200 protein-coding genes, 1 tRNA gene and 1 riboswitch (1 of these 202 running past the window's edge) are annotated in these 230686 nt (G+C 38.1%); of the genes, 114 read left to right on the plus strand and 87 right to left on the minus strand.

All coding sequences use genetic code 11. From position 1 onward, the window contains the following. From OQ267_RS01800 to OQ267_RS01865, 14 genes are all read left to right on the plus strand, one after another. Positions 1-233: the 3' portion of a helix-turn-helix domain-containing protein gene (locus OQ267_RS01800; RefSeq protein ID WP_088299853.1), read on the plus strand. The gene continues 49 nt to the left of window position 1, outside the view; only the last 233 of its 282 coding nucleotides appear in the window; its start codon lies beyond the left edge, outside the window; its stop codon occupies positions 231-233. Positions 234-309: 76 nt separating this feature from the next. Next, positions 310-954 (plus strand): HD domain-containing protein, encoded by a 645-nt coding sequence (locus OQ267_RS01805; protein WP_265834967.1) that lies wholly within the window; start codon positions 310-312, stop codon positions 952-954. A 108-nt stretch (positions 955-1062) separates the two neighbouring features. Continuing rightward, entirely contained in the window at positions 1063-2319 is a 1257-nt protein-coding gene (locus OQ267_RS01810) for a putative DNA modification/repair radical SAM protein (RefSeq protein WP_265834673.1), read from the plus strand. Positions 2320-2334: 15 nt separating this feature from the next. Continuing rightward, positions 2335-3099: a TIGR03915 family putative DNA repair protein gene (locus OQ267_RS01815; RefSeq protein ID WP_265834674.1), complete on the plus strand. Its 765-nt coding sequence runs from the start codon at positions 2335-2337 to the stop codon at positions 3097-3099. A gap of 33 nt (positions 3100-3132) precedes the next feature. Continuing rightward, positions 3133-4158, plus strand: coding sequence for a sensor histidine kinase (locus tag OQ267_RS01820; RefSeq protein WP_088299856.1), 1026 nt, complete (start codon positions 3133-3135; stop codon positions 4156-4158). Positions 4159-4300: 142 nt separating this feature from the next. After that, a complete protein-coding gene (gene miaB, locus OQ267_RS01825) occupies positions 4301-5716 on the plus strand; it encodes a tRNA (N6-isopentenyl adenosine(37)-C2)-methylthiotransferase MiaB (RefSeq protein WP_265834675.1) in 1416 nt (471 codons plus the stop codon). A gap of 91 nt (positions 5717-5807) precedes the next feature. Beyond that, positions 5808-7049 (plus strand): sigma-54 interaction domain-containing protein, encoded by a 1242-nt coding sequence (locus OQ267_RS01830; protein ID WP_088299858.1) that lies wholly within the window; start codon positions 5808-5810, stop codon positions 7047-7049. 61 nt (positions 7050-7110) lie between these two features. Next, on the plus strand, positions 7111-7617 hold the full coding sequence (locus OQ267_RS01835; protein ID WP_265834676.1) for an LptE family protein: 507 nt from the start codon (positions 7111-7113) through the stop codon (positions 7615-7617). Between the two features lie 76 nt (positions 7618-7693). Beyond that, on the plus strand, positions 7694-8710 hold the full coding sequence (locus OQ267_RS01840) for a hypothetical protein (protein WP_265834677.1): 1017 nt from the start codon (positions 7694-7696) through the stop codon (positions 8708-8710). A gap of 14 nt (positions 8711-8724) precedes the next feature. Further along, positions 8725-9075 (plus strand): preprotein translocase subunit SecG, encoded by a 351-nt coding sequence (gene secG, locus OQ267_RS01845; RefSeq protein WP_088299861.1) that lies wholly within the window; start codon positions 8725-8727, stop codon positions 9073-9075. 49 nt (positions 9076-9124) lie between these two features. Continuing rightward, positions 9125-9778, plus strand: coding sequence for an RNA polymerase sigma factor (locus tag OQ267_RS01850; RefSeq protein WP_265834678.1), 654 nt, complete (start codon positions 9125-9127; stop codon positions 9776-9778). A 1-nt stretch (position 9779) separates the two neighbouring features. Further along, positions 9780-10112, plus strand: coding sequence for a hypothetical protein (locus OQ267_RS01855; RefSeq protein WP_265834679.1), 333 nt, complete (start codon positions 9780-9782; stop codon positions 10110-10112). Positions 10113-10302: 190 nt separating this feature from the next. Beyond that, entirely contained in the window at positions 10303-11541 is a 1239-nt protein-coding gene (locus OQ267_RS01860; protein WP_172406431.1) for a DEAD/DEAH box helicase, read from the plus strand. Between the two features lie 63 nt (positions 11542-11604). After that, a complete protein-coding gene (locus OQ267_RS01865) occupies positions 11605-12516 on the plus strand; it encodes an AEC family transporter (RefSeq protein WP_265834680.1) in 912 nt (303 codons plus the stop codon). 114 nt (positions 12517-12630) lie between these two features. On the opposite strand, the gene OQ267_RS01870 is transcribed toward OQ267_RS01865, so the two are convergent. Continuing rightward, the gene (locus tag OQ267_RS01870; protein ID WP_265834681.1) at positions 12631-13824 is read right to left on the minus strand and encodes an aminopeptidase C; all 1194 of its coding nucleotides are present in this window, start codon (positions 13822-13824) and stop codon (positions 12631-12633) included. Between the two features lie 111 nt (positions 13825-13935). Beyond that, positions 13936-15363: an L-serine ammonia-lyase gene (locus tag OQ267_RS01875; protein ID WP_265834682.1), complete on the minus strand. Its 1428-nt coding sequence runs from the start codon at positions 15361-15363 to the stop codon at positions 13936-13938. 114 nt (positions 15364-15477) lie between these two features. Between OQ267_RS01875 and OQ267_RS01880 the strand changes: the two genes are divergently transcribed. After that, entirely contained in the window at positions 15478-16479 is a 1002-nt protein-coding gene (locus OQ267_RS01880) for an energy transducer TonB (protein ID WP_265834683.1), read from the plus strand. 22 nt (positions 16480-16501) lie between these two features. Here the strand turns inward: OQ267_RS01880 and OQ267_RS01885 are convergent, their stop codons facing one another. The 7 genes from OQ267_RS01885 to OQ267_RS01915 all read right to left on the minus strand — a co-directional run bounded on the left by OQ267_RS01885 (position 16502) and on the right by OQ267_RS01915 (position 28492). Further along, positions 16502-17161, minus strand: coding sequence for an MgtC/SapB family protein (locus OQ267_RS01885; RefSeq protein ID WP_088299866.1), 660 nt, complete (start codon positions 17159-17161; stop codon positions 16502-16504). Positions 17162-17184: 23 nt separating this feature from the next. Beyond that, entirely contained in the window at positions 17185-18192 is a 1008-nt protein-coding gene (locus OQ267_RS01890) for a PorP/SprF family type IX secretion system membrane protein (protein ID WP_253248954.1), read from the minus strand. 11 nt (positions 18193-18203) lie between these two features. Beyond that, entirely contained in the window at positions 18204-24131 is a 5928-nt protein-coding gene (locus OQ267_RS01895; protein ID WP_265834684.1) for a PKD domain-containing protein, read from the minus strand. Between the two features lie 297 nt (positions 24132-24428). Then, positions 24429-26063 (minus strand): chaperonin GroEL, encoded by a 1635-nt coding sequence (gene groL / locus OQ267_RS01900; protein ID WP_265819314.1) that lies wholly within the window; start codon positions 26061-26063, stop codon positions 24429-24431. A gap of 119 nt (positions 26064-26182) precedes the next feature. Further along, the gene (locus tag OQ267_RS01905; protein ID WP_010599229.1) at positions 26183-26473 is read right to left on the minus strand and encodes a co-chaperone GroES; all 291 of its coding nucleotides are present in this window, start codon (positions 26471-26473) and stop codon (positions 26183-26185) included. Between the two features lie 214 nt (positions 26474-26687). Further along, a complete protein-coding gene (locus OQ267_RS01910; RefSeq protein ID WP_265834685.1) occupies positions 26688-27614 on the minus strand; it encodes a TolB family protein in 927 nt (308 codons plus the stop codon). A gap of 122 nt (positions 27615-27736) precedes the next feature. After that, positions 27737-28492, minus strand: a complete 756-nt coding sequence (locus OQ267_RS01915; protein WP_265834686.1) for a DUF4197 domain-containing protein — start codon at positions 28490-28492, stop codon at positions 27737-27739. 217 nt (positions 28493-28709) lie between these two features. Here OQ267_RS01915 and OQ267_RS01920 point away from each other — a divergent pair, with 217 nt between their 5' ends. Next, positions 28710-29288 (plus strand): RNA polymerase sigma factor, encoded by a 579-nt coding sequence (locus OQ267_RS01920; RefSeq protein WP_265819317.1) that lies wholly within the window; start codon positions 28710-28712, stop codon positions 29286-29288. Further along, entirely contained in the window at positions 29281-30585 is a 1305-nt protein-coding gene (locus tag OQ267_RS01925; RefSeq protein ID WP_265834687.1) for a carboxypeptidase-like regulatory domain-containing protein, read from the plus strand. Before OQ267_RS01920 ends, OQ267_RS01925 begins: the two co-directional genes overlap by 8 nt. Before the next feature lie 353 nt (positions 30586-30938). Here the strand turns inward: OQ267_RS01925 and OQ267_RS01930 are convergent, their stop codons facing one another. Further along, a complete protein-coding gene (locus tag OQ267_RS01930) occupies positions 30939-31949 on the minus strand; it encodes an inorganic phosphate transporter (RefSeq protein ID WP_029281759.1) in 1011 nt (336 codons plus the stop codon). A gap of 12 nt (positions 31950-31961) precedes the next feature. Further along, a complete protein-coding gene (locus tag OQ267_RS01935) occupies positions 31962-32603 on the minus strand; it encodes a DUF47 domain-containing protein (RefSeq protein WP_265834688.1) in 642 nt (213 codons plus the stop codon). A 240-nt stretch (positions 32604-32843) separates the two neighbouring features. Between OQ267_RS01935 and OQ267_RS01940 the strand changes: the two genes are divergently transcribed. From OQ267_RS01940 to OQ267_RS01955, 4 genes are all read left to right on the plus strand, one after another. Further along, positions 32844-34631: a hypothetical protein gene (locus tag OQ267_RS01940; RefSeq protein ID WP_265834689.1), complete on the plus strand. Its 1788-nt coding sequence runs from the start codon at positions 32844-32846 to the stop codon at positions 34629-34631. Positions 34632-34695: 64 nt separating this feature from the next. Next, positions 34696-36516, plus strand: coding sequence for a hypothetical protein (locus OQ267_RS01945; protein ID WP_265834690.1), 1821 nt, complete (start codon positions 34696-34698; stop codon positions 36514-36516). Between the two features lie 55 nt (positions 36517-36571). Next, complete coding sequence (locus OQ267_RS01950) at positions 36572-37126, plus strand: LemA family protein (protein WP_265834691.1); 555 nt, start codon at positions 36572-36574, stop codon at positions 37124-37126. After that, complete coding sequence (locus OQ267_RS01955; RefSeq protein ID WP_265834692.1) at positions 37126-38082, plus strand: DUF3137 domain-containing protein; 957 nt, start codon at positions 37126-37128, stop codon at positions 38080-38082. The genes OQ267_RS01950 and OQ267_RS01955 overlap by 1 nt, the downstream gene beginning before the upstream one ends. On the opposite strand, the gene OQ267_RS01960 is transcribed toward OQ267_RS01955, so the two are convergent. The 8 genes from OQ267_RS01960 to gltX form a co-directional block, all read right to left on the minus strand. Then, a complete protein-coding gene (locus OQ267_RS01960) occupies positions 38083-38448 on the minus strand; it encodes a response regulator (RefSeq protein ID WP_088299877.1) in 366 nt (121 codons plus the stop codon). Positions 38449-38477: 29 nt separating this feature from the next. Then, positions 38478-39065 carry a chemotaxis protein CheB gene (locus OQ267_RS01965; protein WP_265834693.1) on the minus strand — a complete coding sequence of 196 codons (588 nt, stop codon included), beginning with the start codon at positions 39063-39065 and terminating at the stop codon, positions 38478-38480. After that, complete coding sequence (locus tag OQ267_RS01970; RefSeq protein WP_088299879.1) at positions 39050-39868, minus strand: CheR family methyltransferase; 819 nt, start codon at positions 39866-39868, stop codon at positions 39050-39052. The genes OQ267_RS01965 and OQ267_RS01970 overlap by 16 nt, the downstream gene beginning before the upstream one ends. Before the next feature lies 1 nt (position 39869). Further along, complete coding sequence (locus OQ267_RS01975) at positions 39870-40241, minus strand: response regulator (protein ID WP_088299880.1); 372 nt, start codon at positions 40239-40241, stop codon at positions 39870-39872. Between the two features lie 17 nt (positions 40242-40258). Then, complete coding sequence (locus OQ267_RS01980; protein ID WP_265834694.1) at positions 40259-43846, minus strand: response regulator; 3588 nt, start codon at positions 43844-43846, stop codon at positions 40259-40261. Between the two features lie 23 nt (positions 43847-43869). Further along, positions 43870-44994, minus strand: a complete 1125-nt coding sequence (locus OQ267_RS01985; protein WP_265834695.1) for a sensor histidine kinase — start codon at positions 44992-44994, stop codon at positions 43870-43872. Positions 44995-45100: 106 nt separating this feature from the next. Beyond that, a complete protein-coding gene (locus OQ267_RS01990) occupies positions 45101-45949 on the minus strand; it encodes a neutral zinc metallopeptidase (RefSeq protein ID WP_265834696.1) in 849 nt (282 codons plus the stop codon). A gap of 153 nt (positions 45950-46102) precedes the next feature. Beyond that, positions 46103-47611, minus strand: a complete 1509-nt coding sequence (gene gltX / locus OQ267_RS01995; protein WP_265834697.1) for a glutamate--tRNA ligase — start codon at positions 47609-47611, stop codon at positions 46103-46105. A gap of 223 nt (positions 47612-47834) precedes the next feature. Here gltX and OQ267_RS02000 point away from each other — a divergent pair, with 223 nt between their 5' ends. From OQ267_RS02000 to OQ267_RS02010, 3 genes are read left to right on the plus strand one after another with little or no spacing between them, the layout of a single operon-like run. Next, positions 47835-49040 (plus strand): sensor histidine kinase, encoded by a 1206-nt coding sequence (locus tag OQ267_RS02000; RefSeq protein ID WP_088299884.1) that lies wholly within the window; start codon positions 47835-47837, stop codon positions 49038-49040. Continuing rightward, positions 49021-49530: a DinB family protein gene (locus tag OQ267_RS02005; protein ID WP_265834698.1), complete on the plus strand. Its 510-nt coding sequence runs from the start codon at positions 49021-49023 to the stop codon at positions 49528-49530. The genes OQ267_RS02000 and OQ267_RS02005 overlap by 20 nt, the downstream gene beginning before the upstream one ends. After that, entirely contained in the window at positions 49517-49942 is a 426-nt protein-coding gene (locus tag OQ267_RS02010; RefSeq protein WP_322974715.1) for a hotdog fold thioesterase, read from the plus strand. Before OQ267_RS02005 ends, OQ267_RS02010 begins: the two co-directional genes overlap by 14 nt. Before the next feature lie 45 nt (positions 49943-49987). On the opposite strand, the gene OQ267_RS02015 is transcribed toward OQ267_RS02010, so the two are convergent. Then, positions 49988-50353 carry a DUF6249 domain-containing protein gene (locus OQ267_RS02015; protein WP_265819327.1) on the minus strand — a complete coding sequence of 122 codons (366 nt, stop codon included), beginning with the start codon at positions 50351-50353 and terminating at the stop codon, positions 49988-49990. Between the two features lie 59 nt (positions 50354-50412). On the opposite strand from OQ267_RS02015, the gene OQ267_RS02020 reads away from it, so the two are divergent. The 4 genes from OQ267_RS02020 (at position 50413) to OQ267_RS02035 (ending at position 52769) form a co-directional block, all read left to right on the plus strand. Continuing rightward, a complete protein-coding gene (locus OQ267_RS02020) occupies positions 50413-51039 on the plus strand; it encodes a Crp/Fnr family transcriptional regulator (RefSeq protein WP_265834699.1) in 627 nt (208 codons plus the stop codon). Between the two features lie 68 nt (positions 51040-51107). Next, positions 51108-51428 carry a DMT family transporter gene (locus OQ267_RS02025; protein WP_265834700.1) on the plus strand — a complete coding sequence of 107 codons (321 nt, stop codon included), beginning with the start codon at positions 51108-51110 and terminating at the stop codon, positions 51426-51428. A 271-nt stretch (positions 51429-51699) separates the two neighbouring features. Then, on the plus strand, positions 51700-52281 hold the full coding sequence (locus tag OQ267_RS02030; RefSeq protein WP_088299889.1) for an RNA polymerase sigma factor: 582 nt from the start codon (positions 51700-51702) through the stop codon (positions 52279-52281). Beyond that, a complete protein-coding gene (locus OQ267_RS02035; protein WP_265834701.1) occupies positions 52278-52769 on the plus strand; it encodes an anti-sigma factor family protein in 492 nt (163 codons plus the stop codon). The genes OQ267_RS02030 and OQ267_RS02035 overlap by 4 nt, the downstream gene beginning before the upstream one ends. Before the next feature lie 62 nt (positions 52770-52831). On the opposite strand, the gene OQ267_RS02040 is transcribed toward OQ267_RS02035, so the two are convergent. The 6 genes from OQ267_RS02040 to OQ267_RS02065 form a co-directional block, all read right to left on the minus strand. Continuing rightward, entirely contained in the window at positions 52832-53359 is a 528-nt protein-coding gene (locus OQ267_RS02040; RefSeq protein ID WP_088299891.1) for an RBBP9/YdeN family alpha/beta hydrolase, read from the minus strand. Between the two features lie 113 nt (positions 53360-53472). Further along, positions 53473-53664: a cold-shock protein gene (locus OQ267_RS02045; protein ID WP_010599196.1), complete on the minus strand. Its 192-nt coding sequence runs from the start codon at positions 53662-53664 to the stop codon at positions 53473-53475. Between the two features lie 104 nt (positions 53665-53768). Then, positions 53769-54695: a hypothetical protein gene (locus tag OQ267_RS02050; protein WP_265834702.1), complete on the minus strand. Its 927-nt coding sequence runs from the start codon at positions 54693-54695 to the stop codon at positions 53769-53771. A 14-nt stretch (positions 54696-54709) separates the two neighbouring features. Continuing rightward, entirely contained in the window at positions 54710-55576 is an 867-nt protein-coding gene (locus tag OQ267_RS02055; protein ID WP_265834703.1) for a phosphodiester glycosidase family protein, read from the minus strand. Positions 55577-55777: 201 nt separating this feature from the next. Then, positions 55778-58294 carry a zinc-dependent metalloprotease gene (locus OQ267_RS02060; protein WP_265834704.1) on the minus strand — a complete coding sequence of 839 codons (2517 nt, stop codon included), beginning with the start codon at positions 58292-58294 and terminating at the stop codon, positions 55778-55780. A gap of 85 nt (positions 58295-58379) precedes the next feature. After that, on the minus strand, positions 58380-59627 hold the full coding sequence (locus tag OQ267_RS02065) for an aspartyl protease family protein (RefSeq protein ID WP_265834705.1): 1248 nt from the start codon (positions 59625-59627) through the stop codon (positions 58380-58382). 47 nt (positions 59628-59674) lie between these two features. On the opposite strand from OQ267_RS02065, the gene OQ267_RS02070 reads away from it, so the two are divergent. The 3 genes from OQ267_RS02070 (at position 59675) to OQ267_RS02080 (ending at position 62652) form a co-directional block, all read left to right on the plus strand. Then, on the plus strand, positions 59675-61006 hold the full coding sequence (locus tag OQ267_RS02070; protein WP_265834706.1) for a D-alanyl-D-alanine carboxypeptidase: 1332 nt from the start codon (positions 59675-59677) through the stop codon (positions 61004-61006). Positions 61007-61075: 69 nt separating this feature from the next. Further along, positions 61076-62125: an aminotransferase class I/II-fold pyridoxal phosphate-dependent enzyme gene (locus OQ267_RS02075; protein WP_265834707.1), complete on the plus strand. Its 1050-nt coding sequence runs from the start codon at positions 61076-61078 to the stop codon at positions 62123-62125. A 26-nt stretch (positions 62126-62151) separates the two neighbouring features. Next, positions 62152-62652 (plus strand): phosphoglycerate mutase family protein, encoded by a 501-nt coding sequence (locus OQ267_RS02080; protein ID WP_265834708.1) that lies wholly within the window; start codon positions 62152-62154, stop codon positions 62650-62652. Between the two features lie 89 nt (positions 62653-62741). Here the strand turns inward: OQ267_RS02080 and OQ267_RS02085 are convergent, their stop codons facing one another. The 4 genes from OQ267_RS02085 to OQ267_RS02100 form a co-directional block, all read right to left on the minus strand. After that, entirely contained in the window at positions 62742-63419 is a 678-nt protein-coding gene (locus OQ267_RS02085) for a M15 family metallopeptidase (protein ID WP_265834709.1), read from the minus strand. Positions 63420-63515: 96 nt separating this feature from the next. Further along, positions 63516-64742 carry an alanine dehydrogenase gene (locus OQ267_RS02090; RefSeq protein ID WP_265834710.1) on the minus strand — a complete coding sequence of 409 codons (1227 nt, stop codon included), beginning with the start codon at positions 64740-64742 and terminating at the stop codon, positions 63516-63518. Positions 64743-64818: 76 nt separating this feature from the next. Next, entirely contained in the window at positions 64819-65235 is a 417-nt protein-coding gene (gene tsaE / locus OQ267_RS02095) for a tRNA (adenosine(37)-N6)-threonylcarbamoyltransferase complex ATPase subunit type 1 TsaE (RefSeq protein WP_265819340.1), read from the minus strand. Between the two features lie 95 nt (positions 65236-65330). Beyond that, complete coding sequence (locus OQ267_RS02100) at positions 65331-66884, minus strand: PglZ domain-containing protein (protein WP_265819341.1); 1554 nt, start codon at positions 66882-66884, stop codon at positions 65331-65333. Positions 66885-66995: 111 nt separating this feature from the next. On the opposite strand from OQ267_RS02100, the gene OQ267_RS02105 reads away from it, so the two are divergent. The 10 genes from OQ267_RS02105 (at position 66996) to OQ267_RS02150 (ending at position 75297) form a co-directional block, all read left to right on the plus strand. Further along, positions 66996-68219, plus strand: coding sequence for an HD domain-containing protein (locus tag OQ267_RS02105; RefSeq protein WP_265834711.1), 1224 nt, complete (start codon positions 66996-66998; stop codon positions 68217-68219). 122 nt (positions 68220-68341) lie between these two features. Continuing rightward, complete coding sequence (gene lpxD, locus OQ267_RS02110; protein ID WP_265834712.1) at positions 68342-69418, plus strand: UDP-3-O-(3-hydroxymyristoyl)glucosamine N-acyltransferase; 1077 nt, start codon at positions 68342-68344, stop codon at positions 69416-69418. Then, the gene (locus OQ267_RS02115; RefSeq protein ID WP_088300367.1) at positions 69408-70823 is read left to right on the plus strand and encodes a bifunctional UDP-3-O-[3-hydroxymyristoyl] N-acetylglucosamine deacetylase/3-hydroxyacyl-ACP dehydratase; all 1416 of its coding nucleotides are present in this window, start codon (positions 69408-69410) and stop codon (positions 70821-70823) included. The genes lpxD and OQ267_RS02115 overlap by 11 nt, the downstream gene beginning before the upstream one ends. Then, positions 70820-71605, plus strand: coding sequence for an acyl-ACP--UDP-N-acetylglucosamine O-acyltransferase (gene lpxA, locus OQ267_RS02120; RefSeq protein WP_010599175.1), 786 nt, complete (start codon positions 70820-70822; stop codon positions 71603-71605). Before OQ267_RS02115 ends, lpxA begins: the two co-directional genes overlap by 4 nt. Before the next feature lie 141 nt (positions 71606-71746). After that, on the plus strand, positions 71747-72226 hold the full coding sequence (locus OQ267_RS02125; protein ID WP_265834713.1) for a GNAT family N-acetyltransferase: 480 nt from the start codon (positions 71747-71749) through the stop codon (positions 72224-72226). Continuing rightward, on the plus strand, positions 72226-72840 hold the full coding sequence (locus tag OQ267_RS02130; RefSeq protein WP_265834714.1) for an ABC transporter ATP-binding protein: 615 nt from the start codon (positions 72226-72228) through the stop codon (positions 72838-72840). The genes OQ267_RS02125 and OQ267_RS02130 overlap by 1 nt, the downstream gene beginning before the upstream one ends. 387 nt (positions 72841-73227) lie before the next feature. Beyond that, positions 73228-73788, plus strand: a complete 561-nt coding sequence (gene efp, locus OQ267_RS02135; RefSeq protein WP_265834715.1) for an elongation factor P — start codon at positions 73228-73230, stop codon at positions 73786-73788. Between the two features lie 105 nt (positions 73789-73893). Then, a complete protein-coding gene (gene efp, locus OQ267_RS02140; RefSeq protein ID WP_029281673.1) occupies positions 73894-74454 on the plus strand; it encodes an elongation factor P in 561 nt (186 codons plus the stop codon). A 112-nt stretch (positions 74455-74566) separates the two neighbouring features. Continuing rightward, positions 74567-75127, plus strand: a complete 561-nt coding sequence (locus OQ267_RS02145; RefSeq protein ID WP_265834716.1) for a 5-formyltetrahydrofolate cyclo-ligase — start codon at positions 74567-74569, stop codon at positions 75125-75127. Between the two features lie 11 nt (positions 75128-75138). Next, positions 75139-75297, plus strand: coding sequence for a hypothetical protein (locus tag OQ267_RS02150; RefSeq protein ID WP_172406595.1), 159 nt, complete (start codon positions 75139-75141; stop codon positions 75295-75297). Between the two features lie 49 nt (positions 75298-75346). On the opposite strand, the gene OQ267_RS02155 is transcribed toward OQ267_RS02150, so the two are convergent. Further along, positions 75347-76114, minus strand: a complete 768-nt coding sequence (locus OQ267_RS02155) for an exodeoxyribonuclease III (protein ID WP_265819348.1) — start codon at positions 76112-76114, stop codon at positions 75347-75349. A gap of 391 nt (positions 76115-76505) precedes the next feature. Continuing rightward, positions 76506-77228, minus strand: a complete 723-nt coding sequence (locus OQ267_RS02160) for a peptidylprolyl isomerase (RefSeq protein ID WP_265834717.1) — start codon at positions 77226-77228, stop codon at positions 76506-76508. Positions 77229-77321: 93 nt separating this feature from the next. Between OQ267_RS02160 and OQ267_RS02165 the strand changes: the two genes are divergently transcribed. From OQ267_RS02165 to OQ267_RS02200, 8 genes are all read left to right on the plus strand, one after another. After that, on the plus strand, positions 77322-77726 hold the full coding sequence (locus OQ267_RS02165; protein ID WP_265834718.1) for an HYC_CC_PP family protein: 405 nt from the start codon (positions 77322-77324) through the stop codon (positions 77724-77726). 81 nt (positions 77727-77807) lie between these two features. Beyond that, positions 77808-78344 (plus strand): heavy-metal-associated domain-containing protein, encoded by a 537-nt coding sequence (locus OQ267_RS02170; protein WP_088303319.1) that lies wholly within the window; start codon positions 77808-77810, stop codon positions 78342-78344. A gap of 2 nt (positions 78345-78346) precedes the next feature. Continuing rightward, positions 78347-79159 carry a hypothetical protein gene (locus tag OQ267_RS02175; protein WP_265834719.1) on the plus strand — a complete coding sequence of 271 codons (813 nt, stop codon included), beginning with the start codon at positions 78347-78349 and terminating at the stop codon, positions 79157-79159. 79 nt (positions 79160-79238) lie between these two features. Further along, positions 79239-79742, plus strand: a complete 504-nt coding sequence (locus OQ267_RS02180) for a DUF3347 domain-containing protein (RefSeq protein ID WP_265834720.1) — start codon at positions 79239-79241, stop codon at positions 79740-79742. Next, entirely contained in the window at positions 79742-80302 is a 561-nt protein-coding gene (locus OQ267_RS02185) for an AraC family transcriptional regulator (protein ID WP_265834721.1), read from the plus strand. Before OQ267_RS02180 ends, OQ267_RS02185 begins: the two co-directional genes overlap by 1 nt. Before the next feature lie 103 nt (positions 80303-80405). Beyond that, positions 80406-80978 carry a YceI family protein gene (locus OQ267_RS02190; RefSeq protein WP_088303323.1) on the plus strand — a complete coding sequence of 191 codons (573 nt, stop codon included), beginning with the start codon at positions 80406-80408 and terminating at the stop codon, positions 80976-80978. Positions 80979-81101: 123 nt separating this feature from the next. Next, the gene (gene ygiD / locus OQ267_RS02195; protein ID WP_265834722.1) at positions 81102-81926 is read left to right on the plus strand and encodes a 4,5-DOPA dioxygenase extradiol; all 825 of its coding nucleotides are present in this window, start codon (positions 81102-81104) and stop codon (positions 81924-81926) included. A 147-nt stretch (positions 81927-82073) separates the two neighbouring features. Beyond that, positions 82074-82793: a heavy-metal-associated domain-containing protein gene (locus OQ267_RS02200; protein WP_265834723.1), complete on the plus strand. Its 720-nt coding sequence runs from the start codon at positions 82074-82076 to the stop codon at positions 82791-82793. Position 82794: 1 nt separating this feature from the next. On the opposite strand, the gene OQ267_RS02205 is transcribed toward OQ267_RS02200, so the two are convergent. The 3 genes from OQ267_RS02205 to OQ267_RS02215 are packed head-to-tail and all read right to left on the minus strand — an operon-like array spanning position 82795 to position 84974. Further along, complete coding sequence (locus OQ267_RS02205) at positions 82795-83271, minus strand: DUF6265 family protein (RefSeq protein ID WP_265834724.1); 477 nt, start codon at positions 83269-83271, stop codon at positions 82795-82797. Beyond that, complete coding sequence (locus tag OQ267_RS02210; RefSeq protein WP_265834725.1) at positions 83268-83792, minus strand: YfiT family bacillithiol transferase; 525 nt, start codon at positions 83790-83792, stop codon at positions 83268-83270. The genes OQ267_RS02205 and OQ267_RS02210 overlap by 4 nt, the downstream gene beginning before the upstream one ends. A 3-nt stretch (positions 83793-83795) precedes the next feature. Beyond that, complete coding sequence (locus tag OQ267_RS02215) at positions 83796-84974, minus strand: fibrobacter succinogenes major paralogous domain-containing protein (protein ID WP_265834726.1); 1179 nt, start codon at positions 84972-84974, stop codon at positions 83796-83798. Positions 84975-85273: 299 nt separating this feature from the next. Here OQ267_RS02215 and OQ267_RS02220 point away from each other — a divergent pair, with 299 nt between their 5' ends. From OQ267_RS02220 to OQ267_RS02240, 5 genes are all read left to right on the plus strand, one after another. Next, a complete protein-coding gene (locus tag OQ267_RS02220; protein ID WP_265834727.1) occupies positions 85274-86458 on the plus strand; it encodes a hypothetical protein in 1185 nt (394 codons plus the stop codon). Between the two features lie 137 nt (positions 86459-86595). Continuing rightward, positions 86596-88980 (plus strand): S9 family peptidase, encoded by a 2385-nt coding sequence (locus OQ267_RS02225; protein WP_265834728.1) that lies wholly within the window; start codon positions 86596-86598, stop codon positions 88978-88980. Positions 88981-89137: 157 nt separating this feature from the next. After that, positions 89138-89770, plus strand: a complete 633-nt coding sequence (locus OQ267_RS02230; RefSeq protein ID WP_088303329.1) for a peroxiredoxin — start codon at positions 89138-89140, stop codon at positions 89768-89770. 14 nt (positions 89771-89784) lie between these two features. Beyond that, positions 89785-90093 (plus strand): thioredoxin family protein, encoded by a 309-nt coding sequence (locus OQ267_RS02235; RefSeq protein ID WP_088303330.1) that lies wholly within the window; start codon positions 89785-89787, stop codon positions 90091-90093. Next, positions 90093-90341 carry a DUF6952 family protein gene (locus OQ267_RS02240; protein ID WP_088303331.1) on the plus strand — a complete coding sequence of 83 codons (249 nt, stop codon included), beginning with the start codon at positions 90093-90095 and terminating at the stop codon, positions 90339-90341. Before OQ267_RS02235 ends, OQ267_RS02240 begins: the two co-directional genes overlap by 1 nt. 92 nt (positions 90342-90433) lie before the next feature. Here the strand turns inward: OQ267_RS02240 and OQ267_RS02245 are convergent, their stop codons facing one another. From OQ267_RS02245 to OQ267_RS02265, 5 genes are all read right to left on the minus strand, one after another. Next, positions 90434-93019 (minus strand): phosphoenolpyruvate carboxylase, encoded by a 2586-nt coding sequence (locus tag OQ267_RS02245; protein ID WP_265834729.1) that lies wholly within the window; start codon positions 93017-93019, stop codon positions 90434-90436. 427 nt (positions 93020-93446) lie between these two features. Continuing rightward, entirely contained in the window at positions 93447-94994 is a 1548-nt protein-coding gene (locus OQ267_RS02250; RefSeq protein WP_265819361.1) for a DHA2 family efflux MFS transporter permease subunit, read from the minus strand. A 7-nt stretch (positions 94995-95001) separates the two neighbouring features. Further along, the gene (locus tag OQ267_RS02255; RefSeq protein ID WP_088301295.1) at positions 95002-96039 is read right to left on the minus strand and encodes an HlyD family secretion protein; all 1038 of its coding nucleotides are present in this window, start codon (positions 96037-96039) and stop codon (positions 95002-95004) included. An 8-nt stretch (positions 96040-96047) separates the two neighbouring features. Beyond that, positions 96048-97367, minus strand: a complete 1320-nt coding sequence (locus tag OQ267_RS02260) for a TolC family protein (protein WP_265834730.1) — start codon at positions 97365-97367, stop codon at positions 96048-96050. Then, positions 97364-97990 carry a TetR/AcrR family transcriptional regulator gene (locus tag OQ267_RS02265; protein WP_088301293.1) on the minus strand — a complete coding sequence of 209 codons (627 nt, stop codon included), beginning with the start codon at positions 97988-97990 and terminating at the stop codon, positions 97364-97366. The genes OQ267_RS02260 and OQ267_RS02265 overlap by 4 nt, the downstream gene beginning before the upstream one ends. Before the next feature lie 304 nt (positions 97991-98294). On the opposite strand from OQ267_RS02265, the gene OQ267_RS02270 reads away from it, so the two are divergent. Further along, on the plus strand, positions 98295-98480 hold the full coding sequence (locus OQ267_RS02270; RefSeq protein ID WP_088301292.1) for a hypothetical protein: 186 nt from the start codon (positions 98295-98297) through the stop codon (positions 98478-98480). 46 nt (positions 98481-98526) lie between these two features. After that, a complete protein-coding gene (locus tag OQ267_RS02275; protein WP_265834731.1) occupies positions 98527-99096 on the plus strand; it encodes a DUF2911 domain-containing protein in 570 nt (189 codons plus the stop codon). Between the two features lie 253 nt (positions 99097-99349). On the opposite strand, the gene OQ267_RS02280 is transcribed toward OQ267_RS02275, so the two are convergent. Next, the gene (locus OQ267_RS02280; protein WP_265834732.1) at positions 99350-101722 is read right to left on the minus strand and encodes a phosphocholine-specific phospholipase C; all 2373 of its coding nucleotides are present in this window, start codon (positions 101720-101722) and stop codon (positions 99350-99352) included. Positions 101723-101751: 29 nt separating this feature from the next. Further along, positions 101752-103254, minus strand: a complete 1503-nt coding sequence (locus OQ267_RS02285; protein ID WP_265834733.1) for a glycerophosphodiester phosphodiesterase family protein — start codon at positions 103252-103254, stop codon at positions 101752-101754. Between the two features lie 165 nt (positions 103255-103419). Between OQ267_RS02285 and OQ267_RS02290 the strand changes: the two genes are divergently transcribed. The 4 genes from OQ267_RS02290 to ybeY all read left to right on the plus strand — a co-directional run bounded on the left by OQ267_RS02290 (position 103420) and on the right by ybeY (position 107884). Continuing rightward, positions 103420-106737: a DUF4175 family protein gene (locus OQ267_RS02290; RefSeq protein WP_265834734.1), complete on the plus strand. Its 3318-nt coding sequence runs from the start codon at positions 103420-103422 to the stop codon at positions 106735-106737. Between the two features lie 44 nt (positions 106738-106781). Next, entirely contained in the window at positions 106782-106994 is a 213-nt protein-coding gene (locus tag OQ267_RS02295) for a hypothetical protein (RefSeq protein ID WP_265834735.1), read from the plus strand. After that, positions 106985-107377: a type II toxin-antitoxin system VapC family toxin gene (locus OQ267_RS02300; RefSeq protein WP_265834736.1), complete on the plus strand. Its 393-nt coding sequence runs from the start codon at positions 106985-106987 to the stop codon at positions 107375-107377. Before OQ267_RS02295 ends, OQ267_RS02300 begins: the two co-directional genes overlap by 10 nt. Before the next feature lie 66 nt (positions 107378-107443). Next, on the plus strand, positions 107444-107884 hold the full coding sequence (ybeY, locus tag OQ267_RS02305; protein WP_265834737.1) for an rRNA maturation RNase YbeY: 441 nt from the start codon (positions 107444-107446) through the stop codon (positions 107882-107884). On the opposite strand, the gene OQ267_RS02310 is transcribed toward ybeY, so the two are convergent. Next, a complete protein-coding gene (locus OQ267_RS02310) occupies positions 107885-109072 on the minus strand; it encodes a threonine aldolase family protein (RefSeq protein ID WP_265834738.1) in 1188 nt (395 codons plus the stop codon). A 477-nt stretch (positions 109073-109549) separates the two neighbouring features. Here OQ267_RS02310 and OQ267_RS02315 point away from each other — a divergent pair, with 477 nt between their 5' ends. The 3 genes from OQ267_RS02315 (at position 109550) to OQ267_RS02325 (ending at position 115135) form a co-directional block, all read left to right on the plus strand. Continuing rightward, positions 109550-111412, plus strand: coding sequence for an ABC-F family ATP-binding cassette domain-containing protein (locus OQ267_RS02315; RefSeq protein ID WP_265834739.1), 1863 nt, complete (start codon positions 109550-109552; stop codon positions 111410-111412). A 95-nt stretch (positions 111413-111507) separates the two neighbouring features. Then, positions 111508-113370: a tRNA uridine-5-carboxymethylaminomethyl(34) synthesis enzyme MnmG gene (gene mnmG / locus OQ267_RS02320; protein WP_265834740.1), complete on the plus strand. Its 1863-nt coding sequence runs from the start codon at positions 111508-111510 to the stop codon at positions 113368-113370. Positions 113371-113491: 121 nt separating this feature from the next. Then, positions 113492-115135, plus strand: coding sequence for an Ig-like domain-containing protein (locus tag OQ267_RS02325; RefSeq protein ID WP_265834741.1), 1644 nt, complete (start codon positions 113492-113494; stop codon positions 115133-115135). Here the strand turns inward: OQ267_RS02325 and OQ267_RS02330 are convergent, their stop codons facing one another. Both OQ267_RS02330 and nadB read right to left on the minus strand, forming a co-directional pair. Then, positions 115136-115651, minus strand: coding sequence for a gamma carbonic anhydrase family protein (locus OQ267_RS02330; RefSeq protein ID WP_265834742.1), 516 nt, complete (start codon positions 115649-115651; stop codon positions 115136-115138). Between the two features lie 92 nt (positions 115652-115743). Beyond that, positions 115744-117330: an L-aspartate oxidase gene (gene nadB / locus OQ267_RS02335; protein WP_088301281.1), complete on the minus strand. Its 1587-nt coding sequence runs from the start codon at positions 117328-117330 to the stop codon at positions 115744-115746. Between the two features lie 448 nt (positions 117331-117778). Between nadB and nadA the strand changes: the two genes are divergently transcribed. The 3 genes from nadA to thiL all read left to right on the plus strand — a co-directional run bounded on the left by nadA (position 117779) and on the right by thiL (position 121224). Further along, on the plus strand, positions 117779-118777 hold the full coding sequence (gene nadA / locus OQ267_RS02340) for a quinolinate synthase NadA (RefSeq protein WP_265834743.1): 999 nt from the start codon (positions 117779-117781) through the stop codon (positions 118775-118777). Between the two features lie 72 nt (positions 118778-118849). Beyond that, on the plus strand, positions 118850-120085 hold the full coding sequence (locus tag OQ267_RS02345; RefSeq protein WP_265834744.1) for a dicarboxylate/amino acid:cation symporter: 1236 nt from the start codon (positions 118850-118852) through the stop codon (positions 120083-120085). 98 nt (positions 120086-120183) lie between these two features. Then, positions 120184-121224: a thiamine-phosphate kinase gene (thiL, locus tag OQ267_RS02350; RefSeq protein WP_088301278.1), complete on the plus strand. Its 1041-nt coding sequence runs from the start codon at positions 120184-120186 to the stop codon at positions 121222-121224. A 136-nt stretch (positions 121225-121360) separates the two neighbouring features. Here thiL and rmuC read toward each other — a convergent pair whose 3' ends face one another. Beyond that, on the minus strand, positions 121361-122731 hold the full coding sequence (gene rmuC, locus OQ267_RS02355) for a DNA recombination protein RmuC (protein WP_265834745.1): 1371 nt from the start codon (positions 122729-122731) through the stop codon (positions 121361-121363). A gap of 155 nt (positions 122732-122886) precedes the next feature. Between rmuC and purU the strand changes: the two genes are divergently transcribed. Together purU and OQ267_RS02365 are read left to right on the plus strand one after the other, a co-directional pair. Next, positions 122887-123726: a formyltetrahydrofolate deformylase gene (gene purU / locus OQ267_RS02360; protein WP_265834746.1), complete on the plus strand. Its 840-nt coding sequence runs from the start codon at positions 122887-122889 to the stop codon at positions 123724-123726. Positions 123727-124234: 508 nt separating this feature from the next. Continuing rightward, positions 124235-124930 carry a zinc metallopeptidase gene (locus tag OQ267_RS02365; RefSeq protein ID WP_265819377.1) on the plus strand — a complete coding sequence of 232 codons (696 nt, stop codon included), beginning with the start codon at positions 124235-124237 and terminating at the stop codon, positions 124928-124930. A 130-nt stretch (positions 124931-125060) separates the two neighbouring features. On the opposite strand, the gene apaG is transcribed toward OQ267_RS02365, so the two are convergent. Both apaG and dusB read right to left on the minus strand, forming a co-directional pair. After that, complete coding sequence (gene apaG / locus OQ267_RS02370; RefSeq protein WP_265834747.1) at positions 125061-125447, minus strand: Co2+/Mg2+ efflux protein ApaG; 387 nt, start codon at positions 125445-125447, stop codon at positions 125061-125063. A gap of 35 nt (positions 125448-125482) precedes the next feature. Beyond that, positions 125483-126490 (minus strand): tRNA dihydrouridine synthase DusB, encoded by a 1008-nt coding sequence (gene dusB, locus OQ267_RS02375; RefSeq protein WP_088301274.1) that lies wholly within the window; start codon positions 126488-126490, stop codon positions 125483-125485. A 43-nt stretch (positions 126491-126533) separates the two neighbouring features. Between dusB and OQ267_RS02380 the strand changes: the two genes are divergently transcribed. Genes OQ267_RS02380 through OQ267_RS02390 form a run of 3 tightly spaced genes read left to right on the plus strand, consistent with a single transcriptional unit; the run spans position 126534 to position 128502 of the window. Further along, positions 126534-127460, plus strand: coding sequence for a CPBP family intramembrane glutamic endopeptidase (locus tag OQ267_RS02380; protein ID WP_265834748.1), 927 nt, complete (start codon positions 126534-126536; stop codon positions 127458-127460). Continuing rightward, positions 127441-127647 carry a putative signal transducing protein gene (locus OQ267_RS02385; RefSeq protein WP_265834749.1) on the plus strand — a complete coding sequence of 69 codons (207 nt, stop codon included), beginning with the start codon at positions 127441-127443 and terminating at the stop codon, positions 127645-127647. The genes OQ267_RS02380 and OQ267_RS02385 overlap by 20 nt, the downstream gene beginning before the upstream one ends. Before the next feature lie 45 nt (positions 127648-127692). After that, a complete protein-coding gene (locus OQ267_RS02390; RefSeq protein WP_088301271.1) occupies positions 127693-128502 on the plus strand; it encodes a phosphatidate cytidylyltransferase in 810 nt (269 codons plus the stop codon). Positions 128503-128591: 89 nt separating this feature from the next. Here the strand turns inward: OQ267_RS02390 and OQ267_RS02395 are convergent, their stop codons facing one another. Together OQ267_RS02395 and metE are read right to left on the minus strand one after the other, a co-directional pair. Next, the gene (locus tag OQ267_RS02395) at positions 128592-128978 is read right to left on the minus strand and encodes an acyl-CoA thioesterase (protein ID WP_265819379.1); all 387 of its coding nucleotides are present in this window, start codon (positions 128976-128978) and stop codon (positions 128592-128594) included. Positions 128979-129108: 130 nt separating this feature from the next. Further along, entirely contained in the window at positions 129109-131439 is a 2331-nt protein-coding gene (gene metE, locus OQ267_RS02400; RefSeq protein WP_265834750.1) for a 5-methyltetrahydropteroyltriglutamate--homocysteine S-methyltransferase, read from the minus strand. A 199-nt stretch (positions 131440-131638) separates the two neighbouring features. After that, a riboswitch (cobalamin riboswitch) is annotated at positions 131639-131843 on the minus strand. Between the two features lie 218 nt (positions 131844-132061). On the opposite strand from metE, the gene OQ267_RS02405 reads away from it, so the two are divergent. Continuing rightward, positions 132062-134743, plus strand: a complete 2682-nt coding sequence (locus OQ267_RS02405; RefSeq protein WP_265834751.1) for a M14 metallopeptidase family protein — start codon at positions 132062-132064, stop codon at positions 134741-134743. A 91-nt stretch (positions 134744-134834) separates the two neighbouring features. Continuing rightward, on the plus strand, positions 134835-135545 hold the full coding sequence (locus OQ267_RS02410; protein WP_265834752.1) for a DsbA family oxidoreductase: 711 nt from the start codon (positions 134835-134837) through the stop codon (positions 135543-135545). A gap of 168 nt (positions 135546-135713) precedes the next feature. Here the strand turns inward: OQ267_RS02410 and OQ267_RS02415 are convergent, their stop codons facing one another. From OQ267_RS02415 to mfd, 3 genes are all read right to left on the minus strand, one after another. Then, complete coding sequence (locus OQ267_RS02415) at positions 135714-135932, minus strand: DUF3820 family protein (RefSeq protein WP_131538210.1); 219 nt, start codon at positions 135930-135932, stop codon at positions 135714-135716. Beyond that, positions 135932-137068 (minus strand): ATP-binding protein, encoded by a 1137-nt coding sequence (locus OQ267_RS02420; protein ID WP_088301267.1) that lies wholly within the window; start codon positions 137066-137068, stop codon positions 135932-135934. The genes OQ267_RS02415 and OQ267_RS02420 overlap by 1 nt, the downstream gene beginning before the upstream one ends. Positions 137069-137158: 90 nt before the next feature. Beyond that, positions 137159-140497 (minus strand): transcription-repair coupling factor, encoded by a 3339-nt coding sequence (mfd, locus tag OQ267_RS02425; protein WP_265834753.1) that lies wholly within the window; start codon positions 140495-140497, stop codon positions 137159-137161. A 183-nt stretch (positions 140498-140680) separates the two neighbouring features. Here mfd and OQ267_RS02430 point away from each other — a divergent pair, with 183 nt between their 5' ends. The 5 genes from OQ267_RS02430 (at position 140681) to OQ267_RS02450 (ending at position 144968) form a co-directional block, all read left to right on the plus strand. After that, positions 140681-140974 carry a DUF2752 domain-containing protein gene (locus OQ267_RS02430; protein ID WP_265834754.1) on the plus strand — a complete coding sequence of 98 codons (294 nt, stop codon included), beginning with the start codon at positions 140681-140683 and terminating at the stop codon, positions 140972-140974. Positions 140975-140979: 5 nt separating this feature from the next. Then, complete coding sequence (locus OQ267_RS02435) at positions 140980-141351, plus strand: TM2 domain-containing protein (RefSeq protein WP_029281553.1); 372 nt, start codon at positions 140980-140982, stop codon at positions 141349-141351. A gap of 133 nt (positions 141352-141484) precedes the next feature. Then, positions 141485-142582 (plus strand): Nif3-like dinuclear metal center hexameric protein, encoded by a 1098-nt coding sequence (locus OQ267_RS02440; RefSeq protein ID WP_088301264.1) that lies wholly within the window; start codon positions 141485-141487, stop codon positions 142580-142582. Further along, positions 142582-143325 (plus strand): zinc ribbon domain-containing protein, encoded by a 744-nt coding sequence (locus tag OQ267_RS02445; RefSeq protein WP_088301263.1) that lies wholly within the window; start codon positions 142582-142584, stop codon positions 143323-143325. Before OQ267_RS02440 ends, OQ267_RS02445 begins: the two co-directional genes overlap by 1 nt. 152 nt (positions 143326-143477) lie before the next feature. Beyond that, positions 143478-144968, plus strand: a complete 1491-nt coding sequence (locus OQ267_RS02450) for a tetratricopeptide repeat protein (RefSeq protein ID WP_265834755.1) — start codon at positions 143478-143480, stop codon at positions 144966-144968. Here the strand turns inward: OQ267_RS02450 and OQ267_RS02455 are convergent. The 3 genes from OQ267_RS02455 to OQ267_RS02465 form a co-directional block, all read right to left on the minus strand. Continuing rightward, positions 144965-146044 (minus strand): 3-oxoacyl-ACP synthase III family protein, encoded by a 1080-nt coding sequence (locus OQ267_RS02455; RefSeq protein WP_088301261.1) that lies wholly within the window; start codon positions 146042-146044, stop codon positions 144965-144967. The genes OQ267_RS02450 and OQ267_RS02455 overlap by 4 nt on opposite strands. Before the next feature lie 79 nt (positions 146045-146123). Next, positions 146124-146768: a response regulator transcription factor gene (locus OQ267_RS02460; protein ID WP_265834756.1), complete on the minus strand. Its 645-nt coding sequence runs from the start codon at positions 146766-146768 to the stop codon at positions 146124-146126. A 5-nt stretch (positions 146769-146773) separates the two neighbouring features. Beyond that, positions 146774-148657, minus strand: a complete 1884-nt coding sequence (locus tag OQ267_RS02465) for a 7TM diverse intracellular signaling domain-containing protein (protein WP_265834757.1) — start codon at positions 148655-148657, stop codon at positions 146774-146776. Positions 148658-148872: 215 nt separating this feature from the next. On the opposite strand from OQ267_RS02465, the gene OQ267_RS02470 reads away from it, so the two are divergent. Both OQ267_RS02470 and OQ267_RS02475 read left to right on the plus strand, forming a co-directional pair. After that, positions 148873-149829, plus strand: a complete 957-nt coding sequence (locus OQ267_RS02470) for a hypothetical protein (protein ID WP_265834758.1) — start codon at positions 148873-148875, stop codon at positions 149827-149829. 4 nt (positions 149830-149833) lie between these two features. Next, positions 149834-150850 (plus strand): hypothetical protein, encoded by a 1017-nt coding sequence (locus OQ267_RS02475; protein WP_265834759.1) that lies wholly within the window; start codon positions 149834-149836, stop codon positions 150848-150850. A gap of 1 nt (position 150851) precedes the next feature. Here OQ267_RS02475 and OQ267_RS02480 read toward each other — a convergent pair whose 3' ends face one another. From OQ267_RS02480 to rsfS, 3 genes are all read right to left on the minus strand, one after another. Next, positions 150852-151496: a LutC/YkgG family protein gene (locus tag OQ267_RS02480; protein WP_265834760.1), complete on the minus strand. Its 645-nt coding sequence runs from the start codon at positions 151494-151496 to the stop codon at positions 150852-150854. Positions 151497-151590: 94 nt separating this feature from the next. Next, on the minus strand, positions 151591-153699 hold the full coding sequence (ftsH, locus tag OQ267_RS02485; protein ID WP_088301255.1) for an ATP-dependent zinc metalloprotease FtsH: 2109 nt from the start codon (positions 153697-153699) through the stop codon (positions 151591-151593). Between the two features lie 27 nt (positions 153700-153726). Then, the gene (rsfS, locus tag OQ267_RS02490) at positions 153727-154101 is read right to left on the minus strand and encodes a ribosome silencing factor (RefSeq protein WP_088301254.1); all 375 of its coding nucleotides are present in this window, start codon (positions 154099-154101) and stop codon (positions 153727-153729) included. A gap of 44 nt (positions 154102-154145) precedes the next feature. Between rsfS and OQ267_RS02495 the strand changes: the two genes are divergently transcribed. From OQ267_RS02495 to pfkA, 4 genes are all read left to right on the plus strand, one after another. Beyond that, positions 154146-154922 carry a biotin--[acetyl-CoA-carboxylase] ligase gene (locus OQ267_RS02495; RefSeq protein ID WP_265834761.1) on the plus strand — a complete coding sequence of 259 codons (777 nt, stop codon included), beginning with the start codon at positions 154146-154148 and terminating at the stop codon, positions 154920-154922. Positions 154923-154930: 8 nt separating this feature from the next. Continuing rightward, positions 154931-155380 carry a protein-disulfide reductase DsbD N-terminal domain-containing protein gene (locus OQ267_RS02500; RefSeq protein WP_265834762.1) on the plus strand — a complete coding sequence of 150 codons (450 nt, stop codon included), beginning with the start codon at positions 154931-154933 and terminating at the stop codon, positions 155378-155380. A 144-nt stretch (positions 155381-155524) separates the two neighbouring features. Continuing rightward, positions 155525-157213, plus strand: a complete 1689-nt coding sequence (locus OQ267_RS02505) for a protein-disulfide reductase DsbD family protein (protein ID WP_265834763.1) — start codon at positions 155525-155527, stop codon at positions 157211-157213. After that, on the plus strand, positions 157210-158193 hold the full coding sequence (gene pfkA / locus OQ267_RS02510; RefSeq protein WP_088301250.1) for a 6-phosphofructokinase: 984 nt from the start codon (positions 157210-157212) through the stop codon (positions 158191-158193). The genes OQ267_RS02505 and pfkA overlap by 4 nt, the downstream gene beginning before the upstream one ends. Positions 158194-158277: 84 nt before the next feature. On the opposite strand, the gene OQ267_RS02515 is transcribed toward pfkA, so the two are convergent. Together OQ267_RS02515 and OQ267_RS02520 are read right to left on the minus strand one after the other, a co-directional pair. Continuing rightward, positions 158278-158601 carry a heavy metal-binding domain-containing protein gene (locus OQ267_RS02515; protein WP_265834764.1) on the minus strand — a complete coding sequence of 108 codons (324 nt, stop codon included), beginning with the start codon at positions 158599-158601 and terminating at the stop codon, positions 158278-158280. Positions 158602-158681: 80 nt separating this feature from the next. Next, on the minus strand, positions 158682-159203 hold the full coding sequence (locus tag OQ267_RS02520) for a 5' nucleotidase, NT5C type (RefSeq protein WP_265834765.1): 522 nt from the start codon (positions 159201-159203) through the stop codon (positions 158682-158684). Positions 159204-159347: 144 nt separating this feature from the next. Here OQ267_RS02520 and OQ267_RS02525 point away from each other — a divergent pair, with 144 nt between their 5' ends. The 6 genes from OQ267_RS02525 to OQ267_RS02550 all read left to right on the plus strand — a co-directional run bounded on the left by OQ267_RS02525 (position 159348) and on the right by OQ267_RS02550 (position 163732). After that, complete coding sequence (locus OQ267_RS02525; RefSeq protein WP_088301248.1) at positions 159348-159908, plus strand: 30S ribosomal protein S16; 561 nt, start codon at positions 159348-159350, stop codon at positions 159906-159908. A gap of 128 nt (positions 159909-160036) precedes the next feature. Next, positions 160037-160564: a ribosome maturation factor RimM gene (gene rimM / locus OQ267_RS02530; RefSeq protein WP_265834766.1), complete on the plus strand. Its 528-nt coding sequence runs from the start codon at positions 160037-160039 to the stop codon at positions 160562-160564. A 44-nt stretch (positions 160565-160608) separates the two neighbouring features. After that, entirely contained in the window at positions 160609-161220 is a 612-nt protein-coding gene (locus tag OQ267_RS02535; RefSeq protein ID WP_265834767.1) for a hypothetical protein, read from the plus strand. A 47-nt stretch (positions 161221-161267) separates the two neighbouring features. Continuing rightward, positions 161268-161942: a tRNA (guanosine(37)-N1)-methyltransferase TrmD gene (trmD, locus tag OQ267_RS02540; protein WP_265834768.1), complete on the plus strand. Its 675-nt coding sequence runs from the start codon at positions 161268-161270 to the stop codon at positions 161940-161942. 137 nt (positions 161943-162079) lie between these two features. Next, entirely contained in the window at positions 162080-162427 is a 348-nt protein-coding gene (gene rplS, locus OQ267_RS02545) for a 50S ribosomal protein L19 (RefSeq protein ID WP_010600018.1), read from the plus strand. Positions 162428-162553: 126 nt separating this feature from the next. Beyond that, positions 162554-163732, plus strand: coding sequence for a mechanosensitive ion channel family protein (locus OQ267_RS02550; protein ID WP_088301244.1), 1179 nt, complete (start codon positions 162554-162556; stop codon positions 163730-163732). 82 nt (positions 163733-163814) lie between these two features. On the opposite strand, the gene OQ267_RS02555 is transcribed toward OQ267_RS02550, so the two are convergent. Genes OQ267_RS02555 through OQ267_RS02565 form a run of 3 tightly spaced genes read right to left on the minus strand, consistent with a single transcriptional unit; the run spans position 163815 to position 167275 of the window. Further along, positions 163815-164474, minus strand: a complete 660-nt coding sequence (locus tag OQ267_RS02555) for a phosphatidylserine decarboxylase family protein (RefSeq protein WP_265819399.1) — start codon at positions 164472-164474, stop codon at positions 163815-163817. A 52-nt stretch (positions 164475-164526) separates the two neighbouring features. Beyond that, entirely contained in the window at positions 164527-165069 is a 543-nt protein-coding gene (gene hpt, locus OQ267_RS02560; RefSeq protein WP_088301242.1) for a hypoxanthine phosphoribosyltransferase, read from the minus strand. 58 nt (positions 165070-165127) lie between these two features. Continuing rightward, the gene (locus OQ267_RS02565; RefSeq protein ID WP_265819401.1) at positions 165128-167275 is read right to left on the minus strand and encodes a transglycosylase domain-containing protein; all 2148 of its coding nucleotides are present in this window, start codon (positions 167273-167275) and stop codon (positions 165128-165130) included. 131 nt (positions 167276-167406) lie between these two features. Between OQ267_RS02565 and OQ267_RS02570 the strand changes: the two genes are divergently transcribed. From OQ267_RS02570 to OQ267_RS02580, 3 genes are read left to right on the plus strand one after another with little or no spacing between them, the layout of a single operon-like run. Next, positions 167407-168483: an Mrp/NBP35 family ATP-binding protein gene (locus OQ267_RS02570; RefSeq protein WP_265819402.1), complete on the plus strand. Its 1077-nt coding sequence runs from the start codon at positions 167407-167409 to the stop codon at positions 168481-168483. Between the two features lie 35 nt (positions 168484-168518). Next, positions 168519-168764, plus strand: a complete 246-nt coding sequence (locus OQ267_RS02575; protein ID WP_088301239.1) for a NifU family protein — start codon at positions 168519-168521, stop codon at positions 168762-168764. 52 nt (positions 168765-168816) lie between these two features. Continuing rightward, complete coding sequence (locus tag OQ267_RS02580) at positions 168817-169455, plus strand: hypothetical protein (RefSeq protein WP_265834769.1); 639 nt, start codon at positions 168817-168819, stop codon at positions 169453-169455. A gap of 179 nt (positions 169456-169634) precedes the next feature. On the opposite strand, the gene def is transcribed toward OQ267_RS02580, so the two are convergent. The 4 genes from def to OQ267_RS02600 form a co-directional block, all read right to left on the minus strand. Next, positions 169635-170195 carry a peptide deformylase gene (gene def, locus OQ267_RS02585; RefSeq protein WP_265819403.1) on the minus strand — a complete coding sequence of 187 codons (561 nt, stop codon included), beginning with the start codon at positions 170193-170195 and terminating at the stop codon, positions 169635-169637. Between the two features lie 152 nt (positions 170196-170347). After that, positions 170348-171580, minus strand: a complete 1233-nt coding sequence (locus OQ267_RS02590; protein ID WP_265834770.1) for a M16 family metallopeptidase — start codon at positions 171578-171580, stop codon at positions 170348-170350. Positions 171581-171605: 25 nt separating this feature from the next. Continuing rightward, positions 171606-172058 (minus strand): hypothetical protein, encoded by a 453-nt coding sequence (locus tag OQ267_RS02595; RefSeq protein ID WP_265834771.1) that lies wholly within the window; start codon positions 172056-172058, stop codon positions 171606-171608. 90 nt (positions 172059-172148) lie between these two features. After that, positions 172149-174299, minus strand: coding sequence for a S9 family peptidase (locus OQ267_RS02600; RefSeq protein WP_265834772.1), 2151 nt, complete (start codon positions 174297-174299; stop codon positions 172149-172151). Positions 174300-174510: 211 nt separating this feature from the next. On the opposite strand from OQ267_RS02600, the gene proB reads away from it, so the two are divergent. Continuing rightward, entirely contained in the window at positions 174511-175590 is a 1080-nt protein-coding gene (gene proB, locus OQ267_RS02605) for a glutamate 5-kinase (RefSeq protein ID WP_265834773.1), read from the plus strand. Between the two features lie 105 nt (positions 175591-175695). After that, a complete protein-coding gene (locus OQ267_RS02610) occupies positions 175696-176943 on the plus strand; it encodes a glutamate-5-semialdehyde dehydrogenase (protein WP_265834774.1) in 1248 nt (415 codons plus the stop codon). A 76-nt stretch (positions 176944-177019) separates the two neighbouring features. Here OQ267_RS02610 and OQ267_RS02615 read toward each other — a convergent pair whose 3' ends face one another. After that, positions 177020-178402 (minus strand): MBL fold metallo-hydrolase RNA specificity domain-containing protein, encoded by a 1383-nt coding sequence (locus tag OQ267_RS02615; RefSeq protein ID WP_088301232.1) that lies wholly within the window; start codon positions 178400-178402, stop codon positions 177020-177022. Between the two features lie 275 nt (positions 178403-178677). On the opposite strand from OQ267_RS02615, the gene OQ267_RS02620 reads away from it, so the two are divergent. Next, complete coding sequence (locus tag OQ267_RS02620; protein WP_088301231.1) at positions 178678-178926, plus strand: hypothetical protein; 249 nt, start codon at positions 178678-178680, stop codon at positions 178924-178926. A gap of 62 nt (positions 178927-178988) precedes the next feature. Here the strand turns inward: OQ267_RS02620 and OQ267_RS02625 are convergent, their stop codons facing one another. The 7 genes from OQ267_RS02625 to ffh form a co-directional block, all read right to left on the minus strand. After that, entirely contained in the window at positions 178989-179666 is a 678-nt protein-coding gene (locus OQ267_RS02625) for a type 1 glutamine amidotransferase domain-containing protein (RefSeq protein ID WP_265834775.1), read from the minus strand. Between the two features lie 85 nt (positions 179667-179751). Then, positions 179752-180321, minus strand: coding sequence for a Crp/Fnr family transcriptional regulator (locus OQ267_RS02630; protein ID WP_265834776.1), 570 nt, complete (start codon positions 180319-180321; stop codon positions 179752-179754). 111 nt (positions 180322-180432) lie between these two features. After that, positions 180433-180804, minus strand: coding sequence for a hypothetical protein (locus tag OQ267_RS02635; protein ID WP_265834777.1), 372 nt, complete (start codon positions 180802-180804; stop codon positions 180433-180435). A gap of 664 nt (positions 180805-181468) precedes the next feature. Further along, positions 181469-181804: a hypothetical protein gene (locus OQ267_RS02640; RefSeq protein WP_265834778.1), complete on the minus strand. Its 336-nt coding sequence runs from the start codon at positions 181802-181804 to the stop codon at positions 181469-181471. A gap of 277 nt (positions 181805-182081) precedes the next feature. After that, on the minus strand, positions 182082-182492 hold the full coding sequence (locus tag OQ267_RS02645; protein WP_172406493.1) for a GxxExxY protein: 411 nt from the start codon (positions 182490-182492) through the stop codon (positions 182082-182084). Between the two features lie 350 nt (positions 182493-182842). Next, a complete protein-coding gene (locus tag OQ267_RS02650; protein ID WP_265834779.1) occupies positions 182843-184381 on the minus strand; it encodes a YifB family Mg chelatase-like AAA ATPase in 1539 nt (512 codons plus the stop codon). Between the two features lie 211 nt (positions 184382-184592). Then, positions 184593-185933: a signal recognition particle protein gene (gene ffh, locus OQ267_RS02655; protein ID WP_088301225.1), complete on the minus strand. Its 1341-nt coding sequence runs from the start codon at positions 185931-185933 to the stop codon at positions 184593-184595. Positions 185934-186539: 606 nt separating this feature from the next. Between ffh and OQ267_RS02660 the strand changes: the two genes are divergently transcribed. Continuing rightward, a complete protein-coding gene (locus OQ267_RS02660) occupies positions 186540-188963 on the plus strand; it encodes a DUF5916 domain-containing protein (RefSeq protein WP_265834780.1) in 2424 nt (807 codons plus the stop codon). A 62-nt stretch (positions 188964-189025) separates the two neighbouring features. Here OQ267_RS02660 and OQ267_RS02665 read toward each other — a convergent pair whose 3' ends face one another. After that, entirely contained in the window at positions 189026-190015 is a 990-nt protein-coding gene (locus tag OQ267_RS02665; protein WP_265834781.1) for a helix-turn-helix transcriptional regulator, read from the minus strand. Between the two features lie 95 nt (positions 190016-190110). On the opposite strand from OQ267_RS02665, the gene OQ267_RS02670 reads away from it, so the two are divergent. Then, positions 190111-190839 (plus strand): siderophore-interacting protein, encoded by a 729-nt coding sequence (locus OQ267_RS02670; RefSeq protein WP_265834782.1) that lies wholly within the window; start codon positions 190111-190113, stop codon positions 190837-190839. Here OQ267_RS02670 and OQ267_RS02675 read toward each other — a convergent pair whose 3' ends face one another. From OQ267_RS02675 to ruvX, 7 genes are all read right to left on the minus strand, one after another. Next, the gene (locus OQ267_RS02675; RefSeq protein ID WP_088301221.1) at positions 190840-191862 is read right to left on the minus strand and encodes a DUF3078 domain-containing protein; all 1023 of its coding nucleotides are present in this window, start codon (positions 191860-191862) and stop codon (positions 190840-190842) included. Positions 191863-191955: 93 nt separating this feature from the next. Then, on the minus strand, positions 191956-192279 hold the full coding sequence (locus OQ267_RS02680; protein ID WP_265834783.1) for a hypothetical protein: 324 nt from the start codon (positions 192277-192279) through the stop codon (positions 191956-191958). Beyond that, the gene (locus tag OQ267_RS02685; RefSeq protein WP_088301220.1) at positions 192276-193034 is read right to left on the minus strand and encodes a hypothetical protein; all 759 of its coding nucleotides are present in this window, start codon (positions 193032-193034) and stop codon (positions 192276-192278) included. The genes OQ267_RS02680 and OQ267_RS02685 overlap by 4 nt, the downstream gene beginning before the upstream one ends. A gap of 48 nt (positions 193035-193082) precedes the next feature. After that, complete coding sequence (locus tag OQ267_RS02690; protein WP_088301219.1) at positions 193083-193919, minus strand: glucosaminidase domain-containing protein; 837 nt, start codon at positions 193917-193919, stop codon at positions 193083-193085. 48 nt (positions 193920-193967) lie between these two features. After that, the gene (locus OQ267_RS02695; RefSeq protein ID WP_265819418.1) at positions 193968-194642 is read right to left on the minus strand and encodes a glucosaminidase domain-containing protein; all 675 of its coding nucleotides are present in this window, start codon (positions 194640-194642) and stop codon (positions 193968-193970) included. Positions 194643-194706: 64 nt separating this feature from the next. After that, positions 194707-195345 carry an O-methyltransferase gene (locus OQ267_RS02700; protein WP_265834784.1) on the minus strand — a complete coding sequence of 213 codons (639 nt, stop codon included), beginning with the start codon at positions 195343-195345 and terminating at the stop codon, positions 194707-194709. An 8-nt stretch (positions 195346-195353) separates the two neighbouring features. After that, positions 195354-195770, minus strand: a complete 417-nt coding sequence (gene ruvX, locus OQ267_RS02705) for a Holliday junction resolvase RuvX (RefSeq protein WP_088301216.1) — start codon at positions 195768-195770, stop codon at positions 195354-195356. A gap of 196 nt (positions 195771-195966) precedes the next feature. Between ruvX and OQ267_RS02710 the strand changes: the two genes are divergently transcribed. The 3 genes from OQ267_RS02710 to OQ267_RS02720 are packed head-to-tail and all read left to right on the plus strand — an operon-like array spanning position 195967 to position 199092. After that, positions 195967-197115 carry an ATP-binding protein gene (locus OQ267_RS02710; RefSeq protein WP_265834785.1) on the plus strand — a complete coding sequence of 383 codons (1149 nt, stop codon included), beginning with the start codon at positions 195967-195969 and terminating at the stop codon, positions 197113-197115. A 2-nt stretch (positions 197116-197117) separates the two neighbouring features. Further along, positions 197118-198629: a PSP1 domain-containing protein gene (ricT, locus tag OQ267_RS02715; protein ID WP_265834786.1), complete on the plus strand. Its 1512-nt coding sequence runs from the start codon at positions 197118-197120 to the stop codon at positions 198627-198629. Continuing rightward, positions 198598-199092 (plus strand): gliding motility lipoprotein GldH, encoded by a 495-nt coding sequence (locus tag OQ267_RS02720; RefSeq protein ID WP_088301213.1) that lies wholly within the window; start codon positions 198598-198600, stop codon positions 199090-199092. Before ricT ends, OQ267_RS02720 begins: the two co-directional genes overlap by 32 nt. Positions 199093-199147: 55 nt before the next feature. On the opposite strand, the gene OQ267_RS02725 is transcribed toward OQ267_RS02720, so the two are convergent. Then, complete coding sequence (locus OQ267_RS02725; RefSeq protein ID WP_265834969.1) at positions 199148-200446, minus strand: UDP-N-acetylmuramoyl-tripeptide--D-alanyl-D-alanine ligase; 1299 nt, start codon at positions 200444-200446, stop codon at positions 199148-199150. 83 nt (positions 200447-200529) lie between these two features. Here OQ267_RS02725 and OQ267_RS02730 point away from each other — a divergent pair, with 83 nt between their 5' ends. The 10 genes from OQ267_RS02730 (at position 200530) to OQ267_RS02775 (ending at position 224838) form a co-directional block, all read left to right on the plus strand. Further along, on the plus strand, positions 200530-203025 hold the full coding sequence (locus OQ267_RS02730; protein WP_265834787.1) for a M14 metallopeptidase family protein: 2496 nt from the start codon (positions 200530-200532) through the stop codon (positions 203023-203025). A 411-nt stretch (positions 203026-203436) separates the two neighbouring features. After that, on the plus strand, positions 203437-206604 hold the full coding sequence (locus OQ267_RS02735; RefSeq protein WP_265834788.1) for a SusC/RagA family TonB-linked outer membrane protein: 3168 nt from the start codon (positions 203437-203439) through the stop codon (positions 206602-206604). A gap of 11 nt (positions 206605-206615) precedes the next feature. Further along, positions 206616-208127, plus strand: coding sequence for a SusD/RagB family nutrient-binding outer membrane lipoprotein (locus OQ267_RS02740; protein ID WP_265819423.1), 1512 nt, complete (start codon positions 206616-206618; stop codon positions 208125-208127). A gap of 64 nt (positions 208128-208191) precedes the next feature. Next, on the plus strand, positions 208192-208872 hold the full coding sequence (locus OQ267_RS02745; RefSeq protein ID WP_265834789.1) for a hypothetical protein: 681 nt from the start codon (positions 208192-208194) through the stop codon (positions 208870-208872). 484 nt (positions 208873-209356) lie between these two features. Further along, entirely contained in the window at positions 209357-212578 is a 3222-nt protein-coding gene (locus tag OQ267_RS02750) for a SusC/RagA family TonB-linked outer membrane protein (protein ID WP_265834790.1), read from the plus strand. 17 nt (positions 212579-212595) lie between these two features. Continuing rightward, positions 212596-214077, plus strand: coding sequence for a SusD/RagB family nutrient-binding outer membrane lipoprotein (locus tag OQ267_RS02755; protein ID WP_265834791.1), 1482 nt, complete (start codon positions 212596-212598; stop codon positions 214075-214077). A gap of 612 nt (positions 214078-214689) precedes the next feature. Then, positions 214690-217695, plus strand: a complete 3006-nt coding sequence (locus OQ267_RS02760) for a SusC/RagA family TonB-linked outer membrane protein (RefSeq protein WP_265819427.1) — start codon at positions 214690-214692, stop codon at positions 217693-217695. 10 nt (positions 217696-217705) lie between these two features. Further along, entirely contained in the window at positions 217706-219073 is a 1368-nt protein-coding gene (locus OQ267_RS02765) for a RagB/SusD family nutrient uptake outer membrane protein (RefSeq protein ID WP_265819428.1), read from the plus strand. A 1088-nt stretch (positions 219074-220161) separates the two neighbouring features. After that, on the plus strand, positions 220162-223329 hold the full coding sequence (locus OQ267_RS02770; RefSeq protein ID WP_265834792.1) for a SusC/RagA family TonB-linked outer membrane protein: 3168 nt from the start codon (positions 220162-220164) through the stop codon (positions 223327-223329). Between the two features lie 18 nt (positions 223330-223347). Beyond that, positions 223348-224838, plus strand: coding sequence for a RagB/SusD family nutrient uptake outer membrane protein (locus tag OQ267_RS02775; RefSeq protein ID WP_265834793.1), 1491 nt, complete (start codon positions 223348-223350; stop codon positions 224836-224838). Between the two features lie 191 nt (positions 224839-225029). On the opposite strand, the gene OQ267_RS02780 is transcribed toward OQ267_RS02775, so the two are convergent. Beyond that, on the minus strand, positions 225030-225437 hold the full coding sequence (locus OQ267_RS02780) for a DoxX family protein (protein WP_265834794.1): 408 nt from the start codon (positions 225435-225437) through the stop codon (positions 225030-225032). A gap of 1 nt (position 225438) precedes the next feature. Further along, complete coding sequence (locus OQ267_RS02785; RefSeq protein WP_265834795.1) at positions 225439-226338, minus strand: S66 peptidase family protein; 900 nt, start codon at positions 226336-226338, stop codon at positions 225439-225441. Between the two features lie 40 nt (positions 226339-226378). On the opposite strand from OQ267_RS02785, the gene metG reads away from it, so the two are divergent. From metG to OQ267_RS02800, 3 genes are all read left to right on the plus strand, one after another. Next, complete coding sequence (gene metG / locus OQ267_RS02790; RefSeq protein ID WP_265834796.1) at positions 226379-228487, plus strand: methionine--tRNA ligase; 2109 nt, start codon at positions 226379-226381, stop codon at positions 228485-228487. Positions 228488-228559: 72 nt separating this feature from the next. After that, positions 228560-228631: transfer RNA gene (locus tag OQ267_RS02795), tRNA-Arg, on the plus strand. Between the two features lie 312 nt (positions 228632-228943). Then, positions 228944-230215, plus strand: a complete 1272-nt coding sequence (locus tag OQ267_RS02800) for a site-specific integrase (RefSeq protein ID WP_265834797.1) — start codon at positions 228944-228946, stop codon at positions 230213-230215. The last annotated feature ends 471 nt before the right edge of the window (positions 230216-230686 follow it).

Here is a 230686-nt window from a genome sequence, read left to right on the forward strand (position 1 = left end):
GAAAAATCAGGGAATACAGAGATTATACCCAGGATTATCTGGCGGCAAAATTAAAAATTTCACAAAATGCCTACAGTAAGATTGAACTGGGATATAGTAAATTAACGATCGATCGTTTGTTTCAGGTTTCAGAAATTTTAGAGGTTGAGGTTACGCACCTTTTAACCTTAAACCCAAATGATTTAATTAAGATTATTGCTGATGATGAGCATAGAGCAGCAACGGTAAGTTAAGTGATAACTTACCGTTGTTAATATCATTTCTTTCTCCGTGCATCTATTTCCAATATCTTTGTGGTAAACTTTAATGATGCAGGACCCCATTCAAAAAACAATAACATTTGTTAAGCAAACCTTAAAAAATGCAGAGGCTGGCCACGATTGGTTTCACATTGAGCGTGTGTTTAAAACAGCTTTAAATATCAATCAGGAAGAAAAAGGAAATGAGCTGGTTATTGCCCTGGCTGCGCTTTTACATGACATTGCTGATCCAAAATTTAACAATGGCGATGAAAATTTAGGTCCAAACCTGGCGCAGTCCTTTTTACAATCCATAGCTGTTGAAGAAGAGGTGGTACAGCACGTAAAAATGATTATTCAGCACATGTCTTTTAAAAACAGTTTCGACGACAACAGTTTTACTTCCAAAGAAATGCAAATTGTGCAGGATGCAGATCGTCTGGACGCCATTGGTGCTATCGGTATTGCCAGGGCATTTACCTATGGGGGCTTCAAAAACCGCGTGTTGTATGATCCTTCCATTAAACCGGAAGAACATCTTTCAAAAGAAAGCTATAAAAATACCACCGCGCCAACCATCAATCATTTCTATGAAAAGCTTTTGCTTTTGATGGAGAAGATGAATACAGCAGCAGGTAAAAAAATCGCAGCGAAAAGACATCAGTTTATGTTGGATTACCTCGATCAATTTTACAGCGAATGGGAAGGCAATTAATTCACAACTTCAATTTCTTTTCTTTTATTCCACAACAGAGTAAGCTTAGTTATTCAAATTACTAATAAAATTAGCTTTATTACTATATTTGTTAGTAAATAAAAAGCTATGTCTGACCGAATTCGTGAAAAGTTAAATATCCTGGCCGATGCGGCAAAGTATGATGTTTCGTGTTCATCAAGCGGAGGCACCCGTAAAAATGACAATAAAGGTATTGGTAACAGTCATACTTCAGGTATTTGTCATACCTATACAGAGGACGGGCGTTGCGTTTCTCTTTTAAAAATCCTGTTAACCAATCACTGTATCTATGACTGTTTATTTTGTGTTTCGAGAAAGAGCAATGACATTAAGCGAGCTGCCTTTACTGTAGATGAAGTGGTGGATTTAACCATGAACTTTTACCGCAGAAATTATATCGAAGGTTTATTTCTGAGTTCAGGTATTTTTAAAAATGCAGATTTTACCATGGAACGGTTACTGCTGGTTTGCAAAAAACTTCGTTTAGAGCAACGTTATAATGGGTATATTCATTTAAAGACCATTCCAGGGGCCAGTGATGAATTGATAAAGGAAGCCGGCCTATATGCCGATCGCATGAGTATCAATTTGGAAATGCCTACCGAAGCAGGGCTGAAGCTCCTAGCGCCCGAAAAGAGCCATGCGGATGTGATCAAACCTTTGGGATTTGTACAGCAAAATATTGTTCAGTTTGCTGAAGATAAAAAATTAATTAAGCATGTACCTAAATTTGTTCCCGCAGGCCAGAGTACGCAAATGGTGATTGGTGCCACGCCTGAAAGTGATAAAGACATTATGTATACGGCTAATGCTTTTTACAAAAACTTCTCTTTAAAAAGGGTTTATTATTCTGGCTATGTGCCCATTAGCAATGATAGCAGGATGCCTGTTTTAGGGACCCAGCCACCCTTGCTCAGGGAAAACAGGTTATACCAAACCGATTGGCTGATGCGGTTTTATGGCTTTAAAGTTCAGGAAATTCTAAATGATGCCAACCCAAATCTGGATGTAGACATCGACCCGAAACTCAGCTGGGCCATCAGAAATATGCAGCATTTCCCGGTAGATATCAATAAGGCAGATTACAGGATGATCCTCCGAATTCCGGGTATTGGTGTCATGTCTGCGAAAAAAATTGTACAGGCCAGAAAGTTTGGGAAATTAAGAATTGATCAGCTGAAGAAAATAGGCGTGGCGTATAACAGGGCTAAGCATTTTATAACTTGTGCAGATAGTCCTTATCAATTAAGAGATTATCAGGGCACGCAGATAAAGGCCTTTATTATGGCCGATAGTCAAAGCAAATACCTAAAAACAGATAACAATCAGCTCATTTTATTTTAGTGAATTAAATAGACTATGATTTACACTTTCGATGGCTCCCTTTCTGGTTTGCTAACCGCGGTGTTCGAATGGTTTGAACGGAAACCCGGGCATATCAAGTTACAATTGAGCGATATTTTTCAGCCCGATGCTTTTACGGAATCGTTTGAGGTGATCACTAATGAAGAGAAAGCAGATCGCGTATGGAAAGGCCTTCAAAAAAAACTGAAGAAAGACTGGCAGAGAACTTTTTATTGTAGCTATTTATCTGAAATTCCCGAGGCCTATAATCATCTTTTTCAATTTGCCCTGTACATTTTTGAAAGTGCAGATGGTGCATCAGCCAATTTCGGGAATGATCATGTAATTGCTTTATCCAAATACGCTAAAAGCGTGGAAAGGGAAAAGCACCGGATGGAAGCCTTTATCAGGTTTCAAAAAACGGCTGACGGCATGTTTTACACATCAATTGATCCTGATTTTAATGTTTTGCCCCTGATTTCAAATCATTTTAAAAATCGCTATGCCGATCAGCAGTGGATTATTTACGATTTGAAACGAAAATATGGCCTTCATTACGATTTAAATGCAGTTGAAGAAGTAACCATCAATTTTTCTGATGGTGCAAAAACCCCAAACCCTTCCCCTGCCTTAATGGATGAAAAAGAAGAACTTTACGCTATTTTATGGAAAGACTATTTTAAAAGTGCCAATATTGTCGCACGGAAAAACACCAAATTACACCTGCAACATGTACCCAAAAGATATTGGAAGTATTTAACCGAAAAGCAGCTGGCTTAACACCCGTTTAACATAAAACCACTAAATTGCACCATGAAATTAAGTGTACTGGTTCTAATTACAGCACTTGCTGTTGCGCTTTCCATTGGCATGGTCAATTTTTATTTTGAACGCAGCTGGTACTACTTTGGAATTTCCTTTGGCGTTTCTTTTCTAAGCAGCTTTCTTGTTTTTTATTACCTGTTAGAAAAATACATTTATAACAAAATAAAGCTCATTTATAAGCTAATCCATAACCTAAAACTTGGAAAAGACCTAAAAGATGCATTGGGTGAATATGTTAGTTCAGACCCTATTAATGATGTGGAACACGAAGTGAAGGAATGGGCTGGTGCAAAGAAAAAAGAAATTGATTTACTAAAAAAACAGGAGCAGTTTCGCCGCGAATTCCTTTCGAACGTTTCGCACGAATTTAAAACACCGCTTTTTGCCATTCAGGGCTATATTGAAACCTTACAGGATTGCATTACTGACGACCCTGAAATGGCCATGAAATTCCTCAAAAAAGCAGAAAATAACGTAGAGCGGTTAAGTTACCTAATCAATGACCTGGATGCCATTGCCAAACTTGAAACCGGCGAATCTCCAATTAATTATCAGAAATTTGATTTTGTGTTGCTGGCCAAAGAAGTGATGGAAAATCTGGATGACCGTGCAAAATCCAAAAACATCAAACTATTTTTCAAGGATAAATATACCGCCGTTACCTTCGTTCATGCAGACCGTGAAAAAATCCGCCAGGTGTTGATAAACCTGATTGTAAACAGCATTAAATATGGTGTTGAAAACGGAGAAACGGCCATTAAAATATTTGAACTTCACGATCAGTTTCTTATTGAAGTGACCGACAATGGAATCGGGATTGAAGAAAAGCACCTGGCCAGACTTTTTGAGCGTTTCTATCGCATTGATACACATCGGGCCAGAGAAGTAGGCGGAACTGGTTTAGGTTTAGCCATTGTAAAACATATTTTAGAGGCTCACCAGCAAACCATATCCGTAAGAAGCACACCTGGAATTGGAACTACCTTTGCATTCACCTTACACAAAGGCAGTTAAATAATTTTCTGTATAAAAGTCTCTTCCTGACGAAGCAAATTTTACAGTTATAATCAAACTGTAAACATTTAAACTAAATGTGCCAATTTGTCACTTTTAATTTAATTTGTGTATTTTTGCAATCCCAAAATCTTTTTAAAGAATGATTGATTTACAAGTACAGGATAAAACGCATGATGAGGCCAGACAAGGTGAAGCACTAATTTTAGATACACCCGTTAAAGCCGACGCACGTAAATTATACATTGAAAGTTATGGTTGCGCCATGAATTTTGCCGATAGTGAAATTGTAGCTTCTATTCTTTCAGAAACAGGATTTGAAACCACCGGTGATTATCATCAGGCAGATGTGATTTTTATCAATACCTGTTCCATCCGTGAAAATGCAGAAACCAGGGTGCGCAATCGTTTATCACAGTTTGGTGTCGAAAAACGCCGTAATCCTAAACTGATTGTTGGTGTTTTGGGCTGTATGGCAGAACGCCTGAAATCTAAATTCCTCGAAGAGGAAAAACTGGTGGATGTGGTGGTTGGCCCGGATGCCTACAGGGATTTACCGAATTTAATTGAACAGGTAGAAAGCGGCCATAAGGCAGTAAATGTATTATTATCCCGTGAAGAAACTTATGCGGATATTAGTCCGGTTCGTTTAAACAGCAACGGAATTACTGCGTTTATTTCCATTACACGTGGCTGTAACAACATGTGTTCTTTCTGCGTAGTGCCTTTTACACGTGGCCGTGAGCGCAGCCGTGATGCACATTCCATTATTGAAGAGGCAAAATCGCTGTTTGAAGCCGGTTACCGGGAGGTAACACTCTTGGGGCAAAACGTAGATTCATACACCTGGACTTCGGCAGACGGTACTGAAACCGTAAACTTCGCAAATTTACTGGAGCAAACAGCTTTAGTTCACCCGGATTTGAGGGTTCGTTTTTCTACTTCTCACCCAAAGGATATTACCGATGAAGTTTTGGAAACCATCGCTAAATACGATAATATTTGTAACTACATTCATTTACCGGTTCAATCCGGCAATAGCCGCGTTTTAGAATTGATGAACCGTACTTATACGCGTGAATGGTATATCAACCGCATAGATGCCATCAGAAGAATTATTCCAGGCTGTGCAATCTCAACTGATATCATTGCAGGTTTCTGTACGGAAACCGAAGCCGAACACGAGGAAACGTTAAGCATCATGGATTATGTTCAATACGATTTTGCCTATAACTTTACTTATTCGGAAAGACCGGGAACACTGGCAGCCCGTAAGCTGGAGGATGACATTCCTGAGGAAGTTAAAAAACGTCGTCTGGCCGAAATATTAGCCAAGCAACAGGCACATTCATTAATGCGTTTACAGGAATGGGTAGGCAAAACTGTTCGTGTATTAATAGAAGGTACTTCAAAAAAATCTGATCAGGATTATTGTGGTCGTGGCGACAGTGGCGCAATGGCCATTTTCCCGGCTATTGATAGCGTAAAACCAGGACAATACGCTAACGTGTATATCGAAAGATGCACTTCAGCTACACTGATTGGAAAAATAGTTTAAAGAGAGATTAAAGGTTACGGTTAAATATTACAGGACAAGCTGTATCATACATGACTTTTAACCTTTAACATTCAACTTTTAACAATAAAGAATGGATACACAAAATATTAAACAACGATTCGGGATTATTGGCAATTCGCCCCTACTTAATCGTGCCATAGATATAGCCAGCCAGGTTGCACCAACAGATATGTCGGTTTTAATTACAGGTGAAAGCGGAAGTGGTAAAGAAGTTTTTTCACAGATTATCCATCAGATGAGTGCACGGAAGCACGGCTCATTTATTGCCGTAAACTGCGGTGCCATCCCTGAAGGAACCATTGATTCTGAACTTTTCGGACATGAGAAGGGGTCGTTCACCGGTGCCCATGAGGCCAGAAAAGGATATTTTGAAGTGGCCAATGGCGGAACCATCTTTTTAGATGAGGTGGCCGAGTTACCCTTGGGAACCCAGGCGCGTTTGCTCAGGATACTCGAAAGTGGTGAATATTTAAGGGTTGGTTCATCTAAAGTTCAGAAAACAGATGTCCGCATTATCGCGGCAACCAATGTTGATGTATACAACCGCGTAAAAAACGGGAAGTTCAGGGAAGATTTATATTACAGGTTAAATACCGTTCCACTACGGATTCCGGCTTTACAGGAGCGAAAAGAAGATATTTATTTACTGTTTAGAAAATTCTCGGCAGATTTTAGTGATAAATACCGCAGTCCTTCGCTGCACCTGGAGCCTGATGCCATACAGATTCTGACCAATTACAGCTGGCCGGGGAATGTTCGTCAGCTTAAAAATATTGCCGAACAAGTTTGTGTGCTCGAAAAAGACAGAAATGTTACCGGTGCCGCCATCCTGAACTACATTCCGAATGAGTCTGGCAGCAACCTGCCCATGGCGATTAATTCACAATCAAAAGAAGACTTTACGGAAAGGGATATCCTGTATAAAGTTTTATTTGACATGAAAAAGGACATGGTTGAACTGAAGAAGCTCGTTGCCGAAATTATCCAGCACGGCGGGAATACAGCCAGCGTTTTGGCCGATAATCCTCAATACATTAATCAATTATACCGCGATGTTGAATTGCCGGGTGGACAGGAACATACCTTTACCATTCAGCAACCTACACCAAACAATGGGAATAATCCAAATAATGGAGATTACTATGCCCATGATGCTGAAGAAATTGAAGAATCCTTATCTTTAATTGATAAAGAATCCGATCTGATTAAAAAGGCATTGAAAAAACACAAAGGCAAACGGAAATTTGCCGCCCAGGAACTGGGTATTTCAGAGCGAACACTGTACCGGAAAATAAAGGAGTTAAATTTATAATCCTTCGAAAAAACTTAATCTAGCCGACATTAAACGGTAAGCATCACCTCATCCAACTTAAATGAAAATTAAAATATCTGCACTTCTTTTAATCGCCGTACTTACGGCATGTGCTTACAAGTTCAATGGCGCTTCTACAGTGGGTTTAAAAACCGTTGTGGTGAAGGTTTTTGAAAACAATGCACCTTTGGTTGTACCTACCTTGAGCAATCAGTTTACGGAAGCCTTAAAAACGAGGATCAGGAACCAAACCAACTTAAGTATATCTACAACAGAGGGAGATGCCATATTTGAGGGCAGAATTACGGGTTACGATATTAAGCCAGTGGCTTTACAGTCGAGCTCAACACCTACGGCTGGCGCAAACAGACTAACCATTACCGTGGCCGTAAAATACACCAATAATACGGCCGGAAAAGAAAAAGAAAGCTTTGAAGAGAGCTTCACAAAATATTTCGACTTTCCACTTAATGGCGCTTCCATACAGGCGGCCTTACCCGGAGCCATAGAGAACATCAATAAACAGCTGACAGAAGATATTTTTAACCGCGCTTTTGCACAATGGTAATTTCATTTGAACCTGTTCACACACAAAACTTTCTAAAAACCGCTTACATTTTTTAACTTAGCGACAAACCTCAAGAATGGATTATCAACAGCTATTGGTAAATTTACTTGCCCAACCCGGAAAGGTTGGCCCGGAGCATGTGCCCATGCTTCAGGAGCTGGCAGTACAATTTCCATACGCACAACCCATTCACCTGCTACTGGCAAAAGCTGATGCATCCTTCATTCCAAAGGCAGCCTTATATAGCCATGGGAATGCTTTATTTCATATTTTAAATATGGTTTCTGTTCAGGATGAAGACCTGAATGAGGAAATACAGCCAGAATATGAGATACCGGAAGTTGTTGCTCAGTCTGAAAATGACGTACCTGAAGAAATTTTAAACGACCACAAAGATGCTACTGAAACAGCCGGGGATGTAGCGAAGGCAAACCAGAATCTTGCTGAAGAGGATCTGTTTATTGAAAGCATAGCGACTACTGACTTCTTTGCCTTTGAGCAAAGTATGAGTACTGATGTAGTCAGCACAGCTCCTGAAATAGAAACCGTTGTTCCGGATCATCATGAAATTAATTTTGTTTCCAGATATGACGATGATCAACTGCCCTATACTTTTTTATGGTGGTTATCCAAAACCCGTAAGGAACATGAGCAGATTTTTCAGCCTTATGTTCAGCCAAAACCAGCTGTTGTTAAACAACAACCTGCTCAGCAAAAAGATGCTGCCGAGTTTCAGCAACAATATGTGGAGCACATTTTTCATATTCAAACACCATTTGAAGTTGCAGATCATCTGGCAGAATATCCATCAGCTGATGTAAAGGATGCAAAAGGAGCAGAAATTATAGAAAAATTCTTAAAAGAAGACCCAACGATAAAGCCTCCGAAACCTGAACAAATTGACAATGAAAATAAGGCGAAGAAGAGTGCAGAAGATCATTACGACCTGGTTTCTGAAACTTTAGCTAAAATTTATATCGAACAAATGCTTTATCACAAAGCCATAGATACTTATAAAAAATTAAGTTTGAAATATCCAGAAAAAAGTGGTTACTTTGCCGACCTTATCCAATCTATAGAAAAGAAATTTTAAAATATAATATTACCATGATAACCTTTTTAATTATTTTATTAATTGTTGTATGTATAGCTTTAGGCTTATTTGTATTGATACAAAACCCTAAAGGCGGGGGTTTAGCCAGCGGCGGAGGTACCAGCAACATGTTTGGCGTGCAACGTACAGGTGATGTTCTGGAAAAAGGATCATGGGTTTTGCTTGCCGCAATCGTAATTTTAACATTAGCCATTACCACTGTTTCTAAAAGTGGCGGCGGTGCTACTGCGGTAGGAAATTCAGCAATACAGGATCGTTTAGACAAAACACCATCTCCATCTCCGATTGGTAGTAACCTGAACAATACAGCACCAGCAAAACCTGCTGATACCACTAAAAAATAAACCAGACTAATTTATTTGGCCAAAGCTTTCCCCTTAAAGGAAGGCTTTTTTGTTTTCAGCCGTTTTTGACCTTATCCATTATAAAAAACTGAATAAATTTAAAGTATTCCGGAGCTCCATCCGTTTACCGGTTTATAATGCAAAATTAGTGGTGCCGAAAAACGAATCTCAAAATATCATTTCTACTGTTGCCTATTATGGCAAGCGCCTGCTCAGCTTCATCCGCGGGCGGGTAAATACAGATGAAGATGCGGAAGATATTTTGCAGGATGTATGGTATCAGCTCAGCAATCAGCCTGAACTTGGCGCCATTGAACAAATTAGTGGCTGGCTGTATCGTGTTGCCCGGAATAAGATTACCGATCGGTACCGCAAGCAAAAAGAAGCCTCTCTTGACGATTTTATAGGTGAGGATGAAGATGGCGGATTTAATTTCAGGGAGATTTTGCTGGCAGATCCTTATGCACCCGAACAAGAAGGATTAAAAAAGTTATTCTGGGAACAGTTATTTATGGCACTCGAAGAGCTACCTGCTAACCAGCAATATGTATTTATTCAAAATGAACTGGAAGAACGTAGTTTCCGGGAACTGGCCGATGAAACAGGCGAAAATATCAAAACGCTTATATCCCGGAAAGGATATGCAGTGAAACATTTACGTAACCGTTTGCAAAATTTATATCAGGAATTTATAAACTATTAATATGAGACACAGAAAATATAGTAAAGTCAAAAAATTCATTTTCTTTTTACCTGTTGTAGCCCTCATCGGAACAGCGATAGGTTATACTGTAATGTCTTTGTGGAACTGGATTTTACCTGAAGTTGCCCATGCCGGCCGGTTGAATTTCTGGCAGGCTTTAGGTCTTCTGGTATTATGCAGGTTGCTTTTCGGTAATTTTAATAAAGGAAGCAGGAACCGTTTTCGCGAAAATGCCTCTAAATTGCGTTCAAAATGGCAAAACATGAATGAGGAAGAACGTGCGAAGTTTAAAGAAGAATATAAAAACAGGTGCAGCTCCTGGAGAAAAGGTTGATCATAATTTTTGATTCAGTTTTATTTTAAAGAGGATTTTTTTATCTTCTAAAAAAGCGCCATTCACAATTTAACACATCTTTACACACCTGAATACAGGTTTCAAATTCCAAATCTGATCTGATGTTAAATGCAGTTTGCTATTCGCCTTAATTTGAGGTACTTTTGCTAAAAGAAATAAATACAACAGATTGAATTTTAACGATTTTAACTTTGGCCCTGATTTATACGAGGGCCTGATGGCGATGGGGTATAAAAGCGCCACACCAATACAAGAGCAAGCCATTCCGGTAATTTTAGACAATCATGATCTGATTGCCTGTGCACAAACCGGAACTGGAAAAACGGCCAGTTATTTATTGCCGGTGATGGATAAAATTAGTCGTGCTGCTGACAGACACAACAATACCCTGATTTTAGCCCCTACCCGAGAACTTGCACAACAGATTGATTTACAGGTTGAAGCCTTGGCTTATTTTACCAATATCAGTTCGCTTGCTGTATACGGTGGCGGTGATGGCATTGCATACGAGCAGCAAAAACGGTCGATGCGGGATGGTGTAGACATCATTATCGCAACTCCTGGTCGTTTAATGGCTCATTTGTCTTCAGGCGTTTTAAAGCTTGAACATTTGCAGCATTTGATATTGGACGAAGCAGATCGAATGTTAGACATGGGTTTTTATGATGACATTATGCGCATTGTAAGCTACCTGCCAAAGAAAAGACAAACCCTTTTATTTTCGGCCACCATGGCACCGAAGATCAGAAAAATGGCCGGAAGTATTCTGAATGAACCGCAGCAAATTACCATTTCTATTGCAAAGCCGGCAGAGGGGATTGATCAACAGGCCTATAATATTCATGATCAGCAAAAGCAGGCGCTATTAACTGATCTCTTCAAGGACGGGAAATACAAAAGCGCTATTATTTTTGCATCCACCAAAGAGAAGGTTAAAGCCTTGTACAAAACATTTAAAAGCTTAAGTATTAAAGCAGATGCATTCCACTCTGATTTAGGTCAGAAAGAGCGTGAAGATATTTTATTAGCTTTTAAAAACAGAAGGCTTCCCATCATTATCGGAACAGATGTTTTATCTCGTGGAATTGATGTGGAAGGTGTTGATCTGGTGATTAATTATGATGTACCTGGTGATCCGGCAGATTATGTACACAGAATCGGTAGAACAGCAAGGGCTGCGACTAAAGGAACTGCAATTACACTGGTAAACGGACGGGATAAACGGAAGTTCGAAAACATTGAAAAACTGATTGAAAAAGCAGTTCCCAGAATGCCCCTGCCGGAACATATTGCTTCCATGGAAATTACGCACGTGGAAGAGAAGAAACCGCAACATGCCAGAAATAACAATGCAAAGAAAAAGGTATGGCATAAAAAGAAACCTAAGCCGAGTAATCCTGCTTCATAAATTAAAACACCAGTAAGATTCTTATTGGTGTTTTTCATTTTACGCCTATCTTTGTTTTCTTAAATGGCAAACTTTATCCTTATCGGCATCTGCATTTTAGCCGGAATCTTTTTTAGAAAAAGCAAAACTTTACCTAAAGATGCACATAAAGGCATTAATGCCTGGATAATTTACGTTGCACTACCTGCGGTATCTTTCAAATATTTACCACATATTACCTGGACTAAAGATTTACTTTTCCCCGCTCTTTCCCCTGTTGTGGTATGGATGTTTGGCTGGCTTTTTATTACACTTTACAGCCAGTTTAGAAATATCAGTAAAGCCACATCTGGCGGTTTGAAGCTAATTAGTTCATTAAGCAATACATCATTTGTTGGTTTTCCCTTGATTATTGCCTATTTCAGTGAAAAGGAGCTGGCTATAGCCATCATTTGCGACCAGGTAACTTTTGCGCTTTTATCAACCATCGGGATAATTGTAGCCATCCGTTCTTCGCAACAGCAAAAGCTAAATGTAAAATTAGTTTTGAAAAAGGTATTAACCTTTCCGCCGTTAATTGGCTGTATACTGGCCCTGACTGTTCCACGATATATTGATTTATCTGCGCTGGACGTATTATTTGATAAACTGGCAGGAACAGTTGGTCCTTTGGCTTTATTCTCTATCGGTTTACAGTTGAAATTTGGCGGATGGTTTGGAGAGATTAAACATATCAGCTTTGCTTTGTTGTTTAAATTAATTTTAGCACCACTTGCCATTTTAATGATCGCATTGCTCTTGGGCATGAATGGAATAATTACTAAAATAACCATTTTCGAAATGGCCATGCCAACTTTATTAACCGCTGGCGTTGTAGCCGATCAGTATAATTTAAATCCGAAGCTTTCTAATTTAGTTGTGGGCTTGGGCATTTTACTGTCGTTTATTACAACCGCTATCTGGTGGTTTGTGTTAACACAATTTGGCTTGTTTTAAGCGTTATAACACTGAACAGGTTAAAAAGTGACTAAATTTAAATAAAACTGCTTTGTAAGCAAAGCAAAAAAAGCCGCAAAATTTCTTCTGCGGCTCTCAAATATTTTGAACGAATTACAATCCTAATTTCTTAGAGATTGCTGAAGGAATACCAGCTTTATTTAATAAAAACGCAGTTGTTTTATATTTTACATAGTTCTTTGTTACGTATAAATAACCTTTATAATCGTTGGTAACGCCCCAAGAATTTTTAACAATATAATATTCTTTACCATTTTGATCTTTAGCCAAACCAACAATGTGCATGCCATGATCATCAGTGGTCTGATAATTATCAAATGCAGCCTGACGGTTTTCCTGCGTGATTTCCATTTCTGGCTGAGGGCCATTAAACATATCTGCTTTTTGTTTCAATGACATATCATTAAATAGAATTTCAGGAACGAAAGCTACACCATTTTTATAACTGAAAGATTTCTCGCTTACATCTGTAGCCCAGGCAACTGTAAATCCATTTTTCAAAGCGTTATCAATAATCTCAGTGATTTCATTCACTTTAATATTATAAACCTGATCGAATGACCAGTTATCTGGAACCAGCAAAGTAAACTTGCTGTAGAAAGGATGATCATTAAAAGAAGATAATTCTACATAATGATCGGGATTAATTCCTACAACCTCATTAGCAAAAGTTTTAGGCGTATATTTCTTTCCTTTAAATGTGAAGTTTTCGGGTACAGCTCCTAAATAAGCATCAATAACGCCAGAATATGCCTTTAACCAGTTTGGGGTCAGTTCGCCATTGGCATTTTTAACCACAGCCTCTAAAACGCCTTTCTCGATATCGCCAAGCTCTGCAGTTTTATTGGTTTTAGTACCATAGTTTAAGCCCGTGTAAACATCTTGCGGAACCGCACCATATTTTCTGTACATATTAATTACATCGTGTAATGCACCACCATCACCTAAGTTAACAGCACCGTGCATGCGTACATAATTAATCCCTTTTTCTACATAAGCATTTCGGGCAGTAAAAATTTGTGATAACTGAACAGGTTGTTTGCCTGCCTTAATCATTTCTGATTCAATAAATGAATTTGTAGAATAGCTCCAGCAGGTACCGGATGAACCTTGGTTTTGAACTGGCGTATTTGCTAAATTGATAACTTCGGTAAATTTAAAAGCATCCTTGCTGTTATCGCTTTGGTTATTTTTTAAAGAATTAACCAGATTGTCTTGGCCAAAAGTTACCAATGTTGATAACGATAATGCCAAACCAATCAAACATAGTTTGGTGTATTTGATCATTTTTATGAATAATTATTAAAATTTAGCGAATGTAAAAATTGTTGCCGATTTACAATCAGAAAGTTTTTAATAAATCGATAAATAAAGTCATTCAAATGCAACAATGTTGAATTAACATTCCGGCAAGCTGATTGGGATATTTGTTGCCAAGCCTCCATCGGATGTTTCCTTGTATTTTGCATTCATATCCAGGGCTGTTTCCCACATCGTATTGACTACAGCATCCAGACTAACTTTTGCCTTATCAGGATTGCTTTGTAATGCCAGCTGACTTGCGGTGATGGCTTTGATAGCCCCCATGGTGTTTCTTTCAATGCATGGAATTTGAACCAAACCGCCAATAGGATCGCAGGTTAAGCCTAAATGATGCTCCATAGCGATCTCTGCAGCCATTAAAACCTGTCGCTGAGAGCCACCTAAACACTCTGTTAATGCCGCAGCCGCCATAGCAGACGAAACTCCGATTTCGGCCTGACACCCACCCATTGCTGCTGAAATGGTAGCACCTTTTTTAAAAATACTGCCTATTTCTGATGCACAGGCAATAAACTGAATAATCTTATCTTCTGCATAACCATCGCAAAAGGTAATAAAGTATTGAAGCACTGCAGGAATTACACCCGCAGCTCCATTTGTAGGTGCTGTTACCACACGTCCGAAAGAAGCATTTTCCTCATTTACAGCCAATGCAAAGCAGCTTACCCAATCCAAAATATAATTAAATCCATTCCCACCCTTTCTGATGGCTTCTACCCATGAGGTATAGTCCTGATAATCACTTTTACCGATCAATCGTTTATTTAGCGGGAATGCCCTGCGGGCAACATCCAAGCCTCCGGGTAAAAACCCGGTGGTATGGCAACCCCGGTAAATGCAATCTCTCATTACGGCAAAGTGCTGCAGCATCCGCATTTTAGTTTCGGCTTCAGGTCGCCAGGCCAGTTCATTTTCCAATACAATTTCACTCACCTTCAACCCTGTTGACAAACACCAGTGTAAAAGTTCTTTCGCTTTTTCTATTGGAAAGGGTAAATCAACCTGTGGCTTCTGACTGTTGTCTTCACCTTCCTTCACAACAAAACCTCCACCAATAGAATAATATGTCTCGGAAAAAGCTTTCCCAGTTGATAAAAAGGCCTGAAAAGTAACTGCGTTCGGATGAAAGGGAAGACTTTCTGCAAAAAGAAAAAGCAGATCATTTTCATAGTCGAAATCAATTTCTAAATCTCCGGCAAGCTTAAGCTTTTTATCTTTTTGAATGGCTTCAAATGTTGGTGTAACTGCATCCACGTCAAAAGTAACCGGATCAGCACCTGATAATCCGAGTAAGATTGCCACATCCGTTCCATGGCCTTTACCTGTTTTAGCCAGTGATCCATAAAGGAGTATTTTAATCGTTTCTACCCGATCGATTAGACCTTGTTGATTTAGCGATGCCGTAAATTGTTGTGCAGCACGCCATGGCCCAAGTGTGTGTGAACTTGACGGACCAATGCCTATTTTAAAAATATCAAAAACGGAGATTTGCTCTTTTATCATGAAAAAAGTTAGTTATACAAAGCTATGATTGTTTTATTGAAACTGTAAAGAAATAATAATCAAAACATAATATAACAGACATATTTAATTCTTAAATCTGATTAACTTTGATCTATGAAATTACGCTTTTTAATATTGTTTAGCTTATTAATTGTTACTTCGGTACAGGCCCAGAAAGCTCAAAATATTTATTATTTAAAAAACAATGGCGAACAAGTTCAAACAAAGGATAAAGCTGATTTTGTCAGAATTATCGAGGAACCTGATTCTGCTGATACCCGCTTCAAGCTTTTCGAGTTTTATAATAATGGTAAAAGGAAAAAGCTCGGTTATTTATCAGCTTTTGAGCCAAACTTAATTTACGAAGGTCACGTAATTGGTTATGATTCTTTAGGAAGAAGATCGGAAATAGTTAACTATAAAAACGGAATGCCTTCTGGCAGTTCGCTATATTATCATAGTAATGGCAAACTCTATAGGGAAACGGAATACATTCCTATTGAAGCGCGGCCAAATCAGATGTTGGGAATAAATTCTTCTTTGGCTGATCTCATTTTTGGTACCAGTTTCAAAATAATATTTGATGCTGACTCTTCAGGAAAAGTTAATATTGAAAACGGAAAAGGCCATTTAAAAGTAGTTGATAAGTATAAAGAATTTGAAAAGGGTGAGGAGGGTGATTATTTGAATGGTATGAAAAATGGAGTATGGACAGGCTATGATACCCGAATTGGCTTAACATTTAAAGAAATTTATGATGGGAACAAATTCATCTCCGGAGAAAGCTTAAAAGATGGAAAAACATATTCCTACACTTCGCCGCTGCAGGCTCCGGAATACAGAGGCGGAATCAAATCCTGGAATAACTTTATCGCAACAACAACAAAATATCCTCAGGATGCATACCGAAACGGAATAAGAGGAACTGTTAAAACCAGTTTTGTTGTAGACGTTACAGGGAGAATTACTGACATTGTTATCGAGAAATCTGCAGATAGATCATTAGACGAGGAAGCCATAAGGGTCTTAAAATACTCCTCAAAATGGGAGCCTGGTAAAGAGCGTGGCGTACCAGTTAAGGTAAAATATAATCAAAGTTTTAATTTTGCCTTTTAGAGGGCTATTGATGCTGATTAACCTAATAATCAAACTCCAGAATTTCCTTATCCTTTAACATTTGTTCCACAAACCGTTGGTGGTTTTGTGGTGTTCCGGTTGCGGTCCAGTTTCCGGTGATGACATGATTAACCAATTGGTGTTTGCCTCGTTGAGGCTTCAACTTATTTTCCCGAAAAACCTCCTCATAACTTTCTAAATCACCATGCGTATGTTGTTTTTTGACAATGCGATAGACCCTCTTGGTAAAACGACGATCGCCTATTTCTTCAACAAAAGGAAAAATAATCAAGGCCAGCAGCACCACACCGGTAACACCGATGGCCTGCTCGTAATATCCGGAACCAACAGCCATCCCAATGGCGGCAACGATCCAAATGATACAGGCAGTTGTTAAACCTTTAACCCGGTTTTCTTCCTTAAAAATTACGCCTGCGCCCAGGAAACCAATACCCGTAACAATATTCGAAGCAATGCGATCCTGGCTTGCAGGTCCGATTTTAATAGATAAGATCGTAAATAATGTGGCACCCAAGCCAATCATCATCATGGTTTTTAATCCGGCAGATTTGCTTCTGTATTCACGCTCGGCGCCTATTAAACCGCATAATAATGTAGCCAGCAGGAATTTATTGACTTCACTTTGTGTAATAAAATGGCTGTTATCTAAAATTTCATTCATTGCTCAAAATTAATGGAAGCAAATTAATAAAAATCGTAACATCTTAAGCCATTGGCACGGCCACCACTAGAACTATTTGGGAAATATTTTTCATACCCCACACCTATTTCAGACGTTCCGCCGGTATTGGAATAATTGATTTTAGAAGTGGTTGCATCGTGACTGATTCCTAACCTAAACTTTTCGCCATTGGTTCTTCTGTTGAAAATATCGAAAATGACTGAAAAAACAATTGCATCGTTTCCATTTGAATTTCCATCATTCCGGTACCAGATCCCTGCGTTGACACCCGCATATTTGTATTGTGTGCCGATACTGAAGGAGTTTACGTTTCCCTGTCGATAAACCACCACTGAAGGGATCAGGTAGCTTCCATCCCGGTCATACTGATCTGGAATAAGGCTGAGTTTATAACTTAAGTTAGCGGAAATACGCATGGGCAATTTCGCCTGGAAGCCAGATAGAGACTCATCAGGCCGATTTAAATGATGCGCAGCTACACCTACCATAAACTTACCATAAACCAAATTGGTACCCGCATTGGCATCCAGGTAAAAACGGCTATCAATAGCCGGCCTTTCTGCACCAGACACACTTCCGGGAATATAACCTGCATTGATATCAATCTGATCACCAAAAACCAGTTTATCCCAGTTTAATTTTTGGTTGGTTACACCAGCCTGCAAACCAAATGAAAGCGTAAAATCATCGCCACCAATAATATAAGAATAACTGGCGGCTACATTGTTTTTTACCAGATAAGCTGTTCCTTCACTGCTCCGGTTAAAAATTAATCCAATTCCACTGTTCATGCGGTGCAGATTTAAATCAGCCGATGCACTCATGTATGAAAAATCACTTGCCAAACCTGTCCATTGGTTTCTGTAAAGTGCATTAAACCTGATGTCGCCTTCAAACTGACCGGTTAATGCCGGATTTAAATAAATCGGTGCATTATAAAACTGCGAGTAAATATGATCCTGCCCTACCGAAATCAGCGGCAGTAGTAAAGCCAGCAAACATAATTTCATCCTCCTCATCATTATCTTATTAAATATATTACTCCTGTTTTCCTTGGGGATGATGAATCATATGTCATCCCTTTCCATTCGGTGCCATTAATGAACTTAACCTCTATCTTCCAGTAATAAACACCCTGTGGCTGCTCTTTTCCGTTATACGTTCCGTCCCACCCTTCCAAGGGTGCGCCATCGTCCAGCTTCGAGCTTTCCCATAGAAGCTGCCCCCATTTATTAAAGACAGACATGGTCCATTCCTTAATCCCACGGCCCTTTGCTTTGAAAACCCTGATTTCATTTTTCGCGCTTGCCGGCATAAATGAATTTGGAACATTTAAATACCCGGGCACACCAATGATCCTAACCGACTGCACCGTGGTAGAGTTGCAGCCTTCCTTATTAAGCACTTTTAACGTAACGGTATAGGTACCTTCATTGCCATAAGTATGATTTGGATTTTGCAGTGTTGAAACAGCACCATCTCCAAATGTCCATTCCCAGCTTACTGATCCGGTGCTCGTATCTTTAAAACCAAAGGAATAATTCGGGATTGATATTTCATTGCCAGGTGAAACGGCGAAGCCGGCAACCGGAGGTGCCACCACGCTAATCGGCGAAGCCAGGGTAATGGTATTGGTACAGCCCAAAATGTTGGTTGCGGTTAAGCTTACAATAAAATTTCTACCTGCTCCGGTAAAAGTATGACTGGGTTCAAAAGCCGTTGATGTTGTTCCATCTCCAAAATCCCAAAGGTAGCCTATGGCATTTTTACTGTTGTTCTTAAAATTCACGGTTAAGCCATCACAGCCACTGGTTTTATCAGCAGTAAAACTGAGCTCGGGCTGAGCCAACACTTCAATTTCTTCAACGGTTGAGGCACTTGAGCAATCATTGGAAGCATAAAGTGTAACCCTATATTTTCCGGCTGTTGTAAAGGTATGCGAAACGACTTCTGGAGCAACATTTCTCACTACCGTACTTCCATCTCCAAAGTCATACACAAAGGTATTGGCACCTTTGGTATTATTAAAGAAATCAACTTTTAAAGGTGCGCAACCCCGCAGCTGACTACTATTGACCACCATTTCTGCCGTAATATCATTTGGTGCCACATTAATGTTGTAGGAAGATTCATTGGTTCCGCATTCGTTAGTAGCAGTCATTTTCACCACATAGTTTGTTACAACGATGGTGTTGTAGGTGTGTGATACATTACTTTTATCCGTTTTTGTAAGTGTTGTTCCATCGCCAAAATCATAGGTATAGCTACTGTTATTTCCTAATGAAGTGTTGCTGAAAGTAACCGTAAAGGGTGAACATCCCGCTGTTTTATCAGGAGAAAAAACTGATATCGGTGCTGCTTTCACTAAAACCGTAGAGGTTTGTCTGCTTACGCCACAAGGTGTAGTCGCTTCCATTGTTACCGTATAAGTGATATCTCTCCCATTTAAATCGGCAGGGTAAACTACATCTTCAGGTTGAACCAGATTAGAAGTCGTTCCGTTACCGAAATCCCATCTAAAAGTTGCTGCAGTTAATGAATTTGAAGTATTCGTAAACCGCACATTAAGTGGGCCACACCCTTCTGTAACGCTTTGCGTATAAGCTGCTGTAACATCTTGCCGGGTTGAAAAAGTATGAGAAAACTCATCACTGTTACAGCCTAAACTACTGGTGACGACCAACTTGATCACTACAGATTGATTTTCACCTGGAATGGTATAACCTGGAAAATTAATACCTGTACCAATTTGCCCATTGTTGGCAAACCAGGTATAAGTAGCATTCCGATCCGGATAAGCGATTGCAGTAATGTTGGCCGTGCTCAATTCAAAAGGAACACAGCCTTTATCAATAGTATAAGTAAACGCTGCCTTTGCAGGTAGATTTACTGTAATTTTAACCTGATTACTGATGATTGCAGAACAAGAGCCACTAACTACAGCTCGCCTGTAATAGATTGTTGCTGTAGGTACAGGAGGGGTAAAATTGATGTCAGTTGCGCCAGACACATCCGTCCAGGTCGTTCCGTTTAAACTGGTTTGCCATTGGTAAGTGTAAGTTCCGTTTCCGCCACCCGGCACAGAACCAGTTAGCGGTGCTGCTGCAGCGCCTATACAAATGGTCTGATCTGCAGTAATCGTATTATTGGTTAATGCAGGTAAAACAATCACCTCAACGCTATTGCTTTCTGATGTACAGATATTGCTGTTAACTAATCTGCGGTAGAAAGCAGAAGCTGTTACAGTTAAAGTTAGGTCTTTACTGGTTGCAGCAGATATATTTGACCATGTATTCCCGTCAATACTGCTTTGCCATTGATAGCTATATGTACCATTTCCTCCGGTCGGCGTACTTCCGGTGATCGTTGTACTCTGCCCATAGCAAACAGGGATAGCAGACGTAGAAACACTATTGGTTACAGGTAGAAAATAGGTAACTGTTGTTTCTGATACTGATGGCGGACAACCTGTAAATCCGGAGATGGCCCAACTGAACCGGTAAGTTTGTCCGGGCACTAATCCTGTTACAAGGGTATTAAACAAGGTTGGATCAGCAATCACCACATCACTTTGCCCGGAAACCAGGGTCCATAAACCAGTATTAGGTGATGGATCATTTCCGCTTAAAATAATGGTATTGCCACTACATAAGCTCTGGTTTGCACCTGCATTTGAAACTACAGTTGCTGGATTAATGGTAATAGTAGTTACTGATGATTGCGCTTCTGAGCAAGGAAAACTCTGAACGATGGCCCTGAATTTGGTGGTTACCGTGAGGTTTGAAAAAACATATGGATTTGCCCTTGAGCTTAAGCCTGCCCATGTCACACCATTATCTATAGACATTTCCCATCTTAAGATATCGCCAACCTGACCTGTTAAAGCAATTGCACCATTATTTGCACCGGCGCACAATGTTAAGTCATTACCTGTTGTGCCACCAACACTTGGGAGATTTACCCTGATCACTACATCATCACTGCTATTGCTGCAATTCTGATCACTGATGGTCCAGCGTAAAGTATAACTGTTGCCGCCAACTAAATCAGAAATTACTGCATTGTTTTTCGTATCATCATCAAAAGTAATGGTTGTCGGCGCAGAAACCACAGTCCACTTGCCCGTTCCCACCATCGGAACATTTCCTTTTAAGGTATAGGTTGAAGCATTACAAATGGATTCGTCCGGCCCGGCACTGGCTAATGTGGGCGTTGGTAAAACTGTAACGGTAATAGATGTTGATGCTCCGGTACAACCGCCTGCAGAAACCGGAGTAATCGTATAGGTTACTGTTTCGGTAGTGGTTCCGGTATTGATTAAAATATCATTAATCTGAGTTGCCGCAGTTGCAACAGGACGGTTGCTGTTTCCTGTAATGGTACCTGTTGCTGCACTGCTATAAGTATAATTAACATTGGTCAATGCCGAAGTTAAGGTGATGGCAGAAGATGTACTGCTACAAATGGTTTGATTGGCGGCTGTAGCGACCACGTCAGGATTCGGAGTAACAGTAACCACAAAGTTAAATGGAGCGCCATCACAACCATCCTTTTGGGGTGTAATGATATACGTTACTGTTCCGTTTGAAACCGGATCATTATTCACCAGTACATCATTGATCATACCTGTTCCGGATGCCGTAACTCCGGTTACATTAGCAGATCCGGTAGCTGTCCAGTTAAATGTGGTACCGCTAACTAATCCTGTTGGGGTATAATCAACATTTTTTCCTGTACAGATAGATTTTCTTGCTGCACTGTTTACGCTAATATCAGGTTTTATCCTTAATACGATTTCATCCTCAATCTGATTACAGGGTGGTGCCAGTGTAGTGGTTGCTCTTAAGATTAAGTTTACGGTGCCATTGGCTTTCTCTGCTGCCGTTGGAGTATACACTGCACTCAGGTCATTTCGGCTTGGTGTAAATGCGCCTAAACCACCTATCCACGTCTGGGTACTTACGGTACCCGTAATGGTTCCAGCCAGATTAAAACTGGTGCCAGTAAAACATAAACTTTGATCTTCGCCTGCATTAATCACTGGTGCAGTACTGAAGGTTAATTTTTGTGTTTTGGATACTGTTCCGCAGTTATTTTTGTGGGTAACGGTAATATTGTACTCATCATAATTATCAAATTTTATGGAAGGGTATTTGGAATTTGCTGTTGTTCCATTGGTAAAGCTGTATGTTCCAGATCCGGTAGGTGTAACTGTCCAGGTATAGGTATCTGACAGGTCCTGATAAGTTCCCGAAATTAATGTACGCGTTGGTCCGGTGGTGGTATTATTAAAATCATACGTTGTCAGATTACAAAGGGTAATATCAGGAGAAAGTGTGGCTGTTGGTAACTCGTTAACAATAACCGTTTGCGGGGCAGATGCCACTAAGCCACATGATGGGGTAGAAATATTTAAAGTGATGGTATAAATACCCGGATTCGTAAATATAAATGCAGGTTCTTTGCTTGATGCATTGGTTCCATTCGCATACGTTACAGCAGGAGAAACATTCCAAGAGTAGGTATTGGCCGCTTCACAAATATTATCCAGTACAGATAAATCGGTAGCGGTTAAGGTAGTCCCTGCGCAGATGGTGGTTTGCGGCAGTGAAAATGCTGGTTTCGGGGGATCCTGAATACAAATCTGCATCTCTACAGGATCGGCGTTACAAGCGCCTGAACTGTTTGATTCCAGGCGAATAGTATGCACGCCATGTGTTAAAAATCTGGTAATAAGATTGTATGAACGTGGCTTGTTAGCTTGTTCAATTGCCCCATCCACAAACCAGTTATAGGTAACATTGTTGGGTGCACAGGCCGGCGTATTGGTATCCGGATTTTCCCCTAAAATAGATGTATTGTAAAATGTGACATCCGTATTGGTACAGGATGGCGTTTGATACGTGAAGGCATTCATGGGTTTAACCACTACCTTCGCCGATGAAGAAACCGGTGTTCCTACGGTACCGCAAAAATCATTTGATACATTTATGGTCACAGGAAATGCATTGTAAATGGTACCTGCACTGGTTACTGAATTGCTACCGCATGATGACCTGGTATATGGATGTGTTACTTTTCCTGAATTATTAATAATATCGCATAAGGTATAAACCGTTTGGCTTCCGTCTCCCCAGCTAATGGTATAACGGTTACCTGGAAAGTTGTTCTGAATACCTGCCGGAGAAGTATAATCCACGTTGAATTCTAACGCGCCTAGGGGCAGGCATACAATGTTATTACCAGAAGTACCAAATGCGGTAATGGTTCTGTTATTCACCAGTAAATAAGCTTTGGTTCCGATTGTACCATTTGGCATAATCGCTGTGGCGATAATGGTATAGTGGGTCTGATCAGCCGTAAAAGTTTGATTGGGATTAGTAAAAGTGAGGCTTGATGTACTTCCAGATGATTCATTTTTAATAGCCGCTGTAACTGCTGCTGTTGCCGTAGATTCATTACTGATGATAAATGAATTATTAGGTCTGCTTACACAAGTGCCAAAGGTTTCATTATTTGAGGAATTAAGATACGAGGTTACCAACCTGGCTTGTACCGAAGGTCCGGCTTTTATTTCAAAGGCCGAAGATGCATTGCTGACTGAAACGGGTTGTGTGGTTTTTACCCTTACCTTATACCCTATTCCCGGTACCACTCCTGTAGCTGGGATGATCCCATTTACATAAGTACTATAAAATCCCGAGTAAGTGCCGATTAACTTTTCTGTACTAAAGTCTCCATTTTGGTCAGATAAGTAAAGTTGAAACGTATTGCCTTGTTGCGTACAACCATTGGCAATGCTGAATGGAACTGCTATAGTGCTTCCGGGGGTGAAAGGACCTGCATTTACGGCACCAATGTTGATCTGTGTATAACCGGCGAAGGAAATAAAAAACAGCGCAACAAATAGCACAAAAACCGGCCATTTCCGTTTCAAACAGATCTTCATAGTCGCAAACACGTAGGGGGAATGATTAATTCTGTTTATTTAAGCGCGCAAACACCTTCTAATGTTGTATGATTTCATCCTCATCCTAACGTTTACACATTTCTTAAATATTAATGTAAAGTACGATATTTTTGTATAATAATTGCAATTTTTAGTATGAAGACGAACAAAATGAATGAATCAATATTAATCTAAATGTTGGGCAACTTTCTTTAAGATTCCATGGGCAAAAAAAAACCCGGAAACTTATAGCCTCCGGGAATTTTTTTATACGAAATGATTTCGCCACAAGTGATATTACATCATACCACCCATACCGCCGCCACCCATAGGAGGCATTGGTGCACCACCTTCTTCAGGCTCGTCTGCTAAAACAACTTCTGTAGTCAATAACATGGCTGCAATAGATGCTGCATTTTCTAAGGCTACACGACTTACTTTAGTTGGATCGATTACACCGGCACCAATTAAATTTTCGTAAACATCAGTACGGGCGTTATAACCGTAATCTGCAGTACCTTCTTTCACTTTCTGAACTACGATAGAACCTTCAATACCGGCATTTTCACAAATCTGACGTAAAGGCTCTTCAATCGCACGACGGATGATTTGGATACCTGTATTCTCATCTTCGTTAGCACCTTTTAAATCGGCAAGAGCAGCTACCGCACGGATAAATGCTACACCACCACCAGCAACAATACCTTCTTCTACTGCTGCACGTGTAGCATGTAAAGCATCATCAACACGGTCTTTTTTCTCTTTCATTTCCACTTCACTTGCTGCACCTACATAAAGAACGGCAACACCGCCAGCCAATTTAGCTAAACGCTCTTGTAATTTTTCTTTATCATAATCAGAAGTAGTAGTTTCAATCTGTGCTTTAATCTGACTTACACGAGATTTAATATCTTCTGAATTTCCGGCACCATTAATAACAGTGGTATTGTCTTTATCAACTACCACTTTCTCCGCAGAACCTAAATAAGTTAAATCAGCATTTTCTAATTTATAACCTCTTTCTTCTGACACTACGATACCGCCAGTTAAAATTGCGATATCTTCTAACATGGCTTTTCTTCTGTCTCCAAAACCTGGCGCTTTCACTGCAACCACTTTCAGAGAACCACGGATTTTGTTCACTACTAATGTAGCTAAAGCTTCGCCGTCTAAATCCTCAGAAATGATCACCAATGGTTTACCAGTCTGAACAGTTTTTTCCAATACCGGCAACAATTCTTTCATGTTGCTGATTTTTTTATCGTAGATTAAAATGTATGGGCTATCTAATTCAGCTTCCATTTTATCTGCGTTAGTTACGAAGTATGGAGATAAATAACCTCTGTCAAACTGCATACCTTCTACCGTTTTTACTTCAGTTTCAGTACCTTTTGCTTCCTCAACAGTGATTACACCATCTTTACCCACTTTGCTCATGGCTTCAGCAATTAAAGCACCGATTACCTCATCATTGTTTGCAGAAATGGATGCAACTTGTTTGATTTTATTATTGTCTTCACCAACCGTTTGAGATTGCTCTTTTAAGTTAGCTACAACAGCAGCAACAGCTTTATCAATACCGCGTTTTAAATCCATCGGATTTGCACCGGCAGCAACATTTTTAATACCAGTTGTAATGATGGCCTGAGCCAACACAGTTGCAGTAGTCGTTCCGTCACCAGCAATATCTGCTGTTTTAGAAGCCACTTCTTTAACCATTTGTGCACCCATGTTTTCAACCGCATCTTTCAATTCGATCTCTTTAGCAACGGTAACACCATCTTTGGTAATTGCCGGAGAACCGAATTTTTTATCGATAATTACATTACGACCTTTAGGGCCTAACGTTACTTTTACCGCATTCGCTAAGATATCAACACCACGTTTCAGGGCGTCACGTGCTTCCACGTTATATTTTACTTGTTTTGACATTTCTTTTTAAATTTTTGAATGATTGTGTGATAGAATAGTTGAATACCCGATCTTATAATTAGTTACCTGATTAATGCTGAATTCACGCATTCGAAATTCAGTCATTCAATCATTATTTATTATCCTACAACAGCGTAAATATCAGTTTCACGCATGATCAGGTAATCTTTGCCTTCATAAGGAAACTCGGTGCCACCGTATTTACCATAAATTACAACATCTCCAACTTTTACACTCGCTTTTTTACCTTCAGCATCTTCTTCAGAAACAGAAACTACGGTTCCCTTAGATGGTTTTTCTTTAGCAGTATCAGGGATATACAAACCCGATGCAGTTTTTTCTTCCGCCGCAGCTGGTTCAACTATTACTCTGTTCGAACTGCCAGCAATTGGTTTTAGGTTTAACGCCATAACTTTTATTATTTTTTATATTAATTTGAGTTTTTACTAAGCCTGCAAGTACACTTTTTATGCCAATAGGTTTTGAGGGACAAATTTACACCCGTACTGTCAAAATATAAATGATCAGGGGATAGAAGGTGTCAGCTTGGCAGGCGCGATAGCACACATTGCAGGTTATAAAGCTCCTTTAAAAAGAGCAAGGGTTAAGCAGGGTTTGAAAAAATTATTTTAATGTCGCGGTTGGATAGGTACCTTTATCAACTACTGTTTTAATGTTACCTTTTAAATCGGAAACATAAATCTTACTTTGACTAAATGGTTTTTCAGCTCCGCTGAAGAAAATCCGGTTATCGGCCGTTACAAAAACATCCAGCGCGTTCATGCCTTCAGGCGAAATGCGGCTTACTTTTTTCGAATCCGCTTCTAGGATAAAAACAGCTTCAGCCTGATGATGTAATTCTTCAACAGGCTTCCCGTATCTGGCATTAAAAATCAGTTTTCTCCCATCACTGGTATAAAAGAAACGGCTGCTGCTCAAAAATTGATAATCAGTGCCAAAACAGTCTGTTATTTTCTTTGTGTCTGTCAGCTTTCCAGTCACATTAAACGTATACAGATTTTTCAGATCGTGTGCAACCAATTCAGTTTCATTTTTCCAGCTTGGTGAAAACAGGCTATCTGCCGGTTTACTATCCAGCAAGATAAAACCTGTATTATCCGCTTTTATGATCCCCACCTTCCAAATATGTTTCTTATCTAAAAAATTAAAGGCTATAGTTTTCCCGTCCGGCGACCACATGGCATGATCATAGTCCTTGCTGTCAGCCTGTAATTGCAACTGACTTTTACTTTCCATATCCGCAATCCAAATGCTTTTATTACCTGCGCTATCGGTTACGGTATAAGCCAGTTTATTTCCATCAGGAGAGATTGCTGGATGCGTAGCACCACCAAAGGAAATCTGTTTCATGGTATCAATACTGGTGGCCACAATTTTACTACCATCCTGATATGCAAGGGCAAAACTTTTACTGCTTAATGAAACCGTATCTAGAACTGCTGAAGTTTTTTGTTGACGATCGTTATTGGCATTACAGGCCAAAAATAAACCAAGGCCAGTAACCGCGATTACCACTAAATATAAATTCAATTTAATCATCCACAATTTTACGAATTGTTTAAAGCAAAAAAGATCCGGTTGCTATAGAAACACGGATCTTCTCTTATTTATGATTTTAACAAGACTTAACGCATATGACCTGCACGATTCTTTCAACCTTTTTTCCTATCGGCGTAACCAAATACCTTTTGCAGCAATGTGGTGCTTCGTGAATTAAGATTTCCCCTGATTTTGAGTTCCTCTTTTGCCACTTCTATAAACAAACCATCTATTGCCTTTTGTGTAACATAACCGGTTAAATCTGTGCTTACGGGCTTAACCAATGGCAAACGGTTATATTGGGTAGTCAGATCTGAATAGTATTTACTTGCATTTACCTTATTCAAACTATTCTTAACGACAGGGCTAAATTTCTCAAGCAATTGCGCGGTAGTTACACGTTTAAAATAAGAAGTTGCAGCATCATTATTGCCAAGTAAAATATTGCTGGCATCCGCTAAAGTCATTTGCTTAATTGCAGCAATAAAAATTGGCTTTGCTTCTTTGGCTGCATCTTCAGCAGCACGGTTCAAACTCAAAATAACATTGTCGCAAAGACTGTTTAAGCCAATGCTGCGTAATGTTTTTTCCACCTTCTGCGCTTCAGGTGGCATTAAAATTTTAACCGCTAAATTACCCAGAAACCCATCTCTTGCCGATAATCGGTCAGCTCCGGCTGAAACACCAATTTGTAAGGCTTCCTTTATTCCCTGCCCAATCTCCAGTTGGCTCGGTGTTCCGGTGGAAGAAGTAGTGCGCTGTTTTTCGGTAACCTTTTTAAAAATATCGTTCAGTTTAATCTGAGCATCTGCCCGCAGGTTGGCCAATAAAATAAGTGCCAGGGATGCCGATAAAATAATTTTTTTCATTGTATGTGTTTATCCCTTCAGGAGCAAAAGATCTGCCATAAACTAAAGTGTGCATTTGTTTTTCAAATATAACACTTTGACGGACTGACAAATGTTATATTTAATAACGACAAGGTTTTTAAAAATTAAAGTCTATTCCTTAATTCATGAGTTTATTCCATATCACTCAGAAATATTTTTTATACTTGAAAGATTATTTGATATAGCTACCCATTTTTTGAAGTTTATAAAAAACACAGCTGGAAATCACCAGCAAGATGATGCCAAATTAATTGCCGAGTATAAAAGTACCGGCAATTTAGATGCATTAGGTACGCTTTACAATAAATACATGCATTTGGTTTTTGGGGTTTGTTTAAATTATTTTAAAGATGAAGAGCAAAGCAAAGATGCGGTGATGCAAATCTTTGAAGAATTAGTAACCAAGCTTAAAGTTCATGAAGTGCAGAACTTCAAAAGCTGGCTTCATGTTTTAACCCGAAACCATTGTTTAATGGCACTCAGGAAATCTGCGAAGCAAAATAACGTTTCTATTGATGACACTTTTGTGGAAAACAGCGAGTTGGTGCATCTAGATATGGACAACACAAAAGAAACGCAGCTTACCATTATGGAAAAGTGCATGGAAACCTTGCCTGAAGAACAGCGGAAAAGCGTAGATTTATTTTATCTACAAGAAAAGTGCTATAAAGAAGTGGCCGACATAACTGGCTATGATATGCTGAAGGTAAAAAGTTATATTCAGAATGGTAAGCGTAACCTGAAGATTTGTATAGAAAAAAACAGTGGTGAATAACGATTGGTTAGATATTGATGTACTGGAGGATTACCTGGATGGTAAGCTTGATGCTAAGGCTATGCATTTTGTAGAAAGGCAGGCTTTGGAGGATCCTTTCGTGGCTGATGCACTGGAAGGACTGAAACAGTCACCGAAACGCAAACAGACGCTTTCTATCCTGCAAAAACAACTTCATGATCGCATTTCTCAAAAACCGGTTAAACGCAAACTCTGGGGAGTTACCACACAAAGGTTAAGCATTGCGGCCACAGCCACTGTTGCCTTTATTGCAGTAAGCATTCTTTTCTTTATGCGGGAAACTAACCGTAGAAATGCTGAAACCGCCGCCCGGAGGGCAAATGGTGTTATCGTAAATTTAGACACCAACACTTCAATTGCTGCAACATCAAAACCAAAGGATACGGCATTAAAAGCAGCTGACCAGACTAAATCAACTTTAATTGATCAGGCGATTGCCAAAGCGAAAACAGGAGATTTAGCCAAAAATACAAAAGCTGCACCAATAGTTAAGGCTACAGAAAAAACAGCTTCAACACCTAAGCCAGCCGATCAATATGAAAGGTTTAGTCAGGTTAAACAGGCACCCCTTTCTACTGCACGCCAAATGGAAGCCATGACTGAACAGCAAAATACGGTAATGGCTTCCGCTGCACCATCTGTTGCTGCCGATAAAATTATTTTTAGTGGCAATGTGGTTGATCAAAGAAATGGATTACCTGTTCAGGGTGCGGTAGTAAAAATTGCAGGTTCAGATAAAATTACAGCAACCAATGCCAATGGTTATTTTGCCTTACCTGCAGACAGCAATGCCAAAAACAAAGACCTGGTGATTAATGCCATAGGTTACAGGGAAACGCCTGTCTCGGGCACTCAAGACCCTAATATGATTCGGGAAGCTTTAAGCGGCAACAAATCACTCAATGAAATGGCCTTGATTACCAGATCAAATGGCAGAAAAAAGGAAAATGTACCTGCTCCTAAAATCGTATTGCGGTCTGAACAAAATCTGGACGGGAAAGTAATCGGAGAAATCACTAAACCCATCCCCGTTTCTACTATTGATTATCAACAGTATTTAGAAAATAACAATAAGCTTTATAATCCTAAAGGACCATCACAGTTTGTTATTTTAGGTTTTAAAGTTAAAAAGAACGGAAGGCCAACTAACATTAAGATTGTAAAATCATTGAATAAAAAGGCTGATGCAGAAGCCAAACGACTGATCGAAACTGGCCCGGATTGGGTATTGCCAAAACAAGGGACTGACCTGGTTGAAATGAGTGTGAAGTTTTAATCATATTGGCGTTGATGATTAATTCAAAAGCCTTCAAAGAAAAACCTTAATTTCATCTTATCGAACCTTTAACATTTCAGATTGATGGTTGTATGATTAATTCGTTTTGGTGAATAGTTTCCCGCTGATTTAAAAAGATAAACGCCGATTCATAAAGGCTCTGCGAAAATTTGTGCAATCAGCGGGGAGAAATTTAGCGTGTATGATATTCCGACTCTATTTTTAATCCTATATACGCTTTCCCCTCTTTGCGAAAAACTTAGCAATCTTTGCGGTTACAAACGACCACTATGATCATAAAAAAAGACCAGAGCTAAAGCTTTGGTCTTTCTATATTTTTAAAATATGATCAATTATTTGAAGTAATAAATACCAGCATAAATGATCGCTGCCAATGTTGCTGATACCGGAATGGTTAATACCCAGGCCCAGATCAGGTTAATGGTTACCCCCCAACGTACTGCTGATACACTTTTTACCAAGCCTACACCCACAATTGAACCTGTTATGGTATGTGTGGTAGAAACCGGAATAGCAAAATGTTCTGTAATCCCTAAGGTTACCGCACCTGCCGTTTCAGCAGCAACACCCTCGAGCGCTGTTACCTTCGTGATTTTAGAACCCATTGTTTTCACAATTTTCCAGCCACCGCTCATGGTACCTAAAGATATGGCTGAATAACAGGCAATCGGAACCCAGGTTGGTAGTGCTTCAAAATCAGGAATTACCTTTGACGCGATTAAAGCCGTAGCAATAATACCCATTACCTTCTGTGCATCGTTACCACCGTGGAAGAAACTTAAAGCTGCTGAAGAGAGTAATTGTAACCGCTTAAACCATTTTTCTGCAGTTGAAGGCTTTGCATAACGACAAATGTTGATGATGATCAGGGTAATGACTACCGAAATCACCATACCAATAATCGGTGCCAATACAATAAATGAAACAATTTTAACGACATAGCTCATATTAACCGCATCCAGCGGACTAGCACCGGTAAGTAAAGCATGTGTCATCCCTGCGCCAGCAAAACCACCAATCAGTGTATGCGACGAACTCGATGGAATACCATACCACCAGGTTAAAAGGTTCCAGATAATTGCGGCAACAAGGCCCGCCAGAATAACTTCAAGCGTGATATAATTTTCGATCACCGTTTTAGCAACCGTATTGGCTACCTTATGGTCGGTAAAATAAAAGTAAGCGGCAAAATTGAAAAGTGCAGCCCACAAAACCGCCTGAAAAGGCGTAAGAACTTTTGTAGAAACAACCGTTGCAATCGAATTAGCGGCATCGTGAAAGCCGTTAATGTAATCGAAAGCAATGGCCAGAATTACAACAACAACCAATAAGGTAGTTACCATGTTTGTTTTTTATTAAGCGTTTTTAACCAGGATAGTTTCAAGCACATTCGCCACATCTTCGCACTTATCTGTCGCTTTTTCTATCGTTTGTAAAACCTCTTTTTGTTTAATTAATTCAATTGCATTGGTTTCATACTCAAACAAACGCGCAACCGCCAGCGTAAACACGTAGTCGGCCTGGTTTTCACCACTGTTAATACGGATACAGGCATCTGCAATTACACGAATATTTTTAAAGCTGCGCAATTCTTTAATCGCCTTATCAATGTCGGTACACATTTCCACCAAAAGCTCTGCAATTTTAACAATTGGTTCATTAATGGTGTTCATATTGTACATCTGCATACGATTTGCAGTGCCATAAATATAATCAGCAACATCATCAACAGCTGTTGCCAACTGGTGGATATCTTCACGATCAAACGGTGTAATAAAATTTCTGCTTAATTCCAGAAAGATGGAATGTGTAATATCATCACCCACATGCTCCAGGCGTTCAATTTCTTTAAAAATAGTTTTTCTGGTTTCAGCATCTGCGGTGCTAACCATCTCTAAAAGAGATTCTGCAATCTTTAAAGCGTTACTGCCAGCTTGCTCAAAAAGAGGATGGAATTTTCTATCTTGAGGGGTAAAGAACTTAAAAATATTGTTCATGTTAATTCTTAATATGGCACAAATCTACAAGCTCAATGTTAAGTTAATGTTAATTTACATATTATTATTAAGGATTAAATGTAAATAAGCTAAGTTTCTGTTATTCTGAGCTTACCGTAACATTAATTTAAATAACTTTCATATAAACTGATACATACTCAGACAGCATTACCAATTGTAACGCAAACTGTTAAAAAACCTTTCCAACATAGAATTGTTTAACACCGATAAGCCATAATCATGAAAGCTCAAAACAGTAATAAACTTTGGATTTGGATTGGAAGTATTTTAGGCTTTTTAATTTTAGTCCTTTCATTTGGTGCCATGTTTCTAAGCGCAAGATGGAAACCCATGCTGAGCGAAAAAATTAGGGCGGGTGTTTATAATGGCTCAGATTACCTTTACACCATTGATTTTAAAAGCATCAATCTTAACGTTATCACCGGAAGCCTGGCATTAAGAGACGTAACATTAAAGGCCAATCCATCCGTTTATGATAGCTTAAAAAAGAAAAGCCTTGCTCCGGCACACGTTTTTGATATTAAACTCAAAAAACTGCAGATCACCAGGGCCAGTATATTAACGGCATACTTTAAAAAACGTTTGGATATTAATGCCATTATACTTGATAAACCTTCTATTCATGTAACTTTTAACAAAGTGCCAAAGCCTGTTAAAGACAATAAAGAAGAAAAATCACTTTATGAGCAAATTTCCAAAATCTTTAAATCGGCAAGAGTTCATGCTATCAAAATCAATGATGCAGATTTCAGCTACATTAATAGCGGTGCACCAAAGAAAACCCGTAATGCCATTAAACACCTTGATATTAATGTTGAAGATTTTCTCTTAGATTCCCTTTCCAAAGATGATTCTTCACGCTTTTACTATACAAAAGATATCTCCTTTCAGATTGCAGGTTATAAATCAACCACAAAAGATAAGATGTATAACATGAGGGTGGATACCATTAAAGGCTCAACATCATCGAAAAAGGTCTCCATTAAAGGTTTAAAACTTATTCCGCTATACGATGAACTGGCATTTTCACGAAAGTACAAAGTCCAGAAAGACCGTTATAACCTAAATTTTAACGACATTGAATTTGAAGGAATGGATTTTGCCAGCTTCAATACGGATGAAAAAATTCACGCCAGGGCAGTTACCATTGGTCCGGCTCAGGTTGAGGTTTTTATGAGCCGTGAATCTCCCCCGCCTCCGGGGCTGGACAAAGGACAAAATTATCCGCACATGGCCCTTAAAAGACTAAATATGCCAGTTATCATTGACACCGTAAAACTTAACCAGGTTGATGTAAAGTATGGCGAGTATAACCCGGCCAGTAAGAAAACGGGCTCAGTCAGTTTTAAATCCATTAATGGCACCATTGTAAATGTAACTAACGACAGTTTAAGACTGACCAAAAACAACCATGCCCTGGCTAATCTTAATACATTATTGATGGGTAATGAAAAAATGAATGTTAAGATAGATTTTAACCTTACCGATCAAAATGGCTCATTTGGTTACAGTGGAAACCTGAAGTCTTTTAATATGAAAGACCTGAATCCTTTATCAATAGCATTAGGACTGGTGGAAATAGAAAGCGGAAATATTCAACAACTGGATTTTAAAGCCAATGGGAATCTTCGTACCGCTTCAGGCACAATGAACATGCTTTACAGCGATTTAAAGGTAAAGTTACTGTCTGATAATATTGATGGCGAAGGCACAAAACAAAAAGGTTTTTTATCCCTTTTGGCCAATAATATTTTAATTAAGGACGCTAATCCTGATAAAGGAGAAGCACCGCGCAAGGCGGTCATGAGCAGTACCAGACTTAATTCTGGTTCTTTCTTTAACCTGATGTGGAAAACTGTTTTCGTGGGCATAAAGGATATTGTTGGTGTGGGTATTGTGCCCGAGAAAAATCCTGTAAAACAGCAAAAAGCGATTGCCAAAAAAATCCGGAAGCAAAAAAGGGCAGATAGACGGGAAGCTAGAAAAGCAAAACGAGAGAAAAATTAAAGGCTGGCATTTAAGAAATACGTTTATAAACGTATATTGCTGTTGAATCCAGTCCATTCGTTAAATGCCAGAAACAAAGAGACATCGATATAAAATTATAAAATGGATTGCAGCGACAATAATTATCGCTTTTGGTCTTTTATCTGCCACTGCCTGGTTTTTGAATGTTAAATCTCGCCCCTTACTGACCGCGCAGATAAAAACACTTCTCTATAAATCAACAGATAGCTTATATACCATCAGCTTCTCCAATGTTTCTACCAATATATTAACAGGAAGTGCAACGTTACAAAATGTTAAAATCACTGCTGATACCATTCGGTTTAAAGAGTTAATCCGTTTAAAAAGGGCACCTAATAATCTTTACACCGTAACTTTAAAAAAACTGGTGGTAAAACACTTTCATCCGTTCACGCTTTACCGACAAAAAAAGCTTCAGATTGAAGAGGTGATTTTTGACAAACCTGAGGTATTGATGATGAACAGACAGTTTGATTTTAATGAAAACAGACCCCCTCGTCCAATTAAATCACCCTATTCCTTTATTGCTAAAAACCTGGAAGAATTTCGCATCAATGCCATTCGCTTTCAGGATGCCAGCTTCAAATACATCAATAAAAATGTGAATCAATTAAATGTTTTTGCCATAGACGACCTCAACATCACCTTATCAGATTTACTGGTTGATTCTACTTCTGCTGATGACCCAACAAGATTTTATTTACTGAAAGACGTCATCATTAATCTGAATGATTATCAATATACCACGCCCAATAAACTGTACAATATTAAGCTAAATAAGCTTGATTTCCGGGCATCTACAGGAAAGCTAAGGGTCAATAAATTTGAACTGGAGCCACGCTATGATGAAATGAAATTTGCTGAAGTTGCAGGGCATGCCACCGAAAGGTTTCACATCCAGATGAGTGACATATTAATGAACGGCATTGATTTACCTGTTTATATTAGTAAGCAGGAGTTGCGGGCAAAGGAAATGGGTATTGCTAATGGCTTTATTTCTGTTTTTAATAATGGCAGCACTAAAAAAGCAGAAGGCGAAATTAAAAAAGGCCGGTTTCCACATCAGCTCCTGCAGAAACTGGCTCCTCCTGTGTTAATCCAGAAAATTAAACTTAAAGATGTTAATATCAGTTATACCATTTATAATGATGAAAGTAAGCAACGCGGCAGAATTTCTTTTGAACACACCTCTGGTATATTTAAAAATGTAACCAACTTACCTAAAATTAAGGCGATCAACCCCAAAATGGAGGTTAGCCTGAACACCTATCTATTAGGACAGGCAAGTCTGGATTTGAACTTTAAATTTGATCTGAAGTCTCCTAAAGGATATTTCGAATACAAGGGCATATTGCATAATTTTAATGCCCGAATATTGAATCAGATTACAAAACCTTTAGGCCTGGTGAGAATAAACAGAGGCATTGTAGATAAGTTACAGTTTGATTTTAAAGCAGACAATACGGGCGCAAAGGGAAAGGTAGATTTTTATTATTATGATTTATCTGTTGCACTGATGCGCAATGATCCCGCTAAAGACCATTTGGTAACCCGTGGGCTGATTTCTATTCTGGCCAATGCACTTATCATCAATTCAGAAAATCCAAACCGGCATAATCAGTTTATTTCATCTGATGTAAGTTATAAGAAACCGGATAGTTCATCCTTTTTTAGCCTGATCTGGCGAAGTTTATATACAGGCATTAAAAACAGTATTGGGATTACAGAAGAAAAGCAAAATGAAATTAAGCAACACATTGCAAATTTTAGGGAAATGCGGGCAAACCATGAAATCAGAAAAAGAAACCGGCTAAAACGCAGGATGCAAAGAGAAAAGCAGCACAAGCTGAATGAGCGTAGATAGCTTAAAATTCTGTAACCTTTTATTATATTTAAAATCTAATCTAAAAACGATAATCATGATCCTTGTAATTATTCTCTTGGCACTCTTACTTTTTGGGTTTTTCTTTTACAACAACATCATTGGAAAGAAAAACCAGGTAACTAATGCTTTTTCTGCAATTGATGTGATGCTGAAAAAACGTTTCGATTTGATCCCAAATCTGGTTGAAGTAGTAAAACAATATACTTCCTACGAACAGGATACTTTAAGCAAGATTGTTGAATTAAGATCAAAGGCCACTTCTGGTAGTATTTCCGGTGCTGAAAAAGCCTCCATTGATGCTGAATTAAGCAGCAACATGAAAGGCTTAATGGTTAATGTAGAAAATTATCCTGATTTAAAAGCGAATACAAATTTTATTAACCTTCAAAGTACATGGACAGAAAGTGAAGAACAGATTGCCGCAGCCAGAAGGACATATAATGCTGCTGTTACTGATTATAACAATTCAATTATGATGTTTCCTGGAAATTTATTTGCGGGCTTGTTTAACTTCTATCCGGTTACCCTATTGACCACTACTGAAGAGGAGCGAAAAAACATCAACGCCAAAGACCTTTTTAATCGTTAATGCAAAATTATTTAAATGATAATGTGGCTTTGCAAAACACCATTGCCACGATGGAAGTTGAGCGAAAGAAGGTTGCCGCCGAGCAAACCAAAGGCTTTACTTTTATTGGAATAGGGGTTGGGGTTGCCATTATTGGCCTTTTATTTGGATTGCTTTTCTGGGCCGTGCTTGCAGGCCTGATTCCGGTGCTATATGGCTGCATTATTTTATATCAGATTAATGATGCCCTGAAGGCTTACCAGCAAGCTTATAAGCAAAATATCATTGGTGAAGCACTAAAATTTTTAGATCCAAGTTTAACCATAAACCCAAAAGAAGGCATTTCATCTGACGAATTCAGCTATTCGCAGCTTTTTAATAAATCCGTTGACCGGTATAAAACAGAAGATCTGGTTAGCGGCAAAGCAGATAAAACAAGTTTTTACTTTGCAGAAGTTCATGCAGAGTATAAAACAGAAAGGCAAACTGATAAAGGAACCGAAACCAGCTGGAGTAATATTTTTAAGGGTATTATATTTGTAGCCGACTTTAATAAACACTTAAGCAGCATAACTATCGTGAGGCCTAAAGACCTTGGCAATACAATCAGCTCCTGGTTTTCCAAAAATGTTTTTTCTTTTAGCGATCGGGATGTGATACAGTTGGAAAATCCTGATTTTAGTCGTGCCTTTATTACTTATGGAAGTAATCAGGTCGAATCCCGATACATTTTAACTCCTTCTTTAATGGAGCGAATATTGTACCTGAATGCCAATTCAGAAGCAACGATTTCCTTATCCTTTATAGCATCAAGAATGTATATCGCTTTCCCTTTGGATAGAAATTGCTTTGAAGCCCCCATTTTTGAATCCTTGCTCAATCCTGCTTCGCTTAATACAGATATCAACACCATTCGTTTTATGTATGATATTGTGAAAGAACTTGATTTAAATACCAGAATTTGGGGAAAGGAATAATTAGCTTAAATGCTTTTTAACAATATCTTCCAGGGCTGCAATATCAAAGGGTTTTGACAAGTAGCTATCTGCTCCGGCCTCATCCGCAAGTGAAGAAATATCATTATTGGCAGAGAAATAAATTACAGGAATATGTTTTAAATCAGGATTGCTTTTAATTGCCCTTGTTGCCTGTATACCACCTAAATCTGGCAACCAGTTATCCATAAAAATAAGATCTGGCATAAAAGCCGATACTTGTTTCTCTATGTCATTAGCACTTTCAGATGTTTTGATTTCATATCCTGCATCCTCCAAAATGAATGTACAAAGATCTAGTATATCCCTATTATCATCAAAAACAAATACTTTTTTTGTATCAGCCATAAATCTTTTTCGTGATGCAAATTTAACTACTATTTATGAATTAATCCATTTATATAGCCTGCCATTTTAAAGCTATCTAAAATTAAGTGTGGATTTACTTCATTTACAGCCTGCTGCGGCATATAGCCCATACTCGCTGTTTCAGGATTTTGTATCAGTACCAAGCCTCCATACTTGTTTACTATTTTTAGTCCTTCAACCCCGTCTGCATTGGATCCTGACAATAAGATACAGGTCAATTGATTTTTAAAAACCTCTGCTGCAGACTGAAACGTCACATCGATTGACGGACGGGAATAGTTTACTTTTTCTGAATAATCCAATGAGATGGTATGATCTTGCTCGATCAGCAAATGATAATCAGCGGGTGCGATATAAACACAGCCAGGTAATAATTTTTCCTTTTCTTCGGCTTCTCTTACCGTTAAGCTCGTTCGGTTTTTTAATAATTCTGTGAGGAGTGAATCATTACCAGCCTTACGATGGGTAACTAAAATAATCGGAAAGTTAATGTTCACGCTTAGGCTGGGGAAAATTTCCAGCAACACATCCAAACTCCCAGCAGAGCCTCCGATAACCAAAGCGCTACATTTGCCTTGAGTTAAAGTTTCCGCCATATTTTTTCGTTTTTTATGCGCTTATAGTCTTTTGCATTTGACCAAAAATCAAGACTTTCCTTACTACCTAAGGCCAGAAAACCTAATTTTTCAAGACTGTTATCAAACAAATGAAAAACCTTGTGTTGTAAATCTTTATCAAAATAGATTAATACATTTCTGCATAAAATGAGCTGAAACTCGTTAAACGAGTGGTCAGAAACCAGATTATGTGTAGAAAAAATCATTTTGCTGCTTAAAGACTCATCAAATTTAACAAGTGAATAATTTGCAGCGTAGTAAGATGAAAAATCTTTTATTCCGCCAGATTGAACATAGTTTTCAGAGTAACCCTTCAGGTAATTTAAAGGAAACATTCCATTTTTTGCCTTCTCTAAAACCGATGGATTAATATCAGTGGCATAAATCAGAGATTTATTAAGCAAATTAAGTTCTCTTAATAAAATCGCTAAAGAATAAGCTTCTTCTCCGGTTGAACAGCCAGCTACCCAAATCCGGATAAAGGGATAAGTACCTAACACCGGTAATACATCATTTCTAAGCGATTTATAGAAAGTAGGATCACGAAACATTTCGGTAACATTCACCGTAATTTCCTCTAAAAATCTTTTAAAATACTGTTTATCTGTTTTAACAGCATACCTGAATTCTGCAAAGCTGACAAAGCTATCCAGCGAATATAACCGGGTAATCCTTCTTTTGATTGATGCATGAGAATACTCCAGGAAATCATAACCGTGAGCTTCCAGCACGTCATTCAGCAGCAATTCTACCTGTTCATTATCTATCGCGTCAATTATCACCTTATTTTGTAACTTCTTCTATCTGTACAACCAATTCGTCAACATTAATGGGCTTTGAAACATAACCCGCGGCACCGGCACTGAGGCAGCGTTCCTTATCTCCAACCATGGCTTGCGCCGTAACGGCCAACACCGGAATATTCTGCATTTTTGGTGATTTTTTCATTGCCGCCATGGCCTGATAGCCATCCATATCCGGCATCATCATATCCATTAACACAACGGAAATATTTTCTCTTTCTTCTATGATGGAAAAACCATCACGCGCACTGATTGCCGACAAACATTCGTAACCTTTGGCCTTTAAAACAGCTTTTAAAGCAAAAATGTTTCGGTTGTCATCATCAATAATCAGAATTATTTTTTGAGGCATATGAGGTAAAAACGTACTTAAGATTTATAATGATTTTCGTATAACCATACGCGTAAAAGTGATACCAACTGATCCATATCCACTGGTTTGCTGATATAATCTGAAGCGCCGGCAGCAATACATTTTTCCCGGTCGCCCATCATGGCTTTTGCGGTAACGGCTAAAATAGGCAAATTTCTATATTTCAGGTTCTGCCTGATGGCCGTAGTGGTTTCATAACCATCCAGTTCAGGCATCATCATATCCATTAAAACCACATCAATATCAGAATTTTCATCCAATAATTTCAGTGCCTCCTTGCCATCTATGGCTGCCAAAACTTTCATTTGATGCTGCTCTAAAATTTTTGTCAGAGAGAAAATATTTCTAACATCATCATCGGCCACGAGAACTGTTTTCCCTTTTAATACATCCTGTAATTCAGAAAATTTTTGAGGCAGTTTCGTTTTTTCCTTGTTTTTTTCTTCTATCAAATGAAGGAATAAGCCGGCTTCATCCAGTATTCGCTGGTAAGAATGAGCAGTTTTCACCACGATTGAATCTGCATATTGTTTAATCCGGTTTTCTTCACCTTTGGATAAATTTTTTCCAGTAAAGATGATAATCGGGAGGTTTTCCAGTCCTGGTGTTTTCTTTACTACTTCAAGTGTTTCATAAGCATGTTTATCCGGAATACCCATATCCAGGATAACACAGTTTACCTCCGGCTTGTGCAAGGCTGAAACGCTGTCACCTACTTCGTTAACAATCTCGGTTTGGATATTGAAATTGCTTAAGAAATAACTCAATGCTTTGGCATGCTGCTTATTCTCTTCAACAATTAACACTTTTTTGGGGTGACGGCTTAAGGCATGCTCCAGTTTAGAGAAGATTTCCTGCATATGCTCAAACGCAAAAGGCTTATTGATAAAATCTACCGCACCTTTAAGTAAACTTTCTTTTTTTACCTGTAGGGATGACATGATATGAACAGGAATCGGGCGCGTATCAGGGTCAGATTTTAATTCTTCCATCACCTGCCAGCCATCTTTTACAGGCAGCTGGATATCCAGCAATATGGCTATTGGTTTATAGGCCTTAGCCATCTCGATGCCCACATCGCCACGAACGGCAACCAGCCCTTTGTAATTTCGTTTCCGGGTAAAATCCAGCAGCATTTTTGCAAAGGGCGTATCATCTTCTACAATTAAAATTACTTTATCACCAGGTTCAATGCTGTTGCGATCATCTTCTATTTCCTGCGGAATAGCATTCACGGTTAAATAATTTACCTTTGCAACAGGCACATCCATTGAAGGTACACTGGGCACATTCATTAATGGAACTGCACCTTCCATCCCCTTGTTTTTGTCAATAGGTAGGGTTAGGGTAAAAACACTGCCCTCGTTTTCCTTACTTTTTAAATCAATGAAACCACCTAAAAGCTTGGCCAGTTCTCTACTGATAGACAAGCCTAAACCTGTTCCGCCAAATTTGCGGCGGGTAGATCCATCTGCTTGCTGGAAAGCTTCAAAAACCATGGCCTGCTTATCGGCTGGAATGCCTACGCCAGTATCGGCTACTTCAAAAATGAGGGCATTTAATTTTTCATTCTTCGTAATGTTAAATTTGACAGCACCAGTAGATGTAAATTTAATGGCGTTTGAGAGTAAATTTTTGATAATCTGCTCCAGGCGCATTTTATCCGTATGAAAATATTCAGGAACATCTTCCGCTTGATCAATCACCAGCTCCAGTGATTTTTCTTTCGCTAAAGGATTAAACAATGCACGCATGTTAGCCGCAATATCGCTCACTTTAACATTGGATTGATCGAGTTCCATTTTACCCGCTTCAATTTTAGAAAGATCCAGAATTTCATCGATCAAACTCAGCAAGCCCTGGCCGGAACTCTGGATTACTTCTGCATATTCCTGGTGTTCCTTATCCATCTCTTCATTTTCTGCCATTAACCTTGACAATAACAAAATGGAATTTAAGGGCGTACGCAACTCGTGCGACATGTTGGCCAGGAATTCTGATTTATACCGGGTACTCAATTCAAGTGCCTCTGCCTTCTGCTGGATTTCAGCATTTCTGATCTCAATCAGTTCGTTTTTCTCTTCTAACAAACTGCTTCTTTCTTCAAGTTCCTGATTGCTTTGCAATAATTCTTCCTGCTGTACGCGTAACTCCTCTTCTGAGGCCTGTAGTTTTTGCGCCTGCGCTTCGAGTTCGGCATTCATCCCTTCCAGCTCGTTATGTTGCACCTGAAGTTCTTCAGACTGGGCCTGTGTTTCTTCCAGGAATTGCTGTAGTTTTTGCCTGTTCTGTGCACCTAAAAGTGCGGATCCAACATCAGACAGGATGAGGTTTAAAAAGTGCAGCTGAAGATCTGAAAGCGGTTTAACCGCACCAATCTCAAGACCACCTATAGATATTCCGTTTCTGATAATTGGCAATATAATCAGTTGTGCGGGTTTGATGTTTCCGGTTGCATATGTAATGGTCAGTTCATTATCAGGAACATCATCAATAATAATGTTTTTACCAGATTTTACAGCCTGACCAATTAATCCTTGTCCCAATTCAATAACCGGCAAAAGATTTTGTCCTTCTAAAGCATATTTACCTTTTAAATGCAGGTATCCATCATCTTTAAACAAATAAACTGCTCCTATCTGGCTTTTAGTATAGGTTACTAAAAACTCGATAATGTCATCTGCCAGGTGAAAAACATCTTTCTCACCAACCATTCTTACATTCAGGTTGGCGACTCCGGTTTGCAGCCATTCATTTTCTGCCAGCGTATCAAAAGATTTCTTTAACGATAAAGACATCGCATTTAAAGAACCTGAAAGCTCGCCGATATCATCACGTGATTTTGTATCGAGTAAAACGCCGTAGTTGCCACTTGAAATTTGATGCGCAATTTCCTTAATGGCAATAATGCGTTTCTCCATTTCACTTTTCTTGTCTTCAATCTCCTGCTGAAGCTTAACGCGTTCATCAAAATCAACCGAAACTTTTCTGTAAAAGAATAATGTGATCAATATGGCCAGGATGGCGGCCACCATGATGAGAACGGGTGTGTAGGAGGTTAGTTTATTTAATTCTTCAGTACGCTCATTCAGCAACCTTTTTTCCTCGTTTACCATTTTGTTTACGGCAGAACGTGCCTGATCCATATAGGTTTTACCCTGAAGAAGCACGGTGGGGTCTATTTTACCCCCTAGTGATTTAATTTCAATAGTGGAGGAAATAATGCTCAGGCGCCTCACCAGTATATCTTTCAGTTCATGAATGGTTTTCTGCTGTGCCGGATTATCACTTGTAGCCAAAGCAATAGAGTCTATGGCTTTCGTCGCTACATCTCTGGCGCCCGTATAAGGTTCCAGAAATAATTTATTCCCGGTGAGCAGATAACCTCTTTGCCCGGTTTCAGCATCTTTCAATGTAGATATTACAGATTCGAGGTTCAGGATAACCTGATCGCTATGTTTCACCAGTTCAGTGCTTCTGATCAGGTTACGAATGCTGACAAAAGAAGCGAGCGAACTAATAAAAAGAATAATTAGCGACAAGCCTAAGCCTAAACGTAGATTATTTTTCAGCGTGGTTTTCATTAATATATTTTAGAAATCTTAGATTATAGTAAGTTCAGCGGTTCAGTAGTCGGAATGATAAAATAAAATTCAGAGCCTTCATCCGGCACACTGTTAACGCCAATGGTACCGCTATGCCTGTTGATAATTTCAGAACAGATATACAATCCAATTCCCAGGCCATTAAAGCGGTTACTGTGTTCCTCTACACGGTAAAATTTATCAAAAATTTTAGCTTGCTGTTCTTTAGAAATACCTATACCGAAATCTTTAACAGCCAGGTAAAGTTTGCCATCTTTAATATTGATAGTAACATTAACCTGATTGGTTCCGGGGGCATATTTAATGGCATTGGTAATAAAATTGATGACCACCTGCTCCAGGCGCATTTCGTCTCCGTAAATGTTTTCATTTGTTTTACCAAGTTTGTTGATGATAAAACCCGGATTGGATTGCTGCAGCATTTCAATGGCATTATTCACCATATTGTCCGCACAAAAGTACTGCATATTGAACTTCATCTTTCCACTTTCAATCTTCGAAATATCAAGCAGATCTACAATAAGCTCATTTAGTTTTTCCAGCTGAACACTCGCCTTTTGCAAATGATTTTGTGCCATGGTTTTATCATCCTTATTCAGGCTGCGTTGAAGCAATTGAATGTAGCCTTTAACACTGGTTAAGGGTGTTTTAAGCTCATGGCTGGCAATACTGATGAATTCGTCTTTTTTATTCTCAGCCTGTTTGCGAAATTCAATTTCTTCCAAAAGCTTTTCCTGTACTTCATTCAGTTTCCTGCTCTGCTCATAGATGCGATAAAATGTTTTGATTTTGAGCAACAGGACATTAATATCAACAGGTTTTGTAATGTAATCCAATCCGCCGCTTAAATAACCCTTGGTTATAAACTTAAGCTCCGTATTTACTGCTGATAGAAAAATAATGGCCGTATCCTTTGCTTTGCTAAAACCGGAGATGGCCTCTGCAACCTCAAAACCATCCATATCCGGCATCTGAACATCCAGAATAATCAGCACATAGTTGTTTTTTAAAACTTTTTTTAGTGCGTCTTCACCTGATGATGCGGTATCCACCTCAAAATTATGTGCCTGCAGTACTTTTTGTAAGGAGATCAGGTTTTCAGGCCTGTCATCAACTATAAGGATCATTTTATATTATACAAATGAAAAGCTTAAGATAATTACGTTTGGTTCAGATACAAAAGATCTTTAAAATGTATACAAACAACCGGGCGCTTAAAAATGTTTTATTTATTTACAAATTATTGGCATTGAAAGTATCACCTTGTTTCATATCACCAGTTTCAAAACCCTTTTTAAACCAAAAAACCCGCTGTGCTGAGGTACCATGTGTAAAGGAATCAGGTTGTACATCACCATTGGCTTGTTTTTGTAACTTATCATCACCAATAGCATTAGCTGCTGTTAAGGCTTCTTCTATGTCACCCTCTTCCAGTTTAAAATCCTTTAGGTTTTGAGCGTGATGCGCCCAAAGACCGGCAAAAAAATCAGCCTGCAATTCCAATTTTACAGATAACCTGTTATATTCTTTCTCACTTACTTGGCCACGAGCCTGATCCAGTTTTTCAGAAATCCCTAATAAGTTCTGCACGTGATGACCCACTTCATGTGCAATCACATAGGCTTGAGCAAAATCACCGGCGGCCCCAAAACGGTTTTTTAAATCATCATAAAATGATAAATCGATATAAACTTTATGATCGCCCGGGCAGTAAAACGGCCCTACATCTGCACTTGCATTTCCACAAGCTGTTTGAACACCATCTCTGAATAATACAAGTTTCGGATTTTCATACGTTTGACCCATTTTTTGGAACTCCTGCTTCCACACTTCATATGTTGATTGCAAAATATTAGAAACAAAGCGACCTTGCTCGTCCTCGGGAACACCCATCTTTCCTTCTACTTGTGCGCCTCCTGCATTTCCCGGCACCTGACTCACTAGTCCTGTTAAGTCCTTACCAAAAATTAGCCCTAGAACAACAACAATAATTCCAACGCCACCCCCTAAAATTGTTCGTCCACCGCCACCACTACTTCTTCTATCTTCAACGTCACCGCTACCTTTACCAAACCACTGCATAATTTTATTTTTTATTTGAATGAATAACCTTGTATTCACTCAATTGTTAGGCTAAAGTAGAAAATTTTTTAAGCAATATTTTTTGCTAACAAATTAGATACAAAAAGAGCCATATAAATGATATGGCCCTTTCTTTAATCAAACTTAAAAAGATTAGTCATTAAAAACCTCAATGGCTCTTTCAATTCGGTTTTTTGTTTCTTGTACGCCCAATAAGATTGCAATATCAAAAACACCAGGTCCAAATTTGCCGCCTACCAGCATAATCCGGAAAGGCAACATCAGTTCGCCGGGTTTAAATCCCTTTTCTGTTGCCAAAGCCTTGAAAGCTTCTTCTGCTGAAACCGCATCATTAAGAGATAAATTTTCAGAAAAAGCATTAAAAAAGTCAGCCTTTTCTGTCGTCCATTTTGGTTTAACAGATGCCACGTCATATTCTCCCGGACTGGCGAAAAAATATCCGCTCTGCGCTACGAAATCTGGCAAAAGTGTACAACGATCTTTAATCAGGTCAATTATTGTATTTAAAAAATCAGCATCACTTACTTCAATGCCAGCCTTTTGCAATTCAGCTTTTATGCTTGGTGCTAAACGCTCAGCACTTTGTGTTTTAATCCACTCATGATTATACCATTTTGCTTTTTCGAAATCAAACTTTGCCCCTGCTTTACTGATTCTATCTATAGAGAATTTTTCTTCCAGTTCACCTAATGAAAATAATTCCTGGTCAGTCCCGTCATTCCAACCCAATAAGGCCAGCATATTCACGAAAGCTTCAGGAAGAAAACCCATTTCCTTGAAGCCTTTGGTGATGTCATTGGTTTTAGGATCTGTCCAGTTCATGGCATACACCGGGAAACCTAAACGGTCGCCATCACGTTTGCTCAACTTACCATGGCCGTCAGGCTTCAGAATTAAAGGTAAATGGGCCCATTGTGGCATATCGCTTTCCCATCCCAGATATTTCCATAATAAAATATGTGTTGGTGCTGAGGGCAACCATTCTTCACCGCGGAAAGCATGGGTAATTTCCATGGCCTTATCATCAACTACTACAGCTAAATGATAGGTAGGCATGCCATCTGCTTTTAATAAAACCTTATCATCAACCAATGACGTTTCAAAGCTGACATCTCCACGAATTAAATCATTAAAATGCACAATTTCATTTTCAGGCACTTTAATGCGGATAACATGTGGTATTTTCGCTGCCAGCAAATCTTCTACTTCGCTTATGGTCAATGTTAAAGAGTTCCGCATTTCCATCCTCGTGGCCTGGCCATACTGAAAATTTGGAATTTCCTTCCGCTTTGCATCCAACTCCTCAGGGGTATCAAAGGCATAATAAGCATAACCATCGCTGATCAACTGCTCTGCAAATTTCCTGTAACTGGGTTTACGTTCACTCTGGCGATATGGCCCGTAATTACCCGGCTTGGAAGGGCTCTCATCTGGCGTAATGCCACACCAGTTTAAACAGTTTACAATATATTCTTCTGCACCTTCTACAAAGCGGTTCTGATCGGTATCTTCCACACGCAGCACAAAAGTTCCGTTGTTTTTTCTGGCAAACAAATAATTGAATAAAGCCGTGCGAACACCACCTAAATGCAGTCCTCCGGTTGGGCTTGGGGCAAATCTTACTCTAACTTTTTTATCCATAATTGCTATGTTGAGCGATTGACATGTGGCATATGGCGTATGAAACGCTTGACGCCAGACGCAAAACGCAAGACGGCACAAAGATATGTTTTTCCTCCATTTTATGTTGTTTTCACGGGTAAGGAATCCATTATGCTTTTATCATGTTAACTTATCGTTTTTGAAAAAGCATAATGGTTTTCTGTTTTTTTCGTTTTGTTATCGTAATTTGGCTACCCAAAGCATGAATCCTTATCAAAAGAAACGCCGCTGGAAGTTTTTCCTTCTCATATTCGCTATCCTAATTGGCATTGCATCAGTATTTTATACCGATTCTTTTGTAAAAAAGATGGAACGCGAGGAAGCCAATCAGTTTCAGCTTTGGGTGAAAGTTCAGGAAAGATCCATGTTATTAATGGATAATGACAACTTTCGTGAGGTAGTAGAAAGTGTAAGGAAAAATACCAAGACACCTGTAATTGTTGTTGATTCTTCTCAAAACATTACCACCTATTTTGGTCTGGATTCTACGAAAACCAATTATTCAACAGATACCAAACTCACTTACGACAGTTTATATTTTGTTCATCAGTTAAGAAAAATGAGTGCGCAGCACAGGCCTTTAACCATGAATATTCTGGGCAGTAGCTATCAGGCTTATTATAAAGATTCTTTCATCCTGACACAGCTCCGCTATTTTCCCTATATTCAGATGGCGGTTATTTTTCTTTTCCTGCTTACGGCCTATGCAGCATTTAGTTCGGCACGGCGGGATGAACAGGACCATGTTTGGGTTGGCCTGGCCAAGGAAACCGCGCATCAGTTAGGCACTCCAATATCATCACTGATGGCGTGGACTGAACTCATGAAATCGAAATTTGATGCTGAAGATGATCCGCTTATTGCGGAGATGGAAAATGACATCAAACGCCTGGAAATTATTGCCGATCGCTTTTCAAAAATTGGCTCCAAACCTATCCTGGAAGATCATACGGTGTACATTGTGGTTAGTGATTTTATCCGGTACTTTAAAGTCAGAACATCTGATAAAGTTAAATTCAGCATTTCAGGAGATGAACAGGTTCGGGCTTTATTAAATATTCCACTGTTTGACTGGGTGATTGAAAACCTGCTTAAAAATGCAGCCAATGCCATTGAAAATGAAGGGTCTATTTCCATTAACATTATTGAAAACCTGGCCAAAGAACAGGTATTTATTGATGTAACCGATACGGGAAAGGGCATTCCACGTTCCAAATTTGATGCGGTTTTTCAGCCAGGCTACACCACCAGAAAGCGTGGCTGGGGTTTAGGCCTTTCCCTTACGAAAAGGATTGTAGAGAATTACCATAGCGGAGAAATCTTCGTAAAAGATTCTGAAGTAGGCAGGGGAACAACATTTAGAATAATATTAAAAAGCAGCTTAAGATATGAACCGACCACAGCCTAACGAATACCCGATCTGGGCAGAAGCCTACATTAGCAAGGTTAATCAAGATATTTTCGAAATTCTGGAAGAACAGGTTTTTAGTGTTCCGGCTTTGTTTGCAAGAAATCAAGACAAAGAAAACTTTGCCTATGCGGCGCATAAGTGGACACTAAAAGAAATGCTCGGCCATATTATTGATTGCGAGCGCATTTTTGCCTACCGCATTACTTGTTTCGCCAGAAATGAGCAGCAACACTTACCTGGTTTTAATGAAGATGATTACGTTTCAAACGCCCGTTTCAGCGAAAGAAATTACGAAGACATGATTGAAGAGTTTGCTACGTTAAGAAAGGCGAACCTTTACCTCTACAGAAGTTTAAATGATGATGAACTTGATCGCGGAGGAACAGCATCTGGCCGGGCCATTAATATAAAATCTATTTTATTTGTTGCGGCAGGGCATATCATTCATCATTTTGAAATCTTAAAACAACGTTATGATGTGGTTTAAAGAATTTAATGTTGAGGAATTAAATAGTCGGCCGAAAAATCATATCGGCGCATTGCTTGGCATCGAATTTACCGAAATTGGTGAAGACTTTATTAAGGGTACCATGCCTGTTGATGAACGCACCCATCAGCCTGCAGGCATTTTGCATGGTGGTGCCTCTGTGGTTTTAGCAGAGACTCTTGGCAGCATTGCCTCCTACATGTGTATCGATCCAGAAAAATACCTAGCTGTAGGTTTGGAAGTGAATGCCAATCACCTCAGACCGGTAAAAAGCGGGCTCGTAACCGGAATATGCAAAGTTATCCACCGCGGTGGCAAAACCCATATCTGGGACATTAAACTTTATGACGACCGGGGCAAAATGAGTTGCATCAGCCGTTTAACGGTAGCCATTATCAATAAGCCGCAATAAAAATTGCCGATGGTCAAAGGCCATCGGCAATTTTACCTAAATGACCTATTTCAGGGGCTGATGATCAATGGCTTTCTTTTCGATAATAAAAGAAGTGATCAATCCAAATCCGCCAAAAACACCCAGGAAACCAAAGTAAATGGCCGCGGCCTGACTTTCTTCATTATGGGTCATCTCTGATCCAAATATGCTCCTTACCGTAAGCAGCGCGACCAACAGGCCCAGGCCTAAACCAACCATTAACAAGCCGAATTTTAAACTTAAGTAAGGCCTTGGTATTGATTTTGAAATGCCCGGATCGATTCCGCGTTCAATCATAGCCATTTTTTCCTTGTTGGACAGATAACGGATTCCAAAGATCATTGCAAATGTGCCCAGGAAGAATGTAATCGGAACTAATATTGCTTGCATAATAATATTTTTTTATGTTAATTTTTGTTTCTATCTATTTGAACCGTGTTCTGTGTATTATGACAACATCATTTCCAATCAGGTTACATGCCGTAGAAAAAAAATCAATAGCTTTACAGATCTTGCATCAGCCATTAAAAAATATAGAAATCTTTACATCACTCAGCGATGCGGCATTTGCTGAAATCGCGAGGTATATCCGGATGGTCAGTTATCCTAAAGGAACATTACTGATTCACGCAGATAAAGTAGAACCTTATTTTTATATTCTCCAAAGCGGCATTGCCAGAGCTTATTCTGATGGTGAAAATCAACAAATTACTTTTTGGTTTGGAGAAAGCGGGAGCGTATTGTTTTCCTTCAACAGCTACATTAATAATAAGCCTGGATACGAAAACATCGAACTTTTAGAGGATAGTATATTGATTCAAATTCGGCTCACAGATTTATTTAAACTGTATAATGCAAATACAGAAATCGCGAACTGGGGACGAAAAATGGCTGAACATGAACTAATCGCAACCGAACGGCGATTAATTGACAGGTCATTCAAAAGTGCGGCAGAGCGGTATCAAGAATTCGCCGCTCATTCGCCATCCCTGCTCAAAAGGGTGGCCTTAAAGCATATCGCTTCTTATTTGGGGGTTACACAGGTTACCTTAAGTAGAATCAGAGCTGAAAAATAATGCTATTTTTTAACAAATGTAAAAGGTGCGCTGAATGGTGCTTGATACCTTTGTGCAAACACATTTATATGAACTGGATCCTTTTAATCACTGCCGGACTTTTCGAAGTTGGCTTTACCACCTGCTTGCAATTGTCTAAAAATTTTACAAATATCAAGTGGACCACAGCCTTTATTGTTTGTATTGCCCTAAGCTTTTTACTATTGAATAAGGCCACGCAAACGCTGCCGATGGGAACGGCTTATGCCGTGTGGACGGGAATTGGTGCCGTTGGAACAGTCATCGTAGGTATCCTCTATTTTAATGAGCCGGCTACTTTCTGGCGAATATTTTTTATCTGTACTTTGATCGGATCTATTGCGGGACTAAAGTTTTTTGCAGTTCATTAACTTGATATTCATTTAAATCTTTGGGAAAAACATGGAGGTTTAATTGTAAATGGGAGATACCAAAATCATCCCGCTGATTGCGGAGATTCTGCAGACCGTAGAAACTAAATCATTTTAAATCCGCATCTTTTTCTGTTAAATCTGCGGGAGAAATATTGATAATACAAAACAATCATGTCCAGATAATTTCAATCCATCTTTCAAAAATCTTTACTTAAACAAGAAAAATCCCTGTAACCTCCATCCCACAACTGTAGTCTTATGGCTAAACATGGAGCAAACAAATACGGATTTAATGCTGATCGAAAAGATATTGAACGGGCAAACCGATCAGTATTCCTTATTGGTTAAACGCCATCAGCGATTTGTATTTACGCTTGCGCTTCGTTTTGCAAAAAACAGGGAAGATGCAGAAGAGATTGCGCAGGATTGTTTCATTAAAGCTTATAAAGCGCTTGGAACTTTCAAGCAAACTTCAAAATTTAGTACCTGGCTGTATACCATTACCTATACCACGGCCATGACTTTTTTGAGAAAAAAGCGCTTGGATACTTCATCAATTGATGATGAAGATACATTTATCCAGCTGGAGAATCACACTTCGGGCTTTATGGCAAACGGATACGAAAAGAAGGATGGCTACAAATTTTTAAATGAAGCAATTACACAACTAATGCCGGATGATGCTGCCATTATTACCTTGTTTTATCAGGGAGAGCAAAGCCTGGAAGAAATTGGCGCAAGCCTTAACATGGAGCCGAATACGGTTAAAGTAAAATTGCACCGTGCCCGACAAAGGCTGAGAGAAAAATTACAATATTTGTTAAAGGATGAAGTAAAAGAGCTGCTATGAATACGATAGAAGAACAACTTTGGGATTATATTGACGGAAACCTGGATGCCGCCCAGGCCATTGCCATGAAAGAAAAGATTGATACAGATGCAGAGGTTAAATTTCAGTATGAAGAATTACTGCGTTTCAACAATGCTTTTGATAAAATGGAATTTGAAGAACCATCCATGTCTTTCACTAGAAATGTAATGGAAAGCATTGCGTTTGAACCTGCTCCAATAGCAATGAAAACAAAGGTTGATAAAAAGATTATTTATGGTATTGGTAGCTTTTTCGTACTCTCTTTACTCATGTTATTCGGCTATGTACTTTATAATTCAAATCTAACTATGCCTGGTTTTGATCAGAAAGTTAGTTTCGATTTCAATTTAAACAAACACATTACACCTGCCACTATTTATAGCTTCTTATTTGCTGATCTGGTTATCGGATTAATTTTTATTGATCAGCTTTTAAGAGGAAGGTTAGCTCAAATCAAGAAAGTTTAATCGTCCCGCAGATTACATTCATTTGCATTTTCAGAAATCTGCGGGAACCCAAAAGATAAATTTTACCCCAAAGTTTTTAAAATCTCCAATCCTTCTGCCCATTTACCGTATCCGGCTGTGGCATTGATATGTCCCGCATTGCCAATATTAATAAAATCACTGCCCCATTTCTCTGCAAAGAATGCAGCTCTTTCTATACTCACCCATTCATCATCCGTACTGGCCACTATAATGGTTTTAAAATTAATTTTGTCCAGTGGAACATGATCAAAGCCAACAGTATCAAAGGTATATTGAGGTGCTTCCAGATCACTTGGCGCAACCAATAATGCCCCCTTAATGGTCTTTTGATAATGTTTGGCCCAATTGGCAATTGCCGTACAGCCCAAACTATGGCCAATTAAAACCACTGTAGCTAAATCATAACCAGCCAATGCCTCATCAATATTTTTAATCCAGTCAGCTGATGTTGGCGTTTCCCAGTCGGCCTGATTGATTCTGGTAAAATTTTCACCTGATTGTTCAAAGTGTGTTTGCCAATGGTCTGGCCCCGAATTACCCAAACCAGGAATAATAAAGTAATTTGTCATAGATCAACAGGTGTTATTAGTACTCTTTTTTAAAATGAGCAGTGTTAGCCATTTTTCGTATATAAAAAAAGCCCCGACTGAGATCGGGGCCTTTTTGTAAATATGATAATAAATTAAATTACTTTCACATTAACGGCATTTAAGCCTTTTTTACCGTTAGCAACTTCGTACTGTACTTTGTCGTTTTCACGGATTTCGTCGATAAGACCTGTTGAATGAACAAAAATTTCGCTGTCGCCATTCGCAGGAATGATAAAGCCAAAACCTTTAGTTACATTGAAGAATTTTACTGTGCCTTCTTGCATTGTATTAAATATTAAAATTAAGTCTGCAAGGTAAGTTTTAATTTTTAAAATCAAAATAAATTTTAACATTTTTTTAACGTTAAAACTTTGTAAACATCAGATTACTAAGGCTTTTTAATTGCCTTCCCAACAATAGTTACTGTAATTTCACTATTGTGTGGTATTCCAAGGGTTGTTCCGGGAACAACATTAAAAAGGTTCCTGATATAAATATCGGCTACCCCCTGCATCATTCTTTTCTTTCCTTCTGCGGCCTCCGGCAACACACCATTTACATTCAAAATCCGCATTGTTCCGGTATAATCTACAACAGCAAGGCATTCATAAGCAAAATCTTTATACGCCCGCTGAATTTCAATCCGGTAACGTGGAAACATATAATCGTAAGCGGCTGTTCGTTTCTGCAGTTTATCTACTGTACTAAACTTTTCTACCTTTACAATTTTACTCTTCGGAATAAACTGAACAGGTACTCTCGCGGCAAATGCTCCTGTATCAGTACGGTTAACTTCATCAGATCTTTTCTGAATAAATAAGGTATCTGCCTTTGAGGGTTTCTGCAAGGCTGCTGCCGTTGTTTTCAATTTATTTTTAATATAGGTCTGCGCATAAAATGTCATATTCACATCTGAACGGATATCATTAGCGATTACTTTTCCATCAACCTGAATCCGCTGAAAAACCAGGCTATCCTTACTGATGTGTTTCACCTTGAAAAACTCTTCCGCAAAGTTGTACACATTGCCATGGTCATATTGCAGGTAAAATTTCTGCATGATTTGTTTCTGCGGGCTCCAGGCCATCATGGTATCCTCTGCGGCTACCTCAATAATCCAGGAAGGTTGCTGCATAAATCCTTCTCTATTGAAAGAAAGGTTATTGCTGAAGCGACGTTTAACCTCTTCAAACCGGATGCCTTTTACAGGAGCAAAGCTGAAGTCTCTCAGGCTGGCATCATTTTTTTTCGATCGTGAATTACAGGCAGAAAGCACCAGCACGATAAGAAAGAGTTTTAAAATATTTTGAATCATTGGTGCTAAAATAATTATTTCTTTTTAACCAGTATCACATTGGCCACTTTACGCTGCCCCGCATGGTCCCATTTCTTGTTATCTGATGGATAATTAACTACGCCATCATCAGGCATTCCATCAACCCATAAAGTAGTGGAACCTCCGCCATCAAAATTAATGGCACTGCTACATCCCAGCCATTTCATCAACTTGGTTAGCTCAGGCAAGTTCATCCCTGCAGCATTATCGCTTCGCCCATCAACCGTTAACAAAATTACCCTGCCATTTGGTTTGATGCCTAAGCAGGTTCTTGGATGACGAAGGCGCGTAAAAGATGTGGTATCTAAATCTTCATTTTGGTTATGATAGGTTAATAACGGACCATTCAGCAAAACATTTTCTTCGCTGAGTTTTGTTTCCCAATCTGCTGTTCCATCCCATTTTTTGATGGCGATTTTACCATTATCTACAACCACCGCAGCCTGTTGATGCCTTGCTCTATTTCCATTTTTGTCCAATCGGTTGGTATTGATGATACTTCCTTTTACCTTGACAAAATCAACCGATCCGCCATTTTTTACATCAAAAAAATTTCCATTTAAAGCTGCAATTGCGGTATCGCGAATACCAAAATTACTGGTAGTGATTAATTCTTTTTCTTTAGCACCCAATGCAAAAATTGCTTTTCTACCTGTATTTTTTACTTCAAGAAAAGAAATGTTTTCATTTGCTCCAAAAAGATCCTTATTGTTAAAATGATGGCGAAATAGTTTCACTTGCCGTGCAATTTTAGTTTTCTTCCATTTGGTTCTAACCACACAAACCGAATCAGCATTTTGTGCAAAACCCGGCATTAAATAAAGCGAGAATAAGATAATGATTGATAGTTTTCTAAACATCGGTATTCAAAACTTGCCATAAAACTAAATCTTTGTTTTAAACTTCGAATTAAGCCATCAATAATTATACATTCAATTTTAAGCAAAAACGGAGCAACCAACTTCATGATTAACTCCGTTTTTTCTGAATGATGGAATGACTAAATTAGTGAATGATGGAATTGGGGTGTTGCTTTGCCAATCATTCTATAATTCAATCATTTATTTCTTCGGGTCTAAAATGTCTTTGATTCTGATATTCAAATCTTCATAATGTGCTTTTGTTATGGCATCACCTGCGGCAGATCTTGCTTTTGTAGTGGCCAGTAATGTTTTCAGTTCTGCCCTGACTAATGGCCTGATATCTGATAAAGCAACATTAACCGGTGTTAAACCGTAGCTTGCTGCGTAATCAACCGGAAAGCCCACAGGAAGTTCTGCCTCTTTGGTCATCAGATTTTCTAATTGGTCTACATAAGCACGCTGTAAGTTACGTTTAAATGCATCTGCCCTGCCGTTGGCGAATACGGAAGACCTTAAATCGGTAAACAACTGCGGCATTGTGTAGGCCTTTGCTGGCCCGTTTTTAGTTTCATTATCAATCAAACGGGCAAGGCGTGGCGCAGCCAACAGGTTACCCAATGTATTGGTCTGAACGGCCTTAATGCGGTTTAACAATACGCCATTATCAAATTTATTTAATTGCTCATTGCTGATGAGCCATAAAGGAGTAGTGAACAATTGCTGATTGAAAAAAGTTATCGCCTCCTTTTGTTTTGCCTTAGGCAGATAAGCATAAACGGCACCTGTTTGGTCGTACGTTTTAAAGTTTTCACTCAAGCCACCAACATTGGTAGTTACATGGCCCATATAACGGTTAAATTGCGAAATAATTTCATTGTAAATTTCTTTTAAATCGCTGTAATCTTTCCCTTTCTGGTAGGTCCATTTTTCAACATTAGGAAGAATCCGTTTAAGGTTGGCAATGCCATAAGTACTGGCTTTCATGGCATTATCACCCAGATCTTCACTTTGTAAGCGCGGATCTAAAGTGGTTCCCTGCCTGCCATAAAAGTATAATGGATTTCCAGCATTTTTTATTACCCATTGATTCAAAATTTCTTTTTCCTGCTCGGCAGTTTTATTTCCGGGAATCCATGAATAACCCCATTTGATCGCCCACTTGTCATATTCACCAATTTGTGGATGTAGTTTCGTTACGCCATCGCCCGGCTGGGCAATGTAATTAAAACGGGCATAATCCATAATGGATGGTGCAGTTCCATGTGTATCTGTAAAAGTTTTAGATCGCAGTGAATCTACCGGATAAGCATAACTTGAACCAAAGTTGTGGGGCAAGCCCAAGGTATGGCCAATTTCATGGGAAGATACGAAACGAATCAATTCGCCCATTTGTGCATCAGAAAATTTAGCCTTACGCACTTCTGGATTTATGGCTGCCGTTTGTACAAAATACCAGTTGCGTAGCAGGTTCATCACATTGTGGTACCAGCCGATATGTGTTTCCAGGATCTGACCGGTACGGGGATCACTCACATGTGGACCATAAGCATTGGCAATATCTGAGGCAAAATAACGGACAACAGAATATCTGGAATCTTCAACACTAAACTGTGGATCTTCCTGTGGGGTCGGTGCTTGCTTACCAATAATCGCATTTTTGAAACCTGCAGCCTCAAATCCGGCCTGCCAGTCGTTAATTCCCTGAATTAAATAAGGCACCCATTTTTTAGGTGTAGCCGGATCAATGTAAATAATAATCGGTTTTACCGGCTCCACCAGTTCACCCCTCATATATGCAGCCGTATCTTTTGGAACCAGATTCCAGCGGTGAATGTAAGCAGTACGTTCTGCCTTTTGTGCATCAGTACCATAATCCAGCTGAGATTGCCCAAAGTATCCCACTCGGCTATCCATAATTCTGGCCTTCACTGGGATTTTAGGCAATAACAACATGGAAGTATTAAATTCAAAAGTTACTGCAGCATTGCTGTTATCGGTTGGTGATTCTGCAGCCTTGTACGTTTTGGCCGTTTTAACTTCAATATTGATGGGAAAGGTTTTAACGGTATCAATGTATGAACGCGTGGCATCATAGGCAATCACTTTATACGCCTTACGGATCTGGTCTGTCGCACCAATCGCCATAATATCGCCATTGTAAAAATCAGTGACATCTATAACCACGCCTGTAGTGTCCTTATTATAAGCCTTCACTTCAAAACCGGCCAGAATCTGATCCAGGTTTGAATTTCTAACCGACTCATACATATCACTATTTGGATCTGCTTGAGTAGCATAGCTTGGTACACGGATATAAATCTGTTTACCCCTGCGCTCCCATTTCCAAACCTGTTCATTCAATTCCTCTCCGCCGTATTGCTGGTTGCCAACTTTTACACCCACCGGTGATTTTGCCAGGCGGGTGACCACCAGCATTTCGCGGTTAATTAAACTATCCGGAATTTCAAAGTACCACTTATCTTCTACCTTATGTGTTTTAAATAAACCGTTGGTGGTTCTGGCTTTGGCAGTAATAACCTCTGAATAAGGTTTAATCCCTTCCTTTTTGGGAGTTGCAGCAGGCGTAGCTGCTGCCGGAGTGGCTGAACCTGTTGTACCTTTTTTGTTCTTTTTTTGTGCGTATACGGAGTTTGATCCTGCCAAACCGAACGCAACCATACCTGCCAATGCAAGCATGCCGAGTTGTTTCTTCATTGATGTGAAATATGCTATAATAGAGTCCGAAGTTAGAGGCTTGTTACAGCATAATCAATGTGTAACTAGAAAATTACGGGCAGCATCAGATTCTTTTTTCCAGTTGAACAAATTTGAATAAAGTATGGTTATCACGATAGATTTCGAAAAGGAGTCTTCTGCCCGGCAATGATTTAAAAAGTTCATTGATGTCATTTAAGGTATAAGATTGTATAGGTTTAAAATCTATACTGATAATTTCATCATAAGGCATAAAGCCAGCCCTTTCGGCGGGTGAGCCTTCATCTACCTCACCGATCAGGACTCTTTTAAATTCATTCTGCTCCAGGTAAACCACCATGCCCACCATATCATGCTGAAACGGCTTTCTGAAATTAGAATTTGGTTTTATTGATATAAAGCCTTGTTGATAATTGAACTGAACATCAAACTTGCGCAGCATTTCACCACCTAAATTTCCATTCCGTTTACTCAGGTCATTTTTTTTTGATATGTATTCAAAATTCGGAAAACCGGCAACCACCTGATCAAATGTGTAATTGCCGATATAAAACTTCGAAATGCGACTAACATAACCTTTAATTTCTCCGCTTAAACTCATGCCTAAATTTGCTTTTACCTTTTTAGATGGTGCAGGGAAAGCACCTTTATCTAACATTTCCATAGATAAAGCATGGCTTGCGCCGGTATCAATAATTAACCTGGCTTTTACCTTTACTGTATCGTCAATCAATACTTGTGTTTCAATGTATGGTTTTTGTTTTTCAATGAAGATTGGAATTTTTGATCCACGGTATTTTACCTTACTCTTTGTATCATAAAAAATAAGTGTGTTATGGCTATACCTGATATCTACAATAAAGCTGTTGAAAAAATCAAATCCTATCAGTCCATAAATTTTAATTCCCAAATGGCCAGACAGATTAAATAAATCTTCTTTTAGAACGGCAGTAGGGATGTATTTAATTTTTGCCTTTCCTAATTGCGCACGCACATTTTGCGAAACATAAGCATCAACACTTTCTACCCCCAGACCAGATAACTTGATCTTACGCATGGCGCTAAAGTCCAGCGAATCAATAATAGCGGGTTCTGTGATAATTAAAGGCCCAACCCCGGTATCGAGAACAAAATCATAGGGGCCCTTTCCATTCACCATCAGTGGAATAATAATGAGATTTTTAATGCACTTAAACGAAACAGATTGCTTTAATTTATGCTTTGGAAATGCAAATTCCTGCCCGTACCCCTTAATAAAAGCCAAAAGGCAGATCAGGCAAATGAATACTTTGCGACATCTTAAAAAGGTTACAAGGGCATATTTGGTTAACATTAAATTAAATTTAATAAATTAGTTGGCAATTGTCACTCTAATCCAGCATGATGTTTATCCCTAAAGTTCATTATTTATCTTTTGCAGCCATAATTTTTATCGTATCAGGCTTAATTGGCTGTTCTGCAGACCAAATGATTTCAAAAAAAGTGGCTAAAACATTTAAAAATTCGGAAGTGATCAAGCAATATGAGGTGGGTTTTGCTTTGTATGATATGGAAGGCCATAAGATGATCTTTCAGAAAGATGCCGACAAATATTTCACACCCGCATCCAACACTAAACTGTATACCTTTTATGCGAGTTTGCAAATGTTGCCTGAAAGAATGCCCGCCTTAAAATATGTGGAACGAAATGATTCCCTGATTTTCTGGGGGACGGGAGACCCTTCATTTTTACAATTTGCGGTAAAGGATCAGTCGGCCTTTCATTTTCTTCAGACAAGCAATAAAAAACTCTTTTTTGCACCGGGCCGCTATTCCGGATCTTTTTTTGGCGAGGGATGGAGCTGGGATGATTACGATTATTATTACCAGCCGGAAATTACGGAAATGCCCATAATGGATAATATGGTAACTTCCACTTACGCTAGTGCACATAAAATCAACATTGTACCAAAGGTTTTTGCTCCTTGCTTTGAAGTTGATTCTACGAAGACTACAGGGAATTTCCAGGTGACCAGAGATTTTTTGGCAAACCATTTCCGCTATCCTTCCGTTGATGTAAAACCGGGTTATCATCAGCAAAACCCTTATAAAACGAGTGTCCAGACCACCATTGAGGTTTTGACAGATACCCTGCATAAAACAGTAGGGATTGTTAACATGAAGATTCCGGCAGATGCAAAAACATTATCCGGAGCCAAAAGAGATTCTGTATTGAAGCACATGATGTTACCCAGTGATAATTTTATTGCCGAACATCTGCTATTGGTTTGTTCCAACCAGATCGGAGATACACTGAGCACTGCAAAAGCCATTCAATATGTAACTAAAAAGTACTTATCTTTTTTGCCAGACAAAGTTCAATGGGCAGATGGTTCAGGTTTATCCCGGCAGAATTTATTTACACCCCGTGATAACGTTTACCTGCTGGATTCAATCTATAAACTGGTGAATAACCGCGAAAAGCTTTTCGATATGCTTCCTGCTGGCGGGAAAACCGGCACCTTGAAAAATGCCTATCCGAAAACTGATCAGCCGTTTATTTATGGCAAAACAGGATCTTTGGGTGGTGTGCATAATCAAAGTGGTTATGTATTGACAAAAAAGGGTAAAACTTATATTTACGCTTTTATGAACAATAATTATATTAAACCAACAGCCGAGGTAAGGGCTGAAATGGTGAGAATCATGACCTATATTCATGATCATTTTTAATGTATCGCAGCATCAGGCCAACCAATCATCACAGCCGATAACACGCCCGAAGAAAATTTCAATTGCGCAATGAACCAGAGATCACGGTCTATCGATCAACCCTTTTCCAATGAGATACTCCTTGATGGTAAAAATTACCTGTATTTTGGAGGTACAGCTTACCTGGGTATTCCGCAGCAGCATGATTTTCTTTCTTTATATCTGGAAGGCCTAAAAAAATATGGCCTGAATAATGGTACCAGCCGCAACAACAACATTCAGCTTGGAATCTACCAGGAAGCAGAACATGTAGCCGCCATACGTTACCAGGCAGAAGCAGCATTAATCACATCAAGCGGATACCTGGCTGCCCAGTTAACGGTTAAAAAACTTGCAGCCCCCGGACATGTAATTTATGCGCCCAATACCCATCCTTCACTTTGGATAAATGAACAACCCGAAGCTTACGGTACTTTTACAAACTGGAGCAAAGAAACCTTGCAGTTAATCAATACTTCAACAGAAAAAAACTGGGTATTGATCAGTAATGCGATGAACAACCTGGTTCCTGAAGTTTATGATTTCAGCTTCCTGAATAATATTGAACCGGATAAAAACATCACTTTAATTGTAGATGATTCTCATGGGATCGGAATAAACAATCAGGGTTTAAGTGCATTGTCCTCCTTACCTGAAAGAGAAAACATCAGTAATGTGGTGGTGGCTTCAATGGCCAAAGCCCTTGGCGTAGACGCCGGATTGATATTGGGTTCAGAAAAAATAATTACGCAGCTCAAATCTACCAGTACCTTTGTTGGCGCATCTCCTCCTGCCGCAGCTGGTATTTATGCTTTTATGCATGCAGAAAGTATATATAAAAAACAGTGGCTAAAACTTCAGGACAACATAAACTTATTAACCAGGAACCTGAATCAATCATGGAAATATGCACCTGGTTTCCCCGCATTTTTAATTGATGATGCTACAATTGACCAGCAATTATGGAAACACAACATTTTAATTTCGTCTTTTCCTTACCCTACGCCCGCAAGCAAGCCCATTAATCGGGTTATTTTATGCAGCTGGCACGAACATTCTGATATTAACCGATTATGCAAAACCATTGGTTTGTTTTCTTAACCGATAAATTTTTCAATCTTTATAAAATGAAAAAGATCATTCTACTCTGCTCCTTAAGTTTACTTTTTTCTATCGCTACCTTTGCTCAAACAACAGAAATATGGATTGTAAGACATGCTGAAAAAGATAAAACAAACTCTGAAGATAAGGACCCTAACCTATCCGATGAAGGTAAAATCAGGGCAGGTGATTTAGCCACCTTTCTCCAAAAGACAAACTTTGATGTTGCCTTTTCTACCCCCTACAAAAGAACGCATCAAACTTTAGATTCACTGATCATCCCAAAGGTGATTAACTATAATGACCCAAAATCACTGGTTGATTCTGTTAAAAAAAATTATGCAGGCAAGAAAGTTATCATAGCGGGTCATTCCAATACCCTGCTGGAAATTATTGAAGCTTTTGGTGCCAAAAAACCTATGGAAATGCTTACGGAGGATGATTATGACTATATTTTTCACCTCACCCTGAAAGATGAGAAGGCTAAGGTGAAAATGGATCAGTTTGGCAGGCCACATCACCTTTAGTTCGGAGTGATCAGTTTGGAGCTATCATGCTTCTCGCTTGTTTAACCGCCCAAACAAATGAACTATTGACCAATGAATATTCAACCAACTTAAAGTTTTTCAAAAGGAATATTCATCAGCGGATAGTTTTGCCATCCGCTAAAATCATAGTGCCACCATTCATTTTTAAGTACATTGAGTCCGTACTTTTTCATGATCCCGATTAAAAAGTTGCGGTTCTTTCTTACCTCTTGGTTCACCGGCTCATAGTTTGCTGCAGCAGCAGCGGAGAAACTATCATAAGGCGTAGCCATTGCAATTTCTTTACCGGTTTTCAGGTTAATCAATGTTAAATCAACAGCACATCCCCGGTTATGTTTTGATCCCTTTGCAGGATCAGCCACGAAGTTTTTATCACTTGCCTTTTTATAAAACTCAACTGTAGTGGCATAAGGGCGATAGCCATCAAAAATTTTCAATCCGTAGCCTTTTTTATTTAATTCCCGCTGGATTTTCTTCAATGAAGCGACAACTGGTTTACGGGCAAATGCCCTCGCCTGCCTATACATCACCTGCTTCATGAAGTTATTCTTCGTGGCATAGCGAATATCCAGTGTAATGTTCGGAATGGCTTTTTTAATCTCCACTAACTCATTATCCGGATTGGTTTTAACAGAAGCTAAATATTGATTGTAAGAGTTAACGACAACTAACTTTGGCCTCTTGCCGTTTTGAGCAGAAGCAGAGAAAGAAACAAATAGGAATAAGATGAGGAGTTTAGTTTTCATATTGTCGTTTCTATAAACAGGTCACCATTTCAAAGTACAAAGCAACCTCATTCATGAAAATGATTATTTCGTACCTCAGCATAGCGAAAAATAAATTTACTGATTAGATACCACCAACAATTCCAGGTCTTTAAAAGGCAGGTTAAACATATCTGACAAATCCTTATTGGTACAATTTCCCTGATACATGTAAAGTGCCTCCCGAATACCGGGATTATTCCAAACCATATTCATTAAACCACCAAATTCACCAATATCCAATAAAATAGGTGCGAAAATATTGGTAAGCGCATAAGATGCCGTACGCGGAACCCGGGATGCGATATTGGGCACACAATAATGAATCACATCATATTTTCTAAAAATGGGGTTGGTATGATTGGTTACTTCTGATGTTTCAAAACAACCACCCTGATCAATGCTGACATCAATCACTACTGAATGGGGTTTCATTCTCGCCACCGTTTCTTCCATTACAATGCAAGGACTACGTCCGTGACTAGCCCTGATGGCGCCAATCACCACATCGCAGGTAACAATTGCTTTATTTAGCACAATCGGCTGCATTACAGAAGTAAAAACCCGGCTTCCCAAATTATTTTGTAATCTGCGTAAGCGGTAAATAGAGCTATCAAAAACCTTTACTTCAGCTCCAAGAGCCAATGCTGTTCTGGCCGCATATTCGCCAACTGTTCCGGCACCTAAAATTACAATCTCAGTAGGCGGCACACCCGTAAAACCTCCAAGCATTAACCCTTTTCCACCGGTTACATTGCTTAAATACTCTGCAGCAATTAATATGGAAGTAGAACCTACAATTTCACTCATTGCTCTTACTACACTCAGTACATTCCCTTCATCACGCAGGTTTTCAAAGCACAAAGCATTAATCTTTTTATGCATCAAAGCTTTCAGGTAGTCCTGCTTCAGCGTGCCGGTTTGTAAAGAAGAAATTAAAGTCTGCCCCTTATGCATCATGGCAATTTCTTCCAGCATGGGCGGGGCAATTTTCACAATGATATCAGCATCAAAAACTTCTTTTTTATCGTAAACAATTTTGGCTCCCTGCTCTGCATATTCCGAATCAGAAAAGTTGGCGGCAATACCCGCACCGCTTTCTAAAATAACATGGTGGCCATTGTTAACCAATAAGGCAACAGATAATGGTGTTAAAGCGATCCTGTTTTCCTGAAACGAAATTTCTTTTGGTATGCCAATGTTCAGGCTGTTCTTGCTGTTTCTGGTTTCCAGTGTTGCCTCCTGGGTTTGCAATAAACCCTGACGGGCGATATCGGCCATTCCTTCGCGTATTCCTGTAGCCATGCTGCTTTTAAAAAAATTGTTTCTGTTTAAGGTTGTTCAAGGTACGGAAATTCTGGTAATTAATTCAGATCAAATGTTATACCTTACTGAAATTGAACACCCTCCGGTTTTCATCCATAATGGTAATTTCTGTTTTAATGAAATGATCAGGCAATAATTCAGCTACCTTTTCCGGCCACTCAATTAAACACATTCCACCACCGTAAAAATACTCTTCATAGCCTAAGTCAAATGCTTCCTGAATATCCTTGATGCGGTAAAAATCGAAATGATATACTTGGCCTGTGGCACTATCATATTCATTTACGATGGAATAAGTTGGACTTGATACCACATCATGAACACCTAAAACCTGACAAAAAGTTTTGATAAAAGTGGTTTTGCCAGCACCCATATCACCATCAAAAATGAAAATCTTTTCGTTGCCTGCAAATTTTAAAAGTTGCTGCGCTACAAGTGGTAAATCTGATAAATTGTTAACGGCTATTTCCATCTTAAATAAATAAAGGCAAAAGTAATACATAATTGCATCGCTTTTGCCTTTTAGTCGTTTTCGTATCTCAAATCTGGTATCTCAGCGCGCTCAAACTACCGCGGTGAATAGGTCACCACCGGAATGATCATTTCTTCCAGAGAAATCCCTCCGTGCTGGAAGGTTTCATTATAATAATTTACAAACTGGTTGTAGTTATTCGGGTAAACAAAATAGCTATCCTCACGTGCAAAAATATAACTGCTGCTGATGTTGATCTTAGGCAATAAAGCATCATGAGGGTTTTTAATTAAAAAGACCTCTTTTGCATTGAAGTTTAAATTCCGGCCTTGCTTGTATCTGAGATTTGTATTGGTAGCGCGATCACCGATTACTTTTACTGGTTTTTTAACGCGAATGGTTCCATGATCGGTTGTGATCACCACTTTTACTTGTTTTTGAGAAATTTTCTTTAATAAATCCCACAGTGGTGAATGTTCAAACCAAGATAATGTTAGTGAACGATAAGCTGCATCATCATTCGCCAGTTCACGAATCATTTGCATATCCGTACGGGCATGGCTCAGCATATCAACAAAGTTGAATACAATGGCATTGAAATCATTCTGTAACAGGTTATTGGTTTGATCAACCAGATCTTTACCCTGCTCAAAAGTTAAAATTTTATTGTAGCTAAACTTACAATCCTTGCGAAGATTCCGCTTAATGTTATCCGCTAAAAAAGCCTCTTCATGCATGTTTTTTCCACCCTCATCATCATCATTCTGCCACAACTGTGGGAAACGTTTTTCCATTTCCAATGGCATCAGGCCGGAGAAGATGGCATTTCGTGCATATTGCGTTGCCGTTGGAAGAATACTGGTATACATATCTTCTTCATCAATCCTGAAATATTCAGAAATTAACGGGTTTATAATTTTCCACTGATCATAACGCAGGTTATCAATTAAAATGAAAAATACAGGAGTGGTATCATTAATATGCGGGAAAGCTTTTTTCTTCAGCAGTTCATTGGATAACAATGGTGCTGTATCTTTGTTTTTGATCCAGTCCAGGTAGTTTTCCTCAATAAATTTGGTAAATTGTGTATTGGCTTCCTGCTTTTGCATGGTTAAAATCTCGTGCATCTGTGGGTCATCAAGTTTTTCGAGCTCTAGTTCCCAGAAAACAATTTTCTTATAGACATCAATCCATTCCTCATAATTCAGGCGATCGCCCAAGGTCATGCCCAAACGACGGAAATCCTGCTGATAAGCCATGGAAGTTTTTTCGCTCACCAGCCTTTTGTTATCAATCAGCTTTTTAATGGTAAGCAACACCTGTTTTGGATTAACAGGTTTAATCAGATAGTCATCAATTTTACTGCCGATGGCATCCTCCATCAGGTTTTCTTCTTCACTTTTGGTAATTAATACAACAGGAACATCGGGATTTAAATTTTTAATGGCCGAGAGGGTTTCAATGCCGCTCATTCCGGGCATGTTTTCATCAAGGAAAACCAAATCGAAATGTGCTTTTCCAAAAGCTTCCAACGCATCATTTCCATTGGTGAAAGTGGTTACATCATAACCTTTATCATTGAGTAATAAAATATGGGGTTTTAGTAAGTCGATTTCATCATCGGCCCACAATATTTTCGTTTCTTGCATGTTTTTGTAAAAATAGATATGTATTGCCTTTTAATTTCGGCGGGTAAATCAAACTACAAATAAAAATAGCAATTTTTGTACCGTATCTATCTATTTAACTATTTTTAACGATTGAATAAGAAGAAAATCATAAATGATCCCGTTTACGGCTTCATTAGTATTCCATCCGAATTGGTATATGATGTCATTTCGCATCCGTATTTCCAGCGGCTGCGTTACATTAAGCAACTTGGGATGACCCATCTGGTTTATCCGGGTGCTTTACACACGCGTTTTCACCATGCCCTGGGTGCCATGCATTTAATGGGGCTGGCCATTGAAGTTTTAAGAAGTAAGGATCATATAATTACCGAAGGTGAAGAAGAAGCTGCTATGCTGGCTATTTTACTACACGATATTGGTCATGGTCCTTTCTCACATGCCTTAGAGCATTCTTTGGTAACCGGTATCAGGCATGAAGATATATCGGCAAAGCTGATGGATGACCTGAACCATCATTTCGATGGAAAATTAACGCACGCCATTGAAATTTTTAACGGCACCTACCCTAAAAAATTCCTTTATCAGCTCATTTCTGGTCAGCTGGATTTAGACAGGATGGATTATTTAAACCGCGACAGCTTTTTCACAGGCGTAAGCGAGGGCGTAATCAGTTTCGATCGCATCATTAAAATGTTCAACATTTTTGATGATAACCTGGTGATTGAAGAGAAAGGCATTTATTCAATTGAAAAATTCCTGATTGCCAGAAGGTTGATGTACTGGCAAGTTTACCTGCATAAAACCGTGATTTCGGGTGAAATGATCCTGGTAAAATTACTGGAAAGGGCTAAAGAACTTTCTGTAGCCGGAGAAAGCCTTTTTGCATCGCCATCCTTAAGCTACTTCCTAAGCAATAACATCAGCGAACTTAATTTCTTTTCCAACCATATCAACCTGGAACACTTTACCAATCTGGATGATCAGGATATTTATGCTGCGGTAAAAGTGTGGGTAAAACATCCCGATAAAATATTATCAACACTTTGCCGGATGCTAACCTCAAGAAACCTGTATAAGGTAGAGATGGGTAATGCAATGGCAGAAACCGATCGGGTTGCCTTTTTAAAAGACGCAGCCATTCATTTGCTGGACATCAGTCCGGAAGAGGCCCGGTACTTTGTATTCACCAGCGCCATTCAAAACAGGGCCTATAATGCTGGCGTTGGAAACATCAAAATTCTAATGAAAAATAACGATATTGTTGATATTGCAAAAGCTTCAGATTTATCCAATCTGGAATCACTACAAAAAACTGTAGAGAAGTACATTCTCTGCTACCCACGGGGGATTTAAGATTAATTAACAAAATATTTGACTTTTGCTGCCGTTTTAAGTCTTACTATTGTGTAAAATATACGCGGCTTAACCCTTACAGGTTTTTTTGTTCATATCAATTTAACATATACCTTTGTACGATGCAATTTACTGCAAAGCAGATAAGCGAGTTTTTAGAAGGTTCCATTGATGGCAACCCTGATGTAGCCATTACTGAACTTTCCAAAATAGAAGACGGGAAAGAAGGCTCATTGTCTTTTCTTTCAAACCCTAAGTACGAGAACTTTTTGTATTCCACGCAGGCATCAGTAGTGATCGTTTCAAAAGATTTTACGCCTAGTCAACCCTTTACAAGTACCCTCATCCGGGTAGATAATCCATATAGTTCATTTACCGTTTTACTGGATAAATATAACGAGGCGATGAATGCGCAAGCGGCATCGTCTGGAATAGATAAACTCGCATTTGTACATCCTACGGCAAAAATCGGATCGAATGTTTTTATTGACGCTTTTGCCTATGTTGCTGAAAATGCGGTGATTGGTAATGGTTGCAGGCTCAATGCCCAGACTTTCGTAGGTGCGAATACGAACATAGGTGAAAACAGCATTATTTTTCCCGGCGTAAAGATTTATCACAATGCGGTGATCGGAAACCGCGTAATCATACATGCCAATACTGTAATTGGCAGTGATGGTTTTGGCTTTGCCCCACAAAAAGACGGGACCTATAATAAGATTCCTCAAATAGGAAATGTAGTAATTGAAGATGATGTGGAAATTGGCGCAAATACTACGGTAGACCGCGCAACAATGGGTTCTACGATCATTAAAAAAGGTGCCAAAATTGATAACCTTATCCAAATTGCACACAATGTTGAAATTGGTGAAAACACCGTTTTGGCGGCACAATCCGGCATTTCTGGGAGCACAAAAATCGGCCCGAACAGTGTTGTTGGCGGACAGGTAGGTATTGCCGGTCATTTGACTTTGGCAAAAGGCACCCAGATCGGCGCACAGGCCGGAATCAACTTTAACATCAACGAAGAAAACAAACAATGGCATGGTAGTCCGGCGCAACCTTTGCGTAACTGGATGCGGGCATCCGTAATTTTCAAACACCTGCCAGATGTGGAGAAAAGAATAAATATACTTGAAGACGAATTGAAAAAGCTTACGGCTGAACTGGAAAAGAATACAATACACAATGAACGTTAGACAAAGAACGATTAGACAAGAAGTATCGGCATCTGGTGTTGGTTTACACACAGGTGCTAATGTGACTTTAACATTTTGCCCCGCCCCTGAAAATCACGGGTTTAAATTTCAACGTATTGATTTAGATGGCCTTCCCATCATTGATGCTGATGCAGATAATGTAACTGATACTTCCCGCGGCACTACTATCACACAGAACGGGGCGAGTGTCAGTACGGTTGAGCATGTAATGGCTGCCTTGGTAGGAATGGATTTAGATAATATCCTGATTAAACTTGATGGCCCTGAAACACCAATTATGGATGGAAGTTCGATCCAGTTCATTGATCTATTGGAAGAAGTTGGAACAATAGAACAAAATGCTGATCGGGAGTATTTTACTATTCCGCACAACATTACTTATACTGAAGAAGACAGGAAGGTAGAAATTGTAGCGATGCCGCTTGATGATTACCGTTTTACCTGTATGATTGACTATAATTCTCCGGTTTTAGGCAGTCAACACGCAGGTATTAATACCATTGCAGAGTTTAAAAAAGAAATCGCATCCTGCCGCACTTTCTGCTTTTTACATGAACTGGAATACCAATTATCACACAACTTAATTAAAGGTGGCGATTTAAATAATGCAATCGTTATTGTAGATAAGGAAGTAACGAAAGATGAGTTAAGTCATCTTGCCAAACTCTTTAACCGTGCCGATATCGATGTGGCTCCTCAGGGAATTTTAAATAACATGGAGCTGCGCTACCAGAATGAGCCTGCCCGTCATAAATTATTAGATATGATTGGCGATTTAGCTTTGGTAGGCATGCACTTAAAAGGCCATATTATGGCAGCACGCCCTGGTCATGCGGCAAATGTGGCCTTTGCGAAGAAAATCAAAGCCGCCATCAAAAAAGAAAAAAACAAAAAAATACAGAAGGTGTACGATCCAAGTTCAAAACCATTGTATGATATCAATCAGGTAATGGACATTTTGCCGCACCGTCAGCCATTTTTATTTGTAGATAAAATTTTAGAACTATCTAAAAACCATGTGGTTGGCGTGAAAAACGTCACCATGAATGAAGAATTTTTCAAGGGCCACTTCCCTGGTGCACCGGTTTTTCCCGGGGTTATTCAGATTGAAGCCATGGCTCAGGTAGGCGGTATTTTAGTGCTGAGCACAGTACCAGACCCCAGAAACTACCTTACTTATTTTTTAAAAATAGATAACGTTCGCTTTAGGGCTCAGGTTCTTCCCGGCGATACGATTGTTTTCCGTTGCGACTTGCTTGAACCGATCAGAAGGGGTATTGCCCAAATGAAAGGCGTAGGCATGGTAGGCGAGAAAATTGTTGTCGAAGCCGAAATGATGGCACAAATTTCAAAAATTAAACAAGCAGAACCAGCCGAATCATGATACAACCTTTAGCATATATACACCCGCAGGCTAAAATTGCCGAAAACGTAGTGATCGAACCCTTTGTCGTGATACATAAAGATGTTGTGATTGGCGAAGGAACTTGGATTGGTTCTAATGTGACCATTATGGATGGTGCGCGGATCGGTAAAAACTGCCGCATTTTTCCAGGAGCAGTTATTTCAGGTGAGCCTCAGGATTTAAAATTTGCCGGTGAAGTGACTACAGCGGAAATTGGCGATAACACCACAATTCGTGAATGCGTAACCATTAACCGTGGCACCAAAGATAAATGGAAAACTGTGATCGGGAGTAATTGCTTAATTCAGGCTTATTCTCACATCGCACATGATTGTGAGGTGGGTAACAACTGTATCTTTTCAAACAGTACGACATTAGCGGGCCACATTACTATTGGAAACAATGTGGTGCTGGCTGGATTAGTGGCCATCCATCAATTCGTTAAAGTAGGTTCTTATGCATTTGTAACCGGTGGATCATTGGTTCGTAAAGATGTACCTCCATACGTTAAGGCTGCACGCGAACCCCTTTCTTATGCCGGAATCAATTCTGTAGGTTTGCGCAGAAGAGGTTTTACCAATGAACAGATTGACGAAATCCAGGAAATTTACCGGGTACTTTTTGTAAAGCACAATAACGTAACCAAAGCTTTAGACATGATTGAAGCAGAGTTCAAACCTACGGAGATCCGTGATGAGATTGTTGATTTCATCCGTAATTCTAACCGTGGGGTAATGAAGGGCTTCGGTATGGGCAGCTAGGTTTAGGGTTTAGGGTAAATTTATTCCATAAAGCACTGTTTTAGTGTTTTTTAAAAAAAATACCGGTATCTACATTATCCCTAAACCATTTATTTCTTCTTTAATCTTGGGTTGCTAAGGTGGTGAATACATTTCAGAGTTATGAATAATTTAACGTTAATCAAAACCAATTCAGAAAATACTGATTTCAGGCAGCTGGTTACTTTGTTGGATAAAGACCTGGCCGTTAGAGATGGAGATGATCATGCTTTTTATTCACAGTTTAATAAAATAGACATGATTAAAGAAGTCGTGGTAGCTTACCAAAATGACATCCCCGCAGGCTGTGGTGCCATAAAACCATTTTCAGGTAACGCTGCCGAAATTAAACGCATGTTTGTTCATCCTGATTTCAGGAGACAAGGTATTTCAGCGAAGATATTAACGGAATTGGAGCATTGGGCCGAAGAACTTGGCTTTAAAGAATGTATACTGGAAACCGGCAAAAAGCAACCTGAAGCAATTGCACTTTACCAAAAAGTGGGTTATCAGATTACGCCAAATTATGGCCAGTACATTGGTGTAGATAACAGCGTTTGCATGACAAAACCGCTCAACGTTAATCCAACGCACAACGATTAATGAAGATCACTTTAAATAATGTTGGCAGAAGGTTTAACAAAGAATGGATTTTCAGAGGCTTAAGTACTGAACTTTCCTCCGGAAACAGCTATGCTGTACTGGGCCCTAATGGTTCAGGAAAATCGACTTTGTTAAGCGTATTAACCGGAAGTTTATCCCCATCTGAAGGACAGATATCTTTTTCAGATTCCAAAGATATTCCGGTTGAAGATATCTACCGGCACATCAGTTTCGCAGCTCCTTATTTAGAGCTGGTGGAAACTTTTACCTTAACAGAAATTATTGATTTTCATTTTAAGTTTAAAAATTTTGCTCCCGGACTTAACCGCAAATTACTCATCTCTATTCTTGGCTTAGAGAAGTCTGCCCATAAGGAAATTAAGTATTTCTCTTCTGGCATGAAACAAAGAACCAAGCTGGCCCTGGCCTGCTGTGCCGATTCTCCTATCCTTTTTTTAGATGAACCCACCAGTAATTTAGATATTCAGGGTGAAGATTGGTATCGTGAGTTAATTAAAAACTTCGCTCAAGACAGGTTGACTATTGTTGGCTCTAATCAATTTCGCGAATATGAATTTTGCAATACTCAGATTCAAATCGCTGATTACAAGTAATATAATCCAACTTTTACTCCTATTTAACTGACCTCTTTTGTCATCCATTTGTATTATAAAAATATTTTCAATAAAATATTTTGCAATTAAGAAATAGTTAGTACCTTTGCACCACCAAAAAGAGAAACAAATATTAATTATTCTCTTCCTGGAAATGAAGCGATTTCTGTTTTAACAGCATTAAAAATATAGCCGTAAAAAGGCACAAGAGTTTTTCATAGTTTAGTTTGAGGTTTAGGTTGATTATGCCTTTGGAGTGGTTCCCAAAGGCATTTCTTTTATATGTATATTTGCCGCCTTAACCCATATTCAAAAGACGATAGGCTTCCGAATCATCATCCATTTTTTTAACTTTGGTTTTTAGTCAAAACAACATTTCATTATAAAATGGCAAAAGCATCAGAAATATGGTCGGGAGCTGTTCTCCGTATCAACGGCGAACTGGTAGCAGTAGAAGAGTTCATCCATCGCACCCCAGGAAATTTAAGGGCTTTTTATCAGGCCCGCATGCGCAACATCAAAACAGGAAAAATTGTAGAGTACCGTTTCCGCCCGGATGAAGAGGTTACCTTTGCCCGCGTAGAAACCAACGACTACCAATATCTTTATGAAGATGGCGACTATTTAGTCGTGATGGACAATGAAACTTTCGAACAGCACAACATCCCGAAATTCCTTTTTGGCGATTCCATCAGATTTTTAAAGGAAAGTATGACTTTAACCGTGGCTTTCGAAAGCGATGAGCCCATTATTGCGCGCCTCCCGAACAGTGTTGAGCTGGAGGTAACCTATTCCGAACCTGCAGTTAAAGGTGATACTGCAACCAATGCTTTAAAACTGGCCATAGTAGAAACCGGCGCCGAAGTGAGGGTTCCATTATTTGTAAATCAGGGTGATAAAATCAAGATTGATACACGTTATGGCGAATACATAGAAAGGGTAAGGTAATATCCATAAAGCTTATCCCTTAAAGCGTTATAGGTTTTTATCAAAATAATTTTACCTTTGCCGTCACGAAAAACTAAAAATAAATCCAATTAAGGATCACATAATATGGCTAAAGCATCAGAAATTAAAAACGGTAACATCCTGCGTGTAAACGGCGAGTTAGTTACTGTTGACGAATGGAATCACCGTACACCAGGTAAAGGCGGTGCCTTTTACACGGGTAAATTTCGTAACATTAAATCAGGTAGAATTGTAGAGGCAAGGATGAATACAGATGAGGCTGTAGAAATCTGCAGGGTAGAAACCAGCGATTACCAATATCTTTATGAAGATGGTGATTATTTGGTGGTGATGGATAACAATACCTACGAACAATATAACGTTGAAAAATCATTATTTGGTTCGGCCATCAAGTTCTTAAAAGAAGGCATGAGCGTGATCGTTTCAATGGAAAGCGATGAGGCAATTATGGGGCAGTTGCCAAATTTTGCAGAATTTGAAATTACCTATTCAGAACCAGCTGTAAAAGGTGATACTTCTACTAATGCGTTAAAAGCGGCAACACTCGAGAACGGTGTTGAAGTTAAAGTACCGATGTTCGTTAACCAGGGCGATAAAATTAAAATTGATACCCGTACCGGTGAGTATGTTGAGCGTGTAAAATAATATTTAATTAATAATGGAAAGCCTCTGAAGTAAATACTTCAGGGGCTTTTTTATTTAACCTGTAATGCTTTAAACCTTATGGATTTGAGCTGTAATCTTTAACTTTGTGATTATGCTAAAAGCCGAAATCAGAAAAAAAGCTTTAAAAGATAGATTAGCCATTACCGATGAAGAATATGAAACGCTAAGCAAAGGTTTATATCATCAATTTATTGCCCTCAACTTTAGCAACATCAAAACACTTCATATCTTTCTCCCCATTCTGGAAAAGAAAGAACCTGACACCTTCTTGTTTATCCAATGGCTGGCAGAAAATCATCCGCAAATTAAAATCCTTGTTCCCAAAGCTGATTTTGAAACGGCCTTAATGACCAATCATGAATACATTGGGGTACATGATCTACAGAAAAACCTATATAATATCCTCGAACCGCAAAAGGGAGCTGCTTATCATGGCAAAATAGATCTGGTTTTAATTCCGCTTTTAGCTTTTGATCAATATGGTTATCGCGTAGGTTATGGAAAAGGCTTTTATGACCGCTTTCTCGAAAATATAATTGCTCAAAAAATAGGCTTATCTTTGTTGCCTGCAATTGATAAAATTGATGATGTGAATGAGCACGATATCCGTTTAGATTTTTGCATTACACCAACTGAAACCATCAAATTTTAAACTGAATCGGCATGCCACAGGAAATCATAATCAAAACTGAAAAACAATACGAAGATAATATGATTGCTGTATTTGAATTACAGGAAAAAGAAGAGCTTACCACAGAAGATTTAAAGCAAATTGAATTGATGTTAAAAGCAGGCGAAAAGTATGAAGCAGATCATCTTTAAGTCTACACAAACGACTAACAATTCCGCAATTAACCTTTTCTTACTCCTTTCACTCTATTTCTAGCAAAACCGGACAATGATCAGAATGAATGGCATCTGGTAAAATTCTTACATTACGTAATCGACTTTCCATCGGCTTGGTTACGAGGTGATAATCAATTCGCCAACCCAGATTCTTTCCTCTTGAGCCAGCTCTGTAACTCCACCAGGTATAATGATGTGGATCTTTATTAAAATAGCGAAAAGCATCAATAAAACCGTTATCTAAAAACAGCTGCATCCATTCGCGCTCCTCCGGTAAGAATCCTGAAGAATTGGCATTCGATTTTGGGTTATGAATATCAATCGCCGCGTGGCAAATGTTGTAATCGCCACTGACAATGAGATGGGGTATTTCTTTTTTAAGGTGCTCAATATAACTGTCGAAAAACCTCATGAAAGCATACTTTTTAACCTGCCTTTCATCTCCGCTCGAACCCGAAGGCATATATAAACTCATTAATGAAAAATCGTCAAAATCTGCCCGTAAAATTCTGCCTTCCTGGTCAATCCATTCTTCTCCACAACCAAAAACAACATGGTTTGGTTTAATTTTAGTGAGGATAGCTACACCACTATAACCCTTTTTTTGTGCCGGAAACCAATAATGATGATAGCCTAATTGCTCAATCAAAGCGATAATTTCTGTAATTTGTTCGGGCAATGCTTTTACCTCCTGTAAACAAATCATATCTGCATTTGTGGCTTTTAGCCATCCAAAAAAGTTTTTCGTACTTGCCGCACGAATACCGTTTACGTTATAGGAGATAATTTTCATTCACTAGATTCATTTGTCGTGGGTAAATTTATAAATTAATTGAGTAAATGCTTAGCAATTGAGATTTGCTTTAATCCTTATGATGAAGTTAAAAAAAGACTTTCTGAGAAATGGCATTAACAGTTTCTTTTTCAGAGAAAGGATAATGAAACACGACCGGAAATTGGAATTTTCATTGAAGAAACCCGGGGATTCGATTACGCTGAAAACTTTATCCAAACCAATTATAAAAGAATTAATTAATTGCCATTCTATCCTTTATCTATGAGCCAATACCATAAGTAGCCAGGTAAGAAAAGGAGTAATTTCAAAACACCTCTTTTTTATCATTTGGTTCATCAAGAGGAGACCAGAATCCTTTTCTTTTTCGACAATAGATAAGATCCCTTGATTACATAATCACCTTGTCCTTCAGCATGGCTTGAAACATCTGTTTCTCTATTTTTTTCGCCTCTCTTCTTTTCAAAACTGTAATCTCCATTTTTATATCCTGTTTAGGCCGGTCGTTTTTATCTGTTTCCATGGCAGCAATTTTATCAACCAGCTCCAAGCCCATTACAATTTCACCATAAACGGTATAATTTCTATCCAGATGTGGCACACCGCCAACCGTTTTATAAACCTGTCTTTGCCATTCAGGAATTTTGAATTTCAGGCGCTTTTCTTCTAAGGCATTTAACTGCTCATCCGTAAAAACTTTCCCCTGCACTAAATAGAACTGGCTTCCGCTGGATGCCTTAGATGGATTAACAATATCTCCTTCCCTGGCCGCAGCCAGTACGCCCTTTTTATGAAATAAACTATCTCTAAATTCTGCAGGAATAGTATACTTTGGTCCACCCTCCCCTAACAAAGAATCAGGCTTTGCATTTCTGGAATCAGGATCACCGCCTTGGATCATAAAACCTTTAATTACCCGGTGAAATAAGGTTCCGTTATAATAGCCCTTTTTTACAAGCTTCAGTAAATTATCACGATGCAAAGGAGTTTCGTTATAAAGCTTAACGATGCATTCCCCGAATTCCGTTTTAATCCGGATATATTGATTTTTTGGTTTAGCCGCAAAAGCAGAAAACATTGAAAATACGCAGATAATTAATAAAAGTTTCTTCATTGAATGGTGTTTGAGGCTAAATTAAGCTAAAAAATGAAATTCATTAAATAATAGGGTTTATTATTCAATTTTTTTTATCATACCTTTGTATCAATGAAGTTAAAACAAAAAATAGCACTTTCTTTAGCCGTGTTCTATGCGGTTAGTGTTATGGGTTTGGCTTTAAGTTTACATTTCTGCGGTGGTAAATTAGAGAACGTAAAACTGTTCAGCAATGAAATTTCCTGTAAATTCTGCAAGGATATTCCAGCAGAAAAAATCAAGGATGATGGCTGTTGCAAAAATACACAGGTTACAGTTAAGGTAAAGGATAGTCATCAAACTGAAGCGCAGACACAAATGCCTAAGTTATTTTCTATCCAGCTGTTTCTTCATCCACCCGTTTTAGAATTTCTTTCAAACATTACCCCTGCTTTTTTTAGCAAAATTACAAACAAAGCACCTCCGCTTTCTTCAGGGGTTGCAATACATGTTTTCAACTGTATTTTCAGGAATTAGGATTATCCATTCACCAGTCAGTGCTTTAAGCATTTCGACAGGTTCAATGTGACATTTTCTTAAATTCTAATTCAAAAAATCATGAAAACGATTAAATTATTCAGCATTATTATGCTTCTTTTTGCCGTTAAAGTTTCGGCCCAACAAATATCAACTGCAGATTTACAGGTAACTGGCTTAACCTGTTCCATGTGTTCCAATGCTACGCAAAAGTCGCTTGAAACCTTAAGTTTTGTGCATGCGGTTAAACCAGATTTAAACAAAAATATCTTTGTACTTACCTTTAAAAAGGGTGCCGATGTCAACCTGGATATGGTTCGTAAAAAGGTACAGGATGCCGGCTTTTCTATTGGTGGCTTAACTGCAGACTTTGCCTTTAACCAGGTTAAAGTTGATGATAAAGGTCAGGCCATTGTAGATGGAAATGTATATCGTTTCATTAATGCCAAGAGTAAAACCCTGAACGGAACGGTAAAAGCATCTGTTGTAGACAAAAATTTCATTTCTGGCCCGGCATTCAAAAAACAAGCACCAGTGGTTTCATCTGATGCCTATGCGAGCGGAACAGCTGTTATAAATGGCAAGAAAACCCGTGTTTACCACCTCATTCTTTCTTAAAAATGAAGCGGTTGATAATTATGGTGCTGGTTATTTCCGGCGCCTTCCAGGCTGCTTTTAGTCAGGAGTTATACGTTTTCACTGAACCTGCGAGCAACATGCCTGCCAAATCCATTGGCGTTCGTTTAACCAATGAAGGAATGTTCAATAATCCAGGTTTTGTAAGCCGGACGATTCCTGAAGTAATGTTTGGTTTCAACAAAAACCTGATGGCACATGCGCAGGCTTTCCTGTCAGATATGGACGGGAAATATCGTCTAGAAGGGGGCAGTTTATATGCGAAATACCGCTTTCTTTCTATTGATGAAGCCCAAAGTCATTTCAGGGCTGCGGCTTTCGCAAGAATCAGCACCAGTAAAAGACCAACTTACACCAGGGATATTAATCTGGAGGGGGATAACAGCGGCGTTCAGGGTGGGTTTGTTTTTACACAACTGCTTCATAAACTCGCCCTATCAGCCACACTTGGTTATGCTCATGCATTTAAAGACATTGATAAACAGCTATCAGAAATGCCAAGACCTAACAATATGCTTTCTTACAGTTTATCGTCTGGTTATTTAGTTTTACCTTTCGTATATAAAAACTATAAAGAGCCTAATTTCAATGTCTACTTTGAAATGTTGGGTAAAACCGATCCGGGTACAGGCCAAAGTTATCTGGATTTGGCTCCGGCAGTTCAGATGATTTTAAATAGCACCACAAGGATAGATCTGGGCTACCGCTTTCAGGCAGCCGGAAACATGACCGATAGGTACACCAAAAACATGTATCTGGTTAGGGCAGAATTTAATTTTTTTAATGTCCTGAAATAATTTAAAAATAAAACGAAGCGCATGTTGATGCCTATCTTAAATGATGCAAAATATATGAACTTCTCAAAAATGAAACAAGATGAAAAAAATAATGATCATGATGGCTATTATCGCCATTGCAGGTACGAAATTAACATTTGCACAAAGCAAAACTGACGTAGCTTTCAATCAGTTATTAACGGCATATTATGATGTTAAAAATGCTTTAGCTACTGACAAGAAAGATGTAGCTGCTGAGAAAGTAAAGGTATTATCGGCTAAAGTTGATGCCATTCCACACAAAGATTTACCAGCAACGCAGCACACGCTTTGGATGGAGCAGGCAAAAATGATCAAGGCAAAAGCAACTGAACTTGCCGCAGGTAAAGATATCAAAATGCAAAGAAAATCTTTCGAAGGCATTTCATCTGCCATGATTAAAACGGTCAGAAATATCAGATTTAATAATAGTACCGTTTACGTCCAGCATTGCCCGATGGCAAAAGCAAGTTGGTTGAATGAAAAGGAAAGCATCGAAAATCCGTATTATGGAAGTATGATGTTCGATTGTGGCGACGTTTCGGAAACGATCAAATCAAAATAATGGAACTGCATATCAAAAACATGGTATGCAACCGCTGCAAAATGGTGGTTAAAGCTGAGCTCGAAAAGCTTGGCTTTGATCCTGTTTCGGTTGAATTAGGCAAAGTTTCATTCGTGGAAAATATTTCTTTCACTGATAAAGTGAAAATTGCTGAAAAACTAAATCAGTTGGGTTTTGAGTTACTTGAGAATAAGAAAGCTCAAATTACCGAGCAAATAAAAACGGTTATCATTAACCTGGTTCACCACACCAAAGAGCCTTTAAAAATAAATTTATCATCCTTCTTGAGCAAACGCATCCACCTTGAATACCCGCAACTTAGTGCGCTATTTTCTGAGCTTGAAAATCAAACCATAGCGAAATATTTTATCGCACAAAAAGTTGAAAAAGCGAAAGAAATGCTTACTTATCGAGAGCTTACTTTAAGCGAAATCGCTTATCAGCTTAATTATAGCAGCGTTGCGCATCTTTCAACCCAATTTAAACAGGTTACCGGTTTAACACCGTCCACCTACAAAAATCTCCTTTTAGCTAACCGGAAATCGCTGGATGAGGTTTGACAGGATGTAAAATGGAATGTCCTGCCTTTTCTTAACATACATCAAGTCCTTAAACTGAAAGTAGGCGTACTTTTGCTTAAATAAAAATCACAAAACAAAAGTTATGAAAAAATTATTCTTATTTCTGATAGCTACTTCTATAAGTGTGGCATCTTTTGCACAAACCAGCTGGAAAATAGATCCGATGCATTCATTTGTTAACTTCTCTGTTAAACACATGGGCATTTCTTTCGTGGATGGTTCATTCAAGAAATTTGACGGAACGGTTACTGCTGCCAAACCAGACTTAACGGATGCTAAAATTACTTTTACTGTTGATGTGAATAGCATTACCACCGGTGTTGAAATGCGCGATGGTCATTTAAAAACTGATGATTTCTTCAATGCAGAAAAATTTCCAACAATGAAATTTGAGAGCACTTCTTTCAAAAAGTTAAGCGGCAACAATTATGAGTTAAGTGGTAAATTAACCATTCGTGATGTAACTAAAGATGTAAAATTTGCCGTAGTATATGGCGGAACAGCAAAAGACCAACAAGGAAATACCAAAGCTGGTTTTGGTGCAACAACGACCATTAACCGCTTAGATTATCATATTAAATATGATCCTACCGGTGCAGGTGTGGCCAAAGATGTTACCATTAAGTTAAACTTAGAGTTTGCTCAATCGAAATAATTGACAAGGTTGTCATTTATCAATCTGGTATATGGCGAAATATTCAAATAAAAATCTGCAAAGGAGCCTGTTGAGTAGCCATAAGTGCATCAACAGGCTCTTTTAGCATGGAGAAATGATATTATGGCTGCATTATCTCAATTCAGGAATTTTACTCAAGGTTTAACTCAAACGGACTTCATGCCTACCCTATTTATTGGCCACGGGTCACCGATGAATGGTATTGAGCACAACGAGTATAGTGAAAGCTGGACTAATCTGGCGAAAAATATTCCTGTTCCTAAAGCCGTTCTGGTGGTTTCTGCACATTGGTATACACATGGAACCTTTGTTACCGCGATGGACTTTCCTTCTACCATACATGATTTTGGTGGTTTCCCGCAGGCCTTATTTGATGTGCAGTATCCTGCACCTGGAGATCCGGACCTGGCTTTGGAAATCCCCACATTGGTTCACTCTACCCATGTAGCGCTTGATCACGACTGGGGATTAGATCATGGTACGTGGACAATCGTCAGACACATGTATCCTGATGCCAATATTCCAGTGCTCCAGTTGAGTATTGATTATACCAAATCTCCTGCGCAGCATTACGAAATAGCGAAGGAAATATATTCCCTTCGCAAAAAAGGCGTTTTGATTATCGGCAGTGGCAATATGGTACACAACCTTCGTATGTTGAACTGGGACATGATTAATGGCGGCGGTTATGATTGGGCCAATGAGATGAATGACAAATTTAAAAATCTCATTGCACACGGTGATCACAAACCTTTAATTAATTACCGCAGCTTGGGTACTGATGCCATGCTGGCCATTCCAACACCAGAACATTATCTACCATTAATCTATACTTTAGGTTTAAAAAACGACAAGGAAGATCTCTCTTTCTTTAATGACAAAGCGGTTGGTGGCTCTTTAACGATGACTTCAGTTTTGGTAGGGTGACGAGGGGTTTAGGGTTTAGGGTTTAGGGTTTAGGGGAAATATGCCATCAATAGAATGGTTTTACTTACCTAAAATATTATAACATTTTATGATTATTCTATAACGGTTATTGCCCTCCAGATAGGTAGTTTTACATAAAAATTTAAAATGACACATACCTATCAACTCACCGGCATGACTTGCGGTGGTTGCGAAAATAAAGTAAAAAGCAACCTTTTAATCTTACCTGATGTAACTGCCGTTGAAGTTTCTAAAGATACGCAATCGGCAACCATCAGTATGGAAAAACACATCGGATTAGCCGCACTGCAACAGGCATTGGGAGGGCCAGAGAGCAAATATAAAATCACCAGCCAATCTCCTGTCGAAGCTGCTACAGACACCAAAACCTGGGCACAAACCTATAAACCAATCTTATTGATTTTTGGATACGTTACCGCAATCTCCCTAATCGCTTCCTGGCAACAAAATACAATAGATACGATGGTTTTTATGCGCATCTTCATGGCAGGTTTCTTCCTTACCTTTTCTTTCTTTAAAATGCTCAACTTAAAAGCATTTGCCGAAAGTTATGCCATGTACGATATCGTGGCTAAAAAATTCAGTGCCTGGGGTTATATCTATGCCTTTATCGAATTAGGCTTAGGCTTATCCTTTGCATTAAACCTATCGCCTGTTATCGTGAATTGGGTCACGCTGGTTGTGATGACCATAAGTATACTCGGTGTTTTAGAAAGCGTTTTAAACAAAAAGAAAATTCAATGTGCCTGTTTAGGTGCTGTTTTTAATCTACCCATGAGTACCGTAACCATTGTTGAAGATGCGATGATGATTGCCATGAGCGCAGCCATGTTAATTTTGATGTAAGCTATTGCCGCTTATATCTAAATTCCGATTTTCGGCTTTTCCGATTAAGCTTGCCTTCAATCCATGCGAGCATTTCATTTTTCCCCTGGTTTTGGTAAACTATTCTTTGCGGAAAATCGTGTGCCGCATTTTCGAAAATATAGATCTGATCTTTTGTGGAAATAAGCTTAAAACAGACTTCTTTCCCTTCATTCTGATTAGCAACAGTTGAACAATAGAAAACATTTTTTCCTATTGTTCTGATCTGTAATGTTTCAGTAAGTATACTATCCCCTTTTGCATTAACGCGATAACTCTTGCCTTTCAGGATGGCATCGGTACTCTCACTCCACTGTTCCACTATTTTCCCTTTAGGTGTCTGCATTTCCCATGAGCCTAACACAAAAGAAAAGGTTTTGGATAGATCTCTTTGCGCTTTAACATTGCTGTAAAAACCAACAAAAAATAAAATCAAGGAATATAAATAGATTCTTTTCACTTTGTTATAGTATTGGTGAGGTGTGCCAGGTGATGCTTTCCGTGCCAGGCATACATGCCCAGCATATTGGCCAAAGTGAGTTCAATGCCTTGGGCCGGGTGGACATATTTGCGCTGATAATCTTCGAGTTCCAGTGTTTTGAGAAAAGCAACCCAGCGCTGATGTAAACCTGTTAACAGATCAATTGATAGTTTAATATCACCGTTTTTTGCCTCTTCGGTTTCTGCCCAGCGTTCTTCATAATACGGCCTGATTATCGGAATGTCTTCGGTAATAGCCTGCTTAAAACGAATATAGGCATTCATATGGCTATCCGGAAGGTGATGAATAACCTGTTTCAATGTCCAGCCGCCAGGCCGATAGGTTTGGTTTAATTCTTCTTCACTTAAATGTGCTGTGCTATGTTTAATTTGAACCGGAAGTGCTTCGATTTCGGCTATCCAGATATCTGCCTGGTGTTTATCGAAAACTTCAGGCATGATGAATTGTCCGATGGGGTATTTAAGTTGATCTAAATTCATTATTTAATCTTTAATACATCTTATGGAGTAACCCAAATTTTTAAAACTCTCTGCAACCTCAATGTAACCTTTAACATATAAATTGTAATACTGCGCTGTTCCGGTAGAATTAGTCGTGGTCGTCCACCAATAAGCATTATAAGAAAGGTTTTCGTATGTACCATTTCCGTTTCTTTTCCCCCCCGGTAAACCAGTAAACTTTGTACTGTTTGAAGCCCCGGTATCGTCTATCCAATGACTAACACCACTTTCTTGAATTTTGCTTCCACTATAACGGTCTCCTCCAATATAATCATATAAAACGTTCCATTCCGTATTAGTTGGGATATGCCAACCCTGTGGTGCAAGTTGATGGTTATTGTTTACTGCATACCAATTATATAAAAACCCATATGTTTTACCTAGTTCAGGATTGTTATTATAAGTACAATAAGCCCCGCTTGATTGTGTAGACCAATCGGAGTTGCCTATCACATTTTGTATTGGTGTTTTATCCCTGTAATGTGCAGTCCGTAAATTTTCCATCATCCATGTCTGGTTTCCCAGTTTTACCGTTTTATATACGTTCCCATCCACATCGGTTAATGTTTCAGCGATTAAGGCGTCGGTAACAAAAAGATCTGCAGAAATACTATATGCGCTGTAAATTCCAGATTGGGCTTGGTAAGCGGTAATGATTGCCTTCCCGGCACCTTTAATGGTTATCAGGCTTCCTGTAACAACCGCAACCGCGGCATTATTACTCCTAAAAGTGATTTCTCCATTGCTGTTGCTTTTAAGTGAGGTTAGGATAAACGGAGGATCAGTTACTTTTTTATCAGGTATGACAAAGCCGGTAAGCATTGGGGCAAGGCGAGGCGAAATGACTAAAGTTGCTTTAATAGAATCTTTGCGGAAACCTTCTGCTTCCTGTTGTATAGCCGTTATCACACAAGTTCCATTTTTCCTTATGGTAACAAGATTTTCCTGGATGGTAATCATTGAAGTATCGCTTGTTTTAAAAGAGAAGGTCCCGCTACTTTTACTTTTCGGATGGGTAAGCAGAAAAGCTGGCTCTCCAACTCTCACTCCACCCAGGATAAAATCAGAGAGTTCGGGTGATTGAACCGGGTTGTTTTCCTTTTGACATCCGAATAAACTTATCAAAAGAAAAAAAATGGGGGTATACGAGCGCTTTTTCATTATTTTATTTCAAATATAAAAATCTGTCTTTAAGTACAGTAATAAAATTCTACATCACTTTTTATTAACGATCTCAACAAACCTTTTTTTGGTTATTGCGAGGAAAAATGATTATGGTTAGATCTAATTTCGATTGAAAATCACAACTCTTTCGGAAGGTTTTGAAACGAGATGCCGGGCAGCGTCTCATTTCAATTGCGATATAATCGTTCTGTTCGGGATAGTTAGTAAAATGAATACGCCTGATCATAAAAAATTCATGCTTTTAAAGCATATTGCAATGAATTTAAAATCCACAGATGAAGAAGTTATTTTTTGCTTTCGTATGTTTGATTCCTACACTTGTTTTCGCACAAACCATTAAAACAGATGTATTAATACTGGGAAATGCTGATGCCGCCTATTCTTCAGGTTTACAGGTTTCACGATCTGGCGCCAGCGTAGTCATTTTAACGCAAAGCCATCCTTTTAGTCTGGATAAAATTAAAGAGACGAAATCAGCAGAAGTTTATAAAATTTATGAAAATGTACAGCTAAAGAGAATTGCATACATCAAGGATTTAGGAAAAAAATCAACCCAAACAAAAAAGAAAAATTCAGCTAAAAATAAGGTAGACAGCATCAAATTATTTAGAGTTATAAACGATACGACCATTATTGCTGTTGAACGTTCTGGTAGTGGATGGGAAGCAAAAATTAGTAAAGGTAAAAGTATAAAAGCTAAAGTTCTTATTATAGCAGACAACAATGATCAGCTTCTTTCTAATTTAAACATTGCCAGTTTAAAACCAATGCACCTGAGTGCTTTAAATTATACCGAAAACTTATATCGCACAACCATTTCCGGGATTACCGGTACCTCAAGCTTTCTATCTTTATATCACTTGTTAATTCCTGATCAGGAAAACTTACTTTACATTGACCCCAACAGTATAGAGATTGGCCAGGCAGCCGGAGCTACCGCAACCTACGCAGCCTTCTTTAAAACGAAAACCAGCTTATCTAACTTAAAAACAATTCAAAGCGAACTCTTAACCTATAAACTTCCGTTGATCCCTTTTGCCGATGTCAAAGTCACCGATTCGAACTGGCTGGCGATCCAGAAAATTGGAGTCACCGGGATCCTGAAAGCGGAGATTAAAAATGAAAAGGCTTTCTTTAACCCGGAAAAGGAAGTTACTAATGAGGAGATTAAACAGCCGATAAAAGATTATTATTATAAGGCTCAGATCTGGTTCGATGACCATAAAGATGTGCCGGTTAATCTGGAAAATACCGTGTTATTGGTGGCATATGTTGGCAATAAAGCCGTTGATACCACTAAAACAGAGTTACAAAAAAAGTGGAACAACAGCTATAAATTTTCGTCTAAATATGACTTGAAAAAAGTACTAACCCGAAGAGAATTTTCGGTAATTATTAATGAATATTTAAAGCCATTCGACCAGGTAAATGTGGATAAAACCGGGCGAGTAATCAGATAGTTACTTTTTAATTTTACAATCTTTTGCCGCAGCAAGCTAAATATATCTTAAACCGATAGTTAAATTTGGTTGTAACATTTCCATTTCCTTCTAAAAGTAGTTTGTGCTTTGCCTAAATTGCATCCAAACCCAAATTCATGAAGAAATATTTACTTTTCATTTTGCTCTGCACGGGCGAATATACTTTTGCACAACAAATTGCCCCATTAACAGTAGAAAAAATTATGCGTGACCCTAAATGGATGGGAATTTCGCCAACTAATTTCCACTGGACAGCCGATAGTAAAACACTTTACTTTAACTGGAATCCTGAAAATAAGGCTAAAGAAGAACTTTACAAAGTGACCACCTCATCTCCTAAACCTGTTAAAGCTGCCGATAAGGAAGATGAAAAGCACTTAAGTTTAAACTATGTTTATAACCAAAATCACTCGCTTAGCCTGGTAGAGAAAAGCGGAGATATTTACCTTCAAAACCTAAAATCCAATAAAGAAACACGATTAACCAATACCCTGGAACGTGAGAGTAATCCTGTTTTCCTGGTTAATGGAAATGTCGTTTATCAATTGGGAGATAACCTTTTTGAGGTAGATTTAAAATCTGCAGAAATCAAGCAGCTCACCAATTTCGTGAAAGGTAAAAAAGGTGTAAAAACAAAAACACAACCGGCAACGGAACAGGATCAATGGCTAAAGACTGAACAAACAGCACTCTTTGATATTATTAAGAAACGAAATGCCGAAACAAAGGACAACAATCGCAATGGCAGAAATCGTTTTGGCGTAACATCTGCTGATATAAAACCACTGAGGGAACTGTATACAGATGACAAATTTTTAAATGGAGTGGTGATCAGTTCAGATGGTCGTTATATTACTTATAAGCTCACTACTCCGGCACAAAACAACCACAATACCATTGTTCCCAATTATGTAACAGCATCAGGCTATACAGAAGATATTCCGGGAAGAACAAAGGTTGGGGAAAATGAAAATCTATCTCAAGGATTTATTTATGACAGGCAAAGAGATTCGGTTTATGCCTTTCAAACCTCAACCATTCCGGGGATAAAAGATTTGCCTGATTATTTAAAAGATTACCCGAAAGAACTGGATACTTTAAAAAAGAAAAATGCAGACCGGCCGGTTAACTTTTTTGGTCCTTTATGGAATGAGAATGGAACTTCGGGAATTGTTATCGCCACATCGCAGGATAATAAAGACCGCTGGATTTTAAAATTAGAACCTTCGACGGGTCAGTTTTCTTTAATTGATCGCCAGCGAGACGAAGCCTGGATTGGTGGACCGGGCATTAGCGGGTTTTATCAGGGAAATACAGGTTGGGTAGATAACAACCACTTCTATTACCAAAGTGAAGCAACAGGTTATTCTCACCTTTATGTAGTCAATGTTTCAACTGGGGAGAAAAAGCAGCTTACTTCAGGCAAATGGGAAGTGCAGTCTGTACAGCTTTCTAAAGATAAAAAAACCTTCTACTTTAAAGCCAACAAGGAACATCCCGGCATCACAAATTTCTTTAAAATCAGTACCAGTGGCGGTCAGCCTGTTCAAATCACAACCATGAAGGGCTTAAGTGAAATTATCCTTTCACCTGATGAAAAATATGTGGCCATCAATTATTCGTACATGAATAAACCGGGTGAACTTTATCTTCAGCGTAATCAGGCTGGCGCAAAAGCCCTGAAAATTACAGCATCAACTTCAGCAGAATTCAATTCTTATAAATGGCGTGAGCCGGATCTGGTCAGTTTTAAAAACCGTTATGGTGCTGATGTTTATGCCCGGGTTTATAAATCCGAGAATCCTCATCCTAATCATCCGGCAGTGGTTTTTGTACATGGTGCTGGTTATTTACAAAATGTTCACTTTGGCTGGAGCACGTATTTCCGGGAGTTTATGTTTAATAACCTATTGGCTGATCAGGGTTATACTGTCATTGATATTGATTATACCGGAAGTTCGGGTTATGGACGCGATCACCGCACAGGTATTTACCGCCATATGGGTGGAAAAGATTTAACGGATCAGGTAGACGGTGTAAAGTTCCTGGTAGAAAAATATGGCGTAAACCCCAGGCATGTTGGTTTATATGGCGGCTCATATGGTGGCTTTATCACCTTAATGGCCATGTTTAAAGAAGCTGATGTGTTTGCCAGCGGTGCAGCTTTACGTTCGGTTACCGATTGGGCGCATTACAATCATGGCTATACTTCGAATATTTTAAATGAACCTTTTAATGATCCTATTGCTTATAAACAAAGCTCTCCCATTTATTTTGCCGATCAACTGAAGGGTAATTTATTAATGGCACACGGAATGGTGGATGTGAATGTTCACTTTCAGGATATTGTTCGCATTACGCAGCGTTTCATAGAACTTGGAAAAGACAACTGGGAACTGGCAGTTTATCCGGTAGAAGACCATGGTTTTATTGAACCCAGCAGCTGGACCGATGAATATAAACGCATATTTAAATTATATGAGCGTACTTTGAAAAAGTAAGTTTATGAGCCGAATAGTGAAACCTTATAAATCATAAAATAATTATAGTTTTCATCTATATCATTATCAATAAATACAATGAACTATTCATAAACATGGGTTGATTTGGATGAGTTTTCACCGTACCTTTGTGGCATAAAATTAAAGACAAAATATTATGGCAATAGTAGGTAAAAAATTTCCGAGTGTTAGTATTGATGCAATGTCAGACATGGGTGATGACTTGAAAATCAATGTATTTGAAGAAGCTGTAAATAAAAATAAAAAAGTATTATTATTCTGGTACCCAAAAGATTTTACTTTTGTTTGCCCTACAGAATTACATGCTTTCCAAGCGGCTTTACCTGAATTTGAACAAAGAAATACCATCGTAATCGGTGCTTCATGCGATACGAATGAGGTTCACTTCGCCTGGTTAAATACACCAAAAGATAACGGCGGAATTGAAGGTGTTACTTATCCGATTTTAGCTGATACACACAGACAATTATCTGGTATTTTAGACATTTTAGATCAGGAAGTAAACTATGACGAAGAAGGAAATGAATCCTTCTCTGGTTCAAATGTTTCTTTCAGAGCAACTTATTTAATTGATGAAACTGGTAAAGTTTTCCACGAAAGTGTTAACGATATGCCGCTTGGCAGAAACGTAAAAGAATATTTACGTTTAATTGACGCCTATACCCACGTTCAGAAACATGGTGAAGTTTGTCCTGCAAACTGGGAAGAAGGAAAAGAAGCCATGAACGCAAACAGAACCGGCGTTGCTGAATATTTAGCCGCTAACTAATTAAATAAAACCTCATGTTTTTAGAATTAACTGAAGATAATCTTCAACAATATTTGGCCGATCATTCAAAGGTTATGGTTCAGTATGCTGCATCATGGTGTGGCAACTGCAGAATTATGAAACCAAAGTTTAAAAAACTGGCTGCCGAAAATGAAGACGTTGCCTTCCTGATTGTTGATGCCGAGAAACTTCCAAATTCACGCAAATTTGCAAACGTTGATAATTTACCAACTTTTGCAGCTTTTGAAGGTGGTAAGCTGGTAGATCAGGTGCAAACGAACAAAGCAGAAGGTTTAACTGAACTTTTTAACAAAATAAAATAATGAAGATTCCGGTTATCAGACAATTATTTCAAAATACTACTCCTGCTGAACTGGAGACAACCTTAACGGTTTTAGAGGCTTTCTGTGAATTCAGAGGCGTCAGCGAACATGAAGTTGATGTTGCCGGCGAAATGATTACCAACATTTGCGGTGCGCTTGAAGTGCATCAGATGGTAAGCGAAGGTGCAGCAGAAAAAGATGCCCTTAATGCCTTTGGCCAAAAAGTGATGGGCTCAATTGACCGCTAGTATTAATTGACTTCAACAAAAACCCCGAGCAAATACATGATTGCTCGGGGTTTGTTATTTATGGTAAACCTATATGGTTTTTCTGGGTCTGCTTAGGCCAGATTCCGGCCAGCATTTACAATTCCAAATACCGTTCTTACCGCCAGTTTCTCCAAGGCCGTCTGTTCGTTTGCATTTTGATCATGCTGCAGCTTTTCCAGTGCGAAATGCTGGATTAAAACCAGCGGTAAAATGATCCGCTCACGGGTGGCGATTGATTTTTTATCAACCGGATAATTGGCCATCAGGGTCTCCTGTCCGGAAAGCTTTAAAAGCATCCTCTTTGTTAACTCATACTCATCATGCAATTGGGTCCAGAAGGCACCAAATTCCTCGTCCGAGGCTAAATGGGCAGTAATGGCAAAGTCAGACTTACTCATACTCATCATACAATTATCAACGATGGTTTTTAAATAGTCAGAATCTTCATAAGCTTTTATCACCTTATTCCAGTTTCCGGCTTTCTCCTGGTTACTTAAGGCTGTTCCCATACCATAGAATCCCGGAACATTTTGTTTCAACATACTCCAGGCCGTAACAAAGCTGATGGCCCTTAAGTCTTCTAGCTTCATTTCACCCCCACCATTTCGTTTTACAGGGCGGCTGCTGATGTTCGCCTGGGATAATAATTTCAGTGGCGACAATTTTTCAAGATAGCTAACGAACAATGGATGTTCACGCAAATCAACAAAAGCTTTATAGGCATCATCAGCCATTTCATCCAGTAAAGTCTTATTTTCCGGATCCAAAAGGACATTGTGTTTCTCTTTCAGACCAGATGAAATCCCGGCATTGATAAGTTGCTCTATATTAAATTCAGCACTTTCTACTGAACCGTACTGTGAACTGATGGTTTGCCCCTGAACGGTTAGCTGCATGTTTTTATTGGCAATTTCTTTACCCATAGAAGCATAGAAACGGTGTGTTTTACCGCCCCCGCGAGCCGGAGGACCACCGCGGCCATCAAAGAATGCAAGTTGAATATTGTGCTCTTTGGCAATGGCCGTTAATGAAGTTTTTCCGTTGAAAATAGACCAGTTGGCCATTAAATAACCTCCATCTTTTGTACTGTCTGAATAGCCAAGCATAATATCTTGTTTATTACCCCTGCTTGCTAAATGTGCCTTGTAAAAAGGGTTGCGATATAAAGTATCCATCACGTCAGCGGCAACCTTTAAATCATTTACCGTTTCAAAAAGCGGCACGAAATCTATGGTTAAGGCATCCTTACTCCAGCCATTCCAAAGAAAAAGCTCCATGAGTTGAAGGATATCACTTGCCTGCTGGCAATTGCTGATGATAAAACGGTGGCAGGCTTTTTCGCCATTTCTTTGCTGGATACCTTTGATTTCTTTTATAGTCTGAATGGTATCTTTAATCAGGTCATCGCCTTCAGTAGCATAAACCGGCGTAGCTTCCTTAAATGAAATCAGCTTTAATTTTTCAGCTTCAGACAGCTGATCATAATTTTCAGGGTATAATGAAGAAATGGGTTTATTCTGCCGGCAGTAAGCATGTACACTTCTTAACACGCGGCTATCCTGGCGGATATCAAGTGATGCAAAATAATTCCCGTAGAGATCAATCTTTCTGATCAAATCGTTTACCAGATCAACAAATAAGCCTTCGTGTTCGGAAAGCAATGTATCTTTAATTTTATTCAGGTTTTCTTTTAACTCATCAGAGATATCATGTGATTCACAAGCATGGTCAAAAGCATTTTTATACAGCACATCATGCAAATTGGCTATATTTTCTTCTACGCCTCTAAAAGTAATACGCCGTTTAATTACCCTGAAATCACGATAATAGCAACGGAAAAGAATCTGACGCAACATTTTAGAAACTTCCAACGTGGTATCCACATGGATATTTGGATTGCCGTCACGATCGCCTCCCGGCCAGAAACCCAGCTCCAGAATTTTCTTGGTTTCGAGGTTATATTCATCCAGATTCTGGTCAATCTCTGCCTGAATATTCGCCGCAGCAAAGTAAAAGGTATTTTCCAAAAACCAGGCTAAATTTAAAGCCTCATCTACAGGTGTAGGCGATTTTTTATTAAAAAATGGCGTTTTTCCGAGTTGCTGTAACAGTGAATTCATTGAGGTGATGTTGTTCTCCCGAATGGCATGGGTTAAATCGGTAATGATGGCCAATACATTTCCCGGATAAAACTGCGTAGGGTGTGCCGTTAAAACCAGGCGTAAGGATAACTCATCAATCAGCTTCTCAATTTTGGAAAGCATGGGCTTGTTATCCGCATTTTTCTTCAGGATAAATGCAAGTGTGCTTTGCTCATCGGTGGTATTTAACTTTGTAAAAGAGGCATCTTCTACCGCATCAAATAGTACCACCTGACGCTCAATATACTGTATAAAACGAAACAATAAATCAATAATATCTTTGCGTTCGGTATAGTGTGTATATTTTGCAAAAAACTCTTCAATTACCTGAGCCGGCTTCTGGCCATTTAAAATTCCTTCCTCGCAACTTTTAAAAAATAAAGGCAGCAATGTACCGGTATCTTTAATTTTATAGAATGGAAGGGTTAAAAAAAGACTGTTGAAGAGCTCAAATTTGGAAATGACTTCGTTATTGAAGATAGATTCGCGCTGTGTAGTCAAACGGAGTTTTGGCATAGCTTAAGCAATAGTTTTGTATAGGGTAATACTACAAAAAATGCATAAGGTATTAAAATTCTAGCGCTTACAATTTGGATAATTGTAGAATAAATTTTAATTTTAAAATCTTATTTGGCTACTAGCTAGCGAAGTAAGAATATTTGCAATGTTTAAGGGCATTGCATTGATTGTTAATTTTTTGGGTTAAAACAGCCGATGTACAAAATACACCGGCTGTTTTTATTTAGTCCCACCTAAATCTTCCGCAAAAGCGAGTGCTTAAGGCAGCGTATATGAATTTTTGTAATTTATAGCTTTGTTCAACTGTTGTAACCCGTTGAATCATTTATACCAATACGGCTTAAAAGCATGACCATATCAATCCCTCTTCTGCAGAGGGAGCAGACAAACCAGGCCTAACCACAAACCCTATAGGTTAAGGCCTTTAATGTGCATCTGTAACAATATTGGCATTTTTCTTAAATTTCTGCAGATATAAAAGCGGAATGGAAAATAACATAATTAGTCCTGCAACCCAATAAGCATCGCTATAGGTAAGCAACATGGTTTGTTTAATTACACTGCCTTCAATTGCTTTCATCGCCATTAATTTTGCATCGATAAAAGAAGTTCCTTTAGCCATAAAGCCGCTGGTTAACGCATTTAACTTTTGCATAAAAGCCGGGTTATAGTCATTGATGTTGGTCAGCAGGTTATTTCTATGGAACCCCGCACGAACGTGAATTAAAGTGGTTAATGCTGCAATTCCAAATGACCCACCTAACTGCCGACTCATGTTATTTAAGCCTGAACCCTGGCCAATCTCTGCCCCAGATAAATCTTGCATCGCCAGCGTAGTTAACGGCACGAACAATAAGGCCATACCAAAACCTCTAATCACCAGCGGCCAAAAGAAGTCACCTGTTCCGGAAGCCAATGTTGAATTACTCAGCATCCAACAAAAAACGAAGAATAAAAACATTCCTCCGGTAGCCATAAACTGTGCCGGAACTCCCTTTTTAAGCATAATACCAATAAATGGCATCATGGCTATGGTACAAATACCTCCAGCAATAAATAGCTTTCCGGTTTGTAAAGGCGTAAATCCTAACAAATTCTGTGCAAATACCGGGAAAACGAACACCGAACCATAAAGTCCGAATCCGAGAATAAAAGAGGTAAACATCCCGATAGAAAAGCTTCTTTTTTTCATAATCCGAAGGTTTACAATCGGAAACTCAGTAGCGGTTTCCCTCCAGATGAAAAGCAGTAAACCAAAAACAGATATAACAGCTAATGCGGTGATATATGGTGTTGAAAACCAGTCTTCGCTTTCTCCCTTTTCTAAAACTGTTTGTAAACTACCTACAGCTACGGCCAGCAATGCAATACCCCACCAATCCACGGGCTTCCCTTTTCCATCTTTTGGCGTCTCTCGAATAAAGGTATAGGTACAATAGGCCGCGAGTATCCCGACGGGAATATTTACATAAAAAATCCATGGCCAATCTGCCACTTCTAAAATATAACCGCCAATGGTAGGACCAACAGTAGGGCCAACAACGGCACCTAAACCAAATAAAGCTGTAGCAATACCTACATCTTCACGAGGCCAGGTTTCGATCAGAATGGCTTGTGCTGTAGAAATCAATCCGCCACCTGCAACACCTTGTAAGATCCTAAATAAAATCAGTTCATTTAAAGATGTGGCGTTACCACATAAAAATGAAACCAATGTAAAAACGATAATAGAAGTTAAGAAATAATTTTTACGCCCGAAACGACTGCCTAACCAACCTGACATGGGCAGGATAATTACGTTCGCAACGGCATAACCAGTAGATAACCAGGCGATATCCTCAAGGGTAGCGCCCAGGTTTCCCTGTATTTGAGGGATTGCCACGTTTACAATAGTGGTATCAATCAACTCCAGTAAAGAAGCTGTGATTACCGTAAACGTAATAATCCATTTTTTTAAACCTACTTCGGCCATTTTAAATTTATTTAGTAGAAACTGAGGCCTTAACGCTCATTCCGGGGCGCAACTTTGCCAACATTTCTTTTGATGGATGAATTTTAATTTTGACAGGAATACGCTGAACAACCTTTACAAAGTTACCTGTAGCATTATCCGGAGGTAATAAAGAACCTTTAGCACCAGTTATCGGTGAGAAGTTATATACTTCACCCTGAATTTTTTCATCAGGATAGGCATCCACTTCAATTTCTACTTTAGAACCTGACTGAATTTTTTCTAACTGCGTTTCTTTAAAGTTCGCTGTTACGTAAATACTACCATCGTTTACTATAGAAAATAACGACTGACCTGGTTGAACCAGTTGTCCTTTTTGAACATTCTTTTTAGAGACAATACCTGTTGCAGGTGCCTTAATATCAGTATACGATAACTGAAGTTTGGCAAAATCGATATCGCTCTGGCGCTGGCTTATTACGTTACTGCTTACTGCCAGTTGAGATTGGGTTGTGCCAACTTGCTTAATGGCAGCATTATACTGATCCTGAGCAGCTTGAAAAGCAGCTTCTGCTGATTCTTTCGATGCTTTTGCCTGATCAAATGCCTGCTGCGTAATTGAACCGTCCTTGATCAGGTTGGCATAACGGGCATAATCCTTATTTGCCAGGTTAAGCTTCACTCTTGCTGCTGCTACATTTGCTTTAGCCGTACTGGTATTGGCCTGAGTAGCGGCAATTTGTGATTGTGCAACACCAACGCCTGCACTCGCACCTTTTTGACCAGATTGTGCCTGCTCCAACTTTACTTTATAATCGTTATCATCAAGTTTTACTAAAACCTGTCCTTCGGTAACATGTGTGTTTTCTTCAAAATTAATGTCCTTCACATAACCACCTACCCTCGCTACAACAGGACTGATATCCCCATCAATCTGCGCATCATCTGTATCTACGTGTTTGCTGTAGTAATTCCATTCTATGATACCAAAAACGATACCTATTACTAGTAAAACACCTAAAATGATGGGTACTACTATATTCTTTTTTTTCTTTTCAGTTGTCATTGTTCTATTTATTGCGTTATTTTTCCTGTTGATTTTAATAATGTGTAATAAGCCAAACCTGCATCAGCTTTAGCGATTTCCAGATTGATCTTTGCCTGATATAAAAGTGTTTCGGCATCAATTCTATCGGTAACCGATGCTACGTTGTTTTTGTATTTCGAGGCCAGTAACTTATCATTTTCAGTAGCTTGGGCAATGGAAGTTTCCAGAACCTGGATTTTGTTTACCGCTACCTGATAGGTCTGAAAGTTTTTGTTGATATCCGTTTTAACCTGATCAGTTAAAATATCTTTTTGAACAGTGATGGCACTTTGTTCAATTTTAGCCTCACTTACTTTATTTCTGTTTGTCCAGAGACTTCCAATATTCCATGAAACAGTTGCACCAACCGTTACTGGCATTAAATATTGATTTACTGGCGGAATAAAACTACCACTAGGGTTAATGTAATATAGATTGGCACCAACGGCTACCGTAGGCAAAGTATTTGCTTTAATGGTTTTAATATTGTAATCAGCCACTTTATTTTGTACATCAAGTTGTTTCAGCTCCTGGCGGTTGGTCATGGCCTGGACTATATATTCATTTAGAGAACCCACAGATTTCGGGCTTGCGTCCGGATCTGCAATCTTAACCACTGTATCATCCGGTAAACCGAGCAGAATATCCAGATTATAGTTAATGATTTTACGGTTGCTCTCAATATCCATTTGGTTAAGGGTTACATTAGCCTGTTGTAACTGGAAACGCAACACATCATTTTTAGTGACGATACCCTGTTCAAAAAAACGTTGCGCTTGTTTAATCTGTGCAGCAATCGATTCCAGATTCTGATCAACCACTTTTTTACTTTGTGCCACCTTGTACAAAGCATAATAAGTGTTAATCACCGCATAGGTAATTTCTTCTTTGTTCTTATCAGCATCGAGCCGGGCCACGTCAGCCAATAATTTCGTTGACTCTTTTGCGTATTTTAGCTTGCCTCCGCCATATACCAATTCCTGCACTGCTGCCGTGCCTACAAAAGCATCAGCTCTTTTTGGCAATTGCAGGGAAGAGCCGCCGCCAGGTAAGGTAAATGTGCTTGTCGGAATTTCAGCATGGTTGTAAATGAAGTTTGCATTTGCCGACGGCAGCGCATTATCTTTAACTACTTCAAGCTTTGCTACCGCCTGATCTATTTTATTTTGTGATAATTTTAAGTTTTTACTATTGGCTATGCCAAGTTCAATTGCCTGATTGATGTTTAATTCCTTTGTACTTTGTGCAAATAAAGCTGCAGGAACTAATGATGCCACAAGCAATAATTTAATGGATTTGGGTATCATTTTTTTGTTGTTAAATAAACAGTTACTAGGTTTTGTAAATAAGCGATGGCTCGCTCCTTGATTAGTTTGTTGTCTTTGGGCGTACTTAAATCGATTGTAGTACCCTGAACAATTTTGTGCGGCGCAATAACCACATTTGTTAGCGTACCCATAATGGTTGAAATGACCATCCTTACATCAACATTGTTAAAACTCCCGTCTTCAATTCCATCAATAATTATCCTGTCAAGAAGCAACATGTTTTGGCTCATGGCATTCTTAATTTTGTCATACATCTCCGGCCTTTGCGTAAGTGATAACTCTCTATGCATCATTTTATGAAAGGCGATATTTGAAAATATCCTGTTGGCATAACCTTCAATTACTTTGTGCAATTTTTCGAGGGATGAAATTTTATCTTCATTAATGATTTTTAATTGAGAAGCAAACCCAGCGATTCTGTTGTTCATAATCTCAATAAAAACCCCTTCTTTTGAACCAAAATAATAATTAATCATTGCCATATTAGCCCCCGATTCTTTCGAAATCTGCCGGGTAGAAGTACCTTCATAACCTGTTTCGCAAAACAACTTTTCAGCTGCATCCAAAATGGCTTGTTTTTTATCTACTTTTTCTGTCTTCATCTCTTTTTGATGGCACAAAATTAATCAATCGTTTGATTAATATCCAAATGTTTTTAATGTTCTTTTACATTAGCCTGATAATTGTGACAAAAAGGATAAAAAAGGACAGCATGTTTACATAAAACAGAGGATCAAAATAATGCCTAACCCTACTGATTCGTATTCGCATTGTCGAATTTTGCAATCATTAAAAACTAAAGGGCTTTAAAAAGCTTTACATTATTAACATTTAGCAATAAATTGAGTACCGATCACAAATTATAATTTAAAATAAATATTAACTTTGCCACCAAATAATTAAAAAATGAACTTACAAGAAAACAGCAGCAATAATTTCAACTGGTTATATTATGCATTAGGATTATTCTTCGGGATTTTAACCGGGGCAATTATCACTCAAAATTATATTTTCGCTTTGCTGGGTGGCGTACTGGGTTTATTAACTGCCGGCTTATTTTTGAATGCCATTGTTAAAGGCAGAAAATACTAAGTGGTAACTTTTGCTTTCCTTTTGAATTAAAATGAACTCAAAGCAGATGAGAAATATTTTTGTTATCGCCTTCGCTTTGTTGTGCTTTAGTGTAAAAGCCCAGGAAAGTTTACCCGCAGAAATAAAGTTTCCGATTGCGGATCCCAGTCCTGCAGATATTCTTTATTTCCCCCTGAATAGTCCAAAGGCAAAGGATGTTGAAAACGTAAAGCCGGTTATTAAAATCATTTATTCGCGTCCTCAGAAAAAAGGCCGGGATATTTTTGGCGTGCTGGAACAGTACGGTAAAGTTTGGCGTTTCGGCGCGAATGAAAGTACAGAAATTCATTTCTTTAAGAAAGTAACTGTTGGTGGTAAAAAAATTAAGGCTGGTACTTATAGTTTATTTGCCATCCTAAATAAGGATAAATGGACCATCATCATCAATAAACAAACTGATAAATGGGGTGCTTTCACCTATAATCAATCTATGGATATCGTTCGTGTTGATGTTCCTGTTAAAACCTTAAACAAGCCAATCGAATATTTCTCCTTAACGTTTAACCCACTTCCGCAAGGTGCTGCATTGTTTGCAGCCTGGGATAAAACGCAGGTTGAACTGCCTATAATTTTTTAATTTAGCAGGCAACTGCACTGTCAGGAGAAACAAAAAAGCAATTTTTCACAACTCTTCCCTAAAGATTTCCCTTTCGGATGAAAGTGCCGATAGTCGGATAATGATTATTTAATAAGTGCTATTAATCACCGATTCTCCTGACGAATTAAAGCCAAGTCGTGAAATTTTGGCATGAAGCAATCTTTCACGCAATAAGCAATGCTACAGAGATAGCTTTGCCGGCTGAAATAACCTTCCCGCAATTGCGATTTCTCTATACCACATTCCCCATAAAAGGATCAGTAGTTGTTACATCCCCTGTTTCTATTTTCCCCGCATAACGATGTTTAAATATTCTATTCCCCGTTTGGATAATGCTGAAATCATACCAGTTTTGGGATTTTGATAAACCTAAATTGACAGTAACAAAAGAGTGTGGTTTGATTTGCAGGTTTCGGGCTGTTGAACCATATTTCTGATCTGTAATTTGAATATTAACCAGAGATGCACCTTTGTTTTCAATTGAAAAAATCAAATTGCCGGTAAGTTTTTTATTCACCAAACCACTTTGTTCCGGCTTTGCCTGTATAACAATTTGCGGATTATTTTTACTTCCTGTGAAATGCCTGAAAAAACCATTTGGTCCGGCAATACTGAAGTCGTAAATACCCTGATCGAAATCATCCAGGCTGATCTTTTCAGTAAGAATATCACCTGATTTTACAGCATAAGCCCATGTTTTCCCTACCACCCCTTTAAATTTGACAATGGTATTCATAATAAAAGGTGCTCCGGCAGTTTCGGTTTCGCTTCCAAACAGTGTTTTGGCAGATTGAAAACGCAGCTGTATTTCATTATTTATAACAGAAGCATCAACCATTAAGTGATAAGGTAATGCGCAGGCAGGTTTGGTCCCATTTTCCTGTTTTGGGGCATGCACAGATGTTTGATGCGAGAAAGCTTCAAACTTATTAATTTTATCAACCTCAACCTTATTTAACGCCGTCGGACCAGCCTGTGCAGGCTTGTTTTTCGCGTTTTCAATATTGGTTACAACAGTTTGCCTGTTTAAAGGTAAAGGCGACTTTATGTCTTCTCCGTTATAAGGCCTGAATACTGATGTCAGGTCGCCACAGATCGTTCTTCTCCAGTCACTGATGTTATTGCTCTTAATTTTCTTCCCTGTTTTCTTGCTCAGCCATTTCTCCATAAACATCAATGAAGATGTATGATCAAATACCTGTGAATTTACAAAACCACCTTTGCTCCAGGGCGATGCAATGACCATAGGTACACGGTAGCCTAAACCAATCGGACTTCCCTTTCTCCTTTCGAAATCTGTAGCATAATCGATTCCTGCTGATACTTTTCCTGAAGATGTATCATTTGGATTCGGCACTATAAAAGGTGGCTGATGATCAAAATAACCATCATTTTCATCATAAGTTAAGACGAAGATGGTTTTCTTCCATACATCAGGGTTCTTCGTCAGAATATTTAAAGCTTCGCTTACATACCAGGTACCGTAAAGTGGGGAACTGGTATGATCAGAAAATCGCTGTGGCGCCACCAACCAGGAAACAGTTGGTAGTTTCCCCTGGTCTACATCCTGCCTGAACTGATAGAAAATATCACCTTTTGGGATATTGATGGTTTCTGATTTCCCTTCATCATTAGTAAAGGTAAAAGGCGCGAGATCCAAATAATCTTTCTGACTGATGTTGGTTTGAAAAGCCTTATTGATCAGATTTTTTTCCCGTTGGGATAACCGATCATACTTTTCCTGAACTTCTTTTGCACTTAAAGCCGGTTTAACAGTATGATCACCATTCTTTCTGAAATATGCTGAAAGTTTAACATGATGCCGGGAAACATATTCAACCGGATTATCGCCGTAATTTCCCAGCCAATCATCAATTTCGCCTTCAGGCAACTTTGATGTCCACAGTTCATTCTGGTAAATGCGCCAATCGATTCCGTTATCTTCTAAAGTTTCCTGAAAAGTAGGCCAGTCTACGAAAACATTGTTTTGAGATTCTGCCTGATCATTATTAACTACCGCAATGTCATTCGCGCTGTTCTCGCCACGCACAGTTCCGGTGAAAAAGAAAAGCCTGTTTGGTGTGGTTCCGGTTAATGACGAGCAGAAATGCTGGTCACAAACAGTAAAGGCATCTGCCAAGGCATAATAGAAAGGAATATCATTCCGATCATAATAAGCTAATGACATGGCTGATTTTACGGGCACCCATTTATCATATCTTCCTCCATTTCTGGCAGCAACCTGGTCGTTCCAGGAATGTGGCAATCCACCCTGCCAGGTAATTTTGGTCTTGTTTATATCAACATGAAAAGGCGCATAAGTATAACCCTGCCCATCTTTTTGCAGCCAAACTTTGTTACCATCTGGCTGAATATGCGGATGTGGATCATTGAAGCCCCGAACACCTTTCATTTTGCCAAACATATGGTCGAAAGAACGGTTTTCCTGCATCAGGAATACGATGTGCTCCGCATCCTGAAAAGTAGTACCAGGTTCAGCATTAATAGCCATTGCCTTCAAAACGGCGGCAGGTAAGGTATTAGCAGCACCTGTTGCACCGGCTAACAGTGCTGCTTTTTTTAAAAATTCTCTCCTCGAATCCATAAATTTAGTTCACTATTTGTGGTTTAACATTATTTCTGGTAAACCCTTACATAATCCACTTTCATCGTTGCCGGGAAAATTGAATCATCAACACCCTTCTTACCGCCCCAGTTACCGCCAACAGCCATATTCAAGATGAGGTGAAAATTCTGATCAAACGGCCATTCAGGCGCACCTTTACCCGTGTTTTTAAAAGTCAGGTATTTTTGATCATCGACAAAAAAATCAATTCTGTCTTTGTACCATTCAATGGCATAAACATGGTAAGCATCATAAGGATTGATTTTAACGCCTTTCCCCACCTGTGTATGAATGGTATGGTTAAATTTTGCCGTATGAACGGTTCCATAAACACTATCCGGTTCATAGCCTACATGTTCCATGATATCAATTTCACCGCTTTTAGGCCAGTCACCGTATTTCCAGTCGGTAGGCAATGCCCAGATTGCCGGCCATAAGCCCCTGCCTTTGGGTAACATTGCCCTTACTTCTACCCTTCCGTATTTAAAATCAAATTTATTTTTACTCACCAGCCTTGCAGAGGTATAGTGATTTCCATCTTTATCTGCTTTAACAGCCGTGATATTCAGGTTTCCCTTTTTTACCTTTGCATTTGTTGAGTCGGCTTCGGTATAGTATTGCAATTCATTATTACCCCAGCCTTTTCCGCCTACATCGTACGACCAGTTTTTGCTAAGCGGAAGGCCTGTATCATAAAACTCATCTGCCCATTTTAATTTCCATCCAAGTGCAGATGGTGTTTTCTTCAGTTCATCAAAAGTTAATTCAGGTTCGTTAGTGGTGATATAATCGACCTGATGGGCCAGTAACCACTGAATTTCTGGTACAGTATTTACGGTCCAGGCATTTACAGTCAGGCCTAGCTGGTGTGCATTTTCAATCCAGCCTTCTTTTTGGTAAATACTGTAATAATAGTCTACACCGGTTAAACGATCTGTTTTCATTTGTGCTGCACTAACATCACCTTTCAGGTAAGCCACCTTTGCATCAGACATCAGTTCTAAAATACGTTTGCAATAATCATAATCAAAGCTGATGTACTCGGTCCATGCTACAGCACCAACTTTTTTCACCATATCCACACATCGACTGGTTACGTCGATTCCGCGTTCCTTGCTAACTAAAGAAGGTTTGATTTCGAGAATCAGTTTGGTTCCGCGTTGTTTTATCCCCGCTTTCAGGTAATCTTCAAGCGTTGGAATCTTTTCTCCATTGCTCATGGTTTTAGTCAGCAGGTCTTCATATTTGACTTTTTCGATGGTTAAACCTTGAAATTCAGGATCATGGTTAATCACTAAAATGTTATCGGCTGTCATCCATACATCAAACTCCGAACCGTAACAGCCAAGTTTAATCGCTTCATTTAAAGATGCTATTGAATTTTGAGGGTAATTATTCTTTTTCCAGGCACCACGATGGGCAATGACCTGGTTTTTATTCCAATGAAACTTTTGTGCAAATGAGGTGGTAAATACCAATACCATAATTGTTGAAATAACGATTCGCTTCATATTCAGGCTTAATATACAAAATCCAAAAGTAGATTTTTACCTGTACACTCATTTAAAATTTATGTAAATTTTATATTAACTATCCGCATCAAAATCCTCAATATTCTTAAAAACCTTGCAAGTTTATATTAAATTGATGGGAACAATTTTTACATTTACGTTGATATGGTAAGCAACAACTACAGCGATTTACTGAGAAAGATAGAAGAGTTTATCCATAAGTTTTATCTCAATAAGATTTTAAGGGGAAGCATTTATACTGCCGCAATACTCTTAGGCCTGTATTTGCTGTTATTTTTGTGTTTGTATTACTTCCACCCCTCTGTCGGCTTAAAAACTTTTTCATTCTTTGGCTATTTGCTTATTAGTATGATATTGATCGGTTATCTAATCGTCCGGCCTTTGCTTTCCATGCTTAAATTAAATAAGCACCTTTCATTTGATGAGGCATCTGTAATTATCGGAAATCATTTTCACGATATTAAAGATAAACTTTTAAATACACTTCAACTTTACCAGCTATCCGCCAGCCATCCGGAAAATAATCAATTGATTCTGGCCAGTATTGATCAGAAAATAATGGAATTAAAACCTGTTCCCTTTTATACAGCTGTTCGCATAAACGATAATAAGAAATACTTAAAATATCTTTTTGTACCCCTGTCTATCATCTTCCTGATTGGACTTTTTGCACCTGCAATTCTTCGTGAAGGCACGAATAGTTTTTTTAAATATGATGAATATATTGCTCCAAAAGCGCCCTTCACCTTTACCATTCTAAACCGCAATTTAACCGTTACCCAGGGCGATGATATTACCGTGAATTTAAAATTGGATGGGGATGAGTTACCCGCTGAAGTATATGTGGAAGATGGCAAGAATACTTATAAACTGGAAAAAAACAATATCAGCAGATTTAAATACAGCATCAAAAATATACAAAGTGATAAAAGCCTAATTTTCAAAGGTGGCGGTTTTAGCTCCTCCGCATTTGCGCTTACCGTAAAACCCCGTCCTGAACTCCTCAGTGCAATAGCCACTTTAAATTTCCCATCCTATTTAGGCAAAAAAGCAGAGGTGGTCTCAAATGTTGGTGATTTACTTCTTCCCGAAGGCACGCATGTAACCTGGACCTTTAAAACCGGACAAAGCAATTCACTAATATTTAAATTGAATGATCAAGAGCATGTTTTAAAAGTGGAAAATAACCAGTCCACTTATCAGGCAACCCTAAAAAATAACGCCAGATACAGCATTACGCCGAAGAATGAATTTGTTACCCTAAGATATTCCCTTTCCCATCAGGTTACCGTGGTGAAAGATCAATCACCTGCTATTCGGGTGGAACAGAAACAAGATTCGGTTAGTAATAAAGCTTTGTATTTCAGTGGACAAGTTACTGATGATTACGGATTTAGCCGCTTAAGTTTTAAATACAACATCAAAGAAAACAATAAAATAATCAGTACCGAAAGCAAAGATATTGCGATAAAGGCGAACACCACTGAAAATACATTTTTCTATTTCTGGGATCTAAAAGCAGTTGCTGCCAGGCCAGGACAACAAATTGAATATTATTTTGAAGTTGCCGATAATGACGGCGTAAATGGTTCAAAAATAACCCGCTCTGAAATCAAAACCTTTAAGCAAGCCACAAAAGGTGAAACTGCACAGCAGGTTAATGCAAGCAACCAGGCCCTGAAACAAAAAATGCAATCGGCCATTCGTTTAGCCAACACCATTGAAAAAGAAAGCAAAAAAGTTGCGGAAAGCCTGATCGATAAAAAGCAGATTTCCTTTGAAGATAAAAAGCAAATTGAAGCTTTGTTGGATAAACAGAAACAACTGGATGAAGCTGTAAAAGAGATTAAAGCCCAGAATGATCAAAACATTCAGCAACAGGAAGATCAAAAGCAAACTGAAGAATTACAGGAAAAGCAGAAACAAATCAAAGACCTGTTTGACAATGTGCTTGATGATAAAACCAAAGAACTTTTGCAGAAACTGCAAAACCTGATGAATGAGAAAAATAAAGACCAAACGCAGAACGAACTTTCGAAAATGCAGCTGGACAATAAAACCCTTAAAAATGAACTGGACAGAATCCTGGAACTCTATAAACAACTGGAATTTGAACAAAACCTTCAAAATGATATCGACCGTTTAAATGAACTGGCTAAAGAGCAAAAAGATTTAGCGAAGCAAACTGCAGATAAAAAACAGGACCTGGAAGCCCTTAAACAAAAACAGAAAGCCTTGAATAAGGAAATGAAGGATTTAAAGGATGACTTGAAAAAACTGGAAGAAAAAAATCAAAGTTTAGAAAAGCCAAATCCTTTCGAAAAACCGGAGAAAGATGTACAGGAGATTCAGAAAGAACAGCAGGACAGCAAGGATGCTTTAGAGAAGAAAGATTCAAAAAGTGCTAGTCAGAAGCAACAAAAAGCCGGCGAGCAGATGGAAAAACTTTCTAAAAAAATGAAAGACATGCAGCAGCAGGGAGAAGAACAAGAAAATAACCTGAATGCAAAAGAGTTACGCCGCTTACTGGAAAATTTATTGCATACTTCTTTCGAGCAGGAAAAAGTGATGCTTACACTGAAGAAAATGACTGCAGCGGATCCAGCTTACACCACCAATGTTCAGAAACAACGAAATATTAAGGATAACCTGAAGACCATTGCAGATAGTTTATATGCACTAAGCAAACGTGTTCCTCAAATTGAATCGACAGTGAATGAGGAAATGAATAAAATCAATTTTAACCTGGACAAAAGCTTAGATCGCCTGGGTGAACGAAGTACACCAGAAGCCAACCGCTACCAACAATTTACCATGACTTCCATCAATAACTTAAGTTTGATGTTGAGCGAAGCTTTAAATCAGTTACAGAATATGCAGAAAAACGCAAAAGGTGGAAGTGGTAAAAAGCAAAAGCAAGGCATGAAACAACTTTCGCAGATGCAGGAACAGTTAAATAAAAGCATGCAGAAAGCCAGAGAACAGATGCAAAAGTCGGGCGGAAACCAAGGTACAGTTGGTAAAGGTCAGATGAGCCAGGAATTTGGAAAAATGGCTCAACAACAGCAGATGATTCGACAAGCGCTGGAAAAGATTAATCGCGAAGAAAATAAGGATGGTTCTGGTAAAATGGGTAATCTTAATGAAGCCATTAAGGAAATGAAACAAACGGAAAGCGATCTGGTTAATAAACGTCTACAACAGGAAACCCTGAACAGGCAGAAAGAACTGTTAACTAAGCTATTAAATGCAGAAAAAGCAGAACGCGATCAGGAAGAGGATTCCAAACGCGAAAGCAAAGCTGCAAAAGAGTTTCCACCTTCCTACCAGAAAATGTTCGATCAATATAAAAAGCAACAACAAAACGGAAGCGATATGTTGCAAAAACTGCCACCAAGCTTGAACTATTACTATAGAAATAAAATCGCTGAATATTTAAAATCTTTAAATATGGTGCAATAGATTTAGCCACAAATTCGCAGCTTATTTTTTATTATATTTGTTAAATGAGAACAGTAACTTTAGATATTCTGGATGATAATGCTTTAAATTTATTAAAAGATTTAGAGCTACTTAAGGTTATCCGTTTACGAAGAGATAATCAGCAGGAAAATTTGTCTTCTGAAGATTTAGTAAAAAAATATAAAGGTAGTATGGTTCCTCAAAATAAAGATGAGGTTGATAACCAGCTAAATAATTTACGAAACGAATGGGAGTAAATTTTCTTTGGGACACCAATACTGTTATTTATTATCTGCAACAACAATTATCGCTTCCTGCTGAAAAATTTATTGATGAAATTTTATCAATTTCAAGACCAGCTATTTCTGCAATTACAGAAATAGAACTTCGCTGCTGGAAATCTGCAACAGAAAACGATATTTTAGTTTTAAATAATTTTATAAATGACTCTTTTGTTTATGAATTATATAATGACGTCAAAGATAAGACAGTAGAAATCCGTAAAGAATATGCCATAAAACTACCTGATGCAATCATTGCCGCCACAGCAATGGTAAATAACTTTACGCTACTCAGTAGAAATGCTAAAGATTTTTATAAAATTAAAGGATTAAAATTTGCAAATCCTTTTGAACTTTAAATAGAATAATCCTCATCCCTCACTCCTACAATATTTTCTTAAATTTGCAGTCTTAAATAATTCAAAATGCCTGCAATTTCATTCTTTACAGAATCCATACGTTATAATTTACCGCAAAAACTTAAAGTAAAAAAATGGGTTAAGGAGACTATTGAAAAAGAAGGTTTTAAATTGCAGGAACTCAACTTCATTTTTTGTAGCGATGAATACTTACTGGGTATTAATCAGCAATATCTCAATCATGATACCTATACAGATATTATCACCTTTGATAACTCAGAGGAAGAAAAACTGATTGTAAGTGATATTTTTATCAGCATAGAACGGGTTAAAGAAAATGCCAAAACCTTTAAAACAAACGATTTTGATGAGGTTTGCCGTATCATGATTCACGGAACATTGCATTTATTGGGCTATAAGGATAAAGGTAAAGCTGCTAAAACCTTAATGACACAAAAAGAAGATGAATACCTTAGTTACAGAAGCAAATCCGGAATTATCCTCTAATTAAATTTTTGCAAATGCAAGGGCTTCTTTAAATGCATCTAAAATTTTCTTATTATCTCTTCGCAACAATGTGGGATTCATTTTTACCTTCACAAAACCATCCTCTTGAGGCTGACCAAAAATAATGTTGTATTCAGCTCTTAACCTTCCATTAAGTTTTTGAGCATCAATGGTTTTGTCTACCGCAACATTAAACTGATTCGTACCATTTTCAAATGGAATAAATGTTAACCCTTTCAGTTGCTTCATTTGTAACATAAAATCACTTGCTTTAGTCATTACCTTATTCATCACTTCATCAATATTGTTTAAATGATGTAATGCCATTGCCGCACTTGGCCAGTTGGTAAAAATCCCACCTCCATGTATTTTAATCAGATGGTGCATTTGATCAATAACCGCTTTATCGCCACATAAAACAGCGCCACCTGTAGCGCCCAGATATTTATATAAGCACATGTAAACCGTGTCGAAATAAGAAGCGTATTCTTTAACTGTGGAATGGGTGAAAGCCGTAGCCATATGCAAGCGGGCACCATCTAAATGCATCTTATAGCCTTGCTCCTTACACCATGCTGAAATCCTCTTCATTTCACTTAAGGGAAAAGCTTGATTAAAGGTTCTTCTAACTGGTGTTTCTATTGAAACCGCTCCAATAGCACCAACAAAAGCTTCGTTTTCTTTATGATACCTAACCGATTCCTTCAATTCTTCTAAAGTAAAGTAAGTTTTGCCTGTCGCAAGCGGAATTAATCTTTTATTAAATAAAGTTTGTGCTGCATCTGCCTCATCATGGTACACATGGCTTGTTTCCTGAACAAAAGCTTTCGTATTATTTCCACATAAAACACTTATAGCCAATTGATTCGCTAATGTTCCGCTTGGAAGATAAACGGCGGACTCCTTCCCTGTTATATCCTTAAACTTATTTAATAGCTTTTCTACAGTAGCACCTTCACCATAACTATCTCTCTCTATTGGATTTAAGCTATTGATTTCCTGAAGTTTCTGTATAAAGTCTTCAGGACGATAAAAAATTCCATCATTAATGAAATATACTGCCTCACTGTCTTTTGAGACTTGACCGTTTTTCCTACTGAATGCATCCAAAGGCATTGATGATGCGATCAATGGCAATGTAGACAGTGTAGATAATTTCAGAAAATCGCGTCGCTTAAATTCAGACATATCATTTAGCTTTAGAAGCTATCAATTTCTACTTTTTCTTTTTAAAATCCAATAGTTAAATACTATAGTTATCAGCTAAATCAATCTATTCTTTCTTACCTGTTCGTCTATTACTTGGCGGCGTTCATCGATGATTAATATACACTTGTATAATAGAACGTTTATGCCTGCAACTTTTCAAGCATGTGTTAGTCTTATTTATAGAAATATGCTGATGATTTGAAAATACTAATCAATCATCATAAAAATATAGTTTAGTTTTAGTTAATGATAGAAGCAGCGGCGGAGCGAGTCCAGCGCTGTTTTCGTTTTAGAAAAAATTACTGGAACCATAATGGCCAAGTAATTCCAATAACAATCAATAATTTGCCATTTTTAACTGATACATAGCTACTTTGAAACATCTATATACCCTACCAATTATTTTATCCTTACTTTTGCACTAATTTTCCTTTATAAATCCGAAATACAAAAAAATTGAGCACACTAATTGCGGCAGAAGGCTTAGGTCATGGTTATCATGATGAATGGCTATTTAAAAATTTAACCTTGGGTATTAACTCTGGTCAGCGTGTAGCGTTGGTTGGTATAAATGGCGCTGGTAAGAGTACACTTTTAAAACTATTGGCAGAAAGATTCCCTCCGCTCGAAGGAAAAATTGTAAAAAACAAAGCTGTTAAAATTGGCTTTTTAGATCAGGAGCCTCAGTTTACTGAAGGTTATTCTATTAGCGATCATATTTTTTCTTTAGAAAACAAGCAGCAACAGTTGATCAAAGAATATGAGGAATTAATTGAAAATCCGGATCCAGACGAAAAAACGCTGAATCGGTTATACGAAGAACTCAGCGAGCACAATGCCTGGGAGTATGAGCATGAGATCAAAACCATTTTAAATAGAATGGGCATTACTCATTTGCAGCAAAAAATCGCTACGCTTTCGGGTGGACAAAAGAAAAGATTGGCCTTAGCCAAGTTACTCATTGAAGATCCTGAAATTTTAGTTTTAGATGAGCCAACCAACCATTTGGATATTGACACCATTGAATGGCTGGAGAAACTGTTGACCACTGGTCAGAAAACAATCTTATTAGTTACTCACGATCGATACTTTTTAGATAATGTTTGTAATACCATCATCGAATTAGACAGAGGTAAGATTTTCAATTATAATGGAAACTATGCGTACTTTTTAGAAAAAAAATCTGAAAGAGAAGCTTTAGATGCGACTGTATTACACAAGAACCAGCAGCTATTAAAGAAAGAATTGGAGTGGATGAGACGCATGCCGCAGGCTCGTGGAACAAAATCCAATGCCAGAATCAATGCTTTTTATGATTTAGAAGAGAAATCTAAGAAAAAGTCTGATAATCAGAGTATTAACCTTCAGATGAAGATGTCTCGCCAGGGTGGGAAGATTATTGAGGTTGAACACATTGCAAAATCCTTCGACGATCGTTCAATTATAAACGATTTTAGTTACACCTTTAAAAAAGGAGATCGAATTGGTTTAGCCGGTAAAAATGGTACAGGAAAATCTACCCTCTTAAATATTATTACCAGTCAATTAGCTCCTGATGCTGGAAAAGTTGATACTGGTGAAACTACCGTTTTCGGTTACTATAAACAAGGTGGTTTAACTTTCGATCCGAAAGAGCGGGTAATTGATATAGTTAAATCAGATGCCGAATATATTAAGATGGCAGATGGTTCTGTGATCACAGCTTCTGCCCTATTAACGCTTTTTCTCTTCCCGCCAAAGAAACAACACGGCATGGTAGAAAAATTAAGTGGTGGTGAAAAGAAGCGACTAAACCTCATGAAAGTGTTGATGCAAAATCCTAATTTTTTAATTCTGGATGAGCCAACGAATGATTTAGATATAGACACCTTAAATGTACTTGAAGAATTTTTAGAAAACTTTCCGGGTATATTAATGCTTGTTTCTCATGATAGGTACTTACTCGATAAGATGAGTGATCAGTTATTTATTATGGAAGGCGAAGGTGTAGTAAAAATATACAATGGCAACTATTCTGAATATCGTTTAAGTTTAGATCAACCAAAAGTTAAAGGAGAAACAAAAAAAGTTATTGTACCAATAGCAGAATCTACTCCAATTAAAGCTGTAAAGAAATTAAGTTTCAAAGAACAAAAGGAACTGGATGATAGTGAAAAGGCAATGAACGAGGCTGAACATAAAATCGCTGAATTAACCAAAATGCTCAACAATATTGATTCATCCGATTACGTTAAAATTCAAGAAGTTTCCTCAGAGATTGAAACCTTAAAAATTAAATTAGATGATTTAACCTTACGTTGGTTAGAATTATCAGAGTAAAAAGTCATTTTCAAATATGTTTCACGTGAAACATATTTGAAATAAATAATAAAAACATAATTGTTTCACGTGAAACAATTTTAATAAAGACTAAAATGTTTTCAAAATATGATTTGATTGTGGTTGGTGCAGGGCATGCGGGTTGTGAAGCTGCTGCTGCTGCTGCTAACTTAGGATCATCAGTTTTATTAATTACAATGAACATGGGTACTATTGCCCAAATGAGTTGTAACCCTGCAATGGGCGGTGTAGCAAAAGGACAGATTGTTCGGGAGGTAGACGCATTAGGAGGATATTCAGGTATAATCTCTGATAAATCTACTATTCAATTCAGAATGCTAAATAAATCTAAAGGCCCGGCGATGTGGAGCCCCAGAGCACAGATAGATCGGATGCGCTTTGCTGAAGAATGGCGACTGGCATTAGAAAGCACACCAAATGTTGATATGTGGCAAGACAATGTAGTTGGTCTATTGGTAAAAGATAATACTGTATATGGCATAAAAACATCTTTAGGAATTGAAGTAGAAAGCAAAGCAGTTGTATTAACCAATGGTACATTTCTTAATGGTGTAATGCATATCGGTGAGAAAAAATTTGGCGGAGGTAGAACAGCAGAAAGAGCATCAACCGGAATCACTGAACAATTGGTAGAGCTGGGTTTGGAATCAGGAAGGATGAAGACTGGTACCCCACCCCGTGTTGATGGAAGAAGTTTGGATTATACCAAAATGGAAGAACAATGGGGAGATGAAAATCCAGGTAAATTTTCTTTCACAGATACAGAGGTTTCAAAAGATCAAAGATGTTGCTGGATTACTTATACCAATAGTGAAGTTCATGAAACCTTAAAAGAAGGTTTTGAAAAATCACCCATGTTTACTGGTAGAATCAAAGGTTTAGGACCAAGATATTGTCCATCTATAGAAGATAAAATAAACCGCTTTGCAGAACGTGACAGACACCAGATTTTTGTAGAACCTGAAGGGTGGAATACTTGTGAAATTTATGTAAATGGTTTTTCAACCTCTCTTCCGGAAGATGTTCAACAAAGAGCACTTAGATTAATTCCCGGATTTGAAAATGCTAAAATGTTCAGACCCGGTTATGCGATAGAATATGATTTCTTTCCACCTACACAATTATCACTCACCTTAGAAACCAAATTGATTAATAATTTATTTCTAGCCGGACAGATTAATGGAACTACCGGTTATGAGGAAGCAGCTTGCCAAGGTTTCATGGCGGGGATTAATGCACATCAGAAAATTAACGATCAGCATGAATTGATCATGAAAAGATCAGATAGTTATATTGGTGTTTTAATTGATGACTTGGTTACTAAAGGAACAGAAGAACCTTATCGAATGTTTACTTCAAGAGCTGAACATCGTTTATTATTAAGACAAGATAATGCAGATATTCGTCTCTCTCCTATTGGCCATCAGTTGGGATTAATTTCAGATGAGCGTTTAGAAAAAGTTAATCAGAAAGTTGCTGCTGCAGACGCACTGGTAAAATTTACGAAAAGTCAGGGTATAGAAATGATTGATGCTAATCCAATGCTTGAAAGCCTCGGATCTAGTTTGCTTAACCAAAATGTAAAAATTCATAGTTTGGTTGGAAGACCACATGTAGGTCTACAGGATATTATAAAAGTTAGTAAACCACTTGCAGAAAATACAAAGGATTTAGATCACGAAACAATTGAACAAGCTGAAATCAAAATTAAATATGAAAGCTATTTTGAAAAAGAAAATGAAATCGTGGCTAAAATGTTGAAGATGGAAGATAAAGAAATCAAACCAGATTTTGACTATAATAAAATAGTTTCCATTTCAAAAGAAGCCCGTGAAAAGTTATTTAAGATTAAACCACGTACTTTAGGTCAGGCATCCCGAATTTCAGGTGTTTCACCGTCGGATATATCTGTTTTAATGGTTTATATTAGTAAGTAGCTGATAATCAATATTTTAAATAATAAAAGGCAAACCTTATATTAATTGATTTAAGCCAATAAAAAATATTTTTAATGATAATATTCAAAAACAATAGAAAATACGTTATATCGATTAAAACATGCCAAATATAAAAGATCAATATTTGAACGTTAAAAATATATTACTTGTAGCAGGGATGTTACTATTATTTGGCTGTGCAAGTATTCAAACTCCTCAGGGTGGCCCTAAAGATACAAAACCTCCAAAGGTTTTAAATATGACGCCCAAAGATCTGACCAGAAATTTCAATGCTAAAAAAATCGTTATTGAATTTGATGAATTTATTAAACTCAATAATGAGTTTAAAGAATTTTCAATTTCTCCCGATCAGGAACGTCCGCCAATTTTAAAGGCGAGAAAGAGAATCCTTCAAATTGAGTTACAAGATTCACTGGAGAAAAATACAACCTATACATTGAACTTTGGAAAATCAGTGGCCGATATTAATGAAAATAACATCATCAAAAATCTATCATATGTTTTTTCAACCGGTTCTAAAATTGATTCACTATCCATTAGTGGAAAAGTGAGTAATGCCTTAACAGGTGTATTAGAAAAAGAAGCCGTTGTTTTTATTTTACCTATTGAACGGGATACCTTATTTGGAAAAAAACGTGCACCTATTTATACGCTGACTGACAGCTCCGGAAATTATAAACTGAATAATTTACGTCAAGGTACTTATAAAGTATATGCCTTAAAAGAAAGTGAAAGTGGAGGCGATAAAATATATCAGCAACTTTCTGATGAAGTTGGGTATATTAAAGAACCGCTGGTTATTGATAAAAATATTGAAAATGTAAATTTACAGGTATTTAAGGAAGTGGCCCCTGAATTTAGAATATTGGATAGAAAACTGAATAATGATGGAAGTATATCTTTAATCTTTAATCAACAATTAAAGGCTCCAAAAATAACAGTTATGGAACCTCCGGCAGCTGACGTAGGAAAGAAAGTCTTTTTTAGCAAAATGAATGATACCGCAAAAGTATGGTTAACTGATCTTAGTTTCGATTCTGTTAAACTGGCCATTCAAGATCAGGGAAAGGTGTTGCAAACGGTCAATTTTAACCGCGGGAAGAAAGATAACTACACAAGGGATCTAACAATAACTGACAATATCACCTCAGGAAAGCTTAATCCATATCAGCGATACACATTGACCTTTAACTTTCCCGTTAATAGTGCAGACCCTTCTAAAATTACCTTATTGGAAGATTCAGTTAAACGAACCAACTTTGAACTCATTAAGGATAGTGTAGACTTTTTAAAATATTATATCAAATATAGCTGGCGCAATAAACGAACCTATGATATTAAGTTTGCACCTGGTGCCTTTACTGCCATATTTAATGCTAAAAATAAGGAAATCAATAAAAACTTCAAGCTGGAGAATATTGACAGCTATGGCACACTAGCTTTAAATATCACGGTACCTGACACTACGAAAAGCTATATTGTTGAATTTATTGATGAAAAAAAGAATCCAATTAAAGGATATACGGTGTCTAAAAACAGTATCATTAATTTTGCCAATTATCCCGCCGGAAAATACTTTATCCGGGTAATTTATGATGAAAATAAAAACGGCATCTGGGATACCGGAAATATAAAAGCAGGTACACAACCAGAAAAAATCTGGTATTCTCCTGATGAAAAATCACTCCGCGCAAATTGGGAAAGGGTAGATAATTTAACTATTCCACCCCCTCCAAAAGAGTAGTTATGGATGGGTAAACCAATTAGAATACATGATATAATTATCTGGTAATTTATTTAATAAAGCCTTTTGCTCTTCAGTAACAGGCTTTATTTTTTTAGCCGGTGTTCCTGCATACAGGTAACCACTTTCGCATATGGTGTTTTCTAAAACAACAGAACCTGCTGCTATAATACAATACGATTCAACCACAGCATGATCCATTATAATAGCACCCATTCCGATTAAAACATGATCCTGAATGGTACAGCCATGTACAATGGCATTATGGCCAACGGATACCCTGTTACCAATATGTGTGGATGCTTTTAAATAAGTGGCATGGATGACCGCGCCATCCTGAATGTTGGATTCATTTCCGATTGTAATGGCATTTACATCACCCCTGATCACCGCATTAAACCAGACAGAGCAATTATCCCCAAGTATTACATCGCCAACAATGGTGGCATTTTCTGCAATGAAATTATCCTTTCCTATGAATGGATATTTATCTTTTACCGGCAGTATTAAAGGCATAACATGATTTTAAGTCATCTGAATTCATTTCAGGGTATTTAAGCATTGTTTAATATATCAGATGCTGAATTGGTTCAGCATGACGATACTATTTAAAAAACGGTATCAACTAAGTCATTGGCATGGTTTGGATAATCCGTTGTAAAATGTAATCCCCTACTCTCTTTGCGCTGCATAGCTGACTTAATAACGATATAAGCGGTTTGTATTACATTTCTCAATTCGCAAAGTTTAACCGAAACTTTATTTCTTTTATAAAATTCTTCTGTTTCTTGATATATCAGGAATAAACGACGGTGTGCACGTTCCAAACGAAAATCAGAACGGACAATACCAACGTAATCACCCATAATTTTTTGCAGCTCCCTTAAATTATGTGTTACCAGAATATCTTCATCTATTTGAATCACACCTTTAGAATCCCATTCCGGAATATGCTCCGGGATAACGTTATTTTTAAAATTTTCTATCGCATCCTGGAAAATGCGGTGTGCAAATACTGTTGCTTCTAATAAAGAATTAGAAGCAAGCCTGTTAGCACCATGTAAACCAGTTGATGAACATTCACCACAAGCATAAAGATTTTTGATAGATGATCTTCCATATTCATCAACCAGAATACCACCACACATATAATGCGACGCTGGTGTAACCGGAATATAATCTTTAGTCATATCTATCCCAATGGATAAACATTTGGCATATATATTTGGAAAATGCTTCAGAATATCAGCTTTACTGCGCATAGTAATGTCCAGATAAACAAAATCATCACCAGACTTTTTCATTTCATTATCTACGGCTCTGGCTACAATATCGCGTGGTGCCAGTGATTTACGTTCATCATATTCATGCATAAATTCTTCACCGTTTTTACGTCGCAATACACCGCCAAAACCCCGAACAGCTTCAGAAATTAAAAATGAAGGATATTCCCCAGGATGGTACAAAGCGGTTGGATGGAATTGAATAAACTCCATATTCCTCACTTTTCCTTTTGCACGGTAAACCATCGCCATCCCATCACCAGTTGCAATAACTGGATTTGTTGTGGCCGAATACACATGACCGGCACCACCGGATGCCATCACAGTAACATTTGCCACAATCTTTTCCACATCGTTAAGCTCTGTGTTAAAGGCATATACACCATAACAGTTAATATCTTCGGTACGTTTATCCACAAACTCACCTAAGTGATGCTGGGTAATTAACTCCAATGCAAAGTAATGTGTTAATATCTCTATGTTGGAATTGTCATGTATTTCATTTAGTAACACGCGCTCAATCTCATAACCAGTGATGTCTTTATAGTGCAAAACACGGTGTTCAGAGTGCCCACCCTCTTTAGCCAAATCATAAAAACCGGAGTTATCCTTATCGAAGTTGATACCATAGTCGATGATCTCCTGAATTCGCTGAGGACCCTCTTTTACAACGATTTCCACAATTTTTTCATCACATAAACCATCACCCGCAATGAGTGTATCCTGGATATGCTTATCAAAAGAATCACCTTTATCTACCACTACAGCTACTCCACCCTGAGCGTATTTTGTATTGGATTCATCCTCATTTGATTTGGTAATAATTAAAACCTTACCAAATTTCGCAGCTTTAAGTGCAAAACTTAAACCTGCTATGCCTGAACCAATTACCAGAAAATCTACTTTTCTCATTTAAAAAACATTTACTTTATCAACGGTGTTGATAACTATAGAACAACTGTTAGCTTTATGTATAAATAATGCTAACAAATAAATTTGAATGTTTAAAGCTACTCTAAAAAGGCAATTTGCCACAATCTTTTACCCAATTTTTGAGCATCTTTTAGCAAGTAATTAACTTTTCACACACTTATAAACAATTAACATTCCAATATTGATAAGATTTAAGTTGTTTTTTGATAGTGCTGAAAATCAATCTGATCATATTATAAATATGTAATCTAAATGTTAGTAAACGATTAACAACTTAGATAAACGAATGAATTTTCTAAACTTGCCAACAATACTAACACACTAATAAACAAACAAGATTTATTTATTTAAAATAACTTATTAATTATTGAGACGTGGAAAGCTTTATCTTTGACCAACGTCAAAATTCAAAAAAGGAAAATTTAAGATGAGCATAGATGTTTTAGAAGAAATCAACAAAAAAGGTTTTGTAGAGGAAGAAATTGATCCAACGCTAGATCTCTTTGTTGAAATTGAAAAATTAAAGAGGGAAAAAAATGCCATTATCCTGGCGCATTATTACCAAGAACCTGATATACAAGATATTGCGGATTATATTGGGGATAGTTTAGGTTTATCACAGGAAGCTGCTAAAACAGATGCAGAAGTGATTGTATTTGCCGGAGTACATTTTATGGCTGAAACAGCCAAGATATTATCACCATCAAAAAAAGTTTTATTGCCTGATGTTAAAGCAGGCTGCTCACTGGCCGACAGCTGCCCACCCCATTTATTCAAAAAATTTAAGGAAAAATATCCAGATCATTTAGTGATAACCTACGTGAATTGCACAGCAGAGTTAAAGGCACTAAGTGATATTGTTTGTACCTCTACCAATGCGGTTCAAATTGTAGAAAGTTTACCAAAAGATCAGAAAATCATTTTTGGTCCCGATCGTAATCTTGGTGCCTATGTAGCGAAGAAAACTGGAAGGGATTTGGTACTCTGGAATGGTGCCTGTATGGTTCATGAAATTTTTTCCCAGGAGAAAATTACCAAATTAAAAGAGCGCCATCCAAATGCGAAATTTATTGCCCATCCTGAATGTGAAGAGCCTGTTTTAAGAATGGCTGATTACATTGGATCCACTACAGGACTTTTAAAATATGCCATTGCCAATCCGGCAACAGAATTTATTGTGGCTACGGAGAGTGGAATTATTCACCAGATGGAAAAGGCTTGTCCGGACAAAACATTCATTCCGGCACCGCCAAATAACAGCTGTGCTTGTAATGATTGTCCATACATGAAAAGAAATACTTTAGAGAAACTGTACTTATGTTTAAAAAATGGTTCTCCGGAAGTAACTGTTCCAGCGCATATTATAGAAAAAGCGCGTAAACCGATTCAAAGAATGTTGGATATTTCAGCAGAATTAGGTCTTTAAAAAAATTGCTACCGAAACACGGATGAAATTGATTTGATTCATTCTGTGCTTCGGCTGTTAAAAGGAGTATCAATGAAAATAAACAACATTATTAAAAATTATTCTGACTTATTATGGCTTTTGGCGGGGATTACCGCTGGAAGCATAGTTGGTTTAATTTTTGGGAAAGGTGTTGAAAGCATAAAACCTTTAGGTGATATATTTTTAAACCTGTTGTTTACAGCGGTAATTCCACTGGTATTTTTTGCCGTATCATCAGCGATAGCAAATATCGACCGAAGTAAAAAACTAGGAAAATTACTCATTATTATGGTGTTGGTTTTCTTATCTACCATTGTAATTTCTGCGGTGTTGACACTGGTAGCGACCAGAATTTTTCCTATAAATCAGGCTTTGAGAAATAACCCAATTCCAATAGAAACGGAGAAAATTCAATCTTTTGGTGAACAAATGACCCAGCTGCTAACCGTTGGCGAATTTTTTGAGATCGGAAGCCGGAAAAATATGCTGGCACTGATTATTTTTTCAGTTTTAGTCGGATTTTCTACCCTTTATTCTGGTAAAGAAGGTGATGGATTTAAATTTTTTTTAGTATCAGGTAATGAGGTAATGAAAAAACTGATCATCCTCATTATGAAATTAGGGCCGGTTGGTTTAGGTGCTTATTTTGCTTACCAGGTTGGTGTCTTCGGACCTCAGCTGTTTGGTACTTATGCCAAAGCTTTGGGCTTATATTATGGTGTTGGTGCTTTTTATTTCATTGTATTTTTTACTTTATATGCTTTTATAGCCGGGGGTTTTAAAGCCATAAAAATATTCTGGAAAAATAATATTGTGCCCTCATTAACCTCAATTGGTACCTGCAGCAGCATTGCCACTATTCCGGCAAATTTAAAAGGCACACTAGGAATGGGTGTTCCGGCTTATATTGCCAATGTGACGATTCCACTAGGTTCAACTTTACATAAAGATGGTTCCAGTATCAGTTCAATTATAAAAATAGCGGTTGTTTTTGCTATTTTTGGTAAAGATCTGGTTCATGTTGATACCATTATTTTGGCATTGGGCATTACTGTTTTAGTCAGTATTGTAGAAGGTGGAATTCCAAATGGCGGCTATATTGGTGAGCTATTAATGATTTCTGCCTATCAACTGCCACCTGAAGCACTTCCTCCTGCTATGATTATTGGTACTTTAGTAGATCCTATGGCCACTTTATTAAATGCTACCGGAGATAATGTTGCCGCTATGTTAATTGCCCGGTTTACTGAAGGAAAGAACTGGATGGAATATAAGCAAATAACTTAACAATTGTCATCCTGAGCTTGTTGAAGGAATTTTATAAAAACCGGGGTTTGGCTCTGTTAATTATCATTTTAAAATTAAAGATTTTTAGGTAAAAAAATATGTTTGAAAATAAAGAACGCACAGATATAAATGAATTAGGTGAATTTGGTTTAATTAAACACCTGACTACAAATTTTAAAATCAGAAATGATTATTCGGTAAAAGGTGTTGGTGATGATGCTGCTGTATTAGATGCAAAAGGGAAACAAACTTTAGTTTCTACCGATTTACTTTTAGAGGGAATTCATTTTGATTTAGCTTATGTGCCTTTGATGCATTTAGGTTATAAAGCTGTTCAGGTAAACCTGAGTGATATTTATGCCATGAATGGTAAAGCCAGTCAGATTACAGTTTCACTGGGATTATCGAGCAAATTTCCATTGGAAGCCGTAGAGGAAATTTATAAAGGAATTGAGCTGGCCTGTAATAAGTTTAATATTGATTTAATTGGTGGAGATACTTCTTCAAGTAAACAAGGATTGGTTATTAGCATTACCAGTATAGGCTATGCTGATGCGGATAAGGTGACTTACAGAAACGGTGCGCAGGAAAATGACTTGCTATGTGTTTCTGGTGATTTAGGCGGAGCTTATGTAGGACTTCAAATACTGGAAAGAGAAAAATTGATTTACCTGGAGAACCCTCAAATTCAACCTGATCTGGAAGGGAAAGATTACATCATTGAAAGACAACTGAAACCTGAAGCCAGGATGGATATTGTTGCACTTTTGGAAGATATGAATATTAAACCCACTTCAATGATTGATATATCAGATGGTTTAGCTTCTGAAATTTTGCATTTGGCTACAGAAAGTGATAAGGGAATTACGATATATGAAGATAAAATTCCATTAGATCCAATGACTTATGAGACAGCCCGCGAATTAGGTATTGATCCAACGGTTTGTGCGCTAAGTGGTGGTGAAGATTATGAATTGCTGTTTACCATTAGTCAGGAAGATTATAAAAAATTAAAGCATGATGTTGATATCACGGTAATTGGCCACGTAACAGATAAAAATTCAGGATGTAAAATGGTTTCTAAATCGAACAATGTTCACGAGCTGAAAGCGCAGGGCTGGAATGCTTTTAATAAGTAGAAAAAACGGTTGTCATTGTTGAAGATGAATAACGAAGCAATCTTTTAAAGTGTCTTTCACATGAAAGATTGCTTCATCCCCTTAATACAAAATTCTGGCCTTTGTTTGCGATCACGCTACCCGATTAGGTAATTTTTTATTCCTCCTCCAAGTACCTAATATCAATCTGCTTAGTTGCCTTTGCACCTAATTTCTTAATTTTTTCAGAAGTGTTTGTCAGATTTCCTGAACCCACAGAAAGTTTATTAAGTGCCTTTTCGTAAGCATCCTGCCCATTTTTAATGTGTTTACCAATGTTTTCCATGTCAGCAATAAAGCCTACAAACTTATCATACATGGTGCCGCTTAAACGGGCAATTTCCATCACATTTCGGTTCTGTCTTTCCTGCTTCCAGATACTGGCAATGGTGCGTAAAGTAGCCAGTAAAGTAGAAGGGCTTACAATAACCACCCGTCTATCCCAGGCAAAATTAAATAATTCGGCATCTTTTTGAACGGCAATACTAAAAGATGATTCAATCGGAACAAAGAGCAAAACAAAGTCAGGTGAGTTAATTTGATACAAATCCTGATAGTTTTTAGAAGATAATTCCTGAATGTGATTCTTAATAGAGCCCAGGTGTGCTTTTACATAGCCTTCACGCGCTTCATCCGTCTCAGCAGATACAGAACGCTCATAAGCTATCAGGCTAACCTTAGCATCAATAATAAGGTGTTTATTATCAGGAAGGTCAATTACCACATCAGGTTGGTATCGGCCGCCTTCAGCAGAAGTATGCGAAGCCTGAATACGGTATTCCTGATCACGAACTAAACCCGAACGTTCCAATATCCTTTCCAAAATAACTTCACCCCAGTTTCCTTGCTTTTTATTATCACCTTTAAGGGCCTTGGTTAAGTTATTGGCATCTTCCTGAATCATTTTACTTTGAATCTGCAATTCAGATATTACACCTTTCAGAATGTTTCTTTCATCAGATTCCGCTTTATATACCTTTTCCACTTTATCTTCAAAGGCCTTGATATTTTCTTTTAGTGGATTGAGAATTAAATCTAAATTGATTTTATTTTGCTCTACAAACCGGGTTGATTTCTCTTCCATAATTTTATTGGCAATGAGTTCAAAATCCTTATTAAGTTTCTGCTGAGATTGTTCATAGCTTGCCTTTTGCTCTACCAGTTTTTCTTTTTCTGCAATGTAAAAAGACCGGGTACTTTCCAGTTCTCTATTGGCATCAGCCAGGCGATCGCGTTCACTTTGCAATTCATTAATTAATCGCTGTTGCTCCACTTTCAATAAATTTGTGATGTGTTCCTTTTCTGAACTGGTATTGGAAACCCGCTCCTCTGCTTTTGCCAGACTAATTTTCAATGACTCATTCTCCGCTTTTATTTTCTCATAATCATCAGTAGAGATTAATGATAAAGATGATTTGGAGTTTTTAAAGAAAAGGGCAACCATTACGATTAAGATAATGAGTAGAAGGGCAATTGAAGCGTATTCCATAATGATAATAATTTTAGTAAAAATGAGTATTTTATATTTATTTACCAAAATAATTTGCTAAAAAAGATCTCTTATCATCTGTTAAAAAGGATTAAGAAACATATTTATTAAGAATCTGCTTTCAAATTTCTTAATATTGAATATTAATTATTAAGATGAATAAATTAACAGTCCTTATTTATTGTCCCGATCAGGTAGGTTTAGTAACCAACATTACCCGTGTATTGGCATCACATCATCTTAACATTGTTGCCATGCGTGAATTTGTGGATGAGGCAAATAAAGCATTTTTTACACGTATTGCGTGTACAGGAAATTTTGAAGAGACAGTAAAATTAAAAGAAAAGCTACTGGAAAACCTGCCCAATGATGCTGAAGTGAATTTAATTACGGAGCAGGAAAAACAGGTAGCCGTTTTAGTCACTAAAGAATATCATTGCTTATCTGAAATTCTGATTAAAAATCAATTTAAAACATTGGGTGCGAATGTTCAATGCGTGATTGGTAATTATGAAACACTTCGAAACTTTACAGAAAAGCTGGGTATTCCTTATTTCTATGTATCGCATGAAAATAAAGATAAAGAACAATTTGAATCAGAGATAAAGGGAATTATCAATCAATTTGATATTGATTATCTTGTTCTTGCAAAATTTATGCGTATTCTTTCTGCTGATTTTGTAAAAGATCATGCGGGTAAGATTGTCAATATTCATCATTCATTTTTGCCTGCATTTATTGGTGCAAATCCATATCGGCAAGCGTTTGAACGTGGTGTGAAAATAATAGGTGCAACAGCTCATTTTGTTACGGATAATCTGGATGAAGGGCCCATTATTACGCAGCACACTACACATGTAGACCATAACTTTGGTGTAAAGGAAATGATTCGGGCAGGAAAAGAAATAGAAAAAAAGGTACTTCTTGAAGCATTAGAATTAATTTTTGAAAACCGGGTATTTGTTAGCGGAAATAAAACAGTCGTTTTCAAATAACTTCATTTAATCATAGCGTTATGTAGATTAAACTTTGCTTATATCAGGCAGGATATAGATTCTTGATGTTCAATTTTTGATACAGGTAATTTCGACGGCTTAATTCTGTTAACACTGAATAATCATCACTTAAAAGTAAATATGAACATACTGTATCTATCTCGTAGTTTAGCTTATTGAAAAAGCTTTTTTAAAATATTTTCCTGAAGGGTATATTAACTATATTCTCAATTATTTTAATTGAATAAATGTGCTTTTATATTCAGGAGAGGTATGTTTTAGTCACTAGCATGGAATAAAATTTACAATTTGCTAAAATATCAATGGTTGAGATTCATTGTTTCAAATCGCATCAGGAAGACTTCAATAAAATCATATCTGATTTAAAAATGAAATATTTTTCGGGTTATTAAAAGCATGCTTGATAAGCTATGTATTTAGTATTTATCGCATTAAATAAATGGGGAACGCTTTTTGATATACAGTTAAATGAAAAACATACAAAAAAATGGGAGTTTATTTAATATTAATCATCCCGGTATTATTGCTGAGCATGTTTGTACAATGGCGATTTAGAAATAAATTTTCTCAGTATGCCGAAATGCAAATCAGCTCTGGTTTATCGGGCAAGGAGGTAGCAGAAAGAATGCTGCATGATAATGGAATTTACGATGTGAAAGTGATGAGCACCGAAGGACAATTAACCGATCATTATAATCCATCAGATAGAACCGTAAATCTTAGTACAGATGTATATTACAGCCGGAGTGTTGCCGCGGCCGCTGTAGCCGCACATGAATGCGGACATGCGGTGCAACATGCCAAATCTTACTCCTGGCTTAACTTAAGAAGTACTATGGTACCTTTGGTTAGCATTTCATCTAATCTGTTGCAATGGGTTTTATTAATTGGTGTTATGCTATTGGTTGTTAATGTTACACCAATTGTTTTGGCCATTGGTGTTTTAGGGCTGGCTTTGGTTACAGTATTCAGTATTATAACCCTTCCGGTAGAGTTTGATGCCAGTAACCGTGCGTTGGCCTGGTTAAAAAATAATCAGGGTGTTATGCAAACGCAGGAAGAAAACAGGCAGGCTAAAGATGCATTGTGGTGGGCAGCCATGACTTATGTAGTGGCAGCAGTTGGTGCCTTAGCCAACCTTCTTTATTATGCGTCCATGTTATTTGGAAGAAGCAGGGATTAAAATATCAAATTATAAAAGTACATACGGTCGGGAATCAATTCCGGCCGTTTTTGTTTAATGATCTGAACCAAAGGGAACAGCCTTAACGTTTCTATAAAAAATAATGATATTTTATCTGTTGAAAATTGAATTAATTCAATTTGTAAGGGGCAACCAGCTGGAATTCAGGAATATTCACTTCAAACTCTGAACCATCTACATCTCGTTTCATCAGATAGGCACCCTTCATGCTACCCATATCTGTTTTTAAATTACATCCTGAAACATATACGTGGGTATCCCCTGGCTGAATCACAGGCTGCAAACCCACAACGCCCTCGCCTTCAACTTCTCTTCGGCTACTATTGGAATCAAAAATAAACCATTGTCGACGTAATAATTGAACGGCATAATCAGAAAGATTGGCGATTTCTACCCGATAAGCAAACATAAAATGTTCATTAGCCGGATTGGAATATTCTGGCTGGTAAATCGTTTCTACTGAAACTTTAACTCCATCTGTAATTGCTGTAACCATGGTAATATACGAATGTATAAAAAACTTTTCAAAAATCAGGCCAGTACTTTAGTGGCATCATAACTGGCAAATTTTTCTGCCACTTCTTCCAAAATGCTATAAATGTTTTGAATATCAGGTTCTGCCACTAAACGCATGCGGTAAGGTTTAAAGTCAGGCAAGCCTTTAAAGTAATTGGCGTAATGCCTCCTCATTTCAAAAATTCCAGTTTTAGGACCTTTCCATTCCAAAGATTTATCCAGATGTGTTCTGCATACTTCAATTCTTTCCTCAATGGTAGGGCCAGGTAAATGTTCTCCGGTTTTAAAAAAGTGCTTTACCTCTCTGAAAATCCATGGATAACCAATGGCGGCTCTGCCAATCATAATGCCATCTACCTCATATTCCATACGCCAGTTAGCGGCCTTTTCAGGGCTATCCACATCACCATTACCAAAAATCGGAATTTTAATTCTGGGATTACGCTTAATTTCCCGGATTAATGACCAGTCTGCTTCGCCCTTGTAAAGCTGTGCTCTTGTTCTGCCATGAATGGTTAAAGCTTGAATACCAACGTCCTGAAGTCGCTCAGCCACTTCATAAACATTTTTACTGTCATCATCCCAACCTAAGCGGGTTTTCACAGTAACTGGTAAATGTGAAGCCTTAACAACAGCTTCTGTCATTTTAACCATTTTATCAATATCCCGAAGCAAGCTTGAGCCGGCGCCTTTGCAAACCACATTTTTAACCGGGCAACCATAGTTAATATCGACCAGATCTGGTCCTGCAGCCGATGCAATTTCCGAAGCTTCACGCATGTGGTCAATGTCACCTCCAAAAATCTGGATGCCTATCGGCCTTTCATACTCAAAAATGTCTAATTTCTGCCTGCTTTTTGCCGCATCACGAATTAAGCCTTCAGAAGAAATAAATTCAGTGTACATTAAATCCGCACCATTCTTTTTACATACATAACGAAATGGTGGATCGCTCACATCCTCCATCGGAGCAAGCAATAATGGGAATTCACCTAAATCTATATTTCCTATCTTAACAGACATTTTCTATCTTCAACGATTAATAATACATACAAAAGTACAAATAATGAATTTTGTAACACCTAATAAGGAAGAAATCAATCCCTTTTTACAATTACTTTTACTTCTATTTTACGGAATTGCCGGCGGACTGGTTTTTGCGTTAATTGGATTAGTGATCGCCTTCCTAATGTATGGTACAAATTTGATTAGTAATGTAGATGCACTTTTAGCGGGTGAACCGTCATATCTGAATGGGTTGAAAGTCATGCAAATTTTTTCCTCAATAGGAACCTTTATTGTGCCAGGAATAGCTCTGGCCCTCACCGAGAAACAAAAGGTAGCTAAATTTTATGGGCTTGGTAAACCGAAATTTCCGCTGATTATTTTGGTTTTCCTGATTATGATCGCCAGTATGCCATTGATGGAATGGACAGCAATCTGGAACCAAAAGATGATCTTGCCTGAATTTTTAAAAGGAATTGAGCAATGGATGAAGGAGAAAGAAGATGCTGCGATGGGGATTACAATTAAACTCCTCACCGTAAGGAACAATTTCGATTTTGTAGTTAATTTAATCATGATTGCAGTTCTGCCTGCTATCGGTGAAGAACTGATGTTTCGCGGAGGTGTGCAAAGATCACTAAACAGGGCTTTTAATAATCCGCACACTGCAATCTGGTTATCAGCCATTATTTTCAGTGCCATACATGTTCAGTTTTACGGCTTTATCCCACGGATGCTTTTAGGCGCAGGCTTTGGTTATTTATACTATTTTAGTGGTAGCCTTTGGTATGCTATGCTGGCGCATTTCATTAATAATGCATATGCTGTTTGCACTGCATTTTATATGCAAAAGCATAATATGCCACTGGATAAAGCAGATGAACCTATTGGATTTCCGTGGTATGGTTACTTAATTAGTGCAATAATTACCATAGCTTTGTTTAACTTTTTTAAAAACAAAGCAGAACGTGAGCGAAAACTGGATTAAAGTTTATACAACTTCCGATGCATTTGCAGCAGAGGTATTAAAACAAGGATTAACTGAGGCTGGTATTCCGGCGGTTACGATAAATAAGCAATTATCTGCCTACCATTTAAATGAAATCCATGTGTTGGTGAGTAAGGACGATTTTAACAAGGCCATTGAATACATCGTTGAAAACGAAATTGAATAATAGTAATAAGACCTTAAGTTCTACACCTTTTACCCACTATCACAAATGAAAACAAGGGCAATAACCGCTTTCTTTTTTACTATTGTAATGTTAGGCTCCATCTTTTTAGGAAGTTATGCCTTCACCATATTTTATTTAGTATTAAGTATTTTATCTCTTTTTGAGTTTTATAAGCTAATTAAAAATTCAGGAATCCGGCCTCACCGTAATATTGGTTTAATTGCCGGAGCATTGATATTTTTGATGGCTGCTGGTTTGCATTATCTAAAATATGATGTTAAATATCTTCTGCTTTGTATTCCATTAGTTTTTTCTGTCTTTATCACAGAACTTTATAAGAAGAATAAAATTCCATTTGCCAATATCTCCTATACATTTGTAGGCTTTGTATATGTAACCATTCCTTTCTGTTTTTTCCACGCTTTAGGGTTTTTAAAAAACTGGAGTGAATACAATTTTCATTTTCCGCTGGCTTTTTTATTGATGCTTTGGGCTAATGATACGGGTGCCTATCTTTTTGGTGTAAAATATGGTAAGCGCAAATTATTTGAACGTCATTCTCCAAAGAAGAGTTGGGAAGGTTTTTTTGGCGGAATGTTTACCAGCGTTTTGGTAGCGTATGGTTTGTCATTTTTATTTACCGAAAATCCATCATGGGTTTGGGCTGGAATGGCCATATTAATAGCCAGCTTTGGCACACTCGGAGACCTGGTAGAATCTATGCTGAAGAGAAGTCTAGATACTAAAGATAGTGGTGGATTATTGCCCGGCCATGGCGGCTTGCTAGATCGTTTTGATGGGTTATTATTAGCCGCACCAGTGGTTTATGCTTATTTGTACCTGATTTTGTATTAAACCATTTGGATTTTATATAGTATAAACCATATAAGAAAAATATAAGGTTAATGGGTTTTACTATAGCACTTATATGGTAAAATAAAGCTTTATTTAATCACCTGAACTGGTTTTTTGTGTTCATCAATCGCTACAAAGGTAAAATCGCCATGTACGGCCAACTCTCTTCCTTCTGCATACATTTGCTCAATGTAAATTTCTACATTCACCTTTAAACTGGTATTGCCTACATGATTTACTTTTCCTACCAATTCAATAATGGTTCCTGCCGGAATTGGTTTCTTAAAGTCGATTCTGTCGCTGCTTACGGTTACCATTATTTGCCTGCTGAATCTTGTAGCCGTGATAAATGCCACTTCGTCCATTAAATGCATGGCGGTACCACCAAAAAGGGTATCATAATGGTTTGTTGTGTTTGGAAAAACGGCTTTAAAAATACTGGTTTTTGAATTTTCGATTCTTTCTTCTAAGGTCATGGGTTAAATATAAAGGGTGTAAAAAGCTTTGACAACTTTCTTTCTTAAAAAGTTGTCAAAGTAAGGTTTTATTTTAGAGAAAACGATCGTGTTTCTTCCTGATTGACCACACGGGCATGGTAAAAATGAATTAGTTTTGTGCGGCTGTGCTTAAACCATCTTCAGTTTTACGCATTTCTTTAGCGGCTTCCACCATTTCAATCAGGGCTTTTTTGGTTTCATCCCATCCACGGGTTTTTAATCCGCAATCTGGATTTACCCAAAGCTGATTTCCAGGAATAACAGCCTTCGCTTTTTTAAGTAAATGAACCATTTCTTCCCTTTTAGGTACGCGTGGAGAGTGAATATCATAAACTCCAGGGCCAATTTCATTCGGATATTTAAAGTTGGCAAAAGCATCTAAAAGCTCCATTTGGGATCTCGAAGTTTCAATAGTAATTACGTCAGCATCCATATCTGCTATGTTTTGAATAATATCGTTAAATTCAGAGTAACACATGTGTGTATGAATTTGTGTTTCATCCTTAACACTGCTTGCAGAAATTTTAAAGGTATTTACAGCCCAGTTCAAATAAGTCTGCCAGTCTTTCTTCCTTAAAGGTAAACCTTCTCTGATAGCGGGCTCGTCAATCTGAATAATTTTAATCCCCGCATTTTCCAGGTCGACAACCTCATCCCTGATGGCCAATGCAATTTGCGTACAGGTTTCTGACCGTGGCTGATCATTACGCACAAAGGACCATTGTAAAATAGTTACTGGTCCGGTTAACATCCCTTTCATGTATTTGGATGTTAAAGATTGCGCATACGATGTCCATTTCACTGTCATAGGCTCCGGGCGTGAAATATCACCATAAATTATGGGCGGTTTTACGCAACGGGAGCCATAGCTTTGTACCCAGCCATTTTTCGAAAAGGCAAAACCTTCCAGCTGCTCGCCAAAATATTCAACCATATCATTGCGTTCAAATTCACCATGTACCAGAACATCAAGGTCTATTTCCTCCTGCCATTTTACTGCCTTTGCAGTTTCTTCGGCTATAAGTGTATTGTATTCATCTTTCGTAAAAGTTCCATTTTTAAACTTAGCCCTCCAGCTTCTTACTTCTGCTGTTTGCGGAAATGAACCAATTGTTGTTGTAGAATACTTTGGTAAATTAAGTTGTTGCTGCTTAATTTTTCTCAGAGAAAAATGACTTTTACGTTCTGAATCTTCAGCCTTTAAATTGGCTACGCGTTCTTTTACTATAGGATTATGGATAGAGGTAGATGTTTTTCTGTTGTTTAAAGCATTTTTGTTTTCCTCTAGTTTTTGCAGGGTAGATGCAGGGCCTTCGTTCAAGATCAGCTTTTTCAGGGTTACAATTTCGGTTACTTTCTGTTTAGCAAAAGCCAGCCATTGTTTTACCTCAGCAGTTAAATTTTCTTCATTGGTCTCATTTTCCAAATCAACCGGAGCATGGATTAAAGAACATGATGGTGCAATCCAGACACGTTCTGTGCCTATTTTCTCAATAGCTTGATTAATCATAGCGATGGAATGTTCAAAATCGTTTTTCCAGATGTTTCTACCATCTACAACACCTAAAGAAAGGATGGTATTTTCTTTAAGTTGAGGCAATACATCAGCCAGTTGATTTTCAGCCCTTACCAAATCTATATGTAAAACATTTACCGGAAGTGATGTGGTTAACGCCAGGTTATTACCAAGACCTTCAAAGTAGGTTGCAAGAACCAGCTTGATTCTTGGAAAGGCTTTCCGAATTTCCTTATAGGCATATTCATATGCTTTCTGTTCCTTTTCTGATAAATCTAAAGCCAGAAAAGGTTCATCAAATTGAATATATTCAACATCCAAAGCATCCAAACGGGCTAAAATTTCCAGATAAACAGGAAGCAGGTTTTTAATTAAGTCAATCTTTTCGAAACCACTTTCTTTTTCTTTACCCAACAAAAGGTAAGTAACCGGGCCAATTAAAACCGGTTTTGTGATGATCCCCAGTTGCTTGGCCTCATAAAATTCATCAATTATTTTGGTGGAGAGAAGTTTGAAAGGTTGGTCTTTATGAAATTCAGGAACAATATAATGGTAGTTGGTGTCGAACCATTTGGTCATTTCCATAGCAACCACATCCAGCCCATCTTTCTGATAGCCCCTGGCCATGGCGAAATAGAGATCCAGCTCAGTGTTTCCCTTTTTTAAAATCACTTCGTTATACCTCTTCGGAATGGCACCAAAAGTTAACGAATGATCCAGCACATGATCATAGAAAGAGAAATCATTCGAAGGAATGAGGTTAATTCCGGTTTCCTGCTGAAGTTTCCAGTTCTCGTGGCGGATGTTTTTTCCTACCTGAAGTACATTTTTGTAGCCCGTTTTACCTGCCCAGTAATTTTCGCAGATTTTCTTTAATTCGCGGTAGCTACCAATTCGCGGATAGCCTAGATTTTGCGTTAGCATTTCTTTTAAAGATTAAGTAAATAAATCGTTTAAAAGCCCTCAAGCAATATTCTATAATGATTTCTGTAAAAAATGAAAAGGAAAGGCAGGGGCATACAAAACCCACTCATCAGCAAAAAGCTTAAAGCAAATTTTAATAAAATGGTTAATTTTATTGTGAACCTATCAGACCTGACCTGTTGCTTTTTTACGCGAAAGCACCGTCAATTCGATATCTGGCAGGTCTCCTGACTTATTCCCGGTTTTATCGCCTTCCCATCCCGAAAAACAGAACAGTGGCATTATTGATAAAACCGTTGTCTTTATTTTAAAAGACAGAATTTACAGTTGCGCGACAGCTCGTGATTTGCACACGATTCCCTTTTAATCTACAGCTAAGTAAAACCGATATCGGTTGATGAAAAATAAAGTTAAGAACTTGCATCAATACAAATGTATTTATTAACACGCAGTAATTGTAACAGGAAACAAATATTATTCTGTTTTCAAAATATAAAAGTCAAAAAAACTTAGCTATTTTTTGGTAAAAGATGTCGTGTAACAAATTTACGGCACTCTGTTTTTACATTCTTTTCGCTATTATATTTGAGTATCCAACAAACCAACCTAAACTATGATTAAAATGCAATTTAGAAAGCTATTACTGGCTTTTCTAATCGTAAACGGCAGTGCTTTTGCGCAGGAAGTACCTTCTCCAAAATCACATTTTGGCTTTGATATCGGCGATAATTACCAATTGGCTACCTATACGCAAACCGAGGCTTACTTTAAAAAATTAGCTGAAACATCTAAGCGTGTGAAACTGGTTGATATTGGCAAAACTGAAGAGGGAAGAAATCAGTATATGCTGATTGTTTCTTCACCTGAGAACCTTCAAAAGCTGGATCGTTACAAAGAAATTTCGCAACAGCTTGCCCTTGCAGAAATTACAACTGAGCAGGCAAAAGCACTATCTCGGGAAGGAAAGGCAGTGGTTTGGATTGATGGTGGTTTACATGCAACTGAAACCGTTGGTGCACATCAGTTGATTCAAACTGTTTATGAATTTGCTTCTAAAACGGATCCTGAAACCACTAAAATTCTTGAAAATGTAATTATTTTATTTACCCATGCCAATCCTGATGGGCAGGAATTGGTGAGTAACTGGTACATGCGTGAAAAAGATCCTGCAAAGAGAGTGTTATCTGGTTTACCTGTTCTTTATGAAAAATATGCCGGGCACGATAATAACCGGGATTTTTTTATGCTGAATTTAAAGGAAAGTCAGAATATCGGGCGACAACTTTTTGTGGAATGGATCCCTCAGATTATGTATAATCATCATCAGGCAGGCCCTGCCGGAACTGTTGTCGCTGGGCCACCCTATCGCGATCCTTTCAACTATGTTTTCGATGCCACACTCTTAACCAGTTTAGATGCGGTTGGGGCGGCCATGCATACCAGATTAAATGTAGAAGGAAAGCCTGGTTATACACAACGTGGAGGTTCAGTGTTTTCAACCTGGTATAATGGTGGGTTGAGGACAACCACTTATTTTCATAATATGGTTGGTTTACTGACGGAGATTGTTGGTAGCCCGACACCATCAGAAATCCCGTTAGTACCTTCCAGGTTATTGCCAAACAGTGATTCACCTAACCCGGTTACTCCCCGGAAATGGTTTTTTAAAAACTCCATTGACTATTCTGTTTCTCTAAATTACGCTGTATTAAATTATGCGCAGCGACATGCAGACGAATTGCTTTTTAATATTTATCAAATGGGCAGAAATTCAATTGAAAAAGGTAAGAAGGATACCTGGTCTTTTTCACCTAAAAAGATTGAAGCCATTAATGCAGCAGCAAAAAAAGGCGGATCGAATACTGCAGATGTTGGTGAGTATGATTTTGGCTCCAGACAAATGATGAGTGTAAAATATTTTGATACCGTGATGAAGGCACCGGCAAACAGAGATGCAAGAGGTTATATCCTATCTGCTGATCAGGCTGATTTTAATACGGCAATTAAATTCTTAAATGCGCTCATTAGAACTGGCATTGTGGTGCAGAAAGCAATGGCTCCATTTATCGTTGCTGGCAAAAAATACCCTGCAGGAAGTTATGTGGTTAAAACTGACCAGGCTTTTAGGCCACATGTATTAGATATGTTTGAGCCACAGGATCACCCCAATGATTTCAAATATGAAGGTGGTGCCCCTATACCACCCTATGATGCTGCCGGATGGACATTGGCTTATTTAATGGACGTAAAATTCGACCGTATCCAGGATGATTTTAGCGGACCATTTGAAAAAAATCCATATGGTAAGTTACTGGTTCCTGAAAATAAGCTCACTGGAAAAAGTTATATATTAAGTGCTGCACAAAATGATTCTTATACCGCTGTTAATGATCTATTGAAAGATAAAATAGAGGTTTACCGTTCGAAGGAAAACGGAGATTTTTATGTTTCTTCTGCCGGAAAATCTGTTTTGGAAAAGGCAAATGTGAAATTAAAATCTGCGACCATTCCAAAAGATAAAACGAAAATTTCTGCTTCAAGAATTGCCTTATGGGATAATTATGGTGGATCAATGGCATCCGGTTGGATGCGTTTTATTATGGAGCAGTATCATTACAATGCTACCGTTATTTATCCGCAGGATATTGATGCAGGAAGTTTAAAATCTAAATATGATGTAATTATTTTCGTTGGTGGCGCAATTCCGGCACTACAGGTTGGTGGCTTCGGCTCAAGAGCTTTCGAGCCTAAAGCAGAAGATATTCCTTTGGCATACAGAAATCGTTTAGGTAGGATTACCGCAGATAAATCTATACCTCAATTAAAGCAATTTTTAGAAGACGGGGGCAATATTGTAACCATTGGCAATAGTACAAATCTGGCTTATCATTTAAACTTACCAGTTCGCAACGCCATAATGGAGATTGTAAATGGCGAAGAAAAGAAACTCCCGGCAGAGAAATATTATGTACCTGGAAGTGTTCTACAAGTTGAATTAGATCCCAAACAACCCGCTAACTGGGGAATGGAAAATGATGCGGATGTGTATTTTGATAACAGTCCGGTTTTTAAATTAACCGGAGATGCCATTACCGCTGGAAAAATCAAACCATTGATGTGGTTTAAATCTGCTGCACCTTTGCGCAGCGGTTGGGCCTGGGGTCAGGCTTATTTGCAGGATGGTGTAACAGCTTTTGAGGCAAATTTAGGGAAAGGAAAGTTACTGGCTTTTGGTCCGGAAATAGCCTTTAGGGCACAAACCCATGGAACCTTTAAATTGATTTTTAATCAGTTGTATAAATAGAAAATTGATTGAGCAGATCGGTATCCTTTATATTATGGCCTTTTTACTTTCTGCTTACTAAGCATTCTTATAAAGTAGTTATTTTTATTTCATGAAAGTAGAAATCTGGTCGGATGTAATGTGTCCGTTTTGCTATATTGGTAAGCGTCATTTTGAGCAGGCCATAGAAAAATTGCCTTTTAAAAATGAGATCACGGTAGATTGGAAAAGTTATCAGCTAAATCCTGAATATCACAATACAAACAATGAAACGGTGTACGATTACCTTTCTAGAAGTAAAGGAATGCCGATTGAACAGGCAAAGCAAATGACGAAACAAGTTGCTGATATGGCTGCAAATGCAGGTTTAAAACTCGATTTTGATGCCAATATTCCGGCTAATACTTTTAATGCACACAGACTAATTCATTTGGCCGCCAAACACGGTTTGCAAGATCAGGCTGAAGAAAAATTGTTTGAAGCTCATTTTATAAATAGTCAGAACATTGATGATTTATCGGTTTTGATAGATCTTGCTGAGGAAATAGGTTTAGAAAAGGCCGAGGTAGAAGAGGTTTTAAAAGGAGATCAATTTAGCGAAGCTGTTCGTTATGATATTTATGAAAGCCAGAATTTAGGCATTCGTGGTGTTCCTTATTTTGTGATGGATAGAAAATATGGGATTTCCGGAGCACAACCTGTGGAAGCTTTTACTGATGCGCTTACCCAAAGTTTTACAGAATGGAAAGCCACTCAGCCTAAAACTACGCTTACTTCATTAAATAAAAATGATGATGCCATTTGCGATGAAAATGGATGTTAAATATAGGTTTGTTTCCCGCAGATTACACTGATCAATGTAGATTTTTCTGCGTAAATCATTTTGATCTGCGGGAATATTATGAACCTCTTCATGTTGAATTTACTTCAGCATCTATTAATAAATTAGATTACGCTCAGGATGATGATTGATTAAGTAATTACGCTTAATTTACCGCTGCTGATTTTTCAAAGGCGTTAACAGATATTCCAAGCCATTCACCCGTATTTCGAACATGGTAGCCATTAAATCGCCTAATTTGCCTTTAGGAAAGCCTTTGTCTTTATACCAGAGCAGGTAGCTTTCGGGGATATTGCAGATTAGATAGCCTTTATACTTGCCATAAGGCATTTGCATTTTGACTAAATCGAGTAATAAGGTAGGATCCATTAAAGTATAAAATCTAAATAGTTTTCTTTGTTAATGATAGAAAATGAGGCGTGTGGATAGTTTTTAGCAAAAAAACCAGGTATTTTCTTTTTTTGATTACTCCATTTAAAGTCTACTGCAACCATCTCTCCATTTTTAGTTTCAATTAAATCAATTTCCTGCTGGTCATATGTTCTCCAGAAATAATACTGAGCACCCTGTTGTTCGTAGTTGGTTTTTTTAATCCGTTCACTAAACCCATAGTTTTCCCATAAAATACCCTGATCATTCCGAAGTGATAATAATCTAAAATCATTGATAATTGCATTCCGGATACCGTTATCATAAAAATACCATTTCGAAGATTTGGTAACCTCTTTACGGAGGTTGTTGCTATATCCGCCAATTTTATAAATAATAAATACCTTCGAAAGCAAATCAAGATAACGGTCAACAGTATTTTTGCTGATTCCTAATGATCTGGAAAGCTCATCTATTGAAACCTCTGAACCAATTTGCAGGGCAATAAGCTTTAACAGATCAAATAGTTTATTACTGTTTTGAATGTTTTCATAGATCAAGATATCCTTTAACAAATATGATTTTACTAATTCTGTTAGGTATTGAGATTTTTCTGCCAACGTTTCCAATTGAAATATTTCAGGATATGAACCAAAAATCAACCGCTCTTCCAGATTTTGAGCAGTTTGTAAGCCATTTTCACCTGGTGCTAATTCTAGTTGCGCAATCGGATACAAATAGTAGGTTATACTTCTGCCTGTAAGCGGTTCACCGGTTTGATTAGAGAGGTCAAATGCTGATGAACCACTCGCTATAATCGTCAAATCTTTAAAGCTGTCAATTAGCAACTTTAAAATTTTGCCAATGTCAGGAATCACCTGTGCTTCATCAATGACCAATAATTTACTATTTCCTAAAATTCTTTTATAGTTAGCTGTAGTTCTGGTAGCAAGTAAGGTTTGAATATCCTGATCCTCTCCGTTTAAAAAAATATATTCAATATTTGCTTCAGCGGTGATTTGTTCAATCAGCCATGTTTTGCCAACCCTTCTTGTTCCGAAAAGTAAAATCACTTTATTCTTTCCTATTTTATGGAGAATTGTTGATTTTAAATATCTGGAAATTTGACTTTGCATAATCCAAATATAGGTAAATTTTGTTAATTCAGTCAGTCAACTGACTGAATTAACGTTAATTCAGTCAGTTGACTGACTGAATTAACGTTTTTAATCAATGAGTTCTAAAGTTTGAATGGCTTCTTCAATCGTACTTACGTTATCAAATGCAATGCGCAAAGTATTTTTAACTTCTTTCAAGTTGCACATTCTTGGGTGATTCTGAGCGAAAGTTAAAATTCTGGTAAAAGTATTGGAGTCAAAATACTTCGATTGTTTATCACTTAAGAAATACCCTCGCAGGCTATTTTTCTTAAAGCTAATTTTCTCAAAGCCAAGTTTCTTTCCAAACCATTGCAAACGCACCACACTTAACATGGTTTTTACCTGTGGCGGAACCGGACCAAAACGATCGGCTAAATGTTTTTCAAAAATGGCTAGTTCAGTTTCATTGCTTAATTTAGAAAGCTCTGTATATAGGTTATAACGTTCGGTAATATTGGTAATGTAGGCATCAGGAATATATAGCTCCAAGTCTGTATCTACCTGCGTAAAGCCAACAAATGGCCGTTCTGGCTCATTCTCAAACAAGCCTTTAAATTCTGCTTCTTTCAGTTCCTGAATGGCTTCATCTAAAATTTTATGGTACATTTCAAAACCAATTTCGGCGATAAAACCACTTTGTTCAGCCCCTAGTAAGTTTCCGCTACCGCGGATATCCAAATCTCGCATGGCAACATTAAATCCACTCCCCAGGTCAGAAAATTCTTCAATTGCGCTTAAGCGTTTTCTGGCTTCAGACGTTAAGGTAGAAAGCGGTGGTGACAATAAGTAGCAGAAAGCCTTTTTATTGCTCCTGCCTACACGTCCACGCATCTGGTGTAAATCGCTCAGGCCAAACATGTGTGCATGATTGATGATGATGGTATTGGCATTCGGAATGTCCAAACCTGCCTCAATAATTGTGGTTGCAACCAAAACATCTTTTTCACCATTGATAAAATCAAGCATTACATCTTCCAGCGCATCGCCATCTAATTTTCCATGGGCAATACCAATTCTGGCTTTTGGTACAAGTTTTTGAATCATCCCGCCCAGTTGCATTAAATCATTTACACGATTGTGAATGAAGAAAACCTGTCCGCCGCGGTCTAATTCAAACTGAACAGCTTCCTGAATCAATTTATCATTAAAAACATGAAGCTCGGTACTTACCGGTTGGCGGTTTGGCGGTGGCGTGCTGATGATGGATAAATCCCTAGCGCCCATTAATGAAAAGTGTAGCGTTCTTGGAATTGGTGTAGCAGTTAGCGTTAAAGTATCTACATTTACACGAACGGCTTTTAAACGCTCTTTCGCAGTTACGCCAAATTTCTGTTCTTCATCAATAATCATGATGCCCAGGTCTTTGAACTTCACATCCTTACTCAGCAAACGATGGGTACCAATCAGAATATCAACCTTGCCGGCTGCGGCTTCTGCCAGTGTATCTTTGATCTGTTTATTGGTCTTAAAACGGTTAATATAATCTACCGTAACCGGAAAATCCTTTAACCTTGAAGAGAAAGTTTTAAAATGTTGCAACGCTAAAATGGTGGTAGGAACTAGGATAGCAGCCTGCTTCCCTTCTGCAACTGCTTTAAATGCTGCACGAACAGCAATTTCTGTTTTTCCAAAACCCACATCACCACAAACTAAACGATCCATCGGATGTGGTGCTTCCATATCCTTTTTCACATCCTGGGTAGCTTTGAGCTGATCGGGCGTATCTTCATAAATAAAGGAAGCCTCTAGTTCGGTTTGTAAATAACCATCGGGAGAGAAAGCGGTTCCGGCCTGTGTTTTTCGCAATGCATAAAGCTTAATCAGATCGCGGGCAATGTCTTTAACTTTTTTTTTTGTGGTTTTTTTGAGCTTGTCCCAGGCGTCAGTACCGAGTTTATTCATTTTTGGTACACCACTCTCCTTTCCGCTGTATTTGGCAATACGGTTGAGTGAGTTAATGTTCACATAAAGCAAATCATTATCGGCATAGATTAAACGAATCATTTCCTGCGTTTTGCCATTTACTTCCACCTTTTCTAATCCGGCATATTTTCCAATACCATGATCAATATGGGTAACATAGTCACCAGATTTTAACTCGCGTAAATCTTTAAGTGTAATGGCCTGACTTTTCTGATAACCCTTTTTAAGCTTGTATTTATAGTAACGGTCAAAAATCTGATGATCGGTATAAAAAGCCGTTTGAATTTGAGGATCAACAAAACCTTCGCGCAACATGCTATTAATCGGTGTGAATTTAGCCGATTTATCTATGTCATCCAAAATGGCATATAAACGTTCAATTTGTTTCGGAGAATCAGTAAAAATAAAATTGACAATCCCTTCTTTTTCATTTTCTTTGAGGTTATGAATCAGTAAGTTAAAATCCTTATTAAATGATGGCTGCGGTTTGGTTTCAAACTCAAACCGATCGTCTGTTTTATAAAAAAACTGCTTCCCAAATTCCACTAAAGGAAAGTCATGCAAATGATCGCCCAAAAGTTTTTCATCACTGAAAGCAAATTTTGGATCAATCCATTCGGGATTCTGATTTTTATCTGCCAGTGGAAGTGCCTTCCAAAGTTCTACAGCTTTTTTATAACCGGCTTTTACAATATCTAGGGTAAACTCTACATCTTTAAGCCAAAGCTGTGTATCCCGATCGATATAATCGAGGATGCTGATGTTACTTTCGGTTAAGAATTTAGCTTGTACATTTGGAACAATCGTAAGCGATTTAACACTATTTACCGAAAGCTGACTTTCAATTTCAAAGCTGCGGATACTTTCTACCTCATCGCCAAAAAACTCAATCCGGAAAGGCAAATCTGAAGAAAAAGAAAAGATATCTACAATACCACCACGGATAGAGAATTGTCCGGGCTCATAAACAAAATCACGCCTGTCGAAATCATAATCGATTAAAAATTCATTAATAAAATCAATGCCCAGTTTAGCACCGAGGCTAATTTCCAATGTGTTTTTCTCTAACGCAGAGCGATCAATTACCTTTTCGGCGATGGCTTCTGGATAGGAAACCACAATTTTTCCATACTCCGAATCGTGGTTAAGTTCATTTAGTACTTCCGCACGAGCCAATACATTGGCGGTATCTACCTGGGTAAAATCAAAAGATTTACGGTATGATGAAGGAAATAATAAAACCTGTTTATCCAAAACGCTCTCCAGGTCAGATTGAAAATAAGCTGCCTCCTCCCTATCCGGAAGAATAAAAAGTATGGGTTTATGAAGTAAAAAGTAAGAAGAAAGTGCTACAATGGCGTCGGCAGAACCTACCAATCCCTTTAATTGTATCTTCGGGCTTTTAGTACTATTTAACGCTTTGGTAAACGCTGTTACCCGATCGTCGGTTTTATATCTGTTTATTAAATCACGAATGTTCAAGGCACAAAAATAAGCTTAATCTTTAATATTAACCCGCATTTTTGTTAAAGGTTTTTTAAGTTTGTGCAAGTTTGTTCGAGTGCAGGTACGGATTCGTCGGATTATATCTGCAGTTTGTCGAATAGGCGTCTATCCGTGTAACAAAGCAAGTTTCAAATCCTCTAAAATACATAAATTGAAAGCATGAAATACATTAAAAACTTCCCGTTAGAACTGATGTTCTGGGTGATGGCTTTAGTGTTACTGGCAACAGCAAATGGTCATGAGCATCACTTTACACTTTGTCCGCTGGCTAACTTAGGCTACCAGGGCTGGTGTCCGGGATGTGGATTGGGCAGGTCAATCAGCCATATTTTTCATGGCAATTTTGCCGAAAGTTTCGCTGAACACTGGTTCGGATTTCCGGCACTTTTAATTATAGTTTATAGAATATATATATTAATCAGAAATAGAGAAACTTTAACCTTAAATACATAAAAACCATGGATATATTTCAATCACCTTTAATGTCGTTACCAGGTATAACGCCAGAAGAATATGCCTATTTGCAACAAGCCACAACAGGCTTAAATGAACAGCAGCTCCGCAATTTTTTAATGATTTACGGCAGCAGAAGAAAACAACCATCAGAAATTTTATTACTGGCCTTAATTGGTTTTGTAGGCTTCGCCGGAATACACAGATTCGTCATCGGACAAATTGGAATGGGTATTTTATACTTCTTTACTGGTGGTTTGTGTATGATTGGAACCATTGTAGATGTAATCAACCATAAAAGCCTTGCATTTGAATACAACCAGAAAGCGGTTTTCGAAAGTTTACAAATGGTAAGAATGGGTGGCGGATTTCAATAAACATCGAGAAATCCCGGTAGAAATTCAAAGTCCGCATCCGAAGAAAAATCGGTTTTGCGGACTTTTCGTTTTTTGTCAGGTTCTAAAATATTTTACTTTCAAACAGAAACCCTAAAATTTCTATATTTATACCATGAGATTATCAGAAATAACGAATTACCTGGAAAGCATTGCCCCTTTGAATTATCAGGAAGACTATGATAATGCGGGATTAATTGTTGGCGATCCTAAAATGGAGATTCGTGCTGCCCTGGTTGCTTTAGATTGCATCGAATCCATTGTAGATGAAGCTATTTCTACAGGCTGTAACCTGATCATTACCCACCATCCCATCATTTTTAAAGGCCTGAAAAAACTTAATGGTAAAAACTATGTAGAACGCGTTGTGCTTAAGGCCATCAAAAATAATATTGCCTTATATGCCATTCATACCAATCTTGACAGCATTCATACCGGCGTCAATGCCCGAATTTGTGAACGTTTAGGCCTAACGGGAACGAAGGTGCTTTCGCCTAAAACAGGCTTATTAAAAAAACTGGTGACTTATTGTCCACATGCACAGGCAGAGCAATTGCGGTCGGCATTGTTTTATGCCGGTGCGGGAAACATTGGAAACTATAGCGAGTGCAGCTTTAATGCCGATGGTTTTGGAACATTCAAAGGAAATGAAGATGCCGATCCGTTTGTTGGAGAAAAAGGTATTCGTCACCGCGAACCGGAAGTGCGGATTGAAATGGTTTATCCCACACAAGCGGAAAGAAAAATTTTAGTGGCATTATTTGAAAATCACCCTTATGAAGAGGTGGCTTACGATATTTATCAGCTTGAGAACAAACATCAACTGGTTGGTTCTGGCATGATGGGCTGGCTGGAGTACGATATGGATGGTTATGATTTTTTGCATTTGGTAAAGGATCGTATGCAGGCTAAAGTAGTTAGGCACACCGAAGTAATTGGAAAAAGAATTAAAAAAGTGGCTGTATGCGGTGGTTCGGGGAGTTTCCTTTTAAAGGAGGCGATTGCTGCCGGGGCCGATGCTTTTATCACTGCAGATTTTAAATATCATGAGTTTTTTGATGCAGAAGAAAAAATCATCATTGCCGACATCGGACACTTTGAAACTGAACAATTTACATCCAATTTATTGCTTGAAATTATTCAGAAAAAATTTACTAACTTTGCAATCCGTTTAACGGAGCAAAATACAAACCCCATAAATTACTTGTTTTAATGGAACAAACCGTAGAACAAAAGCTAAAAGCTTTATACGAATTACAAAATATCCACACTAAAATTGATAAAATCCGTCAGGTACGTGGCGAGTTACCGATGGAAGTTGCCGACTTAGAAGATGATGTTCTAGGATTAGAAACCAGAATTTCAAAAATTAAGGCCGAACTTGATGACCTGGAAGATTCTATCGTAACGCGTAAAAACACAATAAAAGACGCCCAGTCTGCCATCAAAAAATACGATACTCAATTAAAAGAAGTTAAAAACAACCGTGAATACGATGCTTTAACCAAAGAGATTGAGATTCAAGGTTTAGATATTCAGGTTTCTGAGAAAAAAATTAAGGAACACGGTTTTGAAATTACTTCTAAAACAGAAATCTATGAAGCTGCAAAAGCAGAATTGGAAGGAAGGAAAAAAGATTTAGAAGTTAAAAAGAGCGAACTTGATGTAATCACTGCTGAAACTGAAAAAGAAGAACAGGATTTACAAAAGAAAGCGGATAAAGCAGAGCCTCAAATTGAGGAGCGTTTATTGGTGGCTTACAAACGTTTGCGCAAAAATGCAGTTAACGGTTTGGCTGTTGTAACCATCGATCGTGATTCATGCTCAGGATGCTTTAACCAGATTCCTCCTCAACGTCAGCTGGATATCCGTCAACGTAAGAAAATTATCGTTTGCGAGCACTGTGGCCGTATATTGGTTGATGAGGCTTTAACACATGAAGTTGCAGAAGGCTAATCAGCACCTTCAATAAAGATTATAAAAACGTCCCGAGAATATCGGGGCGTTTTTTATTTTATACGCAAAACAAGAATAACATTTCAACGTTTAGTTCTTATTTAAGTTTAAGCGATCCAAACATCAATTCATCCAAACGTATATCATATCAAATGACTAAGACACAGCGTTTCATTATTCTTTCTGCTCTGTTAATATTTCCGTCTACCTCTCTATTTGCGAACTTTGATTTTAACAGCAATTGTCTGAAGGCGTATAAAAGTATTTTTGAACTAAAACTGGGTAATGCCAGGGCTTACATCTCTACCGAAAAAAAACAGCACCCCAATAATTCCATTATTCCACTGCTGGAAAATTATGTTGATTATTTTACACTGGTTACATCAGAAAGCAAAGCTGATTTTGATCGGCTTAAGGGTAATAAATCCGTACGTTTAGATCAAATTAGTGACGATGACAAAAAATCACCATATTATCTTTATGCACAGGCTGAAATAAATTTACAATGGGCTTTAATTCGGGGCCGTTTTGGAGAGTTTTTTAATGCGGCGATGGAAGTGAAGAAAGCCAATAGCTACCTTCAGGAAAACGCCAGGAAATTCCCGGATTTTCAACTCAACTTTAAAGGTCTCGGTTTAATCAATGCTGTTTTAGGAAATCTGCCCGATGGTGCATTAAAGACAGCCTTATCTGCTTTTGGTATTAAAGGAAACCTTGAAACAGGGCTAAATATGTTTGAAAAACTTGCAGATAACCTGCCTAAATCTACCTATGAGCCATTTTATGATGAAGTGGTTTTTTATTATGCTTACGTACTTAGTGATGTGGCCCATAGTTCGTCTGCTTATGCCAAAACAATGAAATATACGGAGCGCATTGCAGATACCAGTCTTTTAAAAAGCTATCTACAAGGTTATGTTTGTTTGAAAAATGCACATAACGACGAAGCCATTCAAATTTTAGCTAAAAAGCCGGAAAGCGGGGTTTATCAGCCCTTTCCTTATCTTGATTATCTGGAGGGCCTCGCTCATCTCAATAAATTAGATCTTAATGCGGGTATTTATTTTAACCGCTTTTTACAGTCGAATAAGGGGGTAAATTATATTAAAGATGCCAATCTTCATCTTGCATGGATTTCGCTTTTAAAAGGTGATAAAGCCGGGTATAATACATTTGTGGCTAAAGCTATAAACAACGGTTACCTCTTTACGGAAAAAGATAAGCAAGCTAAAAATGAGGCAGCGGCACCTTTGCCACCTGTCGATCTCCTGAAAACCAGGTTGTTATTTGATGGAGGATACTTAACCAAAGCCCTGCAGGTACTGGCTGACAGGCAAACCGCAGATTATGCAAGTGAAAAAGACAAAGCTGAATTTAATTATCGATTAGGCAGGGTTTATGATGGGTTAAATAAAGATGATCAGGCATTGGTTTATTACCAATCCGCCATTAACCAGGGTAAAAGCTTAAAGTATTATTTTGCGGCAAATTCTGCCGTGCAAATGGGCAAAATTTATGAGAAAAAGAAGAATGCTATAAAAGCAAAAGAGGCTTTCAATACAGCCATAGCCATGAAAAATCACGAATATGAAAACAGCATTGAAAGCCAGGCGAAAGCAGGTTTAAAAAGGCTGGCTAATTAAAACCGATATACAAATGCATTAATGTGCATTCCTGCACCCACTGAAGCGAAAACGGCAACGTCTCCTGCTTTAACTTTATATCCTTTAACTTCCTCTTTTAAAACCAGATCCAGCAAGGTAGGCACGGTGGCAACGGAACTGTTGCCTAACCACGAAATGGTCATAGGTACCAGGTTTTCCGGAACGGTATCTTTGCCATAAAGTTTAAATAAACGTTTCATTATGGCGGTATCCATTTTGCCATTTGCCTGGTGAACAAATACAATGTTTACATCTTCTACACTTAATCCGGCCTTATCAATAGCCTTTTTGATGACTTGTGGAACCTGAACGACAGCAAATTCATATAATTTACGACCATTCATCTTCAAATAGTAATTGCCATTTGTTTCTTCCGGATGTGCGCCTTTGCCCATCGTGAGTAAATTACCATAGTTAACAGCATGGGTTTCTGTTTTATGTGCGATGATCCCTTTCTTTTGCGTCTCTTCTTCTTTTCCTTCAAAAATGACTGCACCTGCACCATCTGAAAAAATCATACTATCACGATCGTGTGGATCAATGATTCTGCTCAACGTTTCTGCACCAATTACCATTACCTTTTTGGCATCTCCGCTTTTAATAAAATAATCGGCCTGTATAGCACCCTGTACCCAACCCGGACAGCCAAAGATGATGTCATAAGCAACACAATCTGGATTTAAAATACCCAGCTGTTGTTTTACCTTTGCGGCGAGTGACGGCAAAATATCTGTTCTGTTGCTGCCTAATGGAATGTCTCCGAAGTTATGACAAAAGATAATGTAGTCTAATGTTTCCTTATCAATACCTGCATTTTCAATGGCCTTTTCTGCAGCTTTTGCACCAATATGATTGCTTAACAGCTCTTCCCCAACGTATCTTCGTTCTATGATTTCTGTAATCTCAGAGAACTTGTGAATAATCTCTGCAGGATCTTTATCAATACGATTTCCGTTCTCAAAAAAAGTCGAATTCAGGAATTCGTTACCAGAAATTATGTGGTCAGGAATATAACTTCCCGTACCGGTTATTACTGTATTTATTACTTTGCTCATAAATTATAATACCGCATACTAAAACGGTATGTAGTATAAAAATATCAATTATATTCGAATTTGGAAAATAAATAAATTTTTAGCGTTGCTTATTTTCGAGTGCAAACTTTAATAATCCGCTTTTACCAGTCACATTTAACTTCTGGGCCATATTTTTACGGTGTGTATCAACAGTATTTAAACTGATAAATAATTTTTGGGCAATCTGCATGGAGGTGTAATCTTCACGGATGAGCTGGAGTATTTCCATCTCTCTGGAGGTAAGGTTATGCCTTTTTTGAAATTGATCATCAATGTTATAAACTGCGTTGGATTGCACAATGGTTTTTAGTTTATTAAAGTGCTTTTCGCCATTCTGAATGCCCGTAAGAATTTTGAATAAGGTTTCGGCATCGGTATCCTTCTGAACAAAGGCCTTTACGCCTATTTCTTCGAGCTTAGTGGCCAGTTTTGTTGTATGATACATCGAGAGTACCATGATTTTAACAGCTGGAAATAATTGCCTGATCTTTTCAGAAGCCGTTTCGCCATCCATAACCGGCATATTTAAATCGATGATTAAAATATCCGGCAAATGGTGATTGAGCAGGTGCAGCATTTCCTTGCCGTTGGCAGCTGTACCGATGATTTTAAATTGAGCCTGTGTAGAAAGGATGGCCGATAATCCTTCGGCAAATAGTTTATGATCATCGGCAATCATTAAGGTAATGTGGTCTTTTTCCATGCTTATTAGGAATTTAATGGAATATCAATGCTGGTGGTGGTGCCGTTTGGATTGCTGTCAATCTGTATTCTACCATTCAGATATTTGACCCGCGAGCGGATGTTTTGTAAACCAAGGCCGTTTTTATCGGTTTCCGGATTAAAACCGATGCCATTATCTTCTGCCATAATATTGATTCTGTCATCAAATGATAAGATTTGTATGGTCGCCATGGAAGCACAGGAATGCCTGATGATGTTGTTGATCAGTTCATTTACCATCCGGTAAATGGTAATTTCCATTGCACTATGGATAGGATGCTCCACCTGAAATATAAAATCAAAAACTATTTTACCAGAATGGTTAAGACTTTTGAAATGTTCATTAAGGGTTTCAATTAAGCCTGCATGTTCAAAATTTTTAGGCATCAGGTTATGTGAAATGGCCCTGAGGTCTATACAGGCTTTTTCAATCATGCCAATAGTTTGATCATAGAAGGAACGTTCTGCTTCAGTGAGCTGAAGCGCTTTGCGCTGAAAAGCGGTGATGTTGAGTTTGATGATGGACAGCGTGCCACCCAGATCATCATGGAGATCTCTGGCCAAACGGCTTCGTTCATCCTCCTGCGCATTGAAAATACCATCTGCAAGTTCTATCTGGTGTTTGCTTTTTTCTTCCAGCAGTACCTCCTTTTCCTTTTTTAAAAAATTGTAGCGTTGTGTAAGGGCAAAGGATAAAAAAATAATCTCTGCCGTTAAACCCACCACAAGTCCGTTGGGCTTGAAAAGATTAAAATTGGTAATGCCTAAAGTGTTAAACACATAGTTAAACACCCCAAATAAAAGCATTATGGTAGCAGTGAGGTAATACCAGCCCAGTGTATAACCGGCCTTAATTCTTTCTGTTACGCAGATGACGATAATGATAACGGTGAGCAGTGCCAAAAGGTTGTTGATGTAAAAAACCGTTTTTTCAAGAAGTATAAACGATTTAAACAGCATGAACACCGGGATGGCAGACATCATCCAGCAGAAGCGTTTATAGAGATTTGTAAACCTGAATAGGCGGCTGTTGGACTGGTTCTGATTGATGAAAAGCTGCATCACCTGGATTAATAAACCACAGCTCAGGGAAGCCATAATCAAGCGCATATAATCCTGCAGACCAGGAAAATCGGGGTAAAACCACTGAAAAGCCAGTCCTTCTTCTTCCAGGATAAAAATCAACGTACAAAAAATATATAGCGCATAATATAAATGAATGCGATCTCTGACGGAGGCGAATAATAACAGGTTAAAAATGACAGCAAAAATGAAAACCCCGGTATAAAATCCAAATAAAGTATGTTGCGGGATTTCTGCCTGGATAATATTGATATCGCGGCCGATCGACATGGGCATATACATATTCTGCCCGCGTTTATCTGCCCACAAGAAAAAGGTAGCCTTTTCATGTGCAGTCAATATGATCGGATAAATGAAGCTGCGGTTTTGGTAAGGTCTTTTTTTAAACGGAAAATGATCTCCGGTTAAGCCAAGAGGATGAATTTTCCCGCTTTCATCCTGTTTATAAAGTTGTAACCTGTTGACGCTTGAGCTGTGTTCTTTAAACATCAGGTGAACGGCCTGATCTAAAGTATTTTCGATATCAAAAGCAATCCAGAAATAGGATTGGGTATAGCCCTTGCTAAAAACTTTTCCCGGAGTAAGTGGCGTGAGCTTACGGACATTCTTGTATCGCACAATAGAATCAATGGTCAGGTTCAAATGCTTGTCTTCATAAAAATAACCATGTTTGCTGATGCTGAACTTAAGGGCAGTATCAATTAAAATAGGATTTCCTGTTTGAGCAGAACATAAGCGTAGGGAAAGAAAAAAAAGTAAAATGAGATTGAATAAATTTTTATTCATCGTTGGAGCGTTTGCTAGTAAAAATATAAAATTAAAATGTATTTGCTCATCAGGCATAAAGTTTCCCTTATTTTATATCTAACCTCATATAAGTGTTAAACATTTAAATATAAATCGGTTATGAATATTTGAATATACCGGATAGCGGGTATATGCGGGATGGATGGCTTGGTATTACTTTTACTGAATCTCAAACAATCTAAAAAACGCAAATCATGAAAAAGCTCTTAACCGTATTGTTTTATTGCCTGCTTATTGGTCAATCTTTCGGCCAGTCAAATGGCAAAAGCACCGATATTATCGGACAGTCCTTTGTAACCAAAACCAATATTTCAGTAAAAGTTTATGATCCGATAAACAATAAAATTGATACGAGCCTATCTTTTTTATTAAAAAACGACACAAAATTTTATATACACGAAATAGTAGAAAATGGTTATATAATATCAGTGTGGAATTATAGTCTTGATTCAAATAAAGTAAAATTCTATAATCAGTTAACTGAAAATAGATCAAAAGACAGGAACGCGACGAAATCGTTTAATAGAAATAAAAATAACACAGGAGGTTCCAAGAATGTTGATTCGGCTTATAGAATATTCAAATCTGATATTGGAATTGACACGGCACAAATAAAAAATAAGACCTTACATAATTTTAAATATAAAAATTTGGCCTATGTTGATTCTTGGGGGAATAACATGCAGTTTTTTATTTCGCTTAAAGACTTTAATGATAAATGTGAATCTATCTATCCGCATAAAAAAGGATTTACCTGGGGTTTTTTAACATTACCGATTAAGGCTAGATTTGGCAATTCGAAGGCACCGTTTACTTTTGAAGAAAAGATAAATTTTGGAATATCTGCGGGTATAAGATGGCAGCATGTTAATAGGGTATATTCTGCCAGCAATTTGCTAGGAGGCGTATCAGTAGGTGGTGTTAAACTTGACAAAGACAATTCTGCTTCTGCGCTGTCTTTTTCCGCAGGATATATGTATCAATATGACAAGTTCCAGATAGGGCTGTTTACAGGCGTGGACTTTATTGATAAATCTGCTACTGCAGTCAGCTGGGGATACCAGGGAAAGCCATGGGTAGGTTTTGCCATTGGATTTAGCTTGTTTGGCCAGGGTAATCCAACCGTAGCTGGAGAACAAAGTCAGAAATAATCCATTGAAAACTATTTATCCGGTTATGAAAAAAATAACGCTTCTTATTCTATCACTATCTTGTTTTATACAAATTAAAGCACAAGATTCCACGCGCTATCTGAATCTTAGGTTCATAGACTTTTATCGTCAAAACCATCCATTATCTTATTTTGCGCCACTAGGAGAGTTAGGATCTAAAAATAAGTATGTTTTTACAGCCAGGTTAACCACTTCATTTATGGCGTTAGGAACAAAAGGATCAAGATTAGCCATCGCAATAGTGCCAGACTTTACAATCAGAATGCTTAATATCAAATCAAGTCCAGTTTACACACCGGATTTTCGGATTGGTGTTGCGGCATATTATCGGTTAAATACTGATGAAGTTAATTACAAATATAGTACTGCTGGTTTTATGCACCATTCCAATGGCCAAGATGATACACCAAGGCCAATTGTTGGAACATTAAGTTATAAAAACTGGGATTTTTATACGAATTATGTTTATTTGAGATATAATTGGGGTAAAATAGACCATGATGATTTAGCCACCTGGACCTCTATAAATCATCAGCTTGAATTTAAAAATCAGATCTTTAATTATAATCCCATTTTAAAAGGTGATTATGGTTTTAGTAGAATCAGCTATAACTTTTCATATCGCACTTATGTTTATTTTAAAGATTTGTTCACCGAAAATGATATCTTGCTTACAGCAAAAAATAAAGGGAAACTTCAGGAAACAAATAGTGGATATCTTAACAAAGAACGATTTCGCTGGAATTTAGACATTTCTTACGCAGTTAATAAATATGATAACTATAATTTTTTTGCAACGAAGAGAAGGTTAAATGCAGAAGCTTCAGGATTTTACTCGCCATTTTTTATGCGACAAACGGCCTTTAGTCTCGCTGTTGGATATTATGGCGAAGATCCCTACAATATTTATTTTAAAGATCGTTACGCCTGGGTTAGAGCAGGAATAGCCGTAGGCTTTTTAAAGTATACAGCTAAGAGCAAGGGATATGTGAGCAATTAAATTAACTCAAATCATCAATCATAAAAACAAAAAGCTCTTTCGGACCGTGGGCGCCTAAAACCAGTGTTTTTTCGATGTCTGCGGTTCTGCTTGGGCCGGTAATGTTACTGATCATGGAAGGAATCTGATTACCGTATTTATTTTTTAATAACTGAAAACCATCTTTCAGGTCTAAAACCAACTGGCTGGTTTTCGCAATCACAATGTGATGGTGTGGAAAGATGCTTAATCTCCTGCCAGCGGCACCACTGTTGCTTACCATTACGCTTCCGTTGCGGGCAATCAGGGCTTCACACAATGTGATGCCCACCTCAGCCTGTTCAAAATCTTTATCCGTCTGATAAAAGGGAAACTCATATTTGGCTAAAAAATCCTGAAGTTCTGGTTCCCAGCAATAGATTTTACGCCATTTAAATCGATCAGCCAATTGAAGCATGTTTTCAAAAAAATCGATCCCATCTTCACAAAAAATAAAATTACCAGATATTGCTGTAAGTTGTTCAGCAAATAAAACTTCAAGTTCGGCTGTATTTCTCTTATACAACGGACTTTCCTCTAAATTTGGATATGGATTTTCACGTTTTTCTAAAAGTGCTTTTCTTATTTTTTTTAAGATCTGCTCTTTCGCTGTCGTATTATCTTTCATTGGAATAAAAAAATGAACCCTTGAACTTATCAAAGCTCAAGGGTTCAAACATATGTATAATTGTGTTGATATGCAATTTAACGCATAATAACCATTACTCTTTTTCTGCTGCCGGGTTTAATCCGTTCACTTCTTTATTGATATCGGTATCGCTTACACCATCATGAATAAGTCCTTCAGCGGCCGGACTTTGGTCTCCGGTTCCGTTTACAAATTCATCATAAGTTGTGCGGGTATCAAAAGGACGCTTGCCTAAAATTTCTTCCAGATCTGCCTGGAATAAAATCTCTTTTTCCAGGAGTTTTTGCGCCAGTTTTTCTAAGCCATCCTGTTTGTCAAGCAATAATTGTTTGGTTTTGATGTACACATCGCCAATCAATTTACGAACCTCTACATCAATCAGTTCAGATGTTTTTTCAGAATAGGGTTTGTTAAAGTTGTATTCGTTCTGTGGATCATGGAAAGAAACATTTCCTACTGCTTCATTCATACCATAAATACTTACCATAGCATATGATAATTTAGTGATACGTTCCAAATCATTTTGTGCACCAGTTGAAATCTTGCCAAAAGTAATATCTTCAGCCACACGGCCACCCATTGTCATACACATACCATCAATTAATTGCTCAGTGGTGTATAGGAATTGCTCCTTCGGAAGATATTGCGCATAACCTAATGCCGCTACGCCACGCGGAACAATCGAAACTTTAACCAATGGATCGGCATGTTCTAAGAACCAGCCCGCAATGGCATGACCTGCTTCGTGATATGCAACAATTCGTTTTTCTTCAGGAGAGATGATTTTATTTTTCTTCTCCAAACCACCAATCACACGGTCAATGGCATCCTGAAAGTCTTGCATGTCAACCTGTTCTTTGTTTCTACGCGCAGCAATCAAAGCCGCTTCATTACAAACATTGGCAATTTCTGCACCGGCAAAGCCAGGGGTTTGTGCAGATAGTTTTTTAGCATCTACTTCTTCGGACGTTTTAATTGGTTTTAAGTGAACATTGAAAATATGCTCACGGCCAACTAAATCCGGCTTATCGATAGAAATCTGCCTGTCGAAACGACCTGGACGTAAAAGTGCTGAATCCAGTACATCCGGGCGGTTGGTTGCGGCCAGAATGATAATTCCTGAATCGGTTCCGAAACCATCCATTTCAACCAATAATTGGTTTAAGGTATTTTCACGCTCATCGTTTCCGCCCATCACACTGTTTTTACCACGTGCACGGCCAATGGCATCAACCTCATCAATAAAGATGATACATGGCGCCTTGTCTTTGGCTTGTTTAAACAAATCCCTTACACGTGATGCACCAACACCTACAAACATCTCTACGAAATCTGAACCAGATAAAGAGAAGAAAGGTACCTGCGCTTCACCTGCAACGGCTTTTGCTAATAGGGTTTTACCTGTACCAGGAGAACCAACCAATAATGCGCCTTTAGGTATTTTACCACCCAGGTTAGTGTATTTTTTAGGGTTTTTAAGGAAATCTACAATTTCCATCACCTCTTGTTTCGCTTCTTCAAGACCAGCTACATCATTAAATGTGATGTTTACCTGGCTTTCTTTATCAAATAAAGTAGCTTTTGATTTACCGATACTGAAAATCTGACCTCCGCCAGCACCTCCGCCGCCCATACGGCGCATCATAAAAATCCAGAATCCAATTAAAAGCAATAAGGGAAGACCAATATTAACCAGTAAACCCATGAAAGGATTGCTGCGGCTATCTTTTTCTGCCAGAATTGGTTTTTGTCCGGGAGGCAGGTTTTTCTGAGATTCGGCTAATTGCTTATCCAGACCATCCATTGTACCCGCATTGAAATATACTGTAGGGCCGGTGTTTACTGCAGAAAAAGTACCCGTGCTTTTATATTTTTTATATTCAGGTTTATTTTTCAGGGCTTCAGGTTTGATGTAAACTTCAACCTTAACCAAATCTTCTGACCGGTAAGCCACTAAACGTTCAACATCTCCGGTTAAAAGCATTTTGCTTTCAAATTCCGGGTAATCTACTTTTTTGCCACCATCGCCAGAAAATAATAACTGGGCAGCGATAACTGCTATAATGATTGCTGCATAAATCCAGAAAACATTAAACTTTGGTCCTTTTTGTGGTTTTTTAGGAATGTTTGGTATTTTTCTTCCTATTTTTTTATTGTCGTTTATATTCTGATTATCGTTCATTGTCTTGTTCAAAATGGTTCTAACAGGTTATGCGCTTTGGTAATTTGTACTTTCAGCGTCTCCCCACAATTCTTCTATGCCATAAAAGTGGCGCTTTTCAGTTTTAAAAATGTGCACAACCACATCAAAATAATCAAGAATAATCCAATCTGCAGATTCCTGACCCTCTTTATGTCTTGGGTCGGCCTGAGTGGCCTTAAATATCTCTTTTTCTACACTATCTGCAATTGCTTTAACCTGAGTGCCGGAGTTGGCACTTGCAATTATAAAATAATCAGCTACTGAGGTGTGAATATTTCTAAGATCTAACCGCACTATATCTTCTCCTTTTTTTTCCTGTATGCCTTGTACAGCTAACTCAGAAAGGTAAGTAGAAAGGGCTACTATTTTCTTTTTTACCATTAAAATGCTTTAATTTTGGAATTATTATATTATAAATTCAACACTTGCAAAATAACACTTTTTCAACACTATTTGTTGGTCAAAATTTAATCAAATTAAAAGAGGTTGATTCTACCAATAACTTTTTAAAGGATCTGTTGTCAAAATCCGAGCCATTAGCTGAAGGTACTGTTATTATGGCAGATAATCAGGTTTCAGGAAGAGGACAGCAACAGCTGGTTTGGCAAACGGAACCCGGTAAGAATATCAGCATAAGCCTGTATCTGAAACCCGCATTCTTACCCCTTAATAAACAGTTTTATTTAAATATGGCAGTTAGTTTAGCTGTAAGAGAAGCTTTAGGTGATTTTATAGCTGAGGGGGTAAAAATCAAATGGCCTAATGATATTTATTACAGCAATAAAAAAATGGGCGGAATATTAATTGAAAACACACTGACAGGCGCTGTAATTAAATCTTCTGTTATTGGCATTGGTTTGAACATCAACCAGGTAATTTTTGCAGAGAGTATCGGTAATAAGGCTACTTCGCTGATGCAGATCATACAAAAGGAAACTGATTTGATGAACATTTTACAAAAAATTTCCATCTTTATGGAAAAATATTACCTCCTGTTGAAATCCGGCAGTTATGATATTTTACATAAAAATTACCTAAGCCAATTATACCATTATGATGTTAAGGCATCTTACTTTGCAAACGGAGAAGTTTTTGAAGGCGTAATTATGGGGGTAGATGAACGTGGCCGATTAATTATGCATACTGCGGAAGAACAGAAAACGTTCAATTTTAAAGAAATAGAATTTATACACACAAAATAAAACACACAATGAAAAAAATCACACTTGTATTATCTCTGGTATTATTTACCATTGCAGGAGCCTTTGCTCAAATTGAAAAACCGGTAACCTGGTCTTATGCCGCAAAAAAAATCAGTAAAACAGAGGCCGTTCTATATTTAAAGGCAACGATAGAAGACAGGTGGCATATTTATTCGCAGAATGTGAAGGATGGCGGCCCCGTAAAAACAACATTTACTTTTTCTCCTTCTAAAGATTTTTCATTAGTCGGAAAACCGGTTGAGCCGAAAGCCATTGTGAAATATGAAGATACTTTTAAAATGAATGTGAGCTATTTTGAAAAATCGGTGATTTTTCAACAAAAGATTAAACTAAATAAAGCTGCCACAACAGTTAAAGGTAAATTAGAATTTATGGTTTGTAACGATAAGCAATGCCTTCCTCCGGAAGAGATTGAATTTAGTATTCCGGTTAAATAATTGATTAGAAGAAACTTAGAAACAGTCCCGACAAAATCGGGACTGTTTCGTTTTAAAGTAAAATCTATCTGTCATCACCACTTCCCGGCTTATCATTTATAAAAATTATGCTTAATTTCACGGCCTAAACACACAAACACACAAATGAAAAAGTTTTTTATATTGTTTTTAACAGCTACAATGTTTATGACATTGCCTGCTGTTAAGGTTTATGCCAGCGTTAATCAAGATACAACGACTGTGGCACCACCAGATGATATGGTATTTACCGAGGTAGGCTCGGCACAGGATAGTGCTGTTAATAAAATTGTAAAAGATTCGGTTAAAAAGGATACTGTTAAATCTACTGTTGCAGTTAAAAAAGCTGGAGATGAAGAGAAACTAACGCTCTGGCAAACTTTCATCAAAGGATTGTTATTTGGATTTGCAGCGATCTTAATGCCATGTATCTTCCCAATGCTACCCTTAACAGTAAGTTTTTTTACTAAAAAGGCAGGTAGTAAAAGCAAGGCTGTCGGTCAGGCCATAATTTATGGCTTATCAATTATTGTTATTTATGTTGCCCTAGGCATGCTGGTAACTATTGCCTTTGGTTCTGATGCGCTCAATGCACTCTCTACTAACGGAATTTTTAATGCCTTTTTCTTTTTAATGCTGGTTGTTTTTGGGGCATCCTTTTTAGGCGCATTTGAAATTACTTTGCCAAGTGCATTTGTTAATAAAATTGATGCAAAATCTGATAAAGGCGGCCTAATGGGTATATTTTTTATGGCCTTTAGTTTAGCCCTGGTTTCATTCTCCTGTACCGGACCATTAATTGGTACCTTATTAGTAGATGCCGCATCAAAAGGTGATAGATTAGGCCCGGCGGTTGGTATGTTTGGGTTTTCATTTGCTTTAGCCATTCCATTTGCATTATTTGCCTTGTTCCCTTCATTATTGAAATCATTGCCAAAATCTGGCGGATGGTTGAACAGTGTAAAAGTAGTTTTGGGATTTATTGAACTGGCTTTTGCTTTTAAATTTTTATCAAATGTAGATCTGGCTTACCATTGGAATTTGTTAGATAGAGAGGTTTTCTTGGCCATATGGATTGCCATCTTTACCTTGATGGGGATTTATTTATTGGGTAAAATTAAATTTTCGCACGATAGTGATCTGCCTTATTTATCCGTTCCAAGAACGTTTTTGGCCATATTAGTCTTTGCCTGGGTCGTTTATTTGGTTCCGGGAATGTGGGGTGCACCATTAAAATCCATTAGTGCTTTTTTACCACCTACCGCAACGCAGGATTTCGATTTGAATAATTTAACAGCCGCACAACCCATTACAGAGACTAAAACATCAATCAAAGAGAAAAAGTATGCAGAACTCTTTCATCGTTTAACGCCTAAAGGGTTTGATCCTTATTATGATTTTGAACAAGCTAAACAGGCATCTAAAGAACTTGGCAAACCAGTTTTAATAGATTTTACGGGTTGGAATTGTGTAAATTGCCGGAAAATGGAAAATAATGTCTGGTCAAATGCCGAAGTTGCCAAAAGACTTAAGAACGATTTTGTAATGGCTGAATTGGTAGTTGATGATAAAACGGAACTGCCTGTTTCGGAACATTATGTTTCAACATTCAGCAAAAAAAAGATAAATACGATAGGTAAAAAATGGAGTGATTTTCAGGCAGCAACATTTAACAGCAATTCTCAGCCACAGTATGTGATTGTTGATGGCGATGGACATGTTCTTGTTCCACCACAGGGAGCTGATTATGAACCTGAAAATTACATTAAATTTTTAGACAGCGGAAAGGCAGCTTTCCAGAACAAAAACAAATGAGTAAGATAAAGAACATTGGTGTTTTAACCTCTGGCGGAGATTCGCCAGGCATGAATGCCGCAATCCGGGCTGTAATCAGGGCCTCCATTTATTATGATATTGAAGTAACAGGGTTTATCCGTGGATACGAGGGATTGATCAACAATGATTGTATTCCAATGGATAGAAAATCTGTGGCCAATATCATTCAACGTGGCGGAACAATGCTAAAAACAGCACGCAGTGAAGCTTTCAGGACAGTAGAAGGAAGAAAAAAAGCTTATCAGCACCTGAAAGAAAAAGAAATTGATGCTTTGGTTGTGATTGGTGGAGATGGAACATTTACAGGGGCAAATGTCTTTGCTAAAGAGTTTGATTTTCCTATTGTTGGCCTGCCCGGAACAATTGATAACGATTTAGCCGGAACTGATTTCACGATTGGTTATGATTCTGCCATTAACACCGTAATTGATGCGGTTGACCGGATCAGAGATACTGCAGAATCTCACGACAGACTTTTTATTGTGGAGGTAATGGGACGCGATTCGGGATTAATTGCCTTGAGGAGTGGTATTGGCGTAGGTGCCGAGGCCATCATGATCCCAGAAGCCAATATGAATGCTGATGATATTTTACATAAATTAGAACATAGCCGAAAAGATAAGGCTTCTAAAATTATTATTGTTGCCGAAGGTGATGATAATGGCGGTGCATTTAAAGTGGGCGAAATTCTGCAGGCCAAATACCCTCATTACGATACGAAAGTTTCTGTTTTAGGGCATATTCAACGTGGCGGAAAACCAACCTGTATGGATCGTGTATTGGCAAGCCAGTTAGGCGTGGCCGCAGTGGAAGGTTTAATAAATGGTGAAAGAAGTGTAATGGTTGGACAAATGAACAGGGAGATTGTGTTTACACCTTTTGATCATGCCATTAAGCATATTGATGCAGAAAAAGTAAGTTCGAAGTGGCTAAAGCTAATTGATATTTTATCTTTCTAGTTTGCCTCATATACCATAAAAGAAAAGTCTTTCCCGCACCGGAAAGACTTTCTGTTTTTGCTTAGTTTCGCTATAAGCAATCTCTTAATCTTCTAAAATAACGGCTGTACCATTGGCGCTTACCATTAGCATACTTCCGCCGCTGCCCACCGTTTCATAGTCTAAATCGACACCAACAATCGCATTTGCACCTAAAGCAGCAGCATATTGTTGCATCTCATACACTGCGGTATCTTTTCCTTCACGCAAAACCCGTTCATATGAACTTGATCGTCCTCCAACAATATCTGTAATACCTGCAAATAAATCCTTGAAAATATTTGCGCCGATAATGGTTTCACCTGTAACCAGGCCGATATATTTAATAATTCTTCTGCCCTCCACTGTAGGCGTTGTGGTTACTAACATAGCTTGATTTTTTCTATATTAGAATATTTTACCATTAAAATGTTACATGTATTTTTAAATCAGTTATATTTTAGCAATAATTAAAGAAGTAAGTCTGCTACTTCTTCCCAGGTGTTTACACGTTCATATTCCGTAACCAGTAAATTATGCGGAGAAGTAAACAATAAAGGACGGCCAGGGAAATTGATGAAGTTCTTGGTTCGGTCATCAATGATGATATCTGTATTTACGATTTTATTTCCGCAGAACATGATGTGTTGCCAGTCAATAAATGGAAAATGTTCAGCCAGCCAGTCATACTTATCCACTAGAGAATTTCTAAATTCCATGGCTGCGGAAACAATATAAACATCGTATTTTTCCTGCAATGCTTTAATTACACGCTGGCTATCTGCAATTACTTCTAAATCACGAAAAAAACCAGGCTCATTAATATATTCAAACCATTTTTGATTTACCTCTTGAGGAACATGATGGAAAATTTCGTTTCCGGCATCGATTTTCAAATCCAGCGGAACATTATAATCCCGGTTATATAGTTTAATGAATTTGCCAACAGCGTCAGCAATTACTTCATCCATGTCAATCGCAATTTTTTTCATATGGGATGTGCAAATATTTTGAGCCAAATCTCCTGAAAATAAAGATATTAAACTATGTTTTTAATTTACAGTATTTTAGTTATCTTTGCAGCCCCGCAGTATGTAGCTCCGGGAACTATGTTGAATACATAAATACGAAAAGAAATGGCAACTAAAATCAGATTGCAAAGATTCGGTAAAAAAGGAAAGCCTTTTTTCCACGTTGTGGTAGCAGATTCCCGCTCTCCACGTGATGGTAAATTCATTGAGCGTTTAGGTTCTTATAACCCAAACACCAATCCTGCTACTATCGAAATTAACTTCGAAAAAACTTTAGCTTGGGTAAACAGTGGTGCACAACCAACTGATACAGCTCGTGCTATCCTATCTTACAAAGGTGTTTTATACAAAAAACACTTAGAAGGTGGTGTTAAAAAAGGTGCTTTAACACAAGAACAAGCAGACGAGAAATTTGCTGCCTGGGTTGATGCTAAAGCTGGCAAAATCTCTGGTAAAACTGAAGGTTTAGCTACTTCTAAAGCAGATGTGCGTAAAGCGGCATTAGCAGCAGAAGCTAAGAAAAAAGAAGACAGAGCAGCAGCAATTGCAGCTAAAAATGCACCAGTTGCAGAAGAGGTTGTTGAAGAAGAAGCACCAGCTGTTGAAGCTGAAGCAACTGAAGAAGCTCCTGCAGCAGAAGCTACTAAAGAAGAAGGAGCAGAATAATTTTAATTATTTTGTTTCAAAAAATAGCGTTCCGAATTTCGGAACGCTATTTTTATATAAGCTATTTTTTATTCAATATCATTATTGCGAAGTACGAAGCAATGACGATAATACAATGAGTTTAAGGAATGAAACACGAAGAAGCATTTTATGTAGGTTACGTTACGAAAACCAGGGGTTTAAAAGGAGAGGTACAAGTATTCTTTGAGTTTGATGAATACGAGCAGCTTGAATTTGATGTTGTTTTTGCAGACATGAATGGAAAGCTTGTCCCTTACTTTGTAGCGGAGTCGAAATTACAAGCAAATAAAACGGGTTATTTTAATTTTGATGATGTTGATCATATTGATAAGGCACAACCTTTGTTGAAGAAAAAATTATATCTGCCCTTAAGCCAAAAGCCCGAGCGTGACGAAAGTGAGTTTTTCTATACAGATTTAAGAGGTTTCATGGCCATTGATAAAACAATAGGCAAACTTGGCGAAATTTTAGAAGTAAATGAATATCCACAGCAATTCGTGGCAACGGTGATGTATCAGGAAACTGAGATTCTTTTTCCCTTAAATGAAGATTTTATCATAGAGATTGATGATGAAGAAAAAATCTTAAATTTAGATCTACCCGAAGGCCTGCTGGATGTTTACCTGGCAACATAAAGCTCAGGCTTATCAGTTTTTGTTTTCTTTATCGTTTAGCCATTATGAAGCGTTTATTTATTATTGTTGCTGCGGCGTGGCTATTGGTAAGTTGCAGCCAGAATAAGCAGCCTGAAGACCATAACAAGGTAGCAAAAACAAGACCTGTAAAGACCCAGAGAGACACGATTGAAGCGGTAGCTTTAAGCGCTTTAAAGGCCTTAAAAAATAAAGATTATACAGCATTTGCCTCCCATTTTCATCCGGTTGATGGAGTCAGATTTTCACCATATGGCTTTATCGATCAAACACATAAACATGTATTGGCAAAAGATTTTTTAGAAGCCATTGATAAAAACTGGACACTTACCTGGGGCCACTTTGATGGTAGCGGCGAAGCCATTAAAATGAAGGTTAAGCCTTATTTAGAGCACTTTATTTATGATGCAGATTATTTAAATGCGGATAAGAAAAGCTATGACACCATTATCGGCCAGGGCAATACCATCAATAATTTAAAAGAAAGTTACCCGCAGCTTCACTTTACAGAATATTACTTTAAAGGTACTGACGAAAAGTACAAAGGGCTAGACTGGAAAAGCCTGCGTTTTGTATTTAAAAAGCAAGGAAGCACTTATTATATTGTTGCGGTGATTCACGATCAGTGGACGGTTTAGTCTGCCGCAGTTTCAAAACTCCCGATTCAAAACTTTATATTTGCACCATGCGTTTCGATATTATAACTGTTCTTCCGGCATTATTAGAAAGTCCTTTTGCCCATTCCATTTTACAGCGGGCACAAAAAAAGGGCATAGCCGAAATTGTTGTGCATAACCTGCGCGACTATTCTACAAGTAAACAGAAAAGCGTAGATGATTATCAATATGGCGGCGGCAGCGGAATGGTGATGAGTATTGAGCCTTTTGCGGCCTGTATTGAAAAGCTTCAGGCTGAACGCGAATATGATGAGGTCATTTTTATGAGTCCGGATGGTGTCACTTTAAATCAGAGCACCGCAAATGAACTTTCTATAAAGAAAAATATCATTATTTTATGCGGTCACTACAAAGGAATTGATCAAAGAATCCGTGATGTATTTGTTACCCGCGAGATCTCTGTAGGCGATTATGTTTTGAGTGGCGGGGAATTGCCTGCCGCAATAGTTGTTGATGCTATAGTGCGCTTAATACCGGGTGTTTTGAACGATGAAACCTCTGCCCTTTCTGATAGTTTTCAGGGTGAGCTTTTAGATGCACCTGTTTATACCCGCCCGGCAGACTGGCGAGGCCATAAAGTACCTGATGTTTTGTTAAGCGGACATGAGGCAAAAGTGAACGAATGGCGGCATGAACAGGCGCTGGAACGAACTAGGCAGCGCCGGCCTGACCTTTTGGAATAGAAGAGTTTACACAGGATTAATGTGGAATTCTAAAAGATTGTGGAAAAAATAAAATTAGTTTTTTTAATTGAAAAAAAATCCCTAATATTGCAATCCGAATTTCACGGGTTGAAATATCGATTTAATAGCTTAAAATCATGGATTTAGTAAAATTTGTTGAAGAGCAGGCCATCGCGAAAAAAGATTTTCCTGCGTTCAAGTCTGGCGATACAGTGAGCGTACACTATAAAATTCGCGAAGGTAATAAAGAACGTGTTCAAATTTACCAAGGTGTTGTAATCCAACGTAACAGTGCGGGTGCTAACGAAACTTTCACCGTTCGTAAAATCAGCAACGGTGTTGGTGTTGAGCGTATTTTCCCTTTTAACTCTCCAAACATTGAGAAAGTTGAAGTGAATAGCTATGGCAAAGTTCGTAGAGCGAAATTATTCTACTTACGTGCTTTAACTGGTAAAGCTGCTCGTATCAAATCTTTGAGAAAATAATATTCTTTATTATAAGATATAGCCTCCACGATTCATTTCGTGGAGGTTTTTTTGTTTAGGATATTTTAACCATCAGGTTAACATCAATAAAGGTGAATAACCATCATAAGGATTAAATTTGTGGATATGTTAGATGCAGCCTTTTTCGATCAGGTATTTTGGGGCAATACGGTAATGGCTTATTGCCTGTTTGGTGCAATATTATTTTTAGGGATTATCTTAAAAAGAATTATTTCAAAGCTGTTAAGCAAGCTTTTATTTAAGTTGTTTAGAAACTTTTCGCAGCAATCACACGATGATGCTTTTGTGGCTTTATTAATTAAGCCCATCTCCTTACTCATTCAACTGACCACACTTTACCTGGCGATCAATCAATTAAGGCATCCCCTTGAAGTGGCTATATTTCATTACCGTAAGCTTGTTGGAAAAATGAAAATAGCTGTGCCGGTAAGTTTAGGAGATTGTATTGACCGGATTTTTCTTTTTCTGATTATTCTCTCCATATTCTGGATTATTTTGAGAATTATCGATTTTATTAGCCATGTGCTGTTATACAAAGCATCACTTACCAATAATAAATCGGATGACCAGTTAGTGCCCTTTCTTAAGGAATTGTTAAAGACACTTGTGATCTTTATAGGCTTCTTTACCCTCTTAGGCTTTGTTTTTGAAGTAAACGTACTCACGCTGATTACCGGTTTAGGCATTGGTGGTATAGCTATCGCATTAGCCGCAAAAGAAAGTCTGGAAAACCTGATCGGATCATTTACTATTTTTCTGGATAAACCTTTTGTGGTTGGTGATTTGGTGAAAGTAGACGGCGTGGAAGGAACGGTAGAAAAAGTAGGCTTCAGGAGCACCAGGATACGTACTTCAGAACGGACAATGGCTACAATACCTAATCGTGGTATGATTGATGGTGTTTTAGAAAACCTTTCACTCAGAAACTCCAGAAAAGTAGCCTTTACTATTGGTTTAACTTATGAAACAAAGGCGGAATCTGTCAGGCGGATTGTAACTGAAATTGAATCTTACATTAATGGACATGAAGGAACAAGCGGAGATGGAACAGCCTCTTTTAAAAGCTTTGGTGATTCTGGTTTAATTGTAGAAATTAACTACTTTGTTACCATACTGAATAATGATGCCTTTCTAGATATCCGCCAGGAAATTAACCTTGAAATTATGGACATTGTGATGCGCAATCAGTCAGATTTTGCTTATCCAACCCAACGTTTAATCAGCGACCACATTGTGCCGGTTGCCAGCGCAGAAAAGGAAGTGGGTAATGATACTACAGATTAAGATTAATTCCGCTGCCTGAATAAAAGAAAACCCCGGTGTGGCATTAAGCCAGCCAGGGTTTTTATAGAAATGTATTATTTAATTAACTTAAAGTAGCCAGCGTAGTGATACCGCCTTTTACCACCTGGTTAAGTTCAACATTCACTTTGGTTCCAACAGGTAAGAAAACATCCACTCTTGATCCAAATTTAATAAATCCAAATTGTTCAGTCTGTACCACCTGATCACCCTCTTTTACATACCATACAATTCTACGGGCCAGCGCCCCTGCAATCTGACGAAATAAAACCGGTGTACCATTTTTGTGTTCCACCACTGTAGTGGTGCGTTCGTTTTCCGTTGATGATTTAGGGTTCCAGGCGGCTAAATATTTCCCCGGGTGGTATTTAAAAAATTTCACCACACCCGAAATCGGGTTCCGGTTAATGTGTACGTTTACCGGCGACATAAAAATGGAAACCTGTAAACGTTTATCCTTAAAGTATTCGCCTTCTTCAGTTTCCTCTATTACCACTACTTTCCCATCGGCAGGGCAGATCACCAGGTTTTCACCATTGGAAAAACTGCGGCTGGGATTGCGGAAAAACTGCAGGACAATCAGAAATAAGGCAGCGGAGAAAATATAAATGAACCAACGCAACCAGGTGATGTCGTAGTATTTATAATCAACAACAGCGTTGATCACAAAAATCAGTAAAATGGTCAGGGCAATAGTGGTATAGCCTTCCTTATGTATGGTCATAATCTTAAAATATTGCGCAAAGGTGCGAAAAATAAATTAATCCAATTAAAAATTATGCCCCGGTAGCCCTGTAAATATCGATCAGGTTTCTTCCCAATCCATTATAATCTAATCCGTAACCTACCACGAATTCATTTGGAATTTCAAAACCAATGTAGGCTAAATCTTCCATTTCGTACTTTAAAGCGGAAGGTTTAAGTAAAAGTGAGGCTACTTTTACTGATGCCGGATTTTTCTCTTTTATGGTTTTTAAAATATATGTGAGTGTTAAGCCTGTATCCACAATATCCTCTACGACAATTATATCCCTGCCTTCTATATTTTCTGGTAGGCCGATTAATTCTTTTACCTGACCGGAACTTGAGGTACCTTCATAAGATGCCACACGCATAAATGCTACCTCACAGGGGATGTCAACTTCCTTGATGAGATCTGCCAGGAATAAAAAACTTCCATTTAATACACCAATAAACAACGGACACTTTTTTTCATAATCGACATTCATTTGAATGCCCATTAAACGAATCCTTTTATTAATGGTCTCATTTTCTAAAAAGATTTCGAATTCTTTATCCTCTACCTGTATTTTGTGCATGCTTTTTGGTGATGTTTAATGTATTAAAGTTGAGTTGAATTGTGAATTGTCAGTTGATTTACAATCCTTTCTCCAGCTCTTTCTGCAGCCTGCGCTGCTCTCGGCGTTCCTGTCTCAACTGTTTTCTGGTTTTGGTGGTATCTGCAGGTTTAACGGTTGTGGTATCATTCTTACGCCCTCCAAAAATACGATCGAAAAGGTTTTTATTGTTATCCTGCATGATCACTGGCGGCATTCCCTCATCATCGTCGCCATCAAATGCTGAAGTATCCACAGCTGAAGTATCTGGTGCCAGGTACTGGCGTAAACCCTCTCTTAAACGAACATTGTAAAATCCATAACCAGAAGTGTCAGCGGGTGTTAAACCCCGCCTGGCCATAATGTTTCCCATAAACCTAAAATAGTTGAACATATAAGGTTTCAGACCGCCACCTGCCATAAACTTGTACATGGCTGCTTTTGGTTTCGGAACAATGCTGGCCAAAAATAACCCGTCACCAATCGTTAAATCGGCTGGTTGCTTACCAAAATAATACCTTGATGCTTCTCCAATGCCGTAAATGTTTTTTCCCAGTTCCATGATGTTGAAATAAACCTCCAGCATTCTGTTTTTACTTACCAGGTGATTATGTTCGATAAGCCATACAATGAGAATTTCTTCAGCTTTCCTTGCAAGTGTTTTCTGGCGACTGAGGTAAACATTTTTAACCAGCTGCATGCTGATGGTGCTTCCCCCTCTTTTAAATTTCTTTTCCTTATAATTTACGGCAATTGATTTCCGGATGGATTCTTCTACAAAACCATTGTGCGTAAAAAAGGATGGATCCTCTGCTGTTAACACGGCATTGATAAAGTTTTTTGAAATCTGATTTAATGGTGTAAAGTTGTGGTTAGCCGGGCCGATGGTAATATCACGCATGGGTTTGCCATATTCATAAGGTGTATAAACAAAAGGGCTGTTAATTTTTTGCAGGTCTGTTTTCCCCCATTTTGTAATTTTAAAATCAACAGGTGTTAATGTTGAATTAAAGCGAACACTATCCGGGATTTTGGTGTCCAGATAAAAATTAAGATTGTATTTTACCTTGCCCTGTACCTTTAAGCCTTCCAGAGATTCAAATAAACCTTGAGGAAAGGCGTTCAGAACCGCTTGTGCATCCTGTTCAGGAGCGTTAAGTTTGAGTTCGTAGATTTTGTTTTTCCCTAAAGTATATTTGATAAAGGGATGGATTTCAGCATTTTTTAAATAAGCCGTAGAGCTGCTATCTAATGCAATGTAATTCGGACCTACTAAAATATCAGCGTCTAATTTTGCGCTTTGAACAATAATATCATTGGAGGCGATTCTTGGCTGGTTAATCAGCATATTTTTAACTGACCATGAACCGGAAATTTTATAATCATTACCACTGTATTTTGCGTTTTTTAGCTCCGTTTGAAGGGTGTCGAAACTCAACTTGGCATGAAGCTTATTATTCAGATAAGGCAATTCCAGCTTCTTCCCGTCAGCATAAGCGGTGAAGCTTAACTCTTTGCTGCCCGGATTTACATAACCATCAATATGCCAGGTAGATTCTCCTTGGTTAACGTTAATGGTCGATTTTAAATCACCACCATCAATTACAGCAACCGTAGCAAAACTTAGTTTAGCTGTATCATGATCGTTAAACTTAAAAACCATGTTTTTTACATCCATATCATCAGGAATTTTGTATAAAACCTGGTTAAGGATATTATTGGCAATTTCTGACAGGTTGGATTTGCCTTTATTTTCTGTACTGTCCTTTTTTTTACGCTTTAAAATAAAATCGATATTGGTGGTGGAATCCTTCAGCACTACACTGACAAATCCATTACTCATTTTTACTTCTGATAGTTTGACATTACCAAATATTAAAGGAAGAAGCTTTACCCCAACGCTTAATTCGCCGATGTTGGAAAGCGTATCCCGCTCCTTAGGTACAATAGAAATTGCTGTCATTTTTACGGTACTCAAACCTGTAAATCCGGCAGAGCCGATTTTAACTTCCAGTCCATAATCCCGGTCAGCTTTGGCAATAGCTTTAGCCATCATTTTCTTTAACAGCGCTTCCCTTTTGCTATAGGCAACGGCACCTAAAGCCATGCAAACAATTAAAAAAACACCTAAAACCCAGGCTCCGATTTTTAAATATTTTTTAGGGATCTTGATTTTTGGTATTCGCATATAGTCGTTAAAATGGTTAATTGCTTAAACGTAACAATTAAATGTTTATTTCGTGTTAAAATTACAGTTTAAAAGCCTAAATAAAAGTATTTGTAGCGATGTTTTGTTAATTTTGAATTTAAATTAATACCATGCAAATTAGCCCGCAACAAGTTTTAGATGCCCTTAAGAATGTAGAGGATCCTGATCTGAAAAAAGATTTGGTCACCCTAAACATGATTAAGGATTTAAAAATTACTGATCAACATATAAGCTTTACCCTGGAGCTCACCACACCGGCCTGCCCGATGAAAGAGATGCTCAAAAATGCCTGTACTAACGCGATTAAACATTTTGTGTCAGCAACTGCTGAAATCAGCATTAATGTTACTTCAAGGGTAACACAGCCTGTAAATTCATCCTCATTGGATAACATCAAAAACATTATTTTGGTTTCATCCGGCAAAGGAGGTGTAGGTAAATCGACGGTATCCAGTAACCTGGCTGTAGTGCTTGCCAGGGATGGTGCAAAGGTAGGTTTAATCGATGCCGATATTTATGGCCCGTCAGTGCCTACGATGTTTGATTTGGTTGATGCAAAACCAGGTGCTGAAGAAACGGCGGATGGAAAAACAAAAATTATCCCTGTTGAGAAATATGGCATCAAGATTTTATCTCTTGGTTTTTTTGCAGATCCTGGTCAGCCGGTGCCCTGGCGCGGACCAATGGCTTCAAATGCGGTAAAGCAACTTTTTAATGATACCAATTGGGGCGAACTGGATTATTTAATTGTAGATCTTCCTCCTGGTACCGGAGATATCCACATCACCATTACACAGAGTTTTCCTATATCAGGTGCTGTTGTGGTTACTACACCGCAGCAGGTTGCACTGGCTGATACGCATAAAGGGCTGGCCATGTTCCAGATGCCCGGGATCAATATTCCCATTTTAGGGGTTGTAGAAAACATGTCTTATTTTACGCCGGAAGAATTGCCGGAAAATAAATATTACATTTTTGGTAAGGGAGGCGGAACAAAACTAGCAGAAAGATTTGATGTGCCATTTTTAGGTGAAATTCCGATTATTCAAAGCATTTCAGAAGCCGGAGACCATGGTAAGCCGGTTGCTTTAAACCAAAATCCTTTGCTGGATGTTATATTTGGAAACATTGCCAGTAAAATTGCACAGCAGATATCCATCAATAATGCGCAAATGGCGAATTGCTAAAAAATTACTATTTTTATATCTTTAAATAACCAATAATGAATTTAACAGAACAAGTAGAACAGGCATTGGAAACTATCAGGCCATATTTAAAGGCTGATGGAGGTGATGTTTCTGTTGAAGAAATTACAGCTGATGGTACAGTAAAGCTTAAGTTATTGGGCAACTGTGGCTCTTGTCCAATGAGTTTCATGACCATGAAATCGGGTATTGAACAGGCTATAATGAAAGCTGTACCGCAAATCACTTCAGTCGTTGCTGTAAACATGGCAGAGCAGGAATAGCTTTAACAATATTTAACAAGGAAGTTTTATTATTAAAATTACTTTTGTCTCAATGAGATATTGTGTTACCCTGATTTGCTTGTTTTTTTCCTTTGCTACTTTTGCGCAACAGAAGCCGGCCGGGGAAAAACTTATCCAATTTTCAGGAATTATTACCGATATCGATAGTTCAAATGTAATCCCATACGTAACCATTACCGATCTCTCCGCCAAAAGCAAGCGGGTTGCCGCAGATTACCGTGGTTATTTTAGTTTTGTTGTGAATCCTGGCGACACTATTTTATTCACAGCCATTGGCTATAAAAAATTCTCTACTATAATTCCGGAGGGTACACCAGACAGTAAGTATACGATCATGGTGAAGTTAAAATCCAACGTAATTGATTTACCTTCTGTTCGTGTTTTTCCGTGGGCAACTACAGAAGAATTTACGCGGGAATTTCTATCGATGAAACTGGCTGATGATGATATGGCGATAGCCAAAAAGAATCTTTCGCGTTCATCGATAGATGGTTTGATCCAGACTTTACCACGTGACGGACAGGAAATCGGCAGTCAGAATTACCGGTACAACTTCGACAGGATGGTTAATAAAAACATGGTGCAAACCAACCCATTATTAAATCCTTTTGCCTGGGGTAAATTAATGCAGCAGATTTTTGACGGCGATAAGAAGCGAAGTGGGAATTAAGTCTTGAGTCTTAAGTTCGGAGTCTGTAGGCCTGGACATTCAAAATCGACAAATCTTCATGGCAAGGAGGCTTTTTCAGCTGACGAAGCAATCTGTTTTGCGATTGAGATTACCCCGTGCCTTGCAATGACGGAATGAATAAAAAAAGGGAAAACGTTTCCATTTTCCCTCCATAACATTTATCTTTTTTTGCTCTTATTCAGGAACTTCATTTTGTAATCTGTTTTGATATTTCCTTTTGCAATGGCATCCAGTTTGCTTTTCAGCATGGTTTTACGCAGCACACTTATTTTATCGGTAAATAGTTTGCCTTCAATATGATCATATTCATGCTGAATCACACGGGCTGGCATTCCATCCACATCATCGGTATGTTCTACAAAATTTTCATCCAGATAATTTATCTTGATATTGGGTTTACGTGAGATATTTTCACGAATATCCGGAATACTTAAACAGCCTTCATTGAACATCCAGGGCTCGCCTGTTTCTTCCACGATTTTTGCGTTTATAAATACTTTTTTATAACCAGGTGTTCCATCTTCATCCTCCCCGATATCTACTATAAACAAACGGATTGGAAGACCAATTTGTGGCGCAGCAAGGCCAACACCATTTGCATAATACATGGTATCGAACATATCACTAATCAGCTTTTCCAGTTCTGGATAATCTTGATCAATATCGGTTGCGATCTTTTTTAAAATCGGATCCCCGTAAGCAACTATAGGTAATTTCATGATGTAATATATTTCATTCAGACGATTAAGCCTGAGGCTATTAATTTCAACGGTTTGTCAGTCTGAGCCTGTCGAAGACCGGCTTGTTTGCCTATCCTTCCACGAGTTTCAGGGTGACAGGCCAATAAAACTTAACGGTACAAAAATAACAATTATTCCGCTATCGGCGAGAAAGTAAAAATGTTAAGCCTTTCTATGTCTAAAACCTCATCAACGATTTCTGCAATCTGCCTTGTATTTACCGTATTTATTTTTTCAAAAACGGTTTCAAGCGAATCAATTTTATCGTGGTCAATTAAGCTTTTGGCCATTGAAATGATTAATCCAATTCTGTTCTCTTCTCCTAAAGCAATCTGACCAATAAATTTGTTTTTGGCTTTTTGTAATTGAAGATCATTTAATGGCTTTTCTTTTAGTTTTTTAATTTCCTTAAAAATCAGGGCCAAAGCTTTTTCCTGTTTTTCTTTATCTGTTCCGAAATAAATAGAAAAGATTCCGGTATCGCTTAGGGGTGAAAAATTTGATTCAATAGTATACGCAATTCCATATTTCTCCCTGATTTGCAAATTTAAGACAGAACTCATGCCATTACCGCCAAAATAATTATTCAGGAGCATTAGGCCAACCTTGCTGTCCTGATAAGTAGAATAAGTTTGAGTGCCTACGATGCAATGTGCCTGCATAATGGGTTTGTAAATCGTAGTCGTTACTGGCTTTAAAAGAACTGGCTTTGCCCGATGTTTTGCCGGTGTGTTCTCTTCAACATCCGCAAAGTGCTTAATTCCTTTTTTAACCACATTGTTTAAGCTATAATTTCCAATCACTGCAACAACGATTTCATTGGTGCGGTAATTCGCCTTCCTGAAGGCAATCACATCTTCCCTGGTGAAATTTTGAACAGAATCCGTAGTGCCCAGTATATTATTACCTAGCGGATGACCGGCAAAAAGCATATCTTCAAAATCATCGTTAATGGCTTCTTCAGGTTGATCCAGGTAAGATGCAATTTCATCCAGAATCACGCTTTTCTCCTTATCCATTTCCTCTTCCGGGAAGGTAGAATGAAAGATAATATCATTAAAAAGATCCAGCGTCCGGTCTAAATAGGGATTTAAAAAGGAAGCATGTACACAAGTGTATTCTTTAGTGGTATAGGCATTTAAATCGGCTCCAACGCTTTCCAGGCGGTTTAAAATCTGGTTGGTACTGCGTTTTTCTGTACGTTTAAAAATTAAATGCTCAATAAAATGTGCCAGGCCGGCCTTATGTTCAGCCTCATCACGTGAACCCGTGTTGATGATGATACAGGCATGTGAGATGGCTGAAGCCGATGGCACGTGCAACAAGCGAATGCCATTCGGTAAAGTGTGAACATTGTATTCCATTGACCGGCAAAGATAGGGCTAATTGCTACAATATTTCCGTATCCGGATATTGCAATTGTAAAGCGGATATCAATTTATCTTTGGTAGGCCGATTGCGAATAAGGAAAATTAGGTTCACTGCGGCAAAAATTAAAAAGAATGCATTTTGTGATACAAACGTGCCTACAAGATTAAAAAGAGCACCTCCTTCTAATAATGCTGAACTCACAATAAAAGCCGTTTGATATTGATTTATTTTTGAATCAACAGCGGCAGCCTGATCTATTTTTGTAAGTAAGTTTTTAAATGCAATAATGCTCACGGAGAGCGAAATTAACCCTACAATTGGAAATATGGGGTTGAAAGGTGCAGTATTCGCCGGATTGGCATCAAAATACAATTGATTTCTGTTAATTAAAATAGTTACAATAGCAAATAGGAAGACAAAAAAGCATAATGCCAGGTGAATCATTTGAAGTGGTTTTAATTTAGCATTCATTAGGGAGTTTTTTATATTATACATGAAAAGGATAAGCTGAGCGAGTTAAAGAACCATTAATTTTCAACTCACTCAACTTTTATATTGTTATTACTTCTTAATCCCTTCCAGTTTAAACAAGAAAGCATATCCCAATGCTTCTTCCTTTAAATAATCGAAACGGCCAGATGCACCACCATGTCCAAATTCCATATTGGTTTTAAGGAACAACACATTTTGATCTGTTTTCATTGCCCGCAATTTGGCTACCCATTTTGCAGGTTCAAAATATTGTACCTGACTGTCGTGCAAACCCGTAGTCACCAGCATATTTGGATAGGCCTTTTTCGCTACATTTTCATAAGGAGAATAGCTTTTCATGTATTCATAGGCATCTTTTTTCTTTGGATTTCCCCATTCATCAAACTCATTCGTGGTTAATGGAATGCTTTCATCCAACATCGTGTTAACTACATCTACAAAAGGAACATCCGCAATGACACCATTCCATAAATCTGGTGCCATATTTACAACCGCTCCCATCAATAAGCCGCCAGCACTTCCTCCATTGGCATACAAATGTCCTTTGGAAGTGTATTTTTGATCAATCAGATATTCACCTGCAGCAATAAAGTCAGTAAAGGTATTTTTCTTTTTCATCAGTTTACCATCCTCATACCATTGGCGGCCCATTTCTTGCCCGCCGCGAATGTTGGCAATTGCAAAAACAAAACCCCGATCTAAAAGGCTTAAGCGAACGGAAGAAAAATAGACATCAGAATTTGAGCCATATGAGCCATAACCATAAAGCAATAATGGCGATTGACCATTCTTCTCAAAACCTTTTTTGTAAACTAAGGCAACGGGAATTTTAGTGCCATCTTTTGCGGTTGCAAAAATTCGTTCTGTTACATAATCTTTAGGATTGTAACCACCTACAACCTCTTGCTGTTTCATCAGTCGCTGATCTTTTTTCTCCAAATCATAATCATAAACTGAACTTGGTGTAGTTAGGGAGGTGTAAGAATAACGCAAGGTTTTACTATTGTATTCCGGGTTTGCACCTACTCCAGCATCATAAGCCGGCTCGTCAAACTTGATGTAATAATCGTCACCATTTTTCTTCAACACACGCAATTCCGTTAATCCGTTTTTGCGTTCAGATAGCACGGTATAATCTTTAAATTCCTCCGCACTTTCGAGTAATACATCAGCACGATGTGGAATCACTTCCTTCCAGTTTTCTTTTTCCGTTTTATCCAGCGGACATTCCATCAGCCGGAAATTCTTTGCCTTCCAGTTGGTCAGGATCAAAAATTTTCCATCAACAGGCATGACATCATATAAAACATCTTTAGATCGGGCAGCGAAAACCTTGAAATCAGCTTCCGGATGATCCGCATCAATCATTTTATATTCTGAGGTTAAGGTACCCTGCGAGGCTACAAAAATGTATTTACCATTTTTAGACTTACCTACACCGATATAATTGGTATTATCTTTCTCGTCATAAACCACCACATCGGCTTTTTCACTGGTGCCAAGGGTGTGTTTTTTTATCTTTTCACTTAACAGTGTAACCGGGTTTTTAGCCGTATAAAACAAAGTTTTATTGTCATTTGCCCAGGCGCCCGGACCTTCGGTATTGGTAATGGCATCTTTATAAATTTCGCCTGTTTCGAGGTTTTTAACCTGAATGGTATATTGCCTGCGGGAAACCTGATCTACGCCATATGCCAGCAATTTATTATCCGGACTAACTTTAAAACCTGTTGCACTGAAATAAGCATGGCCTTTTGCCATTTCATCAACATCTAAAAGTACTTCTTCAGGAGCGGTTAAACTGCCTTTTTTTCTGCAGTATTTAAAGTATTGCTTACCATCTTCTGTTCGGGAATAATAAAAATATCCATTCCTGAAAACAGGAACAGACTCATCTTTTTCCTTAATCCTAGCTTTCATTTCCTTAAACAAATCAGCCTGGAAAGCATCCGTACTCTTCATCATCTCTTCCAGGTATTTATTTTCGGCTTTTAGATAATTGACCACTTTCGTGCTATCCGGCCCTTTTTTAAAGTAATCAATCATCCAGTAATAATTATCTGCAACGGTATCGCCGTGAATTATTCTTTTGTGCGGAATGATTTCCGCCACTGGTGCCTTTACATCAGGCCATTTTATAGGTTCCATTTCTTTCTTTTGCGGGTGATTACAAGCTGAAATTGCACTAAGCAAAATCAGGGCGGGTAAAATAGGTTTCATGTTTGGTTCAGGATTAGGTGATTGCAATTTAAGGAAATTGTTCATTAGTTCAATGGTCATTGGTTCTTCGGCGGTACAGTAGTTCGTCGAACGCAAAAGCGCAACTTCAAGCTAATTATCGTTTTTGTAAAAATCCATCAAGCCTATAGATAATTATCTTGATTTAGAAAAATTGATGTTAAATTGCCAAACATAAGGCATTAATGTAGTCATGAAATTAGGGTACAAAAAAATAGTAGTTAAAGTCGGTTCGAATGTAATTACGAAGGAAAATGGATTACCTGATGAAGCGCGAATCAATCATTTGGTGGATCAGCTGGCAGCGATTAAACAGTTAGGCATTGAAGTTATTTTAGTTTCTTCAGGTGCTGTTGCAGCTGGAAGAAGCTTAATTAAAGTTTCTGAGAAGCAAGACGCCGTAACCACCCGGCAACTATTAGCGGCAATTGGTCAGGTAAAACTGATTAATACTTACTCTAATTTTTTGGCCATCCATCAAATAAAATGTGCCCAGGTTTTAGTAACAAAAGAAGATTTTCGTGACCGGGCGCATTACCTGAATATGAAAAACTGTATGCAAATTTTGCTGCAGAATGATGTTATTCCCGTTGTTAATGAAAATGATGTAGTGTCGGTAACCGAGTTAATGTTTACAGATAATGATGAACTGGCAGGTTTAATTGCTTCGATGTTAAGTGCTGATGCCTTGATTATCTTGTCGAATGTAGATGGAATTTACAATGGCGATCCGAAGCTGGAAGGTTCGCAGGTTATGGAAGAAATTTCGGGAACGGTTTCCAATCTGGCTTCGTTTATTCAAACCGGAAAATCACAATTTGGCAGGGGTGGAATGATTACCAAATCTACGATGGCACAAAAGGTAGCTAAGCTCGGGATTAACGTTCATATAGCCAATGGCACTAAAGATGATGTGCTGACTTCACTTTTAAATAGCACTCTGATCCATACGCGGTTTGTGCCTGAAAAAAGTAAATCCGGTAAGAAAAAATGGATTGCACACTCAGAAACCGCTGCAACTGGAATTGTTAAGTTAAACGATGGTGCAAAAATGGTTCTGACCTCTGGGAAGGCAACAAGCTTATTACCTGTTGGAATCATAGAGATTCAAACTGATTTTTTAAAAGGCGATGTGATTAAAATTGTGGATGCGCAAAATGCCTTAATTGGATTGGGCATTGCAGAATACAGCTCGGATAAAGCAAGGGAAAGAATCGGACAGAAAAAACAAAAAGCCCTGGTGCATTATGATTATTTTTATTCGGTAATTTAAGCTGAAGGCTAAAGCAAAAACTTAGCGCACTTGGCCGTTAAATAAGTCTTTAGATTGCTGTTTTAAAAAAGCAAGTTTTAATACTCACTACTTGATACTAAAAAAATGAACTACTCCATATACTTCGAAAACGCTAAGAAAGCAGCCCGCCATCTTATTAATCTATCTAAAGAAAAAGTGAATGCGGTTCTTTCTGATGTAGCGGAGACGTTAATCGAAAACACATCAATCATCCTTCAGGAAAACGAAATGGATTTGGCTAAAATGCCTGTTGACGATCCTAAATATGACCGACTAAAGCTAACATCTCAACGGATTTTAGATATAGCCAACGATATTAAAAATGTGGTGAATCTGGTTAGTCCGCTAAATGAAGTATTATCAGAGAAAATTTTAGATAATGGCTTAAACCTCAAAAAAATCCGCGTTCCGTTAGGTGTGGTTGGTGTCATTTACGAAGCCCGACCGAACGTTACTGCTGATGTTTTTTCATTGTGTTTTAAAACGGGAAATGTTGCTGTTTTGAAAGGTGGAAGTGATGCTGAATCTTCAAATTTAGCCATGGCAAAAGTAATTCAGAAGGTGTTAGAAAAGCATGGAATTAATCCTGATGTGCTTACCTTATTGCCTGCCGAGAGATCCGCCACTGAGGCTTTGCTTAATGCCAGAGGTTTTGTGGATGTATTAATTCCACGCGGGAGTCAGTCTTTAATTAATTATGTAAGGGAAAATAGTAAAATCCCTGTTATTGAAACCGGTGCTGGCATTGTACATACCTATTTTGATGAATCAGGAGATTTAGAGAAAGGAAAAGCCATTATTTTAAATGCCAAAACCAGACGAGTGAGTGTCTGCAATGCACTGGATTGCGTATTGATTCATCAAAATAGATTAAATGATTTACCAGCACTTTTAATGCCACTGGCTGAAAAAAAAGTAGTGCTTTTTGCAGATGAAATAAGTTTTGAGATGCTACAATCTTCTTATCCATCAAGCCTGCTAAACCGCGCTACAGAAGATCATTTTGGTACAGAATTTCTATCCTTAAAAATGGCGGTTAAAGTAGTGAATCATTTTGATGAAGCGATTAATCACATTGCTCATTATAGTTCTAAACATAGCGAAGCCATTATCTCTGAAAGTGCAGAAAACATGACAAATTTCTTAAATCTGGTTGATGCAGCTGCCGTTTATGCAAATGCTTCTACCGGCTTTACCGATGGTGCCCAATTTGGATTAGGTGCTGAAATTGGCATTAGCACACAAAAACTCCATGCCCGCGGCCCGATGGGTTTGGAAGAATTAACAAGTTATAAATGGGTGGTCAGAGGTGATGGACAAGTGAGGAAATAGGATGATGGGGAAATGGTTAGCTGATGAAGATAGTCTGGAAGATGGAAGCTGATCCTCCAATGAACCATTGAGCCGGTTAAATCTCAAATACCGCTCCTCTTTCCGGTGCCACTACGTCAAAACCATCTTCCTGCAGGGCAGCAGACAGGCTCTTCAAACTTTTATCTTCACCATGCACCAGAAAAACCTTTTTTGGCTGACCAGTTTGCTTCACTGTTCGCATCAGATCGTCGTGATCTCCGTGGCCGCTTAGTAAATCGGTTTGACGAATAGTGGCATAAACCATCATTTCACGGTCTTTAATCCTGACGATTGGAGCGCCACTTAAAAGTTTATAACCGAGTGTTCCTTTGGCGCAATAGCCAATAAAAAGAATGGTACAGTAATAATTTTGAATATTATAGTACAAGTGATCCTGAATACGCCCGCCTTCTAACATTCCGGCAGAAGAAATAATGATGCAGGGATCGAAATAATTGGAAACATCCTTGCTTTCTTTCATCGTTTGAACGTAAGCCAGATGCTCAAATTCAAATTCATCGCCCATGGTTTTATAAAAATCTTTTGCCTCCTGATTCACCAGGTTATGGTGTTTACGGTAAACATCCGTTGCTTGTATCGCCATGGGGCTATCTACAAAAATCTGAACCGGGGGCAATAACTTTTTAGTGAAGATCTGATTTAAAGCAAAAACCAGTGATTGTGTCCTTCCGATACTAAAGGCAGGGATAATTAATCTGCCGGGTGTTTTGATGCAGGCTTCTTCAATTTCTTTTACCAACCTTTCTTCCAGTGTCTGGTCTTTGGTGTGGTAACGGCCACCATAAGTAGCTTCACACACAAAATAATCAACTGCCGGGATGGGTTCTGGCTTTACCAGTACCGGATAGTGTTCCCGGCCAATATCACCAGAGAAAGCGATTTTCTTTTCCTCTCCCTTGTCATTAATGGTTAAAATGGCTGCAGCGGCACCCAATAAATGCCCTACAGGGATAAATGTTAAACTGATATCGCCGTTAATTCTGAAAGGTTTGTTAAAAGCAATGGTTACGAATCGATCGATGGTATCCATCACATGTTTATGCAGGTATAAGGGTTTTGGTCCGCTGAAATTACCCCTTTTTGTGCGTGGTTTTCTACTCTGTTTCCTTAAAAAAAGTTCTACCGAATCGAATAATAATATAGCAGATAAATCAGCTGTTGGTGCTGTGCAAAGCACCTGACCATCGAAACCGAGGCGTACCAACGTCGGTAAATTACCGGAATGGTCGATGTGTGCATGGGTTAAAATCACAAGGTTGATACTGGCCGGGTCAAAAGGGAATTGTTGGTTGTCTTCCTGGTAAGTTTCCTTTTCATAATCCAATCCGCAATCTATCAATATCTTATAATGCCCAACTTCCAGCAGGTGCATACTTCCTGTTACCTGTTGCGCCGCACCCCAAAACGTTAACTTCATCTTCTAATCTTTCGGTATTTTGTTTGGTGTAAAGTAATACAAAAGCTGGAATTTTTAAGCAGTGAGAAGTAATTTTTTAAATCGAAGATTTGCAGACACTATAATTTTAACATAAGCACGAATACCATGATTAATTTTTTATGGCTTAAAAACCAGATAAGGCTTAAAAATAGCGGAGCTGCATCTCTTGTTAAAATCTAATCTTCCTTTTCAAATCCTGAACAGAAGTCTGATATTCCTATTTAAACCTATATCTTTGTAGAAAAATCTCAGTAATGCAAGAACCATTTGATATCGAAATAGGCCCGGTAAATTATTCTGTTTTCCCCGAAGGAAATGACTCTTACACCATATTTAAAGATGGAAGAGAATATATTCAGATTCAAAAAGATACTTCTTCCATTTGGTTGAAAATGGATTATAAAACAGAACTTCCCATTTTTGAGGAAGATGAAGAGGTAAATGCCATTGGGCAGGCCATAGAAAAATATGTACCGGAAGAAGAAGATGAGGAAGAGGAATGATAAAGAGCTTGAATATTCTACTGGTTGCTAAGCCGGCAACCAGTAGAATAGCTATTTAGCTTTTAAATCATTTTTAATAATTCTTCAGCTACTTTCTCTGATGAAGCCGGATTCTGGCCTGTTATTAATAAACCATCTACAACAGCGTAGGGATTCCAATCCTCTATTTTAGAATAAATTCCGCCATTTTTAATCAACATATCCTCTACCAGAAAAGGTACCACATGAGTTAATTGTACGCCTTCTTCTTCGGTATTGGTAAAGCCCGTTACTTTTTTACCTTTAACCAAATATTCACCATTTACTTTCACGTCTTTCAATACACCAGGCGCGTGGCATACAAAAGCAACAGGTTTATTTGCGGTATAGAAATCAACAATTAGTTTTTGTGAAGTACTGCTTTCTGCCAGATCCCACAGCGGACCATGACCGCCAGGGTAAAATACGGCATCATAATCTTCCATTTTTACTTCATCCAAAGGAATTGTATTTTTTAGTTTATCTAAAAGAACAGTATCATTATCCATTCTTTTCGTATGATCAGTTTGAAACGAAGGTTCTTCACTTTTTGGATCAATTGGTGGCTGACCGCCTTTTGCTGAAGCCAATATAACTTCCACACTCTCATCTGCTAATGCATAATATGGAGCTGCCAGTTCTTCTGACCAAAAACCTGTTTTTTTACCTGTATTTCCTAATTCGTCGTGACTCGTAAGCACGAATAAAACTTTTTTACTCATATCATTAATGTTTAATGTTATTCAAATTTAAGGCAAAGTTTATCCCTGGCACAGGACTTCAGTCACAATTTTTTTGTGCATTAAATCACACTTTTGAAGAAAGTCTGCTCAGGCTTTCTCTTGAAATGCCAAGGTATGCTGCAATTATCGTTTTAGATAAACGTTGCCACAGCTGAGGATACTGGGAGGTAAATTGTTCAAAGCGTTCTTTCGGATTGGTGGTAAGCAAAGAAAGAATTCTTTGTTGCAGCGCTACATAACCAGAACTATTTTTTATTCTAAAAAAATGCTCCATTTTATGGTTCTCTTTACATATTTTATCCAGGTTTTCTTTGGAGATGTAAAGCAGTTCTACATTTTCAAGGCAACTGATATTGGTAATTGATTTAACGTTATTATAAAAAGCCTGAAAATCTGAAATCCACCAGTTTTCTGTTGCAAACTGAATAATGTATTCTTTGCCACTTTCATCATTATATGTGGCTTTTAGAAGTCCGCTGATTACAAAATAGATATTATTTACCTGCTCGTCTTCCTGAATTAAATACTGATGTTTTTTTAGTTGTCTGAACCTAAAGTAGCTGTTAATCTGTTCAAATTCTTCATCAGTAAGCGATACAATTTCTTCAATATGTTTTCTTAATTCAACACTCATTTATAAATCTAAGTAAATTTAGAATCTGAATTGGTGTTATATCCGCATTTAAAATATTAAGGCAAAGAAAAAGTCCCGATTTTGTCGGGACTTGAATGCTTCTTTAAAATCTTACCGGGTACAGTTGGCCGTCCAGGTACCATTTGTATTGGAAACGCCAATTTTTAGGCTACTGGCATCAATGGTAATTCCAATTACTCCGGTACCAATACTTACGTAGGTATTACCACTTTCCTGAAATTTAACACCTGTAATATCAGGAATGTTGTTTCCGAAAAAGAAGCTGTAAGTATCATTAACTTTTGTTACGGTAACTCTACCATCAGTACTGGTAATTTGGTTACCGTCTTTTGTGTAAGATACGCTGCCTCTGTAAGTACCTACAAAGAAATCTTTGTCTGCCGGGTCAGTATCTTTCTTACATGAAACCATCATGGTTAATGCTATTAATAGCATGCTGAAAATTTGGATTGTCTTTTTCATAAAATGTTTTTCAATTTGAATCTGGAAAAATAATTTACAGAATCTGTTTAAATGTAACAGGCTGTTTACAACCACTATGCCAAAAGATTTTTTTCAGGGTTAGTGTTATCTGTTAAAGCATTAAACTTAAATTTTATTTTTTATGTATAAATATCTGTTTATTAGGGTTTTAATTGATGATTGTTTGCTTCTTTAAAATTTTCAAAATGAAATTTTTATTATGGTCAATGAATTGAATTAATTCGGCAAACTGTTTAGTTTTGTGTAGAGGAATCAGGAAACGAAGCCGCTATTTTAAAATGAGTAGAAATAAATTTACTGAAATGAGTGATAAGGAGTAACTTAAAAATGAAAAACATTTAAGTGCTGTGATTTATTTACTTGCTGGTACGTTATTGCTATTGTTCTTTTTTGAATATATATCTTTATCATTTAAAAGAGGTTTCACGGCATCAACAGTAATAGCTATCGTATTACTTCCGGTTTTGATCGTTAATTTTCAAAATATTAAAAAAATACAGGCGGAGCGAAAATCAAGGGATTTATAATAATCAATTGGTTCATATAAAAATATTGCTTCGATTGAGATATTTTAACCTCCTGCTACCAGCAGTGAAGCCTTCCATTTTGGGATTGGTTGAAAAATTGATGTCATACAGTCATTTCATTTTGACAGGCATTTATATTCGTAATGCTTTGTTTGATCGTGACTAGCTAGAAAGATAAAGACCCAACCCCATTGATTATTTAACTTGTCTACCTGTAGTGCATTATTTTCACTTAATGCCAGTTGAAACTGGTTGTTTTTAAATTTCCCAAAAATAAATGGAATCGGGATAATGGTTCGCTTATGGACAGATACAAAGTAATTATTCTTGAGTTTGCCTTTTACAGCTAGTTCTGATTTTTGTTTGCCACCCAAGAATAATATTGCCTTGATTTTGTTTTTACCTATGGCCTGGAGCTCAATTCTCTCACCTTCGGCATTAAATGTGGGCATATGGTTTAAACTTAATTGATTCCATAGTGAGTTAGCTGAATCAGAAGAATTTATTTTATTGGAATAATTGCCATTAAAGGCGCTTAAGTCAGAAATTTTTCTGATTCCATCTTGTTTTGTTTGCTTTAATGAAACACAACTGGAAAGAAGAATTATACATGATACATATAGGCACCATTTCATAAGCGAGCGTTTGTTGGATGAAAATAGTCATTTATTGTTAATGTGAGCAATTATTGATTTCGTTAATGTCTGGATAGGCATTATCATACAGTTGTTATTCATCATCTAAGTTTCGGTAAAAATCGTTAACAAAAGTTTTTTGTCCATCATTAAAAATATTGACACAATTGAAATTTATGATCAATCCCTGGGGCGCTTCTAATAACTTCATGTAGGTTAATACCTGGGCTTCAAAAATAGGTTCTATTGTTTTTGAAGCTTTTACTTCAACCACCAGGCAGCCTTCTATTAACAAATCAGACCTTAAATAGGCAGCCACCTCTATTTCTTTATACCTTACGGGCATTGAAACTTCAGTTATAAAGTTTATATTTCTGAGCATCAGTTCGTGTTTCATACACTCATGATATACACTTTCTAATAGGCCAGGTCCAAGGGCTTTGTGAATTTCTATTGCTGCACCGATAACATTGTATGTTATTGCTCTTAAAGATGTTTTAGTCATGTGTATTTATATTCTCATTATAAGGTTAACCATATAGGGATTTTAGTTCATATAGCTTTTGTTTTAATCGATAGCTGGTTATATTTATGTGCAATATTTCTATATGGCGATCTCGTTTTCAGGTTAACCACATAGGCATTTAATTCATATAGATTATCTTAAATAATCATTTTTATAGATTTTGCTATATGCGCCATATTCCTATATGGTCCAAGTATGATTATTCTTTGCCATGAGGTCATACAGATTTGTTTTGTAAATGATAATATGTTCAGTTTATGGATTTACGATATCGGATGCTCACCATTTCAAGTTTAAACCATGTATATTGCGCTGTTCATGATCATTGTTTACCCAGCCCAGCCATCGCGGTCTAAACTTCTGTAATTAATTGATTCTGCCAAATGCTCTAGCGCCACATTTTCGCTGCCATCTAGGTCTGCAATGGTTCTGGCTACTTTTAAAATCCGGTCGTATGCGCGGGCAGATAAACCCAAACTTTCCATGGCTGATTTTAGCAGTGCCGTTCCTGCTTCACTGATCTGACAAACTTTGCGCACCATTTTCGGGCTCATTTGTGCATTGTAATGCAAATCTGCTTTGCCAGCAAAGCGTTGATCCTGAATTTCTCTGGCCTGTATAACCCTTTTCCGGATGTGTTCGCTTTTTTCCGCTTCGCGGGATGAAGCCAGCTCAGAAAAATTGACAGGTGTAACTTCCACATGTAAATCGATGCGATCCAAAAGCGGACCTGATATTTTACTAAGGTATTTTTGTACAACACCCGGAGCGCAAACACAGTCTTTTTCCGGATGATTATAAAAACCGCAGGGGCATGGATTCATGGAAGCCACCAGCATAAAGCTTGCAGGATATTCAACTGAGAAGCGTGCCCTAGAAATGGCTACTTTACGGTCTTCCAGGGGTTGCCGCATTACTTCTAAAACAGTTCGTTTAAACTCAGGCAATTCATCTAAAAACAATACCCCGTTATGTGCCAGAGAAATTTCTCCCGGTTGAGGATTGATTCCGCCGCCAACCAGGGCAACATCAGAAATGGTATGGTGCGGAGACCGATAGGGACGAACAGTCATGAGTGCATCGGCTGCAGAAAGTTTCCCGGCTACAGAATGAATTTTAGTGGTTTCCAGCGCTTCTGGTAGGTTTAATGGAGGTAAAATAGTGGGTAAACGTTTTGCCAGCATGGTTTTTCCTGCTCCGGGAGGACCAATCAGAATTACATTATGTCCGCCAGCGGCGGCAATTTCCAAGGCCCTTTTAATATTTTCCTGCCCTTTAACATCTGCAAAATCATGTTCATAATTGCCAATGTTTTTAAAGAATTCTTCTTGAGTATTAATTTTAACCGGTTCAAGAGGCATACTTTTATTGAGGAACGCGATTACCTGCGATAAGGTTTCAACACCATAGGCTATTAATCCATCAACAATGGCTGCTTCGCGTACGTTTTGTTTTGGCAAAATAAAACCTTTAAAACCGTCTTCCTGTGCCTGGATGGCAATAGGCAGAGCGCCCTTAATGGGTTGGATGGTGCCATCCAATGAAAGCTCACCCATGATGAAGTAGTTTTCCAGTTCTTCTGACGGAATCTGACCGGAAGCCGCTAAAATGCCAATAGCAATGGGTAAGTCATATGCCGAACCCTCTTTTCTAAGATCAGCGGGTGCAAGGTTAACCACTATCTTTTGTTTTGGCATCCGAAAACCAGCAACGTTGATGGCGCTTGCCACCCGTTGTAAACTTTCTTTTACGGCATTATCGGGCAAACCAACCATATAGTATTTGTTGCCTCCACTGATACTGACCTCAATGGTAATGGTAAGTGCATTTACGCCAAAAACAGCGCTTCCGTAAGTTTTTACAAGCATGAATTATCGTAAAAATAAAACGGGATGTTATGTTATTCGGGGATGAATAATCGGATTCTAATATAGAAATAAATATTTAATTTATAAATTTTCGGAGACTAACCAGATGAGGCAATCTCCCCTTTAACAAAAAAATCCCAACCATTTCTGATCGGGATGTACATATTTAATATCCTGTAGTCGCTTTTTGCTTTAAGCTTTCAGTTCATGCCTATCTTTTTCCAAACGGCATTTTCGGCATGCCTTTCATCATTGCGGCTGCGGCTGCGGGGTTAGAAAACTGCTTCATCATTTTGCGCATGTCTTCAAATTGCTTAATCAGTTTGGTCACCTCTTCTACCTTGTTTCCTGAACCTTTGGCAATGCGTAAACGGCGGCTTTGCTGAATGGCATCAGGATTTTCTTTCTCAAATGGTGTCATAGAGTTGATAATGGCTTCGATAGATTTAAATGCATCATCCTGGATATCCACATTTTTCATCATCTTGCCTACGCCCGGAATCATACCCATCAAATCTTTCATGTTACCCATTTTCTTGATTTGCTGAATCTGGCTGTAAAAATCGTTGAAATCAAATTTATTCTTACGGATTTTTTTCTGCAGTTCAGCTGCTTCCTTCTCATCAAACTGCATTTGTGCACGTTCAACAAGAGAAACCACATCACCCATACCTAAAATACGGGAGGCCATACGATCCGGATAAAACACATCAAGTGCTTCCATCTTCTCGCCGGTACCAATAAATTTAATGGGTTTATTTACAACAGATTTAATGGATAGTGCAGCACCCCCCCGGGTATCTCCATCCAGTTTGGTTAAAACAACGCCGGTAAAGTCTAATCTGTCATTAAATACTTTTGCAGTATTCACGGCATCTTGTCCAGTCATTGAATCCACTACAAATAAAATTTCGTGTGGTTGGGTTTTTGCCTTCACCTCCGAAATTTCATTCATCAGCGACTCATCAATCGCTAAACGACCGGCAGTATCAATAATGATCACATTATTGCCGTTTTGTTTACCATGTGCAATACCTTCCAAAGCAATACCAACAGGATCGTTAGATTCACGGTTGGCATAAACAGATACACCTACTGAAGTTCCTAAAACCTCCAATTGATCTACCGCTGCAGGACGATACATATCACCGGCCACCAATAGCGGCTTTTTTCCTTTTCCTTTTAAATGTAAAGCCAGTTTACCGGCGAAAGTAGTTTTACCTGCACCATTTAAACCAGCAATTAGTATAACGGTTGGATTTGCTTTAGTATCTAACTCTTTAACCTCCCCGCCCATTAAGGCAGCAAGTTCATCGTTCATGATTTTGGTAAGCAACTGACCCGGTGAAACGGCGGTAAGCACGTTCTGGCCCAATGCTTTTTGCCTTACATCATCAGTAAATGCTTTAGCGGTTTTATAGTTAACATCGGCATCTAATAAAGCTTTGCGAATCTCCTTCATGGTTTCTGCCACGTTGATTTCCGTAATGCTGCCTTGCCCTTTTAATACTTTAAATGCCCTGTCTAGCTTGTCCTGTAAATTATCAAACATCTTTTTATAAGCTAACAGCCTCTTACCTGAAGGTAGAGGCTACTTTTTTTAATGAAAAGCAAATGTATCAATTTTTGATTGTAAATCTCTGCAACTCAAAGTCAAAAATCTTTTTAAAAATGAATGTTTACATCTATCCTTGAATAGGTGAGGTACTTCTGTTGCCTGATTTATACCTTATAAAAATTGTATTTAAATAACTATTATCAGAACTGCTTTATACTCAATCCATGCTGATTCATTAATTAAATAGTCTGCAGTTTAATCGCTTAAGGACTGATGAAGGCCTGCATCACTACAGATGGAGCTTTTATTCATTGTTTCGCCTTATTTAAGTTGCACTTTGCTCGGGTGGAATTGTCATAAGTCCGACGAAACCCCGGCTTAAGTGCGGCGAAAGTCCGTCGAAACAGTTATGCTGTTGTATGTCAGCTAAAATCAGTGTGGATCAGATCCGTTTCAATGCAGTTTAAATCCTTTTGATGTTGGAAAGATTAATTAAAAGGAGCGGTTAGGCAATCATTCTTCGGTCTGAAACACCACCTAATTTTTTTTGATGCAACATTTTGTAATGGTGTTAGTCTTATGCTTAACTAAACTAAATCGATGAAACGCTGGTTCTCCCTTATTTTTATATTTCTTTATGCTTATTGTGCTGCCCAGAATCCTGCTAAACAAAAGGAACTTCAAGCGGTAAGAACCATTGAAACACCCAAAATTGATGGCATTTTAAACGATGCCTGCTGGAATAATGTACCTTTTGCTACAGATTTTTTTGAAATTCGCCCTGTTCCGGGGAGGGTTGAAGCGAAAGACCGGCGTACGGAAGTGAAAGTAGTTTATGATGATGTGGCCATTTATGTTTACGCCCGGATGTACGATCATCCGGATAGCGTATCACATGAACTGGTTTCAAGGGATCAGATTGGAAATGCCGATTTTATCTCGGTTATTTTAGATCCTTTTTATGATAAAATGAATGGAAACGGATTTTTCGTTACTGCTGCAGGTGTTCAGTTCGACGCCAAATACTCGCAGGTAGGCGATGAAGATTCCAACTGGAATGCAGTTTGGGAAAGTGCTGTTAAAATTGATCAGCAGGGCTGGACCTGCGAAATGAAGATCCCCTATTCAGCACTGCGCTTTTCAAGCCAGGATATTCAAAACTGGGGAATTAATTTTAGCCGGCGCATTCAGCGAACCAATACACAATCATTCTGGAATTTTGTAGATCCCAAAGTAAATGGCTTCATTAACCAGGAAGGGCTTTTTACAGGCATTAAAAACATCAAACCACCCCTGCGGCTTTCATTCTCGCCATATGTTTCAGGCTATATCAACCACTACCCGGCCAATTTGCCAGGTGTTAAGAATACCACATCACGCTTTAATGGTGGCATGGATGTAAAGTATGGTATAAATAACAGTTTTACGCTGGATATGACATTGGTGCCTGATTTTGGTCAGGTGCAGTCTGATAACCGCATCTTAAACCTGACGCCCTTTGAAGTTAAATTTAATGAAAACCGGCAGTTCTTTACAGAAGGTACAGAATTGTTTAATAAGGGAGATTTATTTTATTCCAAGCGTATAGGCTCAATTCCTTCTTATCATGATTTTAGTGGAATTAATGGAACCGACAAAGTTGTAAAAGACCAGACCGAAGCAAAGGTTTTAAACGCCACTAAAATTTCAGGGCGTACGGCTAAAGGTTTAGGAATCGGAATTTTTAATGCAATCACCAATAGCATGCAAACAGAAGTGGAAGATGCACAAGGTAACTTTCGTCAGGTAGAAACACAACCCTTAACCAATTATAATATACTGGTTTTTGATCAGTCATTAAAAAACAACAGCTCTGCAACATTTATCAATACCAATGTGCTACGGCAGGGAAGCGCATATGATGCGAATGTTACCGCTTTATTACTCAACTTAAATAGCAAAGGGAACAAATATTTTATCAATGGGAATGGTAAAATGAGTAATCTGAAAGGCGAAGAAGTACATACGGGCTATAGCTATACCCTTCGTTTTGGAAAGCAAAGCGGAAATTTTACCTGGAGTTATAATCAGGTATATGCGGATGATCAGTTTAATCCCTCAGACATGGGGTTTTTTACCAACAACAACTTTCTGGATCAGCGGATTGGGCTGGGTTATAATGTTTTTAAACCTGGTAAATGGTATAATGAATGGCAAAACTGGTTCAATATGACCTATTCCAGGCGAGCTACTCCTGGCGATTATCAAAGCCTCGGCATAGAAACGGGATCTTATGTACGGTTTAAAAATTTATGGTCGGCAGAACTGAATGTAAATTATGATGCTAAGAGGAATGATTTCTATGAAGCCAGAAATGGCCAGGTTTATAAAGCACCGGAAAGTTTTGGCCTGGCGCTTTACATTAATCCAAATCGTGCAAAGGCCTATAATTTTGGCGGGAATATCCGCTACCAGGAACAGCAGCTTTTTGCAGGTAAATCTTACAACTTCTATCTGTTTCAAAACTTCAGGCTAAATGATCAGGTGGCATTTGGACTTGATTTAAGCTTCAATCCGAACTATAATTATGTAAATTGGGTAACCAATCAGAACAGTCAGGCCATCTTTTCTAAATATGACAGGAGAACCGTTGAGAATTCTTTTGATGCCAAATACACTTTTACCAACTTAATGGGGGTAACCGTTGTGCTCAGACATTATTGGAGCGACAGAAGAAACAAGGATTTTTACCTGCTGAAACCGGATGGACATTTAACTGATTACCAGGGGCCGGCTTTAACCGGAATGGATCGGAATTATAATGTATTTAATATCGATTTGATTTACATCTGGCAGTTTGCACCCGGAAGTACACTTTCCGTTTCTTATAAAGATGCTGCAGAAACTTCCGATAATTTTTACAGGCAGCGGTATAACAAAAACCTCAGCGGAATTTTAAATGCACCCCAAAACAACAGCCTATCCGTTAAGGTGTTATATTTTGTGGATTATTTGGACCTGAAGAAGAAGAGGAAGAAGGCTTGAACTTTTTTCAGATGATCATCGTTTAAATATTCGCGACTAAGGACTTTGGATTTCCAACCAGCCTACCTCGCTTTGCCCGGACTCACCCCAAATTTTTTGTTAAATGCATGGCTAAAATGCTGAACGGACGAATAGCCTAATTGATCTGAAATATCTTTAATATTTAACTGATGATCAGCTAAGAGTGCCTTTGCTTTCATCAGTTTATAGTCGCTTAAATAACCAAAAACAGTATGGTTAAAGGTTTCTTTGAAGCCCCTTTTTAGTTTAAACTCATTAATCCCGGCAGCCTTCGCTAATTCGGTTAAAGATGGCGGATGATGGGCATGCTGAAGCAAATATTCTCTGGCATAATAAATCCTGTCCTTATCGTAATCTGATTTTAAAGTCTTTGTCACTGATCTTTTATTTGCATACTCAAATGCCTGTGCCTGCAGTGCCAGTAGCTCAACACACTTCGATTGCAGAAACAATAACTTCAGGCCACCTGTAAAGGTACAGTTCATGATATCATTGATACAGGCATACATGGCTATGCTGATGGGTAGATTATCAGCAGAAATTGCCATGGGTTTATTGTTCATGATGGTGTCGCCAAATCTCTTTAACAGGGAACTGCTATCACTGGTTAGATCCACAAATTTATCCCGGCGAAAATGAACCTCAAAAAATTTGTGTGATCTATCCGTATTGAACTTCGCAATTCCATCAAAATGTGGGGTGTAAATAATATTATGCTGATTGGCTTTCATGGCTATTTTCTTTTTGGTTAGAAAATTCTCTAAAATGCCCCCTCCCTTGATTGAAAAATGAAGCTCTACCAACTCCGCATCATCAAAAGACTTTATTCGCAACTGGTTTTCCTTTACCAAAACATCTCCATAAACAATAAAAATACCTGAGAAAGCAATCTGTACAAATTCTGCATCGCCAAAAGGAAAGCTAAATTTTTCTTTTCGCTCCGTAACCAATGGCAGGTTTATATCGGCCTGATCAATCATATGGTTAACAACATATTGCTGGTTTGATTTATCGTAAATACTTAAAGACATAAAATCCCTTTCATATAAGTTTTAATCCTTTTGATGTAAAATGCATTCAGTATTTGACCATTACTTTTGTTTAAAGTTACTAAACAATTTACACGATGCCGAAATTACCATCATGGCTGGCTGATACAATGGAAAAAATAATCAGCAACAAGATATTTGAAGTTGAAGTGGCTGATACCAGGATGCTCAGCAATAATATTAAAGCAATCACATTTAAGGGAGATTTTTTAGATATGGATTTCATCCCCGGAAAAGAGGTTTTGTTTAGGGTAAATGCAAACGAATACAGACATTATACCCTTTCTGACTTTGATCAGGAAACAGGGACCTGCCGGATTATCTTTTTTTTAAACCGGAAAGGTGCAGGAAGCAACTGGGCAGAAAATATAAAAATGGGCGATCACGTTAAACTTATTGCAGATCAGGCTAAAGTAAAGTATCATTTCGATTCCAACCAGCATTTCTTTTTTGGTGATGAAACCAGCATCGGTTTGTATGAATCTTTTGTTAAAACCACGCAGGATTTGGCACAGGAATACTTCGGTATTTTAGAAATGAACGAAGAAAATGATCAGGCTTTGGCACAGCTCGGGTTATTAATCGACGTAGTACCTTCAAATATGATTTCCCCGGCAGAACATGCCATAGAATGGATGAAAAACATGCATCCCAAATGCTGGGAAATGTGGAAAGGCGCAAGCTTTTATCTTACGGGAAGAGGTAAATCGGTTCAAAAATTTAAAAAGTATCTCAAAGAGATGGGGGTTCATCACAAGCAAATCCAAACCACCTGTTATTGGGAAAACGGCAAAACCGGAGGCTAGTTACCTCGGAAAAACAAAAGCAAAGCCTAATGCCAGGGTTTGACTGGCTTGTATCCTGTTGGTGCCGGTATCTTCATCAAACAGGGCAATGCCGGTTAAACTGGTGTTCATAAAACGGTTGATTTTGGCTGTTAAGGCAATATCAAGTCTATGGTCAATTCTACCCCATCTAAAATCTTCATAAGGAATAAGCATTGCATAACGGGCCTTCAGGTTGGTATTGGTGAAAATGTCTTTGTCAAATGCAGATACGATCTGGAAGGCAAGGTCATTTTTGAATGTTTTACCATAGTCAACCCCATATACCGATGTCTTAGGTGGTTTAGTGGGATCCGGGTCATTAAAAAGCTCCTGGTCTAACACAAAGGTCTGACGCGCTGTACCGGTACCAAACCGGGTGGAAAAATATTTGGATGGTTTATATTCGAAACCGATAGATTCGGTTAAGTAACCCGGGCCCATAAATTTCGAAATCAGTGTAGCGGTTTCAGTCCCGTTTACGGTAGCATAAGAAAAACCGTTATCAAATTGCGATTCAAAGTTGATGGAACCGAAGAAATACCAGTTTTTAGATAATTGAAATGATGCTTTGTTATCCCAGAAAATCCTGTCATTCGTTTTCTTTTGCAGCTGGTCTTTATTTTTGATTTTGCCATATTGCAAAATCACTTCACTTACATAACTATAATTATTTTTATTGTATTCTGCTTTCCAGTTCAATAAACCTCCAACCGCAACTGAGTTTACACCACCACCTTTCCAGTTATCGCTGAACTGTGCCTGGTTAACGTTTATTCCTATTGATGTGGTGGTTTTCCAATAATTTACTTTTGCATTAACAATATAAGGGGGGATTTTTACCGGTTCAAAGTTTAAAGGCCCCTGCCTGTTCGGTAACGGACTCCGTTTTAATTTAATATTCAGGTCTTTTGTATTGATCGGAATAGTGTCAATTTCCTGTGCATATAAATCTATAGAGCAGATACTTAGAATAAGGATTAGGGCAGCTAAACAATTCTTCATGGGTTACAAAGAAAACGAAAAAAATTATAGATCAAAAGTTTTAAGAGAATGAATCACGGGTTAATGATGAATTTTGTGCTTGAAAGCCAAACATCACAGCAGCTTTATCCATCCATACCAGTTCTGTTTTTTAAGATAGTTTATATCTGATTCATAATGGTAGGCTTCCTTTTCAAAAACAATGCTTAAATAGGCTTTACGGTGCTCCTGATACCGAATGAAATTAATTAAATAATTAACCAGGTATAAAATATAGAAAGGTAAAATCAATAATTCCAGCTGTTGCCGGAGGTGGATGTTTTCATGGTTAATGATATCCTGGTCTTGTTTAAGCCTTTCATTTTTGAGCAGTATAAACGGGAAAATAGCCATGCCTGCCGCGGGTAAGTTTTTTACAATCAAAATGGGTGCTTTCACAGTTTCTCGATTGTTATTTTTGGTAACTCGGGCAATTGTAAGGCTTTGGGATTCAGGCGGTAACTCCTGTAGGCGTTTTTGATGAATATATTAAAGGAATAATCATCGGCATCCAGCACAAACTGGTACGTAGGCCTGTATTGCTGCATGAAATCAATCAGTTCTGTATCTTTTATGCCCAATACCTGCTGCACTAAGTTAGGGTTAAAACGATAGCTGATTAAATCTTCATGATAATCCTTTTCCAGTATCTTCTGAAGATGACGGGCATTTCTACCCTGTTTACTCAATAAATTATAAATGGCATCAATACCTAAGCCAACACCTCCGGTTCCCAGATTAATCAGATCTTTGCTGCTGCCTTTTTTGGTTTGATAACGGTATTCCTGAACCGATTTTTCGTAAAGCTGTTGTGGAGTTAACCTTTTTTGCTGAATAACCACATCCCTTAACCTGATGCCCAAAGATTTCAATTGAAAATAGGCTGTCGGCTGACCGTGAAAAACCAATGTATCTACACCATATCCTGAAAGAGCGGCTACCAGTGTATCACCGGGAATGGCTGCGGTGCTAAACTCCCCTTTTGTATTATTATACAGCCCATCACCGGTACGGAGGTTATAGATATAAACTTTTGCCAAACGCTGTTTGCTTTCTTTATCAATAACGAGGCCCTGCACAGGCTTGGTTTGTGCATGAGTAAGCATCGAAAAGAAGCTGAGTACTAAAAATGTTAAGGCAGCAAAAAGTTTCATGAGTTTACAAAACTACAAATATCCTGTGCGGAATGTTCTGGCTTAACATTATTTAACCTTAAGCACCTGGCCAAGTCTGATACTGTCAGTGGTTATTTCATTAAGCATTTTCAATTCATCCACAGTCAGGTTAAATCTTTTTGCAATATTATATAAAGTATCACCTTTAACCACCGTATAAGTGCCGTCTGCTATGATGGGTTTGGCGCCTGGCGGCGGGGTTTCAACCGGAGCAAACTTTTCTTTTTCTTTAGGGATGTTCTGATTGATTTCAGTAAAAACACGATCCTCCCTGGCAATTTTTTGTTTTTCGCTTTCCGGCTGATCGTATTGATACAACTGGTATTTTTCAATCACGCCGATTAATAAATCAGGATATTTTGGATTGGTGGCATAGCCGGCCGTTTTTAAACCCTGGGCCCAGCTTTTATAATCATTTCTATCCAGCTGAAATAAAAAACTGTAACGTTTCCGCTTCAAAAATTCAGAGTGATCCCTGAACGATTCGCGGGCATCTTTATATACCCGGAAGCAATCGTTTTTTTGGTCGTCATCACGGAAATAGTTTTTTCCCTTCCATTCCGAAGTGCATTTAATTCCGAAGTGATTATTGGCATATTTGGCTAAATCACTGTTTCCGCTGCCCGATTCCAGGATGCCCTGCGCCAGGGTTATACTTGCAGGGATTCCGTTAGCAGTCATTTCCTCTACGGCAACAGCTTTAAATTCGTCTATATAACTTAGGGTATTATAGCTTTTATAAGTATTGTTATTGGCTTTGTTTGCCGCCTTTTCAATCTGTTTATTGTTTTTGGAATATTTACGTGTTCCGCAAGAACTTAAAATCAATACGGCAAAAGCAATATATACGAAGTTGAATTTCATGGTAATGATCAGGGATTAATTGATTTGGGCAATGCTATCTCGGGGGGATTATAACTTGATTTTTTGTCCGGGCTTTAGCTTAATACTTTTCAGGCCGTTTTTTTTCATAATGGCTTTAACCGTTGTATGTTTCTTTTTGGCAATCAGATTTAAATTGTCACCAGCTTTTACAATATATCTTCTTGAAGATACATGCCTTTTTTTGTGGTGGTAAAGGGGTTTGGCATGAACAGGTTCAATATAATCTGCAGGGCGGTCATCATACTGATAAAGCTCATATTTTTTAACTAGGTTAATGACTTGACTTGCCCAGGTGCGGCTTTGTGCATAACCAGATCTTTGAATACCCCTGGCCCAGCCCCTATAATCATATTGATCGTATTTGTCGAACAGGCTATTAAATGGTGCACGTGTTTCCATGATTTCTACAAAGTGATTGTAAGAATCCTCGTCACTTGCATAATCCCGGTAGGCCGAATGAATTTCGGCATTGTTGTTAGGGCCTTTAACCCCAAAATGATTGTTCAGGTGTTGCGCTACCCTGCTGTTTCCCGCTGCCGATTCATGAATAGCCACCGCCAGAATAATACTGGCCGGTATTTTATGGTCATGCATGAGTTCTTGTGCACATTCTACATGCTCGGAAATATACTCATCTGTATCCTGTGCTTTAATAATAATTACACTAAAAAGTAGGAGGCAAAATGTAAATATGATTTTCATGTTCTTCTGGTTAATCAGTTAACTGATATTTTGTATAGTTAACCCGTTTTAAACAATTATATAGTTAATCCCGCTTTCTGATGACAAACAAGCCATCTCGTACGGGTAAAATTAATTTCTCCACGCGTTTGTCTGCAGCTATTTTGTCATTAAAGTCTGTAATGTTTTTCGTATCCTTATCCTGCTTATCCTGAAGTACTTTGCCGCTCCATAATACGTTATCCACAATGATAATCCCCCCCGGACGAACCTGGTCAAATATTAAATCATAATAAGTACCGTTATTTTTCTTGTCGGCATCTATAAATACAATGTCAAAGGTTTCGTCTAAATCAGTTACTGTTTTGGTGGCATCACCCAGGATATATTTAATCTGTTTATCATATGGCGATTGGGCGAAATGCTGCCGTACCATATCCTCCAGTTCAACATTAATATCCAAAGTATAAAGAATCCCATCTTTGGTTAAGCCTTCTGCGAGGCATAAGGTCGCATAGCCCGTAAAGGTGCCGATTTCCAGGATGCACTTCGGTGCCATCATTTTACTCAGCATACTCAACACCCTGCCCTGGTAGTGTCCGGAAAGCATGCGTGGCATTAAAACCTTAAGGTTTGTTTCACGGTCTATTTGTTGCAGCAACTGGCTCTCAGGCTCGCAATAATGAATTAAAAGATCTTGTAAATCGTCGTTTATGAGGCTCATGTATTCGGTTATAAACGGTTGGTTTCCATAAAATATTGTAAAATGATGGTGGCGGCAATGGTATCTACGCGATCTTTATCCCTCCTGTCCATTTTTTTTAAGCCACTTTGCATAATGGCCTGATGTGCCATTTTTGAAGTAAAACGTTCATCAACCCAATGCTGCGGAATGGTGGGGAAAGCTTTTTTGAGCAGTGTAGCGAAACCCTTAACATGTTGTTTGGAATCTGAGTCCGTTCCATTCATTTGTTTTGGATCTCCAAGAACAAAAGCTTCTACCGGCTCTGCCACCAGGTATTTTTTAAGGTATTCAATCGCATCTTTTGGATGTACCGTATCCAAGCCAGTTGCAATAATCTGCAGCGGATCGGTAACAGCAATACCGATGCGTTTTGTTCCGTAATCAAAAGCCAGAATCCGGGCCATAAACTAGTTTTTACAGATGGCGGTTTGCATTGCGCATAAAGGCCATGTTAAAATTAAAAATCCAAAGGTAAGGTTTTTGAAATAATCACTAAACTTTGCATTTGATGTGTCTTTTTAATTTCAAAAAAGGGATGGTGAAACAAGTTCGTCATGACAAATGTGTGATTCTCGTATCTATTTCTTATTTTGCCACCAAATGCAGTTTAAAGAAATTATTGGCCAGGAAAGAATAAAGCAACAGTTGGTACAAACGGTTAGGGAAAACCGGGTGAGCCATGCGCAGTTATTTTTATCGCCTGCAGGCTCTGGTGCCGTAGCGCTGGCTGTGGCCTATGCCCAATATATCAACTGCCATCATAAAAATGAACAGGACAGCTGCGGAGATTGTTCGAGTTGCAGAAAATATGAACGTCTCATTCACCCTGACTTACATTTCTCTTATCCTTTTTTCGCTTCAGCCAATACAAAAGTGGCTGTAGATGTGCTGGATGAGTGGCGGAATATGTTTCTGCATGATCCTTATTTTGATATGGATATCTGGCGCTCTAAACTGGATGCTGCGAACAAGCAAGCCAATATCCCCATTGCAGAATGCCATGATATCATCAAAAAACTGAGCTATAAAGCTTTCGAAGCCGAAACAAAGGTTTTAATTATGTGGCTGCCCGAATACCTGGATAAAGCAGGAAATGCCTTACTTAAATTAATTGAGGAGCCGCCTGCAAATACCCTCTTTATATTAATAGCACAAAGCCAGGATCAGATTTTGACCACTATTCTTTCCAGGACACAGATTGTCAAAATCCCGAAATTGAGTAATGAGGAGGTTTCAGGCTATCTGTTAGAAAACAGCGGTTTAACTGAACATCAGGCCATTGATTATGCCTTTTTAGCCGATGGAAATTTAATTGAGGCAAAAGCCCTGGCTGCAGATACTCAAAATGACAGTTCAGGTACCTTTACGGCCTGGTTAAGAATGGGCTTTGGCAATAAGGTTCCTGATTTAATTGATTTTACCGATGTGGCAGCAAAATGGGGAAGAGAGAACCAAAAGAATTTTTTAAGGTATGGCGTGAATTATTTACGCGAATGCTGTTTAATCATCAGTGGAGCAGAAGAACTGGTGAAATTACCCCCGCTTACATTGGATACCGCAAAAAAACTAAGTACACATGTACTCAGTTTACCTATGGCAGAAGCCATCATCAGTGAATTGGAAAAGGCGCATTATCACATTGAAAGGAATGCAAACCCAAAAATTCTCTTTTTAGATGTATCTTTACAACTGGTAAAAATTATCAAGTTTAAAACGCTCCCTGCGGGGACTCAATATATATACAATTAGTTATGGGATGTGGAAGTTGTTCAACAGGTGGTGGTTGCACCCCTAATGGATGCAAGAGTAATGGCTCATGCGGTACCGGTGGATGCCAGACAATGGAAGTGCACGATTGGCTGTCCAATTTGGATATGCCCTCCAATTATAAACCTTTTCAGGTTACAGAAGTAAAATTTAAGGGCTCTCGTAAAGAATTTTTCTTAAACCATGATAACATCTACCTCGAAATTGGGGAGCTGGTTGCTGTTGAAGGACCAACGGGTGGTTTTGATGTGGGGCATGTTTCCCTTACGGGTGAACTGGTTCGCGTTCAAATGAAGCGTAGAAAGACGCCGATGGATCAGGTGGTAAAAAAGATTTACCGTAAAGCTACCGAAGCTGATGTAGAAAAATGGAATGCAGCGAAAGAAATGGAATGGGAAACCATGCATAAGGCTCGCAAACTTGCGTTAGACCTGCGTTTATCGATGAAAATCAGTGATGTGGATTATCAGGCAGATAAAACGAAAGCCACTTTCTTTTACACCGCCGACGGACGTGTGGATTTTCGGGAGCTGATTAAGAAAATGGCCGAAAGTTTCCGTATCCGCATTGAAATGCGCCAGATTGGAATGCGCCAGGAAGCTGGTCGTTTAGGTGGAATTGGCTCCTGCGGGCGTGAATTATGTTGCTCTACCTGGCTCACCAATTTCAAAACGGTTTCAACGGCTGCAGCCCGTTATCAGAACTTATCTTTAAATACCCTGAAACTCGCCGGCCAGTGCGGAAAGTTAAAATGCTGCCTGAATTATGAGCTGGATACTTATTTGGATGCGTTAAAGGATATTCCTGACCGTATTGAAAACTTAGATACCGAAGCAGGTTATGCACGTCATCAAAAGACGGATATTTTTAAGAAGATCATGTGGTTTAGTTACCAGGGTGATGAAAACTGGATTCCGGTTAAAGCAGCCCGCGTAAAAGAAATCATGGCCATGAACAAGGCAGGGAAAAAGGCACCTAATTTAAAAGAAGAAGCCGTTCAGATGGCTGCTCCTGTTGTGGTAGAGAAATCCTTTGACTACGAAAATGTAGTTGGGCAGGATAGCCTTACCCGATTGGATGAACGTTCAAAAGGTAAAAATAACCAGAACCGCAATCAGAAAAACAAAGGAAACAGCAACCAGAACAGAAGAGAAAGGATTCCTGCCGGGGATAAAAGCCCACAGGCCAATGCTAAACCTCAGCAAGGAAATCCGAAACCACAGGCAAATAACAGACCTCAGCAAAACGGGCCTAAAGCACAGCAAAATGCAGGGATTAAGCCACAACAAGCTGTTCAGAAACCCCAGCATGTTAACGGACCAAAGCCACAGGGCAACAATCCTAAACCACCAAAGCCAGTTGTAAAGGCCGAGGGAGAATCTATTGTGGATGGTACAAAACCAGAGCAAAGCAAAAATAAAAACAGGAACAACCGCCGGAAAAACAATAATCGCAGAAAAGATAATGGTTCAGAAAATAAACCTGCTGCTGAATAAAAAACAAGCTTATTTACTTGTTTTCCTGCTTGGTGCATCCCTTTTTCTGGGTTGTACTTCCAGTATTATCGATTCGAATGTTAAAGTTCCGGAAAGAAAGTGGACCTATAGAAACCATATTGTTAATGCCTTCGAAATAAAGGACAATGCCAAGCCTTATAATATCTATTTTAAGCTGAGACACACTGCTGATTACAAATATTCAAATATTTTTATTCTGGCTCATTTCAACACCGGAAAAAAGGTCATTACCAGGCGTTATCAATATAAACTAGCCAAAAATGACGGGGAATGGCTGGGGAGTGGGTCAGGAAATATTTTCAGCTATACACTTCCGATGCAAACCAATTTCCATTTTCCGACAAATGGAAAGTTTAGTATTGAAATTGAGCAGAACATGCGGGATAATCCCTTGTTGGAAGTAGTAGATTTGGGCATTTTAGTGGAAGAAAGCCAAAACTAAGCCAGGACATAATCAGGTTCGTTTCTTCACGAACCTGATCAGATCATTATTTATTTTACAAAAGCTGCAATAAGCTTTCAAGTTTCATACCCCTCGAGCCTTTTAGTAATACCAGGCTGTTTTTAATTTGCTTTTCCTGAAGATATGCGGCGGCTTCTGCAGGAGTTTGAAAAAAGGTAGCGGTAATTTCATTTTTAAAGGCATAAAAATCCTGCCCAATTAATATAATTTCGTCAATTCCACTTTCTGAAGCTTGTGTGGCAATAAGTTCATGCTGTTTTGCCGACTCTGGCCCTAATTCAAACATGTCGCCTAAAATTGCGATTTTATGATCAGCAGTTAGGGCTGAGAGGTTACCCAGTGCCGCAGACATGCTGCTTGGATTGGCATTATAAAAATCGCAAATCACCTTATTTTTTTCTGTTTTAGTAAGTTGGGAACGGTTGTTTTTAGGTTGATAACCTGCTAAACCTGTGTTAATTTGATCAGGACTCATATCAAAGAAGTCGCCGATGCAGATTGCTGCCAGGATATTTTCGAAATTGTAGCTTCCGGTTAAATTTGTTTTAACAGTTGAAGCGACGTCATGATTGGTCCAATCGATTTCAATGAAAGGATCACTGCTTTTTAAGCTTCCCTTAATGGTATTTCCATTTTCAGTACCGTAGTAAATGAGTTTGTTTAGGCCGGCTTTTGCACTCATTTCCATCAGGTAAGCATTGTCACGGTTGATAAAAGTATAGCCGTTATGCACTTTAAGATAAGCATAAAGTTCTGCCTTGCCTTTTTTAACACCGTCAAATCCGCCAAAGCCATCTAAATGGGCCATGCCCACATTGGTAATGATGCCATGCGTAGGTTGGGTAATGGTACAAAGCAATTCTATTTCTTTCTGATGATTGGCGCCCATTTCAATCACCGCAATTTCCACATCCTTTGTAATGGATAAGATAGAAAGCGGTACGCCAATATGGTTATTCAGGTTACCGAAGGTGGCAAAAGTTTTGTATTGTTCTGATAGTACCGCATTAATCAGCTCCTTGCTGGTTGTTTTGCCATTGCTGCCGGTTAAACCAATTACGGGGATGTTTATTTGCTGCCGGTGATAGCGGGCCAGGTCCTGAAGTGCGGTAAGTACATCATCCACTAATAAACATTGGTCAGACGCAAATTTTTCTTCATCAATCACTGCATAAGCCGCACCTTTTTCAATCGCCTGGGTTGCAAATTCATTTGCGTTAAAGTTATCGCCTTTTAATGCAAAAAAGATGCAACCTGCAGTAATGTTTCTGGTATCTGTAGAAATAATGGGGTTTTTCTGGTAATGGCTGTATAACTTTTCAGTGGTAATCATGATTTTCATAAAAATTTACTGTAAAATTAAGCTTTCATCGCAACAAATAACAAATTAGTATATTAGATAAATTTATCTCCTCTATGAAGAAAGGCCTTATCCTCTTATTTTTTACTATTGCTTCCGTCTTTGTTGTTAAGGCTCAGGTAAAATCGCCGGATGAATTTCTGGGTTATGAACTGGGGTCACATTTTACCCCTCACTATAAGGTAGCCGAATACTTCAGGCAAACTGCAATTGCAGCACCTAAAAACGTAAAGCTGATTAATTACGGCAAAACCAATGAAGGCAGACCTTTAATGGTTGCGGTAATTTCCTCGGCAGATAACATGGCCAGGATAGATGAGATACAGAAAAATAATTTAAAGCTGGCATCTGGCGCAGCCAATAATATTAATTTAAGCAGCCAGCCTGTAATTACCTGGCTGAGTTATAATGTGCATGGCAATGAGGCTAATTCTACCGAAACAGCAATGAGAATGCTTTATGCCCTGGCATCCGGCACCAATCAACAGGCTGCAAGCTGGCTGAAAAATACGGTAGTCGTGATTGACCCCTGCTTAAATCCGGATGGAAGGGATCGGTATGTAAATTATTTTAACAGTGTAGTTGGTAAGACACCTAATTCAGACCCTACGGCAAGGGAGCATATTGAGCCCTGGCCAGGAGGACGCTCCAATCATTATTATTTTGATTTAAACCGCGATTGGGCCTGGCAAACACAGGTTGAAAGTCAGCAGAGGCTGGCCTTGTACAATGAATGGATGCCGCAGGTACATGTAGATTTTCATGAACAGGGCTATAATGAGCCTTATTACTTTGCTCCGGCAGCAGAACCGGTGCATCAGGACATTACACCCTGGCAAAAAAGTTTTCAGGTCATTGTAGGAAAGAACAACGCTAAATATTTTGATGAGCAGGGCTGGCCATATTTTACAAAAGAACGGTTCGACTTGTTATACCCTTCTTATGGTGACACTTATCCGCTATATAATGGCTCCATCGGAATGACCTATGAGCAGGGAGGGATCAGGGCTGGTTTATCTGTTGTTACCAATGATGGTGATACACTAACTTTAAAAGATAGGATTGCGCATCATTTTACCACCGGCATGTCTACCATAGAAGTTGCTTCTCAAAATCATAACAGGTTATTGGAAGAATATAAAAAATACTTTCAGCAAGAAATAACCAGCAGCCCGGGGGTGTATAAAACCTTTGTCATTAAGGCCAGTAATTTATCTCGTCAAATGAAATTGGCTGAATTATTAAAAAAGAACAAAATTGAGTTTGCTTACGGGGGTGAAAAATCAGGGAAAGGATACGATTATGATACGCAGAAAGAAGAAAATTTTACAGTAAGCAGGAATGATTTAATTGTAAACCTGCAGCAGCAGCGATCAGTACTGGCTAACGTATTACTGGAACCACAGACGCTGGTGACGGATTCGAATACTTATGATATTACTGCCTGGGCTTTGCCATATGTTTATGCTTTAAAAGGCTATGCAAGTAAGGAAAACTTTAAGGGAAAATATCCTGATCCGGCCCTTGCTGAAGAGGTGGCAAATGATATAGAAAAACCTCTGGCCTGGTTATTTACCTGGGGAGCAGCAGAAGATGCGCAGCTTTTAAATGGTTTGCAGAAGGAAAATATTAAAGTCCGCCAGGCCGACCAACCTTTTACCGTTTCAGGCAAGGAATATCCTGCCGGGACATTAATCGTATTCCGGACAGAAAATGAAAGATCTGTGAAAGATTTAAGGGCAAAAATTGTACAGGTTGCCAGACAACTTAATAAGCCTGTGATGGGCATTACCAGTGGATTTGTAGAGAAAGGAAAAGATTTTGGATCGAACGTCTATCCTATCCTGAAGCAACCAAAAGTAGCTATTGTTTCAGGAAATGAAGTCTCTTCACTCGCTTTTGGTGAGGTTTGGTTTTACCTGGAACATGATCTCAATCTTGCTGCCTGCATTATAACCGCTAAAGATATCAACAATTTAGATATCAATAAAGTGAATACCCTGATCCTGCCCGATGGTAGTTACAGTGCTTTTATTGGAGACGGCTTAACTTCCTGGTTGAATAAGGGGGGTAAACTGATTTTGATGGAAGATGCAATTGAAAGTGTATTGGATAAAAAAGGATTTGAGATTAAAAAGAAAGAGGTAATGGCTAAAAAAGATGAAAAGCCAGTACCAAATAAGCTTCTTTTTAAGGATAAGGACAAAGATGATTACGAATTTGCAATTCCAGGTGCCATCTATAAGGTGAACTTTGATCCAACCCATCCTTTTGCGTATGGCTTGGGGAAAACCTATTATACCTTAAAAACCGATCGAAAAATATACGAACCATTTGCAGAAGGCTGGAATGTTGGTCTGTTAAATGATAAAAGCTTAATGGCCGGGGTAGTGGGTAAAAAAGTCAGGGAGGAGTTAAAATCAGGATTGCTGATCGGTGTGCAGAATTTTGGCCGGGGAACAGTGGTTTATCTGGCTAATGATCCTTTATTCAGGAATTTTTGGGAAAGCGGAAAAACGCTTTTTAGTAATGTGGTATTTTGCAGATACTAACTGGTTTTACCCTGCCCTTACAGTTCAAAAACAGTCTTTTCTAATAATTTTACAAATTTAAATTCGTTCAGGCTTTATTTTTATGGTGCCTAAGTGTAAATTGTACAATATGTCCTGCTGATTTTGGTTTTTTTTGGGCCACAAAGAAAATTTATTCTGCTTACACTAGATTTTTTAGATAAAAATCTAGTGTATTTTAAGATTTAATTGCTTTTTTATTGGAGTGTTTTTGTAGTAAGTAAAACGTTTAAGTAACTTTTTTGATTTATAAGCTATTGTTTATCAGTGTGTTGTTTGGGTTGTTGTTGTTGTTTTAACAATGTTAAAAAATGTTAAAATAAATTTTCTTTAGTGATTTTCAATTCTTAGATTAGAAAAATCATTAATCATTAACTAACCTATTATTAAATTATGAAAAAACTTCTACAAAGTTTGTTCATTCTTATGTTTTTTGCTGTAACAGCAATCGCTCAAGATCGAACAATCAGTGGTACAGTTACTTCCACGGATGACAAATTACCTATTCCAGGAGTAAGTGTTAAAATTCCCGGTGCCTCGGGTGGTGCTGTAACAGGTGCAGACGGAAAATTTGCTTTAAGAGTGCCAGCATCTGCTACATCATTAATATTTAGCTCGATCGGTTTTACTACTCAGACAAAAACAATTGGTTCGGCAACTACAATTAATGTTTCTCTTATAGCTGACGCTACTTCATTATCTGAAGTTGTGGTAACTGCCTTAGGAGAGAAAAGAGAAGCAAGGGCTTTAGGATACGCTGCAACTGAAATTAAGGGTGAAAAATTAACTATTGCAAAAAATACTGATATCAGCACAGCTTTAGCAGGTAAGGTTGCTGGTGTTCAGTTAAATGGTTCTCCAAGCTCATCATTTGATAATGCTTCCATTATTGTTCGTGGAATTAATGGTTTTACTGTAGGGCAGCCATTATTTGTGGTTGATGGAACTCCTGCAGACCAGGCGAATGTCAACATGGACAACATTGAAAGTATTACTGTCCTTAAAGGTGCTGCTGCAACTGCCCTATATGGTCAACGTGCTTATAATGGTGTAGTAATTATCACTAGTAAAAAAGGGAGTAGAAAAGCAGGAACATCAATTGAGATAAATTCAGGTGTTGCTATCGAAAAAACATCTTTATTGCCTGATTACCAGAATGAATATGCTGGGGGTTATACGGGTCAATTTGAAAAATTTGTTTATAACCCTGCAATTCATCCAGCTTCTTGGGCAGCTTTTAATGGTCAAAATATGCTAGATTATGGCGCAGATGCGAGTTTCGGTCCAAAAATCGATGGCTCTTTGTACCGTCCTTATTACAGCTGGTATCCTGGAGAAGACTTTGGCAAGTTAGTCCCTTTAACTGCCCAGCCTAATAACATTAAAGATTATTTAAGAACTGGCGGTAGTTACAATAACAGTATTGCATTTACAACTGGTGGAGAAGGTTATAATCTTCGTGTGGGTTACACAAACCAAACGAGATCTCTTGTACAAGAAAATGCAAACCGTTCTATGAACATATTAAATGTTAACGGATCGTTTGATGTTAGTAAAAGATTAACTGTTTCTACAGATATTCAATTTGCAAAGGAAAATAGAATTGGTCAGCCATATGAGACTTATCGTAACGATGGATTAAATGTTGTACAAGGTTTTAATCAATGGTTCCAGCGTCAGTTGGATATGAACTATCTAAGAGATCATCAGGTTTTAGCTGATGGTACGGTAACATCATGGAACATTGGTAATCCAAATGGAACAGGTGACCTTAAATCCATTACTACTCCTCAATACTGGGATAATCCTTTTTGGGTGGTTAATCATAATTATAGAACACAAAGAAATAACCGATTGGTTGGTAACTTGGGATTAAAATATGATCTAGGTAGTGGTTTAGCGTTAGCAGGTTTCTTAAGAGGAAACATTAACAATGAATCTGGGGACGAGCGTATGGCTACAGGTGGCTTACAACAGGATTATTTTAAGACAAAAAACTGGACAGATACTGAATTCAACTATGAGTTAAATTTGACTTATAATAAAACGTTTGGTGACTTTACGTTAAATGCATTAGCTGCAGGTAATATTCGTCATGAAAAAAGAGAAAGAATAGATATGTCAACAGCAGGGGGCTTAAGTTTTCCTAACTATTTCAATATTGCAGCTTCCTTAGCAAGACCAACTACCATTAACGACTATTATGAAAAAGAAGTAAGAAGTGTTTTCGGTAAAGCATCATTGGCATATAAAAACTTTCTTTATTTAGACATTACAGCTAGAAATGATTGGTCATCAGTTTTCGCTCCAGATTTGAATTCTTATTTTTACCCTTCAATATCTACGTCATTTGTATTCTCAGAGTTTTTGCCTGCTGGCGTTAAAAATGCCCTTTCATTTGGAAAGTTAAGATTCGCATATGCTCAGGTAGGTTCTGATGTAGATCCTTATAGAGTTAATCTTCAATATAATACTTCACCTGCTTATGGAACCAATCCATCTTTAGCTATTGGCAATGAATTTAGAGATGGCAGAATAATTCCTGCAAAAACCAATTCATTTGAAATTGGAACAGAGATGAAATTCTTAAAAAATAGAATTGGTTTGGACTTTGCTTATTATGTGAACAAAAATAAAAACCAAATTTTAGCAGTGACATTAAATGGTGCAACAGGTTACACAACTAACTTAATTAATGCAGGTGATTTAACGAATAAAGGTTTCGAGTTTAGTTTAACAGGAACACCTGTTCAATCTAAAAACGTAAGTTGGGATCTAACTGTAAACTTTAGTAAGTCAAAAACCATTGTAAATAAAATTACTGATAATCAAACAAATGTAATTTATCAAACGAGTACATTTTTTGGAAATACATTGAACCTTCGTGAAGGTGAAGAATGGGGCTATATTTTAGGACGTACCTGGAACCGTGATGCAAATGGGAATGTTATCATCGCTGCAAGTGGCTTACCAACTTCTACAACGAATCAATTTGTAGGATATGCCCGTCCGAAATTCAATGGTGGTGCATATTCATCATTAAGAGTTTTTGATTTTGATTTAGGCTTCTCTTTAGATTTTCAAAAGGGCGGATTATTTAATTCAACAACTCGGGCATTTAATATGGGTAGTGGTCTATCGCAGGAAACAGTGGGTTTAAATGATAAAGGTATTGATTGGAGACTACCAGTTGCACAAGGAGGTGGTTATAAGTTTGCCGGTGTATTGGCGAATGGGCAACCTAATAACAGATATGTAAGTGCAAGCACAGCATTTTATGATGGTATGCAAACAGGTTCGGGAGAGCTTTTCATGATTAGCGCATCATATTTAAAATTAAGAGAAGTAAGATTGGGTTATAATTTGCCTAGTAAAGTTTTGGCTAGAACAGGTTTCCTTAAATCTGCAAACTTAGGTTTTGTAGTTGGAAACGCATGGTTAATTGCAGCTCCTGGTAAAAAATATGGTGTTGATCCATCGGAAATTGAGAATTTCTGGCAAGAAGGCGGTCAATTGCCATCATCGCGTACATTTGGTCTGAATTTAAGAGTTGGACTTTAATTTTTATAAACATGAAAAATATTAAAAAATATATACTGCTTGTAGTTGGCTTTGGCATGTTAGCCACAGGCTGTAAAAAGTTTGGAGATTTTGGTGATACTAATGTCGATCAAACTAAGGTTTCTAAGGCTGCAACTAAGGCATTATTAACCTATGCAATGCAAAAAACTCAGGCTAGAGGAGATCAGTCGACTACTCAGCCCTCGGCTAATACTGCAGCTGTTACAACATTGTCATCTAGCGGAGCAATCTTTGCTCAGCATCTTTCCGAAGGGCCTTATCTAACTGTTTCTCCTTTTAATGATGCCGGAAGTACATTAAATCCAAGCTATTATACTTTTTATTCAGAGATTTTAAAAAATCTTAATCAAGTTATCACTTTTGCAACTGCAGGGGCTCCAGAAGCCGATCCAGCTTCAAATGGATCTTTAAAGAACCAAATTGCGGTAGCTCGAATTATGAAAGCGTATGTATTTTGGAAAATTACTGATAGATGGGGTGATATTCCGTATGCTGAAGCATTGAACAGTGCAAATATTACACCTAAGTTCTCTAAGCAGGAAGACATTTATAAAGATTTATTCAAGGAGCTTAAAGAAGCTGTTGCACAAATGGATGGTGGCGCAGGTCCAACAGGTGATATAATGTTTAATGGTAATATGGATACTTGGAAGAAATTTGCCGCAACACAGCGTCTTTTGATGGCATTGCGACTTTCGAAGGTTTATCCTAATACAGGAGAATTTGCAGCTACAGAATTTGTATCTGCAATTGCGGCCACACCAATTACGGCGAGTGAGAATTTAACTTACCAATTTGATGGAGGTGATCCAAACAATTATAATCCTTGGTATAACAATTATAGCATATCGAATCGTAATGATTTTGCGATTAGTAAAACTTTGGTTGATCAAATGAAAAATAATGGAACAGGTACAGATCCAAGACTTCCTGTATATGGTGAGGTTTTAGCTGGAAATCAAGTTATAGGATTGCAATTTGGTGTTCAGGTACAGGTAAATATTCCAAATGCTTACAGTCGTATAGGTTCAACTTTACGTGCTGCTGGATCACCAGCTTATATCTTCACCGGCGCACAAGTTCAATTTGCATTGGCTGAAGGTGCTAAAAGAGGATGGACCGCTGGAGGCGACGCAACTGCTGCAACATATTATAACGCAGGTATAGATGCCTCTTTAACTCAATATGGTGTAGCTGATCCTACATTTAAAACGGCTACTGGCATCGTTTACAATCCTACAACTGCATTACAGCAAATAGCAACCCAAAGATGGGTGGCTTTATATTTAGATGGGTGGGAAGCATGGACAGAATTCAGAAGAACTGGTTTCCCGGCACTGGTTCCAGGTCCTAATTCGCAAAATGGCACAAATCTTCCGAGAAGAGTTGGTTATCCAACTGCCGATCAGACGACCAATAGAGCTAATTATAATGCTGCATTGGCACAACAAGGATGGTCAAATAACAGTATCAATAATAGGATGTGGTGGGATAAGCTATAATTAGAATATTTTTATTAAATTTAAAGGAGCTTTATATAAAGCTCCTTTTTTATTTATTCATGATATGAAACTAATTTATAAGTCAGCAATCATTTTATATCTGTTAATATTGACTAGTGATGTTTATAGCCAGGAATTTTTTAGATTAAAAGAATCTATGGGGATGCCACTCCGATCCCGAGTGTATAATGATATTAAAGGGACGCCATATTTTGTAGATAACTGGAGTAAAGGAATAATTAAACAAGCTAATGGTCAGATTTTCAATGACATTGAGCTTAAATATGATCAGCTAGAAGATGAGGTAATATATAAAGATATTAATGGAAAAGAACTTGGGTTTGCTGTGCCGGTTATAGAGTTTAGAATTGACTACAGTTTTAATGGTTTAAAAAAATCCTCCTTATTTAGAAACGGTTTTGAGCCTTTTAAAGGTTCAACAGAGAAAAGTTATTATGAAATTCTTTATGATGGTACCTTTAAATTGGCGAAGAAAAATGTTAAGCATATCGAACAATATAGAGAATATAATTCTGCTGTTACCACAAAATCAATTATTGAAAGAATAAAATATTACTACTTTGCTAAGAATACTCTTGTCGAATTTAAACGAGATAATAAATCTATTCAACAAGCATTTGGAGAGAAAGCCCCTCTAATTTTAGCTTATATTAAAGAAAATGATTTGGATTTAAAAAAAGATGTTGACTTAATTCATATTTTCAATTTCTATAATAGTTTATAGCTTGACGAAAATTATAAGTTCTGATCATATTTAATCGGATGTATCTAATCAAATTTATGTATCTTTTCATCATTCTTATTCATGGCGAGAGAGTGTAAAATAAGATTTTAGTATAATTAACTTATGCTTAAAACTATATCAGATGATATAGTGCAATGTGCTTCGCATTTGCAAACATGTATATAAATGTGTTCTAAATCTAACTTTCAACTCTTTTTTCGGAATCCTTTATTAGCTTTATGGCTTAAGTGATACTTTGTATTAGTGGGCTAGAATATTGCATTATGTCTTTCTTTTCAGCAATTAGTTTTCTTAAGTTGAAAGATTAATAGAGTTCGTTTAAATCAAAATTTGTTTTTTCAACAACGTACCATTGTCAATAATTTGTCATTTATTCCTTGCTGTTGTTAAATAATGTTAAATGCTAATCTAACAGTACTAGCTTTGGTAGCTTAAAATTATATCTATAAAAACTTAAATTTTCATGAAAAAACTTCTACAAAGTTTGTTTATCCTTATGTTTGTGGCATTTAATGCCATTGCCCAGGATAGAACAATCACTGGTACAGTTACTTCTTCGGATGACAAATTACCAATTCCGGGTGTAAGTGTAAAAGTAAATGGTACACAAATTGGTACCGTGACAGATGCAAATGGAAAGTATTCCATAACGGTTCCATCATCTGCTACATCTTTAGAATTAACTTACATAGGCTATGCAGGAAGAACAGTTAAACTTACTGCATCAACTGTTTACAATGTAATTTTAACAAGTGATTCGCAAGGCCTTTCTGAGGTTGTTGTAACTGCAAATGCGATTAAAAGAGAAAAAAGAACATTAGGTTATTCTGCCCCAACATTAAATAATACTGAATTAACTTCAGGGCAAAACCCAAGTGTAATTAATTCTTTGGGCGGTAAGATTGCCGGAGTAAACATTACTTCTTCTTCCAATACCCCTGGTAGTTCATCAAGAGTGGTTTTACGTGGGGGTTCATCCATTTCAGGGAACAATCAAGCACTTATTGTTATTGATGGTGTACCAATTGATAACTCAAGTGTAATTGGTGGAGGTTCTAGCTTAACAAGTGTGGATTTTGGTAACCGTGGTAACGATATCAATCCGGATGACATTGCTTCTGTAACGGTGCTTAAAGGCCCCGCAGCTGCAGCATTATATGGCTCACGCGCATCAAATGGTGCTTTAATTATTACCACTAAAACAGGTGCTAAAGGTGCTAAGTCTCAAATTACATTTAGTACGGCCAATACTTTCTCTTCTGTTCTTAAGTTACCTGATTTACAGAATGAATACGGACAGGGATATTATGATGAAGTGGGAACTAATGATGCCAATACTACTTACGTTAATGATCCTAAAGAAAACTGGAGCTGGGGAGCACCTTTTACTGGTAAAACTCAGGAATATGGACAATCGATCGGTGGTGTTCGCTTAACTAAGCCTTATTCTGCACAGAAAAATAATCTTCGTGACTTTTTCGACACTGGCTTTGCTACTGATAATAACTTAGGTTTTTCTGGTGGTGGTGATAAAACGACTTTTTATCTTGGATTAAACTCATTAAACTCAAATGGAACTTTTCCTGGGAAAAATGATGTGTTTAACAAATACAATGTTCGTTTCAATGGTACCGCTGAATTGAGTGATAAGTTCACTGCTGGAGTATCATTCAATTACTCTAAAATCGGTGCTAAGCAAATAGCTGGTGGTCAAGCTGGTGGCTCTGTTTACGATAATGTACTTCAAACGCCGAGAGATATGCCAATCACATCATTCAAAGATTTGACTAATCCATATTATGGATACGGCGCTGGCGATCCTGATACATATGGTTATTATGGTGCTTACAGTATGAATCCATACTGGATTCTTGAAAATTACCAAAATAAAGACGATGTGAATCGCATTACAGGTAACATTAATTTAAATTACAAACCAGCTAGCTGGTTGAATATAACTGAGCGTTTAGGTTTAGATACTTATAGCGACAGACGGCTAGAATCAAGTCCTAAATACTCATTTGTACCTACAGATGATGCAGGTAATTACACGGCTGGTAGTAATTCACGAGTAAGTAATGGTTCGTATAAAATAAGCCAATATAATGTGAATGAAGTGGTGAATGATTTAATGGTAACTGCAACGAAGAAATTAGGTGATGATTTTGATGTATCTTTAATGTTGGGTAATAACATTAGGATGAGAAATACTTCTACTAACGTTACTGCTACCAATGAAAGTGGTGGTTTAGTTGTTCCAGGCTGGTATAACCTTGCAAACAGTAATGGTCCTGTTGATGTAATTACAGATTATATCAGTAATAGAAGATTGTTTGGTCTTTATGCAGATTTAAACTTGTCTTATAAAAACATGTTGTTTTTAGAAGCTACAGCTAGAAATGACTGGTCGTCTACTTTGCCAGTAAATAATAATTCATTCTTTTACCCAAGCGTTAGTGGCTCATTCCTATTCTCAGAGGTGTTAAAAAAATCTTCAGGATTTGAATTCCTGGATTATGGTAAATTACGTACAAGTTATGCTCAAGTAGGTAATGATACTGATCCTTACCAATTGTTCACTACTTTTTCAAGAGGAGAGATTTTTGGTAGCTTTGGTAGTACCACCTTCCCATTCGGAAATGTAACTGCATTAATGGTTAGTTCAACTCTTGGAAATGCTAATCTAAAACCGGAAAAAACAAGTTCATTTGAAATTGGTACAGAGTTAGGTTTCTTAAAAAATAGGTTATCAGTTGATTTTAGTTATTATGTAAATAATTCAAAAGACCAGATTCTAAGTATTCCTATTCCGAATTCAACAGGATATGGATTTAGTGTAACCAATGCTGGTGAAATTCAAAACAAAGGTATTGAGTTAAGTTTAAGAGGTACGCCTATTAAAACCAATTCTGGCTTCAGCGTTGAGCTTTATGGTACGTTTACACAAAACAGAAGTAAAGTGGTTTCTTTAAGAGATGGATTAGAACAAATTAGCGTAGGTGGTTTCTCAGGAATGTCTATCGTTGCTGCAGTGGGTAAGGCTTACGGTGAATTCTATGGTATCACAGAAGCTAAAGATGCTCAAGGAAGAACTATTGTAGATGAAGGAACAGGTATTCCGGTAAATACAACTGCTGCGCAGTATCTGGGAAGTTATAATCCTAAATATCAGGCATCATTAGGAACCAATATCAATTACAAAAACTTCTCATTAGGTGTTTTGTTTGATACTAAACATGGGGGTGTTTTCTACTCAAGAACAAGAGACATCATGGCATTTACAGGTACTTCAGCTGAAACAGGCGGAGCAAGAATCAATACAGTATTCCCTAATTCTGTTTATCTTGATGCTAATGGTAATAGCGTTACAAATACAACAGGTTATAACAAACAAGATTACTATCCAAACCGTGCGGCTGGAGCAAATATCGTAGATGCCTCTTTTGTTAAACTTCGTACACTTTCTCTCGGTTATACTTTTACTAAAGAGCAATTAAAAAGCAATAAACTTAGTGCTTTAAGTATTGGTTTATTTGGTAATAACTTATTTATCTGGACACCAGAATCTAACCAATATGCGGATCCTGAGGTTAACTCTGCTGGCGCAGGAAATGCACAAGGTTTTGACTATTCAGCTCAGCCTTCAGTTAGAAACTATGGGGTTAATGTAAAAGTTTCATTCTAATCTTAAATACTATGAAAATGAAAAATATATTTAGTACAAAGAATTTCTTATTTCTTTTGCTGGCAAGTACAGTTGGTTTTACCGGCTGTAAGAAATTCCTTGACGTTAATCAAAACCCAAATAATCCTGATAGCGCTACACCAACGTTACTGTTGCCTACAGTTGAAGCTTCGTTAGGACAATTAATGGGCAATGGATTTCAGATCTTTGGAGGAATATGGGCACAGTATTGGACTCAGAGTCCAGTGGCTTCACAATATAGGAACTTTGATAGATATAGCCTGACAAATACCGCATTTGATGGTAGTTGGTCAACGATTTATCGTAATGCATTGGTAAATGCAGATCTTATTATTAAAAGTGAAACGCCAAATAGTGATAATGTAAAAGGGATTGCATATATCCTTAAAGCTTATACTTTCCAGGCAGCTACTGATGCATTTGGTGATATTCCACTATCTGATGCACTTGATGCTACGAAGTCTTCAAGCCCAAAATATGATGCGCAATCTGCTGTTTATGACAGTGTTTTCACTTATATTGACAAGGGAGTTGCTTTACTTAAATCTTCTGCCAGAACTTCTTTAGGGGAACAGGATATTGTTTTTCAAGGGGATGCTGCTAAATGGACAGCTTTTGGAAATACATTAAAACTGCGCGCTTATTTACGAATTTCAGGTGTTGATGCTCAAAAAGCGCAAGCGGGCATTGCTGCTTTATATGCAACGAACCCTACTTTCTTAAATGAAGATGCACAGATTAAATATTCTACTACGGGTGGGAATCAAAATCCACTTTATAATGAAACGGTAGGTTTAGGTTTTGTGCAAAATCTGGGTGCGAGTGCAACTGTGGTTAATGGCTTTAAGAAAAACAATGACCCACGTGCATTTAAATTTTATGATGTAATCGCACCAGCTGATACAATTACAAATATTTTAAATGGCGCAAGTAACTTGAGTTCAAACTCAGGAAAAACGATTTCTTCGCCATCTGCATTAGTTGGTGGCCGTGCAAATGACCCATCGTCAGCTACAGCACCTGTTAAATTAATCTCTTCGGCTGAAAGCGCTTTCCTTCAGGCTGAAGCAGTTGCCAGGGGTTGGGCTGCAGGTAGTCTTGGCACTTTATTTCAACAAGGTATTCAAACAAGTTTTACTGCAGTTAACTTAACTTCCGCTCAGGCTACTGCTTATATTGCAACTGCTCCTGATGCTCAGTTAGGTACAAGTACGGCTTCACAAATTAAGGCTATTATTACACAAAAGTATTATGCAATGTGTGGAACCCAAGGATTTGAAGCATGGACAGAATATAGAAGAACCGGATATCCGAATTTTTTAATCACTTCGGTTACATCTGTGTTAGGTACAGGGAGAACGCCTTTAAGATTTTTATATCCTAACAGCGAAGCTGTTTCTAATGGCAATTATCCAGGAACGGTGGCACTGTTTCAACCCGTTTGGTGGGATGTAGCTACAACGGTGCTTCCTAATTAATAGTAATATATAATTTTTAAAAAAAAGTGCTTATCATTTGATAAGCACTTTTTTTATGGCTTTTTTAATTTAGCCTTGGAGATATGTACTTGAAAGCGTGATCAGAATGCAGAAGGAGCTATCATTATTCTTAATGCCATAATTAGTTGTCAACAAAGATTAATAGATGCATTATTGAATAAAAGTTGGAAAGAGCTGGCATTTGAAAGCCACAGTGGAGAGAATTTGCTTACAGAATAGGGTTGTATTAATATAATGGAAACTCACAGACTACTTTAGAGAGCTAAAAGATACTACCAATTCCTCAAATAGAAATAGATAATAATCCTGATTTACCAAAGTAATAAAACAAGGGATATTAATATATAAAAAATGTTCATTCTTATATACCAACTTTAGGAGAGAGTTATATTTTTTTGAATTGATTTAATAACTAAACTTTTAGTCTTTATTATACTACAACTCACGTGCTTGTTGTAATGTCATGTGAAGGTCAAATACGCTTTGGTTTGTATGCTAAATCATTTTAAGCTTTTAAAAAGATTGTATTGTATTTATATAAGTTATAATTTGCGATTTAATTCAATTAATCAAATAAACTAATTTAAATTCATGAAAAAACTTTTACAAAGTTTGTTCTTGTTAATGCTGATGTCGTTTTCGGCATTTGCACAACGGACAATCACTGGTACAGTTACATCTAAAGGAGATGGATTACCTCTTCCGGGGGTAAATGTAAAAATCAAGGGTGCGCCAAAAGGCACCGTTACTGTCGCTGGAGGAAAATTTTCCCTGGAGGTAACACAATCAACAGCAGTATCTTTAGAATTTTCTTATCTGGGATATCAATCTCAAACCGTTCAGGTTGGAAATTCAAATACTGTAAATGTAGCATTGGCAGAGGATGCGCAAGCGCTTACTGATGTTGTAGTGGTAGGATATGGTACTCAGTCAAAAAGAAATGTTACATCTGCGCGGGTAAGTGTTGGTGAAGCAGAGCTTAAAGAGCAACCTGTCCCTAACGTAGCCCAAGCCTTACAAGGAAGAATGGCTGGTGTGCAAATCTCTTCTGGGTCAGGCAGGCCAGGTGCACCAATTGCCATTAATATCCGTGGAAGGTCATCCATCACCGCCGGTAACAACCCCCTATATGTTGTGGACGGTGTGATTTTACCAAGTAATAGCGGTACTACTCCCAGCAGTGCCGGAGCAGGTGTATCTGCCTTGGCAAACATTAATCCAGAAGACATCCTTTCCGTAGACGTATTAAAAGATGCGGCTTCAGCAGCAATTTATGGGTCTCGTGGTTCCAATGGTGTTGTAATAATCACAACTAAAGGTGGTAATAAAAGTGGCAAGTCAACAATCAGTGTTTCAGCATACACTGGTGCGCAGTCTCTGACTAAAACACGTGATTTATTAAATGCATCGGAATACAGGCAAATGTATAATGAAGCCAGAGTCAATACTGGCTTGGCTACTTTATTTACACAGGCACAAATTGACAATCCTACAGCAAATGTGAACTGGTTGGATGAAATTTTGAGGGAAAACTCAAGAACTAACAATATTCAATTATCAATTGCTTCTGGAGCAGGAGAAAAAACACAATTTTATTCTTCTTTAAACTATTTTGATCAGGATGGTGCATTAAATTTCGGAGGTTTTAAACGTTATGCGTTAAGAACAAATGTTACGCATGACATTACTAATTTTCTTAAGGTTGGAAGTAATTTAGCTATTTCTCGTTCATACAGACAAGAATCACCGGTTGATAACAGCATTTATTCACCATTTCCTCGTGCATTAGTTGCAAGACCTGATCAGCCAATTTACAATGCTGATGGTACCTTTGCGGCTAACGACTATAATAATCCTTTACATATGTTCCAGTCTGTGAATTATGTAAACCTGTCTAATATCTTCAACTCCACTTTTGCTGAAATTAAAATTCTTCCAGGGTTAAAATTCAGATCTGCTGTTGGTATTGATTATACTTATTTAGATCAACGTACTTATAACCCGATTACTTCACTTTCAGGTCAGGGATCTAACGGGTCCGGAACATCGGGTTATGTTCAAACGGAAAATTATCTTACTACACAAACGTTATCTTATAATAAAAACCTGTTCGATGACCGTTTAAATATTGATGCAACTGGTGTTTATGAATTTCAATGGAACAATCAGTCAAATAACAGAGTAGACGGATCAAATTTCCCGTCAGATTTAACGCCATATGTTACTTCTGCAGCACAGATTACTGGTGGAACAGCTAGTTTAACCTACTTCAAAATCGAATCCATGTTAGCCAGATTAAATATGGCATGGGACGGTAAATATCTTTTAGGAGGATCGATTAGAAGAGATGGTTCTTCCAAAATTCCTCAAAAAGGAAGATATGGTTATTTTCCGTCAGTTTCAGGTGGATGGATCATCAGTGAAGAAGATTTCCTTAAAGATAATAAAGTGGTCAGCTTCCTAAAATTAAGATCAAGTTATGGGTCTACCGGTAATCAGGAAGGTATTGGAAACTTCACTGCAAGAAGATTAATTGGTGGAGGTTTTAACTATAATGATACTCCAGGATTTGCATTAAGTACAATCGGTAGTCCAGACTTAAAATGGGAAACTACTAATCAATTCGATTTAGGATTGGAAATTGGTTTATTCAATAATAGGATCGATATTTCTGCTGATTATTTTAATAAGAAAACTAAAGATCTATTGCTTAACCGCCCAATTCCAAGTACTACAGGATTTAACACCATTTTAGAAAATATTGGTAGTCTTGAAGGGCATGGATTCGACTTTCAGGTTTCAAGTAAAAACTTCGTTGGCGATTTTAAATGGAATACATCATTAAACCTTTCAACATATAATAATAAAGTGACTGCTCTTTATAATGACCAGCCTATTGATGGGTCATTTGCAACGAGAACAGCAGTTGGGCAACCATTAGGTGCATTCTTTTTAATTAAATCACTAGGTGTCGATAGAAATACTGGTGATATGATTTATGAAGATACAAACGGTACAGGTACTATCACAGGCGATGATCGTCAGTTTTTAGGTAATCCATTGCCAAAATTCTATGGTGGTATCACAAATAACTTCGCTTACAAAGGCTTTGATTTAAGCATCTTCTTCCAATATTCATATGGGAACGATATTTATAACTTAGGTGCTGAAGGTACAGGTGGTTGGGCAAGTTTAGGCGGTGTGGTATCTGCTACTTCTCCTGCAACTAATATCTTACGTGAAGTTTATGAAAATAGATGGACGCCATCCAACATGGATTCTAAGTATCCTAGAGCAGTTGGTGGTGTTAGAGGTACTTATAATACACAACGTTCATCTAGATTTTTGGAGGATGGAAGTTATTTAAGATTAAAAAATGTGACTTTAGGTTACAATCTGCCGAAATCGATAACGACCAAACTACATTTGAATAATGTTCGGGTGTATGCAACAGGGTACAATGTATTAACCTTTACGAAGTATTCAGGCTTTGATCCAGAGGTTTCTACAGAATTCACAGTTGGTAACACAGGCGTAGATCAAGGAAGTATCCCTCAGTTCAAAACCTATACTTTCGGTATTAATATTGGTTTATAGAATTAATAATATGAAAAATAAAATAATTTTTGCCGTAATGGCTATTGGATTAACGGTTTTTTCGTCTTGCGAGAAACAGTTAGATGTTAATCCGGTTGCTTCTCTTTCGCCTGAAATTGTAGGGCCTGCAGAAGCACCAAAACTACTTAATGGTATCTATGATGCCCTGCAAGTTGGAAGTAACACATCATACTATTATTTAAGTTATGCTACAGAAGATCTATCTGCAGATAACTTGACTTACAGAGCAACTTTTTTCCAACACGGCGAGGTAAATAATAACGCGATATTAACCAATAACGTGCTAGTTGCAAGATACTTCACAGGGCCATATGCCATTATTCAAAAAGCGAATGATTTGTTGGAGATTTTAAAAAGCGGGTCAATACCGGAAGCAACTGCAAAGCCACTTTTAACTCAAACTTATTTTTTACGGGCTTACGCTTATTATAGATTAGTAACCATATTTGGTCCGGTACCTATTGTATTTAACAGAGATGTAGTTAAGGTTCCTAGGAAATCTCAAGATGAGGTATATGCTCAGATTATCTCAGATTTACAAGCGAGTATTGCAGCAGGAACTGACTTTACAGATGCTAAATTCGCATCAATCCAGGCTTCCAAAGCGCTATTGGCTCGTGTTTACTTAATTCGTAAAAACTACCCTTTAGCTAAACAATTTGCCGATGAAGTAATCAATTCAGGTAAGTTCCAGATCACTTCAAACTACGCTTCGATATTCACTACTCCATATGTCTCAACGGAACATATTTTTAAACTGAATTTCACAGCCACAGAGGCGCAACAGTCTCTTGACTTTTTCTTACAACACCCATCAATGCCAGGTGGTGGCCGTGCAGAATTACCAGTTGATCAAAGTTTAGTTGATGCCTATGAGGCAGGAGATGCTAGAAAAGCTGCTTCCATTCAGCAGGTTTCAGCACCTACAGCAAATCCAGGCTGGTATTGCAAAAAATACCAGGATCCATCAGGTAATGGTGCTTTACCTTTCTCTATTTTTAGAATTTCAGAAATGTATTTAACATCTGGTGAAGCACAGTTAATGATTTCAAACAATCCTACAGATGCAGTTGCTTTGGCACGAATTAATGATGTAAGAACTAAAAGAGGTCTTGCTGCATTAGCTTCTGCAAACTTACAGGCATTTATAAAAGAAAGACGTGTTGAATTGGCTTTTGAGGGAACAAGATGGATGGATATGAAAAGAACCCCATCTGCTACAAATCCAGCAAAATCTATGGCAACAGTATTTTTAGAGGCTAAGGGACGTTCAATAAATGATGAATTATACCCTATTCCTCAGGATGCAATTACAACCAACGATTTGCTACTACCAAATAATCCAGGTTATAACTAATCTGATGAATTAAAGCAAAAGCAAAGCGTCTGGTCATTATTATGATCAGGCGCTTTGTTTTTTAATTTTTATTGTTGATTTAGATATTTGATTTTCATATTCTTTACTAACAAAGAGGATAGGTGATATAAGGTAAAAAACCTAAACATTACTCCCAGTACCTGTTTATGTTTTTTCTTATCATTAGACAAGTTAAATGCCTGAGGGCGATACCATCTGAATGGATAATATCGTTGACGAAATCAACATCGACCTACTGCAGTATTCCTATCATATTCGTAGTGTTTCCAATTGTCATTCCATATTATTACTTCAGTCTTGGTTCATATGTGGAGTTATCAATAATTATTCATATGCTTATTAAGGCCCGAAGATAATGTTTCTTTCATTTGGTTGGCTTAATTCTTGGAGTAATCCTTGGTCACAATCGTCATTTTTAGGCTGAAGGAATGCTTAAAACTATGTTGGGAAAAGTCATTTAAATAATGCTGCTTAAGGCCTGCTCTCCGTCTGGAGGAGTTTATATTTATGGCATCAAGATTAGAATAATGCTATTTAGACCAACAGCACCAAGATGTTAGCAAATAGCTCGCTGATAGCTAATGTTACAAATAAAGCCTTGCTATCGTTTAGGAAATTCTCCCTGAGCCAGCCACCTATGGCAAAAATGGTTTGCAATAACTGCGTAAAAAAGCTACAGCAAGTATTTTTTAGGAAATGATAAATAAAAACGCTTACTGTAGCTTTTTCAATAAGTTTTATGATAAATTCAATAATTTTTATCCCAAATACAAACAAGATTTTTAATTAATGATGATGTTTTCATATCATCCGGAATCTGTATAACAATTTTTCTTTTATCTCATTTTAATTTAAATGTATCTTTTTAGTTAAAAAATAATTTTAAAATTGATCTTATTTATAGCCTAATATTATAATAATTGCTTTTTTTGGGCTATTAGCTATAATTTTTTCAGTTCTTCGCAGTTTTTGCTCTAAATATTACAAAACAAAATTTGTTTGTAAAATTTGCTTTACAGGATGTTAAATTTTATATTGTGCTCTTATTAACTAAACTAAACTAATTTATGAAAAAACTTCTACAAAGTTTGTTCATATTGCTTTTCGTTGCAGGTACTGCAATGGCGCAAGAAAGAACAATTACTGGTACGGTTACAGGAAAGGAAGACGGAATGCCACTTCCTGGTGTAAGTGTAAAAATCAAAGGCGCATCTGGAGGAACCACTACCGATGCAAATGGTAAATACAGTATTCGTGTATCTGCCAGTACGTCTACCTTAGAATTTACGTATATTGGATACACAAGCCAAACACGTAGCACTGGATCTGGAAGTACACTAAATGTGACTTTGGTAAGCGATTCAAGAACACTAACTGACGTTGTTGTAACAGGTTATGGTGTTACAAAAAAGAGAGATTTTACCGGGTCAGCAGCGAGTGTAAAGGGAGATGATTTAAAAGATAAGCCCGTTCAAAGTTTCGTGCAAGGATTAACAGGCCAGGCAGCAGGGGTTAGTATTATCCAGCCAAATGGTTTGCTAAACAACCCACCTGTGATTAGGGTACGTGGGGTAAGCTCCATCTCTTTAAGTTCATTTCCTTTAGTGGTTGTTGATGGAATTCCATTTCCAACAACTGATGCATCTGCCAACTCAGCAACAAACAATCCGCTTGGTGATATCAACCCTGCTGATATTGAAACGATCGATATCTTGAAAGATGCGGCATCAACAGCACTTTATGGTTCAAGGGCTGCAGCAGGTGTATTGGTGATCACCACGAAAAAAGGAAAAAGCGGTGATGCTAAAATTACTTACGATGGCTGGTATGGCGTAAATAATGCCGTTCGTTTACCAGAACTTTTGAATGCGCAGCAATATATTGATAGTAAAAATACGGCAGTTGCAAATGCTTTGGTTTTAAATCCAAATGCAGTGCCTGCTACACAAAGAGATGCCAGTAACAGGAGTTTCTTCCCGAGTTATAATGCAGATGGATCACTTGTTGATACCAAATGGTACGATGAGGTATATAGAACCGCTCAATCACAAAACCATAATGTTACTTTAAGCGGAGGAACAGCAAAAACAACCTATTATTTATCTGGTGGATTATCAGATCAGGACGGTTTCCTTAAAAATAATACATTTAAAAGATACTCTGCTCGTTTGAATGCCACTCATAAAGCTACTGACTGGTTAAGTTTAAGCATGAATGTGAATTATAATAACAGCATTAACAGGGCACCAAATAGTGGTTCGGCTCCGGGTGCAGCCTTTAATTCATCAGGATTAGGACGTATTGCCATCGCCATTGCGCCAAACGTTCCCGTTTATAATGCTAATGGTGGTTATAATATTTCTGCCAATAATGTCGGAAATGCAGCTAACCTCATTACCAGTACATGGGCACACCCTACCGTATTGGTAGATAAGGATGTGAACAGCTCAGAGAATAACAGGTTTTTAACCAATCTCGGTGCCGATTTTAAAATTCTGGAAGGCTTAAATTTCAGATCTAATTTTTCTTGGGAAAGAGCCAATACTGAAAATATTCAATTTTGGAATCCCCTTCAGGGCGACGGATATTCTTATAACGGTTATGCTTATAATAATACCGCCAGAAGAAATAACTGGAACTGGATTAACACCCTTCAATATGTTAAAACATTTGATGGCGTACATAATTTAAACTTAACTGTTGGTAACGACGTACAAAATACCAGAACAGTAAACTGGGGTGCTGTTCGCCAGGGATTAGGTGATCCAACTTTCTTCAATCAATTTCAGGGTACTTATACTACAAATGTACCCGGCGGAAATGGTATTAATGAAATTGCTTTTCAGGCATACCTGGCTAGCGCAAGTTATAACTATAAAGGAAAATACTACATCAGCGGTAACTTTAGAAGAGATGGTAATTCGGCCTTGTCTTCAGAAAATAAGTGGGGTAACTTTGGTGGAGGGTCAGTTGGCTGGACAATCTCCGAAGAAGAATTCTTCAAAAATTCATCACTGGCTAAAACGGTAAATTCGCTAAGAATCAGGGCAAGTTATGGTCGCGTAGGTAATGCGAATGTTCCGGCTTACAGTGAGTATACTACTTATAGTCCAGGCTTATATGGCGTTACACCTTTTGCATGGATCTTTGGACAGGCTGGTAATAAAGAGCTTAAGTGGGAAACCAGTAACCAGTTAGATTTTGGTTTAAACATTGCCTTATTTAATAACAGGTTAACCTTCGAAGCAGATTACTTCAAAAAAGACATTAATAATTTATTGTTAAATGTTCCTCAGGCATTATCAAAAGGTATCCCGAATGATCCGCAAGGTACTATTCTTGCGAACGTTGGCTCGATGTATAATAAGGGCTTCGAATTTGCATTGGGCGGTACACCTGTTAAAACAGATAAATTCTCATGGACAGCCAGTTTAAACTTCACAACTATTAAAAATGAAGTTACAGCTTTAGATCCCAATGTATCACAGATTATCGGTACTACGGGCGGTTTAGAATCTGCAAGTGTTACGAGGGTAGGTGAATCAATTGGTAGTATTTATGCCGTAAGAACAAATGGTGTAAATCCTGCAAATGGAAGAAGAATCTTTATTAATGCTGCAGGACGTGAGGTTCAATATCAACACTTTGGTGGTGCAAACGCATGGACATATCTGGATGGCACACAAGCGCCATCACCGGCAGGAGATGCCCAGGTAATTGGCGGAACACTCCCTAAATGGTACGGTGGTTTCAACAATACGTTTAACTATGGTAATTTTGATCTTAACCTGATGTTTACATTTTCTGGCGGTAATTATATTTACAATGGCTCTCGTGCTGGTTTATTAGATCAGCGTGTTTGGAATAATTCAACAGAAGTGTTAAATGCCTGGACAACTCCAGGTCAGCAGACTAATATTCCAAGAGTAGTTTATGGAGATAATGTTTCAAATGGATCGTCTTTCGCAATTGATGCCAACGTAGAAAAAGGCGACTTTTTACGCCTTCAGGCTGCAACTTTCGGTTATCGCATCCCTAAGAGCATTTTTGGTAAATCAGGCATCAGTAATGCGAGGGTTTATGCTTCAGTAAATAATGCATTTTTGATCACGAACTATACCGGGGTAGATCCGGAAATCTCAACCAATGGTAATAGTAATTTAGCAAGTGGTGTAGAGCGTAACTCCATCCCTCAAGGCAGATCATTTACATTTGGCATTAGTTTAGGTTTATAATCATTAATCATCATATTCATGAAATTATTTCATATCAAAACATATAAATTGAAGTTAGCTACTGCGGCTATACTTGCAATTCCTTTAGTTGGAAGCATCTCTTCCTGTAAAAAAGAGTTCCTGGAAAAGGCTCCGGAACTAACGCTTCCTGATCAGGATGCATTTGCTAATCCAACGAGAATATTAGGCCAAATTAACGGACTTTATTCCTCTTCAAAAAATGGTTCTTTATTTGGCGGAAGATACCTGATCTATAATGATATCAGAGCCGAAGAATTTGTTAACAGAACCGGTAATAGTGTAACGGGTTATGATGTATATCAGGGCACAAATAACGCTACGAACACTTATGTGGCCAGTTTCTTTTCACAAGCATACCTCACCATTAACAGGGCCAATCTTTTCCTGGATGGCTTAACTAAAAACAGTACTGTTTTAACCCCTGCATTAAACGCAAACTATGCAGGAGAGGCAAAATTTTTAAGGGCGTTGAATTATTTCGCACTGATCCAGATTTTTGCAAAACCCTATATTGTTGATAACGGTGCTTCAAGAGGCTTGCCATTGCGTTTAACTCCTGAAACTTCTTTGGCCAATAATGCCTTAAAAAGCAGTACTGTTGCAGCCATTTATACGCAGATTTTAAAAGATCTTGATGAAGCAGAAGCCGGTTTGCCAGATACTTATAGCACTCCCTCATTGCGGACTACGCGTGCGCATAAAAATAGCGCTATAGCCTTAAAAACACGTGTATATTTAGCCATGGGTAATTATGCGAAAGTGATTGAGGAAGGCAATAAGCTGGTTCCGCAATCCGCGCCATTTACCAATTCAGCAAGAACTGCTCATGCACTGCAGGCAAGTGTGGTGAATGTTTTTGCTGCACCATTTACAACGTCTGAATCGATATTCTCTTTCCCTATGGCAGATACGAACGCGCCGGGAACACAAAATCAATTAGGATATTACTATAGCTGGGCTGGTAATGGAAATCTGGAGTTCTCTTTAAATAAAACCGGAGCGGGTATTTATGTAGATCCATCCTGGCCAACAACAGATGCCCGTAAATCTCAGCTCACTCAGGATGCCACCATTTCCGGTGTACTTCATTCCTATCCTATTAAATATGGTGCTGTATCTCCGTTCATTGATTTTGTGCCGATTATCAGATATGCAGAAGTGCTGTTAAATGTTGCTGAAGCAGAAGCACTGGCTCCGGGTGGTAATCTTGTTCGCTCAAAAGCATTGTTGCAAGCTGTACGTACACGTTCTGATGCTTCCTATGTTTACGGTGCCTTAACTACGCCAACAGCTTTAGAAACTGCAATTCTTAAAGAAAGAAGAATTGAGCTTTTAGCTGAAGGATTCAGATACAACGATTTGGCCAGAAAAGCAGCTCCAATTCCATCTTTCGGTGCTGGTGCTTCCATTCCGGTTACCGATCAGCGTTACACTTTCCCGATCCCAATTGGTGAGTTAAACACTAATCCATTGGTAAATACACTTTAACAATAAAATCTAAAATAAATAAAGGGGTGGAAACATTTGTTTCCACCCCTTTATCATTATACGCCCTACCATTGGTATAATTAAATAATTTACCAAAACTACAGGAAGAATGATGCCTGTGGCTTTTTATACGTGCCCGCTGTTTAGATTTTAAACTCAATCTTCGGCGGCTTATTTATGATAATGTGCAATTATTTCTTATCCACGCTATACTTTCCAGGGCCAATAAAAATTAAGCTGAAAAATACAATGCCTAACTCTATCGCATGGCTGGCACCACCCAATCCATCGCCTTTGCCAAAGTGAACCAGTGCAGCAATAATCATGGTAAAAACCAGGGCTATGCAAGCGGGGCGGAAAAATAGTCCTACTATTAATAAAAAGCCTCCGAAGGTTTCTGCAACAGCGGCCATGAATCCCCAGAAGGTGGGTAAAAAACTTACGCCTACTACTTTCATGCTGCCGCCTAGTTGCTCCCACCCGGAAGGGCCGCCAGCCAGTTTCGGAAACCCGTGAACAATAAACATAATGCCAATGCCTATGCGCATAATCAATAAACCGGTATTGCGGTATTTACTTAAACCATCTAAAATTGCCATGTTATAAATATTTAAATTGAACGTTATTGTTTTCTACTTTCAGATTCACTTCAGTGCCCAGAACCATCGCCAGGTTGTGATCAATATGCCCGGTTGGAAAGTTAAAGCAAACCGGATAATCATATTCCTGAACAATATCCCAGATCACCTCCTCCACTGTTTGTCCGAATGGAATTTTTTCAGCTGCTATTTCATTAAAAGCTCCTATAACCAAGCCTTTTAAATGGGCCAGTTTGCCAGCTCTTTTAAGCATGCGCAACATCCGGTCAATGCTATATTCATGTTCACCAACATCCTCGAGAAATAATATTTTATGGTCGAAATCCATCTCCGAAACAGAGCCCTGTAACATGGTGAGTAAGGTTAAGTTTCCGCCAATTAACAAGCCGGTGGCTTCGCCGGTACGATTTGGAAATTCACTTTTGTATTGATAAGTCTGTTGCTCGCCAAATAAAGCTCTTTTTAATGAATCAATTGCTTCAGGTGTACTTTCTTCAAAAGTATAAGGCATCTGTCCATGGATGCACTGCACTTCGCATTGCGAAATAATGTGTGACAATAAAACAGTGATGTCACTAAATCCGATAATCCATTTAGGGTTTAAGTTAAATGGAGTAAAATCCAGCTCATCAATAATCCGAATGGTTCCATAGCCTCCCCTGCCTGCAATAATGGCTTTGATAGACGGATCATCCAGAAACTGCTGCATGTCTTTAGTCCTTAACTCATCCGTTCCGGCAAATTGATGGTGGCTGGCATACACACTCTCACCTATAATAACCTCCAATCCCCAGCTGCTTAAAATCGCTATAGCCTCATCAATGGACTTCGGTAATTTCTTAGCCGGGCATACCAAGGCAATCTTATCTCCTTTTTTTAAATATGGGGGCTGTTTAATCATCTTCAAAACACTTATCTTTGCCAAATTAATAAAAATTGTTTTGGATAATAGTAAAATAAAAAGATATACCGTAACTGCGGCACTTCCATATACCAACGGACCAGTTCATATCGGTCACCTTGCAGGTGTTTATATCCCTGCTGATATTTACGCCCGTTACCTGAGATCAAATAAACGCGATGTTAAGTTTATTTGTGGATCTGATGAAAACGGTGTGCCCATTACCTTAAAAGCCAAACGTGAGGGGATCACACCACAGGAAGTGGTAGATAAATACCATAAAATTATCGGAGATTCTTTTAAAGAATTTGGGGTTTCTTTTGATATTTACCACCGCACATCATCCCATACCCATCACCAAACTGCATCCGAATTCTTCAAAACGCTGTATGATAAGGGTGTTTTTACAGAAGAAGTTACCGAACAGTATTATGATCCTTCAGCCAAACAGTTTTTGGCCGATCGCTATATTACCGGTACCTGTCCGAAGTGTGGCAATGAAAATGCCTATGGTGATCAGTGTGAAAATTGTGGTTCCACACTTAATGCCACAGACCTGATTAATCCAAAATCTACACTTTCTGGTGATCAACCCATTTTAAAAGAGACTAAAAACTGGTTCCTGCCTTTAGATCAATATGAAGAAAGGCTAAGGACTTATATTGAAAGCCATAAAGAATGGCGGCCAAATGTATATGGGCAATGTCAAAGCTGGTTAAATGCTGGTTTACAGCCGCGTGCCATGACCAGAGATTTAGACTGGGGTGTTCGTGTGCCGCTCCGAGACGCGGAAGGTAAAGTGTTATATGTTTGGTTTGATGCACCTATTGGCTACATATCAGCCACGAAGGAATTATGTAATTATGCCAAATTGGATGTCTGGAATCCTAAGGCTGAAGAGTATTACATTAGTAATTACGAAAGCGATAAATGTGGCTGGGAAGCATATTGGAAGAGTGATGAAACCAAACTCGTTCATTTTATAGGGAAAGATAATATTGTTTTTCATTGTATTATTTTCCCGGCCATGTTAATGGCGCATGGTGAATATACCCTGGCAGATAATGTGCCGGCCAATGAATTTTTAAACCTGGAAGGGCAGAAGATTTCCACTTCAAAAAACTGGGCGGTATGGTTAAATGAATATTTGCGTGAGTTTGAAGGTAAACAGGATGTTTTACGTTATGTCCTCACCGCAACGGCTCCTGAAACCAAAGACAATGATTTTACCTGGAAAGATTTTCAGGCCAGGAATAATAATGAATTGGTTGCCATCTTGGGCAATTTCGTTAACCGCGTGATGGTACTTACCCATAAATATTTCAATGGAAGCGTACCTACCTGTATGGAAATTTTGCCGGTAGATCAGGCTGTAATTGATGAGTTGGCAAGCTATCCGGCTAAAATTTCTGCGTCAATAGAAAATTATCGTTTCAGGGAAGCTTTATCAGAAGTGATGAACGTGGCCCGTTTGGGAAACAAATACCTGGCAGAAACTGAACCCTGGAAATTGATTAAAACGGATGAGGATCGGGTACGTACCATTTTACACCTTTCTATTCAAATTGCGGCTAACATTCAGGTTTTGATTGAACCTTTTTTACCCTTTACGGCAGAGAAACTGATGAATATGCTGAAAAATGGCGGGAACGAATGGGATGATGCGGGTTCAGTAAATCTAATTAAACGCGGACATGATATCGGTGAGGCTGTACTGTTATTCGAAAAAATTGAAGATGCGGAGATTGATTTTCAAATTGCAAAACTCAACCAGAGCAAATCAACAAATGCCGCCAACAACGCCATAGCTACACCAGCAAAAGAAAATATTAATTTTGATGATTTCTCTGCTATGGACATTCGCGTAGCCACCATTGTTGCTGCAGAAAAAGTGGAGAAAACAAAGAAACTGTTAAAGTTAACGGTAAATACGGGTATAGATGAGCGCACCGTGGTATCAGGCATTGCAGAACATTACAAGCCAGAAGATATTATAGGAAAACAAGTGAGCATTATTGTCAATCTGGCCCCAAGAGAAATTAAAGGTATTTTATCACAAGGTATGATTTTGATGGCGGAAAATTCAGAAGGAAAACTTACTTTTGTGGCACCTGCTGAAAAATTTGAAGCAGGTAGTGTAATCAGATAATTGTTAATAATTGTGATTTAGGTTTTGCATTTGTAAATCTAAAATCGTAATTCTGCAAATCTAAAATTACTTGGTCCCGTAGTTCAACGGATAGAATAGAAGTTTCCTAAACTTTAGATATGAGTTCGATTCTCGTCGGGACCACATCCTTAGATTCAAACCAGAACATTGTCGCGCAAATCGTTGATTTTCAAGACTTTGTTTTGGTTTTTATAACACATTAAGACCCGTTTTCGACCATTTTGATTGGTTAATTTTAGTGAGTCGAAAACTGACTATTTTTTGTAAAACACTGTAGGTCAGTGGATTGATCGAAACATCAAAACCAGAATTATTCCGAAATGTTCGGGTGCTGGATTATTTTGTAAGATATTGATTTACAGCTCGTTCGACTGACGAACATCTTGATGACTCACTGGCTCAAATGTACATTTGTTTAATTTTAAATGTATCATTATGAGTTACAATTTTCATCTTTTATTCTATCTGAAAAGACCAAAAAATTTTATCAAGGGCGAGATGATGCCCATCTATTTACGGATTACCGTGAAAGGAAAACATTCGGAATATTCTGTCGGCAGGGAAATTATTCCCAGCTTCTGGTCTGCGCTTAAAGGGAAAGGCACTGGCCTGCGGGAGGAGATCCGGGAACTTAATGATTATCTGGACACGCTGGCCTCAAAAGTTCGACGGTTTCATACCACTCTTGTTGAAAAGGAAGATGAGGTGACAGCGGTAGTCTTGAGGGATCATCTTACCGGAAAGAATACGTCTAACCATAGCCTACTGAGAGTTTATCAGAAGCACAATGACAATATGGAAAAACTGATTGGTAAAGGGTACAGTTATAGCACGTTTCAAACCTATCAAAGTTCCATCAGACATGTTAAACAATTTCTTCAGCTCAAATATGAGGTTCAGGACATTAACATCAAAAAGGTGGATTTTAAATTTATCACCGATTATGAGTTATTTCTTAGGATAGATCGAGGAAATAATGCAATGTCTGCCCGGAAATATATTGTTCACTTGAAAAAAATCATGCTCTATTGCCTGGGTGCCGGGTGGATTGTTGGTAATCCATTTTTAAATTATCGCAATACTGCTAAAGCTAAGGCAAGGACTTTTCTAAATATGGAAGAGTTGGATCGGATCAAAAACAGGGACTTTCCACTTGAGCGCTTAAATATCGTTCGTGACATTTTTATTTTCAGTTGCTACACAGGCCTTTCTTATATTGATGTGAAGCAGCTTCGCCCGGATCAGATTACAAAGGGTGATGACGGTAATTTATGGATATTCATCAAACGGCAGAAAACGGAAACACCCTGTCACATCCCCTTGTTGGATGAGGCGAAAGTAATTCTTGACAGATATAAGAATCACAGGATATGTAGATGGAGAAAAGTCGCGTTGCCGGTGCTCACTAATCAACGCACAAATGGTTACCTGAAAGAAATCGCCGATCTTTGTAACATCACTAAAGTGCTTACTTATCATCTCGCCAGGCATACTTTCGCAACCACTATTACCCTTTCAAATGGTGTTCCGATTGAGACCGTATCCCAAATGCTTGGTCATAATAGCTTGAAAACAACACAGCATTATGCGAAGGTTATCGATACTAAAGTTAGTACTGAGATGTCTGCATTACAGGAGAAACTTTTAAACCGAGATAAGGAAGAAGAAGATACTGGTGATATGAAAGTTATGAAGCTATTTAGATAAATTGCTTTTCAATGTAAACGGAAATCGGTTGTAATTTGTCTTGTCAATCTTAATCTGATTGCCAGTATTTGTATCAACACTAGGCAGATAATTTTCACACAAGGGTTTAAAAAATAAATAATTATTATACTAATAGTATTACTTTTTATGTTTTTTTAAACTGGTATTAAGATGTCTGCATTACAGGAGAAACTTCTAGAAGGATAAAGAGGAGGATGATGGTGATGTGAAGGTTATGAAGCTTTTTAGCTAGATTGTTAGCTATGTAGCTGTTATAGGCTTTGAATATTGAAGCAATGTTAATTTAGATTCTTCTTAGTTGAGTAAAATCATTAAAATATAGTTCATGGTGTAATCTTTTTAGGGAACATTTTTATGGCAACTGTGAGTTTTTATAATTATAGTGTTTTGAGTATTATGGTTGCACGGCAACTTAAGAGAAAAAACGGGCCCCATCAAATTTCCAACAGA

The sequence above is a fragment of the Pedobacter sp. MR22-3 genome, from assembly GCF_026240075.1.
GTDB lineage: Bacteria > Bacteroidota > Bacteroidia > Sphingobacteriales > Sphingobacteriaceae > Pedobacter.

What these genes read in the sequence shown, in the direction of transcription:
- OQ267_RS02070 (WP_265834706.1), top strand. Translation starts at nt 59,675, where the DNA reads ATGATGTTTATCCCTAAAGTTCATTATTTATCTTTTGCAGCCATAATT.
- OQ267_RS02045 (WP_010599196.1), bottom strand. Translation starts at nt 53,664, where the DNA reads ATGCAAGAAGGCACAGTAAAATTCTTCAATGTAACTAAAGGTTTTGGC.
- OQ267_RS02785 (WP_265834795.1), bottom strand. Translation starts at nt 226,338, where the DNA reads ATGATTAAACAGCCCCCATATTTAAAAAAAGGAGATAAGATTGCCTTG.
- OQ267_RS02575 (WP_088301239.1), top strand. Translation starts at nt 168,519, where the DNA reads ATGAATTTAACAGAACAAGTAGAACAGGCATTGGAAACTATCAGGCCA.
- OQ267_RS01810 (WP_265834673.1), top strand. Translation starts at nt 1,063, where the DNA reads ATGTCTGACCGAATTCGTGAAAAGTTAAATATCCTGGCCGATGCGGCA.
- OQ267_RS02440 (WP_088301264.1), top strand. Translation starts at nt 141,485, where the DNA reads ATGAGATTATCAGAAATAACGAATTACCTGGAAAGCATTGCCCCTTTG.
- lpxD (WP_265834712.1), top strand. Translation starts at nt 68,342, where the DNA reads ATGCAATTTACTGCAAAGCAGATAAGCGAGTTTTTAGAAGGTTCCATT.
- OQ267_RS02420 (WP_088301267.1), bottom strand. Translation starts at nt 137,068, where the DNA reads ATGCAAAGTCAAATTTCCAGATATTTAAAATCAACAATTCTCCATAAA.
- OQ267_RS02710 (WP_265834785.1), top strand. Translation starts at nt 195,967, where the DNA reads ATGCAGTTTAAAGAAATTATTGGCCAGGAAAGAATAAAGCAACAGTTG.
- OQ267_RS02255 (WP_088301295.1), bottom strand. Translation starts at nt 96,039, where the DNA reads ATGACAACTGAAAAGAAAAAAAAGAATATAGTAGTACCCATCATTTTA.
- OQ267_RS02570 (WP_265819402.1), top strand. Translation starts at nt 167,407, where the DNA reads ATGCAAATTAGCCCGCAACAAGTTTTAGATGCCCTTAAGAATGTAGAG.
- OQ267_RS01830 (WP_088299858.1), top strand. Translation starts at nt 5,808, where the DNA reads ATGGATACACAAAATATTAAACAACGATTCGGGATTATTGGCAATTCG.
- rsfS (WP_088301254.1), bottom strand. Translation starts at nt 154,101, where the DNA reads ATGGTAAAAAAGAAAATAGTAGCCCTTTCTACTTACCTTTCTGAGTTA.
- OQ267_RS02085 (WP_265834709.1), bottom strand. Translation starts at nt 63,419, where the DNA reads ATGAAAACTAAACTCCTCATCTTATTCCTATTTGTTTCTTTCTCTGCT.
- OQ267_RS02395 (WP_265819379.1), bottom strand. Translation starts at nt 128,978, where the DNA reads ATGACCTTAGAAGAAAGAATCGAAAATTCAAAAACCAGTATTTTTAAA.
- OQ267_RS02075 (WP_265834707.1), top strand. Translation starts at nt 61,076, where the DNA reads ATGAACCAGAGATCACGGTCTATCGATCAACCCTTTTCCAATGAGATA.
- OQ267_RS02415 (WP_131538210.1), bottom strand. Translation starts at nt 135,932, where the DNA reads ATGGATCCTACCTTATTACTCGATTTAGTCAAAATGCAAATGCCTTAT.
- OQ267_RS02380 (WP_265834748.1), top strand. Translation starts at nt 126,534, where the DNA reads ATGAATTTTGTAACACCTAATAAGGAAGAAATCAATCCCTTTTTACAA.
- OQ267_RS02620 (WP_088301231.1), top strand. Translation starts at nt 178,678, where the DNA reads ATGCAAGAACCATTTGATATCGAAATAGGCCCGGTAAATTATTCTGTT.
- OQ267_RS02430 (WP_265834754.1), top strand. Translation starts at nt 140,681, where the DNA reads ATGAAATACATTAAAAACTTCCCGTTAGAACTGATGTTCTGGGTGATG.
- OQ267_RS01835 (WP_265834676.1), top strand. Translation starts at nt 7,111, where the DNA reads ATGAAAATTAAAATATCTGCACTTCTTTTAATCGCCGTACTTACGGCA.
- OQ267_RS02250 (WP_265819361.1), bottom strand. Translation starts at nt 94,994, where the DNA reads ATGGCCGAAGTAGGTTTAAAAAAATGGATTATTACGTTTACGGTAATC.
- lpxA (WP_010599175.1), top strand. Translation starts at nt 70,820, where the DNA reads ATGATACAACCTTTAGCATATATACACCCGCAGGCTAAAATTGCCGAA.
- OQ267_RS02630 (WP_265834776.1), bottom strand. Translation starts at nt 180,321, where the DNA reads ATGAGTGTTGAATTAAGAAAACATATTGAAGAAATTGTATCGCTTACT.
- OQ267_RS02740 (WP_265819423.1), top strand. Translation starts at nt 206,616, where the DNA reads ATGAAAAATATTAAAAAATATATACTGCTTGTAGTTGGCTTTGGCATG.
- OQ267_RS02285 (WP_265834733.1), bottom strand. Translation starts at nt 103,254, where the DNA reads ATGAAGCGAATCGTTATTTCAACAATTATGGTATTGGTATTTACCACC.
- OQ267_RS02445 (WP_088301263.1), top strand. Translation starts at nt 142,582, where the DNA reads ATGGAACAAACCGTAGAACAAAAGCTAAAAGCTTTATACGAATTACAA.
- OQ267_RS01895 (WP_265834684.1), bottom strand. Translation starts at nt 24,131, where the DNA reads ATGAAGATCTGTTTGAAACGGAAATGGCCGGTTTTTGTGCTATTTGTT.
- ricT (WP_265834786.1), top strand. Translation starts at nt 197,118, where the DNA reads ATGGGATGTGGAAGTTGTTCAACAGGTGGTGGTTGCACCCCTAATGGA.
- OQ267_RS02525 (WP_088301248.1), top strand. Translation starts at nt 159,348, where the DNA reads ATGGCAACTAAAATCAGATTGCAAAGATTCGGTAAAAAAGGAAAGCCT.
- OQ267_RS02645 (WP_172406493.1), bottom strand. Translation starts at nt 182,492, where the DNA reads ATGACTAAAACATCTTTAAGAGCAATAACATACAATGTTATCGGTGCA.
- OQ267_RS02225 (WP_265834728.1), top strand. Translation starts at nt 86,596, where the DNA reads ATGAAGAAATATTTACTTTTCATTTTGCTCTGCACGGGCGAATATACT.
- OQ267_RS02260 (WP_265834730.1), bottom strand. Translation starts at nt 97,367, where the DNA reads ATGATACCCAAATCCATTAAATTATTGCTTGTGGCATCATTAGTTCCT.
- OQ267_RS02755 (WP_265834791.1), top strand. Translation starts at nt 212,596, where the DNA reads ATGAAAAATATATTTAGTACAAAGAATTTCTTATTTCTTTTGCTGGCA.
- OQ267_RS02615 (WP_088301232.1), bottom strand. Translation starts at nt 178,402, where the DNA reads ATGAAGTTAACGTTTTGGGGTGCGGCGCAACAGGTAACAGGAAGTATG.
- OQ267_RS02010 (WP_322974715.1), top strand. Translation starts at nt 49,517, where the DNA reads ATGATGTGGTTTAAAGAATTTAATGTTGAGGAATTAAATAGTCGGCCG.
- mnmG (WP_265834740.1), top strand. Translation starts at nt 111,508, where the DNA reads ATGTTTTCAAAATATGATTTGATTGTGGTTGGTGCAGGGCATGCGGGT.
- OQ267_RS02210 (WP_265834725.1), bottom strand. Translation starts at nt 83,792, where the DNA reads ATGAATTTAGATCAACTTAAATACCCCATCGGACAATTCATCATGCCT.
- OQ267_RS02405 (WP_265834751.1), top strand. Translation starts at nt 132,062, where the DNA reads ATGCAATTTAGAAAGCTATTACTGGCTTTTCTAATCGTAAACGGCAGT.
- OQ267_RS02470 (WP_265834758.1), top strand. Translation starts at nt 148,873, where the DNA reads ATGAAAAAGCTCTTAACCGTATTGTTTTATTGCCTGCTTATTGGTCAA.
- OQ267_RS01940 (WP_265834689.1), top strand. Translation starts at nt 32,844, where the DNA reads ATGAAAGCTCAAAACAGTAATAAACTTTGGATTTGGATTGGAAGTATT.
- miaB (WP_265834675.1), top strand. Translation starts at nt 4,301, where the DNA reads ATGATTGATTTACAAGTACAGGATAAAACGCATGATGAGGCCAGACAA.
- OQ267_RS02150 (WP_172406595.1), top strand. Translation starts at nt 75,139, where the DNA reads ATGCCACAGGAAATCATAATCAAAACTGAAAAACAATACGAAGATAAT.
- OQ267_RS02115 (WP_088300367.1), top strand. Translation starts at nt 69,408, where the DNA reads ATGAACGTTAGACAAAGAACGATTAGACAAGAAGTATCGGCATCTGGT.
- OQ267_RS02610 (WP_265834774.1), top strand. Translation starts at nt 175,696, where the DNA reads ATGAACTACTCCATATACTTCGAAAACGCTAAGAAAGCAGCCCGCCAT.
- OQ267_RS02330 (WP_265834742.1), bottom strand. Translation starts at nt 115,651, where the DNA reads ATGCCTTTAATACTGCCGGTAAAAGATAAATATCCATTCATAGGAAAG.
- rimM (WP_265834766.1), top strand. Translation starts at nt 160,037, where the DNA reads ATGAAACACGAAGAAGCATTTTATGTAGGTTACGTTACGAAAACCAGG.
- OQ267_RS02100 (WP_265819341.1), bottom strand. Translation starts at nt 66,884, where the DNA reads ATGCAAGAAACGAAAATATTGTGGGCCGATGATGAAATCGACTTACTA.
- OQ267_RS02690 (WP_088301219.1), bottom strand. Translation starts at nt 193,919, where the DNA reads ATGAAATTCAACTTCGTATATATTGCTTTTGCCGTATTGATTTTAAGT.
- OQ267_RS02040 (WP_088299891.1), bottom strand. Translation starts at nt 53,359, where the DNA reads ATGACAAATTACTTTATTATTCCTGGTTTGGGTAATTCGGGGCCAGAC.
- OQ267_RS01890 (WP_253248954.1), bottom strand. Translation starts at nt 18,192, where the DNA reads ATGAAATTATGTTTGCTGGCTTTACTACTGCCGCTGATTTCGGTAGGG.
- OQ267_RS02015 (WP_265819327.1), bottom strand. Translation starts at nt 50,353, where the DNA reads ATGCAAGCAATATTAGTTCCGATTACATTCTTCCTGGGCACATTTGCA.
- OQ267_RS02460 (WP_265834756.1), bottom strand. Translation starts at nt 146,768, where the DNA reads ATGGAAAAAGACCACATTACCTTAATGATTGCCGATGATCATAAACTA.
- OQ267_RS02235 (WP_088303330.1), top strand. Translation starts at nt 89,785, where the DNA reads ATGTTTTTAGAATTAACTGAAGATAATCTTCAACAATATTTGGCCGAT.
- OQ267_RS02090 (WP_265834710.1), bottom strand. Translation starts at nt 64,742, where the DNA reads ATGGCTACAGGAATACGCGAAGGAATGGCCGATATCGCCCGTCAGGGT.
- OQ267_RS01950 (WP_265834691.1), top strand. Translation starts at nt 36,572, where the DNA reads ATGATCCTTGTAATTATTCTCTTGGCACTCTTACTTTTTGGGTTTTTC.
- gltX (WP_265834697.1), bottom strand. Translation starts at nt 47,611, where the DNA reads ATGGATAAAAAAGTTAGAGTAAGATTTGCCCCAAGCCCAACCGGAGGA.
- OQ267_RS02685 (WP_088301220.1), bottom strand. Translation starts at nt 193,034, where the DNA reads ATGAAACTTTTTGCTGCCTTAACATTTTTAGTACTCAGCTTCTTTTCG.
- OQ267_RS02145 (WP_265834716.1), top strand. Translation starts at nt 74,567, where the DNA reads ATGCTAAAAGCCGAAATCAGAAAAAAAGCTTTAAAAGATAGATTAGCC.
- def (WP_265819403.1), bottom strand. Translation starts at nt 170,195, where the DNA reads ATGAAATTACCTATAGTTGCTTACGGGGATCCGATTTTAAAAAAGATC.
- ftsH (WP_088301255.1), bottom strand. Translation starts at nt 153,699, where the DNA reads ATGAACGATAATCAGAATATAAACGACAATAAAAAAATAGGAAGAAAA.
- OQ267_RS02800 (WP_265834797.1), top strand. Translation starts at nt 228,944, where the DNA reads ATGAGTTACAATTTTCATCTTTTATTCTATCTGAAAAGACCAAAAAAT.
- OQ267_RS01985 (WP_265834695.1), bottom strand. Translation starts at nt 44,994, where the DNA reads ATGATCCTTATAGTTGATGACAGGCCTGAAAACCTGATCTCCTTACAA.
- OQ267_RS02670 (WP_265834782.1), top strand. Translation starts at nt 190,111, where the DNA reads ATGCCGAAATTACCATCATGGCTGGCTGATACAATGGAAAAAATAATC.
- OQ267_RS02595 (WP_265834771.1), bottom strand. Translation starts at nt 172,058, where the DNA reads ATGAATGCTAAATTAAAACCACTTCAAATGATTCACCTGGCATTATGC.
- OQ267_RS02080 (WP_265834708.1), top strand. Translation starts at nt 62,152, where the DNA reads ATGAAAAAGATCATTCTACTCTGCTCCTTAAGTTTACTTTTTTCTATC.
- efp (WP_029281673.1), top strand. Translation starts at nt 73,894, where the DNA reads ATGGCTAAAGCATCAGAAATTAAAAACGGTAACATCCTGCGTGTAAAC.
- metE (WP_265834750.1), bottom strand. Translation starts at nt 131,439, where the DNA reads ATGCTAACGCAAAATCTAGGCTATCCGCGAATTGGTAGCTACCGCGAA.
- OQ267_RS02290 (WP_265834734.1), top strand. Translation starts at nt 103,420, where the DNA reads ATGGTAAGCAACAACTACAGCGATTTACTGAGAAAGATAGAAGAGTTT.
- OQ267_RS01960 (WP_088299877.1), bottom strand. Translation starts at nt 38,448, where the DNA reads ATGGCTGATACAAAAAAAGTATTTGTTTTTGATGATAATAGGGATATA.
- OQ267_RS01945 (WP_265834690.1), top strand. Translation starts at nt 34,696, where the DNA reads ATGCCAGAAACAAAGAGACATCGATATAAAATTATAAAATGGATTGCA.
- OQ267_RS02745 (WP_265834789.1), top strand. Translation starts at nt 208,192, where the DNA reads ATGAAACTAATTTATAAGTCAGCAATCATTTTATATCTGTTAATATTG.
- OQ267_RS02000 (WP_088299884.1), top strand. Translation starts at nt 47,835, where the DNA reads ATGAATCCTTATCAAAAGAAACGCCGCTGGAAGTTTTTCCTTCTCATA.
- OQ267_RS02050 (WP_265834702.1), bottom strand. Translation starts at nt 54,695, where the DNA reads ATGATTCAAAATATTTTAAAACTCTTTCTTATCGTGCTGGTGCTTTCT.
- efp (WP_265834715.1), top strand. Translation starts at nt 73,228, where the DNA reads ATGGCAAAAGCATCAGAAATATGGTCGGGAGCTGTTCTCCGTATCAAC.
- OQ267_RS02240 (WP_088303331.1), top strand. Translation starts at nt 90,093, where the DNA reads ATGAAGATTCCGGTTATCAGACAATTATTTCAAAATACTACTCCTGCT.
- OQ267_RS02675 (WP_088301221.1), bottom strand. Translation starts at nt 191,862, where the DNA reads ATGAAGAATTGTTTAGCTGCCCTAATCCTTATTCTAAGTATCTGCTCT.
- OQ267_RS02450 (WP_265834755.1), top strand. Translation starts at nt 143,478, where the DNA reads ATGACTAAGACACAGCGTTTCATTATTCTTTCTGCTCTGTTAATATTT.
- OQ267_RS02565 (WP_265819401.1), bottom strand. Translation starts at nt 167,275, where the DNA reads ATGCGAATACCAAAAATCAAGATCCCTAAAAAATATTTAAAAATCGGA.
- OQ267_RS02005 (WP_265834698.1), top strand. Translation starts at nt 49,021, where the DNA reads ATGAACCGACCACAGCCTAACGAATACCCGATCTGGGCAGAAGCCTAC.
- OQ267_RS02295 (WP_265834735.1), top strand. Translation starts at nt 106,782, where the DNA reads ATGAGAACAGTAACTTTAGATATTCTGGATGATAATGCTTTAAATTTA.
- OQ267_RS02590 (WP_265834770.1), bottom strand. Translation starts at nt 171,580, where the DNA reads ATGGAATACAATGTTCACACTTTACCGAATGGCATTCGCTTGTTGCAC.
- secG (WP_088299861.1), top strand. Translation starts at nt 8,725, where the DNA reads ATGATAACCTTTTTAATTATTTTATTAATTGTTGTATGTATAGCTTTA.
- OQ267_RS02780 (WP_265834794.1), bottom strand. Translation starts at nt 225,437, where the DNA reads ATGGCAATTTTAGATGGTTTAAGTAAATACCGCAATACCGGTTTATTG.
- OQ267_RS02435 (WP_029281553.1), top strand. Translation starts at nt 140,980, where the DNA reads ATGGATATATTTCAATCACCTTTAATGTCGTTACCAGGTATAACGCCA.
- OQ267_RS02280 (WP_265834732.1), bottom strand. Translation starts at nt 101,722, where the DNA reads ATGGATTCGAGGAGAGAATTTTTAAAAAAAGCAGCACTGTTAGCCGGT.
- OQ267_RS02770 (WP_265834792.1), top strand. Translation starts at nt 220,162, where the DNA reads ATGAAAAAACTTCTACAAAGTTTGTTCATATTGCTTTTCGTTGCAGGT.
- OQ267_RS01930 (WP_029281759.1), bottom strand. Translation starts at nt 31,949, where the DNA reads ATGGTAACTACCTTATTGGTTGTTGTTGTAATTCTGGCCATTGCTTTC.
- OQ267_RS02580 (WP_265834769.1), top strand. Translation starts at nt 168,817, where the DNA reads ATGAGATATTGTGTTACCCTGATTTGCTTGTTTTTTTCCTTTGCTACT.
- OQ267_RS01975 (WP_088299880.1), bottom strand. Translation starts at nt 40,241, where the DNA reads ATGCCTCAAAAAATAATTCTGATTATTGATGATGACAACCGAAACATT.
- OQ267_RS02060 (WP_265834704.1), bottom strand. Translation starts at nt 58,294, where the DNA reads ATGAAGAAACAACTCGGCATGCTTGCATTGGCAGGTATGGTTGCGTTC.
- OQ267_RS02190 (WP_088303323.1), top strand. Translation starts at nt 80,406, where the DNA reads ATGAAAAAATTATTCTTATTTCTGATAGCTACTTCTATAAGTGTGGCA.
- pfkA (WP_088301250.1), top strand. Translation starts at nt 157,210, where the DNA reads ATGAGTAAGATAAAGAACATTGGTGTTTTAACCTCTGGCGGAGATTCG.
- OQ267_RS02270 (WP_088301292.1), top strand. Translation starts at nt 98,295, where the DNA reads ATGAACTTACAAGAAAACAGCAGCAATAATTTCAACTGGTTATATTAT.
- OQ267_RS01875 (WP_265834682.1), bottom strand. Translation starts at nt 15,363, where the DNA reads ATGATAAAAGAGCAAATCTCCGTTTTTGATATTTTTAAAATAGGCATT.
- OQ267_RS02505 (WP_265834763.1), top strand. Translation starts at nt 155,525, where the DNA reads ATGAAAAAGTTTTTTATATTGTTTTTAACAGCTACAATGTTTATGACA.
- ruvX (WP_088301216.1), bottom strand. Translation starts at nt 195,770, where the DNA reads ATGGCCCGGATTCTGGCTTTTGATTACGGAACAAAACGCATCGGTATT.
- OQ267_RS02185 (WP_265834721.1), top strand. Translation starts at nt 79,742, where the DNA reads ATGGAACTGCATATCAAAAACATGGTATGCAACCGCTGCAAAATGGTG.
- OQ267_RS02215 (WP_265834726.1), bottom strand. Translation starts at nt 84,974, where the DNA reads ATGAAAAAGCGCTCGTATACCCCCATTTTTTTTCTTTTGATAAGTTTA.
- ygiD (WP_265834722.1), top strand. Translation starts at nt 81,102, where the DNA reads ATGGCTGCATTATCTCAATTCAGGAATTTTACTCAAGGTTTAACTCAA.
- OQ267_RS02275 (WP_265834731.1), top strand. Translation starts at nt 98,527, where the DNA reads ATGAGAAATATTTTTGTTATCGCCTTCGCTTTGTTGTGCTTTAGTGTA.
- OQ267_RS02725 (WP_265834969.1), bottom strand. Translation starts at nt 200,446, where the DNA reads ATGATTACCACTGAAAAGTTATACAGCCATTACCAGAAAAACCCCATT.
- tsaE (WP_265819340.1), bottom strand. Translation starts at nt 65,235, where the DNA reads ATGGAAATAGCCGTTAACAATTTATCAGATTTACCACTTGTAGCGCAG.
- trmD (WP_265834768.1), top strand. Translation starts at nt 161,268, where the DNA reads ATGCGTTTCGATATTATAACTGTTCTTCCGGCATTATTAGAAAGTCCT.
- OQ267_RS02465 (WP_265834757.1), bottom strand. Translation starts at nt 148,657, where the DNA reads ATGAATAAAAATTTATTCAATCTCATTTTACTTTTTTTTCTTTCCCTA.
- OQ267_RS02765 (WP_265819428.1), top strand. Translation starts at nt 217,706, where the DNA reads ATGAAAAATAAAATAATTTTTGCCGTAATGGCTATTGGATTAACGGTT.
- OQ267_RS02130 (WP_265834714.1), top strand. Translation starts at nt 72,226, where the DNA reads ATGAAGATCACTTTAAATAATGTTGGCAGAAGGTTTAACAAAGAATGG.
- OQ267_RS02720 (WP_088301213.1), top strand. Translation starts at nt 198,598, where the DNA reads ATGGTTCAGAAAATAAACCTGCTGCTGAATAAAAAACAAGCTTATTTA.
- OQ267_RS01865 (WP_265834680.1), top strand. Translation starts at nt 11,605, where the DNA reads ATGGCAAACTTTATCCTTATCGGCATCTGCATTTTAGCCGGAATCTTT.
- OQ267_RS02265 (WP_088301293.1), bottom strand. Translation starts at nt 97,990, where the DNA reads ATGAAGACAGAAAAAGTAGATAAAAAACAAGCCATTTTGGATGCAGCT.
- OQ267_RS02030 (WP_088299889.1), top strand. Translation starts at nt 51,700, where the DNA reads ATGGAGCAAACAAATACGGATTTAATGCTGATCGAAAAGATATTGAAC.
- OQ267_RS02220 (WP_265834727.1), top strand. Translation starts at nt 85,274, where the DNA reads ATGAAGAAGTTATTTTTTGCTTTCGTATGTTTGATTCCTACACTTGTT.
- OQ267_RS02650 (WP_265834779.1), bottom strand. Translation starts at nt 184,381, where the DNA reads ATGCTTGTAAAAACTTACGGAAGCGCTGTTTTTGGCGTAAATGCACTT.
- OQ267_RS02665 (WP_265834781.1), bottom strand. Translation starts at nt 190,015, where the DNA reads ATGTCTTTAAGTATTTACGATAAATCAAACCAGCAATATGTTGTTAAC.
- OQ267_RS01965 (WP_265834693.1), bottom strand. Translation starts at nt 39,065, where the DNA reads ATGGCGGAAACTTTAACTCAAGGCAAATGTAGCGCTTTGGTTATCGGA.
- rmuC (WP_265834745.1), bottom strand. Translation starts at nt 122,731, where the DNA reads ATGGAATACGCTTCAATTGCCCTTCTACTCATTATCTTAATCGTAATG.
- OQ267_RS01840 (WP_265834677.1), top strand. Translation starts at nt 7,694, where the DNA reads ATGGATTATCAACAGCTATTGGTAAATTTACTTGCCCAACCCGGAAAG.
- OQ267_RS02390 (WP_088301271.1), top strand. Translation starts at nt 127,693, where the DNA reads ATGAAAACAAGGGCAATAACCGCTTTCTTTTTTACTATTGTAATGTTA.
- OQ267_RS02695 (WP_265819418.1), bottom strand. Translation starts at nt 194,642, where the DNA reads ATGAAAATCATATTTACATTTTGCCTCCTACTTTTTAGTGTAATTATT.
- OQ267_RS01935 (WP_265834688.1), bottom strand. Translation starts at nt 32,603, where the DNA reads ATGAACAATATTTTTAAGTTCTTTACCCCTCAAGATAGAAAATTCCAT.
- OQ267_RS02175 (WP_265834719.1), top strand. Translation starts at nt 78,347, where the DNA reads ATGAAGCGGTTGATAATTATGGTGCTGGTTATTTCCGGCGCCTTCCAG.
- OQ267_RS02480 (WP_265834760.1), bottom strand. Translation starts at nt 151,496, where the DNA reads ATGAAAGATAATACGACAGCGAAAGAGCAGATCTTAAAAAAAATAAGA.
- OQ267_RS02550 (WP_088301244.1), top strand. Translation starts at nt 162,554, where the DNA reads ATGTTAGATGCAGCCTTTTTCGATCAGGTATTTTGGGGCAATACGGTA.
- groL (WP_265819314.1), bottom strand. Translation starts at nt 26,063, where the DNA reads ATGTCAAAACAAGTAAAATATAACGTGGAAGCACGTGACGCCCTGAAA.
- OQ267_RS02170 (WP_088303319.1), top strand. Translation starts at nt 77,808, where the DNA reads ATGAAAACGATTAAATTATTCAGCATTATTATGCTTCTTTTTGCCGTT.
- OQ267_RS02635 (WP_265834777.1), bottom strand. Translation starts at nt 180,804, where the DNA reads ATGAAAAAGACAATCCAAATTTTCAGCATGCTATTAATAGCATTAACC.
- OQ267_RS02230 (WP_088303329.1), top strand. Translation starts at nt 89,138, where the DNA reads ATGGCAATAGTAGGTAAAAAATTTCCGAGTGTTAGTATTGATGCAATG.
- OQ267_RS02730 (WP_265834787.1), top strand. Translation starts at nt 200,530, where the DNA reads ATGAAGAAAGGCCTTATCCTCTTATTTTTTACTATTGCTTCCGTCTTT.
- OQ267_RS02300 (WP_265834736.1), top strand. Translation starts at nt 106,985, where the DNA reads ATGGGAGTAAATTTTCTTTGGGACACCAATACTGTTATTTATTATCTG.
- OQ267_RS02515 (WP_265834764.1), bottom strand. Translation starts at nt 158,601, where the DNA reads ATGTTAGTAACCACAACGCCTACAGTGGAGGGCAGAAGAATTATTAAA.
- OQ267_RS01990 (WP_265834696.1), bottom strand. Translation starts at nt 45,949, where the DNA reads ATGCAGTGGTTTGGTAAAGGTAGCGGTGACGTTGAAGATAGAAGAAGT.
- OQ267_RS02160 (WP_265834717.1), bottom strand. Translation starts at nt 77,228, where the DNA reads ATGAAGAAACTTTTATTAATTATCTGCGTATTTTCAATGTTTTCTGCT.
- OQ267_RS01905 (WP_010599229.1), bottom strand. Translation starts at nt 26,473, where the DNA reads ATGGCGTTAAACCTAAAACCAATTGCTGGCAGTTCGAACAGAGTAATA.
- OQ267_RS01855 (WP_265834679.1), top strand. Translation starts at nt 9,780, where the DNA reads ATGAGACACAGAAAATATAGTAAAGTCAAAAAATTCATTTTCTTTTTA.
- OQ267_RS02165 (WP_265834718.1), top strand. Translation starts at nt 77,322, where the DNA reads ATGAAGTTAAAACAAAAAATAGCACTTTCTTTAGCCGTGTTCTATGCG.
- purU (WP_265834746.1), top strand. Translation starts at nt 122,887, where the DNA reads ATGAATAAATTAACAGTCCTTATTTATTGTCCCGATCAGGTAGGTTTA.
- OQ267_RS02200 (WP_265834723.1), top strand. Translation starts at nt 82,074, where the DNA reads ATGACACATACCTATCAACTCACCGGCATGACTTGCGGTGGTTGCGAA.
- OQ267_RS01885 (WP_088299866.1), bottom strand. Translation starts at nt 17,161, where the DNA reads ATGAATGAAATTTTAGATAACAGCCATTTTATTACACAAAGTGAAGTC.
- thiL (WP_088301278.1), top strand. Translation starts at nt 120,184, where the DNA reads ATGTTTGAAAATAAAGAACGCACAGATATAAATGAATTAGGTGAATTT.
- OQ267_RS02410 (WP_265834752.1), top strand. Translation starts at nt 134,835, where the DNA reads ATGAAAGTAGAAATCTGGTCGGATGTAATGTGTCCGTTTTGCTATATT.
- OQ267_RS02020 (WP_265834699.1), top strand. Translation starts at nt 50,413, where the DNA reads ATGACAACATCATTTCCAATCAGGTTACATGCCGTAGAAAAAAAATCA.
- OQ267_RS02455 (WP_088301261.1), bottom strand. Translation starts at nt 146,044, where the DNA reads ATGAGCAAAGTAATAAATACAGTAATAACCGGTACGGGAAGTTATATT.
- OQ267_RS02750 (WP_265834790.1), top strand. Translation starts at nt 209,357, where the DNA reads ATGAAAAAACTTCTACAAAGTTTGTTTATCCTTATGTTTGTGGCATTT.
- OQ267_RS02325 (WP_265834741.1), top strand. Translation starts at nt 113,492, where the DNA reads ATGCCAAATATAAAAGATCAATATTTGAACGTTAAAAATATATTACTT.
- OQ267_RS02500 (WP_265834762.1), top strand. Translation starts at nt 154,931, where the DNA reads ATGAAAAAAATCACACTTGTATTATCTCTGGTATTATTTACCATTGCA.
- OQ267_RS02065 (WP_265834705.1), bottom strand. Translation starts at nt 59,627, where the DNA reads ATGTTAACCAAATATGCCCTTGTAACCTTTTTAAGATGTCGCAAAGTA.
- hpt (WP_088301242.1), bottom strand. Translation starts at nt 165,069, where the DNA reads ATGCACAAAATACAGGTAGAGGATAAAGAATTCGAAATCTTTTTAGAA.
- OQ267_RS01980 (WP_265834694.1), bottom strand. Translation starts at nt 43,846, where the DNA reads ATGAAAACCACGCTGAAAAATAATCTACGTTTAGGCTTAGGCTTGTCG.
- OQ267_RS01955 (WP_265834692.1), top strand. Translation starts at nt 37,126, where the DNA reads ATGCAAAATTATTTAAATGATAATGTGGCTTTGCAAAACACCATTGCC.
- nadA (WP_265834743.1), top strand. Translation starts at nt 117,779, where the DNA reads ATGAGCATAGATGTTTTAGAAGAAATCAACAAAAAAGGTTTTGTAGAG.
- OQ267_RS02310 (WP_265834738.1), bottom strand. Translation starts at nt 109,072, where the DNA reads ATGTCTGAATTTAAGCGACGCGATTTTCTGAAATTATCTACACTGTCT.
- dusB (WP_088301274.1), bottom strand. Translation starts at nt 126,490, where the DNA reads ATGTCTGTTAAGATAGGAAATATAGATTTAGGTGAATTCCCATTATTG.
- OQ267_RS02555 (WP_265819399.1), bottom strand. Translation starts at nt 164,474, where the DNA reads ATGACCATACATAAGGAAGGCTATACCACTATTGCCCTGACCATTTTA.
- OQ267_RS02600 (WP_265834772.1), bottom strand. Translation starts at nt 174,299, where the DNA reads ATGAAACCTATTTTACCCGCCCTGATTTTGCTTAGTGCAATTTCAGCT.
- OQ267_RS02155 (WP_265819348.1), bottom strand. Translation starts at nt 76,114, where the DNA reads ATGAAAATTATCTCCTATAACGTAAACGGTATTCGTGCGGCAAGTACG.
- OQ267_RS02365 (WP_265819377.1), top strand. Translation starts at nt 124,235, where the DNA reads ATGGGAGTTTATTTAATATTAATCATCCCGGTATTATTGCTGAGCATG.
- ffh (WP_088301225.1), bottom strand. Translation starts at nt 185,933, where the DNA reads ATGTTTGATAATTTACAGGACAAGCTAGACAGGGCATTTAAAGTATTA.
- nadB (WP_088301281.1), bottom strand. Translation starts at nt 117,330, where the DNA reads ATGAGAAAAGTAGATTTTCTGGTAATTGGTTCAGGCATAGCAGGTTTA.
- OQ267_RS01805 (WP_265834967.1), top strand. Translation starts at nt 310, where the DNA reads ATGCAGGACCCCATTCAAAAAACAATAACATTTGTTAAGCAAACCTTA.
- OQ267_RS02345 (WP_265834744.1), top strand. Translation starts at nt 118,850, where the DNA reads ATGAAAATAAACAACATTATTAAAAATTATTCTGACTTATTATGGCTT.
- OQ267_RS02180 (WP_265834720.1), top strand. Translation starts at nt 79,239, where the DNA reads ATGAAAAAAATAATGATCATGATGGCTATTATCGCCATTGCAGGTACG.
- OQ267_RS01815 (WP_265834674.1), top strand. Translation starts at nt 2,335, where the DNA reads ATGATTTACACTTTCGATGGCTCCCTTTCTGGTTTGCTAACCGCGGTG.
- OQ267_RS02025 (WP_265834700.1), top strand. Translation starts at nt 51,108, where the DNA reads ATGAACTGGATCCTTTTAATCACTGCCGGACTTTTCGAAGTTGGCTTT.
- OQ267_RS02700 (WP_265834784.1), bottom strand. Translation starts at nt 195,345, where the DNA reads ATGAGCCTCATAAACGACGATTTACAAGATCTTTTAATTCATTATTGC.
- OQ267_RS02760 (WP_265819427.1), top strand. Translation starts at nt 214,690, where the DNA reads ATGAAAAAACTTTTACAAAGTTTGTTCTTGTTAATGCTGATGTCGTTT.
- OQ267_RS02520 (WP_265834765.1), bottom strand. Translation starts at nt 159,203, where the DNA reads ATGAAAAAAATTGCGATTGACATGGATGAAGTAATTGCTGACGCTGTT.
- OQ267_RS01820 (WP_088299856.1), top strand. Translation starts at nt 3,133, where the DNA reads ATGAAATTAAGTGTACTGGTTCTAATTACAGCACTTGCTGTTGCGCTT.
- OQ267_RS02035 (WP_265834701.1), top strand. Translation starts at nt 52,278, where the DNA reads ATGAATACGATAGAAGAACAACTTTGGGATTATATTGACGGAAACCTG.
- OQ267_RS02775 (WP_265834793.1), top strand. Translation starts at nt 223,348, where the DNA reads ATGAAATTATTTCATATCAAAACATATAAATTGAAGTTAGCTACTGCG.
- OQ267_RS02625 (WP_265834775.1), bottom strand. Translation starts at nt 179,666, where the DNA reads ATGAGTAAAAAAGTTTTATTCGTGCTTACGAGTCACGACGAATTAGGA.
- OQ267_RS02055 (WP_265834703.1), bottom strand. Translation starts at nt 55,576, where the DNA reads ATGTTTAGAAAACTATCAATCATTATCTTATTCTCGCTTTATTTAATG.
- OQ267_RS02640 (WP_265834778.1), bottom strand. Translation starts at nt 181,804, where the DNA reads ATGCCCACATTTAATGCCGAAGGTGAGAGAATTGAGCTCCAGGCCATA.
- OQ267_RS01915 (WP_265834686.1), bottom strand. Translation starts at nt 28,492, where the DNA reads ATGAAAAAAATTATTTTATCGGCATCCCTGGCACTTATTTTATTGGCC.
- OQ267_RS02660 (WP_265834780.1), top strand. Translation starts at nt 186,540, where the DNA reads ATGAAACGCTGGTTCTCCCTTATTTTTATATTTCTTTATGCTTATTGT.
- OQ267_RS02735 (WP_265834788.1), top strand. Translation starts at nt 203,437, where the DNA reads ATGAAAAAACTTCTACAAAGTTTGTTCATTCTTATGTTTTTTGCTGTA.
- proB (WP_265834773.1), top strand. Translation starts at nt 174,511, where the DNA reads ATGAAATTAGGGTACAAAAAAATAGTAGTTAAAGTCGGTTCGAATGTA.
- apaG (WP_265834747.1), bottom strand. Translation starts at nt 125,447, where the DNA reads ATGGTTACAGCAATTACAGATGGAGTTAAAGTTTCAGTAGAAACGATT.
- OQ267_RS01880 (WP_265834683.1), top strand. Translation starts at nt 15,478, where the DNA reads ATGAAATTACGCTTTTTAATATTGTTTAGCTTATTAATTGTTACTTCG.
- OQ267_RS02245 (WP_265834729.1), bottom strand. Translation starts at nt 93,019, where the DNA reads ATGCCAAAACTCCGTTTGACTACACAGCGCGAATCTATCTTCAATAAC.
- rplS (WP_010600018.1), top strand. Translation starts at nt 162,080, where the DNA reads ATGGATTTAGTAAAATTTGTTGAAGAGCAGGCCATCGCGAAAAAAGAT.
- OQ267_RS01870 (WP_265834681.1), bottom strand. Translation starts at nt 13,824, where the DNA reads ATGATCAAATACACCAAACTATGTTTGATTGGTTTGGCATTATCGTTA.
- ybeY (WP_265834737.1), top strand. Translation starts at nt 107,444, where the DNA reads ATGCCTGCAATTTCATTCTTTACAGAATCCATACGTTATAATTTACCG.
- OQ267_RS02535 (WP_265834767.1), top strand. Translation starts at nt 160,609, where the DNA reads ATGAAGCGTTTATTTATTATTGTTGCTGCGGCGTGGCTATTGGTAAGT.
- OQ267_RS02125 (WP_265834713.1), top strand. Translation starts at nt 71,747, where the DNA reads ATGAATAATTTAACGTTAATCAAAACCAATTCAGAAAATACTGATTTC.